We start from the raw sequence: 228069 nt of genomic DNA on the forward strand, positions 1-228069 counted from the left end.
CAGCTCCACCGCTCCGCTGCCCCGGTTGCACACCACCACGCCGCCCGCGCCCGCGCGGTTCTCCAGGAAGCGATTGCCGCGCAACGTGAGGGCGCGCGTGCCCATGTCCTCCAGGTAGATGGCCGCGGCCGGGCCCTGCGTCACGAAGTTGCCTTCGAAGAGGTTGTCCTCGACCAGGTCATTGTTCGGCTGGAAATAGTGCAGCACGCCGCCTCCGCCCAGGTCATAGGTGTTCTGGGAGTTGGGCCACGCGAGGATGGGGCGCGGCTCGAGCGAGCTGGTGACAGCGCCCCGGAACGCCTCCAGGCCGTTGTCGCGGAAGGTGTTGCCGCGCACCACGGAGTCGCGCCCGTGCGTCACGCACATCGCCCCGCCGCCCGCCATGGACGACGTGCCTGCTTGCGCGAAGCGGTCGATATCCGACGTGCGGTTGCCCTCGAACAGCGTGTCCTCCACGCGCGAGCCCACGGTGAACATCAAGTCCAGCGCGCCACACTTGGCCGACGCCATGTTGTCGCGGAACACCGAGTGCCGAATCGTCACCGGCCCCGGGTAGTAGGCCCACAGCGCGCCGCGCGTCTTGTCGCGGTTGCCGTTGTAGTCATTCTTGCGGACCTTCTCGAAGACCATGTGCTCGAAGACGGGGTCTCCGTCACCCACGGAGTTCTCACCGAAGAAGTTCATCCCCCACCAGCCGTAGCGGTTGGTGGAGGTGAGCAGCACGGGCTTGTCCGCCGTGCCACGCACCTGGATGCCGCCGTACACGCGCACCTCCACGCGCCCGTCATGGTGGTTCATCACGCTGTCGGCCGCGCCCGCCTCCACGTCGGCCTCCGTCACCTCGGGGCGCCCCTTGAAGTCGAGGATGACGCCGGGCTGCACCGTGAGGACCTGCCCCTTGGGGATGGTGACGACACCCTGCGCGTCGCCGAGCACGCGATACGGAGAGCCCGCCTCCGTCAGCGTCCCGGACAAGGTGCCGGTGACAATCGTCCCACCGTCCTCGGGCACCTCGATGATGGGCCCTCCGTCCCCTCCTCCCGACGTGCCGCCATCCGGCTCGGGGACGACTCCGGGCTTCTCCGGCGTCGACGAGCAGGCGGTGGCGAGCACCCCCAGGGTCAGCACCATCATGAGGAAGCGCTTCGTACACTCGGAGGCGGACGTGTCCATACCCGGCGCGCTAGCACGGCGTCATGGCCGCTCGCAAACCGCGCCCGGGCTGCTAGAAGCGCGCGCCATGTCGAACGAGGTCCTCGTCCTCTCCTACTCGGGCTGTTCCACCTGCAAGAAGGCGCTGAAGTGGCTGGAAGCCCAGGGCGTGTCCCACCGCGTGCGTCCCATCGTCGACAGTCCGCCCACTGTCGCGGAGCTGGCGCAGTGGATACCCCGTAGCGGTGTGTCCGTCCGGAAGTGGCTCAATACCAGCGGGCTGAGCTACCGCGCGCTCGGCAAGGCCAAGGTCGATGCGGCGAGTGACGCGGAGCTGCATACGTGGCTCGCCGCCGACGGGAAGCTCGTCAAGCGGCCCGTGCTCGTCACGCCCACCGCCGTCCTCGTGGGCTTCCAGCCGGAGAGCTGGGCGCGCGTGTTCCCCTCGCGAGGCTGAAGGCCGGGCGGGCGGGCAAGCGCACCCGCGCTCGAGCCTCGCGAAGCGCGCTGCCGCGTGAAGATTGCTGTGTATGGAATCCAGTGCCAGGCGTCCGCTCGGGGAAATCCTCCTGGAGATGGGAGTGCTCAACCGCGCCCAGCTCCGGGTTGGACTGGTCCACCACCATGAGACGCATGTCCCCCTGGGACGCGCCCTGGTGCGTGAGGGCGTGTGCTCGGAAGCGGATGTGCTGCGCGGCCTCGCCGCCCAGCTCGGCGTGGAGGCCGTGGACCTGGACCTGACGCCTCCCGAGCGCGGCATGGCGGACCTCCTCCCCGCTCGCATCGCGCGGCAGCACCGCGCCGTGCCCCTGCGCGTGGAGCTGGTGCCGCTGGAGCAGGGCGAGCGCGAGGTCCTCCACATCGCCCTGCCCGCGCCCGTCTCGTTGGAAGCTGTCGACGCCGTGCGCGCCATCACCGGCAAGCCGCGCGTCGAGGCACACGTGGCCTCCGACACAGCCATCACCCGCGCCCTGTCGGAGCTGTACGGCATCGAGGGGCCCGCGGAGCCCGCCGCCACCCCCGCGCCTGCCCCCGGGGGCCCTCTGTTGCTCTATGGATGGCCCCCCGTCACCGCCGTCCTCATCTCCCGGCAGTTGGCGCGCCACGGACACCAGGCCCGCGTCGCCACGCCCCTGGACGTCCTGCATACCGGCCCCGGCGACGTGGTGCTCGCGCCCATCCAGGCCATGGAGGGACTGCTGGCCGGTGAGGTCCACATCGAAGGCGCCCTCATCGTCCACGGCAGCTCCGACGACGAGGGCTTCGAGCGGGCCCGCAAGCTCGGCGCCCGCGGCTTCCTCGCCAACCCCCGCGACGAGCAGCTCCTGCTGCGCGCCGTGCGGCGGCTGCGCCCCGGTGGCCCCTCGCCCCTGTCCGGCGGCGAGCCGGGCTCCTCCCACCACTCTCATTGAAGAGAAACAGGCGTGGGTATTCCGCGCCCCAGGCCCGGCAGTGAATTCACCTCCCGTGCGAGTCGACTCCACGTCCGGGCGGAGCCTTGGACGGATTCTCAAAAAATGAAGGATGCGAGGAAACTCGTAGTCGGGGTTTCAGAGAATGAAGGCACATGGCGCCACTTCGGGCGTCGCGGAAATCCAGACGGAGCCCTTCATGTCCCCCCCGCGCATTGCCTACCGCCCGCCTCCGCCCCCTCCGCGTCGTGAGCCGCCCCCGCCCGTGCGCGAGGAGCAGGCGCCCCGGAACGGCACCCAGCAGCGCAACTCGCGCGTGGACACGCAGACGCAGGGCAACGTGGAGCAGCCGCGCGGCAACGTGGTCAGCGGCCAGTCCAGCTTCGAGGCGGGTGGCGCGCGGACCGAGGTGACCGGCAAGGGTCCTGGTGGCATCGACACCCGCGCGTACGCGCAGGGGCCGACCTTTACGGCGGATGCCAAGGTGGACGCGGACGTGGGCCTGTCCGGCATCGATGTGAATCTCGCGGTGGACATCGACGCCACGCTGGTGGAAGCGGGCGCCGGGGCCTCCAAGACGGTGGACTTCGAGATCGCCGGTGAGAAGTACTCGGTGGAGCTGGACCTGGAGGCCATGGGCAAGATTGGCGCCGAGGGCCACATCAACCTGGACCTGCACGTGGGCACGGACGGCAACCTGTCCATCAACGCCTCCGCGTCGGGCTTCGCGGGTGCCCAGGCGAGCCTCACCGGCTCCATCGAGCTGAAGCACGAGGGCGACACCCTGGCCTCCGGCAGCATCACCGCCAGCGCCAGCGCGGGTGTCAGCGGCGACGCGCACGCCAACGTCGGGCTGAACAACGGCAACCTGGAGTTCGACGTGGGCGTCGAGGCCACCGCGGGCCTGGGCCTGGGTGTGGACATCGAGGGCTCGGTCAACGCGGGCAACGTGCTGAAGGCCGTGGGTGAGACGGCGGCCGCCGCGGGTGGCGAGGTCCTGGAGAACGTGGCCGAGGGTGCCATCAACGCGGGTGGCGCGGTGGTCGACGCGGCCGGCGACGTCTTCTCCGGCGCGGTGAACAAGGGCAAGGACATCATCGAGGGCGTTGGCGACTTCCTCGGCCTGTAATGCGAATCCGGAGCATTCCGGCGATGCCTGGCCCCCCGGGGCTGGGCTAGAGTCGGCGAACCCATGGCCGTCTCCAAGCTGGCTACCTCCGCGGCGCGACTGATGAAGCAGGGCCTCCTCAAAGAGGCGGCCCGTGAGTTCCAGCTCGCACTCGACCAGGACCCCCAGGACGCGAGCGCGCTGCTCGGCCTCGCGCGTCTGCGCCTCGCGCAGCACGACGAGGACGCGGCGCGCGGCCTCCTGGACCAACTGGTCTCACTCCACCCCACGCATCCCGAAGCGCTGAGCCACCTGGCGCGGATGAACGCCGAGAAGGGGGATGCGAGCGCGCTGGAGCTGCTCGCGGCCCTCGCCGCGCAGCCCACGGCGGGATTCTTCGAGGTGCTCAACCACGGCCGGGGGCTGCTCGCGCACCAGAAGTACGCGCAGGCCGTCAGCCCGCTGGAGCATGCGCTGGCGATGCAGCCGGGCAATGCCCAGACGCTCACGTACCTGGGCAAGGCGCACCAGGGGACGGGCAACCTGGACGCGGCGCTCAAGGCGTACCAGGAGGCGGCCGAGGCGACTCGCACCGAGCACCTCCCCTTCCTGCTGGCCTCGCGTGTCCAGGTGCTCCAGGGCCAGATTGGTCCGGCGCTGGTGACGCTGCGGCAGGCCATCCTGCGCAAGCCCACGGAGCCGTCGCTGTTCCGCGAGTTCGCGTCGCTGTGCCTCTTCGCGGGGGCGCCCGACGCGGCGATGCGCGCGGCCATCGAGCTGCGGCTGAAGCTGCCGGAGAGCGCGGACGCCATCTACCTGCATGGCCTGTCCGCCTTCGTGGCGGGCAAGAACGAGGATGCCGACCGCATCCTGCGCGAGGCGCTGGAGAAGGCCCCGGGCAATGCGCAGGTGCGCGTGGCGCTCGCCAAGGTCCGGCGCAGGCTGGGCGACGACGCGGAGGCGAAGAAGCTGCTGGAGGAGACGCTGACGTTCGCTCCTGGCGACGTGGGCGCGGCCAACGACCTCTCCGTGCTGCACCTGTCCAAGCCCGGAGGCGCCAACGCCGCCCGGAAGGTGCTCTCCGAGGCGCTGAAGGCGAACCCGGACGACCCGGGCCTGCACCTCAACCTGGCGCTCGCGCTGGCGGACAGCGACGCGGCGACGGCGGTCACCCACGCGCGGCGCGCCCAGGCCAGCGAGGACAAGAACATCCGCGAGCAGGCGGATCGGCTCGTCACCGCGCTCGCGCCCCACTGAAGCAGCTCGCCCTGGGCGCCGCGAGTATTCGCGGCCCCTCGGCTCGCACCTCCGCGAGGGGTGGACCGGCGCAGCACCGCGCTCGGTCCTCGCGGCAACACCCTTGCGGGGAGGTGGACCCGCAGCGCTCGGTCCTCGCGGGTGCGCAGCAACGCAGCGGTGTTGCCGCGCGCGGGCGTCACAGTGGTCGCGCAGCGCTCGGGCCTCGCGGGGTGTGCGACAACGCCACAACGTCCTTTCAGGAAGGTGAACCCGCGTAGGGCTCGGTCTTCGCGGGTGCGCAGCAACGCCGCAACGCCCTTGCAGGAAGCTGGACCAGCGCGGCACCGCGCTCGGTCCTCACGGGAGCGGCAACAGGCGGGTGTTAGCGCGTCGCCAGCTAGCCCCGAAGCAGCCCCAGCGCGCCGAGCACCTCGGGGTACACCTTGCTGGCGAAGTACCGTCCGCCCGCGATGGTGAAGTGCACGCCGTCGCTCATGCGCAGCTTCATCGGCTTGCGGAAGCCCTCGACGCGCGCCTGGAGCAGCGCCTTGCCGTGCGCATCGGTGAAGTACCCGCGCGTGTCGACGTAGCGCGCATCCGGGCGGGAGCTGATGACCTCGCGCTGGAGTCCCCTGATGAGGCTCAGCTTCTGCTCGAAGCGCTTCAGCCCCGTCGCGGGCAGCTCCAGCCAGACAATCTTCCGCCCCGGCGCGGCGATGACGCTCGCGAACGAGTCGATGCGCCGACGGTACGCGTCCTCCCACCCGGGCTTGCCCCAGTGGACCGGCTTGCCACCACTCCGCTCCAGCAGCGACTGCCCATCATTGCCACCGAGGATGACCACCACCACGTCGGGCTGGTGGCGCTTCACTTCCTCCTCGCCCACCTCCATCCAGTCGAAGAAGTCCGGACGCGCCAGCCCCGTGGACGACCGGGCGCGGCGCGACGCGCGAATCTCCGGATGCGCCTCCAGCCTGGCCAGCAGGTAGTCCCCGAAGCCGGTGGCGATGAGGCTGTCGCCCAACAGCAACACGGAGCGTGGCCGCTCGGCGACGGGAGGCACCGGAGCCGCCGCGTCGGGAGCCGACGGCAATACGGGGGCCGCGCGCACGGCGTCGGACACGGAGCCGGCATCCTGTGCGGATGGAGCGGCCCACGCGAACCCGGTGGAGAAGACGACGAAGACGACGAAACCACGCGTGAAACGGTTCTGCATTCGGGGACGCACGGTAGCGGCAGGCCGCCGTCCCGTACATCCCCCTTTCACTCCGTCCACCCCTGGACAGGAGCATCTCCCCGCGTCAGGCCGCCGACACACTCCGCGCGAACGACAGTCCGGCCAGCCACGGCCTGAGCAGCTCCGCGCACGCCTCCGGGTGGGTGAAGTACGGCACGTGTCCCGCCCCGCGCAGCAGGTGCCGGGGCGTCCCGGGAGGCAGCGACTCCCCCAGCTTCGTCAGCGTGGAGGGCGGCACCAGCATGTCCCGGTCGCCCTGGATGCAGACACAGGAGACGTCCAGCCGCCGCAGCTCGGGAGGAGGCGCTTCGCCGTGAATGGCGAGCGCGCGATGCCACGTGCTGCGGCGCTCCAGCGCGGTGGTGGGCACCACCTCCGGGACTCGGGCGAAGGGGACGGGCCGCCACGCCGCCAGCCCCGCGGCGACCACACCGGGCCGACCCCACAGGGCGATGGGCCCCATCATCCCGATGAGCAGGCCGCGAGGGCCGAGGTGCGCCGTGCGCGTGAAAGACCCCAGGAACGCCACGCCCCGCACCACGCCGGCCGCCGCGAGGTGCGCGGCCACCATGCCTCCGAACGAGCTGGCCACCACCGCGTCCATCGGCCCCGCGGCCCGCAGGACCTGCCGCGCCAGGGCTCCCGCGCCCAGGGCCGCATGCTCACCCTCCGGGTACTCGACGAGCACGGGACGGGCAACCGAGGACAACACTCCGGCGAGCGCACGGAAGCCCGAGCCACGGGCTCCCAATCCAGGCAGCAGGAGCACCCTCGGCCCCTCGCCCCGCCCTACCTCCGTGAGCTGTACCTCCGCGCGCATGTCACTCCCTCGCCGTCGCCGCGGGGAACACGGCGGCGGCGCCGGTTCTGCCCGGCTCGGGCTCCACGGCCGGCTCCTGACGCACGGTACGCTCCAGGCCGAGGAAGGCCCGGGTGCGCTCATGTCGGGGCCGCTCCAACACCTGCGCCGGAGGACCTTCCTCCAGGATGCGCCCGCCATGCAGCACCAGCATCCGAGAGGCCAGCTCCCGGGCGAAGCGCATCTCGTGTGTCACCGCCACCAGGGTGAGTCCGTCCTCGCGGAGTCGTGACAGCAGCTCCACCAGTTCGCCCACCCGCTCGGGGTCCAACGCGCTGGTGGGCTCGTCCAGCAACAAGGCCTCCGGCTCCATCGCCAGTGCCCGGGCGATGGCCACCCGCTGCTGCTCGCCACCGGACAGCTCCGACGGATAGGCCCCCTCTCGGTGCGACAGGCCCACCTTCTCCAGCAGCGCGCGCCCCAGCTCGGTGGCCGCCTTCGCGTCCAGGCCCCTCACGTACCGGGGGGCCTCGATGACGTTGCCCAGCGCGGTGCGGTGCGCGAACAGGTGCCACTGCTGGAAGACGAAGCCCACGCGGCGCCGGATGTTGGACACCTGGGCGCCCCGCGCACGTTGCGCTCCAGGCGTCAACACGTCGTCACCCACCCGGATGGAGCCCGCGTCGAACGGCTCGAGTCCATTCAGGCACCGCAAGAGCGTGCTCTTGCCGCTGCCCGAGGGGCCCACCAACGCCACCACCTCACCGGGGGCGAAGCAGGCGCTGATTCCGTCCAGTACCGTGCGCCCGTCATAGCGCTTGCACAGGTCCTTCACTTCAATCATCCGCGTTCCAACCTCGCTTCCAACCGCCTCGCCAGGAGCGACAGAGGGTAGCTCATCGCCAGGTAGAGCGCCGCGCACAGCGCACCGGGCAACAACCAGCTGCGAACATCCACCGCGGTAATCGTCATCCGCTTGGTGAGCTCGACAACGGAGATGACGGACACCAGGGAGCTGTCCTTGAGCAGCGCGATGAAGTCGTTGGTGGCGCTCGGCAGCGCGACGCGGAACGCCTGGGGGAAGATGACCCGGCGCAGCGCCAGCGGCGTGGACATGCCCAGCGCGAGCGCCGCCTCCAACTGCCCGCGAGGCACCGCCAGCACCCCCGCCCGGTACACCTCCGCCTCGTAGGCCGCGTAGTTCAGCCCCAGCCCCAGCACCGCGGCGCTGAGCGCATCCAGTCGCAACACGCCCGCGAGGCCGTAGTAGAGGACATAGAGTTGCAACAACACCGGCGTGCCGCGAAACAGCTCCACGTACAGCGACGCCAGCCGCCCCAGCCAGCGCGGGCCATACAGCCGCGCCAGCGCCAGCCCCATGCCCAGCGGCACCGCGAGCGCCATCGCCCCCACGGAGACCACCAGCGTCACCAGCGAAGCCTGGAGGAACATCACCCACTGCGCCCAGCCCAGCCTGGGCGCCTGCGTCTGCGCGAGCACCTCGCGCGTCTGCGCATCCGACCACTCCACCATCCGCTGCTGCGCCGCGCTGTCGATGTTCCACCGCGCGAAGATTCGCCGGAGCTCTCCCGAGCGGGAGATGTGCCCCAACGCCACGTCCAGCGCCGCGCGCAGGTCCTCATCCCCCGGCCGCACGGCGATGGCGTAGTAGCCCTCGCCCACGTCTCCCACCACGCGCAGCCCCGCCCGGGGCTGTCCGTAGCGCTGGGCGATGAGGTCATCCATCAGCACCGCGTCCACCCGCCCCTGCTCCAGGTCGATGTACGGCTCCTCCACGCCTTCGTACGGCACCGCCTGGATGCCTTCGCGCTGGAGCAGATCCCACGCCTGGGAGTTGGCCAACGTCCCCACCCGCCGACCTCGCAGGGACGCAAGGCCCGTGACGGTGTCGTCATCGCGCCGGGCCAGCAGTCGCAACTGGAAGATGAAGTACGGACGCGTGAAGAGGATGCGTCCACTGCGCGCGGGCGTGATTTCAATCCCGTTCAGCGCCACGTCGAACGAGCCGCGCTCCAGTGAGGGAATCAGGCTGGACCAGTCGTTCTGGATGAAGCGGGCGCGCACGCCCAGCTCCCTCGCGAGCGCGTCCGCCAGCTCCACCTCGAAGCCACGCATGCGCCCGGGCACCTCCGGGTCCTCCATCGCGTACGGCTCCCCACCCTGCGCGTCCGCGCCCCACCGCAGCTCGCCTGCCCGTCGCACCCGCTCCAGTCCCACCTCCTGCCTCTGGACGCAGGACGTCATCAGCACCGAGAGCACGAACAAGGCACCGGCACCGCGCCGCACTGCACTCACATTCATTCCGGGGACTCCCACTCTGTAGCAGGTGCAGGTGTGACCCAGTATTCAGGTCCTGACACTTTCTCCGGGACCCCGTACTAGAGTGCCGCGCCAGAGGAGCAAGGCGTCATGGAAGCATACAAGGTGCTGGTGGTGGACGACGAGCCGCAGGTGGCACACGCCTTGAGGCGGCTGCTGCGGCGCGAGGGTTTCGACGTCCAGCTCGCGTTCAACGGAGAGGAGGCCCTGGAGCGGCTCAAGGGCTTCAGTCCGGACATCGTCCTGACGGACTTCCGGATGCCGGGGATGACGGGCAGCGAGCTGCTGCAACGAATCAAGCGCAGCCATCCGCTCGCGCTGCGGCTCATCATCTCGGGCTACGCCGACTTCAAGTCGGTGGTGGCCTCGGTGAACGAAGGCGAAATCTGTCGGTTCATCAGCAAGCCCTGGGACGACGCGGAGCTGGTGACGTACCTGTCAGGCCTTCTGCGCCATCGCGAGACGCTCGCCCAGCTCTACGCTCCGTTCCGCTCAGCGCACCAGGGGGTCAGCGCCGAGGTGAGCCCGACGGACGCGGCGCTCGTGCTGAAGGTGCAGGTGGCGGACCCTTCGTTCCCGGCGGAGCAGGCCGTGTCCATCATCGAGCGCTTCGCGGGCCTGCTGGCGGATGACAGCCTGAAGGTCGTCGGGGGCCTGCTGGAGCGCTTCGGCGGACGGCTGTCCTTCGTCGCGGAGGTGGGCGGTCCCCAGCGCCTGCGGCTGGAGCTGCCGATGCGGGCGGAGCCGACGCCCGTCGTCCGACGGGGGCTCGGAGAGGCATGACCCCGACTCCGTCCGCGGAGCCCATCGACAACGAAATCGACGCGGACTGGGTGAACAGCCGGCTCAAGCGGTTCACCCTCCTGGCGTGCCTCCTCATCCATGGCCTGCTCGTCTCCAGCCTCTGGGGACAGTGGGGCACCATCCTCATGGTGACGGCGGGCTTCGCGGCGGTGACGACGGCCAACCAGGTCCTCGCACGCAACTTCTTCTCGCGCCACACCCGCGTCGTGGAGGCCGGGCGCTTCACGATGAACATGCTGGCCACCGTCTTCTACGGCATGGCGAGCGACTGGGCCCTGCCCGTGTGGCTGTACCTGCCGCTCAACGCGCTGTGGGTGGACTACTTCGCGGACTCGGGCGCGCGACTCCGGCTGGGGTTGCTGCTGGTGCTGGTGGCGGGAGCTGCGCTCTGGGACGGGTGCCCGCCGCTGCTCCCCGCCTGCTTCGTGCTGCTGTCCGTGCTCACGTACCTCATCTCCGAGGGCCGGGTCTTCCTCACGCACCATGCCCTGCGGGGACTGGCGCACCAGCACGAGAAGCTGGCCCAGGCGCACGCGCAGTTGGAGGTGGCCCACCGCCGCGCGCGCGAGCAGGAGCGGCTGTCCAGCCTGGGCATGCTGGCGGCGGGCGTGGCGCACGAAATCAACAACCCCATGAGCTACGTGAAGAGCAACGTGAACGCGCTGATCATGGACCTGCGCGCCCTGCAGCCACTGCCCCCGGAGCTGCGGGAGTACGTGGACGACGTGCTGCCCGCCACCGCGGACGGCATCCGCCGCGTCGTCGCCATCGTCTCGGACCTGCGGCGCTTCGCGCGCGGGGACCCGGGGGCGCTGGAGGAGTACGACCTCAACGAGGAGATCGCCGTCGCGCTGCGCATCACCCGCACCCAGGTGCAGTCGCGCTGCGAGGTGGAGGTGACGCTGGCGGACCTGCCGCGCTTGCTGGGGCGCCCCGGACAGCTCGCGCAGGTGGTGGTGAACCTGCTCATGAACGCGGCGCAGGCCATGCCCGACGGTGGCCGCATCCAACTGTCCACGCGCATGGAGGCGGACGAGGCAGTGCTGTGCGTGCGCGACTCGGGCATCGGCATGACGCCCGAGGTGCAGGCCAGGCTCTTCCAGCCCTTCTTCACCACCAAGCCCGCGGGCGAGGGCACGGGCATGGGGCTCGCCGTGGTGCACGGCATCATCACCTCGCACCAGGGCCGCATCCACGTGGAGAGCGCTCCCCGGAATGGCACCTGCTTCACCGTCCGCCTGCCTCGAGTTCCTCCTCTGGGTCTGCGTCTGCCCGACCTCTCCGATGGGCCCCTGACGCCCCCCTCGACGAAGCCCCGTCCGGACGCGGCCTGAAGCGCCCCGCCGGAGAATCGAGTCCGCCGCATGTCCCCGTCCTCGCCGCCCACGTTCGTCAGCCGCTTCGAGCCCCACCACGTGGAGGACCCGTACCCGCTCTATGCCCGGCTGCGCCAGGAGGCGCCCGTCCACTTCAGCGAGGAGATGCACCTGTGGGTGGTCTCCCGGCATGAGGACGTGAAGGCGGTGGTGCTCAACCCGGAGGACTTCCTCTCCGCCAACGCCTTCAAGAACCCCGTGCCGCCCGCGCCCGAGGTGCTCGCAGCGCTCGCGGAGGGCTATCCCCAGGTTCCGGCGCTGGTGGACGACGACCCGCCCAACCACACGCGCATGCGCGTCATCGTCACCAAGGCCCTGGCCCCGCACCGCCTGAGCGCGATGGAGCCCCGGATTCACGCCATCGCCACGGAGCTCCTGGATGGCTTTGCTCGCGACGGCCGCGCGGACCTGGTGGAGAAGCTCGGCTATCCGCTCCCCGCGCGCGTCATCGGCGCCATCCTCGGCCTGCCGGACTCGGATTTGGAGCGGCTGAAGCGGTGGACGGAGGACCTGTCGCTCCTGTCCGCGGGCAACGCGCCCGTGGCCCGACAGGTGGAGTGCGCGCGCGGGCTCGTCTCCATCCAGAAGTACCTGGCGGGCCACATCGCAGAGCGGCGACTCGCACCGAGGGACGACCTCATCAGCGCCCTCATCGAGGCGCGCCACGAGGACACCCCGCCCCTGAGCGACGTGGAGCTCATCAGCCTGCTGGCCATGCTGCACTTCGCCGGCCACGAGACGACGGCGAACCTGCTGGGCAACCTGCTCGCGTGGGTGCTGAAGGAGCCGGAGCGGCTGCGCGAGCTGAGTGAGGAACCCGCCCGCATCCCCCGCGCGATTGAAGAGACGCTGCGGCTGGACGCCCCTGTGCAAGCAATGATGCGCACCACGCGGCGCGCGGTGAAGGTGGGCGACGTGGAGGTGCCCCAGGGCGCGCGAGTGCTCGTCCTCTACGCCTCCGCCAACCGCGACGGCGCCGCGTTCCACGCGCCCGAGCGGGGCGACCCCTTGCGCTCGGACCTGGGCAAGCACCTGGGCTTCGGCCTGGGCATCCACTACTGCATCGGCGCGCCCCTGGCCCGCATGGAGGTGCGCGTGGCCATGGAGCAATTGCTGAAGCGGTTGCCCGGCCTGCGACTGGCACCGGGCAACGCCATCACCTACGTGCCCAACTTCCTGCACCGGGGCCCCCGACAATTGCGCGTCGAGTGGGACCCAGCCTGACGACGCGGCGCGAAGTGACGCGCCAGACTCAGCGCTTCAACGCGGCGTCGATGTGGCCGGCGAAGACGTCCAGCGGCTGGGCGCCCATCACCCCGGTGCCGTTGATGAAGAAGGTGGGCGTGCCGGCGATGCCCCGGCGCTGCGCCTCCACGAAGTCCGCCTCCACGTAGTTGTTCCACGCCTTCGTGTCGAGCGCCTTGCGGAAGCGCTCCAGGTCCAGCCCCAGCGCCTTCGCGTACTTCTCCAGCGAGGCCCGGTCCAACGAGCGCTGGTTCTCGAAGAGCACGTCGTGCATCTCCCAGAACTTCCCCTGCTCGTGCGCCGCCATGGACGCGGCGGCCGCCACCTTCGCGTCCGCATGGGTCGGCAGGGGCATGTGCCGGAAGACGATGCGAATCTTGTCGCCGTACCGCTCGCGCAGGCCCGCGATGACGGACGCGCCCCGCGCACAGAAGGGGCACTCGAAGTCGGACCACACCTCCACCGTCACCGACGCGCTCCTCGGCCCCAGCGACGGAGCGTCCGCGCGCGGCGTGGCGGCGATGAGGGTGTTGTCGACAGAGCCCGGCTTCGACTTGGGGCACTTGCCGTCACACGACGGGGAAGGCTCGTGGGCGAAGGCGGGAGTGAACGAAGACAACAGGACGGCGGCCGCCATGATGGCGGAGACCCGGGACTTCATGGGAGGACCTCGCTTGGGTGTGGATGGGGACGCCGGGCCTCCTGCTCGGGGACCGGGCGTCGCGGGGCTCGTCGCCCTCGCGAACCAGAGTGACAGCAGCGCCGCGCGAGTTTCAGCGGCGTGTTATTTCCCGCGCACCATGTCCACCGAGCGCCTCTATTTCGACGACCCGTTCCTCCACCACTTCACCGCGCGCGTCGTCGCCCACGGCACGTGGAATGGCGCGACCTCCGTGGTGCTGGACCGCACGGCCTTCTATCCGGAGGCGGGTGGACAGATGGCCGACCACGGCGTGCTCGGAGGTCTGGCCGTGCGCGACGTGCAGGTGGATGACGACGGCACGGTGCATCACCTGCTGGACGTCTCGGGGACAAGCCCGCTGCCCGCACCCGGCATGGAGCTGGCGGGCGTGGTGGAGGCGGAGCGCCGGCGCGCGCACATGTCGCTGCACACCGGCCAGCACATGCTGTCGCGCGCGCTGCTGGATATCGCGGGCGCGGCCACCGTGTCCTCGCGACTGGGCGCCACGTGCACCATCGACACGGACCAGGACACCCTGGACGAGCAGCGGGTCGCCGAGGCCGAGGCGCACGTCAACGCCATCATCGACGCCGACCTCCCCATCCGCGCCTTCTTCCCCACGCCCGAGGAGCTCGCCGCGCTGCCCCTGCGCCGCGCCCCCAAGGTGACGGACAACATCCGCGTCATCCAGGTGGGCGACTTCGACGTGTCCCCCTGCGGAGGCACCCACTGCACTCGCACCGGACAGGTGGGCATGGTGCGGGTGCTGGGCGTGGAGCGCTACAAGGTCAAGGGCCGCGTCCTCTTCTCCGCGGGCCCGCGCGCGCGGCGCGAGCTGTGGGACGAGGCGGGCACGCTGCGCGCCATGGGGCGGGCCTTCACCTGCGGCCCCTCGGAAGTGCCCACCGTGGTGGAGAAGCTGCGCCGGGAGCTGACCGAGGCCCGCGAGGCCCTGGGCGCCGCCCGCGCGCGCCTGGCCGAGCACACCGCCGTGGAGCTCGCCGCCCGGTTGGACGCCTCCGCCGACAAACACGTCGTCGCCGTACTGGATGGCGCCGGCCCCGAGCAGCTGCGCGCCGTGGCCACCCGCCTCACCTCCCGACCCGACGCGGTGGTGTTCCTCGCGGGCCGCGCACCCGACGGCCTCTGCGTGCTCATCTCCCGGGGGGCCACCTCCACCTTCGGCTGCGGCGCCTTCCTGAAACGGGCCGCCGAGGCCGCTGGGGGACGGGGCGGCGGACGGCCCGAACACGCCGAAGGCCGCCTCCCTCCCGGGACGGACTGGCCCGCAATCGTCGCCTCCCTGCGAGGTTGACCCAGGGGGGGCATACCCGCACCCACCCGCAACGCGCCGCGTCACGAGTTCCCGACCGAAGGGATTTTCCCCGCCACGTTCAAACGAGCGGAGGGGGCGCTCCACCGGTGGAACGACATGAGAAGATGGGTGTAGGGGTTCGCGCCACGATGGACGACGGGCAGCACCGCCAGTTCGATGCTTTTGCACGCTCGCGACGGCCGGGACTGCTGCGTCTTGCGCGACGACTGTGCTCCGGGGGTGGAATCGACCCGGAGGACCTGGTGCAGGAAACACTCGAGCGCGCCTACCGGAACTTCGACCGGTTGGTGGCGGAGAACCCGGGCGCGGTGAGCGTGTGGCTGAGCACCACGCTGAGCAACCGCTTCCTGGACCACTGCCGGCGCAGACGCACGGAGGTGTTGGGGGCACCGTCGTTGCGCGTGGTGCAGGACCAGGAGGTGACCGGGGAGCCGGTGCCGCTGGAGCAATGGGAGCAGGTCACTCGGGATGACTTCCAGCGCGCCATCGAGCAGCTCCGGCCACCGCAATTGAGGGAGGCGTACCGGCTGCACGTGGCCGGACTTCGATATCGGGCCATCGCGCGGCAGTTGGATGCGCCCGAAGGAACAGTGGGGCGGTGGCTCAGCGAGGCGCGGCAGGCTCTGCGAGGGCTGCTGGCCCCCGGCGCCGCCTCGAGTGAGGGCAGGGCCAGACCATGAATGAGCTGTGCGACACACTGGAGACCTTCATCGACGGCGAGCTGGCGCCGGTGGACGCGGAGAACTTCCGCCACCACCTGACCCGCTGCCACGCGTGTGAGGCGCGGATGAAGGAGCTGCTCGCCCTGGAGCTCATCGCGGACGACGCACTGCACGCCTCCGGTGACACGCTCCCCTTCGTGCGTCCCCCGTCCCTGCTGAAGCGGCGAAGGACCTGGATGATGGTGGTGCCGCTGGCGCTGGCCGCGGGCCTGGCGGCGTGGGTGCTCGTGACGCGGCCGGCTTCGTCGACGGACTCTTCCGAACTGTGGCTGGGGCAGACGCCCGGGCGCACCTTGGAGGCCCGGTTGACCCATCCGGGCGCGGACCGGCACCGCCCCTACGAGGTGATGCGCAGTGGCGGCGACAAGCCCCGCGCGCTGTCGCTGCGAGAGCTGGCGAAGCTGGAGGAGGCCGGAGACGAGCGAGGCATCGCCTCCGCGTACCTGCTGCGCGGAGACCCGGCCCAGGCTGGCGCCTTCCTGGACAAGCTGGACGCATCGCCGGACCTGGACTCGGACCGCGCCGCGCTGGCGCTTCAGCGAGGCGCCCCCGAGGAAGCCCTGGCGCTGGCGGACCGCGCGCTGAAGCAGCGGCCCGAACATGTGCAGGCCCTGTGGAACCGGGGACTCGCGCTCAAGGCCCTGGGCCTGTCGCTGCAAGCCGCGGAGGCCTTCGACCGGGTGGCGGCGATGAAGGAGCCCGGCTGGAGCGATGAGGCCGCGCAACGCGCCACGGAGCTGCGGCGTCAGGAAGAAGAACAGCGCAAGGGCTGGAAGGGCGCCAAGCAGCGCTGCGATGACATGGTGCTCGGAGGTGGTGTGCTTTCGCCGGCGGAGGTGGCGCGCCACCCGGGCCTGTCCCGCCTGTGCTTCTACGATGCCCTGCGCACCGCCACCCTCGCCGAGCGCGTGGAGTCCCTGCGTCCACTCGCCGTCCAGTTGGACCGCGTCGACGGAGGCACGCATCTGGAAGACGCCCTGCGCCGCGCCGCGCGGGTGGACTTCGAGGCGCGCGCGCCCCTGGCGAAGGAATACGTCCGCCTCACTCGAGGCGAGCTGGCACCGGCGGCGAGGGACACGCTGATTGCGAAGCTGCGCGAGGCGCAGCAGGAGGACATCCTGCTGGGCGCGCTGCTCTTCGTGTCGGACCCGCGTCAGCACGAGGAGGAGTACCGCGCGCTCGCGCTGGCCACGAAGGACCCCTGGTTCGCCCTGCTGGCCGAGGAGCGTCAGGCGAAGGCGGACCTCCAGCGAGGACAAGCGCCGCGGGCCCTGACGCGATTGACCGTGGCCCTGCGAACCTGCGACTCCGAGCAACGCTTCAGCTATCGCTGCCTGGAGCTCCTGCGGAATCTCTCCCTGGTGGAGCGGCAGCTCCACCGCCCCGTGGAGGCGCGGACGCACGGACTCGCGGCGCTCGCGCGCGCGCGCGGTGGCCGGGAGTGGTCCAAGGAGTTCCGACTCATCCAGGAGCTGGGACAGGTGGCCATCTTCCATGGGGACCTGTCGTTGGCCCGCGCGTACATGGAGGAAGCCATCCTGCGCACGCCGGAGCGGTGCGAGGACCATGAGCTGCCCTACGCGAACCTCGCGCTCGCGTACTACCGCACCTTCGACTTCGCGGGCGCCCGGGAGCAGTTGGACCGCGCGGCGAAGTGCGGCCGTCCTCCGTCCCTGGCGCGGGCCTTCGTCATCGCGGACCTGGCGCATACCCACGCCCGAAGCGACATGGACGCGGACCTCCTCACGCGCGGACTGGCGGCGATTCGCACGACGCCCGCGTCGCTGGAGGCCGCGGGGGATGGCCCCATGCTGCGCCACATCGAAGGGCGCTTCTTCGTCGAGCAGGACCGGCGCCGGGGACAGGCCCTGCTGCGTCAGGCCATCACCGAGGCGGCGCCGCTGCTCGCCTCGGATGTGACCGCGCGCAAGGCGCGAGTCTACAGCTACACGTCGCTCATCCTGGACGCGGCCCACCACGGAGAGCTGGAGAAGGCGCTCGCCCTCTTCGCCGAGGAGCGCTCGCTGGCGCTGCCCGAGCGCTGCGCGCTGGGTGTCACGGTGGATGACGAGCGCACGGCCCTGGTGGCCCGGGATGCATCCGGACGGCTCCTCGGTCACTACGACGCGGATCGCCGCCAGCGCCTGGAAGGCGTCGAGGGCCTGGTGCCCGCGAAGCTCGTGGACGCGCTGCGGGACTGTCCCAGCGTGGACGTGCTGGCGCGCCCGCCCGTCCTGGGCAAGCCCGGGTTGCTGCCGCCGGACCTCGCCTGGACGTACCGCGTGGCCCCGCCGCCCCCGGCGTCCTCGCCACATGCCCAGCGCCGGCTCGTCGTGGCCGACGTGAATGCGCCCGCGGAGCTGCGCCTGCCATCGCTGCGCGCCTGGAGTCCTCCGGCTGCGGAGGACAGCTCGCTGTCGACCCTGAAGGGGGCCTCGGCCACGCCGACCCAGGTGCTCCTGGCGATGCACGAGGCCACCGAGGTGCAGATTCACGCCCACGGCGTCGTCGACCCGCATGTCGCCGACGGTTCCCTGCTCGTGCTCTCTCCCGAGGAGCAGGGCGGGCGCTATGCGCTGACGGCCGCCGACGTCCAGGGGCAGCGGCTCCTGGGGCGGCCCGTGGTGCTGCTCGCGGCCTGCCATGCCGCGCACAGCACGACCTACTTCCACGAAACGTTTGGGTTGCCCGTGGCGTTCGTGGAGGCCGGCGCGCGAGCGGTGCTCGCCGCCACCCAGGAGATTCCCGACACCGAGGCGTCCGCCTTCTTCGAGCCGGTGCTGGAGCGCATTCGCGCGGGAATCCCCGCAGCCCTCGTCCTGCGTGATGCACGCCAGGACTGGCTTCGCAGTCGGGGGAGTGCCTGGGTCCGCCAGGTGCTCCTCTTCGAATAGTCGTCTCCTTTCGACCCCGAGCTCCAAGTCATCATGAAGAAAAGCCTCCTGTTGGTCCCCCTGCTGCTGAGCGTCGCGGCGTGCCGCCACGTCGAAACGGTTCCTTCGACCCAGCAGATTCAGCGCAGCGCGCCCGAAGGGGCGCTCGTCCGCGTCATCCTGCGGGACAGGACGAATCCCGACCGCGCCACCCTCTTCACCGTCGACGTGAGCCGCAACGAAATCGTCAGCCAGACGAACCACGTGCCCGCCTCGTCCCGAAGCGCGCTGGACGCGCCCGCGTCCGAGGAAGGCGCCCCCACGTCGTCGATGCAGCAGGCCCCTCCCCCCGCGCCGAAGAATGTCGGCACCGTCGAGGTGCTCACCGACTGCAAGCCCAAGGACGAGAAGGAGGGCTGTCTGAACCTGGCGGACCTGAACGACGGTGACCCGGGTGGCGTGTCGGGCGGCGGCGGCGACCCCACGGGCCACCAGAGCCTCAAGGAGAAGGTGCTGCGACTGGCCGGCCTGGCCTTCTGGTCCACGCGGCATGTCGGCATTCCCACCGTGACGACAGTGCCGCGCGTGGACGGGCCCGCCCAGCGGTAGTCCCGAGCGAGCACCACGGCACCAGGAGGCTCCGGCACCGCGAGGAAGCGGCGCCGGGGCCTTCGTCGTTTCAGGGGCGCTTGCCGCCCGCATCCACGGTGGGCGACAGCCCGGCGAGCGTCTCCACGTAGGACGTGGCCACTCGCAGGAAGCGCGCGCCCCGGACACCGGTGAGGTACTGGCGCTTCATCGCGCGAGTGGCGCCCACGTAGAACATGGCGCGGCGGATGCGTTCGTTCTCCCGGGCGTTGCGCTCCCGGGCGCCAGCCATCCAGTTCTCCACGGTGTCCAGCGCGTCCAGGCCCGCGAAGAAGACGATGGGGCACTCGTGCCCCTTGCAGGAGAACACGGTGGTGGCGCGCACGTGGTCCACGCCACTCACCCGGAAGTCCGTCACGTCGCGGCCACCCTTGCCGCCGTAGGCATGCGCGGGCACTCCCGCGCGGTTGAGGGCCTCCGTGTATTGCGACGGCATCACGGGCGCGACGACGAGGATGTCTCCGGGATGGACCCCCTCGTCGCGAATGAGGCGTGCCACCTCCTTCGCCACCTGCCGGGCCTCGCTGGCGCCGGAGGCGAAGCCGCGCACCTGGGGCAGCACGCCGCCGCGCTCGGTGGACTGCACGCGGTACAGGCCCTCCAGCGTCTCCTCGGGCAGCCACAGGAGCCCCTCGCGGGCCAGCTCTCCCGCCTTCATGTACTCGCGCATGCCAGGGTCGCTGGTGGCGTGCTGGCGCAGCGGGTCCAGCACCACGTTGAAGGCGACGTCGAGGATGTCGCGGGTGGCGCGGAAGGTCTCCTTGAGGACGCGGGTGCGGCCCCGGAACGACAGCCCCTCCGGGAGCTGCTCCTTGAGGGAGTCGATGGGCACCTGTCCGTAGACGTTCTGCGAGTCATCCATGAACAACTGGAGACAGCGCACCTCTCGTCCGTCCGCCAGCGTGTGCGGGAGCACCAGCGCGTGGAGCATGGCCAGCGCGCGAGCATCCATGTCCTGCGCCTCGTCCACGAAGACGCCGTCGAAGGACGCGGGCTCCACGCGGCGCAGCGCCCCCACGTGCTTCACCATCACCCGGGCTCGCAGCTCGCGTGCGCGCACCCGGCCGGCGCGCTGGATGATTGCCTCCATCAGCAGCTTGTCCACCAGGGGCGCGAGCGCGCGGTTGAAGAAGGACACGAGCACCCGCGTGTCCTCGTGCTCCAGCAGGTAGCGCGCCACCCAATGGGCCAGGACAAAGGTCTTGCCGCTGCCGGCCACGCCGCGCACCAGGTGGTGGCCGTCGTCGAAGCGCCGCTCGAAGAGGGACACCTGCTCTTGAGTGAAGAGGGGCCGCGTGGGGCGAGAGCCCTCGATTTCACCGCCCAGGGTGGCCGGTGCGCTGGGTGGAGGTGGGGGTGGAGGTTGCTGGGGCTGCTGCGGCATGGGCAGCGGCTCCAGGCGAAGCGGCGTGCCGGGGTGGACCTTCAGGCGCGGCAGCAGCGACAGGAAGCGCTGGGGGATGGTGGCGCCCCGGGCCTCGTCGCGAGAGGCGAGCACCAGCAGGTAGTCGCGCGCGCGGCTGGCGGCCACGTTGAGCATGGGCACCAGCGTGTGCGGAGGAAAGGGACGGCCTCCGGCCACGGTGTCCACCAGCACGACGTCGTACTGGGTGCCCTGTTGGCGGTGGATGGTGGACGCGCTGAAGGCGTCACCGCGAAACCCGGCGGACGTGCCCAGTCTGCGCAGGAGCGCGGCCTGGGCGCGATAGGGCGTGACACACAGGACGCTGAGGCCCGCGCGCACGGCCTCACGGGCAAGCGACACGGCCAGCTCGGCGGACAGCTCTCGCTGGTAGCCGGAGCCTGTCTCGCCCCGGCCGTGGGTGAGGCGCTTCGGATCTCGGCTGAGGCCGTCGAGCACCACCCAGCCGGCGCGCGTAGCTGCGAACGCGGGCACGGGCGGGGCCTTCTGCGCGCGGGCCTTGACGATGTCACCGTCCTCCAGCGCGCCGCCGTAGCAGAAGTGGCTCACGACGCGGGCGATGTCCGGGTGCATGCGGTGCTGGGTGCGCAGCAGCAGGACGTCCGCCCGCGCGGCGTCCTTCACGGCATCCTCCAGGTGGGACAGGCCGCTGGCTCGCAACCACTTCTGGGTGCCGCGTCCGGCGCCTTCGGCGGCGCGAGACACGGGGCCAATCTGCTTGGGGTCTCCGGCGAGCGTCACGCGCTCGGCGAGCGGCGCCATCAGCGCGGTGGCGGCGCGAGTCACCATGCCGGCCTCGTCCACTACCAGTCGCGCGAAGGTGCTCTTGCCTTCCAGCTCCGACACCAGACGCAGGGCGCGGTGCACGGTGAGGACCATGAGCGGGCAGTCGCCCTTCTCCGCTTCCTTGAGCGTGGGGTCCTTCATCTTCCCGCGCAGGCCGCGCAGCTCCGCCTGGAGTTTGGCGAGTTCGTGCGCGGGGCCGCCTCGGACACGTTGGAGGTACAGCTCGCGCTCGCGCTCCTCGATGCTCGCGCGCAGCTTGCCGCCCTTGGTGTCCTCGAGTGTGACGGTGGGAAGCTTCGCCAGCGCGTCACTGGCGCCGGTGCCACCCCGGAAGATGCTGCGCGCCAGGGGGCGCAGGGGGATGGGCTCGCGCTCCAGGAGCGCGCTGACGCGAAGGACCAGTTCGTCCGCCGCGCGGTTGGTGGGAGCGACGGCGAGGATGCGCTCCCCGGGGAAGGCGCGCAGGGCGCGGGCGATGAGGTCCGCGATGGCCGTCGTCTTGCCGGTGCCGGGAGGGCCCCAGATGCAGCCCCAGGGCTGGGCCCACAGGCGGTCGGCGGGCATCAACTCCGCGTGCTGGGCGCGAACCTCCGTGGCGGGCTCTTCGCCGCTGGCGCGACGCAGGGCCTGGGTGAGCGCGGGCTGTCGCTCCTCGTAGGCCGAGGCGGCCGTGCAAAGCGCCTCCGCGAAGTCATAGGGCCGGTAGCACCAGCGCTCGGCGGAGAGGGCGCGGCGGTCCACGTCATCGCCGTGCTCGGGAGCGGCGAAGACTCGGCCGGACTCGAAGTCGAGGTGGACGACGTCGCCGCCGAAGACGCACTCCTCGCCCAGGAAGCCGAGCAGGGAGCCACCGGACCAGTCCGGGTCGGCGGCGGGCACGGGGACCAGGGAGATGACACTCGGGCCCTGGAGGCTGACCTGACGGACGTCTTGCAGCAGCTTCGCGCGGTACTGGCTGCGCTCGGACAGGAGCGCGTCGCTCAGGTCATCGGGGAGATAGGCGGGAGGGCGCCAGGCCTCGCGGCGTTTTCCGGTCGCCACGGCGGCCTGCATGACCTCGCGCTCGGACGTGGTGACGTCGGTGGGCGCGGCCACGTCGCGGGCGGGCGGCTCATCGGGTGTCGAGGACTCGGCGAGAGGCGCGGCGGGCTTCGGGCTCCGGCCTTTCGAGCGGGAAAGGGCCAGCAACGGATTGGGCGACCGGGGGATGTCCTCCGTCGGGTCCAGGACGGAGGCGGGAGTCGAGGATACGTCGTCGGTCGGGTCCGCGTGTGGGAGCTGTCGCGTAGACGCACTGGAACGCGAGGACGGTGGCGGGACGGGAGCATCGTCGTACTCGACGTGAAGCTCTCGGACGGAGTCTCCCTCTTGCGGCGCGGGGCGCCCTTCGGAGACTTCGTTGTGCGTCCGGTGCGTCATGGCGGCGGGCCCGAGCCCTTCGGCCAGGCCGGGTACGGGCGCGCGAAGGTAGGGGACAGGTGGATCCCCGTCAACGCATCCACGCCCCCACATCCCTGGCGTCAGTCGAGGAAGCGCCGCCACCAGCGACGGACTTCCTCCTCGGAGTACGCCGGTTCGGAGTCATACCCGCTCCAGACCGTTGCATGCCTCGGATGGAACTCCTCCAGACAGGGCTCCAGGACCCGCGCCAGCTCACGGTAGGCAGGGAGGTTGTCACCAAGAGAGATGTCTCCGGCTTCGGGCCACGCACCGAGCGTCACCACGGCAGAACCCGAAGTGCCCACGTCTTGAACGGTGGTCCCCGGTGAATGGAGTCGGGCTCGCAAGCTCGCCTGGCCTCCCAGGGACTCGAGCAGCGAGGGGCCCAGGAAATTCAGCCAGTGGACGCCATCGACCCGGTCGCCCAAGTGCCAGTGAGTCAGGACTCCTGGCACATCCACTCCGGGGTAGCGGGCGAGTTCCTCCTTCAGTCGAGGAAGGGCGTGCCAGCTGGCCGTATGGAGAGCCAGCGCAAGCCCCGCATGGCCGGAGGAGAGCGGCAATCCAGCGGCCATCTCCATGGCCAGTTCTCGCACGTGCCCGGGGCCATGGGCCTCGACGTACTCGGTGGGAAGCGTGGCCCTCAGGAGACTGGCGCCTGTCCTGGAAGGCTCTCGAGAGGGAAGGCGCGCCTGATACCAGAACAGATACCCGTTGTCGTCAGACTGGTCTCCGCCAGTCAGGAGCACAGAGCGGTCTGTCTGTGTCTTGGACATCTGCCGGTAAAACGGATCGGTCTCGGGGACGTCTTCGAAAAACCACCTCGAAGGGCTCGGACGTAGCGAGGCCCGAACGATTTCCCATTCCTCGGAATTGAGGCGAATGGATTCACCATCCTCCCATGACTGGGTCAGTCCTGCGGGGCCCTCCCCCACGGCTCGCCGATAGACTCCGAGAGCATGTTCGATACCAGCAGCGAGTTCCTGATGGTCATGTGGCATGTAATACACGATGCGCAGCACATCCCGAACCACCAGTCGCTCGCCATCAGGACGGTTGGCGAAACGGCGGATGCGCGGGAAGCGCTCACTCTGGGCTGACATGGCTGACCCCAAGTTGAGGTGTGACGATCGACGGAGAGCAAGGCCGCCCTAGATCTTTGTACTTGCTCAATTGATCCAGTGTGCCGTCGTTCGCAAGGGGATTGCTCTTGCTGGCAGTCGTGCATGGAAACTTGAAGTCGTAAACACACTGGACCCGGTTGGGATCTTTAGAGAAGTGGACCACGATGTCTGGCTTGAGCGACTTCGCCCAAACCTGGGTGAGGACATACCGTCCCGTCTCCGGGTCTAGCCGATAGCGCGGCTCCACGGAGATATTGTCGGGGAAGAGCCGCACCAGCTCTCGCCTCACGCACGCAAAAGCCACCTCGTGCTTCAGTATTCCCAAATCCATGCGGCGCCTGACCTTATTGCCCTTTCCATCGTATCGGACCACGCGTTCACACTCCGCATCATCGGGCCGCTTCCCAAGCCCGTATTCGCGTTCATTGACCTCTCGGTCCGCCTCCTTCGCACACTGGACCAGGAGTTGTTCCACGCGCGCCAGCTCGGCGGACTCCAGCACTCGAAACGCCGCACCGACAGCCCGAGCCACCCCCACCACACGCGGGAGCGTGGGCATGATGGCCTCACTCCCACGTTGCGTGTAGCAGGCGGGGTTCTTCCCACAAGCGTTCGTGGCTGAATCCACGGTCTGCTCGTAACGAGCGGGAGTCCCCGGACTCGACCCACCCGGCGCCGTCGTCGCACATGACACCGGCAGCAGAAACCCCAGGACCCACCACCTCACCACCGCCAGGAAGCCCATCCGCTTTGACGGCATAATCATGAATTACAGGATACTGCCTCCAGGGCCCCTCAGGCCGGCCAGTCACCCACGGGCCAGGAAGGCGAGGTGGGCACGAGGCCCTGCTGGGTGTACACCCCCGCTCCGCCCTGTTTGCTTCGTGGCTCAGGGGGTGTTTAGGAGAGACGCCCCCGAAGCAGCCCGCCCCACCGCTATGGCCCTTCCGACTCGCTACGCCCATCCCTTCCTGCCCATCACCCGTGCCGACATGCAGGCACGTGGCTGGGAGCAGTGCGACATCATCATCGTGACGGGAGACGCGTACGTGGACCACCCGGCCTTCGGCCCGGTGCTCATCGCCCGCTTCCTGGAGGGCCGAGGCTTCAAGGTGGGCATCATCCCCCAGCCTGACTGGCACTCGGCCGAGCCCTTCAAGGCGCTGGGGCCTCCGCGCATGTTCTTCGGGGTCGCCGCCGGCAACCTCGACTCCATGCTCAACCGGCTCACGGCGCAGAAGAAGAACCGCTCCGAGGACCAGTACAGCCCCGGCGGCCGCACCAACTGCCGGCCTGACCGCGCCACCATCGTCTACGCCCAGCGCTGCCGCGAGGCCTACCCCGACGTCCCCATCGTCCTCGGCGGCATCGAGGCCAGCCTCCGCCGCATCGCCCACTTCGACTACTGGAGCGAGAAGGTCCGCCGCTCCATCCTCTTCGACGCCAAGGCCGACCTGCTCGTCTTCGGCATGGGCGAGCGCCCCATCATGGAAGTCGCCGACCGCATGAGGAACGGCGAGCGCATCGAGGACATCCGCGACGTGCGCGGCACCGCGTACCTCATCAGCGACGAGCAGATGCGCGTCCACGAGGCCGACCCGGCCAAACGCGCCGCGGACCGCAAGACGGTCGTCCTGCCGCCCTACGAGTCCGTCGTCACCGACAAGCAGGCCTTCGCGGTGATGAGCCGCGACTTCCAGATGGAGACCAACCCGGGCAACGCGCGCCCCCTCGCGCAGCGCCACGGCAACCGCGCCATCTTCATGAACGCGCCCGCGCTCCCGCTGGAGGACGGCGTGGGCAACCCCGCCACCGGTGAGAAGACCGTGGCGATGGACGAGCTGTACGACCTGCCCTTCAACCGCGTCCCCCACCCCCTCTACAAGAACGAGGGCATCCCCGCGTACGAGACGGTGAAGCACTCCATCGTCCTCATGCGCGGCTGCTTCGGCGGCTGCACCTTCTGCTCGATTACCGAACACGAAGGCCGCGTCATCCAGAGCCGCTCCGCGGAGAGCGTGCTGCGCGAGGTCCGCGCGCTGCGACGCATGGGCGACTTCCGAGGCACCATCACCGACCTCGGCGGCCCCACCGCCAACATGTACAAGCTCAAGTGCAAGAGCGAGGACATCGAGAAGCGCTGCCGCAAGCTGTCCTGTGTCCATCCGGGCGTGTGCGAGAACCTCCAGACGGACCACGGCCCGCTCATCAGCCTGATGAAGGACGTGCGCGAGGAGGAAGGCGTCAAGCATGTCTTCATCGCCAGCGGCGTCCGCTACGACCTGGCCGAGCGCTCGCCGGAGTACGTGAAGGAGCTGGCGGCGCACCACGTGGGCGGACAGCTCTCCGTCGCGCCCGAGCACGTCTCGCCGCGCGTCCTGGAGAAGATGAAGAAGCCCGGCATCGAGAGCTTCGAGCGCTTCCAGGCCATGTTCGCCTGCGCCAGCGAAGAGGCCGGCAAGGAGCAGTACGACATCCCCTACTTCATCAGCGGCCACCCCGGCTCCACGCTGGAAGACATGGTGGACCTGGCGCTGTGGCTGAAGAAGAACGGGAAGCGGCCGCGTCAGGTGCAGGACTTCATCCCCACCCCCATGGCCATGGCCACCGCCATGTACTTCACCGGCATCGACCCGCTGAAGATGGAGCCCGTCTACACGGCCCAGGGTCTGCGCGAGAAGCGGCTGCAGAAGGCGCTCCTGCTCTACTGGAACCCGGAGCACTGGCCGCTGGCGCGCGAGGCGCTGAGGCAGGCAGGCCGCTCGGACCTCATCGGCCGAGGCCCGCAGGCGCTCGTCCCTCCGGAGACGCCCGCCGAGGCCGCTCGACGTCAGCGCACCGAGGCACGCGACGCGGACGACGCACCGCGCGACACGCAGGCCCCCGCCGCGCAGCCTCGTTCCGGGGGTTCCCGGGGCCCGGGACGCCAGGGCTCGCGACCGCGCTGAGGAAAGTGACAGGGATTGCGCGGGGCTTTGAATAAACCGCGCGGCGTTGCGTCGGGGGGCCACATGCTCCCCTTCCTCGCCCTGCTGCTGCTGGCCTCCGCGCCGCCCACGCCCCGCGTCGAGCTGCCACCGCCACCGCCACCACCTCAGCCCACCCCTGAATGCATCAGCTCCCAGGGGCGCACGGTGTGCGGCTTTCAATGCAAGACGAGCGTCTCCGACATCGACTGCGCCCAGACACCCTACGGGACGTGCGAGGTCACCAACGGAGGCGTCTACTGTTGGGACCCGCCACGGGTGGCCATCCAGCACCCACCCCTCACTTCCGTGAGCCCCGAGTGCAAGTCCATCCGGGGCAAGGTGGCCTGCGGCTTCAACTGCCGCCTGTTCAACGGCGAGGTGGCCTGCAACGACACGCCCTACGGTGTCTGCAGCACCCACTTCGGGAAGCTCGTCTGCTGGGACCCGCCGGAGAGCGTCATCCACGAGTACGCCGCCGAGACGCCCAGGCCCCGTTGCGTCAATGCGTCGGAGGCCGTGGCCTGCGGCTTCGATTGCAAGGCCACCCGCACGGAGGTGCGCTGCGCCAGCACGCCTCGGGGCGTGTGCAGGCTGGTCGACCAGAAGTTCACCTGCTTCGACCCGCCGTCGCTCCTGCACTGCGACCACAGCCAGCCGCCACGACCCGCACGCGCCCGCGCACGCTGAAGCCCGTCACTCCACTGTGCTGGAAACGACCCTTTGTGACGAGGGGAAGTATCCTTCTGGGGCGCCGGTTCGTCTGACGGGGATGACAATCCAGGAACCCAGCAATCGTCGCCTTTTTGTCTCCATGATCGTCTCGCTCGACGGGTTCATCGCGGACCCCGACGGGCGGCTCGATTGGTTCGAGGACGGCAATCCTCAGTTCGAGCAGTACTGCGAAGAGATGATCGACTCGGTCGGTCTGGCGCTGTACGGACGGCGCTCGTACGAGGAGATGCTGGCCTACTGGCCGAACGCGGAGCTCAACCCCCGTTCTCCCCAGGACCTCGTATTCGCCCGCAAGATGAACGCGCTGCCGAAGGTCGTTCTGTCGCGGACGCTCGAGCATGCCGCATGGAACAACACCCGCATCATCAAGGAGCGCATCGCCGAGGAAATCACCGAGCTGAAGCGTCAACCCGGCAAGCCGATTGTGGCGTGGGCCGGCGCGGGGCTCGTCTCGACCCTCACCCGGCTTCGACTCGTCGATGAGTATCGGCTCATCATCCATCCGGTGCTCCTCGGGCGAGGCACACCGCTCTTCAAGGACATCGAAGCCCGACAGAAGCTGAAGCTGGTCCGAACGACCCAGCTCGGTCAGGGCCTGGTGGTCCTCTGCTATGAACCGATGACACCGTGAGCAAGTCGCCCCCCGAAATCAACGCGCTGAGCGACGAGGTGAAGTCGTCCTGGCATCGGTTCCTCGACGTCTTCGAGCCGATGCGTCCCGAGCTCTTTCGCTACTGCCGCCACCTCACACGCAGCCCGTGGGACGCGGAGGACCTGGTTCAGGACACCCTCGCGAGAGCGTTCGTGACGCTCGGGACGGTGTTCATGGCGCTTCCAAATCCGCGCGCGTGGATCTTCCGGGTGGCCTCGAACCTCTGGGTGGACCGCATGCGGCGCATGCGCCTCGAGCTCACCGTCGAGGCGCCCGTGGATTCGGCGACGGAGCCGGACCCTCGGGCACCACGCGAGGCCGCTGGCTCCTTGCTGGTGCGGCTGTCTCCCCAGGAGCGGGCCGCGGTGGTCCTCAAGGATGTGTTCGACTTCTCGCTCCAGGAAATCGCGGACGCACTCTCGACGACGGTGGGCGCGGTGAAGTCCGCGCTCCATCGGGGGCGGGGCCTGTTGGCGGCGCCCGAGGAGCCCATGACTCGAGCACCCGCGCCCGCGGTGCTGGACGCGTTCTGTGCGGCGTTCAATGCCCGGAACCTGGAGCGACTGACCGACCTCCTGCTCGACAGCGCCAGCGTGGAAATCGTCGGCGTCGTCACCGAGTACGGGCAGGACGCACCGAAGAATCCGGACACCGGGTCTTTCGCCGGAACGCTCGCGCCCATCACCTTCGACGAGCGGGGAGGCGTCCCGCCCCATCTGCTCGAAGGGTACCTGTCGACCAGCCCTCGCTGCGAAGTCCGCGCGTATCGCGGCTCGCCCATTCTGGTCTTCTGGTACGAGCACGAAGAGGGCCCCCTGGTTCGCACCGTGATGGCCGTGGAGACGGACGGCGAGCGCATCGTCCGGGTGCGCAACTACTTCTTCACCCCGGATGTCATCGCCGAGCTGTGCACGGAGCTGGGCGTGCCCTACCGGGTCAACGGCTATCGCTACTGGGTGGATGGCCGGTAGGAGCCGAGGAAGGTCCGTCCAGAGGGGAAGGGCCCCCACGGCACGTGAACGGACCCGCCTGGCATTCAGGCGGAACGCGGGGGTGCAGCCCACGTCATGCCGTTGTGGCACCATGGTGAGGCGTGGGCTCTCGCGCCTGTCGACGAGCCCCGCGAGCCCCTCCAGCGCTTCCGCATGAGCACCCCACCCCTGTCCTGGCCAAGAGTCCTCGCGAGCTTCGCGAGCGTGGGGCTGTGCCTACTGCTCTGCTGTGCCCGCACCCCCGCGCCCCTGCTGGGACACGAGGTCTATGTGTGGCAGCGGGACTGGAGCCCGGAGCTCGGGCACGCGCTCACGCAACTGCCCTCGGAGCTGGGCGCCCTGCGCGTCCTCGCGCGGGAGCGCTCCGGGGCCACGCGGGTCGCCGTGACAGTGGCGGTGGACGTGCCGGCCCTGGCGAAGACGGGGCGCGAGGTGGTGGCCGTCCTCCGCGTGGATGGGACGGCGCCGCTCGACGGCGTGTCGCTCCAGGAAGTGGCGACTCTCGCCCGCGACTGGAAGGCGCGCGGCGTGCGAGTCCGAGGCGTGGAGGTGGACCACGACTGCGCGACCTCTTCCCTGCCCGCCTACGCGGACTGGCTCGCGCGTGAGCGGAGCGGGCTCGGAGACCTCTCGCTCTCCATCACCGCGCTGCCCACCTGGGCGAACTCGCCCGCCCTGGAGCGCCTGACGTCCATCCCCGACGACATCGTCGTCCAGGTGCATGCCGTGCGCGCCCCGTCCCTCTTCACCCCCGAGGAGGCCCGCGGCTTCATCGAGGCGTGGGCCAAGGCATCGTCCCATCCCTTCCGGATTGCCCTGCCCACCTACCGCGCGCGGCTTCGCGACGGACGGCTCCTGACGTCCGAGCCCCACGAGGTGTCGCGCCTGCTCACCCAACTGCGGGAGCACCCGGTGAAGGGCATGAAGGGCATCGTCTGGTTCCGGCTCGGACACGCGGGCGACGCGGAGTCCTGGAGCCTGAGCACGCTATCGGCGGTGGTGCGCGGCGAGAAGCTCACGCCCCGACTGGAGCCCCGGCTGGTGGACGCGGGAGGCGGCACGCTCGACATCGTCCTCGAGAACACCGGCCGCGTGGACACCGAGGCGCCCACACGCCTCACCCTTTCTGGAAACCTGGAGGTCCTCGACGGCGTGGGCGGCTATGCCCCGCGAGGGACCTCACTCGTGGCGCGCACGCCTCCCCGCCTGCGCGCTGGCGAACGACGCGTCATCGGCTTCGTGCGGGGAACCGAGGTGTCACTTGTGGCTCCGTAGTCTGCTGGCCTCCCTGCTCGTCCTCATGCTGCTGGCGCCGGTGCGCTCGGCCGAGGCCTGCGGCCCTGACTTTCCCCACCGACTCCTCGTGGACCGCGCGGGCACCCTCGGCGAGCTGCCAGACGGCGCCTTCTCGCTCGAGGCCACACGACTGGCTCCCAAGCCCCTGGAGTCGTTCCGGGTGATGGAGGGTGGAGACGAGCCCATCGATGCACGCACAGGCGGCGGGGCACGGGAGACGGAGCTGTACGAGGCGGGCGCCAGGGCCTTCACGAGCGGAGATGCGCAGACGGCGCGCGCCCGCTTCAACGACGTGCTCGCGCTGCCGGCCGGGGAGCGCCGCCACTACTCCACCTTCGCCGCCTTCATGCTGGGCCGCAACGCGGGCGCGGGCTTCGAGCAGGACGCGCAGCACGGCTTCGAGCGCACGCGGCAGCTCGCGCGCGAGGGCTTCGACGACCCGCTGGGCCTCGCGGTCGCCAGCCTGGGCGAGCAGGCGCGCGGCCTGCTCCGGGCGGGAGACGATGCTGGCGCCATCCGGCTGTACGCGGAGCAGGCCGCTCATGGGAGCGGAGGCGCGGTGACCTCGCTGCTCATGGTCGCACGCGCGCTCGCCCGCGATGAGGCCCGGCTCCACGCCGCGCTGAAGGACCCGCTGGCGCAGCGGCTCATGACCACCTTCGTGTGGACGCGTGGCCAGGAGTGGTACTGGTCCGAGGACCCATCGGGCGGTGGCCTCGCCGCCGTGCTGGAAGCGCTCGCGTCGGTGCAGGGGCTGGCGGGAGCGGACCGGTTGGCGGCGGGAGCCTGGCGCGCGGGTCGGTTCGACCTGGCCGAGCGTTTCGCCCAGCACGGGCAGACCCCGCTGGCGGCGTGGGTGAAGGGCAAGCTGGCGCTGCGCCGGGGAGACCCGTCGTCCGCGGAGGTCTATCTGTCGGAGGCCGCGCGCGGGCTCCCGGCGTCGGAGGACTGGGTGGGCGAGGGAATGGTGCCGCGCCGTCCCCTCTGCCGCGTGGAGGGAGAGCGCGGGGTGCTCGCGCTCGCGCGAGGTGACTTCTTCCAGGCCGCCGAGCGGATGCTGGCGAGCTGCTCCTGGCCGGACCTGGCCTACGTGGCGGAGCGGGTGCTGTCCGTGGACGAACTCCAGCGCTTCGTCGCGGCCCACCCGCCCTCCGGCGAGGAGCGCTGCAAGCCCGAGGTGGGGCAGCTCTGGTACGACGATGACGTCGGCGAAGGGGCGGACCTGTCTCAGCGGCTGCGCCTGCTGCTCGCGCGGCGCCTGCTGCGCATCGGGCGCGCCGATGAAGCGCTGGAGCACTTCCGGGGCACGCAGTGGGAAGGGCCCGCGCGCCAGTACGCCGACGCGCTGAAGCAGAGCACCCAGGCCCACGACGCCGTGACTCAGGCGGAGGCGCTGTTCACGGCGGCGAAGCTCGCTCGCGGCCTGGGCCTGGAGATGTTGGGCACGGAGGTCGCCCCGGACTGGGGCTGGGTGGATGGAAACTACGACCTGGGCACCTACGAGGAACAAGAAGAGCTCTCAGCCGGGGCGGAGCAGTCCCGGGAGGCCCTGTCCGGAACACCGCTCCTCGGAGTGCCGGAGCAGCAGCGTGTGCAATCGCATGCGCCCCCGTATCCGTGGCGCTTCCACTATCGCTCCACGGCGGCGGACCTCGCCCAGCGGGGCGCGGCCCTCCTTCCTCCGCGCAGCCAGGCGTACGCGATGATGCTCTGCCACGCGGCGCGCTACGTCTCCAGCAGCGAGCCAGAGCGCGTCCAGCGGCTGTGGCAGACGTACCTGAAAGTGGGCGCCGCCATCGACGAGCCCTGGTGGTCCTTCGGGCACTCCTGTCCCGAGCCGGACTTCGAGAAGGTCCGCGCCCAGCAAGCCCAACAGGCGCTGGGCAAGCGCCAACGACTGATGATGCTGGGAGGCGCGCTGCTCTTCCCGGCGATGCTCGGCGCCGCCTTCTACCTGCGCCGCAAGCGCCGCGCGACGAGCCCCTGAAGCCCGTGAGGCCCGAGCCTCAGCGCCGCCGGAGGATGGCGCGCGCCGGGGCGCCGTCGCCTCCCGCGATTCGCAGAGGCAGGCAGACGAGGTCGTACGTGCCCGCGCTCACCGAGGACAGGTCCAATCCCTCGATGATGCAGACCCCCGCGCCCAGCAGCGCCTGGTGGGTGGGCACGCCCTCTTCCGGACTGCCGATGGAGAGGTAGTCGATGCCCACCGTGCGAACCTTCCGCTCCGCCAGGTAGCGCGCGCCTTCCAGGGACAGGTACACGAAGTCCGGCAGGAATCGCTGTGCGGCCCAGCCCCGCGAGGAGTTGGCCGTCTTGAAGAGGACCCGCTCTCCGGGCTGGACAGCATGCGCCTTCAGCTCATCCACGCGGATGGCGCGGGGGTCTCGAATCTCCAGCACCCGGGCCACGCCGAGGAGGTTGTCGAAGGCCAGCGCGTCCACGCCCTCCGCGCCCTGGACGAAGTGCGCGGGCGCATCGACGTGCGTGCCGGTGTGCGCCCCCAGGGACAGGTGGGAGACGGTGGCGTCGTCTCCACGCTCCAGGGCCTGCACCCGGGTGATGCGGACCTCCGGGTTGTCCGGCCAGTGCACCATCCCGTCCCGCAGGGGCACGGAGATGTCCACCCACGTGGCGGACTCACGGGAGGGCACGTTCGTCTCGGCAGCGGTCTCCATGAGGCTCCAGGGTGGACACGAAGCGCCCTGCTGGCGCCCAGGGCTGGCAGGCACACGGGCCGTCTCGCCCGCCGAGGGACCAGGAGAGTCACCGCCCCCGCGTCCACCCGACCACCTTTCCTCCCGGGACAGCGTCGGCTAGGTTGCGCCGCCTTTCATTTCCAAGGGTTGAAGGAGTTTTGATTATGCCGAGGACTTCCCAGGAGCAGACCCAGGAGCGCCACGCGTTCCTGCTCACCCTCTTCCGCCAGCAACCGGACATCAGCAGCAAGGATGCGCTGGAGTCCTTCAAGACGAAGTTCGGGGCGACCATCAACCTGAAGACCTTCAACCAGCTGCGCGCGGAGGCCGAGGAGGAGGTCGCTTCCACTCCCGTCGCGGAGGAGCCTGAGGTCGAGGTCGAGAGCGCGCCGGAGACCGTGGTGGAGGACGCCGCCGCCCAGCTCAAGGCCGCCGCGACGCCGGAGGCGCTCAACGGCGCCGCCCCCGCGAAGAAGCCCAAGGCCAAGGGCACCGGCTCGAAGAACGTCTTCGTGGACGCGCCCAAGGAGCACCTGACCTTCCTGGAGAGCATCGTGCAGCAGCTCCAGGAGGCCGGTGCCGCCAACGTGCGCATCGACCACTCCACGGACCGCTGGATGGTCCTCGTGGTGGACCCGAAGTAGTTCGCCGTCCGCCGGACTCCACGCCTTCGAGTGGAGTCCGGCCCCGCGCCCGCGCTCAGCGGCGCAGCAGGGCCAGCGCGCGCTGGAAGTCCTCGGGCAGCTCCGCCTGGACTCGCACGGGCTGACCCGTCAAGAGACTCGGCAGCTCCAGGCTGAACGCATGGAGCGCCTGACGCCCCAGCGCCTTCGCCGCGGGATGCTCGCGCGCGGCCTCCGTCCCGTAGAGCGTATCGCCGAGCACCGGGAAGCCCGCCTCGGAGAGCTGCACGCGAATCTGGTGCGTGCGCCCCGTGTCCAGGTCCACCTCCAGCAGCGCCGCTCCGTCCAGCCGCTCGCGCACCTCGAACGACAGCGCCGCCCGCCGCGCGGAGGGCACTTTCGTGGTGAAGCGGCGCGGGTCCTGGGGATTGCGCGCATAGGGCCCCTCCAGGCGTCCGTGCTCCGGAGGCTGGCCCAGCACGAGCGTCCAGTAGCGCTTGTCCACCTGCTTCTCCTGGAAGGCTCGCAGGAGCGCCGCCGCCGCCGGGTCCGTGCGGGCGAAGGCCAGACAGCCGCTCGTCTCACGGTCCAGGCGGTGCACCACGCCCGGCAGCGCCTGGCCCTCCACGTCGAAGGGAGGGCGCTGCGCGGCGAGCAGGTCGATGACGGAGGCCGCTCGCCCCTCCGGCTCCACGACGAGGCCCGGCGGCTTGTCCACGATGACCAGCGCCGCGTCGTCATGGAGCACCGTCAGCGTGGGCCCTTCCACGGAGGAACGCGGCGAGGCGCGCGGTTCCGGCCGCTCGATTTCGAGCTCCTCTCCACCCCACAGCTTCCGCGTGGGCTGACACTTCTTGCCCCGGATGCGCACCCCACCCGCCTCGATGAGGGCCCGGGCGCGCTCCAGCGAGAAGCCGGGTACGTGCTTGGAGATGAACCGATCCAGCCGCTCTCCGGCGACCTCGTGGGGGACAGGGACCTTCTGCAGCGCCATGGCCTCACCCCGTCCCTCATGCGGCGCACGGAGTCAATGTGCGCGTGAGCCTGTCCCTGAAGCACCCCTGAAAACACGGGGCGCCCGGCCCTCTACGCTCGACGAGACAATCCTTCACATTGGAAGCGAACATCACGATGCGACGGGATGGGTCGTCCCTGACCGATACACAATGCCATATGTCAGACGTTGACTTTTCAACACGGAGCGTATGACAGTACTTATCCGGGCTCACCGAGGGCCTGCTCAGAGGGGGAGTCATGAATTTTACTCACGGTCGTCGTGCGACCCGTCTCGCCATTCTCGCTACATGCCTGTCTTTGCTACCCGGGTGTCCCTGGGTTATCAAACCTCAACCCAAGCCCAAGACTGTCGAAGAGCAACGTGAGGCCGTCGTCGCGCACTTCGAGAAGCGCACGCCGCACGAGGACTTCGTCGAGCTGGACCTGGCGAACGACGACCACTACGAGTACGCGAAGCACCGGCTCCAGGAGGCTGTCGCCGCGCAAGGTGCCGCGGGAGCCAAGGGGCTCGTGGCACAGCAGACGCCTCCCAAGGACTTCTCGCGCGCCCTGAAGACGCTGGACGTCGCCCGGGCGAAGGCCGTGCGCGGAGGTCCGCAGCCGAAGCCCACCGAATGGAACTGCGACCACTTCCTCCACGTGGAGGACTCGCGCACCGCCGGAGGCAAGGGCGCCCAGCAGGCCGACAATGCCCAGGCCCAGGCCCAGGCCCCTCGGCCCACGCTCCAGATTCGCCCCTACGCCACCTGCGCGGGTGGTTCGACCCACGTCTTCACGGACGTCACCGCGTATGAAAGTGACCTGGCGGGCAAGAAGCGGACGGTGCTGTCGACGAGCGCGAACGAGGAGCACAACGACGGCAGGACGTTCGACGACACCACCGTGTCCGTGACTCCGTCGATGGAGGCCAACCGCAAGGTCATCATCGAGTCGATGATGGTGGCGCACAACGACAAGACGGGTGAGGAGCACGTCTCGTTCGCCAGCCTGGAGACGTCGCTGGTGGCCACGCCCCAGACCTTCACGCTGGTCCATCCGCACTTCGCGGGCCCGGGGCCTCGGCCGGACATCAACCTCACCACCTGCCAGCTTCGCGGCGGGGCGGACTGCGACTACGCGATGGTGGCCAACGCCGCCGGCACCCTGGCGCCCTTCCCGGCCCAGTCCACGGGGCTCGCGCTGCGCAAGACGGGGGCCCCCTGGACGGGCGACCCCACCGCCTACTTCCCCTTCAAGCCGGGCACCGCCTTCGACTTCACCAACATCTACATTCCCCTGCAGGGCACCTTCGACGCGGGGGCCTCGGCGACGGCGGACTGCACCATCCAGGCGATGAAGAACGGCGCGACGACGACGCGGCTTCGCCTCATCAAGACGGAGTCGGGCGGCACGTGTACGACGTTGGCGGACCTCTCGGACGCCTTCCCGGTGGGCGCGAGGACCAGCACGATTCAGCAGCTGGTCAACGTCTCGCAGAACACCACGGCGTCCGGCGGCGCGGGCTGCACCATGGAGCGCATCGTGAACGAGCCGGTGGTGCTGTCCATGACGCTCTACGGGTTGTCGACGTGTGGCGGCCCGGCGATTCCGCGCATCGTGACCTTCACGAGTACGGCGCTGCCCGCCAACCCCTTCAACCTCAACGTCCTCAACAGCTGCCTGGCGGAGGGCACGCGAATCACGATGGCGGACGGGAAGCTGGCGCCCATCGAGACGCTGCGCGTGGGTGACAAGGTGCGTGCGAACGCGGCCGGCCGGGTGCTCACCGTGCAGGACTTCATCTTCGGGCGTGAGCCCAAGCCGCTGGTCCGGCTGCGCGATGACCAGGGCCACGACGTGCGGCTGACGGAGAAGCACCCGGTGCTGCTGTCCTCGGGCCTGGTGGTCGCGGCGGAGAAGGTCCAGGTGAAGGACACCGTGCGCACGCAGACGGGCACGGCGACCATCACCGCCACCGAGCGCGTGCCGTACGACGGCAAGGTCTACAACCTCAAGCTGGGCACGGCCGAGGAGCTGGAGTCGCTGAGCCCCAACGAGCGGACCATGTTCGCCGACGGGCTGCTCGTGGGCGACGACACCATGCAGCGCGAGCTGGAAGCGCCGCGTCGCGCCTCGGCCACGAAGTGAGGTGAAGCACCGGCACCCGCTGGCCGTCGTGGCTGGCGGGTGTCTTCGTCTCGGCGGCGGGCCGTCCGGAGAGCCCTCCTGCCCGCGCATCATGTCGGGTCGGTCGTGTAGGGTGCGGCCCCATGAGTTCCATCCCACTCGCCGGAGCCTATCGCTACACGCGCAAGGGGATGGGAGTGTTCCACCTGCCCTTGAGCCGGCCGTGGACGTGGGCGCTCACGCACCACGGCATGTGGAGCGTCTTCGTCCACGACGTGGAGCCCGCGCGTCCCGGTGTCCCCGAGCGACGCCACCCGCTCCACCCTCCCGAGGCCGTGCTCGGCTGCTGGCTCGCCCTCTACGCCACCCGTGAGTACGACGAGGAGGCCGTGGAGTGGCTGCGCGGGGCACACGGCCTGGAATGCCCCACCCGCGACGTGCTGCCCGCTGGCGCGTATGTCGCCATGGCCCGGCTCGCGGAGGTGTCCACCGTGGGCAACGACTCCCGCGCCTTTGGACGTGACGCCTGGTGGTGGCCCCCGGGTGCGTCCTGTCGCGGCACCGTGGCGTGGTGGCTGGAGGAAGTGCAGGTCTTCGAGCCGCTCGTGGCGGCCCCTGCCCAGCGCCTCGCTCCCATGGACCCGGAGCTGTTGCCGGAGCTGCGTGAGCGCGTGCGCCTGGCCCGCGACGGCATCTGGCGTCCCGAGGTCTACGCGACACCCGCCCCACCCCCTCCCGCGCCACGGGAGCCAGAGCCCCGCGTGCTTGCGCCCCCTGTCCCGACCGTACCCGTGCGCCGCGAACTGCCCGCCGACGACAGCCCCGTCGCCCCCATGGGCAGCGTCGAGCAGCTCGGCCTGTTCGGTGGCGGCGGTACCTGAGCCCCAAGGGAGGATGGCTGTCTTTCAATGCACGGAACCTCGCCGCGGGCTCGCGTCTCGCGCGGTCGTTTTGGCTGGTGCCCCGCCTTCCTTCCTCTACACTCCTTGTGAACCTACCCTCCCCATGGAGTTGACCTGATGTTCAGCGCTTTCTCGCGCCCCCTGCGATGCTTCGCCGCCACCGCCGCGCTCCTGTCCCTCGCCGCATGCGGTGACGACGACACGAAGGACCCTGTCCCCGAACCGCTGGCGTGCGACGCGCAGACCTATACGGAGGCCGTCCGCCACGCTGCGGAGCCCACGACCGAAGACATCTCCACGCAGCTGTGGGCCATCAGCCCGTCCAACCCGAACCTTGTCTGGAATGAGACCAAGACGGCCGTGCGCATGGCCATCTGGACCACCTTCCAGGGCTACACCCTGGGAGCGAACACGCTCTCTCGCGAGGTCTGGGTCACGGCCGCTCCCCAACTCCAGACATTCTGCAAGACGGTGTCCGCGGAGAAGCTCGTCCCGCGCGTCAATCAGTATCTGGGATTGCCCCCGGCGACCGAAGGCGACAACGCGCGTTACATCGTCGAGCTGTGGGTGAAGCCCGGAGACATGTTCCGCCCCTGTCCGGACTCGGAGATCGACGACGGCACGTGCGGCCTCCAGTTCCCCACCACGGCCACCACCGAGCACAAGAACTGGATCAACGCCAACTTCGCCTCCAGTTATGGGTTCTGGCAGAAGACGCAGTACCCGTGGACGGGCCTGGGCTACACGTATGACTGGTGCAATGCCGACACGCGCGTCGGGGCCAGCGAGTTCGTGGTTCGCGCCACGTCCATCGTCGAAGTGACGGGCAAGTTCGAGCGCGCCGTCTACTGCGCGCAGTAACCTGCTCCCTTCGTGAGTGCGTGAGGGCGGGTCCGCTCCGGCGGGCCCGCCCTTGTTTCTCCAGGGGTCACCCGGCCGCCGCCGCCACGTTCGCCATCGCCAGGATGGCCTGGGCGGTGCTCTTCCCCGTCGCCGCCGCGCCCTCCATGTAGCCCTGGGCCTCGTAGAACGAGCTGGTGTGCTCACCCGCGAAGTAGAGATTGCCCACGGGTGTCCCCTCGGTGCCCGCGAGTGACGTGAACTGCCCGGGCCGATAGGACGAATAGCTTCCCAGGGCGTTCGGATTGCTCGGCCAGTGCTCCAGGTGCGCGACGATGCGCCGGTCCACGCCCCGCTTCACCGCGCCCGCCGTCCCCGGCACCACGCGGCCCATCGCCGCCACGAAGCGCTCCGCCTCGCCCGCCACGTTGCTCGGGTCCATGCCTGCCCCACGCGGTCCACTGGCGAAGTCCGTCAACACCGCGTCGCCCGGTGTCGCCCGCGTCGGGTTCGTCTCCCACGTGGCCTGATGGTTCATCAGGTCCGAGTAGCTCGCCCCACTGCACCCGCTCGCCCGCCACACCGGCCCGCGATACCCCACCATCATCTTCGCGTTGGTGCCGTACCCCAGCTCCCGGATGACCCGCGTCTTCCACGCCGGCAGGCCCAGGGACGCCGCCAGCTCCACCCGTCGCAGGACGGTGAACGGAACCGCGAGCACCACGACGTCATACGTCGCCGTGTACGACGTGCTTCCGCGCCGCAGCGTGAGCGCGAGCGCGCCCGTCGGAGTCTTCCTGACCGACTCCAGCCGCTCGCCCTGTCGGACCTGTCCCGGCAGACGCGCCGCCAGCTCGCGTGGAATCTGCTGATTGCCGCCGAGCAGGCGATACCGCTCATCACTCTCGCCATACGGCTCGAACCGTCGACACTGCTCGGTCTGAATCAGGAACAGCAGGTTGAGACAGCTCAGCTCATCCGCTGCCTGGCCGTACTCCGCCTCGTACGCGGCGATGATGGCGGCCTTCACCAGGGGCCCCGTGTTCCGCGCCTCCAGGTAGGTCACCAGGTCCAGCAGGTCGAACCGCCGGTCCAGCTCCGTGTGGTCGGCCGCCGTGGGCGCCTCGGACAGCCTGCTCAAGTCCTGGTTGATGGCCGCGATGAGCGGGCAGTACTCCTCCAGGATATCCGCCTCGGAATAGAGCTGTCCGCCAAAGAAGTAGAAGACGTCCCCCGTCACCCGCAGGAGGTCTTCCCGCTCCAGGTGGAACTCACGGGCATAGCCCAGCATCGTCGAGTGTCCGGAGTCGATGAACTCCCCGCCCCGCTCCACCACCTGCCCGGGGAAGATGACCGGCCCACCGAACGCGCCTCCCATCGAGAACACCCGGCCGCCCGTGCGCTCCCGGGCTTCATGCACCGTGGCCTGCACACCCGAGCACCTGAGCTCATAGGCACACGCGAGGCCCGCGAGCCCCGCACCGACGATGCCCACGCGAAGCGCGGAGGGAGGACGCGCCTCCTCGGCCCGCGCCGCCCGCACCGCCATTCCCATCCCCAGCGCCGTCACCCCCTTCAACACGGAGCGGCGGTCCATTCGAGCCACGCGTCGGGCTTCGAGCGCGTTCGCCTCCGGTGACTCGGCGGCGAGCGCCTTCCGGGTGGTTTGTCGGAACAGGTCGAAGAGCGGTGTGCGGGGCATACAAAACTCCAGAAACGAGAGGGATTGCGCCCTCTCACCTTCCAAAGCCTGTCGCGGCGCGCAGCGCTTGATACAAGGGTGCCTGTCATTGAACACCCCAACTGTGAAGCAGTGAGCCCTACCCGGCCCTGTAGCCCGTGGAGTGTCTGTCACGTGCGCGACGGGTCCTCGTGTTGGGGTGCGGGCGTCCGCCGTTAAGGCGATGCTTCGGCTTGCGGCGGATGAAACCGCTTGCATCCCCGCGCCGGTAACAGGTGATGAGGCGCTCGTCATCACTCACCAGGACAATCCAGCCCCGCGCCTGCCGTGCCAGCGACGAGTCCTGGAGTTGCAAGGGCAGGTCGCGCTCCAGCACGGTGACATGTGTCACCCCCGCGGCGCGGGTCCGAAGTCCAAAGTCGAGGATGAGCTCGAGGACTTCCTGTCGAAGCACCCCGAGCGCGCTGCGCTCGAGGAACGTGAAGGTGGCGGGAGACGAGCGGGAACGGGACTGACGGCACCGGGCCATGGCGGCTTCCTCCTGTTGTCCCCTTGCCTTTCACGTGCCGTTCCAAGCCGCCCCGCACGACATTCCGAGGACTTGCGGGGCCGTCCGCGGCCGTCCGCGCGACAATTCGTCAATGCCTCGCCAAGCGTGTGACAGCGAGACGCGGGCGACGTCTCAAGGACGGGGTTGAACCGCGGGCCCGGAGCCCGCGAGGAGCCCGCACCGCCAGGACGCCCACCGTGTCTGGAGACGTGGAAACACCGCGCTGAAGGCGATGAACCAGACGACACCGGCGAGCAGGTCGACCGCGTAGTGGTAGCGCAGCACCAGGGTGGAGAGGATGAGCGCCGCCGCCACGGGCACCAGCGCCTGGAAGCGCCAGGGATGCGCGCGCGCGTCGTGACTCAGCAACACCAGGGTGATGTACACGTGCAGGCTCGGGAAGAGGTCGTAGGTGGACGAGCCGCTCGCGACGACGGCCGCGTTCAGCCGCGTCAGCCACCCTCCTTCGAGGGGCGCGGTGAACAACTCGGGATACGCCGCCACGGGGCCAATGGCCGGCACCAGATAGTAGCCCGCGATACCCGGCACGTAGGCCGAGAAGACGTGGCTGAAGAAGCGCTCCGCCCGCTCCCGGGGCCCCACCACCGCCCAGGCCATCGCGAGGTGGAGGTACACGTGGAACGCGAGATAGCTCGCGCTGAACACGTCATGCACCCACGGCGCGCTCCACCGCTGGAACCAGACCGACGGAGTGCTTCCTCCGAACACCCGCGCGTCCAGGCTGAACAGCCACGCGTCCTGGGTCTCGAGCCCCAGCGCGGGAATGGTGGTCTTCACCGACGCGTAGAAGAAGAACGTCGCCACATAGGCCAGCACCAGCCGCACCCGGAAGACGTGCGCCCAGGTGTCCAGCCGCGCGAGCACCGCCACCGCGAGGATGAACAGGGCCGTGGCCCCCGCGACCTGGAAGAAGCTGACGGACCGCGCCCCCGCCACGAACAGGAGCGCGCACGACAGCGTCACTCCGAAGGTCGCCAGCAGCGCTTCGTGAAGGAAGGGGCGCTCAGACATCCGCGGAGGAGACGCGCCGGGCCTCTCGCATCAGGGCGCCACTGAAGACCCCCCGGACGAACGAGAAATAGGACGGGATGAAGGGCGCCCCCTGCTCGACGAGTTCGGTCCGCAGGGACTGGTGCAGCACCGGCAGGTTGTACCAGGGCACTCGCGGGTACAGGTGGTGCTCCAGGTGGTAGTTCTCATTGCACATGAAGAACCGCGTCACCGGATTGGAGAGGATGGTCCGCGAGCCCCGCACCGGATGACTGCTCTGCGTGAGGAAGGTGTGCTGACTCATGCCCCGGATATTGACCAGCGTGTTGATGATGACCATGGGGATGACCCAGGCATGCAGCAACACGGGCCACGGCACGAAGACGCCCGCGAGCACCGCCCCCGCGACGACCATCGCCACCTCGAAGGCAATCCACCGCTTCTCGGACGCCGTCCCGTGCTTCCAGCCCAGGATGGGAATCATGGTGATGTACGCGGGATATCCGAGCAGCAACCGGCCCACGTGCATCGCCAGCTCCAGCCAGCGTCGTCCCGTGTAGTTGGCGTAGTGGTCGGGGTCCAACCCACCGCCCAGGTCCCGGTGGTGCCGCAGGTGCAGCACCTTGTAGGCCGCGAGGTTCTGCAGCACGGGCCACGCGCACAGCATCCCGCCCAGCCTGTTCAGCCACGGCCGCGTGGAGAGCCCACCGTGCACGGCCTCATGGGTGAACAGGCTGATGCCGTGAAGCGAGGCCGCCGCGACGACGTAGAGCAGCCCGCGCGCGAGCCAGACCTGGGCAGCCGGCAGGGCCTCCAGCGCGAGCACCATTGCCCCCCACGCCGCCACACCGTAGAGCGCGAGGAACACCCCGAGCCGGGGCAGATGGCGGGCGTCGACCTGCTCCAGCTCACGCAATCGCTGGGGAGTAAGGGACGATGAGAGCGTCGGCATGGGCTGTTCCTGTGGGTGACATCATGCCCTACAATCCGCCCCCTCGCCGAAGCAACCCTCGCCCCCCGCCGACGACTTGAGCACCACGCCCCCCCGTCTGAAATTCGCCGTCGTCCGTGAAGACCCGGAGCTGGAGCAGGAACTCATCGGGCGCACCCAGGCCCGAGCCCTCCTCACTGTCGCGTCCGGAGGCTGCACGCTCCTGACCCTGGCCCGGCGCAATCCGTCCCTGGAGCTGGTGGGCTTCGACTTCAACCCTCGACAGCTCGCCCACGTACGGGAGAAGGCCGCGAGCCTCGGCACCGCGAGCCTGGAGGCTTTCAACGTGAGGGCCACCGACGCCACGAGGTTGAATCAGCGCGGCGAGTTCGAGGGCCTGTTCCGCACCCTGCGCCACTTCCTCGAGGAGTTCGCGGCCCCAGCGCGCGAGCTGGCGGCCTTCTTCGCGCCCACGACCTCCGCCGCCGAACGGGCCGCACTGCGCGACGGCTGGTTCGCCTCGTCCTACTGGCCGGTGGCATTCCAGCTCGCGTTCGCGGACCCGTTCCTCCACGCCATGTTCGGCCCGGCGGCGACCCAACACGCGACGCCCGGCTCCTATCCCGGCTACTTCCAGGCGACCTTCGAGCGAGGGCTGCGGCGCGAGGACGCCCACCGCAACCCCTACCTGCAGCACGTGCTGCTCGGCGCCTACCTTCCCGAGGACCGTCCCGAGTACCTGCGCGCGGAGGCACCGCTCCCCGTCACGCTGGTGCAGGGCTCGCTCCCCGACGTGCCCGACCTGGGACGCTTCGACGTCATCTCGCTGTCCAACATCTTCGACTGGTCGGACGACACGCTCGTCGCCGAGTGGGCCGCGCTGCTTTCACGCGAGGCTCGCCCCGGCTGCGCCGTGTTGCTGCGACAGCTCAACAACCAGCGAGACCTCCGCCGCTTCTTCAGTCCAGCCTTCGTGTTCGACGACGCGCTCGGCAAACAGCTCCAGGCCCGGGACCGCAGCCTGTTCTATGAGCGCATCGAGGTCGGCTTCCGACGGACCTCCTCACCATGAGCGGCGTGCGCTACGTGGTGTGTCGGCCAGACACGCTCGGCCCCTATGTGGAACGACTGCGCCCGCTCGAGCGGGGCATCGAGTACCCCATCGCCGACGGCGCCGACCACTTCTTCATCGACCACGGACCCGAGTACCACCCCTTCTTCTCGTCCATGGGGGACGCGTACTTCCTGCTGGCGCTGCGTGGCGAACAACTGCTGGGCTCCGTGACGGGAATCTCCCGGCAGGTCCTGCGAGGCGACACCGCCGCCCAGGGCTTCTACATCTGCGACCTCAAGGTGGCCCCGCACGCGCGCGGCACGGGACTGGCGCGGAGGCTCATCTTCCAGGGGCTCACGCACCTGTTCCGCATCCCCGCGCTGCGCGGCATCCGGTTCCTGTACGGCGCCGCCATGCGGGGCGCGCGCGGCGACGTCATGCACACGGCGCGAGGCTGGAACCCGCTGCGCATGGGTCGGCCGGAGAGCCGGCTCGCGCTCTACTTCGTTCCCCCGGCGCGGCTCGCGGCGCTGGAGCTCGCGGGCGCGCCCACGCAGGTCCCAGGTGACGGGCTGGTGCTCGGGCCCTCGTCTGGCCGGAAGCTCGAAGGGGCGGGCTGGTGCACCACGTCGGGGAGCAAGGACCTCCAGCTCCGTTCGACGAACAAGCCCTGGCCGCTCGTGCACCTCGCGGCGCCTCCCACCGCCTGGACCCGGGGTTGGGGGCATTACCTCCGGGAGTGCGGGCGGGAACTCGCCGGGCGGAACGCGGACACGCTGGCCTGCTTCACGCTCGACGAGCGATTGAAAGCGCAGCTCGACTGGCTGCGGGACGCCGGCATTTCTCCCGACACGGTCTGCACCGTCTATTCTCTCGACCTGACCCGACTTAAGGGAACCCCTGCATGGGTGCACCTTCCCTCCTCCGAAATCTGAACCTGCGTCACCACATCGCTGGCCTGAAGTCGGGCTGGAACGTCCTGGAGACGTCGTCGTACCTGCGCGCGTTGAAGGACGGCTCGTTCGAGCGGAGCGACTTCATCGAGACGCAGCTGCAGTTCTTCTCGGCGGTCGCGCACTTCTCGCGGCCCATGGCCCTGCTCGCCAGCCGCCTTCCCCGCCCCGAGCTCCGCCTGCCGCTGGTTGAGAACGTCTTCGATGAGCATGGGCGCGGCGCGCTCTCCCACGGCCACGAGCACACGTTCCAACTGCTCCTGGAGCGGCTCGGCGCGTCCGGGGAGCGGCTCCAGGATGGCGCCTTCGGTCCGGAGGTCCGCAAGTTCAACGTCGCGCTGACGGGCATCGCCGGCTTCGAGACACCGCACACTGGCCTCGCCGTGTTCGGCATCATCGAGGACCTGTTCAGCGGAATCTCCGTGGAGCTGGGTCGCGGCATCGTCGCGCGAGGCTGGCTGACCGCGGACCAGGTGGTGCACTACCCCACGCACGCCACGCTCGACGAGGAGCACGCTGACGGCTTCTACCGCCAGCTCGACGCGCCCTACGACGCGTCACCCGCGGCCGCGCGCGACATCGAGCAGGGACTCATCCTGGGAGGCCACCTCCTCCTCGGCCTCTACGAAGACCTGTACCGGGCCCGTCGGCGCCGACAGGCCTGACACGTCCCGTGCACGTCTCTCAGGCGGCGCGACCACCCGCTCCGGGCGCGGGCTCCAGGTTCGGAGACGCGACGCCACTTCGCTCCGCCGTCACGGGCTGTGCCACCGCGTAGCGGTCCAGCTCCACGGCGCAGTGCGCGGAGAAGACCTTCACCTCCGCCGAGTGCTCCCGCACGAGCGTCCGCAGGCGCTCCTGGTTCGCGAGGCGCGCCGCGTTGTCCGTCGAGCGCAGCCGCTGGAAGAGCGCCAGGCCCGGCGGACTGCGAGGTGACACGGGGTTCAGCTCCTTGTGGTTGAAGTAGGCGTCACCCGCGTGCAGCAGCCATGACCCTTCCGTCTTCACGGCGACACCGCAATGCCCCGGCGAGTGCCCCACGAGCGGCACCAGCAACACCTCCGTGGACAGCCCCGGAATCACGCGCACCGCGTCGAAGCCGAACCACCGCTCCCCTTCCACCGCGTACTGCCTCCAAGACGGCTGGTGCTCCCACTGCACGGGCCGGTAGCCGAACTTCGCGTTCTTCGCCGACGGCACCATGGCCGCCGCGTGCTCGTCACGGAAGACATGCACCTGCGCGCCAGGGAAGTCCGCGAGCCCGCCAATGTGGTCCAGGTCGAAGTGCGTGGGGATGATGTGACGCACGTCCTCGCGCCGGAAGCCCAGTCGCTCCACCTGCGCGACGGCCGTCTCCCGAGGGTCCAACCGGGGCGAGTTGCGGCGGAGGAAGCGCTGGCCCAGTCGGGTCGGGTCCTGGAGGTCCTTGAGCCCCAGCCCCGTGTCGACCAGGACGAGGCCATCATTCGTCTCGATGAGGAGGCAGTGGCAGACCATCCGGGCCCGCGAGAAGAAGCCGCCTTCGCCCAGGACGAAGCGCGCGCCGCCGGCGGGACACAGGGTGCCGCAGTTGAGGTGATGGACTCGCATGAAGGTTCCTCGGGGGAAGCAGGGGTGTCGTGCCCTCCCAAGGTAGAAACGCGGGCCTCGGGTCGATTGGAGAAATCGGCCATGAGCGCTCGCCTGCCCTGGCCCCGGATTGAACCCGCCCCTCGCGTGCCGCATGCTGGCCCCGTGACTTCCCAGTCGCTCCAGGTCGAAGCCCACGGCGCGCTCGCGGGCTTCGTGCGTGGCTTCCGCGCCGTTCCCCGGGATGCGGGCGGCGGCCCCGCGTACGTCCGCCTTCCCGATGGAGAGGCCGAGCTCATCGTCCGCCTCTCCGACACCCGGGGCGACGCCTATGTCATCGGCACGCGCCTGCATGTGCTCCAGAAGGGCGGGACGGAGGTGCCGCCCCTGGCCGTCGCCGTGCGCTTCAAGGCCGGAGGCGCCTACCCCTTCTTCGGTGTGCCCATGGCCCACCTCACCGACCGCGTCGTCAACCTCGACACCCTGTGGGGCGAGGACGGAGCCCACCTCCGTGAGCGGATGCACGAGAGCACCACCCTGGCCGCGAAGGTCCAGGTGCTGGAGACCGCGCTCACCGAGCGCCTGCGTCGCGGTGACGTGTTCGAGCCCGCCTCCGCGCACGTCGTCCGCCGCGCGGTCCGCGCCATCTCCCAGTCACAGGAGCTGCCCCGGATTGAGGCACTGGCGCGAGGGCTGGGCGTCAGCGAGCGACAGCTGCGGCGCGCCTTCGACGACGTGGTGGGCATGAGCCCCAAGGTCTATGCGCGCATCGTCCGCTTCCAGCGCGCCATGCGGGCCTCCACGCGCGCCGCCACGCCAGACTGGGGCGCCATCGCCGCGGCCACCGGCTACTACGACCAGGCCCACCTCATCTCCGACTTCCGGAGCCTGACGGGTGTCACCCCCGTCGCGCTCCTGCGCGCGGGCCCCTTGGCCGTGATGCCCGGCTTGCGCTAGCAGGGAGAGCCATGCCCCTTCTCGCACTCGTCCGCCACGGTCAGTCCCTCTGGAACCACGAGAACCGCTTCACCGGCCTCGTGGACGTGCCCCTCACCGAGAAGGGCCGCCTCGAGGCCCGCCTCGCCGCGCGCGCACTCCAGGGCATCAGCTTCGACGTCGCCTACACCTCCGCGCTCACCCGCGCGCAGGAGACGCTCACCATCATCCTGGAGGCCCTCGGCCAGCGCCCGCCCATCATCCGCGACGCCGCCCTCAACGAGCGCCACTACGGCGACCTCCAGGGCCTCAACAAGGCGGACGCCGCCCAGCGCTTCGGCGAGGCCCAGGTGAAGCTGTGGCGCCGCTCGTACGACGTGCCGCCGCCGAATGGCGAGTCGCTGGAGATGACCGCCCGGCGCGTGCTCCCCTTCTACGAACGCGCCATCTCCGGCGACGTCCGCCTGGGGAAGAACGTCCTCGTCGTCGCCCACGGCAACTCGAACCGCGCTCTCGTCATGAAGCTGGACCAACTCACCGGCGAGCAGGTGGTGGGACTGGAGCTGGCGACCGGCATTCCGCTCGTCTACGAGCTGTCGGCCGAGGGGTCCGTGCTGTCCAAACGAACCCCCTCTCCCTGAGACATGAGACAGGGGGCCCCTTGTCGTCTGGGGGCTTTGAATGCCATGAGACTCGGCCCGTCAGAACTGTCGAGTACACAAACAAGGACGCTCCCGATGAAGTCCCTCGCAATCGCCGTCGCCCTGCTGACCGCCGCCACTTCCTTCGCGCAGACCTCCCCTCAGGTCGAGAAGCAGCAGGCGCCCGACGCCACGATGGAGAAGTTCCGTCCTCCCCCGCCGGGCCGTCCGCAGCCGTCGCAGCCCTCCCAGCCGCAGTACCCGCCGCACAACAACTCGGGCCCGTTCGTCCCGCCGAACAGCACCGGCACCCTGGTGGTGGTCAGCCGCGAGGACCTGGCGCAGCGCCTGGAGCGCCTGGAGCGCCTGCTGGAGGACATCGAGGACCGGGCGGACCGGGACTCGCGCAACAAGGTGCGCAAGGCCCAGGAGACGCTGGAGAACGTGAGGCGCCAGGTCGCCGATGCCCCGCTGCTCGCCACGGTGATGCCGCGCCCGCCGCCCCCGCCGCCGGAGCCGATGGTTCGCCCGATGGGGGACGGCGCCTTCCAGCGCTGGTTCGACGCCATCTCCCGGGAGACCTTCACCGACGACAAGCTCCGCGTCCTCAACACGGGCCTTCAGAACAACTACCTCCTCGTCTCCCAGGTGATGCGGCTGATGGACCGCTTCTCCTTCAACGACGACAAGCTCAACGTGCTGCGCGCCGTGAAGGCGCGAATCCTCGACACGGAGAACAACTACCAGCTCTACAACGCCTTCACGTTCTCCACCGACAAGAAGCGCGCCCAGGAAATCTTGTCGCAGCGCTGAGCGCCAACGAGCAGACACGCTGAACCGGGGCGTCGCGGGAACCCACCCGCGGCGCCCTTCGTGTCTCCACCGCCGGAAGCCTCACGGGCCTGACAGCTTCTGCAGCAGGGCCCTGGCCTCCGGCGAGTCCGCGTTGCCGTGCACGACGGCCAGCACCTGTCCCCGCTCATCGAGCGCGATGGCATAGGGCTCGCGACTGGAGGCCAGCCCCAGCGACTTGCCCACGGCGCCGCTCTTGTCGAGCCAGGTGTCCGTCCAGAACGCCTCGGGCACCTTCTTCTTCGCCCGCTCCCGCGCGGAGTCCGCGCTGACGAAGAAGGGCACCTTGAAGGTGAGCACGGAGGCCCGGTGCACGGAGTCCGGAACCTGGGTGGCGGCCGTGTCGAACCAACGGCGCATCTCCTCGCCGCCGTCCTTGTCGGTGAGGACCACCAGCAACGTGCGCCGTCCCCTCCACTCCTGACTGCGGTGCGTCTTCCCCTCCAGGTCCTGCGAGGACAGCTCCGGCAGGGCCTCCCCTGGCTTGGGCGCCGCGCCCGCCAGTGAGGCCACCAGGAGCGAGGCGAGCAGGCAGGAGGCCCTCAGCCCTCGTCGAACAGACCCACGCGACTGTCGCGGCTCCATCACCACCTCCGTCGCCCGAGGGCGCGCAGGTGAAGTGGCCATTGCCTCGGGAGGAAGCCAGGGGAGCGGCCCCGTGAGGGGCCTGCCTGCTCGGTGGTCCGGGTGGCTACACCGTTCGGGAGAAGCGAGGCCGCTCGGCCCGCGCCAGGCGCGCGTCGAACACCATGGCCACGTTGCGCACGAACAGTCGGCCCAGGGCCGTCAGCTCCAACTGCGTGCCCGAGCGGACCACGAGGCCGTCCTCCTCGAAGCGCCGCAGTCGCTCCAGCTCGGGCGCGAAGTCGCGGACTCCATCCTCGCCCAGGTCCACCCAGGCGTTGCACATGAGCTGGGTGATGACCGCGCGGCGCTTCCGGTCGTCCTCGGTGAGCAGCAGGCCGCGCTCGGTGGCCAGTCGCCCCCGCGAGACGCGCTCGTAGTAGGCGGGCAGCGGACGGACGTTCTGCGCATACGCGCCGCCCACGTCGCTGATGCCCGTGCTGCCCAGCGCCACCACGTCCGAGGCCGCCTTCACGGTGTAGCCCTGGAAGTTGCGGCCCAGTCGGCGCTCGGACAGCGCGCGCGCCAGCTCGTCCTCCGGCACCGCGAAGTGGTCCATGCCGATGGCCTGGTACCCCGCCCCCACGAACGCGGCATAGGCCGAGCGGAACAACTCCAGCTTCACCGGCGCGGTGGGGAGCGCCTCGGCCGGCATCCGCTTCTGGTGCTTGAGCACGTCCGGCATGAAGGCGAACGAATAGACGGCCAGCCTGTCCGGCCGCATCTCCAGCACCGTCTCCAGCGTCCGCGCCCAGCCCTCCGGCGCCTGGTAGGGCAGCCCGTAGATGAGGTCGAAGTTCACGCCGGTGAAGCCGAGTGCGCGCGCATGCTCCAGCAACGCTCGCGTCCGCTCGGGCGTCTGAAGGCGGTTCGTCACCTCCTGCACGCGCGGGTCGAAGTCCTGCAACCCCATGGACAGGCGGTTGAAGCCCAGGCTCCGCAGCAACGTGAGCTGCCCCGGCGTCGTCACGGAGGGATGGACCTCGATGGCGACCTCTGCGTCCGGCAGTGGCACGAAGCGCCGCGTGAGCTCGGTCCACAGTCGCTCCAGCTGCGGCTCCGTGAGGAACGTCGGCGTGCCTCCTCCCCAATGGATTTGCGAGAGCGAGCGACGCGCGCCCAGGCGCGCTGTCACCAGGTCCAGTTCCATGACCAGGTGGTCGAGGTACCGATCCGCCGCGCTCGTGTCCCTGCTGATGACCACGTTGCAGCCGCAGTACCAACAGAGGCTGTGACAGAACGGAAGGTGGACATAGAGCGACAGCGGCTCGGCGGAGTCCCGCGTCCCAGCGCTCCGCAGCCGGGCCTCCAGCGCCTCCGGCCCGAAGTCCTGACGCCACTCCGGCGCGGTGGGGTAACTCGTGTAGCGAGGTCCGGAGACGTCGTACCGACTCAGCAGCTCCGGCGTGGGCCGGGGGACACCTGGCAGCGGTTCCATGTCCCTCCACCCCATTCCAAGGCGCGTGCCACGCCTGTCGCCCGAGGTCCCCGGAGGCGCCCGCAGAATCTGCGGAGTGCCCCAGGAGACACGCACGGCTTTCGTCGGATGGAGAGTCCGTGAGCCTGCCGCCCTGCCCCCTCAGCGACGCGGGGACGGCGGGCCGAGGAAGCGCGCCTCCATCCGCTTCACCTCGCCGGAAGCGGAGTCCGCCACCTCGACGAGGAAGGTGAAGGGAACATCGGCACTCCCCTGTGGGACGAGGACGAACAGCGGCACCCGGAAGCTCTCCAGCGAGGCGAGCCGCACCTGAGCCTGAGGTATCACCACCTGCGCGGAGGGCGGGCCCCGCACGGTGATGGAGAAGGTGGACTCCTCCGGGTTCTTGTTCACCAGGTGCACCTCGAACTGGTTGCGCACCGAGCCCGCCTCCACGAGGTAGGGCGTGCCCTGGAAGCGCAGCAGGTTCGCCTCGAACGGGATGCGCCTCGCCACGCTCCACACGAACCCACCCACGGAGGCGAGCAGCAGCACCGCATACAGCACCAGCCGGGGTCGCCACGTGCGCCGGGGCTGGCCCGCGAGCCCGTTGAGCGAGTCGTAGCGGATGAGCCCGCGCGGACGCCCCACCCGGTCCATCACCTCGTCGCACGCGTCGATGCACTGCGCGCAGGCCAGACACTCCATCTGCAGGCCGTTGCGGATGTCGATGCCCGTGGGGCACGCGGTGACACACTTGCGGCAGTCCACGCAGTCGCCCTTCGGCGGCGCGGGCCGAGTGGGGAGTACCTTCAACAACCGCCCCCGAGGCTCGCCCCGTCGCGCGTCGTACCCGACGATGAGCGAGTCCCCGTCCTGCATCGCCGACTGGAGCCGCCCATAGGGGCACACCACCACGCAGAGCTGCTCCCGGAACCACGCGAAGTTGAAGTACAGCGCGCCCGTGACGGCCATGGCCCAGGTGAACGCCACTGGAGCCGCGCTCGGCCCTCCGGCAACCATGGACACCAGCCCTCCGGCGGACACGAAGAGGCTGAGCGCGGCGTGGGCGAGGAGCAACGACACGCCCAGCCAGGCGCCATGCTTCACCACCGCGCGCGCCACCCGGCCCGCCGTCCACGACGTCCCTTCCTGGCGCAGCCGCCGCTCGCGAGGCCCGTCGATGAGCCGCTCCAGCGGCCGATAGAGCCCCTCCAGGAACACCGTCTGCGGACAGGCCCAACCGCACCACACCCTGCCCAGCCACGCCGTGACGAACAGGAGGCCGAACCCCAGCGCCGTGCACAGGAAGAGGACCCGCCAGAAATCCTGCGCGTTGTATGTGGCGCCGAAGAGGAAGAAGCGTCGCGCCGCCACGTCCAGGTGCACGGCGGGATGTCCGCCCACGTCTATCAACGGCAGGGCCACATAGATGGCGATGAGCACCGCGAACGCCACGCGGCGCCAGGTGATGAAGCGGCCCCGCACATCCGACGGATGCAGCGCCCGCCGCGAGCCATCCGCGTGGATGGACGAGAGCTGGTCGATGCGGGGGCCTTCCTGCTGGGGGGCTGTCGCCATGTCGGAGTCCTCGCGGCGCGAGCGCTACGGCTGCTCGGGCTCGCCCTGAGGCGCCTTTCCGCCAGCGGCGTTCGTCCCCTTGAGCGTCAACACGTACGCGGTGACGGCCTTGACGCGCTCGCCCCCCAGCGTCCGCTCCCAGGCGGGCATGCCCTTGGCCACTGCGCCGTCGGCCACCACCTTGTGGATGGCCATGGGTGCGCCGCCGTGCAGCCAGAAGCCGTCCGTGAGGTTGGGGCCGATGAGGCCCTGTCCCTGCGCGCCATGACAGGCCGCGCAGTTGGCCTGGAACACCGCCTTGCCACCCTCCAGCGACGTCGGGTCCTTCACCAGCTTCAGCAGCAGGTCGTCCGACGCGGGCGTGTTGCTGGCCATGCGCTGGGCGTGTTCAGCGGACTCCGCGGCGTACTCGCCCAGCTGTCCCGGCCCTGCCTCCGCGATGTGGTACCAGAACCAGTAGCCCGCGCCGAAGACGAGCGTCGTCCAGAGGAGGAACAGCCACCAGTTCGGCAGGTTGTTGTCGTGCTCCTCGATGCCGTCATAGATGTGTTTGACCAGCGACTTCTCACTCATGACCGCCCTCCCCGCGCTCCGACAACGGCAGCCGTGAGAGCGCGTCGAAGTCCTGGCTCCTGCGAGCTCCGAACACCCAGGCGCAGACGCCCAGGAAGATGGCGATGAACAGGACGAGCGCGAAGAGGGGAAGCTCTTCCAACGTCATGCCCTGGTAGAATTGCTTGTACATCAGCGGCCTCCTTCCTGGACTCCCGCCGCCGAAGCGGTGGGCGCGACCTCTGGCGGCGGCACATCCTGCGGACCTCGACCCAGGCGCTGGAGGTAGGCGACCAGGGCCACCATCTCCGAGTCCCACGCCACCTGGACACCCTGAGTCGCCAGGTCCGCGGCGATGGCCTCACCCTGGGATTTCTGCCGTGCCTCGGCCGAGTCCACGTCCGTGTTGGTGTACGGCACGCCCAGCTTCCGCATCAGCGACAGCTTCTTCGGCGCGTCCTTCACGCGGATGCGGTTCTCCGCCAGCCACGGATAGGGCGGCATGTTCGAGCCGGGACTCGTGGCTCGCGGATCCATCATGTGCGTGTAGTGCCAGAGGTTCGGATATCGGCCACCCACGCGGTGCAGGTCCGGCCCGGTGCGCTTGCTTCCCCACTGAAAGGGGTGGTCGTAGATGAACTCCTCCGCGCGGGACACGTCGCCGTAGCGCTGCGTCTCCGCCACGAAGGGGCGAATCATCTGCGAGTGGCACGTGTAGCAACCCTCGCGCACGTAGAGGTCTCGGCCCTGGAGCTCCAGCGGCGAGTACGGCTTCTGCGCCTCGCCATGCGCGGGCACGGCCTGCTGGATGAGGATGGTGGGCAGCAGCTCCGCCACGCCGCCAATCAGGATGGCCACCAGCGTCAGCACCGTGAAGGCCAATGGGCGGCCCTCGATGAGCGCGAACCATGACGGCCGTCCCGCCTCGCGGTCCTTGCGAGTGACAATCCAGGCCAGCTCGCCCAGCGCGACGATGGCGCCCATCAGCACCAGCGCGCGCACCGGCTTCGCCCAGCCCAGGAACATCGTCACCGTGAGGATGGCGATGGCGAACACCAGCGGACGGCCGGTGACGACCTGCACCCAGCCCGGCGCGGGCGTCGTCGTCGCGGTGGGCACGGGAGCAGGTGTGTCTTCCACCACCACGGTGGTCTCTCCGTCCACGGCCTTGCCCGCGCGCGCCGTCTTCCAGAGGTTCCACGCCATCATGCAGAAGCCCACCAGATACATGGAGCCGCCGACGAAGCGGACGATGTACATGGGCCGGATGGCGAGCAGCGTCTCCACGAAGTTCGGATACAGCAGCGTCCCGTCCGCGTGCGTGGCCCGCCACATCAACCCCTGGTTGATGCCGCTGATCCACATCGACACGATGTAGAGAAGGATGCCCACCGTCCCCAGCCAGAAGTGCGCGTCCGCCGATCGGGTGGAGTACAGCTTCGTGCCGTACAGCCTGGGCACCAGCCAGTAGAACATGCCGGCCGCCATGAAGCCGTTCCAGCCCAGCGCGCCGCCGTGCACGTGGCCGACAATCCAGTCCGTGTAGTGCGCCAGCCCGCTCACCGTCTTGATGGACAAGAGCGGCCCCTCGAACGTCGCCATGCCGTAGAACGTCACGCCGGCGATGAAGAACTTGAGGACCGGGTCATCGCGCAGCTTGTGCCACGCGCCCTTCAACGTGAGCAGGCCGTTGAGCATGCCGCCCCACGACGGCGCCCACAGCATGACGCTGAACACCATGCCCAGGGACTGCGCCCAGTCAGGAAGCGCCGTGTAGAGCAGGTGGTGGGGACCGGCCCAGATGTAGATGAAGACCAGGGCCCAGAAGTGGATGATGGAGAGCCGGTACGAGTACACCGGCCGCTCCGCCGCCTTGGGCAGGAAGTAATACATGATGCCCAGAATCGGCGTGGTCAGGAAGAAGGCGACGGCGTTGTGGCCGTACCACCACTGCACCAGCGCATCCTGCACACCGGAGAAGACGGAGTAGCTCTTGAGCCCGTCCAGCGGCAGCGCCAGGCTGTTGACGATGTGCAGCACCGCCACGGTGATGATGGTCGCGATGTAGAACCAGATGGCGACGTAGAGGTTCTTCTCGTTGCGCTTCGCCAGGGTCCAGAAGAAGTTGATGGCGAAGACGACCCAGATGACGGTGATGGCCAGGTCGATGGGCCACTCCAGCTCCGCGTACTCCTTGGAGGTGGTGATGCCCAGGGGCAGGCTGATGGCCGCGGCGACGATGATGAGCTGCCAGCCCCAGAAGTGGATGTTCGAGAGCACGTCGGACGCCATGCGCGCCTTCAAGAGGCGCTGCGTGGAGTAGTAGACGCCGGCGAACATCATGTTGCCCACGAACGCGAAGATGACCGCGTTGGTGTGCAGGGGCCGCAGCCGGGAGTACGTCAGATAGGGGATGCCCAGATTGGCCTGCCACCACGCGAGCTGGCTGGCCACCAGCGCACCCACCGCCATGCCCACGATGCCGAAGACCACCGCCGCGAAGATGAAGCGGCGGACCGTGGTGTCGTCGTAGACGATTCGCTGTTGTTGCACGGAGTCACTCCTGGGAAGCCGAAGGCGACGACGGCCCGTCGGAAGACGCTGCGGGGCGAGCCGCGCTGTCCTCCTCGAGCGGAAAGAGCGCGAGCCGGTCCGCCTGCTCGTGGTCCCGGTGACGCATGCTGTAGATGAACAGCAGCACCGAGCTGGCCACGAGCATCAGGCTCACGAAGACCTGGAGCACGAGCACGTTCATGCGGGCACCTCCGTGGGACGAGCCAGGGGCACCGAAGCACCGCGTGGAGCCCGGGGCGCGGACAGGCTCCACAAGGTGAACAGGACGGTGGCGAGGCTGGTGGCCGGCATCGCCACGGCGGCACGCAGCGGCGTCATCCAGCCCGCGAGGCACACGGCGACGGCCACGGCGTTATAGCCGATGGCCAGCACCAACAGCCGTCGCACCACGTGCCGCAGGTGACGCGACAGTCGCAGGGCTTCGCGCAGGGAGGAGAGCCCCTCGCCCACCAGGAAGAAGTCGCTCTTGCCCGGCATCACCGGGCGATCAATCGCGGGGGTTCCCGCGCAGAGCGCCCGCTCGAAAGCGAGGCTGTCGTTGACGCCGTCGCCCAGGTACAGCGAATCCGTCGCGCCGAGGCGCGAGACAGCCCACGCCTTGTCCTCGGGACGAAGGCCGCCCAAGGCGCGCTCCAGGGGCACGCCGATGGAGACCGCCAGCTCGCGCACCCTCGCGGGTGCGTCGCCCGAGATGAGCCAGACAGCATGGCCCTCGGCCTGGAGCGCGAGGACCTCGCGGCGTGCGTCCGGTCGCAGGGCCTCACGCACCGGGAATGAGGCCAGGGGGGAGCCGTCGCGAAAGAGCACGGTGCCACGAGGCCCGTCGGTGCCGTCGGCGCGCGGCAGGACCGGAGTTCTATTGTTCGAGCCAGGAAGGGTGGCGCTCGCTTGCGATGGCACCTCGAGCCGTGGCGTATAGCCAGCTCGCAGCGGGGCTGTTGCTCCGAGTCCCGCCTCGAACGGCACGGCGGATGGGGCTTGCTCACTTCCCATCTCAAGCCGTGGGGTGTAGCCAGCTCGCAGCGTGTCCGAGTCTCCGAGTCCTGCCTCGAACTGCGCGGCGCCGTGGCCATGCCCCACGAAAGTCGGCGAGCTGCTGGCTCGCACCAGGTGCCAGTCCGCGCGTCCCAGGCGCCACGACACGCCATGTCGCACCCACTCCAGGCCCTGCCCGGGGTGCTCCGTCACCCGCGCCTCCGGAACGAAGCGGGCGCCCATCCGCGAGAGCGAGTCCGAGAGACACCGACTCACCGGATGGTTGCTGCGCGAGGCCAGATTGAAGGCCACGTCGCGCGCCTCCTCCGTGAGCGCATCGAGCGAGGCCCGGTCCACCAGCTCCATCCGCCCGAGCGTCAGCGTCCCCGTCTTGTCGAACAGCACCTGACGTACACGCGGCAGGCGGTCCAGCAGATCCGTGGAGCGGATGAAGAAGCCCTCACGACGCAAGCGCGCCTGCACCCACTCATAGGCCAGCGGCGTGGCGATGCCGATGGCGCAGGGACACGTCACCACCAGCAGGGCCACCGCCACCTCCAGCGCCTTGTCGGGTCCCGACGGCCACCACAACACGAGCCCCAATGCCGAGACCGCCAGCACGGTCACCACCCACCGCCGCGACACCGCCTCCCAGAAGCGCGTGTGGCCCGCGCCTCGGCCCGTGCCCTCCGGCGCACGGCGCAGCAGCGCCACCAGCGGCGAGTCCTGGAACGACTGTCGCGCCTTCGCGCGCACCGCCTCGCGCCCCGCATTGAAGGCACCCGCGGGCAGCGCTTCCCCCACGGCCACCTCGCGCTCATCCGGCTCTCCCGTCATCCAGTCCGTGGAGACGCGCGCGCTCGCATCGAGCAACTCGGCCTCCACCGGCACCAGGTCCCCAGGCGCGATGACAAGCAGGTCACCCTCGGCGACCTGGGACACGCGCACGGTGGCGAGCCGCTCTCCCTCCTGCCGACGAACGAAGAGCCCGTCGGCGCCATCGTCCTCCAGCAGGAAGCGCCGGTTGCGCTCCAGGACACGCTGCTGGAGCCAGCGTCCCACCAGCATCAGCGTGACGAAGGTGTTGAGGGTGTCGAAGTAGGCGAGGTCGCCGCGTCCTCCCCGGGCCTGCACCAGCGAGGTGCCGAACACCAGCAGGATGCCCAACGCGATGGGCAGGTCCAGGTGCGGCACGCCTCGACGAAGCCCCTGCCACGCCGAGCGGAAGAACGGCCATCCTCCGACGGCGACGACGAGCGTGGACAACCCCAGGCTCAGCCGCGTGAAGAGCTGGAAGACGTCTCCATCCTCCGGCGCGAGCCCCACGTAGAAGCTCACCGAGAACAACATCACGTTCATCGAGAGCGCCACGCAGATGCCCAGGCGGATGGGCAGGTCCAGGCTCGCGGGCGAGGGCCGCTTGCGACTGGGACCGAAGAGGTATCCGAAGCCCTCCACCATTCGCAGGAAGCCGCCCACGTCGAAGGCCCCGCGCTTCCACTGCATGCGCGCCTTGCCCAGGGCGGGGTCCACGGTGAGCCCCGCGCCACCGGGCTGACGGCGGAACAACTCGTTCATCAGCCAGACACAGGCGGCGCAGTGGATGCCCTGGACGTCCAGTTCCAGCGAACACAGCGCGCCCGGCATCGCCTCCGCGCGGGCCACCAGGGGCTCCAGCCACGCGAGTCCTCGACCTCGAGCAGGCTCCGCCGCGGGCGCCGTCTTCCCACCCGTGAGCTGGTAGTAGCGAGTCAGCCCCTGCGTCACCAGCAGGCCATGCACCACCTCGCACCCCGCGCAGCAGAACTCGCGCGAGGCCGTGCCCTCCGGCACGCGGCTGCCACAGTGGAGGCAGACGGCCACATGGGGCCGGGTTTGCGCGGAGTCGGGCATGCGAGCTGTCACCTTGCGAACGGCATGCCTGTTGCGAAGGACCCGTTCATGCCCATCGACGTTCCGCTGCTGCTGACCTCGCTGACTCCGACGCCGACGCTGGTGGCGGGCGCGCTCGGCGCACTCACCGTGGGACTCACCGGCAGCGTTCACTGCTTCCTCATGTGTGGGCCGCTCGCCTGCGCGGGGCTCCCGGCGATGCGCGGGCCCGAGCGACACCGGGCGCTGCTCGCCTATCAAGGTGCTCGCCTGGGGGCGTACGCGCTGGTGGGAGGCGCGCTGGGCGCACTGGGCGGCGGCGTCACGCGCGCGCTCGCCGTATCCACGCGTCCGTACCTTCCGTGGCTGATGGCGGCGGCGCTCGTGGCCTCCGCCCTGGAGCTTGGGAAACGCCTGCCCCCTCTGCCTGGGCTCTCGCGGCTGGCGGGCGCCCTCTCGCGCTGGAGCGCAAAGTTTTCGTGGGTGGGTCGCGCGGGCGCAATGGGTGCGGTGACGCCGCTGCTTCCCTGTGGCCTGCTCTACGGCGTGCTCACCGTGGCGCTCGCGAGCGGTTCGTTCGGTGGTGGCGCGCTGGTGATGGGAGCCTTCGCGCTGGGCGGAGCTCCGGCGCTGGTCGGCGCACAGCTGCAAGCAGGGCTGTGGAGCAAGCGGCCCCGGCTCTCGGAGTTCCTGCTTCGTCGGGCCATGCCACTCGTGGCGGCGGCGGTGCTCGTCTTCCGCGCGGTCGACACATCACCGCGCTGTCACTGAGCGTCGGCGGTCCCCACGCGATGCGTCGGGGTGCGCTTGTCGCACGCGGTGGCATCGGCGAGGCTCCCGGCACCTTCTCTTTCGCCCGCCGAGGAACGATGACCGCGCCGCGCACTTCGAGCACTCTCGCCGCGTTGCTGCTGCTGTCCGCGAGCTGCACCACCTCGCGCCCTCCGACACAGAGCGAGTCTCCGTCCGCGGCTGTCACCCAGGCCGCTGCCGCGCTCACGCCCGCGCAGGTGGCGCTCCGTGCCTTCGTGGACGCGCACTTCGACGAGCAGTTCCGTCGCTTCCCGCTGTCAGCCACGTCCGCGGGCGTCCACACCTACGACGGTGAGCTGCGCGGCTTCACCGCCGAGGAGCGTGCGTCACACCTCGCGTATCTCAAGGGCCGACTCGCCGCGCTGCCGACGGCGGTGGACCGCGACGCGCTGCCGCCCCTGGACCGGGCCGACTACGACATCCTGGAGAACCACTTCCGCGCGCGCATCCTGGACTCCGAAGAGGTGCGCTCCTGGGAGCGCAACCCCAACACGTACCTGAGCCAGGCCTCCGTCTCCGTCTTCCAGCTCATCAACCGGGACTTCGCGCCACTGGAACAGCGGATGCGCTCGGCGGTGAGCCGCATGGCCAAGGTGCCGGACCTGTTCGCGGCGGCGCGGACGACGCTGAAGAACCCGCCGAGAATGTGGACGGAGATTGCCCTCCAGCAGGCCCAGGGCACCCGGTCGCTCTACGCTCAGACGCTGCCCCAGGCCTTCGCGCCGGTGAAGGATGCCGCGCTGAACGAGGCGTTCCAGAAGGAACAGGCGCGCTGCCTCGCGGCCATCGACGCGTACATCCAGTTCCTGCGTGAGGACATGCTGCCCCGCTCCCAGGGGAACTTCGCGATTGGCGAGGAGACCTATCGCAAGAAGCTGCTCTACGAGGAGGGCGTGACGGAGAGCATCGACTCGCTGCTCGCATGGGGGCAGGCGGAGATGAAGCGCACCCAGACCCAGTTCCGGGAGGTGGCCGGACGACTGGGGCCTGGCAAGGCGCCCATGGACGTGTACCGGGAGCTGAGCAAGGAGCACCCGACGCCCGCGGAGCTGGTGTCCAGCACCACCGCGACACTGGAGGAGATTCGAGCGTTCCTCATCCGCGAGCGCATCATCACCGTGCCCAGCGAGGTCCGCGCGCAGGTGGCGGAGACGCCGTCGTTCAATCGCTCACTGTCCTTCGCGAGCATGAGCACGCCCGGTCCGTTCGAGAAGCAGGCCACGGAGGCCTACTACTACGTGACGCCGCCAGACCCGACGTGGAACGCGGAGCAGACCGAGCAGCACATGAGCTTCTACAATCATCATGCGCTGCCGCTCGTCTCCATCCATGAGGCATACCCCGGCCACTACGTGCAGTTCCTCTGGACGAACCGGGTGGAGTCCAAGGTGCGGCGCCTGCTGGGCTCGGGCTCGTTCTCCGAGGGCTGGGGCCTCTACACGGAGCAGATGATGCTCGACGAGGGCTACGGTGGGCGCTCGGGGCCCGCGGCCGACAAGCTGCGACTGAACCAGCTCGCGCTCTACCTCCAGCGACTGGCGCGCTACGTCGCGGGCCTGTCCCTGCACACGCGCGGCATGACGTACGAGCAGGCGGTGCGGCTGTTCGAGGAAGAGGCGTTCATGACGAAGACGAACGCGGAGCGCGAGGCCCGCCGGGGAACGTCGGACCCCACCTACCTGGTCTACGCACTGGGCAAGAAGCTGCTCATGGAGCTGCGTGAGGACGCGAAGGCGCAGTGGGGCCAGGCCTTCTCCCTCCAGCGTTTCCACGACGCGGTGGTGTCCTACGGCTACCCGCCCGTGCCCATCGTCCGGCGACTGCTGCTCGGCGAGGCCCCCGCGAAGGCGACCGCGCACGAATAGGACTCGCGCGCCTCACCCGACGGCGGCAAAGGCGTCTTGTCACGGCGAGTCCTTCGGGCGGGGCTGTCAGCCCAGCAGCCCCTGGACGACGGCCTGACGCATCACCTCGGCGAGCACGTCCATGCCCTGCAGCGTGTTCACCCGCCGCACCGACACGTCGCCCGTCGCCATCTGCGTCGAATCCGCCACGACGAAGGGCAGCGGGCGCCGGCCCAGGCGCAACAGGCGCTCATCGTGGAAGGCGTCCGGCGCGCGCTCACACAGCATCCGCATGAGCATCGTCATGTTCGCGATGCGCGAGGGCTGCATCGCGGGCCCCAGGCAGGAGTAGTCCATCCCGTGCTCGCTCAGCACCGCGCTCCCACCATCTCGCGCGAAGACATAAATGAGCTGCGACGTCTCCTCGGACTCCTGGCGCACCGTCTTCGCCCCCGTCCGAGGCAGCATCAGCCCGTGCGTGGCAATCGCCAGGCCGTACGCCTTGGCGACATCCAACTTGCTCGGCTGCTCCTTGTGCTCGCTCTGCGTCCGCACCGAGCTCGCCCCTCGGATGACCGCGACCACCTCGCCCCACGCCACGTCGAGTGACTCACCCGCGCGCGACGTGAACGTCACGGTGTCCGCGTTGAACGTCACGCGGCGCGCCACCACCCGCCCCTGACCAAGCCCCTGCTCGTCCACCGCGAGCACCGCCAGTCCCAGGCGCTTGAGCGACGCCACCAGCGCCTCCGCCGCCTCCGGCGCCAACCGCGCGAGCAACGCGGGCGGCTCCGGCGCCAGACGCATCCGAGCCTCCGCCGGCGCCATGCCCGTCGCGGATGCCAGGGCCATCGCCGCCGCCTGCATGTCCGGCGGGACCTCCACGAGTGCGACCACCTTCATGTGCCCACCTCGGTCCCGCGAATCCCCTCAGTGGAGCACGTTTCGACTCAGGACCGCGAGCGCGACGCGCGCAACTCCAGCTCCGTCGGCTCCTGGGACTCCGTGGGGAAGTCAGACGGCTCGAACACCTGGCGCAGCTCGATTCGCGAATCCGCGCTCCCCTCCGGGTGCGGACATCTCCGCGCCCACTCCAGGGCCTCCTCCCGCGACTTCACCTGAATCATCCAGAATCCAGCAATCAGCTCGTTCGTCTCGGTGAAAGGCCCGTTCGTCACCGTCCGCTTGCCTTGTGAGAAATCAATGCGCGCGCCGCGAGAACTGGGATGAAGGCCCGCCGCATCCAGGAGGACCCCGGCCCTCACCAGCGCTTCATTGTAGCGCTCCATCTCGGTGGTAAGTGCCTCGCCCTGGAGCGCTCCCGCCTCGGTGTCCTGGCTCGCCTTCAGCAGCAGCATGAATCTCATCGTCGCATCTCCTCGTCGGTCCCAAAGGCACGCATCCGACGGCGTGCCCCTCCGCCATGAGCCGAAGCTCCATCCTCGCGACGAACGAGACACCGGCGGATCGACACCGCGGCATGACCCACCCGCGCTCCGGGTATGCGACCCCGTCCGACCGCGATGTCGCGGCCGGCCCTGGATTAATCCGGGCATTTTTCCGACGGCGAAATCACCAATGGTTCCAGCTGGTTGCGCGCCTCGGATGGTGAAAAACAGGGGTCGTGTCGATCCCCTCGAAGCCCATTCGTCGTCGCATTGAAGCCGGGATTCATACCCACCGAGGCGGCTGACCGGAGACCCCGGAGCCTCCCCTTTTCCCAACACCCCATCAGGAGTCGTTCACATGGCCAAGCTCATTGGTATCGCTGTCGTTGTGCTCATCGTCGGCGTGCTTGCCTTCATCGCCACCCGCCCGGACAGCTTCCACATCTCCCGGACGCGGCAACTCGATGCGTCACCCGACGCCGTCTACGCGCTCATCAACAACTTCTCCCTGTGGCGCCAGTGGTCGCCCTACGAGAACGTCGACCCGAACATGGAGCGCACGTACGAGGGCCCCGCGGAGGGAGTCGGCGCCAGCTACCTGTACAAGGGGAACCGGAACATCGGCGTGGGCCGGATGGAAATCCTGGCGACCAAGCCGGGTGAGCGCATCGACATCCGTCTGGAGTTCATCGAGCCCTTCGCCGCCGTCAACCAGGCGAGCTTCGTGCTCGAAGCCGTCGAGAAGGGCACGCGCGTCACCTGGAGCATGTCCGGTCCGAACACCTTCATGGGCAAGGCGATGATGGCCTTCGGACTCATGGAGTCCTTCATCGGCAAGCAGCTCGAGAAGGGCCTGGTGGACCTGGAGACCGCCGCACGGACCCCCGCGCGGAAGTCCGCGCTCATGGAGACCAGCGCGGCCTCGCCGTCACTCGCCCACTGAGGGACTGGGACTCCTTCGACGTCACCTTCCGGAGCCCCAGGTCCCCCCTGGGGAGGCACACCCATGATGCTGTTGATGTTGCTCGGCCAGTTCGGTTCAGCCGCGCTCGAGAATCACCGCCACCGCTTGCCCGCCGCTGGTGCACAACGTCACCAGCGCCAGCGATTGGCCCCGTCGCTCGAGCTCATCCAGGGCGGTCCCCACCAGGATGCTCCCCGTCGCGCCCAGCGGGTGGCCCAGGGCGATGGCGCCTCCGTTGACGTTGACCTGGTCCAGGTCGATCTCCAGCGCCCGCGCCGTCTGTAGCACCACCGCCGCGAACGCCTCGTTGATTTCCCAGAGGTCGATGTCGCGCGCCTTGAGCCCCGCGGAGTCCAGCGCCTTGCGCGCCGCGAGCGCCGGCCCCGTCAGCATGAGGACGGGGTCACTGCCCACGGCGGAGACGGCCCGCACGCGAGCCCTCGGCTTCAAGCCGTGCGCGCGCACGTAGTCCTTCGACGCCACGAGGATGGCGCCCGCGCCGTCCGCGATACCACTCGCGGTGCCCGCCGTGTGCAGGTGGCGCACCGCGCCTGCCCGGGGATAGGCCCGGAGCGCCAGTGCATCCAGCGTCTCACCGTCGGGCCCCTCGGCCCGAGCCCCCAACTGGGTGAAGGCGGGCGCGAGCGCGGCCAGCTTCTCGGCGGTCGTGTCCGCGCGCGGGTGGTCATCCACCGCCAGCAACACCTCTCCCGTCTGGGGATGCTTCACGGGGAACAGGCCGCGCTGGAACCGTCCCTCCGCCTGGGCTCGCACGGCGAGCTGTTGCGAGCGCAGGCCGAAGGCATCCAGCTCCTGCCGGGTGAAGCCTTCCAGCGTGGCGATGAGGTCGGCGGAGATGCCCTGGGGGACCTGGAAGAAGCGCCGGCGCAGGTCGACGTTTCCACCATCTGTTCCGCCGCCATCCGCGTTGAGACCGTAGCGGCTCATCTGTTCGACGCCACCCGCGACGACCAGCTGCTGGGCGCCGGACGCCACCCCCATGGCCGCCAGTGACAGGGCCTGGAGGCCCGAGCCGCAGAAGCGGTTGAGGCTGAAGCCCGGGATGCTGATGGGCCACCCCGCGGCGAGCACCGCGTTGCGCGCGATGTTCGCGCCCTGCGCCTCGATTTGCGACACGACGCCCACCACCACGTCATCCACGTCCGCGACGTCCACGCCCGTGCGCAGCGGAAGCTGTTTCAACGTCTGCGCCAGCAACTCCTGCGGGTGCAGTCCGCTGAGCGCGCCCTTGCCGGGTTTGGCTCGGGCACGAGGGGTACGGACCGCATCCAAGATGTAGGCATCCATCGACGAGCCCTCCATTCGCGGGGTGGCTCCACGCCCGCCCGTGTGAAGCAACCATATTATGCTCGTAATATGGTCGCAATGTGAAGGCGGCGGGCAGGCGGGCGGTCCCCGTCAAAGGGCGGCGGGCGACGCGATGACGTGTATAATGGTGTACAGCGAGGTGAGATTCGGATGCCCCATCCCCCGGAGCAGAAGCAGTCCACGCACGAGCGAATCCTGGAAGCGGCAGGAGGGTTGTTCCGCCAGAAGGGCTTCCTGGGGACGAGCGTGGACACGGTGATGCGCGCGGCGGGCCTGACGGTGGGCGGCTTCTATGCGCACTTCGGCTCGAAGCAGGCGCTGCTCATCGAATCACTCCAGCGCATCATGAGCCGACAGCGCGTGGACTGGCCGCAGGGGCTGGAGGACCTGAAGGGCGCGGAGTGGTTGAGCCACCTGGTGCGGCGCTACCTTTCGCGGGCCCACCGGGACGCCGAGGTCCCCGTGTGCGCCCTGCCCGCCGTGCTGTCCGACGTGGTGCGCGGAGATGCGGACCTGAAGGAGGCGCTGGCGCACGAGCTGAATCTGACGGCGGAGACGTTCGCCAGACACCTGCCCTCGGATGAGCGCGCCAGTGCACGGGAGCGGGCGCTGGCGACGTATGCGCTGTGCGTGGGCACGCTGACGCTGGCGAAGGCGACGGCGGGCACTGCGGTCTCCGACGAGTTGCTCAAGGCGGCCCGGCGCGTCGCCATGCTGGCCGCGGATTCGTCGAGCCCGGGAGACAGCGGCTCGACGCCGTGAGGCGGACTGGCGGGGCTCCACCGGGAGCCACTCGCGGCATCCACGTCATTCCGTAGGAGCGGCGCGCAGCTCCACGGGATGGGTCCGCAGCCATTCCTGGCAGCGGGCGATGCGCTCAGCGGAGGCGGGCAGCCCCATCTGAAGCAGGAGCTGTCGATAGGGCTCGAAGCTCTCCGGCGTCCAGGTGGTGAGCGCCTTGAGGTCCGCCAGCGCCACCATCTCCTCGGCGGAGCGCCCCGCCGCTTCCTGCCTCGCGGTGAGCAGCGCGGCAAGGGACATGCGCGCGGGCTCGGCCTCGAAGGCGATGGCGGCATCCGCGTACCAGCCACGCAGGGCCTCATCCACCGAGGCATCCTGGGCCTTCTCGCGCATGCGCCCCAGCATTCCCTTGAGGAACTCCTCGTCGAGCGCGCCCTTCACGCCCCGCAGGAGCGCCGTCACCGCCTCGCGCCGCACCGGGGGCGCTGAGTCCGGGGGCAGTCCCTTGAGGGCCTGCATTGGCTCCCAGAGGACACAGGTGAGCCACAGCTCCTCCTCGGGAGCGAACACGGGCGGCGTGGACGGCTCGCGCAACTTCATCTCGACGCGGGTGGCGCGCTCCTTGGCTTCGCGAACGATGCGCTCGGCCAGGCCCGGGTCTTCCTTCACGTAGTCCACCAGCGCATCCACATCACCCTCGCGGGCCTGTTGGAGCGCCTTGCGAGCCTCTTCGGACAGCGAGGCCTCATCCATCCCGCTCGCCAGCGCTTCGTACTTCGCCATCCACTCCTTGTGGTGGGTGCTCCACTCGCGGAACTGGACGTCGAACACGAGGTCGAGGACGGGGTTGTCCTCCATGCGCGTCTTGCCCACCCGCTTCGACGCGGCGGCGAGCAGGCTGGCCGCGCGAAGGGCTCGCCGGTCCTCCGAGGAACGCCCCGGCTCTCCAGCGCGGCCGTGCAGCGCGGCTGTCAGCTTCTCCAGGAAGGACTTCGTGGCGAGGGCCTTCACCGTGCTCACCAGCAGCTCCCGACGCGCGCTCGACGCGTCCAGGACCTCGTCCTCGGAGATGCGCGCGAGGGCCGCACCCACGTGCTTGTCGAAGGACTCGGCGTCGAAGCGCAGGCCGGGCACGGGGCCCCACTCGGCCAGCAGGCGGGCCACTCGGTCCAGCGCGGCGGACAGGTCGCCGACGTCCGGGTTCTTGAGCAGCTCCATCGCGGCGCGGAAGTCCTCTTCGAGCGGACTGGAAACATCGGCGGGAGGCGCGGCACGCGTGCGGTCCTCGGCGGCGTGGCAGGCCTTGTACTTCTTGCCACTGCCACAGGGACACGGGTCATTGCGGCCGGGCTTCTTCGTGCTCAAGGAAATGTGCCTCTCGGCTCGCGGGGGCGAGCGGTGGAATCCGCCGCGCACCGTAGCAGGAGGTGGACGGGTCGGGGCGAACAGGCAACTCCCCTCCCCGTCCAGTGGACGCTCGCGCGCCCGGTGCGTCCGCTCAGTAACTCGTGGCCTCATAGACCCGCTGGTCCGAGCAACCATTCGTGCTGGTGATGGTGACCCGTCCCAGCAGGTACGCCATCCCGGTCGGAGCGATGCCGCCGAAGGTCTCGATAGAGGCACAGCACGAGCCGGAGAACGGGCCTTCCATGCTGTAGTCCTCGTCATAGTAGCCCGGCCCCATGTCCAAGGCCGCCGCGTAGACATAGGTGTACAGCGTCTTGATGTTGGTCGCGTAAGGCGCCGGCTCCGTCCAGCGTCCCTTCGCGGTGACTTCACCCACCAACAGGTGAGGCGCGTTGTTGAAGAGGACGTCGGGCTCGAAGACGCCCCCGCAGAAATCGAGCCCGAAGCTCGCGGCGCGCCCCGGTGGGCTGGAGACCTTGGGCGGCAAGACGGGAGGAGGCAGCGAGCCCCCTGGAGCAGAGGCCTCGCGGAGCTGGGCCTCCAGGGCCTGGAGGCTCCGCGCGTTGGCTTCGAGCCGAGCCGCCGAGGACCGCGGGGCCTGCTTGAGCAGGGACTCCCGCTCGGCGCGAGTCTTCCGCAGCACGTACTCGAGGCCCTCGACGCCAAAGCCGACACGCTCATGGCCACCGCCGACCCTCGGCCGCTCCCAGACGCCTCGCTCCACCTCCGTCCACTGAGCCTCTGCCGAGGCCGGCTGGACGGTGGCGTCCAGTGCCTCGTCGCCGGGTGCCCCACCACACGCGACCATCGAGACCACCACGGCTGAAGCCACCACGAATGCGCTTCTCATCCACGAACCTCCTCGGTGCATGTCCCACGGGATTGCAGGAGCAATTCACCTAACAGGTCCGTGTTGGCCCCCCATCAACTGGTCGTCAAATCACAACCATCGGAGAAGGCGCCTCGCTCTTCCGAGGTGAGGTCGAGCGTGCATGCGCGGCCGGTCCGAGACGACAGGACGGCCGCGTCCAGCACGGCGGCCACTGCCACCGCATCCAGGGGTGTCACCGGATTGCGCCTGGTGCCTCGCACGGCGTCGCGAATGCCCGCGTAGAACTGGCGGTAATCCCCACGAGGCGTCGACGTCGTCCGGGCCTCGCTGGAGCCTCCGACGATGACGCGCCCAGGAGTAGCGTCCTCGCCCCAGTCCGACGCACCCGGAAGTTCTCCCGCGATGAGCCGGTCCGCCTGCGTGTCCATCCCGTACTTCAGCCAGGAGCCCCGGGTGCCATGCACCGCGAAGCGCGGCAGCCCTCCGGCGATGAGCATCGAGGCCTGGAGGACCACGTGTCGCTGGGGATACACGAGGGTCACCTGACACCAGTCATCCACGGCCGCGCCGTCCCGGTGGGCCGCGAGCATCCCCACCACGGTGTCGGGCAGACCGAACAGTTGAAGGACCTGGTCCACGAGGTGGGGCCCCAGGTCGAACCAGATGCCCGCCCCGGGGACGGGCTGCTCACGCCAACGCTGGCGGACCTCTGGACGGAACCGGTCGAACCGCGATTCGACATGGGTGACACGGCCCAGGGTGCCATCCGTGAGCAGGGCCTTCAGCGCGAGGAAGTCACTGTCCCATCGGCGGTTATGGAACACCGAGAGCACCCTGCCCCGCTCATGGGCGAGCGCGGAGAGGGCGCGCGCTTCCGCCAACGTAATGGTGAAGGGCTTGTCGACGACGACGTGCTTGCCGGCACGGAGCGCGGCTTCAGTGAGCGGAACATGGGTCTCGTTCGGCGTCGCCACCACGACCAGGTCCACGTCCGGGTGCGTGGCCGCATCGCGCGCGGCCGGAATCACTGTCACATCCGGCAGGTCCGCATGGACGTCATCAGGCCGGCTGGACGCCACCGTGCGCAATGACAGGCCCTCCACGGTGCGCAGCAGCGGAGCGTGGAAGGACTTGCCCGCGAAGCCGTAGCCCAACAGGGCGACGCGGAGGGGGGCGGGAGGGGTGGCGGGCTCGCTCATGGGGACAAGGATTGAAGCACGCCGGATACCCGCCGCCCAGGAAGGCGCTTGCGCCTCTCTCGGCGGATGTCATGACCGCTGTCGGGCTTGTTCGTAGCGCCAGTCCCGGGGAGTCCTGCCATATGCCTTCTTGAAGGCGCGGCCGAAGTGCGTGAGGTCCATGAAGCCCCAGCTGAAGGCGATGTCCGCGATGCTCCGCGCGTCCATCTCCGGGTCCTCGAGCGCCTTGCGGCAGCGAGCCAGGCGACGCGAGAGGACCCAGCGCATGAAGCTCTCACCGCTCTCCGCGAACAGCCCATGCAGGTAGCGCGTGGACATGCGGAAACGGGCGGCGACCGTCGCCGGGCTCAGCGATGGCTCCGCGAGGTGATGCTCGACATAGACACGCAGGGCGTGCCTCCGGGCCTCTCGCACGCTCGCGGCGTTGGTCTGGATATCGCGGCCCTGGGTGTTGAAGGCCAGCGCGAGGAGCTCCAGCAGGTTGTCCGAGACAGAGCCCGCGACGGGCTCGGCGACCTGGGTCTCCGCGAAGGCGCGCAGGTAGGCGGACACCAGGGCACCGACGCCCTCCCGGGTATGGAGCACACTCCCGACCATCTCATCTGGGTGTGAGAGCCGTGGCCGCAGCGTGGCATAAGGCGCCACGATGACGATGCGGCGGTATTCCGCGTCGAACGAAAGCTCGCCTGGCCGAGTCCCGTCGAAGAGCTCCACGTCTCCTGGATGGGAAATTCGCTCCTCACGCCCCTGGCGCAGTCGGCAGACCCCCGACACCTGCATGCAGAGGAAGTAGCACTCCCGGGGGGCGCGGGAGATCTCCGTCTCCCCTCGATGAACACTCTGGGCCGAGGAATGGAGATAGGTCACTCCCAACGGCCCTGCTTCGTGGTGGTCGAGCCGCCCGAAGAAGGGACTGGACGTCTTCCGCTCCGTCCGCAGTCCCAGGAGCACCTTGCTCGCCATTTCCTGCCAGTACTCGTGTCGCTCCCGCTCGGAGACCGCGTCCGTGGAGAAGACTGTGCGCATGGGCCACCCCAGGTAAGGAGGCACACATTATCCGCCCGGTCCGACGGCCCCCTGCACACCCGGCCGAATTCCTGTGCGCTGGTGGCCGAGCCCCCCTCCCCTCTCCCCCTCTATACATCCATCACACCGACGCCAATTTCGCTCGGTTCTTCCCAAGGAGAGTGTTTGTGAAAGCGTTCCTCGCGGTGTTTGTGCTTTCCATGTCCGTCGCGTCCCCTGCCCTGGCCCAGCAGGACGGTCCGTTCGCCAGCACCGCCGCCCTGGCGAGCTATTGGTCGACGCAGAGCACCGGCGGCGCCCTGACCCAGATCTACGTCAATGGCACGCTGGCCTATCAACGCTCCGGCTTCGGTCCGGCGTTCGTCAAGGAGTACTTCAACTGCGTCGATGGCTCCGGAATCAGGGCCTTGTGCAACAATATCTTCGACGGCTACCTGCGCACGAGTGACGCGATGGGGACGTTCAGCAGCGGGCTCACCGTCTACCTCGACGGCGCGCTGATTCGCTCGGGAGACCCCTACTACAGCGCCCATCTCAAGACCTGCCTGGGAGACATGAGCTACTACGGCAGGGTGAAGTACTACATCGTCGAGAGCGTGAACGACGGCTTCGGCCCGCCCTATCCGGGCAACGACTGCTTCTGACCCACCGTCTCGATTCACGCTCCCGCACGACACAGCGCTTCAATCCTCGTCACCACCGCCGCCCGTTACCACGGGCGCGCGGCCCGACAGGCGGACACGCCGAAGTTCTCCCGCGCGCCCGCCTCGATGCCGTAGACGCCATTCCCCCTGGTGTAGCCCCCGTTTAGAATGTCGCGCATGCGCGGACACGGAAGATGGACAGGCACATCAGTGATTGCGGTGACGATGTGGCTCGCTTGCAGCGTGGCGATGAGCGGCTGCGGCAAAGGCAAGGAACGCGCGGCGCTCGCCACGAAGTTGGAGCAGCGCATCCAGGCCGCCTCGGCGACGGGGGGCGATGTCCTCCTGACGGAGGTGACGGACTTCGACTGGGACACCTTCCACATCTTCACGCCCTACGTGGGCGCGGAAGAGGTCCGGAAGTGGCTCGGCATTGATTGGTCCGGCGCCAGGGACGTCCCTGAAATGGAGTGCCTGCTCGTCTTCGTGAAGGGAGGCGAGGTGGTCATGGACCTCGACTTCTCCCGGACGAAGGGCGACTTCTCATCCATCAGGAAGTCCCGCTTCACACGGGAGGAGGCGCGGTTCACCGCGCCCAAGGACGGCAAGGCCCTCACCCACGCGTCCGATTCTCCCTGAGTGGGCCCGTGTTGGTTGGCCCAGTGCTCGCCTCTGACCCAAAGCCCCCACCAGCCGGTCGAGTCCCGAATCGTGTGTCGTTGGTTCGGAGGGGTTCGGGGGAGGAAGGCTCCTTGGTGGCATCATGCGGCGGCAGTGTCTGGGGTTGGATAGGCGATGCGGCCGTCCTCCGCTCGTGACAGCCGCTCCACCTCACCTTGCGTGGGCGGCGGCAAACGCTTACTGGACGCCGGGGTCGCCCGGCACCAGATGCTTCCACGGGAAGACGTGCTTGGCGAAGTGGCTGACATAGCCACCCCGGGCGGCCTGGATCACCATGAATTGCAGGCCCGGGCGGATCGCTCGCAGGGATTGCAACTGGTCGATGTCGAGCCGCGAATTGCGCAGGATGAACACCTTCAAGGCCTCGCCCACTGGGCTTGCCAGCAAGCGTGCATAGGCCTCGAACGAAGTCACGCATGCGTCGTCCCGGTCCTTGGCCCAGGTCATCTGCAGTTCCGTCGACTCGGTGAAGTCCAGGCTCGTGAGCGCGGGCAGATTCGTCGCGGACGCCAGGTTCTCGATGAACCCCTGCGTGTCGAAGCTGCCGCCGATGCGCAGCGCGCGCAGATGCGGCAAGGGCTGCGCGAAGATGCTCGCGTCCGGCGCATTGGGCACGGTGAGTTCGGTCAAATAAGGCATCTTCGCCACCAGCCGTGCGATGTCACCACCCTCCTCCATGATCGTGCCCGTGTGGACGATCAGCGAGCTGTTGTGGTGATCGGGCTCGGTCGGCCGGATGGACAGCGAACGCAGGATCGGGAACGTCACCTCTGCGCTCAGCAGTGTCTCGAAGGACCACTCGCGTGTGCCGTTCGCGCCCTGATCCGGACCGGAGAACGCCAACGAGGTGATGGTGTCCGCCACCGCCTGTTCGGTCAGGCACGCCAGCATCATTTCCAATGCGGTTTCCCAGGCGTCGCCGAAATACTCCACGTGCAGCCCGTTGCGCATCGGCGCGATGCTCAGGTAGTTGTACTGGGCAGCCCAGAGCGGGTGGTCGGGCGTGTCGACGTCGAGTTCGTACTCGGCAACGATGTCGGCCGCGAACGCGTGCAGCCGCAATTGGAGGTCGAGCAGGCGTTGGTATCCAGCGGTCGAAAACGCATGAGTCACGGCGGGCGCTCCTGATCAAGGCAGCGGTGACTGTACTTGCGCTCGACCGTGGACCGATTCAATTTTTTGTGAGCGCCGGCCGCTTACTGCGGCGCCGGGATGACCGCGTCGTTCATCGCGTCCACCGTTTCCTGCTCGCCGCGGGCCTGCAGTTGCATGGCGACATTGGGACACACGGGCCCCGGATGGAGGTGATGCGCTCCTCCTGGAGCTCGATGCGCAGGCCGCACATGGCCTCGCACAGGTTGCACGTACGAAAGTGGACCCGGGACGAGGCCTTGGCGCTCGTGCCGCGCACTCTACACAACGCCAATGACTGTCATCACAGCGCCCCCAGTGCCCACCGTCCCGCGCATTTGCTATCGCGGATGGCCGCGTCATGGAAGGATTGTGTCTTGAGGGGAACACATGCGCCGGATGGAGCCGTGGGTCATCGCCGTGGGGTTCTTGGCACTGTCACCGCTCGCCGTGGAGGCCACCGAGCCGCCGCGGGTCGTCGTGTCCAAGGCGCGGTCGCTGTCCTTCACCCGCCTGGACGCGGTGGTGGGGCTGGCCGAGGAGGTGCGGATGGGGATGATGATGCGGCAGGACTTCCACATCACCGCGCCGGGCACGGAGCCGGAGCCCATCGACGTCTCCACCGAGATGGCCCAGACGCAGGTCTTCACCGTGCTCGAGGCGAAGGGGCCCGTCGTCACCCGCGCGAAGCTCGCCTATGGCGACGTGGTGGAGGTGACGAAGGATTCGCGGGGCCAGCAGCAGCGGCGGCTCTCCCCCGTCAGCCAGAAGACCTACGTGGGTGAGTTCAGGGCGGGCCGCATCGAGGTGACGGACGCGGAGGGTCAGCCGGTGACGCCAGAGGAGGCGGAGGCGGTGCGCAAGGACCTGGAGGGGCTGGGCGCGGAGGACCCCATCGCCGTTGCCTTCCCCCGGGGGCCGGTGAAGGTGGGCGCGAAGCTGGACGGCGTGGCGCGCGCCTTCGAGAAGCTCCTGCGGCGCGGCAACCTCGCGGACGTGAAGTTCCGCAAGACGCGCGTCCAGCTCAAGGAGATACACGAAGACCCGCGCGGCCTCGTCGGCCTGTTCCTTCTCTCCACCACGCTCGAGCGGGCCTCGGACGCGCAGAACCCCCTGACGACGACCATCACCTACCAGGGGACGATGAGCGTCCTGGGCGAGGGCACCCAGCTCACCGCCTTCAACCTGCAGGGGCCAGTGGTCTACACCCTCAGCCCCGCGATGAAGGCTCAGGGCATGAAGGTGGACGGCAAGGGTGACTCGGTTCTCTTCTTCTCCGTCCAGCCCGCCGCGAAGCCCTGACGACCCGTCGCGCCAGTCCGTGTCGCGCCGTGACGGGAGTCGTCCGGCGTGACGCGCGCATGGCCGGCCGCCTCGCGGAGTGGCGCGGGCGTGACAGCACGCTGACAGAGAATGGGCAGGGTGGGGGGTTAGAGGGTTCCCATGTTCCTGCACGCGCTCGGTCACTTCCACCCGCCCAACCTCCTCACCAATACCTTCCTGGGGGAGCTGGGACTCGCGACCATGGATGCGTGGATTTTGGAGCGGGTGGGCATCCGCTCCCGTCACACAATGCTGCCGCTCGACTATCTGCGCATGACGGTGCGGAGGGTCGACGGGGTCAGGTCGATGACCCGGCCTGACTCGGCGTCATCCAGTCGGCCCTCGAGCTTGAGCTGAAAGGTGTCGCGCACGCGCACGCGCGTGACGGTACTCGGGGTGATGCGGACCCCTGCGATGCGCGAGGGGTCGGTGACGATGACCGGCACTGCCTTCGTGCGCTCGGCGTAGGTGACATTGCTCGCACCCCTCCCTCCTCCTTCTCGTACGCCAGCACTTGCCGCCGCGCCAGATTCGGCAATACTTTTCCGACCATGCTCCAACGGCCCTGGCCCCTTGAGCTCACCGCGCGGCAGCTGATCCGCGATGACGTCCCCGTCGAGTCGCGTCTGTCCGTGGTGGGGCTCGTTCGACTCGACGAAGTCCTGGCTGGCCGCATGGCTCGCGGCATCAAGAGGGAAGTCGCCGAGTCCTGGATCGACATCCATCGCGGCTGGCTCAACGAGCGTTTCGGGTCCGAGGACCTGGTGCCCGCCTTCACTCGGTGTTCTCGGCTACGGGACATCTCCGAGCTGCGCCTCGACTGCGACTGGCTCGGTGTCACGGGGGTCGCCGAGGTGCTTGCGTCACCGCTCCTGCATCACCTGGACGAACTCGAGCTGGCCGCCGGGCTCCACACGGTCGAGGCATACGAGCCGCTGGCTCGGCGCAAGATGACCCACTTGCGCCGCTTCGGCCTCGCGATGCCCGACGCCCAGGATGGTGACATCCCCGTGGGTGATGATCTGGCCGACCTCCTCGCGGCTGCCGGTCTCGAGCGTCTGGAGAGCCTCGCGCTCCCCCGCGTCGGCATCGGCCCGGCGGGGTTGTGTCGTCTGTTCGACCTGCCCGCGTTGGCCTGGTTGGACCTCGCACGTTCCGAGATCGGCGAAGAGGGCTGCCACGCCCTGGCCCGGGCCTCGAGCCTGTCTCGCCTTCGAGGGCTCGATCTCGAGGGCTGTCTCGGCTTCGACGATGCCGGAGACTCGGCCTTGCCTGGCCCCGGCTTCTCGGCGCTCATCACGTCGCCGCGCCTGGCCGTCGCGCATCTCGGTCTGGGCGACGTCCCGGGAGCCGCCGCGATCGTCGCCGGCTCGGCACGCATGACGACCGTCGAGCACCTCGTTCTCTGGGCAGTCGAGGATGACGAGCTCGCGTCCCTCATCGCGTCTCCCTACCTGACCGCTCTGCGCCACCTGCGCCTGCGGAGCTGCAATCTTTCGAGCACGACCCTCACCGGGTTTGGACGGTCTCAGCTTCTTGCCGCACTCGAGTCTCTGACCCTGAGCAACGATCTCACGGCGTCGCAGCAAGGTCTCGTCGCTCGGCGCCTGCCGCGCTTGCGCGAGCTCCGGCTGGAGGTCAACCACACGACCGCGGACAGCCTCGGCCGCGCCGACTTGCCCAACCTCACCGAGCTACACCTCGACTTCGACGCAACGGTCATGAGTCAGGATGAGGAGGTCGCGGGAACCGATCTGGATGCTGTCATCGCCGCGCTCGTGAGCGCGAAGGGCATGCCGCGTCTGACAGGCGTCGTCACGTCACATGTTTCGCCCGAACACATGGCCAGGCTCGTCAGCCGCTTCGGTACGGGATTCCGGACCAAGGGGTACTCGCTGACTGGCTCGGCCCAGGAGCGTTGAATCGCGACCCGAAGGGGTCAGCAACCACGGACTTGATTCTCTCGGGTCGTGCGTCAGGTGTGGTGGTGCAGGCTCTCCACCAGGTACGGGTCTCCCACCGGCAACATCGGCGACGTCCTCACCGCCCGAGTCACCGCCAGCGTGAACAGCGCCCCCACCCCCACCAACCCCGCCAGCTCATACACCCCCACCGTCAGCCCCTCCGGCTGGTGCGCGGGCGCCACCATCAACTGCAAATCCAACCAGCGCCCCACCAGCAGCACTCCCGCCACGCGCAGCAGGTGGCTCGGGTTCATCTTCGCGGGACGCGGCAACAACAACACGAACGGCAGCGCCCAGTTCAGCACCACATTCACATAGAACGGCACCTCCCAACCGCCGTGCATCCGCGCGATGAAGTAGACCGTCTCCTCCGGAATGTTCGCGTACCAGATGAGCATGAACTGCGAGAACCAGAGGTAGGCCCACAGCGTGGCGAAGCCGAACATCAGTTTGCCCAGGTCATGCAGATGGCTGGAGTTGAGCCGAGGCAGCGCCCCTGCTCGGTGCAGCAGCACCGCCACCACGGTGATTGCACACACGCTGGAGCTCAAGAGCCCCGCCACGTTGTAGAGCGCGTAGATGGTGCTGAACCAGTGCGGCTCCAGGCTCATCAGCCAGTCGAACGCCGCCAGGCAGAAGGTCAGCGAGAAGAGCACCAGGAACACCGCCGACACCGTGACGTTCTTCCGAGTCAACGGCTCGCCATGCTCCACGTCCTGCCGCAGCGAGTTGCGCCGCAACATCCACGTGAAGCCCACCCACACCGCCAACATCACCCCCATCCGAATCGCGAAGAAGGGAACGTTGAGGAAGGCCGCCTTCTCATGGAGCAGGTGGTCCGTCTCCATCACCCCTGGCTTCGCCCACGGATACAGCTTCGTGACGAACGGCAGCAGCGCCAGCATCGTCACCGCGCCCCAGGGCACATAGGACGCGAACGCCTCCGGGATTCGCTTGAAGACGGTGAACCACCCCGCGTTCGCCACGTACATCAGCGCGAGGAACACCGCGCCGCCCAACCCCAGGCACAGGAAGTAGAAGCCGCTGGTGAGCAGACTCGACAGCGCGCGCTCCGGAGCCTGCACCAGCCCCAGCACGAGCACTCCCAGCCCCGCCCCCGCCGCCACCTGCGCCGCGCGGTGGAAGACGGGCGAGACCGCGAAGCCACCCCGCGACTCGGTAGCGACTGCATCGATAGGGGTGCTCATGGCGTTTCCTTGCGCGCCGTGCGCGCGGGGTTCTGGAGCGTGCGCAGGTAGTGGACCAGCTTCCACCGGTCCTCCGGCGCCACCTGCGAGCCGTGGGCCGGCATCAATCCCTGCCCATGGGTGATGATGTGGAAGATGCGTCCATCGGGAAGTCCCACCGCGTGCTCCGCCAGCAACGAGGGCGGCATCGGGAAGCGCGCCGTCACCGGGCCATCCCCCAACCCTCCGGCCCCGTGGCACGGCGAGCAGTAGCGCAGGAATGCCGTCTGGCCGCGCGCCACCACCTCGGGCGACGAAGGATACGGATTGCGCAGCTCGCTCCCGGCCCGCTCGGCCGCGTCAGGTCCGGCGAGCAGGTGCAACGGGAGGTGGCCTCGCGGCACGGTGCCCTTCGCCGGAGTCAGCAGCGTCTTGCCGTCCCCCGTGTTCGGGTTGGGCGCGAAGCTGTCGTACGGCACCGAGGCCACCATGTCCGGCGCGTACTCGAAGTTCGGGCGCGTCTCGTCCTGCTCACAGCCACCGACGGCCAGCCCCAGCGCCGCCAATCCCACCCAGGTCTTCCTCACGGCGCCACCTCCCTCAAGTCCGTGGCCACCGCGCCATGCCGGCGCAGCAGGTCCTCGGCCGCCTCTAGCGACTCCGGGGACTGGCGCGGTGCGATGACGATGGCGAACCGGTCATCCGTCACCCTGGGCAACGTCGGGCGCTTGTTCCCCGGAAACAGCCGGGCCCTCACCAGGAACGCCGCCACCGTGCTCAGCGCGGCGAACAACACCGTCAGCTCGAACGTCACCGGGATGAAGGCCGGGAACGAGTTGAACGGCTTGCCTCCCACGTTGAGCGGCCAGCTCACCACGCTGGTGTAGAGCTGGAGTGACAAGGCAAGCGTGCAGCCCAGGAGCCCCGCGCCAAAGCACACCCAGGTGAGCCGACTGGGCCGGAGCCCCATCGCGTCATCCAGACCGTGCACCGCATAGGGCGTGTACACGTCGCGCAAATCATGGCCCGCCTCGCGCACCGCGCGGGTGGCATCCAGGACCTGCGCCTCATGCTCGAAATAGCCGATGAGGACCGGGGTACTCATACGGGGACGTCCTTCCGGGTGGCGATGGCCAGCGGCGGGTTGAGTCGGGGTAACGAGGGCTCCGCCAGCGCATCCCGCGCGGGGGCCAGGGGAGGTGCCTCGGCGTGATTGTGAGGGCTCCTGGCGAAGCCCAGGACGCTCTTCACCTCGCCGATGGAGATGATGGGCAGCACGCGCACGAACAACAGGAACAGGGTGAAGAAGAGGCCGAACGTCCCGATGAAGGTCCCCACCTCCACCATCGTCGGCGTGTACATGGACCAACTGCTGGGCAGGAAGTCGCGGTGCAGGCTGGTCACGATGATGACGAACCGCTCGAACCACATGCCCACGTTGATGACCAACGACAGTGCGAAGATGGCCGCGGGCGACGTGCGAATCTTCTTGAACCAGAACAGGTGCGGCGACACCACGTTGCACGTCACCATGATCCAATACGCCCACGCGTAGGGGCCGAACGCGCGGTTCATGAACGCGAAGCGCTCGTACGGATTGCCCGAGTACCAGGCGATGAAGAACTCCGTCGCATACGCCAGCGAGACGAGGCCACCAGTGACGATGATGACCTTCGTCATGTTCTCCAGGTGGCGCAGCGTAATCAGGTGCTCGTAGCCCAGCACCACGCGGGTGATGATCATCAGCGTCAGCACCATCGCGAAGCCGCTGAACACCGCGCCGGCCACGAAGTACGGCGGGAAGATGGTGGTGTGCCAGCCTGGAATCACGGACGTGGCGAAGTCCATCGAAACGATGGTGTGCACACTGAGCACCAGCGGCGTCGCCAGCCCCGCGAGCAGCAGGTACACCGTCTCGTAGCGGCTCCACGTCCGGTGGGAGCCCGTCCACCCCAGCGACAGCACCTTGAAGACGGCCTTCTTCACGCCCGCCTTCAACCTGTCACGCACCGTGGCCAGGTCCGGAATCAGGCCCACGTACCAGAACACCGCCGACACCGTGAAGTACGTGGAGATGGCGAACACATCCCACAAGAGCGGCGAGCGGAAGTTCACCCACAGGCTGCCGCGCGTATTCGGGTAGGGCAGCACCCAGAAGGCCAACCACGGCCGTCCCATGTGGATGACGGGGAAGAGCGCCGCGCACATGACGGCGAACAGCGTCATCGCCTCCGCCGCGCGGTTGATGCTGGTGCGCCACTTCTGCCGGAAGAGGAAGAGGATGGCGGAGATGAGCGTGCCCGCGTGGCCAATGCCCACCCAGAACACGAAGTTGGTGATGTCGAACGCCCAGCCGATGGTCTTGTTCAACCCCCACACGCCAATGCCAGTGCCCACCTGGTACGCGACGATTCCCGCGCCCGTGCCCAGCACGGACACCGCTATCGCGAACGCCGCCCACCACTTCCACGTGGGCGCGCGCTCCATGGGGGCGCAGATCTCCTCGGTGAGCTGGCCCAGGGTGCGCGGCTCGGTCACCAGCGGCACGCGCAGCGGGGACAGGTGCTGTTGGCTCATGTTCCGCTTCCCGACCCGGTGTTCCGGATCTTCGTGAGATAGGTGATGGACGGCCCGATGTTCAGCTCCTCCAGCAGCCGGAACGCGCGCCCGTCCTTCGCCAGCTTCGCCACGCGGCTGTTCGGGTCATTCACGTCCCCGAAGTGGATGGCCTTCGCGGGGCAGCTCTGCTGACAGGCCGTCTGGATGTCGCCGTCCTTCAGCGCTCGGCCCTCGCGAATTGCCGCCGCCTTGCCCTCCTGGACGCGCTGCACGCAGAGCGAGCACTTCTCCATGACACCCCGGCTGCGCACCACCACGTCCGGGTTGAGCACCATCCGCTCCAGCGGCTCGTCGTGCGGATAGTCGAACCAGTTGAAGCGGCGGACCTTGGTGGGGCAGTTGTTCGCGCAGTAGCGCGTGCCCACGCAGCGGTTGTAGACCTGCTGGTTGAGCCCTTCGCTGGAGTGCACCGTCGCGAGCACCGGGCACACCGTCTCGCACGGCGCGTTCTCGCAGTGCTGGCACATCATCGGCTGATGCACCACCTGGGGGTTCGCCTCGTCGCCCTGGTAGTACCGGTCGATGCGCATCCAGTGCATCTCGCGCTGCCGCAGCACCTCCTCGCGCCCCACGCTGGGGATGTTGTTCTCCGCCTGGCACGACACCACGCACGCCGAGCAGCCCGTGCACGCGCTCAAGTCCACCGCCAGCGCCCACCGGTGGCCCTTGTACTCATGGCCGGACCAGATGGAGAGCGGATGGGCGCCGTTGCCACCATGCCCGCCGTGCTCCTCGTTGCCCGCGCGCGGATTCGCCAGGAACGCGGCCAGCTCCGCCTCGCGCACGTGCGGCCGTCCCTCCAGGCTCGAGTGGGTCTGCGTGAGCGCCAGCTTCTGCCGCTCCCCCGTCCCCACCACCGTCGCCCCCGGCACCGAGCGCCGCACGCGCCCGTCCACCACCGCCGCCAGCGGGAAGACATTCGTGCCCACGCCGTCGCCGATGCGCCCTGCCCGCGTCCGGCCGTAGCCCACCGCGATGCCGAGCGCGGACGGGTGCGTCCCCGCCTGCACCAGCACGGGCAGGGACAGCGACTCGCCGCCCACGCGCACCTGCACCACGTCGCCGTCGCGCAGGCCCAGCTCCTTCGCCCGTGAGGGCGCGATGAGCGCGGGGTTGCCCCAGGTCGCCTTGGTGATGGGGTCTGGGACCTCGTGGAGCCAGGCGTTGTTCGCGAGCGCGCCGTCGCGCAGCGCCACCGAGGGGAACAGCACCAGTTCCCACTCCACGGACGGACGGGCCACCGAGGCCAGCACCTTCGGTAGCGCGTCCTCGCGGAAGGACAGCGGCACCATCGGTGCCAGGGGAAGGGTCACGACACCTCGGCGGACCGCGTCGTCCCAGAAGGCACCGAAGGACGGCCCCGCCTGCGTGGCGTGTGGGAAGACCTCCACCTCCCAGCGAGCCCGCAGGAAGTCATGATGGGACACGGGGGCGTCCGCCCACTTCAACAGCGACTCCACGGCGTCCCGGGTGTCATGCAGCGGTGCCACCGCGGGCTGGCGCAGGGAGAGCACACCTCGACGAGGCTCCGCGTCACCCCACGACTCCAGCGGCGTGGAGGCCGGGGCATGCAGCTTCGTCAGAAGCGCCGTCTCATCCAGCCGGTCATTGAGCGCCACGGTGAGCGGCACGCTCTTCAACAGCGCGCCCAAGGCGTCTCCTCGTGGGTCCGCATGCGCGGGATTGACGCCGAGGAAGAGCACCGCGCCCACGCTCCCCGCGCCCAGCTCGGTCAACAGCTCGCCGTAGGACAGGGCCTGCTCGTCCAGCGCCACGCCCTCCGTCGGAAGCACCGTGGTGCCTTCATTGCCGAGCAACACGTTCGCCGTCGCAGCCAGCACCTGCGACGCCACCTCGTCACCGCCGCACACCACCAGCGACTCCGTGCGGTGCGACCACAGGGCGGCGACAAGCTCGTCCAGCGCGGCCTCCTCCAGTCGCGAGGCCGGCAGTTCCTTCAAACCCGGGACGGAACGCCCCGCCTTCACCGCGAGCCGGCGCACCACATCGCCCAGGACGAGCGTCACCTCGGAGGGTGCCACCACGAAACGACGGTCGGCGGCGGCTCCGGTGAGCGTCATCACCGGCTCAATCTGGTAGTGCCGCGCCATCGACCTTCGCCCGGCCGCGTCGCGCGCCTCGGTGTACTGGCGCGTGAAGGCCACCGGCGACACCCACGTGCCCAGGAAGTCGGCGCCGAAGCTGGCGATGACCCGGGCCCGGTCGAAGCGATAGTCGGGCACCACGCGCGCGCCGTGCGTGAGGCGCCAGGCATCACCTATCGCGGCCAGCTCACCCAGCGGCTCGTACCGCACCGTGCGTGCCAGCGGGTGCGCGGCCAGGAAGTGCTTCACTCCCGCCTCGGCGGTGGGCCCCATCACCCACGGCAGCACCAGCCGGATGGACTTGCCCTCCTCGGCCGCCTTGCGCAGCCCGGTCTTCACCTCCGTATCGAGGTCCTTCCACGACACGCGATTGCAGGCGCGCGAAGGAAACCGCGCGCGGCTCGCGTCATAGAGCGAGAGCACGGACGCCTGCCCCACCGCGCACACACCTCCGCGCGACACGGGGTGCTCGTCATTGCCCTCCACCTTGATGGGACGGCCGTCGCGCGTCTTCAGCAGCAGACCGCAGCGCGCGGAGCAGCCCTCGCAGGTGGACGCGTACCAGAGCGCCGTGCCCGGGATGACTTCGTCCGGCCGGGACACGTAGGGGATGAGCTTCTGCACCGGCGCGCGCTGACAGGCCACCATGGCCGCGGCGGCGCTCAGGCCCATCATCTTGAAGAAGTCGCGGCGGCTGCTCGCGTCCGGTGGCGTGGCCGCGACGCCCACCGGGAGTTCCTCGGGGAACTCGTCGCGCTTCTGCTCGAGCCACGCGGCATCGGTGGCCTGCTCGGCCAGGCTCTGCCAGTACTTGGGAAGGGTGTCGGACATGGCGAGAGGTCCTCAGCGGTGGCAGCCCGAGCAATCCGAGGGCGGCCGGAGGATGCGGGGGGATTTGGACGGCTCGGGAAGAGGCGTGCCGGAAGACAGGGCCAGCAGCTCACCCGCGCGCGGTGCGGACGGCGTTGGCGCGGTCAGCGACTCCGTCGACGTCTTGCGGTGACAGTCCAGGCACCAGCCCATGGTCATGGGCTCCACCTGCTCCACGCGCACCATCTCCTGGACCTGGCCGTGGCACGTCTGGCACTTCAGCCCCGCGGTGACGTGGCTCGCATGGTTGAAGAAGGCGTGGTCCGGCAGGCGGTGGACCCGCACCCACTCGATGGGCGCATTCGCCGCCACCGCCGCCGCCACCTTCTGGATCTCCGGCGAGTCCTTCTTCACCTGCGTGTGGCAGTTCATGCACACGCTGGCGGAAGGCACTCCCGCGTGACGACTGCGCTCCGCGCCCACGTGACAGTACTGACAGTCCAGCTCGTACTGGCCCGCGTGGACGGCATGGGAGAAAGCCACCGGCTGCGCGGGCATGTGGCCCTGCTGGTTGTTCACCGGGCCACTGCATCCCCCAAGGCTCAGCGCCGCGAGCGCACCGGCGTAGCCCAGGGCACGGAAGGAGCCGCGGCTCATGGCGTCTCCTCACGAGGCGTGGCGAGCAGCCCAGGATCGACTGGCTCGGGAGCACGCGCCGGTGCCGTCACCCGACTCATCCGGAAGAAGGGCGCCAGCGCCAACAGGCCAAAGCCCGTGAGCAGGTGGACCTGGAAGACGAGCGGCGCGGTGCGAATCAGCGTCGAGTCTGGCTGGAAGGCCAGCACCGAGCGCAGGTACGGCACCACCACGTGGACGAACCAGGCGGAGCCCCAGCGCAGCGACACCGCCACGTACACGCCCGTGAGCACCTGGGCGAACACCAGCCCCAGGGCGACCGCCGCGCCCCACTGTCCCTCGCGTGCCCGGCGCAGCGTCAGGGAGAACAAGCCCCAGCCCAGCAGCAGCGCGCCGATGAGGCTCACCGACTCCAGCGCGAACAGCCGCGATGGCGAGGCGTTGAAGGCCTGCATCGCACGAGGCGCGGCGAGGCCCAGCAGGTGGTTGAGCGCGACGATGGCGGCGCCCGCGAGCACCGCGCGACCGGCGGGAGTCCAGGGAGAACCCGGCGCGGGCGCCTCACGCAGCGTCAGCTTGCGGATGATGCCCGCGAGCGCGATGCCCGCCGCCGCGTACGGGACGAAGGAGAAGAGGAAGGAGTCGCTCACGAGTGACCTCGCGCGGACGGCGTGGTGAAGACCACCCCGATGAAGCCCAGCGCCGCGACCAGCCCGACGACGCCCAGGTAGAAGAAGTCGCGGTCCGCGCGCGGACGGCTGCCGTCACGAGAGGCGTCCGCGAGGTAGGCCTTGAGGGCGTATTGCTCCTCCTCGACGAGCGGCGCCTTCGCGTACAGCGCGCCCATCATCGGCCCCTCCAGCTTCGCGAGCGCGGGCCGCATTCCCTTCTCGCCCATGCGCGCGAAGGCGAAGGTGAGGTTGGGGCCCAGCGTGCCGCCGCCCGCGATGCCCAGGCCACGCACGTCGTGGCAGCCGATGCAGGCTGCGCCTCCGTGAGTCAGTGGCTCGATGCCCTCGAAGAGACGACGGCCCCGCGCGATTTCCTCGGGCGTCGCGTCCGTGCCCATCTTCTCCGCGGGCGAGGGCTTGCAGCCGCCCTTCCCTTTCTGCGTGCACTCGCGGAAGAAGGCGAAGAGGCTGGCACGCTCCGCATCGGACAACGACTGGTCCGGCATGCGCACGCCGTTGAACTTCGCGAGCAGCTCGCCCGCGACGGGGTCTCCCGCGTCGATGAGTGCGCCCGGGCTCTTGATGAAGCGGGTGAGCCAGGCTTCGTCGCGACGCTCCAGCACCCCATGCAGGTCCGGACCAATCCGGTCGCCCTCGCCCACCGAGTGGCAGGTCGCGCACCGCTGGGTGAAGAGCTGCGCGCCCTGTCCCGAGGCCTGCGCCAGCGCGGACGGCGCGGCCAGCACGGCCAGGAGCGGAATGATGGGGACGAGCGTTCGCTCCTGACGCGGCCATCCTCCCAGCACACGTGTCCGCATTGCTGCGTGCCCCTCCTCACGGGGAAGCCGAGCCCATTGCTCGGCACACGCGGCATCAGTGCAACCAGGAGGCCAGGGGGCTCATCGGCTCAGGGCCGCACGGAGCACCGGAAATCGTGAGAAGGGAGCGCAGCATTTGCGCCGCGTGACGCGAGCGGACGCACCGTTTGCCAACTCACGAAAGGACTCGGGCGCCGCGCCATGCCTCCAAGGCGGCGTCCTATCGAGCCGGGTCCGTGCACGCGACAGGAGGCACCTTGAAGACAAGCGTCGCACGGAGGTGTGGAGGGAACATGCTCCGGCAACGAGCCGCTCCCACCACGACAGCGTGCGAGCGCCTCATCCGCGCCACGAGGCAGTCAGGGACGTGAGGCAGCCAACTCGTGCCGCCGCGCGGGAAACGCTGATGAGCAGCCCTGCTCGACGCTGGGAGCGGTGCACGCCCTCCAGCGGAGACGAGCAACACAGGGCCGCGCGGGGAGCCATGGGCTCCACCCGCGCGGCACGGGCTCACATCGCGGTGGTGGTGAACACGCCGCGGCCGATGGCCATGATGCCACCGATGATGAACACGAAGGCGAGCCCCACGCCCACCAGCGGCAGCGCATAGCCGGGCTGCGGACGGCGGCGGTTGACCGAGAGGAGCACCTGCGCGACGACGGCGGCCAGCACCATCATCACGATGTGGCCAATGAGCGCCGGGTAATAGAAGCGCGTCACCAGCACGAGGATGCCGAGCAACACCTGGAGGTGCAGCAGCCCCGCGAAGGAAGCGCCGAGGATGCGTCCGCCCTTGTCGAACGGACGCTTCGTGGCGAACCCGAAGGCGAAGTAGGCGATGGCCAACACGCCCGCGAGCAGCACCAGATAGCGAAGCCCTGAGTGGGCGTAGAAGAACATTCGGTCCATGGGGCTCGCGGTTTAGCAACGCACGGGGTGGGAAGCACGTTTCAAGACGGATCTGCCTCGGGCGTCTTCTTCGTGCTGGGGGGAAGCGGCGGCGCGGCGATGCGCTCTCGGGGCGGCAGCGCCCCCGTGAGGCTCGTGAGGAAGGCCACCAGGTCCTCCACCTCCCCGTCCGTCAGCGTCCGCGCCAACTGGTGCTTCGCCATCAGTCGCACCATCGTCGGCAGGTCCTTCACGCTGCCGTCATGCAAGTACGGTCCCGTCCGCTCGACGTCACGCAGCGTGGGCACCCGGAACTTGCCCCGGTCATCCTCGTTCTTGGTCGCGTCGAACCGGCCCGCGTCCGTCAGGCCCGGGTAGTCCTCCAGCAGCCCCAGCTTCTGGAACGACAGGCCCCCCACCGCCGGGCCGTTGTGGCACGTGGTGCAGCCCGTGACGACAAAGAGCTGGAGGCCGCGCAGCTCCGGTTCGGTCAGCGCGGCATGTTCGCCCGCGAGGAAGCGGTCGAAGCGCGAGGTCGTGGTGAGCCCCCGCTCGAAGGCGGCGATGGCGCGCGCGGCGTTCGTCAGTGACACCGGCCGCTTCTCCCCGGGAAACGCGTCGCGGAAGCGCGTGACGTACTCGGGAATGGACGACAGCGTGGCCACCACGCGCCGCTCGTCCGGCATGGCCATCTCCACCGGGTTCAGGATGGGGCCGGACGCCTGCGCCTCCAGCGTGTCCGCCCGCCCATCCCAGAACTGCGCGATGTGGCCCGCCGCGTTGTAGACGGTGGGCGAGTTGCGCGTGCCCTTCTGCCCTTTGTGCCCGTCCGACAGCGCCTTGTTGTCCACGCCGTAGGTGTCCAGGCCGTGGCACGTGTTGCAGGAGACGTCGTGGTTCTTCGACAGGCGCGGCTCGAAGAAGAGCATGCGGCCCAGCATCACCTGCGCCTCGGTGTCCTTGGGCGCGGGCTTCGCATCCTTCGCCGGAGGAAGCGGGCGGAAGAAGTGCGCGAGCTGCTCGGGCGTCATCGGCTTGGGGCCCTTCGGCTTCGGAGCGGCCTGCGCCACCACCGGCGCGGGCGCTGCGACCTCCTGCTTCCGCTCGCACGCCGTCAGCCCACCCGCGCCGAGCGAGGTCAACGTGAGCAGCGTCAGGAACCGATTGCGCGACATGAGGCACTCCAGGGGCGTGGACAGGGCGGCACGCTACCAGTCCACCTCCCGCGTGGCGCCCGCGTCTTGATGACGCACCCCACGCCCTCTTTCAGCGTCCATCAGCCCCGCCGTCAGCGGTCGCCCCCTCGCCGCCTCGCTCCACGGACATGCGGGTCCGGGCTGCGCGGCCGCGGAGGCGCGGCTACCTCCTCCTCTGGACCAGGTCATTCCGCAGCGGCGCATCCGCGCCATGACGCGCGGCGGAAGTGCCCGGCTCCGAAGACGACGAGGAGGATGGATGCGGGATGAACGCGCTGGGGAGACGGACGAGACGCCCGAGGACATCGAGGTGCTCGTCTGTCGCAAGTGCCTGATGCGCGGCGGCGCCAGGTCGGGTGGCATCGAGCTGCCGCGCTGGCTCCAGCGCTCGCTGAGCGAGCGAGGGCTCTCCGACTCCGTCCGGGTCATGCCCACCGGCTGCTTGCGGCAGTGCCCCCGGGGACAGGTCACCGTGCTCGTCACCGGCGGAGGCGCGCGACAAGGCAGTGCCTTGCTGACGGTGGATCCGCTCATGGAGCGCGAGAAGCTGCTGCGACTCATCGAAGCGCGCGCGCTTCCCGACGAGGACCTCCTGTCGACCAGGTCCGATGCCACGTCCCCCGGGGACGAGCACGACGAGCGGAACATCCCGTCGTAGCGTCGCCGCCGGGTCCGCACCCGACGGTGGACCGAAGACGAGCCGGTCGACCAGCCACGCCACACCCAGCCCCGTCGCCGTCCCCGCCGCGTCCCACGCCAGGTCCTTGAGCGAGAAGCGCGTCCCACGCCCCAGGTCGTACAGTTCCTTGCCCACTCCGACCCCGAGCGCGAGCCCAGCGCCCGTCCACAAGCGCGCCTCGGGCGGCTCGAAGAGAAGCGCGCCCGCGCCATAACCCACACCCGCCAGGACGAAGCACGCCGCGAAGTGCTTCGGCTTGTCGGAGCCCAGCCAGTCATCTCCTGACGCGGCCCGCGCGGGAGTCGTGGTGGACAACAGCAGCAGCGGGGCAACCAGGCGCTTGGAAAGGGTCCGCATGCCCAGGCATGTAGCACCCCACGGACCGTCCAGGTGGCTCGCCCGGAGGGTGGCAGAGACTGCGTCAAGCTGTGCCTTTTCGAGACGCGGCCCTTGGGTCGTCCTATGCTCCGGGTCGCGTGAAACGACTCGGCCCCTCGTTCACCTTCCAGCAGCAATCGAACCGGCACCCCGGGCTCGACGGGGCGCGCGGGCTAGCGGTCCTCGCCATGGTGCTGGGACATACGCTGGACGCGCTGCTCTCGCCCGAAGCTCGCCTGAATCCATGGGTGCAGCACTACTGGAGCTTTCGCGGAATCACCGCGCCCCTCTTCCTCCTCGTGAGTGGATGGGCCGTGGTCGCGGCGCTGGGAACCAAGCCCAATGCCGCGCGCGACTCGCTCGGTCGTCGCGTCCGTCGGTCGCTGTTGCTGTTGTTCCTCGGCTACCTCCTGCACTGGCCCGGCTGGCCGGCGGTGCATGACATGGGCTGGTCGGACGCGATGCTGTCGCGCGTCTTCGCCTTCGATGCGCTCCAGTGCATCGGCTTCGCGCTGCTCGTGGGCTCCGTGCTGCTCGCGCTCGTGCCCGCGCGAGGAGGCCGTCCGCTCGTCCTGTTCACCCTGGCCGTGGCCGTCCCGCTGGCGAGCGCGACGATGTGGCGGCTGGGCGTGGGGCTGCCCGCGCCGGTCCAACAGTTCCTGGGCAGTGGCGAGGGCAGCCGCTTCCCCTTCTTCCCCTGGGCGGGCTTCTTCTTCGCGGGGGCCTTCGCCGCCTATGCGCTTCATCTGTTGAAGCCGGGCTGGCCCCAGGGCCTGGCGCTGCTGGCGCTGGGCGCGGGGGTGCTCGGACTCACCCAGCTCACGGTGGCCGACTGGGGCCCCGCGAGCGCGTGGATGGTGGCCTACCGCGTGGGCCAGGGGCTCATGGTGCTGGGGGTGGTGAACCTGGCCCCCGTTCGACTCAGTGGGCTGCTGGCGCCCCTGGGCAGGCTGTCACTGTGGCTCTATGTCCTGCACCTGCCGGTGGTGTACGGCTGGGCGGACATCGCGGGCCTCGCCAGCCGCGTGGGCCCCACGTTGGGGATTCCCGCCGCATTGGGTGTGGGACTCGGCCTGCTGCTGGTCTGCGCGGGTGTGGCCCGGCTTGGCCGCTGGCTGACGGACCAGGCCCGCCCCTGGCGCTCGGGCTCCACCACGCTGAAGGCCAATCTCAGCAGCGCCCGGATGAGTCCGCGAGGCTGAGGCCCCGAGCCGCGCGGCTCAGTGTCGCGGCTCGTCCTCGGTGAACTCCGCGTCGACTTCGGACCGCGAAGCCCCGGAGCGCATTCGCGCGGACGGGCTCGCCGCGTCGTCCGTCCACGACTCGGGGAACGGAGCGCGGGGGGAAGGCTCGCCCGAGAATGGCCCCGGAAAGCCCACGCCTCCGAGGGTGGTGACGCGCAGCGAGCCGTCGCGCATGCGTCGCTCCACGGCACGGCGAAGGCGCGCCGTCACGAACCTCCGCACGGGCGGCAAGAGCAGCGACAGGCCCACCACATCGGTGAGGACACCGGGAATCACCAGCAGCACGCCGCCGAGCATGACCAGCGCGCCGCTGAACAACCCCTCCTCGGGGACCTGCCCCCGGGCCAGGGCGTCTCGCCAGCGGCGCATCACCCTGCCGCCCTCGCGACGGGCGAGCCACGAGCCCACCACACCCGTCAGCAGCACCACGCCGAGCGTCGGCAGGAATCCCACCTCACGGCCAATGACGACCAGGAGGTACAGCTCCACGAAGGGAACGATGAGCGCGAGCAGGAAGTACTTGAACACGCCCACAACCTAACGCCGAGCGCTCCCTCGTGCCGGACAACCCTGCGGGCAAGCAGGCGCCTTCATGCCCGCCCGGAGGACCTAGCGCCCGCCGAGACCCGACAGCATCGAGTCCACGAGCAGGTAGAGGAAGAAGAAGGCGCCAATGGCGATGAGGAAGAACTTCGCGCCCGGCTGGAAGCCCCTCGGCCCTTCCGTCGTCAGCGGCGTGTACGAGGAGGAGGCGCCCATCGTCTCGGACGACATCCCGGAGGCGCCGCCCGCGTAGCGCACCGTGCGCATGTACTGGTCCGCCACCACGCCCTCGTCGGAGGCCACCAGGGAGCGGCCCAATTGGGGGTCCACGAGCCGGGCGCCAGCCTTGGAGGCCAGTTGGGCGGCCTCGGCCACCACCTCGCGCACCAGGTCCGAGCGCTCGGCGAGGGGGATTCGCAGCTCGGTGGCCACCACCCGGCCCCCTTCGCGCAGCACTCCCACCTCCACGTCGCCGTGCTGGAAATGCCAGAGGCGGTTGCCGTCCGGACGGACGGTCACCCGCTTCTGCGAGAGGAGGCCATCCACCCGCGCCGCCTCGTAGGGCATGCCCGGCGTCATCGTCTGTAGGAGCAACTCGTATCTCACGCGGGTTGCGAGTATACGCCGCGAATCGCCATGCCCACCTCATCCAAGCCCCCTTCTGGCCCCCATCGCGGTGGCAGGCCCTCCTCCCCGCCTCACGGTTCGGGCCGTGGCCGCCCCCACCACCGTCCCGAAAAGGTCGCCCCGGACCGGACCTCCCCCGAGATTGGCCCGGACGGGCTGCCCCAGGTCTCCCTGGTGCGCCGGGGCGTGGACCGCTGGCAGGCAGGGCACCCGTGGATTTATCGCGCGGACCTCAACGGTGACCCGGGCCTCGTCGGCGGCGAGGTGGTGCGCGTGGTGGACGGGCGCGGCTGGTTCATCGGCAAGGCGTTCTATTCGCGCCAGTCGAAGATCTCCCTGCGCTGGCTCAGCTTCGACGACGTGGCCGTGGACGACGATTTCTTCCGTCAGCGCCTGTTGGCCGCGCAGGCCCTGCGCACCCGCGCGCTCCCGGGCGAGACGACGTACCGGCTGATGCACGGCGAGGCGGACGGGATTCCGGGCCTCGTGGTGGACCGCTACGGCGACTACCTCAGCGTCCAGTTCCTGGTGCCCGCCGTGGAGCAGCGCAAGGCGCTCATCGCGGACCTGCTGCAGGAGCAGTTCCAGCCCAAAGGCATCGTCAACCGCTCGGACGTGAGCGTGCGTCACCTGGAAGGCCTGACGCCGGAGAAGGGCATGCTGCGCGGCGAGGCGCCCGGCCCCGTCTCCTTCGACGAGGGCCTGGTGCGCGTGCGCGCGGACCTGCTCGAGGGACAGAAGACGGGCGCGTTCCTGGACCAGCGGGAGAACCACGTCGTCGCCGCGCAGTACGCCCATGGCGAGGCGCTGGACTGCTTCTCGTATGTAGGAGGCTTCGCCCTCCAGCTCGCCACGCGCGCCCAGAGCGTCACGGCGGTGGAGATTTCGGAGCTGGCGGCCGCCCAGTTGCGCGACAACGCCGCCGCCAACAAGCTCTCCAATCTGAACGTCGTGGTGGCCAACGCCTTCGACTTCCTGCGCGACGCCGTGGACGAGGGTCGCAAGTTCGACACCATCGTCCTGGACCCGCCGTCCTTCGCGAAGAACAAGGACGCCATCGCCGCTGCGGTGCGCGGCTACAAGGAAATCAACCTCCGCGCCATGCAGCTATTGCGGCCCGGCGGCATCCTCATCACCGCGAGCTGCACGTACCACGTGGACGAGCAGGCGTTCGAGGACATGCTCGCCTCCGCCGCCGCGGATGCGCGCCGCCGCATGCAGATCATCGAGCGACGTGGCGCCGGCAAGGACCACCCCGTGCTGCTCAACCTGCGGGAAACCCGCTACCTGAAGTGTTACGTGCTGCGCGCCCTGTGAGGCCCCCCGCATCGACCCGCGCTCCGGTGGCATGAGACAACGGCGCTGACCATGCGGACCCGGGACTGGGATGAAGACGAGGACTCGCGCGCGCCAGGGGGCACTCGCGAGAAGGAGCGCGCACTGAAGGAAGTGCGCACCATCTACCGTCAAGCGGACGCCGCCTACGTCCCCTTCTCGTGTTCCGCCAGCGGCGAGTGCTGCCAGTTGGCCACGACGGGCCGCCAGCCCTGGCTGTGGCTGCCCGAGTGGGAACTCCTGACGAAGGGCCGTCCCCTGCCCCCACCCCGCGCGGACGGCGGGTGCCCCTACCTGGATGCGGCGGGCAAGCGGTGCACCGTGTACGCGGACCGTCCGTTCGGCTGCCGCACGTTCTTCTGCGAGCGCATTCGCGGCCCCGCACGCCAACCCGCGGAGACCGTGGGAGTGCTGCTCGAGCGCCTGGAGCGCGTGTCCCAGAGCCGGGATGCCACGCTGAAAGCGCCGCGTCCCCTGCTCGAATGGCACGCGGAGGCAATCGCCTCGGCGGCGTCGCGACAGACACCCTGACGGGTCTGTCTGTACCGCGCCCGCACCCGGTCTGCGATGAATCCGGCTCTTGGAGTCAAGGCAACGTTGCAATTCGGGAGTTTTGATAACAGGAGCGCATGTATCAGGGTGAACTCGTCCGCTGACGGGGCAATGATTGCAGCGTCAATCGGATGCGGAGGCGTGGGCTTGCGGAGAAGTCGGATGCAGGGAGCGACAGGTCATCGAAGCCACCCGATGAAAAGTCGGGAGTCGCTGCCGTGATTTCTCCTCGCTGGCTCGTGGCACCTCAGGAGTTCAAGGGCACCCTCACGGCCGCGGAGGCCGCCGAGGCCATGGCCAAGGGCGTGCGGGAAATCTCGCCCGAGGTGGTGCTGGATGTCGCCCCGCTCGCCGACGGTGGACCTGGCACGGTGGACGCGCTGCTGTCGGGCACGCGGGGCGAGCGCCGCGTGTGCCATGTGCATGGGCCGTTGGGTCAGCAGGTGGAGGCCCACTGGGCCTTGCTGGAGGATGGCCGCACCGCGGTGGTGGAGATGGCGGCGGCGTCCGGGCTGACGCGGATGGAGCCCACTCCGAGCAACGCGCGACGGGCCTCCACGTATGGCACGGGCGAGCTGATGCGCGCCGCGCTGGACGCGGGCTGCGAGCGGCTCATCGTCGGCCTGGGTGGCAGCGCCACAACAGACGGCGGCACGGGCGCGTTGACGGCGTTGGGCTATCGCTTCCTGGACGTGCACGGCAACCCGCTGCCGCCGGGTGGAGGCGCGCTGGCGGCGCTGGCTCGGGTGGATGCGACGGAGCGTCATCCCCGGCTCGGGCAGGTGGAGTTGATGGGTGCCACGGATGTCACGTCGCCGCTGCTCGGGGCGGATGGCGCCGCGCACCTGTTCAGTCCGCAGAAGGGCGCGGACGCGGAGGTGGTCGAGGCGCTGGAAGCGGCGCTGGCGCACTTCGCGCGCGTGGTGGGCGACACGGCGGCGGGCTGGCCCGGTGCGGGCGCCGCGGGCGGCTTCGGGTTCGGACTGACGGCGCTCGCGGGTGCGCGACTGGTGCCCGGGTATGAGCTGGTTTCGCGCGCTCTGGGACTGGAGCGGCGCGTGTTGCTCGCCGAGGTGGTGCTCACGGGCGAGGGACGCTTCGACCGGCAGACATCCCTGGGCAAGGGGCCTGGTGGGCTGGCGCGATTGGCGCGAGAGCACGGCACGCCGGTGGAGCTGTTCGCTGGCTCGGTGCAGCGCGATGAGGGACTGGAGTTGGACTTGTTCCACACGGTGGTGGACCTGAGCGCCCAGGCGCGTCCGGGGGCCTCGGCGGCGGACGTGCTCCGTGAAGCCGTGGCGCGGTGGACGGTGGCGCGGCTCAAGTCCGGTCGCTGACAGTCTCGGCCTCGCCCGGGATGTAGGCCGCCGCACAAGGAGACCTGTCCTGTGGCGTCTCTCGCGCATCTCAGGCACGCAGGCTCGCCCCGGTGCCTCGGCGGCGACAAGGCACGGCGAAGTCGTTGCGCGCGGGATGGCTGGTTCGACTCAAGTCCGGCTGATGACGGTCCTGGCTTCGCCCGGGACGTGGCCCGCCGCGCAAGGTGACCTGTCCTGGAGCGCGGGTGGCCTCGCGTCGTGGAAGGTGGCTCAACTCCAGTTCGGATGATGACAGTCGTGGCTTCACCCGGGACGTGGCCCACCGCACGAGGAAACCCATCCTGTGGAGCGGGGTGGGCTCGCCCGCGACGGCTCGGTGAGGGGATGGGGCGCGCGCGCCTGCACACGCACGGGAGGGAGCGGTACACTTCACGGCCATGCGCCACGTCCTGCTCGCCGCTACCGCAGCATGCCTTGCGTCCGCCTGCACCGAGGGGTCGCTCCGCACCGCCTCGGCGTCCCCCTCGTCCCAGGCTCGAAGTGGTGAAGCCCCTCCGCCCTCCCGTGCGGATTCTCCGGTGATGGGTCAGGGAACTGGCGGCACGGGCCATGCGCCAGGCACGAGTGCATCCCCCTCCACGACGGCGCAGGGCACGGGCGGAAGCTCGAACTCCGGGGTCACGCCGGCCACTGGCACGAAAGGCAACGCGAGCACTGGCAACACGACGGCTCCGGGCACGGGAGGCAACCCAGGCACAGGAGCCACGACGGCGCCGGGCACGGGAGGCAAACCGAGCCCCACGTCCACGACACCGCCCGCGACAGCTCCCGGCGCGGGCAGCCCCGCTCCCACGGCGTCCGCATCGGGTCCCTGCGCACGCGATGAGACCTTCCGCATCACCACGGTGGGCAAGGGCACGCGCCCTGCCCTTCAGGTGGAGCCGGACCCTGGCCATGGGAAGGCCCTGCGAGCGGCGGAAGTGGACCTGGACGGCCGTGGCCAGCAGGACCTCTACGTCGTCTTCCCCACGGACGCCGGGAGCGATGGCGCCACCGTGCAGGCCCTCTACGTCCACTGCAGCGGAGACCGCTACGCCCCCGTCTGGGGCCCCGAGTACACGCTGGAGCTCAAGCCGCTCGACACCCGCACCCAGGGCTGGCGCGACGTGGTGCACCGGGAAAAGGGCGGCACACTCGATGCGCCCACGACGAAGCGCGTGACGATGCGCTTCCAGGGCGACACCTACCAGGACGCATCCACGGAGACGGAGAAGCCCTGACGGGCGACTCCGCCTCCCGGCGACTCAAGGCACGTCGAAGTTGAACGAGTTGCGCGTCGACAACAGCGTGGTGCCCGCGGGCAGCGCGAGCTGGTAGTTGCGCGGGTTCGTCGTCTGCACCGTGCCCCCCAGCCAGCCCGGCCAGTTCGCCACGTTGTCCACCGAGTCATTCACGCTGGAGGCTTCCGCGAGAATGTGGGTGATGAGCGCCGTCTCGTGCGCGTTTGTCCAGAGGTTGGGGGCCTGGGTCCAATTGAGCGTGGGGTTCGCCTGCTTCGCGGCCGTGAAGGCATTGCGCAGCCGCTGCCCCGCGGAGTTCTGCGCCGCGACATGGCCGGGACGGAAGATGTGCCAGCGCAGCAGGATGCCCATGAGCTTCTCGGACGTCGCCACGTCGCCGACGGTCGGAGCACGCGCGTTGGCGCCGGTGCCCACGTTGGCCACACCCGTGCCCCAGGGCGTGTCGCGGATGTCTCGCAGGCGGATGCGGGCCGCGTTCCACATGGCGCGCTGGAATCCCTCGATGGTCCGTCCCGCCATCTGGAAGCGGTAGTACCAGTGATACGTTTTGTAGTAGTTGCCCGCCGATTCCGTCTCGTCCATCCGCGCCCATGTCGCGTCGTCGCGCTGCTGCGCGGGCCAACCCGAGTACTTCTTGCCACTGCTGCTGTAGAGCGTGGCGCCGTTGCCGGCCCCCGCGTCCCAGTCCTCGTCGATGCGCAGGCCGAAGAACTCGATGGCCTCCTCGAAGGCGGCCTGGTTGCTGGAGCGCAGGTAGGCGAGGAAGCCGCACAGCTCGCCCTCGGAGGGCTCGGCGCTGCCGGCGAAGAGGATGCCCAGCGTCCAGTGACACGGCCCCAGTGAGATGAAGGCGTTGTCGTAGGCGTTGAGCGAGTCGAAGTACCCCAGGTTCTCCTGCTCGGCGGCGGCGCGGACCACTTTGTAGGTGGAGCGCTGGGAGGCCGTCATCGAGTTGTAGTTGGCGACGCCCACCAGGTTGGACGGCAGCAACTCCGAGGTCGCCCACGTGTGTCGGGTGGGCATGCTCACCGGCCCGCCGTAGCTGGGATAGGTGGTGTACGTGCCCAGCACGCGCAGGTCGTCCTCGTTCCGGCCGGTGGGCAGCGTGTAGTAGCCGGTGAAGTCGCGCACGTAGATGCGCGGCGCCGTGTTGGCGCAGTCGTCGTGCCGCCAGAGGTTGTCCTGGAAGACCGTGGTGGGGTTGCCGTTCGCCACGTTCATCGCCCGGACGATGACGGGGCAGCGCCAACGATTGGTGAGCCAGTGACGGATGCGCTGCTCGGTGTCGTCGTTGACGATGCCGCTGACCGCGCCCTGGTAGATCTGGGTGTTGGCCACCTGGGACAGCCGCTCCACGTAGTTGGTGCTCGTGTTGGCGGTGTCCTCCTGCGCGACGTTCTCCATCTTCGAGTAGATCTGGAACTCGCGCACGGCCCAGTCGGTGCCCAGTCCGAAGGCGCCGTCCGGAGTGCCGCCGATGAGGAAGCCCAGCTCGCGCAGGTCACGCTGGAGCCGGAGCACGTGCGTGGGCGCGGTGAGGGCATTGCCCACGGTGCCAGTACCGGGAGCGACCAGGGTGGGAGCGCCGTTGTTGCCCTGGGCGACAGGCTGTACCGCGCCACCCCAGCGGTGCTGGTCGTCGCGGTCCCTTCGCTGGAGGACGAAGCCACCGTAGCGATGCGTGTCCACGGCAGTGGCGCTCTGCTGTGCGGTGGCGGCGGCAGCCGTGCCACCCGTCGCCGCGCCGCCCGTCGCGGTCCCTCCGCCAGTCTGCCCCGTCGCGGCGGTCGTCGTGCCCGAGCCACCCGTGCCAGTACCGCTCTGCGCGGTCGTAGCCGTCGTCGTGCCCGAACCACCCGTGCCCGTACCGCTCTGCGCGGTCGTAGCCGTCGTCGTGCCCGAGCTACCCGTGCCAGTACCGCTCTGCGCGGTCGCGCCCGTCGTCGTGCCCGAGCCACCCGTGCCGCTCGCCGAGCCACCCGTGCTCGAACCACCACCCTGCGGACTCGCACTCGCCGAACCCGTCGCAGGAGGCGGAGGTGCTCCCGCTCCCGCCGACGACTCACCACCTGGTGAGCCTCCACCCTCCTCGACTTCCTCCTCGTCATCGTCCGACCCGAAGGACGGCGGCAGGACCTCCGTGCCTCCGTTCTGCTCGTGCCGGTCCGCGAGGCTCTCGAGCGTCTCCTTGCTCAGCTCACCCGTGGGAGTCAGGAGCAGCGCCAACTGGAAGCTGGCCAGCGCCGTGCGGGTGTCCTCCGTCAGCTCGTTGTTGATAGGGCCGTTGTACCAACCCAGGTTCGCCAGTCGCGCCTGCACGCCGCTGAGCGCGTCCAGCGGGTCCAGGTGGCCCAGCTTCAACTGCCACTCACACGACAGCTCGGGCTCCTCGGAGGTCCAGACCTTGAGCGTGGCCTCCGTCGCTTCCGGTGGCAGAGGCTGGTCCAGGAGCCCCTGGAAGGTGAGCGTCCCCTTCAGCAGCTTCTCGCCCAGCTTCAGCTCGTAGCGCTTGAGCCCCAGCGGCGCGTTCGCCCGTCGCATGCCCAGCCGGATGCGGTCCGGCGGGTCTCCGCCCTGCAAGCTGTAGCTGGAGCCCGCGGAGACCTTGAGTCCCGGCAGCTCCGGGATGACCACCTCGTCATCCACCTGGAGACAGAACGGATTCGTCCGCTTCGCGCGCAGGGGCGCGTTGTCCGGGTGGTCCCAGAGTTCCTGCCACTTGGCGAACCCATACTGCCGAGCAATCTTCGAGAGCCACTCCCCCTGCTTGACCTTGTGCCGTGTGCTCATTGCGAGTTGGGTCCTTCCAGCGAATCAGCCCTGCGGTTTCGGGAACGACAGCACGGACTCACCTTCCGGCAGCTTGTCGAGCTTCGCGCCGCCCTGCCCGTCCAGCGTGCCCTTGCGGACACTGCCATCCGGCAACTTGAGCTCGAACTCGCGCCCCTCCACGGACCCGCCGCTCCGGCTCTTCATCTTGATTTTCATCGAGCCCGACTCGGCCGGCGGCAGCTTTCCAATCTCCTTGAGGCTGATGGACTCGCTCTTCGCCGAACCCGCCGCCTCCATCTTCACCTTGGCGCCCTTGAACTTCACCTCGGAGCCATCCAGCGTGAGCGTCTTGGCGTAGAGCTTCACGTTGCCGGACTTCTCCACCTGCAACGCCAGGTTCCCGTTGACGATGACGGAGAGCTTGTCGGACTTGAGCGAGTACGTCTTGGCCATCAAGGTCGTCTCCTCCTTGACGGCAATCTGGAACAGGCCCTTCACCTCTTCCTTCAGGTCCTTGCCCACCGTTACCGTGGCGCCGCCCTTCACCTCGGTCTTCCAGTCGGTGCCGACCTTCCGCTCCGTCTTCTCCGCCACCGTCTCGCTGCGGTGACCGATGACGTTCTCGAAGTGCGCGCCACCGACCTGAAGCGACTTCACACCCCCGGTCGCCTCGTTCAAGGCCAGCGCGACGGACACCGCCAGCGCCCCGCCAATCGTGGTGGCCTTCGCCGCGCCCACCATCTCCGATGAAGCCTTGGAGACATCCACGAAGAGGTTGCCGCCCACCGACATCACCTGGTTGCCGTCGACCGCCTCGTCATGGCTCCCGAGCGTGGTGCTCTCGCGGTCCTTCTCCACCAGCAGCGACTGGTTGCCCTCCACCATCGCCACGTCGTGCTTCTTCACCAGCAACGACTGGAACCCCTCCACCGTGCGCTTGCGGTCCTTCTTCACCAGCAGCGACTCGTACCCACCGACCTGCTGGTCCTTGTTGTTCTCCGTGAGCAGGTCTTCGTCCTTCTGCGCGTGGGTGAAGATCTCCTCCGCACCCGTCGAATCCTCGACGCGCACCTCGTTGAAGCCGTCGCTGCCCGGGCTCGACGCGCTCTTGCGAGTGCTCTTCGTCTTCTCGTCCGGCAGCGGGTACGGCGCCATGTTGGAGCCGTTGTAGACGGCGCCCGCCACCAGCGGTCGGTCCGGGTCGCCTTCCAGGAAGCGCACCACCACCTCCTGACCGATGCGCGGCAGCCACACGTCGCCCCAGGCCGGACCGCCCCACGGCTGGCCCACGCGCACCCAGCAGGAGGCCTTCTCGTCCCTCTTGCCCTCGCGGTCCCAGTGGAACTGGACCTTCACGCGGCCATGCGCGTCGGTGTGTATCTCCTCGCCGGAGGGCCCCACCACCGTGGCCGTCTGCAGGCCCGCGATGCGCGGCGGCGGCGTCTTGCGGCGCGGCCGGAAGGGCACCGCCTTGGGCAGGAGCTGGAACTGGTTGCGATAGAGCCCCTGGAGCGACTCGCTGCCCCCGGAGACGTCCGGCTGCAGGCCCGAGTGCACCACGTCGGTGACCAGGTACTCGCCCGCGAAGACGTCCTCCTCGGACAGCTCCACCTCCAGCAGGAACCCCGGCGTCAGCCGAGGCGCCACGCTGTCACCCGCGAGCGTCCGGCCTCCCACCGTGGCCTCCTCCACGCGCACGCTCGACGTGGACTTGCCCACGCCCGGTGTCACGTAGCCTGCGGGATAGTCGTAGAGCTCCAGCGCCGTCACGCCCTCCGCGGCCTCCGTCTTTCCGGAGACATCCAGCGCGGGCTTCTCGAAGTCGTAGTCCTTCAGGTGCACGGCGCCCGGACGCAGCCGGTGCACCACTTCCAACGCGGAGAGGTACTCCTCCTCCACCACCGCCTTGCCCAGACTGGGACGCAGGGGCAGTGCCTTGCCCTGCGGCAGCGGCGCGTGCGCGCTCGGCTTGTCGCCCAGCACCAGCGTGTGCCCGTCCTCGGCGTGCTCGAAGAAGTAGAAGATGCCCTCCCACTCCATCAGCCGACTGAGGAAGGCGAAGTCCGTCTCGCGGTACTGCACGCAGTACTCGCGCGGCGCGTAGGCGGCGGACAGGGCCGCGCGCACCTCGATGCCGTTCTCCTTCAGCACCGCCTTGAGGATGTCCGGGACGGTCTTCTCCTGGAAGATGCGGCTCTTGTGGGCCTGCGTCAGTCGCCACAACCGCGGCACCACGTGCGCCCGGTAACGCCTGCGCCCCGTCTTCATCCCCAGGGCTTCCACCTCGCGCACCCAGCCGTGAACGTGCCGGGCGGCGAAATCCCGCACGGAGAACGTCACCAGGGCGTCCTGTCCCACGAGCTCCGCCACTTCGAGCGGCTCGGCGTCCACCGTGAAGAAGTCCACACGGAAGTCGTACAGCCGGCTGAGGCCCTCGGAGCCGGAGACACCCGACACGCCCAACCCGTCCGGGCCATGGGGGCCGACCTTCAGCGAGAACGCCGGTGAGCTCTGTCGTGACATGACTCCCCCTTCACCAGCGGCAAGCCATCAACGGCAGGCCGGGGACGGAGGCGGAATTCTACCACACCGAGTGAATCCCGGCGCACGCCCCACGCCGGAAGTCCGGCTCAAACGTCCAGCGGCTCCGTGGTGCGCACCACCCGCATCCCCGCCCGCCGCAGCTCCTCGATGGCCTCGTCCGCCAGTCGTGGGAAGTCCAGCGAGGGCGGAAGCGGCTCCAGCGGCGGCGCGGGCACCGGGCTCATCGCGTCCACCAGGATGTGGACCCGCCCCATCTTCGAGCGGTCCGTCCGCTCGATGTGCTCCCGGAGGTCCCTCAGCGTGGACAGGACGCAGTGCGACTTGGCCTGACCGAAGACGTAGAGGCGATCAAACGTCATCAGCCGCTCGAAGAGGCGCGTATTGAATTCGCCCACACGCTGCCCCTTCACCTCCGTCACCTCGGGCATGAGCACGGAGTAGTTCTCCGTGAGCGGGTGCTCGCCCTTCAGCTCGAAGTGGGTGGCCGTGTCCCGCGCCAGGGCGTGGAACACGCTCGCCTCGTAGAACGCCGGCACCAGCGCGTGGCTCAGGCCCCCGAGCAGCGCATGGTACGGCCAGATGGTGAGCACGTAGCGCGCCTGCGCCTCCAGGCGCTCGCAGTACTCCAGGCTCTCTTCCGGAAAGCGCGTGGCCCGCCAGCGGCCGGAGCGGACATCCGCCACGGACACCTGCGTCATCGGCGCGGGGTGCCGTCCCTCCGCGTCCTTCCACCAGGCGGGATGGAAGATTTGAAAGATGCGATGGGTGTCGAGCGAGAACACCAGCTCCGTCACCCGGTTGAGGTGCGAGTAGAGCCAGCGCAGCGTGCGCTGGGTGTCCTCGACGGCGCCGGGGACGAAGAGGCTGGCGCCGGGGGTGCAGAAGGCCACCTGCACGTCGATACCGAAGGCGGCGATGCGCACCCGGTCCTCGCGCGCGGGGCGCACGCCGTGCTCGGCGACATAGCGTCGGGCCTCGTCGGCGACCTCGGCGGTGCGCTCCAGGTAGAGCTGACCCGAGCGGGCGTCCTCGTGGAAGCGGGGGATGGGCAGCGACATGCGGTCCTCCAGGGGTGGGCCTGTATCAGCGGCCCTTGGGGAAGTGACGCCGCGTCAGCTCCTCGACGAGCGCCTTCGTGGCGGGAGTCTGGGCAATCTTCGCGGGCTCCGCGCTCGCCTCCAGCGCACCCACCAGGGACGGCTTCTCCGGCTCGGCCTCCATGAGCGGGAAGTAGCCCTCCGGCACCGGCTCGCCTTCCTGGCCCACGAGGCCAATGGGGCCGGAGCCATGCCGACGGCGGAAGAGGACGGGAGTGCCGGGGATGCTCTGCTTGCCCTCGGCCAGCTCGTTGCCGAACTTCATCACCGGCTGGGGGCCCGTCTGCGACAGCTTGTAGATGGCGGCCACCCTGTCGCGCGTGAAGGGGCAGTCCATGGTGCGCGCGACGATGTGCCCGCCGTAGCCGTAGAACTGCGCGCTCGGATCCCAGCCCACCTGTCGCCGCAGCTCCTCGAACTCGCGAGTGGCCTCCGCGTCCAGGCCATCCTCGAGGATGTTGACGGGCTTGATGCCCATGTCGCGCGCGCGCGTCACGGCGTAGAGGTACTGGAGCTTCTTGTTGCCGGAGTCGAAGCGGATGGAGTCGCCGGAGCCCGGGTCCTCTCGGATGAGCTGGAAGGCGGCGGGGATGCCCGAGGTGAGCGTGTCGAAGGTGTCCAGCAGGTAGCTGGAGCGCTGGGGGCGGCGCTCGCGCATGGCGCGGAACGCGGCATCATCCGAGCCGTAGCGCTGGATGTGCTCATGCCCCATGGTGCCCACCGGCATCATCCCCAGCGAGCGCGCGCCCTCCACGTTGCTGGTGCGCGTCACGCCCACGTCCTTGCAGGCGCGCAGGGCGATGTCGTGCTGCCCCAGACAGGTCGCCGCGCGCAGGCCCACCTCGAAGATGCGCGCGGGGTCCTCCACCACGTCGACGAGTTCCTGGACGGTGGCGCGCACGCGCTGGGCATACCCGTCCGAGTCCACGGTGATGGGCACGGGCTTGACGCCCACCGCGTCGAGCGTCTCCAGGGCGATGGTCTTCTGCTCCTCGCAGGTGACGCGGGCGAGCGCGCGGGCCAGCACATCCCGGTCCATCAGGGCCTGGGTGGCGACCTGGATGCGGAAGTTGAGCTGGAGCAGCAGCGGCTCCACCCAGGAGACCAGGGCGGAGGGGCCAGTGAGGGTGAGGATGGGCTCGCGCGGGAAGAAGAGCGTGCCGCGCGGAATGGCGCGGATGGAGAGCTTCTCCTTGCGGAGGATGGCGGCCTTGAAGCCCACGCCCATCTCGTAGTCGTAGCGCGCGAGAAAGTCGTAGTCCTCGGGCTTCGGCTCGGGGAGGAGCGAGCGCACGTAGGCGGCCAGGTCCAGGGGCATGACCTGGAGACCGCCCTTGCGGTGTGAGTAATAGAACGTCTCCCGGCGCAACGGCCAGCCGGCCTCCGCCATGCTGAACTTGTAGCCATCCGTCGCGAGCAGCGAGGTCGCCATCCTGGGTGCCTTCCTCCGGTGTTTCTTGAGACTACGCGCGCCATGATGGGTTTCCTACCCTTCTGGCTCGCTTTCCCGGGCATGCCGTATCGACTCGATTAAAAGCAGAGTCCATGTCGCCGGCCCCCTCCCGACGCCTGCTCCCCGCGCTCGCGGCCAGTGTGGCCGTGCACGGGCTGCTGTGGCTGGCCGTCGACGGAATGCCTCCAGCCACGCGGCCACCGGCAGCCCTCCCCCGTCCCGCCGCGCTGGAATGGGTGGAGGTGGAGGTGACCTCGTCGGCCGTGTCGAACCCGGCACAGGAGAGCGAGGCACGTCCCCCGAATGCGTCGAGCGCGCACAAGCAGGCGCTCGCTGAGCGCCCACGTGGAGACAAGACGCTTCCCCATGCGCCCGACTCCACGCCGCGAGCCGAAGAGAGCGGGCCTCCTCCACCGAGCAACTCGGCGACAGAGATGTCCGCCGCCACGGAACGAGCACGACAGAGCACGCCCCACGCCTCGACCACACCACTGGCCGATACGGCCGCCACCGCCGAGCGTGCACAAGAGAGTGAGCCGAGCAGCCCGCGGACCGATACATCCCCCGCTGATTTCGCTCGAGAGAATGAGCGGAGCAGCCCGCGAACCGACACGTCCGCCGCCGCGCAGCACGCACCGGAACGCGAGCCCCGCGTGCCGAGCGACGCACTCGCCGATACATCGCCGCCCATGGACCTGGCGAGGGAACACGCGCCACGTGGCTCCGTGAGCGACAGCCCCCGCGCCAATCCGCTCCTCGCCAACGATGTTCCGCGCGCGGCGCCCTCTTCCACCGCGCTCACGGATTTCGCGCTCGCGCCGGAGAGCATGGCGCGGACTGAGGACGCCACGCGACTCTCGGAGTCCTCTGGCTCGCGACTGCTCCTGGCGGCTCGGACCCAGGCGGCGCCAATGCGACTGAGCGACACCACGGCCGCGCCCGACGTGGGAATCCGTGACGCACGCAAGTCCCCCACGCCCCAGGCGCTCGTGGAGGACCTCGTCTCGGAGGGTGTGGGGCGCGGCAAGGTGGACCGAGGGCTCGTGCATCCCTACTTCAGCCAGCTCGGCAAGAAGCTGGTCGCCTTGTGGGACGCGGACCGCTCCGTGAAGGAGCACGGCCTCCAGGGCTACTTCGACATGGGCATGGAGCGCAGTCGCGCCTATGGCCGCGCCTGGAGCGAGCGCGCCGCCAACTACGGCTCCTCGGGCGCGTTCGTCGCGAACAACCAGCCCGTGGATGACAAGCGCCGCCCGACCAGCACGGTGGGAGACCCGGCCCTGCGCATGCGCAGCGAGCTGCGCGAGAAGATGCGCGAAGGCTTCCGCTCCACGCGCCGAGCCCTCATCCGCGTCGTCCAGGACCGCCAGGGACGCCTGCTCGACGTCTTGCTCGTGGAGCCCAGTCACCAGCCTCAAGTGGACCAGGAGGCGGTGAAGGACGTGCGCTCCGCCGCGGAGAAGCTCCCACCGCCGCCCGCCGAAGCCGTGGGGAGCCGCGAGCGCATCGTCAGCCTCTGGGAGTTCGAGCTGATCATCTCCATCAGCCCGCCCATCCCCACCTTCACCTTCGAGTTCGACGAGGCGCTCGGCTTCATCGACACCCGCCTGCCCCTGGACAAGCGCATCTATAAGCGCGTGCGCCTCGTCGAGCTTCGCTAGCGCGACCTAAAGGCAGTCCACCAGGCCGTCGTAGAGCGTCGTGCTCGTCCCCGGCAACGTCGCGTAGAGCGGCTCCGGCCCCGCGAGCGCCGTCAGCAGCTTCGCCATCGTCGTGCCCCGCGCCAGCGGACTTCTGCAGGCCCATGTCCGCGTCTGCGTGGAGATGACTCCCGTGCGCGAATCGATGTTCTCGGCGCTCCCACCGAACACCCAGAGGCACTGCCCGATGACACCCGTCCGCGTCTCCACCGAACAGCGAAACACGATGGACTCGATGTTCCCGTAGTCCCCCTCACAGAACGTGTCGCCACAGATGTCGTCGAAGTTCTGCCTCAGGTGAGCGCGGAGCTCGAACCACGCCTGGAACTCCGCCTCCGTCTGAAAATAGCTCACCTCATCGACATACGACTTCGCCCGCCGCTCCAGGGGTAACGAGGACACCCCTGCCTGGGGCACCTGCGCCCCAGCGAACGACGACAGCCCCAACATCGACGGCACCACCCACCAAGAACTCATGCGCATCCCGACGGACCTCCCCCTGGAACCACCAGGTCACTCGGGCTTAACGCGCTCTTCACGAAAGACAGTCTTCACAACCCATCCTGGATGACATGGAGTGTCCGCCTCCCGAAAGGCAGGCCCGCATGACGTCGCTCCTCCGTCGTGTTTCCGATGTCCTCGTCCTCACTGTCGTCGCGTTGACCTTCGCGTTGCTGCCCGGCTGCGGTGAGGGCTCTTCGGAAGACGACCCGTTCGGAGAGGCGCGGCGGGCGCTGCTCGATGGCGTGGGCTCCACGGCGGCGCGCGCGGCCCTGACGAAGCGGTGGGCACCCATCCACTACCAGGACGTGGACGTGACGGGCTCGCACTCGCTCAGCGGCAAGTCCGACTTCCTCACCCGCGTGGACTTCGACGGGGACTGGAGCGGGACGAACAACTGGGACAACACCGGCTCGCGCGTGCTCTCCGCGCATGCGTATCAGTCCGTGGTGGAGACGAGCACGCACTGGTACCTGCTCTACACGTTCTTCCACCCGCGAGACTGGTCCGACAGCATCTTCGACACCGAACATGAGAACGACGGCGAAGGCGTGCTGCTCGTCATCCAGCGCGACGGCAGCGAGTACGGCGCGCTCGTCGGCGCGGTGACGGTGGCGCACAAGGACTTCTTCTCCTTCGTGCCCTCGGGCAGTCCGCTCGGCTCGGGCTCGGAGTCGCTCGACGGCACGCTGTCGCTGGCCTCGTTCGAGGGACAGCTCCACCCCATCACCGCGCAGGAGGCCAAGGGCCATGGCCTCAAGGCGTGGCCCGCGTACGACATCGTCGGTGACGGCGTGAAGTACTTCCCGTCCCTCTCGCTCGCCGAGCAGCCCTCGTCCGCCACGGACTCCGACGTGCGCTACAAGCTCGTGGACATCTACGGCGCGGAGGGGCTCTGGCCGAGGCGGGAGCTCACCACGCTGTTCTCCTCGTACGGGACGTTCCGGGGAGACACCAGCGGCGGCTGCGGACTCGTGGCGGGCAACTGCGGCTCGAACTCCGCCAACTCGCCCTGGGGCTGGGATGACCAGAACGACGGTCCCATCCTCCGAGGCGAAATCGCGAATGATCCGGCGAAGCTCGCGGCCTGGTACTTCAGCCCGGCGTCGCAGTTCTCCACGACGTACACCTTCAACCCGTTCAAGGGCATCGGCACGGACCCGAACCAGCCCTGAGCGGCGAGGCCCGACGACGCGGAGCGGGACTCACTCCCGCTTCCGCGCGTGGCTTCGACGTCAGGACGCGCGGGACTTCCGAGCGGGGCGACGCGTGCGGCTGCGCACCGGCGTCGAAGGGGACTGACCGTAGACACGGTCATAGTCCTTCATGCTCCGGCGGATGACCTCCATCGCCTCCGGCCTGTCGTAGACCTCCGCGATTTCGACGCTGCGCTTTCCCTCACCGGGAATCTGCTTGTAGGTGAGGAAGTAGTGCTTGAGACGGTCCAGCAGCGGACGCGGGAGCTGGGCGATGTGCTGCAGCTCTCCGTAGACCAGGTCGGACTCGAGCACCGCGATGATTTTGTCGTCCGCCTCGTTGCCGTCGATCATCCGGAAGCCGCCGATGGGCACCGCGCGCACCAGGAGGTTGCCATTGCTGACGACCTTCTCCGTCAGCACGCAGATGTCGATGGGGTCCCCATCGCCCTGGATGTTCTTCACGCCCGTGCGCTCGGCGCAGCGCTTCGCCACCAACTCGTCGCAGTACGTCTGGGGAATGAAGCCGTACAGCGTCGGGCACTGGCTGCTGAACCGCTGCGGCCGGTCCAGCTTCAAGATGCCCGACTCCTTGTCCATCTCGTACTTCACCGCGTCCGTGGGGACGATTTCGATATAGGCGGTGACGATTTCAGGAGACTCGTTCCCGGGGGTGATGCCGTGCCAGGGATGAGCCGCGAACGACTTCTGAGGTGCTGACTTCTTCATGTGGGTACGTCTCCCGAGCGCCTGCACGCCTCGGAGTAGAGTTGCGCGACCGCGTCCTCCAGCTCGCCCGTGAGCGCGTCGCGGTCTTCAATCGTCAGGCCCTGCGTGGGGATGGGCTTGCCCACCACCAGCGCCACGCGCTGGCCCCACTGCACCGCCCGTCCTCCCTTGGGAAGGATGAGCCGCGTCCCCGACACCGCCATGGGCACCACCGGCACGCCCGCCTGGATGGCGAGCGTCGCGGCCCCCTTCTTGAACGGCCGCAGCCGTCCGTCCTCGCTGCGAGTGCCCTCGGCGTAGAAGAGCACGCTCACCCGCTCGCGCAGCGCCGTCACCGCCTCCTCCAACCGGGCCCGGTCCTCACTGCCGCCGCTGCGCGCCACGGGGATGTTGCCCGCCCGCCGCAGCGCCGCGCCGAACACCGGAATCTTGAACAGCTCCGCCTTCGCCACGAAGCGCGTGTGCGTCTCCACGTACGCCATGTTCAGCGGCGCGTCGTAGTGCGACTGGTGGTTGCACACGAAGACGACGTGGCCCTCCGTGGGAATGTGCTCCAGCCCCACTGCCTCGTGACGCACACCCGCCGACGCCAGCACGCCCCGCGCCCAGACCCTCAGGGCCTTGTCCGCCTCCCGGTGCGCGCCTCCCACCGACAACGCGGAGATGACCGAGGAGAACACCCCCGTCAGGCCCACTGCTGAAACACCCGCGAACGCCGTCCGGACGATGTCTCGAATCACACGAACTCGTGGGCGGGGAACAGGAGCACGTCCGAGATGCGCTGGACCCCGAGCAGCAGCATCAGGATTCTGTCGAGCCCCACGGCGATTCCCGCCGAGGGCGGCATTCGACCTACTGCGTCAAGGAACCGTTCGTCCAAAGGATACACGGAACGCCCCAGCTTGCGCCTGAGGTCCTGTTCCTCGAGCAACCTCGCCCGCTGCTCGGCTGCGTCCGTCAGCTCGGAAAACCCGTTCGCGAGCTCCAGGCCCTTCGCGTACAGCTCCACCCGCTCCGCCACCGAGGCGTCCCCAGGCTTCAAGCGAGAGAGCGCCGCCATGGACGCCGGGTACTCGATGAGGAACGTGGGCCGCTCGTGGCCCAGCCCGAGTTCCACGCGTTGCAGGAAGAGGTGGAAGAAGACGTCATCGAAGCTCTCCGCGTCGCCCGTCCGCACGCCAGCGGCCTCGGCGGCCCGCTTGAGCGAGGGCCCGTCCGAGTGCACGCGGATGTCCACGCCCGTCGCCTTGAACACGGCGTCGCGCACCGTCAGGCGCTCGTAGGGCGTGCGCGTGAAGAAGGCCGGGTCGGCGCCGGGCTCGCCTTCCGTGGTGGAGCGCCCCGCTTCGGCGAGCGCGCCTTCCAGGTCCGCCATGATGGCGTGGTAGTCCGCCTGGGGTCGGTAGAACTCCAGCATCGTGAATTCCGGATTGTGCGTGGCGGAGACCTCGCCGTTCCGGAACACCTTGCACAGCTGGAAGAGAGGGCCGGCCCCATCGGCGAGCAGACGCTTCATCGCGTATTCGGGGCTGGTGTGGAGATAGAGGGTGCGCGCGGTGCCGACGTCCGTCTCGGGGATGAAGCCCGCCTCGAAGGCGTTGATGTGCGGCTCCATTCCCGGCGTGGGGATGAGCAACGGCGTCTCCACCTCCAGATACCCCTCGGCGACGAAGAAACGTCGAAGGGCGGAGTAGAGGGCCTGGCGTCCCCGGGCGGCCCGCCATTGAGAAAGGTTGGGCATGGGCCTGGCGGAAGTAACATGAGGCCCGACATGCACCCAAGGATTCCCCTCCTCCTCGCTGTTGCCCTCTGCCTCAGCGCCTGCCCCAAGGGGCCCCCCGCCGACTCCCGGCAGCCTCCCACGGAGGAGCAGCGCCTGACGACGGACGTGCGCGCGCTGGCCTCGCGAGCGGAGACGTTGCTGGAGGCGCAGCACCGGCTCGTCTGGGTGTTCTGGACGGAGGGCCGCCACGTGGACGTCTCCGGGACGTATGCGGGCCAGGAGGACCTCTTCACGCTCGACAACATCCGCAAGGTGGACCGTCTGCGGCAGCTCACGCAGGACCCGCGCGAGGTGCGCGCCCTCACCGCGCTGCACTCGCACTTCGCCGGCGAGTACCTGTCGCACGCGCTGGCCGAGTACAACGACGCGTCCGCCAACCTGGAGGCGTCACTCACCTTCACCGTCGACGGCAAGGAGCTGCGCTACCGGGATTTGGAGCGGCTGCTCGCCAACGAGCGGAGCGCGGCGCGGCGCAAGGCGCTGTACACGGCGGCGACGCCTCCGCTGGAGCGACTCAATCAGACGCTGCGCCGCAAGGAGGAGCGCGCCGAGGAGCTGGTGAAGGAGCTGGGCTTCCCCTCGTACGAGGCCTTCGGCAGCGAGCTGCGGCAGGCGGACCTGGGCAAGTTGAGCGTGCTGGCGGAGGAGATCCTCCAGGCCACGCAGGCGCCGTACCGGTTGGTGATGGAGAGGCTCGCGCAGCGTGAGCTGGGGGTGCCCTTCAAGGACATCACCCGCGCGGACATCCCCCGGCTGTTCCGCTCGCGCGAGGTGGAGGACGCCTTCCCGAAGGGGGAGTCCCTGCTCAAGGCGCACGGCACGTTGTCGGGGATGGGCCTGGACCTGGCCGAGCTGAAGAACGTTCAAATCGACGCGCGGGAGTTGCCGCGCAAGAACACCCGGCCGCTGGCCCTGGCGGTGCGCGTGCCGGACGACGTGCGGCTGTCCTTCAAGCCGGGCTCGGGCGTGTTGCATCAGGCGCGCGTACTGCACGAGTTCGGGCACGCGTTGCACTCGGCATTCACCAAGGAGACGCGCTTCGAGCTGGCGCGGCTGGGCAACCCCACGGTGGGCGAGGCGTACTCGTCGCTCTTCGAGGACCTGCTGGAGGACCCGGTGTGGCTGGAGGAGCACGCGGGCGTTAGTGGAGACCAGCGCTCGCAGTACCTTGCGGCCTCCAGCGCGCACAAGCTGTACCTCATCCGCCACGCCGCGGGCCGGCTCCTGTACCAGTTGGAGCTGCACCGGCGCGTGGAGGTGGACCCGAAGGAGCTGTACCGCCAGGTCATGTCGCGCACCGACGACATCCCGATGACGGACGAGGACACCGCGCGCTACCTGGTGGACCAGGAGGACTTCTTCCAGTCGGCGGACAGCTTCCGCGCGTGGTTCCTCGCGGGCCAGCTCCAGGCGCAGCTCAAGGCGCGCTTCGGCCCCGCGTGGTGGCACGCGCCGCAGTCGGGTGAGTTCCTCAAGGCGCTGTGGGCGAAGGGCAACGCGCTGTCCTCGCGCGAGGTGGCCGAGGCCATTGGCGAGAAGGGCATCGAACCGGACGTGCTGCTGTTGCGCCTGGGCACCACGCTCCAGGTGCCCATCCGGCTGAACCTGGAGGGCGTGGAGGACAGCATCCTCCCCGCGGCGCCCGGCCTGGAGGGCTTCACCCAGCCCGCGCCGCCTCCGGGGCTGGAGGAGTTCACCGCGCCGCAGGGGACGCAGCAGGGCCCCACGCTTCCGCCCAAGGCGGGCACCGGCGACGGCCGCTAGAAACACGAAGGGCCTCCGCCCACATGGGGACGGAGGCCCTGACGGTGTGCCGGGAGGACTACCTCCCGAGCGGACTACAGGAGCTTCATCAGCTCCGCGCGCTTGGCGTTGTACTCCTCGTCGGAGAGGACGCCGGCGTCCTTCAGCTCCTTGATTTCCTTCAGGCGCTGCGCGGGACTGCGCGTGTCGGCGGGAGCCGCCTGCTGCGCGGGCTCCTGGGGGCGCTGCTGCTGGCCCTGCTGGTTCATGAACTGCTGGGCCATTCCGAAGCCCATGCCCATGCCCATGCCGCCCAGCGCGTTGCCGGAGCCGCTGCCGTCACCGCCCTTGGCCATGCCCTCGGCCGCGCCCAGCATCGCCTGGCCCTGCGCGTACTGCTGGAAGCCACCGGCCAGCCGGGAGTAGGCGACGTCCTTGGAGAGCTTCTTCAGCGTCCCCTCGTCCTCCTCCTTGATGCTGACGTGGAAGTTGCCCATCCGCACCACGGTGAGGCCGTAGCCGTCCACGTGGGGCTTCAGGCCGCTGATGACCTCGGTCTCGATTTCCTCGGTGTACGCACCGCTCGTCACGTCGAGCAGCGGCCAGCGCTTCTTCACCAGCAGCTCGGCGATGCGATCTCTCGTCACCTTGAGCACCTGGTTCTTGAACCAGCCCAGCAGCTCCTCGTTGCTGGAGCGGCCCATGCCCACCAGGCCCACCACGAGCTTCTCCGGGTCCGTCACGCGGATGGAGAAGTCGCCGTACACCATGGTGCCGATGCCCAGGCCCGTCTCCGGGTCCCGAACGTCGCCAATGGGCCCGCCGAACTTCACGCCCGCGAACTCGCGGACGGAGACGAAGAAGACCTCGGTGACGAAGAGGTTGCCACCCGTGAACTTCTCCACGAGCGCGGACAGGAACGGGATGTTGTTCGAGTCGAGCTGGTGACGGCCGGGCCCCAGCTTGCCCTCGACCTTGCCGTCCTTGACGAAGAGGGCGACCTCATCGGCGTCGACGGTCAGCTGGGTGAGCATCCGGATGTTGTTCTCCGGATACTTGTAGATGATCTCCCCCTTCGCCGTGTCCGCGCGAGCGATGAAGTTGCGCTTCGCCTCACCCTTGATGGTGTCGAAGATACCCATTGCTAGTCAGCGCCTCCGTGGCCGCCATGGCGGCCGGCAAATCCGCGCCCCCACCCGACCCTCTCTAAGAACATGGCGTCCGTGACGAAAGCGCGCCCGCTTTCCGCCCGGCAGCCCTCCCTGGAAGATGCCAGTTTCACTGGCGATTGCCTAGCCGCTCGCCCGCCCGGCGGCCCTGGGGTGGCCGCCGGTGAACGGGTGGGAGGCCTCCCAAGGGGACTTCAGCCCCAGCGGCTGACCAGGCGCTCGCGGTCCAGCAGGCGGATGCTGGCGAAGAGGAGCACCACGTCCAGGACCAGTACCACCGCGCCCTGGAGCGCGTAGAAGCCCAGTCCGGCCTTCAGGACGCCGGCCACCTGTCCGCCCACCATGCCGACGAGCGGCAGGACGACCAGGGCCGAAATCTGCTGTGCCATGCGGGCCTCGCTCACCCGCGCGGAGATGAGCACCGCGACGCCGTTGCCGAAGAAGGCGAACAGCGGGGCAATCACCAGCACGCCGAAGGTCCACAGGGCGTTGGGCATCAAGGGTCCCTGCACCATCGGCCACGCGACGATGTCCACGCCCACGCAGAAGATGAGGAAGGCCACCCAGGTAATCACCACCGCGGGCACCAGCGCCGCCAGGCTCTTGCCCGCCACCAGCTCCGCCGCCGTCACCGGCGAGGCGAGCAGCGGCTCCAGCGTGCGCCGCTCCTTCTCGCCCGCGACGCTCTGGGACGCGATGAGGATGGGGACGAAGACGGGCATGACGAGGAACAGCCCGAACCAGTCGGTGAGCGTCTTGTCGATGAGGAAGCGCGCCGCGCTGGCGCCCAAGGGCAGCGTGGGGTCATAGAACTGGGCCACGCTGCGCAGGTCGGCCCTGTTGGGCGTGTTGACGTACGTCCACACGACGACGATGGGCACCAGCACCATGACGGCCGGCAGCACCGCCATGGAGACGAGCAGCCCCACGTTCTTGCGCAGGTCCAGGAAGTCCTTCCAGAACACGGCCAGGGCTCGACGGGGACGGAATGCCATGGCTCAAGCGCCCTCTTCACGAAGCAGGTCCAGGTACACCTCTTCCAGGGGCCGCTGCGCCGGCACCGCGCTGTGCACGCGCGCGCCCGCGCCCACCAGGCACGCCAGCACGTCCGGTGCGTGGGCCTCGTCCTCCAGCATGACGCGCAGCCGCATGCCCTCGGCCAGCACGTTGGGCGCGAAGGGCAGCGACGTCAGCGCGTTGCGGAAGCGCTCCGCCTCGCCGTCCACCCGCACGTCCAGCGACTGCCCCGAGCGCCGCAGCTCCCGCACCGGCCCCATCAGGAGCAGCCGCCGCTTCACCACCGCGACGCGCTCGCACAGCCGCTCCACCTCCGAGAGGTTGTGCGAGCAGAGGACAATCGTGCGTCCCTCCGATGCCAGCTCCGCGACGGCGTCGCGCACCGTGCGCGCGGACTCCGGGTCCAGGCCGCTGGTGGGCTCGTCCAGGAAGATGACGCGCGGGTCATGCACGAGGGTGCGGACGATGGCGAGCTTCTGGCGCATGCCCTTGGAGAAGCCGCCCACCGGCTCCTCCTCGCGGCCCCCCAGTCCGAAGCGCTCCAGGTAGTGCTGCGTGCGCGGCCACGCCTTGGACTCGTCCAGTTCGTGCAGCTTCATGAAGAAGCGCAGGTTCTCCCGGGCGGTGAGCCGCTCGTAGAGACCGGGCTGCTCGGTGAGCAGCCCCACCACCTTGCGCAGCCCCTCGCCGTCGCGGTCCGCGCGGTGGCCCCACACCACGGCCTCGCCCTCGCTGGGGGTCAACAGACCGGTGAGCATGCGCACCGTCGTCGTCTTCCCGGCGCCGTTGGGCCCCAACAGGCCAAACACCTCACCAGGCCGCACGTGGAAGGTGAGCCCCTCCACGGCGACGCGTTCGCCGAAGCGCTTGCCCAGACCCCGGACGTCGATGCCGCTCAATCGATGGTCACCAGGACGAACTTGTTGTTGATGTCCTTGTCGACCGGGGTGACGACCTTGTCCGCGCCCACCGCGCTGCGCAGCGAGGAGAGCATCTTCTGCTCGGCGAGCACCCACTCGCGTCCGGGCCGCGCGACGAGCGAGCGCAGCTTCGCGTTGTAGTCACCGCTGCGGTACTGCTCCACGGTGTTGCTGGAGTAGAGCGTCTCGCCGCGCCAGTTCATCAGGTACGCGACGATGGGCTCGCCTTCCTGCCGCTGCGAGTAGTAGCGCCAGAAGAGGTCTCGCTGCGTCCAGTGGTGGGACAGGTCCACCCAGTGGTTCCAGTTGAACCAGAGGGCGAAGCCGGCGGCCAGCACCCAGAAGGTGCCGAACAACATCACCCGCGCCCGCATCAGCGTCGCCACGACGGCCATGGCGCCCGCCACCGCGAAGACGAAGCCCAGCGCACCCTTGATGTTGACGGGCTCCGACAGCGAGCGCAGCAGCGAGTCCTCACCCGCGGGATTCTTGAAGCCGCGCACCGCCAGCACCACGCCCGCCAGCGCCAGCACCGCGGCCAGGGCCTGGAGCGACGCGCGACCTTCCGTCTTCGGGCGCAGCGACTGCCACCCGAGGAAGCCGCCCACCACCGCCACCGCCACGCCCACCAGCCCCGTCGCGGACACCTTCGCGCCGGACGCCACCGCGGCCAGCGTGGCCGCGCCACCCAGGAGCATGAGCAGCGCCACCGCGCGCGAGCCCGGCGTCACCTTCTCACGCGTCTTGGGCGAGAACGCCTCGAACGACAGGTAGACGCCGAAGGCGAGCAGCACCAGCGTGACGAGGTCGCCTGTCCAGAGCGCGCGGGAGAAGAACGCGATGGGCTTGGTGACCAGGTCCTGCGGATAGGGCCGGTCGTAGTTGTAGACGAACAGGTCGGTGAAGTTCTTCGGGTTCTCCGCCAGGTCCTTGCCGACGAGGACGAAGAGGACCAGGCCGAAGATGAGGCTCACCGCGTGCGCGGAGATGCCCTCTTCCCAGAGCCGGTCGATGAAGAGCGCGATGAGGACCGCGAGGCCGGGCAGGACGGGGAAGACGTAGTGGTGGAACTTGGTGGCGCTGGAGGCCAGGAGCCAGAAGGAGAAGGCCACCCACACCACGGCGATGATGGCCAGGTGGTCCGCCTTCTTCTCCGAGCGCAGCTTCAGCTTCGCGATGATGGCGAAGGCGCCGGGCAGCAGGGCCACCCAGGGGAAGATGCCGAAGCCCCCCTGCTCGATGAAGTAGATGAACGTGCCACCCGGCGTGGTGGTGTGCACGCCCGCGGTGAGGCGGTTGAGGTGGTCGTGGACGAAGAAGCGGTACCAGAAGAGCTTGCCCTCGTCGTCCACGCTCTTGAAGAGGGACATCACCACGTACCAGGGCGCGGCCACCGCGAAGAACACGAGGATGCCCGTGCCCAGGTGCATCTTGTGCATCTGCGCCCACAGCACCGGCATGGGCTGGCGGCCCTCTCGGACGTCCTTGCGGAAGCCTCCGTCCGTCAGCCAGCGCAGGTGCGCATCGAGGCTCGGCCCGTCCCAGGGCATGACGGCCAGCGCCGCGTAGAGCACGAGGATGACGGCGGGCAGACCCACGCCCAACAGGCCCTTGGCCAGCGTGGACAGGCCCGCGAAGAAATAGAAGCCGTACCACCAGGCGGCGCGGTGCTTCGTCGTGTCATCGAGCTGGCCGATGAGCGCGCACGCCATCGCGCAGACGAACGTGGTGACGAACGGCGTGTCCGTCACCGTCTGCCGCGTGAGCAGGAAGTACAGCGGCATGGTGGCCAGCACGAAGCCGGTGGCCAGGCCCGCGCGGCGGTTCACCACGCGCGACACGGCCAGGGACAGGAGCGTCACGGCGGTGATGCTCAGCGCCACGAAGGGCACGCGCATGCCCCACTCGGTGTACAGCCCGAGCTGGCCTCCCGAGCGCACCGTGCCCACCACCTGCATGCCCAGCGCCTGCATCCACATGGTCAGCGGCGGCTTGGAGAAGAACCACGCGTTCTCCCAGAAGGGATACAGGTAGTCGCGGCGGACGATCATCATCCGCGCCACTTCGCCGTAGTGGGTCTCCCAGCAGTCCCACAGGCCCACCGCGCCCAGGTAGGGGATGAAGAGCAGGCCCGCGAAGAGGGCCGTGGAAAACACCACCCGGGTGGTGGCGGAGAGCGCGAGCCACCGCTGCATCCACCGCGCCGAGAAGGTCTCCTTGCCGAGAATGGCCTCGGCGAAGGTCTGCTCTTGCTGCTGTTCCTGCTGTTCGCCGTCGCTCGCCACGGGTGAAGGGCTCCTTGAGTCGTTTCGGGCGGTTGCCTGCGCACCACGGGCAGGACGCGGCCTTATATCCCCGCCACCCTCGCCGGTCGACCTCCGCCGGAGGCACACCGTGAGGCAGCGTGCGCGCCATTGTGCAGGAGCCTGCACGAAGGTGGGAGGCCCACATGGAGGGAGCCCGCCGGGCGAGCGGGGGCACGGGCCTTGTATTGCCCGCCCCCGTCCAGATTTGGAGGCTCCATGCTCGTGTCCGCGGTGACGTTGGGTTGTGCCCTGCTCCTGGGGCAGGTGGAGGGTGGCCCTCCCGCTGAGGTTACCCCCGTTGAGGTCGCCCCCGCCGAGGTCGCGCCACCCATCATCCAGCCGCCCGCCGTGCCGCTGCCCTTCCAGGACTCGGAGCGGCCCGCGCTGTGCCTGGAGCTGCCGCCGACGCCGAACGTGCCCTCCGGCCAGTGGCGCGCACAGTGCAGTCACGAGCAGCGTCGCTGTCTCATCACCCCGCGCCGCGAGCTGGATGTCGACGGCCAGGAGACGGAGCGCTTCCTGGAGCGGGTGCGTCCCTGCGTCCCCGAGGAGGCCGCGCCCGTCCCGAACGAGGAGCTGCGCACGTACCGGCTGGAGCCCTCCCTCGCGGACGCGCCGCCGGGCTGGTATCGCGACGAGCGCGGTCGGGTGATGCAGTTCAACTTCGACCTGCACCGGCGCGTCTGGTTGGGCGGCGCCTGGAGCCCGCTGTGGCCCGGCGACGAGGCGCGCGAGGACCGCGTGCGCCTGGACTTCGGCATCGCGCTGGAGCTGGCCGCGCGCAAGCGGCTGCACCGGCTGCACTTCCTGGAGACGGAGCTGTCGCTCGGCGAGCCATCCATCGACTTCTCGCTGCTGCGCTACGACTTCAGCGTCGAGCGCGATGAGCCGCTCTTCCGGATAACGACCTTCTTCGGTGAGCCGCGACGGTACGACGTCAGCATCAACCTGGGCGTGTGGCTGGAGACGCTGCGCGTGGAGGACCTGGAGCGCGGCGAGGCCCGGGGTGGGTTCCTCACCTGGGGCACCCTGCACGCCACCCTGGACCTGTGGCATTCGCGAGACCTGGTGTCCTACGTGCGCGTGCGCGCGGGTCCCTCCGCGGAGCGCGACTACGAGAACGGCATCAGCACGTTGGTGCCCGGCGCGGCGCTCGAAGGCAACCTGACGTTGGATCGGGATGGGTTCCACCACCTGCGCTTCGGCGTGGAGGCGGAGAAGGTGCTCCTGTCGCGCGCCGTGGAGGGTCGTCCGCTCAGGCCCGAGCGGCTCAGGCTCTCCGCCGGTTACGAGCTCATCCTGCTGGCCATCAATGACCAGCCGCTGAGCCTGGTCGCGGACGCGCGCGGGGTGTGGCGCAACGACATCGCCTTCCTGCCGGAGCGCTGGGAGTGGTCCGCCTCGGCGGGCCTGCGCTTCTCGCTGTGGGCCCCCGCGCGCCGCTCCGCGCCCATCGCCGAAAAGGCCCGGGATTGAACGTGCTCGCGCTTGGACTCGCATTGCTCCTGGCCTCGGCGCCAGGCGCGGGCCCTCCGTCACCGGACCCGTGTCTCCCCACGGACTCGCGGGGCGAGCCGTTTCCCACCTGCTTCGACCCGGGGGATGGCTGGGTGGTGGGCACGGGCGCGACGGTGCGCGACGGCGTGGGGGCGCTGACGCTGCACTCGAGCGTGCGCATCCGCACCGGGCGCACCAGCCGCAGCAAGGGCACGCCCTGGTTCACCAACCACCGACTCCTGGGCGTGGACCTCTGGGATGGCGAGCGGCAAGGCTGGGGCTTCACCGCCTATGACGGACTGCTGCGTCGCCACCTGGAGGAAGGCTTCATCCTGATTCCCACCGCGCGCCCGGTGCGCATCCCCTTCCCGTTCGACGTGACGGTGGCGCTGCGCGCCGCGCACCTGGAGCGGCGCGAGTGGGAAGGTCCGGGGTGGACGCTGGAGACGGGGCGCATGGGGCTCCTTGTCGACCCGCTGCGCTCGGAGACCGGGCGCGCCTGGCTCGGCTTCGGCCCGGTGGCGAGCCACACGCTGCGCCGCGCGGGCGACACCACCGAGCACGCGCTGTCTCCCTTCACCTCGCTCATGTTCGACCTGGGCCTGGAGAGCGAAGATGGACTGTGGGCCCTGCGTGCTTCGGGGCTCGCGGGGTGGACCCTTGGCCTCGAAGGTGGAACGGACTTCCGCGCCCGCGCCGATGCCTCCCTGGAGCGCGTGTTCCTCGCCGTGGCGGACCAACCCGTGGCGCTGCGGCTCTCTGGCGGCTACGTCGTGGGTGACGCGGGCCTCTCGCGACGTGACGAGTGGACGCTCGGCGCGGGCATCGTGGTGCGAGCCTTCAGCGCGCGGTGGTGAGTCCGCTGTGCCCGAAGCCCAGGGATTCCTGATATCGAGGCACCGTCAGCCGGAGCCTTCCAGGGCGTCGCTCGGGAGCCCCGGCCCTCGCCGGTGGCGAGGAGGGAGGTCCCGTCATGGAGAGAAAGCTCGTCTCGATTCAGCGCATCGACCACCTGGAGGCCATCCCCGGAGCCGACAACATCCTGAAGGCACGGGTGATGGGCTGGGACGTGGTGGTGAGGAAGGGCGAGTTCGCCCCCGGTGACGCGTGGGTCTTCTTCGAAATCGACAGCCAGCTTCCGGAGGGCGCGCCCTGGGCGGAGTTCCTCAGGGCCCGGAGCTTTCGCGTGAAGACTGCGCGACTGCGGGGCGTGCTGTCCCAGGGGCTCGCGCTGCCCACGTCCATCCTGGAGGGCGCGGTGCCCCCCGAGGGCACGGACGTGCGCGACAGCCTGGGGGTCGTGAAGTACGAGCCGGCACCGCCCGAGGGCAGCGACGTGGCCGGGCCCTTCCCGGGCGAGGTGCCGAGGACGGATGAAATCCGCCTGCAGTCGGCGCTCGGCGTCCTGGACGAGCTTCGAGGCCACGACTTCTTCGTGACGACGAAGCTGGATGGGACTTCCGCGACGTTCTTCAAGCCGCTCGACGGCCCGCTGGTGGCGTGCTCCCGGAACTGGTCTCTGCGACCCGGAACGAACCGGGCGTGGACCGTGGCGAAGCGGTACTCGCTGGACACCGCGTTGCCCCCGGGCTTCGCCATCCAGGGGGAGCTGTGTGGCCCCGGCATCCAGAAGAACCGCCTGGGACTCGCCGAGGTGGACCTGTTCGTCTTCAGCGTCCACGACACCCGGACGGGACAGTTCCTGGGCCATGCGGACTTCGTCTCGTTCTGCGCGCGGCACGGGCTGCGCACGGTGCCGGTGGAGCACGTCATCACGGGCGAGGACGCGCGGACGTTCGACCAGGGACTGGAGCACTACCTGCGGCTCGCCCAGGGCCTCTACCCGGGCACGAAGAACCGCAAGGAGGGCATCGTCATCCGCCCGCTCGTCGAGCGGCACTCGCCCACGCTGGGCGGCAGGCTGTCGTTCAAGGTCATCAACAACGACTTCCTGCTCAAGGACGAGGACTGAGGTCGGGCAGAGCCCACGGCTTCCCGAAGGAGGCCTCGGAGCCAACGCGTCAGCGCGGCGTTGGACCCGAGGTCTCTCGGGGCATCGAGGACGGAGACGCTTCCAGCACCGTCCTCAGCGCGGCTTCGGCGGCCCGCAGACGCGAATCCTGCGGGTCCACGCGTCGCGCCTCTTCCAGTCGCTCCAACGCCCGGGGCAGCGCGCCCCGGGCCAGTTCGCACCGTACGCCCGCCTCCAGCGCCCCCGTGTCCGAGGGGCCATAGACCTGGGCCTCGTCCGCCGCATGACACCCCTCCTCGACGCGACCGGCATCGAGCAGCGCGCGTGCGAGCTCCACCCGAGCACCCACGTGCGAGGGTGACAAACGCACCGCCTCCGCGAGCGGAGTAACGGCCTCCCGCGACAACCCCAGCCGCCGCAACACCGCGCCCAGCTCCCGCTGAGGTCCAGGTGCTCCGGGCGACAGCAACGCCCGCCCTCGCGCCTCGCGCAGCACGGAGGGCTCGTCGAAGCGCAGCTCCGCCACCATCCGGCCCACGACCTCCTGATACGCGGGCCACCGCGCGGGCCAGGTGAAGACGAGGCGGTAGACCCACTCTCCCCGAGGCACGAAGAAGGCGAGCAGATGGCGCCCTCCATCGGGCCCTTCGAGCTCCGCGCGCAGCCGCTGCGCGACACGTCCTCCCACCAGCGTCCGCGACGGCCCCTGCACGGACAACGTCCGCCCCTCGGGTCCGGGCGCTCCCAAGGGCAGCGTCTCGTCATGGAAGTGCCGGGCCTGCGCCAGACCATCCACCGGCTCGCCCGCCTCGATGGCCTCCGCGGAGAACGTGGCGCGCCCCAGTCCGGGCAATCCATTGGAGAAGGTCCTCCGTCCCTGCCCGTCCACCTCGCCTCGCCAGCCTTCGGGCATCGCCACCGCGACGCCGAACCCGTCGTCCCGCTCCACGCGCCAGCCCGAGCGCTCCATCACCACCCCGCCCGCCACGAACAGCGCCGCGAGCACCCCTGCCAGCGGCTTCGCCAGACTCGTCCGAGAGGCCCGCTCGGAATCGCGTGGATCCAGGAACGCTCCCGCCAGCAACCCGGCCACCAGTCCACCCAGGTGCCCCGCGTTGTCCACGCCCACGGACGTCCAACCCATCCAGAGGAACACGAGCACCGTGGGAAGCGCGCTTTCCCCGGAGAGCCACCGCACACGGAAGCCCGGGCGCGAGCGGTGACGCCGGCCCAGCACCAGCAGCGCGCCCATGCATCCATAGACGAGCCCGGAGGCACCCACGCTCACCGCGCCCGACCAGGCGAGCGAACTCGCCATCGTGGTCAGTCCGGTGGCGATGAGCAGCGCGACATAGTCACGACGGCGACAGGCTCTTTCGAGCGCCGTCCCCGCCGCCACCAGCACGGTGACATTGAGCGCCAGGTGCAGCGCATCCCGGTGCAGCAGGTTGGCCGACAAGAGCCGCCAGACCTGCCCCGCCTCGAGCACCAGCGGCCCTGCCTTCGCGCCCCAACGCACCAGCGCGTCCACGTCGACGGGACCCAGGGCAACGAGGACCCCGTGGACAGCCACCAGGAGCCCCGCGAGGGCCAGGGTGACCCAGGGAATCGGACGAGCGCTCCCTTGGCCGGCCGATTGACCGATGGACAACAGACCCGGCTGCCCCGCCTCCTGGGGAGAAAGCCCTGTCATTTGAGGGGGATGCATGACTTGTGCGTTGAAAGGCCGTTCTGCTATGACTGTACGCGGATCGGACCCGTGCTGAAGCTCATCATCGAAGACGACGAGGGGCGCAAGACCGTTGTTCCCTTCGTGCGCGACGAGATCACCATCGGACGTCAGGAGGGAAACACCATCCGCCTGACCGAACGTAACGTGTCTCGTCGTCACGCACGACTGGTGCGGTTGAACGGCCATGTCGTGGTGGAGGATCTGGGTAGCTATAATGGCACCCGGATCAACGGAGAGCGCATCGCTGGTCAGTCGCCCCTCAGTGAGGGCGATCTGATCCAGATTGGCGACTACGACCTGGCACTCCAGGCCGAGGGCGCCGCGAATGCCGTTGGCCCCATCACCACCAAGGTACCCACACGCCGGCAGGAAGCCGAGCCCGAGGAGCCTGACCGCTCGGAGAGTGAGGAGGAGGCACCTGGAGACGGCGACGAGCACGACCACACGCCCCCATCCCAAGCCTCCGCGGACAAGCGGCGGAACTCGACCTCCATCATCCGGTTGGATCATGTCGAGGCCGACCGGCCCCGGAAGTTGGAGGACATCGATACAAAGGATGCGCCCCGGCTGGTGGTGCTGACCCCGGACGAGCTGCGGGGCCAGGAGTTCGCGTGCATCCGGACCGAGCTGCGCATCGGTCGCACGGACGACAACGACATCACGTTGGACCATCGTTCGCTGTCACGTACCCACGCCAAGCTGGTGCGCGAGGCGACGGGTGAGTGGCGCGTCATCGACATGCAGTCGGCGAACGGGATGACCGTCAACGGCGAGAGCTACGCCCAGGCCACCCTGAACAGCGGCGACATCGTCGAGCTGGGTCACGTGAAGCTGCGCTTCATGGGCGCGGGGGATGCCGGCGACGGCGAGGACGCTCCCGCCAGCGAAGGCGGCATGTCGAAGATGCCGCTGGTGGCCGGGCTCATCGCCCTGCTCCTGGGCGGTGGTGGCGTCGCGTTCTGGATGTCCAAGCAGGGCCAGGGCAATCAGCCCATCCAGGACCCGGTGGTTGCTCAGCCGACCCAGCCCGTGGAGCCTCCGCCCGCCCCTCCCGTGAAGCCGCCCGAGGACACCCGGGTTCCGCCGACGGCGCAGACCGGGACGACGGCCCCTCCGGAGACCCCGCCCGAGCCGGTGAAGCCGACGACCGAAGAGCTCATGGCCGCGGCGTTCAAGGCGTTCGATGCCCTGGACTTCAAGGGCGCCCGGACCGAGCTGGAGAAGACCCGCGGCGCGGACGGAAAATACCCCCGCGACGCGAAGAAGCTCCTGGACGACGTGGCGGTCGAAGAGGTCGTCGAGACCGAACTCAACAAGGCCAAGCAGGCGCTGGATGCGAACAGGCCCGATGAGGCGAAGGCGCCGCTCGAAGCCAGCGCAAAGACCAAGCTCTATATCGCGCGGTATACGTCGCTGAAGGCCCAGTACGATGCGAAGATGAAGGAGCTCGAAGCGGCCAGGGCGAAGCCTCCTCCGGCGGCGGTGCCGGCCGCCGGGAAGGAAGAGCCCCCGCCTGTTGCCAACGCCGCGGACGCGCTCAACGAGCAGACCGGTCAGCTCGTGGCGCGTGCTGGCGCGCTCATCAAGAAGCAGAAGTACCGAGAGGCGCTCGCCGTCGCGGACCAATGCGCCAAGCTGGATGGAGAGAACCCCGACTGCCATCTCATGCTGGGCATCGCCAAAGCCCGGCTCGACGAGATTGACGACGGCGCGAAGCACTACCGGAGGTTCCTGGAACTCGCTCCGGCCGACCATCCCTATCGCAAGGGCGTCGAGTCACAACTGAAAGACTACGACGGCAGAAAGCAGTAAAACCAGGGAGGAGAACAATCCCCCCATCGGCTGCGCGTGCTCGCCCCCTCCCCGAGCCCCAGCTCGACGAAGTTCACCTGCAGCGAGGAGACGCTGTGCAGATTCGCATCCTGGTGGTTGATGACGAGCAGGACAACTGCGACTACCTCAAGCTGGTGCTGACCCGCGAAGGCTACGAGGTCGTGACCACGACGGACCCCACGCAGACAGTGGAGATCCTCCGAGGTTCCGACTTCCACCTCGTCATCCTCGACATGATGATGCCGCAGATGTCGGGGACCGAGGTGCTTGAGCTGATCCGCAAGTACGATACGGACGTTGCCGTCATCGTCGCCACCGCGTACCCCACGGTGGATACGGCGGTCGCCTCGCTCAAGGCCCAGGCTTCTGACTACGTCAAGAAGCCCATGGAGCCGGAGCAGTTCATCACCGCGGTCCGCAACGCCCTCCAGAAGAAGGGCTTGTCCCAGGACCCGGAGGCGGACCTGCACCGCGCCATCGGTCGCACCATCCGCGACGCGCGCAAGACGCAGGAGCTCACGCTCAAGCAGCTCGCGCGACGCACCGGCCTGTCCGTGTCACTGCTGTCCCAGATTGAACGCGCGGAGTCCTCCGCGTCCATCTCGTCGCTCTACAAGATTGCCTCGGCGCTGCAGCTGCGCATGGGCGAGCTGTTCGGCGACACCTGAAGCCCCGAAACCGCCTCGCCGGCCGCGTGACTAGCGGCCGGTGAAGCGGGGCGGACGCTTCTCCAGGAAGGCCGCACGCCCTTCCTTCGCGTCCTCGCTCCCAAACGCCGTCGCGCGAAGCGCTCTGAGCCTCGCCTGCTCCGCGTCACGCAGTGGCGCCCGCGACAGCAGCCCGAAGGACTCCTTCATCCCCGACACCGCGCCCGGTGCATGGCCCGCCAGCGTCGCGCACAGCGCGAAGGCCCGGGCCTCCGCGTCGTCCTCGCACGCGTCGAGCAGGCCCCAGTCCAGCGCCTCACGCGCATCCAGCTTCCGCGCCGTGAGGAAGAGCTGCTTCGCCCGGGACAGGCCCACCAGGCGCGTCGCCCGCGCCAGGCCCTCCGGCGAGTAGACGATGCCCAGCTTCGCCGGGGGCATGAGGAAGACGGTGTCCGGCGCGCCCACCCGGAAGTCGCACGAGGCCGCCAGGTCGAAGCCCGCGCCCACGGCCGCCCCCTGCACCAGCGCCACGCTGGGCACGGGGTGGTGCTCCAGCTTGAGCAGACACTCCACCAGCGCGTCATCCGGCAGGCGCCCGTCCGCACCCGGTGGCCCCAGGTGCGTCAAGTCGTAGCCCGCGCAGAAGGTGCCGCCCGCGCCCCGCACCAGCAGCACCCGCACGTGTGGCGCGGGCTCCAGCGCCGCGTCCAACCGGGCCAGCATCGCGTCATTCAGCGCGTTGCGCCGGGCCGGGTTGGACAGCGTCAACACCCGTACGCCGCCCTCGCGGTCTTCCACCTCCACCGAGGGCTCCACCACGACTACCCGAGCACCACGAGGACATCACCCTCGTTGACGGACTGAGCCTCCTTGCACCGAATCTCCTTCACGGTGCCGGCCTCGGTCGTCTCCACCGGCATCTCCATCTTCATGGACTCGAGGATGACCAGCGTGTCGCCCTCTTTGACTTGCTGGCCGACCTGCACCTCGATCTTCCACACGGTGCCGGTGATATGCGCCGCAACGTCCGCCATAAGTCCGTTCCTCCAAAGGGGTGATGAAGTTGGAGCCTGCCACTACGCCGGCTTCGCGTGATGCTCCAGGAAATGCGTATCCAGCTCGCCGGCCTTGAAGGCCGCATCCTGAACGATTCGCAGGTGGAGCGGGATGTTCGTCTTGATGCCTTCGATGCGGAAGGACTGAAGCGCCGTCACCGAGCGCTCAATCGCCTCCGCGCGCGTGGCGCCAGAGATGATGAGCTTGGCGATGAGCGGGTCGTAGTTCGGCGTGACGGTGTTGCCCTCGGCATAGCCCGCGTCCAGGCGCACGCCCTCGCCCGTGGGAGGCTGGAACACCTTCAGCGGCCCCGGTGACGGGAAGAACTTCACCGGGTCCTCCGCGTAGATGCGGAACTCCAGCGCCGCCCCGCGCCGCTTCACGGCCTCCTGCTTCACCGTGAGGTGCTCGCCCGCGGCGATGCGCAGCTGCCAGCCGATGAGGTCCAGCCCCGTGGTCAGCTCCGTCACCGGGTGCTCCACCTGGAGCCGCGCGTTCATCTCGATGAAGTAGACCTGTCCGTCCGAGTATAGGAACTCCACCGTGCCCGCGTTGGCGTAGCCGAACGTCTTGGCCGCTGTCACGGCCGCGGTGAAGAGCGTCTGGGCCAGCTCCGCGTTCTTCCCGTCCGCGAACAGCACGGACGGCGCCTCCTCCACCACCTTCTGGTGGCGCCGCTGGATGGAGCACTCGCGCTCCAGACAGTGGATGAGGTGGCCGTGGTGATCTCCCAGAATCTGCACCTCGATGTGGCGAGGCGCGGGGAAGTAGCGCTCCAGGTACACGCCCTCACGGCCGAAGGCGGACTTCGCCCGGTCCGTGCACTGGCGGAACACCTTCTCCAGCTCGGCGGGGTTGTTCGCCGCCGCCATGCCGATGCCGCCGCCGCCGCCCGCGGCCTTGCACAACACCGGGTAGCCAATGCGCTCGGCCTCGGCCAGCGCGGTGGCCACGTCCGGCACCAGACCCTCGCTGCCGGGCACCACGGGGACGCCCGCCGCGGACACCAGCTTGCGCGCCTGGCTCTTGTCCTTCATCCGCGCCATGGCCTCCGGCGGCGGACCCACGAAGATGAGTCCCGCGTCCTGGCACGCCTGGGCGAACTCTCCGTTTTCGGACAGAAACCCGTAGCCGGGGTGCACGGCCTGGGCGCCCGTCTTCTTCGCGGCCTCGAGAATCGCGGGGATGCTCAGGTAGCTGTCCTTCGCCGGAGCGGGGCCGATGCGCACGGCCTCGTCCGCTTCCTTCACGAACGGCAGCTCCGCGTCCGGGTCCGAGTACACGGCCACCGTCTTGAGCCCCATCTGCCGGGCCGCCGCGCCGATGCGACGGGCGATTTCTCCCCGGTTGGCGATGAGCAACTTCTGGAACATGGCGCGTGCCCTCGTGTGCGGAAGGGCGGCGAACCTAACCCCCGCCCCCCTCCCTGACAAGGGCGCGGGCAGGCGTGCAACAGGTCCCTACAGTCCAGTAAATTTGCGGCTCTACAAAGGCATGACGTACCTTGCCACACCGTGAAGCCCACCTCTTCCTCAGGCACCGGCGTTGGCGTGGTCGACCTCCATGGCGCTCGCCGCGCGCGTCGGTTGGACCTCTACCGGACCCGCCAGTCGGACCGCGTCCGCAGCGTCCGAGGCACGCTCGAAGCCCTCACGCAGAGCGGCACGCTCTTCACCCAGGAGGGTACGCGCCGAGGGCTGTCGCTCCTCAAGGCGCTCCAGTTGCTGCAGCGCGCCAGTGCCCGGCTGGAGGAGCTGGCCGGTGGCGGCGTGATTCCGGCGCCCCGCAAGCAGGAGCGCATCGACGCGCTGTATGAAGAGCTGGACACCCTCTTCACCCGCGCGGACAAGCTGGCCGGACGTGACGAGGCGAGCGTGGCGCGGTTGCCCGCCCGCTGAGCCCCGCGTCGCCTGACGGCTACGGGAGCTCGGTCTGCCCCTGGCGGCGCAGGAAGGTGGGGATGTCGAACTGGTCCTCGTCCAGGGGGAGCGCGGAGTCCTTCACCACGGCGGTCCGGTTGCTGACGGACTTGTTGTTGTCCACGGCCGCCAGCGGACGGGAAGCGCCACTCTTGGCAGGCACCAGGCTGGCCACTTCCTCGCGCACGCTGTGGATGAGCACCGACTGCTGCGCGGGCCGCGCCAGGGGAACCTGGACCACCGGCGTCACCGTGCGCACCTTGGGCGCGTCGCGGTGGACGAAGCCGGTGGCGATGATGGTGATTTTCACCTCATCCTGAATCTGGTCGTCGATGAGCGAGCCGAAGATGATCTCCGCCTCGCTGTCCGCCGCGTCGTGGACCAGGGTCAACGCCTCGTTGACCTCCTGGAGCGTCATGTCCCGACCGCCGGTGATGTTGATGAGCAGGCCCGTGGCGCCGTCGATGGAGACGTCCTCCAGCAGCGGGCTGGAGATGGCCTGCTGCATGGCGGTGAGCGCGCGCTTGTCGCCGGACGAGTGCCCGGTGCCCATGAGCGCCAGGCCCTTGTCGCTCATGATGGTCTTCACGTCGGCGAAGTCGACGTTGATGTAGCCGTGGTACTGGATGAGGTCGCTGATGCCCTGCACGGCATTCAGCAGCACCTCATCGGCGCGCTTGAAGGTCTCCAAGAGCGGCATTGGCTCGTTGGAGAGCGACAGCAGGCGCTGGTTCGGAATGGTGATGAGCGTGTCCACCGCGGCCTTGAGCTCGACGATGCCCTGCTCGGCTTGCTTGCGGCGCTTGTTGCCCTCGAAGAGGAAGGGCTTGGTGACGACGCCCACCGTGAGGCAACCCAGGCTCTTGGCGATGTCGGCGATGATGGGCGCCGCGCCCGTGCCGGTGCCGCCGCCCATGCCCGCCGTGACGAAGACCATGTCGGCGCCCTCGAGCACCGCGGCAATCTGGTCTCGCGACTCCAGCGCGGCCTCGCGGCCCATCTCCGGGTTGGCGCCGGCGCCCAGGCCCTTGGTCAGCGTCTGGCCCAGCTGCAGCCGCGTGGGCGCCTTGCTGGCGGCCAACGCCTGGATATCCGTGTTGGCGGCGATGAAGTCCACGCGGTCCAGCTTGGACAGAATCATCGTGTTGACCGCGTTGCAGCCGGCCCCACCCGCCCCGACGACCCGAATCTTGGCGGCCTGCTTGTTCTGATCGAACTGGTCCATGGCGGTCCTTTCGGCAGGCGTCGCGCGATGCAGCGCGCAAGCCTCCAACCTCCGCAATCATCAGCAAGTCCGGATCTTTGGCAAGTATTCCGCTACGCACATGTAGCGGGATGGCGCGGCGCCGAGTCCTGACGCGGACTTACGCAGCGGCCCCGAAAGCAGGCAGCGCGGCGTGGCGGGTCCACTTCGCCCCTTGACTCGCGCTGGATGGAGCACCCTGGCAGGTCTCCCCGCATCGGCGCCACCCCTTTCCCCCCTGTTCCACGACACACGTGGAGGGTCTTCACGGAGCGTCACGCGCCCCCGACTCCGGGTGGTGGACGGACCTCCCCTAAAAAACCGAGGGTGGCCCCGGACGACTTGCCGGAACCACCCTCGCGTCAACGGCTTTGGCTGTCAGCCCCGGGGCACCACGGTGGGCGCCCGGGGCGGCGCGACGACATCAGGGGGCCACGCGCTCCACTTCCACCTTGCCGATGCGGACGATGTTGAACTCCACGCGCCGGTTGTTCTCGCGGCCCTTCGCCGTCTTGTTGGTGTCGACGGGCTTCGTCTCACCGTAGCCCTGCGACTCCAGGCGGGCGGCGTCGATGCCCTCCTTCACCAAGAAGGCACGCACGTTGGCGGCGCGGCGCTTGGACAGGTCCAGGTTGGACGCGTCGTTGCCCTGGTCATCCGTGTGCCCCTCCACCCGCAGCAGCTCCACCTGCGGGTTGGCGCGCAGCACCGCGGCCACCTGCTTCAGCAGCGGGAAGGAGCGCGGGAGGATGATGTCCTTGCCCGTGGCGAAGTAGACCTTCTCCAGGATGAGGATGCGCTCGCCATCCACCTGGACCTTCACCTTGCCCTTGTCGGGGCAGCCGTCCTCGTCCGCCACGCCGTTGATGACCTCGGGCTCATTGGGGCACTTGTCCGCGACGTCCGGGATGCCGTCCTTGTCGTTGTCCGGGTCCGGGCAGCCGTCCCCATCCTGGAAGCCGTCCTTGTCCTCGGGCTGGTTCGGGCACTTGTCGTCCGGGTCGAAGAGGCCGTCGCCATCCGTGTCCACGGGCGGAGCCTCGTCGGGGCAACCGTCCTCGTCCTGGAAGCCGTTCTTCGTCTCCGGCTCGCTCACGCACTTGTCGTCGCCGTCGAGGATGCCGTCCTGGTCATTGTCCGGGTCCGGGCAGCCATCCGCGTCCTCGAAGCCGTCCTTGTCCTCGGGCTGCGTGGGGCACTTGTCGTCCGGGTCGTAGAGGCCGTCGCCGTCCGTGTCCACCGGCGGAGGAGGCGCCGCCTTCTTCGGCTCGGGCGGAGGGCTGTAGCCGAAGCCCGCCAGCAGCCGGTAGCCCGGCGTGCCGTAGCCCCGGGTGAGGCCCGGTCCACCGCCCAGGTGCGCCGTGAAACCGCTCACCGCGCGGTACTTCAGCGCGGCCAGCAGCTCCAGCGGGCTCTCCTCCGTGTCCTGCTCGTCCAGACCGATGGCGCCAATCACCGTCGCCTCGGCGGACAGCGGCAGGCGGCCCAGCGTGAAGGGAATCTCCGTGCCCAGGCCGTAGGTGAACGCGTTGCCCGCCGTCAGGTTGCGCAGCACCTGCTTCTCGCGGATGTCCACACCGACGTTGGCGGCGAAGCGGACCTTCTCGCCGTACTCGGCCACCAGCTTGGGCTGCACGCTCACCCCGGAACCGCCGAGGAAGTCGTTGCCACCCGCCGTGGGAAGCGACACCGGCACCGCCAGCGCGAGGCCGAAGCGCTCCCCATCAATCAGGCGCGCCTTCGGCACCAGTCGCAGGTCGCCGATACCACCGCCGCCCACGCCCTGCGAGAAGGACGAGTCCACCTGCGGCGCCGGGTCCGAGCCCTGAATCGTCACGGGCAGAATCACGCCGATTTCGAAGCGGTCGAACAGACCCACCGCGCCCATCAGGTCGATTCCCAGCTGACGGCTCACCAGCGCGGTGATGAACCGGTCCGAGCGAGGGTCCAGGAAGTTGAGCGGCTTGCTCCCGTAGTTGAGCGACAGGCCGAGGTTCAACCCCAGGTGGCGCTGCACTCGGGCGCTGTGGATGCCGAGGATGTCCTCGGCGCCCGGGCCCGGCTTGAAGCGCTGCACGTCGATGGACTGCGACACGGGCCCCGGCGTCGTCACCTGCGCATGGGCAGGCTGGGCCGCGAGCGTGCCCGCGAGGACCAGGCCTCCGGCGACGGCCGCCGCCACGCCCCGCGACGAGCGCCCCGCCACGCGGCGGAGGCGACCGAACAGGGGCAGTGCCAGGAACAGCAGCGCCAGCGGAACGAAGGTGCCCGCCCCGCCCGTGCTGCAGCCACGGCCCACGACGACGAAGTCGTCATCGCCGTTCAGCGGGTTGGAGCCCCCGTTGACCTCGTCACCGTCGCTCGCACCACCAGCGTCGGTGTCGCGGTTGTTCGGGTCCGTCTCGCCGTTGTCGAAGCCACCGTTGTGGTTGGCGTCCTCCCGGCCGTCGTTCAGGCCGTCACCGTCCGTGTCCGGGTTGAGGGGGTTCGTCGCATTGGTACCCGTGACTTCCACGCCGTCGTTCAGGTCGTCGTCGTCCGTGTCGGCGTCGTTCGGGTCCGTCTCCGTGGCGTCCACGCGGCCGTTGTGGTCCGCGTCCTCCCGGCCGTCGTTCAGACCATCACCATCCGTGTCCGGATTCGTCGGGTCGGTGGTGGTGGTGGGGTCCAGGTCCGGCTCGAAGTTCGGCGAGTCGACGTTGGTGCCCGGAGGCGCCGTCTCCCGCGTCACGCCGCTCTCCGTGCCGTCGTTGATGCCGTCGTTGTCGCTGTCCGGATCCAACGCGTCGATGGTGCCGTCCCCATCCGTGTCGGTGAGGGCCTCATCGCCGTCCGGCACGCCGTCGTCGTCCGTGTCCGCGTCATGCGGATCCATGCCGAGCTCGATTTCGCGCTCGTCGCTCACGCCGTCCAGGTCGGAGTCCACATCGTCGGCGGCCAGGTTCGGGTCCGTCTCGCCCGGGTCGATGCGGCCGTTGTGGTTCGCGTCCTCCACGCCGTCACGCACGCTGCCACCGTCCGTGTCCGGGTTGAGGGGGTTGGTGACGGTGGTCGGGTCCGCATCGGGGATGAAGACCGTCGCGTCGGTGTCCGAGCCCTCGGGCACGGTCTGGCCCAGCTCCGTGCCGTCCTGGATGCCGTCACCGTCCGTGTCCGCCTCGTTCGGGTCGGTCTCGTCCGCGTCGACGATGCCGTCGTGGTCCTTGTCCTCCGTGCCGTCCATCAGACCGTCGTCATCCGAGTCGTCGTCGAGCGGATCCGTCCCGCCCACTTCCACCTCGATGCCGTCCGACACGCCGTCGCCGTCCGTGTCCGGGTTGTTCGGGTCCGTGCCGATGGCAATCTCCTCCGTGTCCGTCAGGCCGTCACCGTCCGTGTCCAGGCCAATGGACCAGATGAAGTGGGCAGGCGTGGGGTCCACGTCGCCGTCCGCGTCCACCGCGCGCACCTGGAAGGTGTGCGTTCCCTCGGGCAGGCCCGTGAAGTTGATGGGGCTGGTGCAGGGGGTGAAGGCCGCGCCGTCGAGCGAGCACTCGAAGGTGTCACGCGGGTCTCCCGTGACGGAGTTGAAGCTGAACTCCGCGTCGGTGCTGGCGGTGTTCACGGGCGGGCTCGCGGTGATGCGCGTGTCCGGCACGGAGTTCACCGTGAAGGTGTTCGTGTCCGTGGCGGTGTTGCCATTCACATCCTCCGCCGTGGCCGTCACCGAGTGCGGCCCGTCGACCAGCGGCGTGGTCACCGGCACCGACCAACTGCCGTCGACACCCGCCGTCGCCGTACCCACCGTGGTGCCGTCCACCACCACCGTCACCGTGGCGCCCGGCTCCGCCGTACCCGAGTACGTCACCACCGGGTTGGTCACCGTGGAGCCCTCCGCCGGCGTGGTGATGCTCACCGACGTCATGGCGTCCACCGTGAAGGCGTTGGTGTCCGTCGCGGTGTTGCCCTGGGCGTCTTCCGCCGAGGCCGTCACCGAGTGCGCTCCATCCGCCAGCTCCGCCGCCACCGGCACGGACCAGCTGCCGTTCGCCGCCGCCGTCACCGTGCCCACCACCGTGCCGTCCACCGTGACAGTCACCGTGGCGCCCGGCTCCGCGGTCCCCACGTACGTCACCACTCCGTCAGTCAGCACCGCGCCCTCGGCGGGAGTGGTGATGCTCACCGTCGTGGCCGTGTCCACCGTGAAGGTGTTCGTGTCCGTCGCGGTGTTGCCGTCGCCGTCCTCGGCGGTGGCCACCACCGTGTGCGAGCCGTCCGTCAGCGTCGTGGCCACCGGCACCGACCAGCTGCCATCGACACCTGCCGTCACCGTGCCCACCACCGTGCCGTCCACGGTGACAGTCACCGTGGCGCCCGGCTCCGCCGTACCCGAGTACGTCACCACCGGGTTGCCGACCGTCGAGCCGTCCGCCGGCGTGGCGATGTTCACGTTCGTCGACGTGTTCACCGTGAAGTTGTTCGTATCCGTGGCGGTATTGCCGAATGCGTCCTCGGCCGTGGCCGTCACCGTGTGAGGACCTTCGCCCAGCGACGAGTTGCCCGGCACCGACCAACTGCCGTTCGCGGCCGCCGTCACCGTGCCCACCACCGTGCCGTCCACGGTGACAGTCACCGTGGCGCCCGGCTCCGCCGTACCCGAGTACGTCACCATCGGGTCGCTGATGGTCGAGCCATCCGCAGGCGTGGTGATGCTCACGTTCGTCGACGTGTCCACCGTGAAGGTGTTCGTGTCCGTCGCGGTGTTGCCGTTCGCGTCCTCGGCCGTGGCCGTCACCGTGTGAGGACCTTCACCCAGCGACGAGTTGCCCGGCACCGACCAGCTGCCGTTCGCCGCCGCCGTCGTCGTGCCCACCACCGTACCATCCACTTCCACCGTCACCGTGGCGCCCGGCTCCGCGGTCCCCGAGTACGTCACCATCGGGTCGCTGATGGTCGAGCCATCCGCGGGCGTGGTGATGCTCACGTTCGTCGACGCGTCCACCGTGAAGGTGTTCGTGTCCGTCGCGGTGTTGCCGCTCGCGTCCTCGGCCGTGGCCGTCACCGAGTGAGGACCGTCGCCCAGCGACGAGTTGCCCGGCACCGACCAGGTGCCGTTCGCCGCCGCCGTCACCGTGCCCACCGTATTGCCGTCCACCACCACCGTCACGGTGGCGCCCGGCTCCGCGGTGCCCGAGTACGTCACCGCGCCGTCGTCCAGCACCGCGCCTTCCGCCGGCGTGGTGATGCTCACGTTCGTCGTCCCATCCACCGTGAAGGCGTTGGTGTCCGTCGCGGTGTGGTTCAGCGCATCCGTCGCCGTCGCCGTCACCGAGTGCGGCCCATCCGGCAGCGCCGCGGCCACGGGCACCGACCAGATTCCGTTCGCCGGCACCGTCACCGTGCCCACCGTGGCGCCGTCGACACGCACCACCACCGTGGCGCCCGGCTCACCCGTGCCCGAGTACGTCACCACTCCGTCGGTCAGCACCGCGCCCTCGGCCGGCGTCGTCACGCTCACGAACGTGCCCGTGTCCACCGTGAAGGTGTTCGTGTCCGTCGCGGTGTGGTTCGAGGCATCCGTCGCCGTCGCCGTCACCGAGTGCGGCCCATCCGCCAGCGGCGTCGCCACCGGCACCGACCAGGTGCCGTTCGCCGCCGCCGTCACCGTGCCCACCGTGGTGCCATCCACCACCACCGCCACCGAGGCGCCGGGCTCCGCAGTTCCCAAGTACGTCACCACACCGTTGGTCAGCACCGCACCCTCGGCCGGCGTCGTGACACTCACCGACGTCGCCGTGTCCACCGTGAAGGTGGACGTCGTGGCCGTGCTCGTACGGGTCGCATCCTGGGACACGACCGAGATGTTGTAGACGCCGTCCGTCACCGCGACGGGAATCGGGAACGTCCAGTTACCGCCGGTCACGGCGATGGCCGGGTACGTCACGCCATTCAGCGTGAGCACCACGGACGTGGCACCGCCCGACGCCGTGCCAGTGATTTGCGTTGGCGCGGTCGTGAGCACCGCGTTGTTCGCCGGAGTGACGACGACCGGCGGAGGCAGCGCGTTCTGCACCGTGAAGGTGTTGGTGTTGCTGACCATGCTCGAGGCGCCGTTCAGCACGGACACGGCATTCACCGTGTGCACGCCCGTCGTCAGGTCCACGACCGGCGTGTACGTGAAGTTGCCCGCGGCATCCGCCGTGACTGTGGCCAGCACCACGCCGTCCACGGAGATGACGACCGAGGAGTTCGGGGTCGCAGTGCCAGTGATGGGAGGACGCACGCCCGTGGTGGAGCCGTTGGCGGGCGTCACGACCACCGGGGCCGACGGCGTCACGAAGGGGCCCGCCAGGGTGGTGATGACACCGGGACTGCCCGCGATGGCGCCGTAGGTGAGGCCATCCGGAGCGCCCGCCGTGGGCTGCGTGCCCGGGATACCGCCCGCGACGGAGGGGGAGCAATTCATCGTGCCGCCCTGGAGCAGGATGTGACCACCACCACCGCCGCCGCCCGTGCCGTGCTCAGGGAAGACCGTGCTGCCGCCGTTACCGCCGCGCGCCGACACCAGGTTGTTGCCGCAGGTCAACGCACCCGTGACGCGCAGATAAATCGTTCCACCCGAGCCACCTCCACCCGCCGCGTCGTTGGCATCCTCGCGAGCGTTTTCACCCGCCACGCCATTGGAGGAAATCGTCCCCGCGCCAGCCAGCGAAGCCGCGCGAATGAACACGATGCCGCCCGCCGCGCTGCCGCCGCCGCCAAAGTCGTCGTTGCTATGACCCGCACCGCCACCACCACCGAAGAGCAGATGGTCCACCGCGCTGAAGTCCATGCGCGTGCCGCCCAGACCGCCCACGTCACGAGAGGGAGCAGGAGCGCCAGTCGTGGCATGAGTATCGCCACTCCATGTGCGGCCGCCCTTGCCACCCGCCCCCGCGCTGCCACCACCGCCGCCACCCGAGTTGTGGCAGATACCGCCGCCCGCGCCGTTCGCGATGTTGCCGTAGCCCGTCGTTCCCGCCGCGAAGGGGTCCGTGTTGTCGTAGCTCCCCAGCGCCACGCCCTCGCCCTTCGGCGCGCCGCCTGGATAGGCCTGGTTGATGCCGGTGCAGCCATCTCCGGCACCATTCCAGAAGATGCCGCCGCGGAAGCCCGCGTTGGTCGCGGAGATGGAGCCCGCGTTGTTCACCGCGCCCGTGGCCAGGAAGATGAGCACGCCACCCGTGGTGCCATCCCACGGCCTGGCGACGAGGCTTCCCGCCGCGTTGACGGTCACCGTGGAGTACTCGGGAACGCGGATGGCCTGCGTCCCGGTGTTGGCCGCGAAGGCCACCGTGAGCGGCGCGGTGAAGGTGAGGCGCGTCGCCGTCAGCGCCTGCACGCGCCCGAACTGCCACCGGCCCACCGCCACGTTGGCGGGAGCGTTCAGGTCGATGGGCGTCTGGCTGCCCGACGTCGGGGCCGTGAGGCCCGCTGCCTGGAACACCAGCACCAGGTCATTCACCGCGAAGCCCGTCGTCGAGGTGACCGTGACGAAGCTCTGGCCGGCCGGAACCGCCGCCGTCACCCGCGTATAGGTGTTGACGACGGTGCCCGGCGCGTTGACGGTGAGCGCGCCGTCCGAGCCATCGCCCAGGTGGAAGGTGTCAGCGGACGCGTAGGCGGAAGGGGCCACCAGCGCGGCACACAGGAGTGCCAGCAGGCCGACGGCGGGCAAGCGAGCACGTACGCGCCGCGACTCGACCAGCGAAGTAGGAGTTTGTGGGTTCGGTTTCATAGGCCTGGGCCGCGCGGAGTGAAGTGGGGCCCGGGCGGCATCGACGGCACATAGCAATCCAGGAGCCACCCTCCGTCCACTTCTGGTCCTACCCCGGCCCAGGGGGGTTCTCCCTCCCGTCCCCTCTGAGACGAAGCAGCGGATCCGAATCACGGATCCGGATTCTGGAAACCGGACCGGATGACCCACCCCACTGGGGCCTTGCGGGCCCGCATTGACTCGTCAACCCAGGGCCTCGGGTCCTCGTTGACGCGTCAGCACAGACCGTGGCGTCCGAGCCGGTTTGTGACGCGCCCCGTCGAAAAAGCAAAAGGGGCCCTCCTTCCGGAGAGCCCCTTCGCGTGGCGCCAGGACGCGGATGCGTCCCGAGGCGCTAGAAGATTTCCTCGAGCCACTCGCGCATGCGGCCCTTCACCTTCTTGTACACGTTCTCTTCGCGGATGCGGAACATGCGCCGGTCCAGGTGCTTGGCGCCGTACACGACGAGGCCCACGCCCGTCGCGTACATGGGGCTCTTCACCACGTCCACCAACCCGCCGATGCCGCGCGGCATGCCCCGACGCACCGGCAGCCCGAGCACTTCCTCGGCCAGCTCCGGCATGCCCGCCAGCAGCGTGGAGCCACCGGTAATCACCACGCCCGAGGCCAGCAGGTCCTCGTAGCCGCACTTCTGAATCTCACGGTGCACGAGCTGGAAGATCTCCTCCACGCGCGGCTCCAGGATTTCGCACAGAATCTGCCGCCCGAGGACGCGGGGCTGACGGCCGCCCACGCTCGGCACCTCCAGGGTGTCGTCCTTGTTGATGAGCGACGCCAGCGCGCAGCCGTACTTCTGCTTGATGCGCTCGGCCTCGTGAGCCGGCGTGCGCAGGCCGATGGCGATGTCGCTGGTGAGGTTGTTGCCGCCCAGCGCAATCACCGCCGTGTGGACGATGGAGCCGCCAGAGAAGATGGCGATGTCCGTGGTGCCGCCGCCGATGTCGACGAGGCACACGCCCAGCTCCTTCTCGTCCTCGCCCAGCACCGCCTCGGCGCTCGCCAGCGGCTGCAGGACGATGTCGGAGACATTCAGGCCCGTCCGGTTCGCGCACTTGACGATGTTCTGCGCGCTGGAGACGGCGCCCGTGACGATGTGCACCTTGGCCTCCAGGCGCACGCCCGCCATGCCCAGGGGCTCCTTGATGCCGCCCTGGTCATCGATGATGAACTCCTGGGGCAGGACGTGGATGACTTCCCGGTCCAGGGGGATGGCCACCGCCTTCGCCGCGTCGATGACGCGCGCGATGTCCGCCTCGCGGACCTCCTTGTCCTTGACCGCCACGATGCCCTGGGAATTGAAACCCTTGATGTGGCCACCGGCGATGCCCGTGTAGACGTGGGAAATCTCCGCGCCCGCCATCAGCTCCGCCTCTTCAATCGCGCGGCGGATGGAGGAGACGGTCGCCTCGATGTTGACCACCACGCCCTTGCGCAACCCCTTCGACGGATGCGTCCCGATACCGATGATGTCGATACCGCTGTCGGTCAGCTCCCCGACGATGGCGCAAATCTTCGTCGTGCCGATGTCGAGGCCGACAATAATCTCCCCCGACTTCTGCTTCGCCATGACAACCCTCCCAGGCCCCCCACTCTCGTGAAAGGGGCGTCCTCTTACTGCCTCGCGCTCCCGTTCCTCTCGGACACGGGGCTCGAAAGCTTCACCGCCACCCAACCGGGCCGGGCCCGGTTATCCAGGTGAATGATCTCCGCTGCAAGCCCCCTGGCGCCCAGTTCGCGCCGGACACGGCCCAACCGCTGCAGCTTGACCTCGGAATTCCCTTCGCCTAGGCGCACTTCCTGCCCGGAAGCGGCCACCAGCGTCACCTCCCGCCCCTCCATCCGCACCTCGGACAGCCGCTCCGGCTTGCCCGGCGATTCCTTCGCGTACGCCCGCGCCACCTCGAGCGCCGCCTGGAACCGCTGGCGCGCCACGGCGGGGTCCGTCACGTAGCCCTCGCGGTCCACCCCGGTGACGAGCGGCAAATCCAGCCCGTCCCCCGGCGTCACCCGCTTGAAGGGCTCGCCCTCTTCGTCCAGCACGTACAGCTCCCCCATCACCGCCAACGCCTCCGGGACGTGCTCGGACACCTCCACGGAGACACGGTTCGGGAAGCGCCGCGTCACGTCCACCTTCTTCACCCACGGGTGCTGAAGCATGGCCCGCTCCAGCCCCCCTACATCCAACGCCCAGAGGTTCTGACCCTTCGTCAAAGCCGCCAGGCGCAGCAGCTCCACGCGCGACGCGCGCTGCAGGCCGGTGAAGGACACCGCCGCCAGTTCGAACCGGGGCGACACCAGCGCCCACCGGCGCAGCTCCACCCCACCCCACACCAGCAGCCCCGTCACCAGCGTCAGCGCCACCACCTTCACCACGCCCGGCCCCTGCGAGCGCACCACGCTCTTCACGGCCTCATTTCGCTGGGCAGTGTCTTGACGGCGGCGGTTTTTGCTTCGACCGAAGGCCATGGTGGGAACGCTGGGACCCATGCTGCGCGCGGATGGATCTCCACGCCAGTTTTTGGCTACAGCGACGTCGCTGTAGCGCCCCGGCCCCACGAGAGGCCAGGACTTCGAGGGGGGATTTGACGAGGGGGAAGGCCGTCTCAGGCCTTGAGACATGCGCCTTGCAACAGGCGCTCGCACAGGGCTGGGAAGTCGATACCACGTCCTGCGGCAATCTTGGGCAGGAGGCTGGTGGCCGTCATGCCTGGCAGCGTGTTTGTTTCCAGCAGGAACACATCGCCTCCGTCGGTGACGATGACGTCCGAGCGCGAAGCCCCCGCACAGCCCAGGGCCCGGTGCGCGCCCAGGCACACCTCGTTGACCCGTGCATACTGATCCGGAGGCAGGGGTGCGGGGAAGAGGTACTGCGTTCCCGTGCCCGCCTTGTACTTGGCATCGTAGTCGTAGAACTCGCGGGCGGCGCGGACCTCGATGACGCCCAGGGCCTCATCGTCCAACACTCCACCCTGCACTTCACGTCCCTTGACGAACTGCTCCACCAGGAGGGTGCCCGCATACTTCGCGGCGTCCTTCACGGCGGCGTCGTAGTCCGCGCGCGCCTTGCAGATGTGCACCCCCACGCTGCTGCCCTCGCGGCTGGGCTTCACCACCACCGGGAAGTCGAACCCCAGCGAGTCCCCCGCCGCCAGCGCGGACGCCTCGTCGGCGAAGGCGCGGTATGCGGGCGTGGGGATGCCCTGGGCGATGAAGACGAGCTTGGCGTAGACCTTGTCCATGGCCATCGCCGACGCGAGCACGCCGCTGCCGGTGTACGGGATGAACATGGACTCCAGCAGGCCCTGGAGGCTGCCGTCCTCGCCGTAGCGGCCGTGCACCGCCAGCCACGCCACGTCCACCTTCTCCGCGATGAGGCGCGCGGGCAGGTCCTTGCCCACGTCGATGTCCACCACGTCGTAGCCCAGGGAGCGCAGCGCGCCGGCCACGGCGGCGCCGGTGCGCAAGGACACCTCGCGCTCGGACGACAGGCCGCCGTACAGCACGCCCACGCGCTTGTTCTTGAGTTCGTCCTTCGAGAAGGCGCCGCGATTCGCTGTCATGGCAGGAACTCTCCCACGCGTTTGACTTCGGGTTTCATATCGACACCGGAGTGCTCCTGTACACGCGTCCGCATCAGCGTGATGAGCCCCAGCACGTCCCGGGCGGTCGCCCCGCCCAGGTTGACAATCCAGTTGGCGTGCAGCGTCGAAATCTGTGCCCGCCCCAGCGTGTGCCCCTTGAGGCCCACGAGCTCAATCAACCGTCCGGCATGGTCTCCGGGGGGATTGGTGAAGACGCTGCCAAAGTTGGGCTGGCTCAACGGCTGCGTCCGCTTGCGGTAGCCCAGGTCCGCGTCCATGGCGACCTTGGAGGCGGCGACGTCGCCCTTGGGCAGCCGGAAGCGCACCCGCGTCACCACGCCCCCGGGCGGCAGCTCCGAGTGCCGGTATGCATGCGGCACCTGCACCTTCGTCAGCCACCCCACCCCGTCAGGCGTGGCGACCTCCACCGCCTCGATGACGCGAAACGCCTCGCCATTCTTGGTACCCGCGTTCATCGACACCGCGCCGCCGAGCGTCCCGGGGATGCCCGCGAGGAACTCCGCGCCCACCAGCCCCTGGCCGCGCATCACGTTGACGAGCTTCACGATGGCCGCGCCCGCGCCCAGGGTGATGAGCCCGTCCTCGGGCCCCACCTCGATGAGCTCGGGGAACAGGTCTCCCGGCAGCTTCACCGTGACACCGGGCACGCCGCCGTCACCCACCAGCGTGTTGGCACCACCCCCGAGGATGGCCACGGGCGCGCCCTCGTCCCGCGCGAGCTTCAGCACGGCGACGAGCGCATCGGGTGAGCGCGGCCGCACCAGCGCCTCCGCCGCGCCGCCCACCCGGACGCTGATGAGCGGAGCCAGCGGCTCGCCGGCCTTCACTTCGCAATCCGGCAGTCGCTCCACGCGAGCCGCCAGCGCCGTCTTCACGCCCGCTTCCACCATGTCGGCTAGCCCTTCGTCGGAGCCGCGTTGCCGAGCAGGCCGAGCAGGTCCGGCCCCACGTGGGTGATATCGCCCGCGCCAAGCGTCAACACGAGGTCTCCCTCGCGCAGCCGGGGCAGCAGCGCCGCCGGCAGGTCCGCGCGCTTGGGAACGAACGTCACGTCGCGGTGGCCGTGCGCGCGGATGGCGTCCGCCAGGGCGTCACCGGTGGCGCCCGGAATCGGCTCCTCGCCGGCCGCGTAGACGTTGGTGACGAAGAGCACGTCCGCGTCGTTGAACGACGTGGTGAACTCCTTCATCAAGTCATGCGTGCGCGTGTAGCGGTGCGGCTGGAAGGCCACCACCACGCGGCGACCGAAGGCGCGCCGAGCCCCCGCCAGCGTGGCCAGCACCTCCGTCGGATGGTGACCGTAGTCATCCACCACGGTGATGCCCTTCGCCTCGCCCTTCACGGTGAAGCGTCGCTGCACGCCGCCGAACTCGGCCAGCGCGGTGCGCACCGTCTCCAGCGGGATGTCCATCTCCTCCGCCACGGCGATGACGGCCAGCGCGTTGAAGGCGTTGTGCGCGCCCACCATGCGCACGCGGAACTCGCCCAGGTCCTCCTCGCGGCGGAACGCATGGAACGTGGTGGTGAAGCCGTCCAGGGCAATGCTCTCCAGGCGGTAGTCCGCCATGTGCGAGCTGCCGTAGGTGACGAAGCGCTTCTCGATGCGCGGCAGGAGCGCCTGGACGTTGGGGTTGTCCAGGCACAACACGTTGAGGCCGTAGAAGGGCACCCGGTTGCAGAACTCCACGAAGGCCGTCTGGAGCACCTCCAGCGAGCCGTAGTGGTCCATGTGCTCCGGGTCGATGTTGGTAACAATGGAGATGGACGGGTGCAGCTTGAGGAAGCTGCCGTCGCTTTCGTCCGCCTCCACCACCATCAGCTCGCTCTTGCCCAGCTTGGCGTTGGAGTCGAGCACGTTCACCTTGCCGCCCACCACCGCCGTCGGGTCCAGGCCCGCCGCGCTCAGCACGGTGGCCACCATGGACGTCGTCGTCGTCTTGCCGTGACTGCCCGCGACGGCGACGGCGTACTTCAGCCGCATCAACTCCGCGAGCATCTCCGCGCGGGGGATGACGGGAATCTTCCGCTGGCGCGCGGTGACGACCTCCGGGTTGTCCTTGCGCACCGCGGACGAAATCACCACCACGTCCGCCTGCACGAGGTTCTGCGCCTTGTGTCCCTCGAAGATGGTGGCGCCCATGCGCGTCAGGCGCCGGGTGATGTCGCTCTCCTTCAAGTCGGAGCCGGACACCCGGTAGCCCAGGTTGATGAGCACCTCGGCGATGCCGCTCATGCCGATGCCGCCGATGCCCACGAAGTGCACCTGCGCGGCGTGCCGCGTCTTGAAGAGGCTGGGGGGCTTGTTCTTCGTCACGACTTGCTCCTGGGTGCCGTCTTCGCCTCGGGGGTGGGACGCTCGCGGCCGGTGGGGCCCCAGGTCTGCACCATCAGGTCCACACACACGTCGGCCAGCTCCTTCGCCGCCTCGGGACGGCCCAACAGGGCCGCCTTCTTCTCCATGCCCTTGAGCCGCTCGGGCTGCGACTTCAACGTCCGCAGCGTCTCCGCCAGCTTCGCGCCCGTCAGCTCCGACTCCTGGAACATCAGCGCCGCGCCCGCGTCCACCAGCGCCCGCGCATTCACCGTCTGGTGGTCATCCGTCGCATGCGGGAAGGGAATCAGGATGCTCGCCTTCTTGCACACGGTCAGCTCCGCCAGCGTGGTGGCGCCCGCGCGACAGATGACCAGGTCCGCCATCGCGTACGCGCTCGACATGTCGTCGATGAACTCCACCACGTCCGCGTGGAAGCCCTTGTCCGTGTAGCCCTTGCGCACCATCTCCAGGTCGTTCTTCCCCGTCTGGTGCACGAAGCGCAGGCCTTCCTTCAAGTCGCCCAGCGAGTCGAGCGCCTCCAACATCCGCTGGTTGATGCCCCGCGCGCCCAGGCTGCCGCCGAAGACGAGCACCGAGAAGTTCTCGTGCGCCACGTGGCTGCGCAGGTAGTTGTCCATCAGCTTGCGGCGGATGGGGTTGCCGATGAGCTGCACCTTCTTCTCCGGGAAGAAGCGCCGCGCTTCATCGAAGGCGATGAAGACCACCCGCACCACCTTGCCCAACAGCTTGTTGGTGAGGCCCGGCAGCGCGTTCTGCTCCTGGATGGCGGTGGGGATGCCCATCAGCCACGCGGCCAGGACGACGGGCCCGCTCGCGTAGCCGCCCACGCCCACCACCACGTCCGGCTTCTGCCGGGCGAGGATGCGGAACGACTCGATGAAGGCCAGGGGCAGCGCGAAGAGCGCCTTGAGAAGGGAGAAGAAGCCCTTGCCCTTCAGGCCCTGCACCTTCACCAGCTCCAGCGGATAACCCTCGCGCGGAACCACGCGCGCCTCCAGGCCTCGCTCCGTCCCCACGAAGACGACCTCGTTGGCGTGGTGACGCGTCACCACCTCTTCCGCCAGGGCAATGCCCGGGAAGAGATGGCCCCCGGTGCCGCCCCCCGCGATGAGCACCTTCACGCCGCCACCTCCCTCAAGTCCGAACCCGCCCGCGCGCTCCGAGGCGCTCCCTGCGCGCTGGCGCTCAGCGACAGCAGCACCCCCGCCGCGCCCATCAGCACCACCAGCGACGTGCCTCCGTACGACACGAACGGCAGCGTCAGGCCCTTGGTCGGCAACAACCCCATGGCCACGCACATGTTCACCGTGGCCTGGAACGCGATGATGGAGGTGAAGCCCAACCCCAGGTACGTGCCGAAGGTCTCTCCGGCCGCGAGGCTCGCGCGCACGCCGCGCCACAGGACGATGGCGTAGAGCGAGACGAGCACGCCCACGCCAATCAACCCCGTCTCCTCGCCGAGGATGGAGAAGATGAAGTCGGTGTGCGCTTCCGGCAGGAAGAAGAGCTTCTGCCGGCCGTCGCCCAGGCCCAGGCCGACCACGCCGCCGGAGCCGATGGACATGAGCGACTCGGCGACCTGGTAGCCCACGTCATGCCGGTGCGCCCACGGGTCCAGGAAGGCCAGGATGCGCTTCATGCGATACGGGCTGGAGGCAATCGCCACGTACGCCAGCGGCAGCGCGAGCAACACGGAGCCGACCAGGTAGCTCAGCTTCGCGCCAGCGGCGAACAGCAGCACGAACAACATGAACACCAGCAGCACGCTGCTGCCAAAGTCGGGCTGGAGCATGCAAAGCATCACCAGGATGCCGCAGAGCGCTAGGTGCGGGAGGAAGCCCACGGAGAATGTCGCCACCTTCTCGCGCTTCTTCGCCAGCGAGTAGGACAGGTAGACGACCCAGGCGAACTTGGCGACCTCGGCCGGCTGGAGGCTGAAGCCCGGCAGCCGAATCCAGCGCCGCGCGCCGCCCGCCGTGGAGCCGATACCGGGAATGGCCACCAGCACCAGCAGGACAATCGCCGCGAGCAGCAGCGGATACGCCCAGCGCGCCAGCTTGCGCCAGCCCAGCTTCATCGCCACGGCCATCACCACCAGGCCCAGGGCCGCCGCGGTGACCTGTCGCTTGAAGAAGTAGAGGCTGTCGCCAAGCTTGTCCTGCGCCAGCACCGCGCTCGCCGAGTACACCATCACCAGTCCCATCGTCACCAGGCCCAGCACGGCGCACAGGAGGATGGGGTCGAACCGCACGGGAGCATTCGACGGAGGAGAGGTCTTCATGCCGTCACAGCGCTCCGACCAGGCGCTTGAAACTGTCGCCCCGGTCCTCGAAGTTCTTGAACTGATCGTACGACGCACACGCGGGCGACAGCAGCACCGTGTCACCTGACTTCGACAGCTCACGCGCCTTCGCTACCGCCGCCGCCAGCGTGCCGCACGCATGCACCGCCGCCTGCCCCTCGTACGCCCGGGCGAGCAGGTCCGAGTCCGCGCCGATGGTCAGCACGCCCTTCACCTTGCCCCGCCCCTCTTCCACCATGGGCGCATACGGCGCGCCCTTGCCCTTGCCACCGGCAATCAGCCACAGCCCGCCCTGGAACGCGCGCAGCGCCACCAGCACGGAGTCCACGTTCGTGGCCTTCGAATCGTTCACCCACTCCACCCCGTCCAACACCCGTACGCTCTCCAGCCGGTGCGGCAGGCCCGGGTAGCTGTCCAGTCCCGCCTGCACCGCCTCGGCCGGGACGCCGCCCAGCCGCGCCAGCAGCGTGGCCGCCATCGCGTTCTGCGCGTTGTGGGCGCCTCTGAGCGCGCGGTTGGAGAGCCGGTACTTCTCCCCCTGGAAATCCAGCCGGAAGCCGCCCGCCTCCGCCACCGCGAGCCCCGCCAGCGTCGGTGCGTCCGCCACCGGCTTGCCCGTGACGCTGAAGCCGTACACGGGTACCCGCGCCTGGCACGCCAGCGCGAGCACGTCCGCGTCGTCCGCGTTCACCACCGCGAAGTCGCCCTCTCGCTGGTGGTGGAAGATGCGGGCCTTGGCCTCGCCGTACGCCCCATGGTCCGCGTACCGGTCGATGTGGTCCGCCGTGAGGTTGAGGATGGCGGCGCCGCGCGGGCGCAGCGTCTGGATGCCCTCGAGCTGGAAGCTGGACAGCTCCACCACCAGCGCATCCCAGTCTCCAGGGGACAGCGCGGCCTCGCTGAAGGGCCGGCCCAGGTTGCCACCGACGAACGTGCGCTTCTTTCCCTGGACGAACAGCTCTCCGGTGAGCGCCGTGGTGGTGCTCTTCCCGTTGGTGCCGGTGATGCCGAACAGCGGCACCGACTCCAGGAAGCGCCACGCCAGCTCCACCTCGCCCCAGATGGGAACGCCCGCGGCGGCGGCGGCGCGCAGCTCCGGCAGCGCCAGCGGCACGCCCGGGCTCACCACCACCAGCGACTGCGACTCCAAGAGGCCCGGCGTCGCGGGGTCGGTGACGAGCGTGGCGCCCAGCGACTTCACCTCGCGAGCCACGTCACCCAGCGCGTCCTCGCTCCGGGCGTCCAGCGCCGTCACGCGCGCGCCCCGCTGGCACAACAAGCGCAGCGCCGCCACGCCGCTCTTCGCCAGCCCGTACACCAGCACCTTCTGCCCGGACAGCGCGAACGTCATGGATGTTCCACCCCTCGGGAGAATCAGCGCAGCTTGAGCGACAGGAGCGCCACGCCACCACAGAGGATGGAGACGATCCAGAAACGGACGATGATCTTCGGCTCGGCCAGGCCCTTGAGCTCGAAGTGGTGGTGCACCGGCGCCATCTTGAACACGCGCTTGCCGGTCATCTTGAAGGAGGCCACCTGAATCATCACGCTCAGCGCCTCCGCGAAGAAGATGCCGTGGATGATGGCGGAGACGACCTCGTTCTTGGACAGCACCGCCAGCCCGCCCAGGGCGCCACCCAGCGCCAGCGAGCCGATGTCCCCCATGAACACGGAGGCCGGATACGTGTTGAACCAGAGAAAGGAGATGCCCGCGCCGACGATGGCCGCGCAGAACACGGCCAGCTCCGCGCCGCCCGGCACCTGGAGGATGCCCAGGTATTGCCACAGCGGCGTGGCCACCAGCTTCGTCGTGCCGCCCACCGTCACCGAGTCCGCGATGCTCAGCGTGGTGCCCGCGACGTAGCAGAGCACCGCGAAGGTAATCGCGGAGACGATGGTGGGGACAATCGCGAGCCCATCCAGGCCGTCGGTGAGGTTCACCGCGTTGGACGTGCCCACGATGACAATCCAGGCGAAGACGACGTAGAACCAGCCCAGGTCCAGGTTGAACCAGTGGGACGGAATGAAGGGCAGCGTCAGCCGCGTGTTGATGAGCAGCGTGGGGCCGAACGAGCCGTCCGGCTGCGTCCACGTCGTCAGCAGGCCGAAGACGGCGATGAGGAAGAAGACGGTCTGCAGCACCATCTTCTTGCGCCCCGCCAGGCCCTTGGAGTTGCGCTTGGACAGCTTGAGCCAGTCGTCCAGGAAGCCGATGAAGCCGTAGCCGAACGTCAGGAGCAGCACCACCCAGACGGCGCGGCTCTTCAGGTCCGCGAACAGCAGCGTGCCCGCGGCGATGCAGATGAGGATGAGCGCGCCACCCATGGTGGGCGTGCCCTTCTTCTTCTGATGCGAGTCCGGCGTGTCCTCGCGGACGTTGCTCTGTCCGTGCTGCTTCAGGCGCAGCCTCGCGATGAGGCGCGGCCCAATCAACATGCCCAGCACGAGCGCGAAGACCCCGGCGGCGATGATGCGGAAGGTGGGGTAGCGCAGGAAGTTGAGAACCCGCCCCGCTTCCGTGTTCTGGATGAGCTCGTAGAGCAGATACAGCACTAGTGGTTTCCTCCGGAGGACGCGGTCGTGCCCGTCAATGCGGCCACCACCCGCTCCAGCCGCATTCCGCGGCTCGCCTTCACCAGCACCACGTCGTGGGGGCGCAGCCTCGGCGTCAACCACGCCACCAGGGGCTCCACCTCCGTGAAATGCGCCGCGGACCCACCCAGCCCCGCGTGCTTGAACCCTTCCGCGGAGCGCGGGCCGAAGAAGGCCACCAGCGCCGCCTTGCTCGCGACCTGCCCGCCCAGCCGCGCGTGCTCTTCCAGCTCGCCCGGGCCCAATTCCAGCATGTCGCCCAGCACCGCCACCGCGCGGCCCCCAGGCGTCACCAGCGTGCCCAGCGTCTCCAGCGCCGCGTCCATGGAGGCGGGGTTGGCGTTGTAGCAGTCGTCAATCACCGTCACGCCCCCCAACCCGTCCACCACGTTGAGGCGCCGCGCGTACGGCTTCGCCGCCTCCAGCCCCTTCACGCACTCCTCCGCCGTGTAGCCCAGCGCCAGCGCCACCGCGAAGGCCGCCGTCGCGTTCTGCGCGTTGTGCGGACCGATGAAGCCCAGCCGCACCGGCCACTCGCGGCCCAGGTGGCGCACCGTGGCCACCATGCCGTCGCGGCCCTTCGTCTCCACCGACACCAGCCTCACATCCGCGTCTTCCGCGCGGCCGAAGGTCAGCCGGTTCGCTTCACTGCGCTCGGCTTGCGCGGGGATGAGCGGGTCATCGGCGTTGACGACAATCGTCGTCCCGTGCCCCATCTCCTGGAACATCTCCCCTTCCGCGTCCGCCACGCCCTGAAGGCTGCCCAGCCCCTCCAGGTGCTCGGGCTGGACGACGGTGATGACGCCCGCGTCCGGCCGCACCACGCGGGTGAGCCGCTGGATTTCGCCGGGCCGGTTCATCCCCACCTCGATGACCGCCGCCACGTGCTGGGGCTCCAGCCGGAACAGCGTCAGGGGGACGCCCACCTCGTTGTTGAAGTTGCCTTCCGTCTTCAGCGCCGGGCCCCGCGTGGCGAGGATGGCGCCCACCATCTCCTTGGTGGTCGTCTTCCCGTTGGAGCCGCCCACCGCGCAGATGGGAATGCGGAAGCGCTGACGGTGGTGGCGGCCCAGGGCCCCCAACGCCATCAGCGTGTCGTCGACTTCGTAGAGCGTGAAACCGGCGGGCAGCGCGGGCAGGGCACGGCCCCGCCCCACCACCGCGCCGGCCGCCCCACCCCTGGCCGCGACGTCCACGAACGCGTGGGCGTCGAAGCGCTCACCCACCAGCGCCACGAAGAGGCACCCCGGGGTGAGTGCCCTCGTGTCGGTGCAGACGGCCTCGAAGGCGGCCGGCCCGGGACTTCCGAGCCGGGTCGCCCCCGTCGCCTGCACCACCTCTTCGTCGCTGAATCGAGCTGCCATAGGGGTGTGGGGCGTCCCGTCCGCGAGCCTTCTCAGCCGGCGGTGCGGCTCGCCAGTGCCTTGGCGGCGGCCTGGCGGTCATCGAAGCTGAGCTTCTCCTTGCCCACCTGCTGGTAGGTCTCGTGGCCCTTGCCAGCGATGAGGACGACGTCGTCCGCGCTCGCCAGTGCAATGGCCTGCTCGATGGCGGTGCGACGGTCCGCCTCGACGAGGTAGCCCTTCTCGCCCGACTTCGCCTTGTTCGCGGAGATGCGGCGCAGGCCGCCCTTCTCCACGCCCGACGTCACCTGGCTGATGATCTCCTCCGGGTCCTCCGTGCGCGGGTTGTCGCTGGTGATGACCGTCAGGTCCGCGGCCTCCGCGGCCACCGCGCCCATCAACGGACGCTTGCCCTTGTCCCGGTCTCCTCCGCAGCCGAAGACCGTGATGACGCGGCCCTTGGCCATCGTGCGCGCAGCCTCCAGCGCGCGCTTGAGCGCGTCGTCGGTGTGCGCGTAGTCCACGAACACGGCGGGCGCCCCCGCGGGGCCGTAGTTCTCCACGCGCTCCATGCGGCCGGCCACGGGCGTCATCCGCTCGATGCCGACCTTCACGTCGCTGCGCGAGAAGCCCGCGCCGATGCCGATGCCCACCGCCAGGAGGATGTTCTCCAGGTTGTGGGGGCCCAAGAGCTTGCTCTTCAGCGCGATGTCGCCCGAGGGCGTCTTCAGCGTGCCGGTGATGCCGGCCAGCGTGAAGGTGACGTCCGAGGCCGAAATCTCACCGTTGCCGGTGCGGCTGAACTTCCACGCCATCCGCTTCTGGCCGCGCTGCTCGTTGTAGATGCGGCTGGCATACGTGTCGTCGCCATTCACGACGGCCACGCCCGTGGAGGACAGGTTCTCCGCGAAGAGCTTCCGCTTCGCCTGGAAGTAGTCCTCCATGTCCTTGTGGTAGTCGAGGTGGTCGCGGCTCAGGTTGCTGAAGCCCGCGGCCTTGAAGGTCAGCCCGTGCACGCGCTCCTGCGCGAGCGCGTGGCTGGACACCTCCATCACCACCGTCTCCACACCCGCGTCCACCATCTCCCGGAAGATGCGGTGCAGCTCCAGCGGATCCGGCGTCGTGTTGGCCGTCTCGACCGTCTTGCCCCCGAACTTGTAGCCCAGCGTGCCAATGACACCCGTGGACACGTAGGCCGCCGCGCTCATCGCCTCCAACAGGAACGACGTCGTCGTCTTTCCGTTGGTGCCGGTGACCGCCAGCAACGTCAGCTTGTCGGCCGGCCGGCCATGGAAGTTCGCGGCGATGAGGGCCAGCGCCTTGCGCGCGCTGCCCACCTTGAAGAAGGGCACCTGCGAGGAAGGCACCGGCTTCTCGGAGACCACCGCCACGGCTCCGCGTGACACGGCCTCCCCGATGAACTGGGCACCATCCTCCTTGGTGCCGGGAATGGCGATGAACAAGTCGCCAGGCTTCACATGCCGCGAGTCCTGGGTCACACCGGTGACGTCGACCGCGGAACGACCACCCGAGGTCTGCTCGGCACCACACCCTGCGAGGACATCCGTCAGCTTCATCTCTTCCCCTTCACACGAATTGCAAGCGCGGGGCCTGGAACGAGCGCGGCCTCATTGCCGCGTCGCGAGCTCCAGCGTCACCCGGGCCCCCTTCTCCACCAGTGAGCCGGCGGCGGGGGTTTGAGACACCACACGTCCACTGCCCATCACCTGTGGCTCGAGTGCCGCGGCGAGCAGCTTCACCACGGCCTCACGACCTCCGGCGCCCTGGACGTCCGGCACACGCACCGTGCCGGCCTCAGGGCTCTCCGAAACCGCCTCCTCCAACACCGGCCGAGCGGGCTCGGTGGCCTTCGCCACCGGCTTCGCCGCGACAGGCACGGGGGTTGCGGCGGCCATGGCCACCCCGGGTGCCACCGTCCGAGACGGGGGCACGGCCAGGTGGGCCATGGCAGCGGTCGCAATTTCCTTGAAAGCAGGGGCAGCCACGAGCCCCCCGTACACGTCTGTCTTGGGTTCGTCCACCACCACGAGGATGACAATGCGCGGATCCTCGGCCGGCACCATGCCGACAAAGGAGGCAATCCGCTTGTCCGAGTAGCCCCGGGCCACTGGATCCGCCTTCTGGGCGGTTCCCGTCTTGCCGGCGACCCGGTACTCCTCCATGGCGGCCTTGGGCGCGGTACCTCCCTTGACCACCACGCTTTCGAGCATGCCCACCACCTGCCGGGCCACCTTCGCGGAAACCGCCCGGCGGACCTCGGTGGGACGGTTTTCAAGCAGCACCACCCCGTCGGGGTCCACCACCTTCGACACGAGGTAGGGACGCATCAGCACGCCATCGTTGGCCAGCGCACCATAGGCCGCCGCAATCTGCACGGCGGTGGCCGTCATGCCCTGTCCGAATGACTGGGTGGCCAGGGAGACCTCCGCCTTGGGGAACGGGATGACACCCCGGCCCTCGCCCGGCAGGGCCAGGCCCGTGCGCTCGGCGAAGCCGAAGGCATGGTAGCCGGCCACCATCTTCTCGCGGCCCAGCACCTGGGCCATCTTCGCCATGCAGATGTTGGAGGAGACCTGGAGGATGCCCCTGGGCGCCAGCCACCCGTAGGAGTGCGTGTCGTTGATGGTGTGGCGGCCCACGCGCCAGGCGCCGTTCTCGCAGAAGAAGACGCTCTCCTCGGTGACGGACTTCTCCTCCAGCGCCGTGGCCACCACGAAGGGCTTGGTGGTGGAGCCGGGCTCGAAGGTGTCCAACGCGCCTCGGTTGCGCACCGTTCCGCGAGCGATGCTCTCCGGAGTGTTCGGGTTGAAGCGGGGGTGGTTGGCCAGCGCCAGCAGCTCCCCCGTCTTCGGATCCAACGCCACCACCATGCCGGCGATGCCCTTGGCCTCCTCCACGGCCTTGGCCAACGACTTCTCCGCCACGTACTGCAGATGCCTGTCCAGGGTCAGCGTGACGGCGGCGCCCTGTCGCTCCAGCGGATCCAACGCGCCCTGCACCAGCAGCTTGCGGCCCTTGGCGTCGCGGAAGCCCGACATGCGGGAGTTCTGCCCGGACAGCTCGTCCTCGAAGGCCAGCTCCAGGCCCTCCAGGCCCTTGCCGTCCATGCCCACCATGCCCACCACGTGGGCGCCCAGCTCGCGCTGCGGATAGAAGCGCTTGGGCTCCTTGGTGAAGCCCATGCCGGGCAGGCCCAGCGCCTTCACCGCGGCGACTTCCTGGGGCTTGGCCTGACGCTTCACCCAGGCGAAGCGCTTGGAGCGCGCCAGCCTGGCGCCCAGCTCGTCCGCGTCCACCTTCAGCGCCTTGGCCAGCGAGCGCGAGGCCTGACGCACGTCGGGCAGCATCGATGGATCCACCCAGATGGAGTCCACCTCCACGCTCTGTGCCAGAGGCGTGCCGCGACGGTCGAAGATGTCGCCGCGACGGGCGGGAATCTCAATCTGGCGGACGTACTGGTCCTGCGCCATTCCGCGCAGCTTCTCCTGCTCGAAGACCTGCAACTGCACGGCCCGACCGAAGGCGACACCCAGGAGCAACAGGAAGAGACTGAACAGGAGCTGCACACGCAGCTTCAGTCCCTTCGCGTTGGACTCCGGGGCCCGTGTCGCCTTGAAATCCCTCACCGGCCCGAACCTCCACGGCCCGCCACGCGTACGCCGGGCTTGTCTTGAGACGGGGACGGAGCGGACGCGGAAGCGCTGCCTCGAGCCGGCTTCTCCGAGGACAGCGACACCACCGCGCTGCCAGCGGGCATCGTCATGCCGAGCTGCTCGCGCGCCACGCGCTCCAGCCGGCCCGGCGCCTTGAGCGTGGCCAGCTCCAGCTTGAGTCGGTCATTGTCCCGCGTCAGCGAGCGGCTCTCCGCCTCCGCGCGGGACAGCCGGTAGCCCATGTCCACCACCATCACCCGGCTGGTGACATGGAGCATGCCCACCGCGGCGAAGAGGGAGAACAGGAGGACGGCGGGCAACAGGTGCAACAGCACCCCCGTCAACGACACGGAGCCACGCTGGGAGGACGACGCCTTGCTCATCGCACTTTCTCCACCACGCGCAGGTGCGCGCTTCGAGAGCGGGGGTTGGCCGAAATCTCTTCGTCCGAGGCGGCCACGGCCTTCTTCGTCACCACGCTGAAGTTGCCCACGCTGGAGCAGACGCAGATGGGAAGGCCCGGAGGACAGGTGCAGCGGCCCTCCAGCGTGCGGAAGCCCTCCTTCACCTTGCGGTCCTCCAGCGAGTGGAAGGAGATGACCGCGGCGCGGCCACCGACCTTGAGGAGCGACGGCAGCGCGGCCAGGAGCGAGTCCAGCGCCTCCAGCTCCTGGTTCACCGCCATGCGCAGCGCCTGGAAGGTCCGGGTGGCGACGTGGATCCGCGTAGGCCACGCCTTGCGGGGCACCGCGCGCTTCACCACCTCGGCGGCCTCCAGTGTGCGCGTGGGAAGCGCGCGCTTGAGCTCGCGGGCGATGGGCCGGGCAAAGGGCTCCTCGCCGTACTCCTTGAGGATGAGCGCCAGCTCCGACTCGTCCGTGGACGCGATGAGCTCCGCGGCGGTGGGGCCGTCCGGGCCCATGCGCATGTCCAGCGGGCCGTCCTTCATGAAGGAGAAGCCGCGCTCGGCCACATCCAGCTGCGGGGAGGAGACCCCCAGGTCCACCAGCACGCCATCCACCGGCAGCAGCTCCGCGGCCACGCGGGGCAGGTCCGCGAAGTTGCCGGCGCGGCCCTGGAAGCGGGGGTTGGGCCCCAGGCGGGCGGAGGCGGCGGCGAGCGCCACCGGGTCGCGGTCCACGCCCACCACGGACGCGCCCTGAGCAAGGAGCGCCTCCGTGTGGCCACCACCCCCGAGTGTGCCGTCGATGATCACCTTGCCTGCTCCGGCTCGCAGCAGCTCCACCGCTTCACGCAGAAGGACGGTCTGATGCTGGAAGTCCAAGTCCCCCACGCGGTCAGACGAAGGGAGCCCGCGCGAGTGAAAACGCGGCGCGGGCGTCGTTCATGTGCGGGTAGATTTCAAACGTGTCGTGCGCGCCGGCCGCGCGGAAGATGGCGGCCAGGTACGGCGACAGTCCAGACAGCTTCAGGTCTCCACCCGTGCGGCGGAACGCCTCGGCGCGGGCCATCAGCGGTTTGACGCCCCGGTAGTTGAGGTGCCCTACCTCGGACAGGTCCAGCACCACCTGACGCAGGCCCCGGTGCATGCGCTGGGTGAGTTCGTCGCACAGCTTCAGCAGGTCCTGCTCGCTCAGCTCGCCCTCCAGCATGAGCGTCTCCACGCGCTCGGCACCCGCCAGTGCGCTCGTCGCCCTCCGCCGGACCTCCAGAACCTGATTCATACGCGTGCCACCCTCTCGGGACTCCGACCTTTTGTCGACTTTCCGGCTATTGGTGCCGCAGCTCGGAAAGCACCTTCATCACGTCCGCGGAGGCCGCTTCCTGGCGGGCCTCTTCCTGGGCCTTCGCCCAACCCTCGCGGCTCCAAAGCTCGATCACCTTCACCATCCCCGCCCACACCACGTCCTTCTCCAGCCCCGCGTACGTCCGCAGCGACGGCGGAATCAGCAGCCGCCCCAGCCGGTCCAACGGGCACTCCTGAGCGCTCGCCACGTACAGGCGCATCAGCGTCTTCACCCCGGGCTCCATCGGATTGCGCCGCGCGAGGGACGCCTCGAGCGCCTCCCACTCCCGCACCGGGTACGCGTGGAGGCACCGGTCCAGGGCCGTGGTGATGATGAGCCGCTCGTCATAGGCCCCCACCAAGGTCTCCCGGAGCTTCGCCGGGAGGCTGGTCCGCCCCTTCGCGTCGATCTGGTGCTCATAGACGCCTCGGAACACGGGGGACGATCCACCTTTTCAGCCCTTCAGGGGATGAAGCTCCACTCCTTCCCACTTCTTGCCACTACCGGGCGGCATTCATACGCGGCCCCCCAGGGGGGGTCAAGAAAGCGCAACAGGTTGGAACACGCCGCCAGTGGGTTCCCGACATCCAGACAATCCGTCACACCTGGAAGGTCAGGTGTTTGGCGCGCCGCGGCGCCCTACCCGTGGGGAGGGGGCAAACTTGAGCTCCCTCCGGGAAGAGCGCAGAGTGACGGCTCCGTGAACACGAACGTGCGACTGAAGGTGGCCTACAAGAGCCCGCAGTCCCTGGTGGGGGAGTACACGCGCAGCGTGGGTCAAGGTGGCGCCACGCTCCAGACGCGGCGCAGCCTCCCGCTGGGGACTCGCTTCACTTTCGAGCTGCATGCCGGAGGGGTACCCCGGCCCGTGGAGGTCTTGGGCGAAGTCGTGCAGGTGGAGCCCCGCGAGGAGCGCAACTACCTGGTCACCGTGCGTTATGGCGCCAGCGAGGACCGCACCGCGCTGGACGCCGTGCTCAAGCGGATCTTCGCCGCCCAGGAGCAGGAGGGGCTGCGGCGCTTTCCCCGGCTCCCGCTGCACCTGCGCGCGGTGGAGGCCACGCCCCTGTCGCCGACGTTCCTGGTCCGGGACATCTCCCGAGGCGGCGTGGGGCTGGAGGTCATGGCGCCCACCCTGCCCCGCCACGTGCGCGTGGGCACGCCCTTCCTGCTGGAGATGGATTTGACGGGCGGCTCGCTGCTCCTGCACGGCGAGGTGGTGTGGACGTCGTCGGTGCCCCGGAAGAACGCCACCGAGGCGACGCCGGGCTTCGGCGCCACGTTCGGCCGGCTGCGGGCGCCCATGCAGCAGCGGCTGGACGCGCTGCTCGCGCTGGAGTCGCTGCCCCCCGCGCCCTGGAAGGCGCGGGTGAGCTTTGGCATGGACGCCGTGACGCGGATGCCGTGACGGCGCCTGGCTACTCCGTGAAGGGGTAGCCGCCGGCGGACTCGATGGCGGCCATCACCGTCTCGCGCAGCTCCGCGGGGTTGTAGGGCGTGAAGATGTCCTGCGTGGCCAGCCGCTTCAGCTCCTTGTCCAGCGCGTCACCCTGGAGCGTCGCGCACAGCGCGCGGCGCGTCCTGTCGTAGGCGCGGGGGATGCTGTCGAGCGCGAACAGGCGCACCAGCGCCAGCCGCACCGGATCCAACGTTCCGCCGGACGCCGCCTGTCGGGTGCGCGTCACCAGCGAGTCCAGGGCGAAGGCGTCCATCACCACGTCGGAGAGCGAGGCGAGCACCTCCTGGTGCTGCTCCAGCTCCGGACCGAACGTCTCCGCCGCCACGCGCAGGCCGTGGAGGGCCAGGCGCTTGGCGACCTCGGCGGCCACTTCCTGCGGGGCCAGCGCGTCGTCGGTCCGGGCCCGGGGCTTCTCGCCTCGCGACAGCTCCTCCGCCACGTTGCCCGCCATGGCGAACAGCGGCAGGTCACCCTTCACCGCGCGCTTGATGAGCATGCCGGTGATGAGCATGCGGTTGATTTCGTTGGTGCCCTCGAAGATGCGGTTGATGCGCGCGTCGCGGTAGGCGCGCTCGACGGGGTACTCCTCGATGTAGCCCGCGCCGCCGTGCAACTGCACCGCGTCGTCCACCACCTGCCCCAGGGCCTCCGAGCCGTAGACCTTCATGATGGAGGACTCGATGGCGTACTCCTCCACGGCGGCCAGGAGATGCCCCTCGTACCCGGGGGCGGACTTGTCGCGAGCGGCGAGGCGCGCGTCGACGAGGCCCGTGGTGCGGTAGGTCATGCTCTCCAACGCGTAGATGAGCGCGGCCATGCGCGCCAGCTTCTCGCGCGACAGCGGGAAGCGGACGATGGGCGTGCCGAACTGCTTGCGCTCCTGCACGAAGCGCAGCGCGTTGCCGAGCTGGAGCTTCATGCCCCCGAGCACGCCCGCGCCCAGCTTCAACCGGCCGTAGTTGAGGATGTTGAAGGCAATCTTGTGACCCTTGCCCACCTCGCCCAGCAGGTTCTCCGCCGGGACGCGCGCGTCCTCGAAGTAGAGCGGGCACGTGGACGAGCCACGGATGCCCATCTTGTGCTCCTCGGGCCCCACCGTGAGGCCCGGAGTGTCCTTCTCCACGATGAAGCCGGTGAACTTGTCGCCGTCCACCTTGGCGAAGACGATGAACACATCCGCGAACGCCGCGTTGGTGATGTAGAGCTTGGAGCCGTTGAGAATCCAGTGCTTGCCGTCCGGCGAGCGCACCGCCTTCGTCTTCGCGCCCAGCGCGTCACTGCCGCTGCCCTGCTCCGTGAGGGCGTACGCCGCCACCCACTCGCCGGTGCCCAGCTTGGGCAGGTACTTCGCCTTCTGCGCGGCGTTGCCGAACCAGACGATGGGCAGCGAGCCGATGCCCGTGTGCGCGCCGAACGTCACGGACCAGGAGCCGTTGAGGCTCATCGCCTCCGCGAGCAGGAGCGACGTGGTCTTGTCCAGGCCCGTGCCGCCGTAGGCCTCCGGGATGTCCACGCTGAGCAGACCCAGCTCTCCCGCGTGGCGCAGCAACTCGCGCAAGAGCACGTTGTCCTTGTGCTCGATTCGAACCGCCTGGGGCAGCACCTGCTCGCGGCTGAACTGGAGCGCCGTGCGGAAGAAGAGGCGTTGCTCCTCGGTGAAGGTCTCCGGCGTGACGAAGCGGGAGGTGCCGACCTCCTGGAAGAGGAAGGCCCCTCCGGTGGGAATTTCCTTCGACGCGGCGGGCTCGTTCACTGCGGCCATCGATGACCTCCCAGATGCGCGAAGGGCCTCACGTCCGTCGAGCGGAGAGTCGGCCCATCCTTGGCAAGCTATGAAGCGCCGCATCATAGGAGGAGTGGCGAGCAGGCCAGCCCTTTTCTCTCGGGTTCAGCCCGGCGGTTTCGCCAGGCAGTACCGAGGTGGCACACGACCGTTCCGCTGAGCGGAACGGCCACGCCGTCTCCATGAGTCACAAGGCCGCAGCGGATTGTGCCGTGAGCGACAATCACGTCCGTCGGGGCGAGCCCCCGCCATTCACAGTGCTCACCCATGCGACCTCACTTCAATCAGGGGCCCTCTTCCGCTCCTGTGAATGGGGGTTGTCATGGGGATGAGGACACGGGTGTTGTCGTGGTTGTGCGTCGTGGGCGTCATCGCGGGCAGCGCGAGGTCGACCGCCGCCGAGCCGCTCGCGGGAGGCCTGTCATGGGCCCATCAGCTCAGCGGTCCTGGGGACGACGAGACCGGACGGATTGCCTCCGGCAAAGACGGAAGCTTCATCTCCTTCATCAACTTCACAGGCAGCATCGACGTGGGGGCGGGCCCCATCCAGGCACCGGGTGGGCCGACGGACCGGGCCCTGGCGCTCGTTCGTCATGACGCCCAGGGCCAGCCGAGTGTCATCCGAGTCATCAGCGGGCTCTACGCGCTTCGTCACGCGGTGGACGGACAGGGCAACATCATCATCATCGTCGAGGCCATCGGCGTCAGCCCCGGCAGCAGCCTGTTCAGCGACGGCCTCCAACTGGTGAAGCTCAACGCCGCCGGCCGCCTGCTCTGGCTGCGGCCCATCCTCTCCACCGACATCTTCGTCCAGACGCTCGTGACCGACCGCGACGGCAACATCGGCATCGGTGGCTACAGCGTGACGTCACAAGGCAGCCCCAGGCTCACCTTCCTCAAGCACAACTCCGAGGGCACCCGGCTGTGGCGCTTCGTCGACACGGACACCACCCAGAGCCTGGGCCGGACCGCCACCGCCGACAGCGAGGGCAACTTCTTCGTGGGTGGCGATGCCCTGGGAGCCACGAGCTCCTCGGAGCCCTACCTCGTCATGCTCTCGCCCGAGGGACAGCCGCGCTGGCGTCGGCGATTGCTTGGCGCGCTGGGCTTCGCCTTCGGCCTGGCCACCCATGGCAACCGCGTGGTGATGGTCGGCACGTACGCGTTCACCTTCACCTTCGCCGGGCAGACCCACACCTCCACCGGCAACCTCGGCATCAACCAGGACGCTTTCGTCGTCGCATGGACGCGCGATGGCGAAGAGCGCTGGGCGTATAACTTCGGCTTCGACATCGAGAGCGTCGCCATGGACGAGCGCGACGGCGTCACCGTCGTCGGGGGCTATCAGGCGGGCAGCTCGGACCTGGGCATCCTGGGCCCGCTGCCCGGCAACCCGTCGAGCGCCGCCAACGTCTACGTCGCGAAGTTCGACCGCATCCAGGGCCAGCGCCGGTGGGTACAAAGCTTCCCCAGCGGCCTGGACCGCAGCTCTCCCGGTCTCGACGAGGGCACCGTCGCCGTCTCCAAGGACGGCCGCGCCGCGGTCCTCGGCCTCTTCCACGACACGCTCCAGGTGGGCTCGCAGACATGGACGGCGAGCGGCGTGTCGGACCTCTTCCTGTTCGGCTTCCAGCCCTGAGCGTCAGCCCCCGTCCCTGACGCGAGGAGGCGTCGGGAAGACGAGGCACAGGGTGTCGAACAAGGGCTCGCCCGGGGCCGTGTATACGGCTCCGAGCGCACGCGCGGCCTGGGAGACCTCGGTGCCGAACGAGGGGACCAGGCAGATGTCTTCGGACTGCTTGAAGCGGCCCTTGAGCAACCCCAACCCGTGCCGCAACGTCGCGAGGTCCTGACGCCCCTCTCGCACCGGCACCGAGGGACCATTCGCATCGGGACCCGGGAGCTTGCCCACGCTGGTGCTCAGCTCGAAGCCGTCCGCGCGCTGGATGATGCGCAGCTTTCCCGGCGCCACCTCCGCCAGCCACTCGCGAAAGCCCTCCTCGTCGCGAAGCACCAGCGGATACGCCACCGGTGCATCCGGATGCGCCAGCCACACCGTCTCGGCGGAGTCCCGCAGCATCGCGAACAGTTCGGAGACCTGCGCCAGGAACGTGTCCGCGTCGGGAACCAGCACCACTTCGCGCCCCTTCACCCGCTCCGCCAGACGCGCGATGGATGCCGGACTCGAGGGCTCGAACGTCTCGTCCCCGAGCCGCGCGTGCTCACCCGCCAGCGCCAGTCGCAGCGCGTTGGACGGCAGCGCCTCGCCATACACGGGCACGGACTCGGGCACGTCGCCTCGAGCGACAGGCCCTCCATCCCCGGACGCTCGACTCCCTCCCGTGGCGAGCGAAGGCAATGGCGCGGGCTTCAGCGACTGGAGCGGCTCGGCGGCCTTCTCCTCTCGACAGCCCACCACCGCGAGCAGCGGACACAGCAGCACCACGAGGCGTCGAACACCGAGAGAGGCGATTCGCGTCCGCGCTTCGAGGCACCGCCGGGTCGCGAGGCGAAGCCAGTCGAGTCGCCGCCGCCCCTCGCTGCCTCGAACCTCCGCGACACACTGCACGAACGTCATGGAGGCGTCGGGCCCGCGGTGGCCGGCAGCGACACGGAGGGCTTCGGCAGCACGCTCGCCACACAGGCCGCGTCCGCCAGCCCCAGGCCGACGGCGTGCTCCGCCGCTTCACGCGCGTCCTTGAACAGCACCATGTCCTGGAAGCGCTTCACGTCCTTCGTGCGCCCCGCGTCGCGGATGTAGACGGCCTTCACCCGTCCCGGGAACTCCTCGCGAATCTGCGCGTAGACCTCCGGGTCCTTCTCCCCCGAGTCCCCCACCAGCACGACGGGCAGCGGGAACTGCGTGAGCAGGCGGCGGATGATGGGCTGCTTGTAGTTGGACAGCGACGACGGGCCCAGGTCCCGCAGGTACACGCCAAAACCCGCCGGGAACTGGTGCCGCTCCAGGAACCCGCGCACGCGCGGCAGGTACTGGACGGGCGAGCCGCTCACCAGCGCGAACGCCGAGGACGTCGCGCTCCCCCGCAGGCATCCGTAGAGCGCCGCCATGCCCGGCACCACCTCCTGCGTGTCCGAGTCCTTCAGCAGCGCCGTCTGCACCAGCTTCGCCGGCTTCGTCACCTGCGTCACCGCCAGCGTGTCGTCGAAGTCGGAGACCACCAGCAGCGACGTCGATGCCGGCAGCACCTCCACGCGCGCGCTGGTGATGGCGCCCTCCACCCACGCCTCCGCCTCGGAAGCGCCCTCCTTGAAGCGGCCTCCCTCGGGCGGCATCAAGGTGACCTCGAAGCCACCGTCGTGCCCGCTCGTCACGATGGCGGTGACGCCCTGGAAGCGCACCGACACCTTCGCGCCCTCCCAGTTGGGCGCCGCCAGCCGCCGCAGGTTCCGCGACAGCGCCGAGCTGCCGTCCGAGGGCGCCTCCTTCAGCACGCGCCCCTGAAGCATGACGCGCTCGGGCAACCCCAACACCGGCGCCAACAGCACCGCGGGCGCCGCCACCGCGTGGGAGCCCCCGAGTAAGACACCCAGGACAAAGAGACGAGTGAGCATGTTCAACGGAATTTTCCCGTGTTAACGTTCCTGGAGCCCTGATGATAGCTTCGCGCGGGCCTCAAGAGGCGTCGTGGAGTCGTGGAGGGGCAGCACAGCGGCCCGGTGCGCCCAGAGGAGCCGGAAGACACGTGGAGCACCCGTCCGAAGGGCTCGATTTCGGCAAGTACACGTTGCTCGAGCGCATCGCGACGGGCGGCATGGCGGAGATCTACCGCGCCCGGATGACGGCGGTGGCGGGGGTCACCAAGCCCGTCGTCATCAAGAAAATCCTGCCGGGCTACGCGGACAAGAGTGCCTTCGTCTCCATGTTCGTCAACGAGGCGCGCATCGCCGCGGGGCTGAGCCACGGCAACATCGCCCAGGTCTTCGACTTTGGCGAAGTGGGCGGCCAGTACTTCATCGCCATGGAGTGGGTGGACGGGCATCCGCTGTCACGCGTGCTGCGACGCGCCCGGGAGAAGGGGCTCTACACCCTACCCCAACCGCTGGCCCTGCTGGTGACGGTGGAGGTGCTCAAGGGGCTGGCCTACGCCCACACCCGGCTGGATGACCGGGGCCGTCCGCTGCACATCATCCACCGCGACGTCAGCCCGCAGAACGTGCTCCTGAGCTTCGAGGGCCAGGTGAAGCTGGTGGACTTCGGCATCGCCCGGGCCCGGCTCGCCAGCCATGGCGTCAGCGACGAGTCCGACGAGGCGGAGGCCAAGGGCAAGTACGCGTACTTCGCCCCGGAGCAGGCCCGGGGCCGGGAGCTGGACGCCCGCGCGGACATCTTCGCCGCGGGCACGCTGCTGTACGAGACGCTGTGCGGGCGACTGCCCTTCGAGGGCTCCGTCCCGGACGTGATGCGCAAGATTGCCCTGGGCGACTTTCCGCATCCGCGCGAGCTGGCCCCGGACATCCCTCCGGCCCTGGAGCGCATCCTCCTCACCGCCCTCGCCGTGGAGCGCGAGCAGCGCTACCCCACCGCCGAAGCCTTCGCCGAGGCCCTCACCCGCTACCTGCACACCGCCACGCCCGACGTCTCCTCCAGCGCGCTGGCCCACTTCATGGGCTACCTGTTCGAGACGGAGCTGGTGGCGGATGGACGGCCCGTGCTGCTGCCGCGAGAGTTCCTCGCGCAGATGGCCCGCTGGGCAAAGGCCCCCTCCGAGCGACACACGGTCCACGAGCCGTCCCCGCTCGAACTCCCCCCGCCGCCCGAGTCCATCCCTCCGCCGCGGCCCCCGACGCCCGGCGAGGGCCGGCGCGAGCGCACCACCCAGCCCATCCCCGCGGTGCCCGGCCCCACCCCGGAGAGCGAAGCCCCCACCGAGCCGCCTCATCCCGCCCCTCCGCCCCGCCCTGGCTTCCGGCTGCCCCGCGCCGTGGCGCTCGGCGCGCCCGTGCTGGCCGCCGTGGGCGTGGCGCTCGTGGTGATGGCCATGGGGCGCAACGGCACCTTCTCCGTGGAGCTCAGCTCCTCGCCCCCCGGCGCCACCATTCGCGTGGATGGCAGGACGCTGGGCTCCGTCACCCCCGCCCTCCTCACGCACCTGCCCGCGGACGGCGAGCACCTGCTGGAGGTCCACATCCCCGGCATGGTGCCGTGGAGTCAGGTGGTGCGCGCCGAGCGGGGAAACACCCTCGCCGTCCACGCGCACCTCCGTCCACGACTGAACACTCCCGCCTCAGGCGCCGCCGCCCTCGCCGCGGCCAGGGCCCCGCATGCCCCTCCGCTCCAGGACGCGGACTGGGCCCCCGGAGCCCTGCGTCTGTCCGCCGTGAGCCACGCCTTCCGCGTCCCGGTGACGTCCGCCGCGCGCGTTCCGTTGGACCCGGCCCGCACCTACCTGGTGCACACCGAAGGACGGATGTCCCTGGGTGGACCGATGGCCGTGGAGCACGCCGGCTACTTCCTGGAAGGCGACGGAGAGCTGTCCTCGCACGAGTCCTTCGGACTGCTCGGCCCCGAGGAGCAGCTCATCCGCCACGCCTCCGTCCTCTATGTCTTCGCGCTGGACGCACGTCGCGACGACAACCGTGGCGGGCTCCAGGTGCGGGTGCGGGAATTGGGCGGCCCCACCCATCCGCCGTTCCGACTGGATGCGCGCCACCATGCCGTGAAGCTCTCGCGCGCGGACCGCTTCACCCTCCACGCGTTGGACCCGGGCACCACATACGAGGTGGTGCTGCGCTACACGGCCGAGCCCGCCCGGACGCGGGGCTTGAGTGGCGGTCCGGTGGGACGGGTGCTCGGCCTGGTGGGCACGGACCAGGGCCCCGACGGCTCGCCCAGTGGCCTGGCGCTCCTGGAAGTGGGGCAGCCCTCGCGGCTCAGGGGAGCATCCTGGCTCCAGCTCGCCTTCCCGGACGACAACCTGGCCGACAACACCGGCACCCTCCTCCTGGAGGTCATCCCCACCGCCCCTCCAGAGCGGCGCAACGAGCGCCCCACCCGCTAGCAGGTTGCTACAGCCGTGCAGCGGCCTGTCGCCGAAAAGTTGATCCTCCGGGCCCGCCCCCTACCCTGAGCGACAAGGAGGGCTCAACATGTTGAAACTGGTGGCAGTGGCCGTGGTCGGGGCGGTGGTGCTGGGGACGGTGGGGCTGTCCGGTCGCGTGGATGCGCGGCCAGGGAGCACGGAAGCGGAGCCGACGCAGGCGCAGGTGGAGGCGGCGCTGGACGCGCGGCAGAAGGAGCTTCTGGGCATCCTTTTGGAGGCACAGCGAACGGGCGAACGCACGGCGTCGGTTCACCGGTAATCTCGTGGCGTCGAGCGCGACTCGGTGTTAAGCCCGGGCCTCCTTTGACGTCCATCTGCCCGTGAGGGGGACATGCCTGAAGGGTCCGCGTCACTCAACCAGCTCGCGGTCGGCGACCGGGTCGTCTATCCGAATCAGGGTGTCTGCCGCGTCACCGCCATCGATACGAAGGTCGTGGCCGGTCAGAGCCTCGTCTTCGTCACGATGCGCCGCGAGGAAGACGGCGCCGTCGTCATGGTGCCCCAGGCCAAGATCGTCGCCATCGGCGTGCGCAAGGTCGCCAATGCCGAGGACGTGAAGAGCGTCTTCGCCTTCCTGCGCTCGGACGGTGACAAGGCCGACCTGGACTGGAAGCAGCGCGCTCGCACCAACCTGGACCGGATGACCCAGGGCGGCATCCTGGGACTGGCCGAGGTCGTGAAGGATCTCCAGATCCTCAGCGAGCTGCGGCCCCTGCCCACCAAGGAGCGCGAGCTGTACGACAACGCCCGGCACCTGCTGGTGTCGGAGGTTGCCGCCGCGCTCGGGACCGCCGAGGTCAACGCCGAGGACGCCATCGACATCGTCCTCTTCCCGCCCGGCCGTGAGCGCCCCAAGCGCACCGCCGCCGAGTTCGCGCGCGGAGAAGAAGACGACCTGGGTCTGGATGGCGACCTGCTGGGGCTCGACGGAGACCTGGACCTGCCCTCCGACGAGGAGCCGCAGGCCGAGGCCTCCGAGTCCGAGGAAGAGACCTCCTCCGAGGAAGAGGGCGAGGAGTCCGAGGAGAAGTCCTCCGACGAAGACGCGCCCAAGAAGCGCGGCCGTCCGCCCAAGGCCAAGCCCGCGGAAGCCGAGGGCGCCGAGCCCGCCGCCCCGAAGAAGCGCGGCCGTCCGCCGAAGCCGAAGCCGGAGGCTCCTCCGCCCGGCGCCGAAGCCCCCGCGCCCAAGAAGCGCGGCCGTCCGCCCAAGGCCAAGCCGCCCGAGGCGGAGGGCGCCGAACCCGCCGCTCCCAAGAAGCGTGGCCGTCCGCCCAAGGCGAAGCCCGCCGAGGGCGGCGAGGACTGACAGTCGACACCCGAGTCCCGGGGGCGGTGCTCATGGCCCCCTCCCGAGGGCCCTTTGCGCCGAGGTGACGCCCCGTGATTCGCGTCGTGACGCTGGACCCCTTCGACGACAAGCAGCTCGCCAAGCTCAACCGCACGCTCTACACGGCGTTCGGCGTGGGCAGCGAGCACTCCGGCACCGCGGAGATTCCTCCCGGGCTCGGCGAGCCGCTCGACGCCGAGAAGCTGCTGGACCAGGTGAAGGGCATTCGCGCCTACCAGGATGACAAGGTGCTTCTGCTCACCTCGCGCAAGCTGAAGGAGCGTGAGCTGCCCAGCGGCGTGGCGCCCACCCCGGGCTTCGCGCGCCAGGGCAAGGACCGCGCCGTCATCACCCTGCTGCCCCACAAGGATTTGGAGGTCGGCTTCAAGCCCGTGGCCCGCCACGCGCTCCACCAGCTCGGCCACCTCTGGGAGCTGCACCACTGCCTGGACCCGCGGTGCTCGATGTACCCGCCCTGGACGCCGTCGTTCTCCTCGGGCGAGCCCATCTTCTGCACCTTCTGCCGGGAAAAGAGCGAGCAGAAGATTCGCCTTGCGAAGTCCTAGCGTCACACGCGCGCTGCCCCTCGTGGAGCTGGGGGGCCTCTTGCTGGTCGCGCTCCTGAGTCTGCTCTTCCACCTGCGGCTGCCGGGCAAGCTCCCCTCCGAGGAGAGCTACCGCGCGGTGGCGGAGCGTCTGAAGACGGAGGCCCGGCCCGGTGACGCCGTCCTCCTCTTCCCCTGGTGGGCGGAGCGCGCCCGCCTCTTCCTGCCTCCGTCCCTGCCCGTCTACGGCTACCTGGGCTCGGACCGGGATGACCTCTCCGTGCATCCGCGCATCTGGGTGCTGGGCCAGCCGGAGCTGCCTCGCTCGGACGAAGCCGCCTTTCTCGCGGGCTTCCTCCCGGAGCGCCGCGCCGTGGGCATCGCCACCCGGGAGGGGCCGCTGTCGCTGACGCTCTACGAGAATGGCCGTCACCGGCCGCGCCGCTTCGATGCCGCGGACGCCGTCGCTCACGCCCGGGTGTATCTGGAGTCCGACGACGGCTCGCGCGAGAAGTGCCCCTTCGATGGAACGGCGCACCGCTGCCCGGGCCCCGGCAACGTGTACGTCGCGCGGGAATGGCACGAAATCCTCTACGAGCCGCGCCGCTGCCTGTGGATGCCCGCTCCGGGTGGAGCGAAGCGACTGGTGGCGGAGCTGGACGGCGTGCCCGGTGACGTGGGCCTGCGGCTGGAGGGCGGCATCATCTTCGAGTACGCCTTTCCCCGGGACGCGCGGCTGACCACCGCCATGCTGGGCGTGGACGACGCGGCCAGCGGCGCGCGGCTGTTGGAAGTGGCGATACCGCCGGGCCAGGAGGGCGTGAAGAAGTCGGAGGTCCACCTGCCCTCGGGCGAGGCGCGCACCGTGAAGGTCTGGGTCCGCTCGGAGAATCCGGACCGGCGGGCGGTGTGTCTGGACGTGCTGGCGGTGGAGCCGGCGGTGGGGGTGAAGGGATGATGGGCAGGCCCGCCACCCGGGATGAGAAGCGACTGGCGTGGGCGCTGTGGGCGCTGGCCTTCGTGGCGCTGTGGTGGACGGAGTCCGCGGTGGGCTTCACGCGCGACGAGAGCGTCTACTTCGCCGCGGCGGAGGGCTACGCGGGCTGGTTCCGGCAGCTCTTCCACTCACCGGCGAAGGCGCTGACGGACGCGGCCATCGTCCGCGCGTGGGACTACAACCACGAGCACCCCGCGCTGATGAAGACGCTGTTCGGACTGAGCCACCTGCTCTTCCACGACACGCTGGGGTGGATGCGCTCGGCCACGGCGTTCCGGCTGCCGGCCTTCGCCCTCGCGGCGCTGGTGCCCGCGCTGAGCTTCCTGTTCGGCAGCGCGCTGTATGGGCGCACGGCCGGGTTGTTCGCCGCGCTCGCCTTCATGCTGGTGCCGCGTCAGTACTTCAACGCGGAGCTGGCGTGCTTCGACCTGCCCGTCGCCGCGCTGTGGCTGCTCGTCGTGTATTGCTTCTGGCGGGCGTTGGAAGACACGCGCTGGGGAATCGCCTGCGGCGTGGCCTTCGGACTGGCGCTGGCCGCCAAGCACAACGCGCTGTTCCTGCCCTTCGTGCTGACGCCCTTCGCGCTGTGGCGGGCGTGGACCGCGAGCGAGGGTGAGCCACAGGCGCGCGGGTGCCTGCTTCGCTTCGTGGGCCTGTTCACCGCGGTGGCGGTGTTCTACGGGCTGCTCGTGCTGTCGCTGGGCGGCGGCGAGGGCTTCCAGAAGAAGTTCCTGCTGCTCAGTCCCCACACGCTGCTGTTCGTGGGCCTCGCGGCGGGCGGCGCGTGGATGCTCAAGGGCCTGGAGAAGGTCAGCGCGCCCGTGACGCGGGCGCTGGTGCCGGTGGCGGCGATGGCGGTGCTCGGCCCCATCATCTTCTACCTGCACTGGCCCTACCTCTGGCACCAGCCGGTGGACCGCACCGCGTGGTACCTGGCCTTCCACGCGAAGCACAACCACTACGCCTGGTTCTATCTGGGCACGCTGCTGCGCGAGCCGCCCTTCCCCCTGTCCTACGTGCTGGTGAAGACGGCGCTCACGGTGCCCACCAGCCTCATGGCGCCCATGGTGACGGGCTTCGTCGCGCTGGCGGCGCGGGTGGTGCTGGGGCAGTGGGAGCGGACGCGCGCCTGGGTGCGCCCCCTGACGATGGCCGAGGCGCTCGTCGGGGTGAACGCGGTGACGTCCATCCTCATCATCAGCCATCCCCAGGTGCCGCACTTCGGCGGGGTGAAGCACTGGTTCCCGTCCATGGTGTTCCTGGGCCTGCTCTCAGGGCAGGCCGTGTCCCGGGGCTGCGCGGCGCTGGTGGAGCGACTCCGGGGCCGCTGGCCCTCGCTGCCGGGTGCCTCCGTGGCGGTGGCCGTGTTCGCGCTGCTCCTGACGCCCGCGCTGGTGTACTCGGCGCGCGTGTTCCCCTACGGCACGGCGGCCTACTCGGAGCTCGCGGGAGGCGCGCCGGGCGCGGCGACGCTGGGGATGCAGCGCCAGTTCTGGTCCAGCCATGTCACCGGCGTGCTGCCGTGGATCAACGAGCACGCGAAGCCTGGCGCGCGGCTGTTCCTTCATGAGGTGCACGGCGGCTCGTTCCGCGACTACCAGCGCAACGGCATGCTCCGGCCCGACTTGCGCGCGGTGGGCAGTCCCTTCGACGCGGACGTCGTCGCGTACCAGTACCACCAGGAGTTTCGCGAGTACGAGTTCCAGACGTGGCAGGCGTTCGGCACACGCACGCCGGCGACGGGCCTGTACCTGGACGAGACACCCCAAGTGGTCGTCTACGTCCGGCCCGAGTCACGGTAGAGACAACGGGCCCCGTTGTCGATGCCCGCCTCCTGCTGGCCCAGCGCATCCTCTGGAGGACTCGTGTCCTCGATCCCACCACAGGCCGAAAGCACCACCGCCAGGACGCAAGTTCAGAGCCGGACACCAACCAGACAGCAACCCACCCCACAAAACACACACGCGAAAGGCAATCACCCCCACACCACAGACGCAATCACTCCATCGCACTGCAATAGCAACCCGAAAACCCATTCCCTCCAAAGGCACCCAGCGACTCAACGCCACGCGCCATGGGCACGCCCAGACGACCTTCAACCGGGCTCGAGAGAATCCTCCCCACCCGCGGAGCGCGACAGGAGCCGGAGAAGGACTCGCAACACGTCATGCCGGTCCACGACGCACCACCCATTGCGCGCCGCGAGTCCCGCCAATTCATCGGAGGGCTCGAAGGCCACCGGCAACCCGACCAACCCGAAGACCTCCCCGTCGGAAGGTGAGTTGCCCATGGCGAGCGACGCCGCCAGACAGACCTCATGAAGCGCCTCCAGCTCCCGGAGGATGCGCGGCTTTCCGCCCATCAGGCCGGGGCCCTGGAGCACGCGCCCGGTGTAGCGATTGTGCCGGATGCCCATCACCGCGCCCCGGAAGACATCGATGCCCAGGTCGTTGGCCACCAACTGGACGACCTCGATGGGACTGCCGGAGACGATGGCCACCAGAAAGCCCTCCGCCTCGAGCATCCGCACGAGCGGGCGTACAAAGCCAAACATTCGCCCCTGGGCGTGAGCCCAGACCTCCTCCGCCGCGCGATCGACGCTGGAGACAGCCACGCCCGCCACGGCGCGCCCCAGCCCTTGGTAGACTTCAGCGACGGTGGTGTAGAAGTCCTGACACCCCGCACGGTGACGCTCCAGGGCCGACAGGAAGCCCTGCCCCATCTCAGCCTCGCAGGCACCTCGTGCCAGCAATTCCCTCACCAGCAACGCGCCGAGGGTGTCTGGCGTCAGCGTCCCATCCAGGTCGAGCACCGCGAGCCTTCTCATACCAAACCTTTCATGGCGGTCGAGCCTCCCGGCCGGAGGCCCGCGCACGCGCCCAGATGTGACGGAGGTGGCCATGGATTTGGATGCCGACATGAGAGACAGCGTGTCGCGCATTGAACGAGGCGAGCAGACAGGAGCCGCACCCGCGTTGGCGAGTCATCACGCGGCCCGTCCACCGCACCTGGCCTTCTCTGGCGACGTGTTCGATGGCGAAGGTCGCCTGGGGGCGCGTCTCCCCCTGGATAGACACCACCGTCCGCCGGGCGGGGCCACCGGGCGGCCCTGGATGCGGTCGCATTGCCGACGCCCGGTCCCCCTGCCCACCTTCCGCGAGAAGGGCTCACGCCCGGGGGGACTTCCACATGCATCTGTCCAGGCTTCCGTCGATTCTCGCCGTGTCCGCGGCGCTCTGCTTCTCGTTCGGCTGCTCCAAGCGGGGCTCTCAATCCCAGGGCGCCGAGCCGCAGGCCAGCACCCAGCCTCCGCCCGCCCAGCCGCCTCCACCGGCCACCGCGGAGGCAGTCCCCCCTGACATGGGGCCGCAGCCACCACCGCCGGGTGACGAGCACCATGGCAAGCACCACAAGGGCGTCTCCGAGCCCAACTGTCCCATGTCCGTCTCGGGCGCCATGGCCCGCGCCCAGGACGTGCCCGAAGGCGTGGCGCTCATCATCAGCACGCCGGAGCCGACGCAGGTGGCGGAGCTCCAGCAGCGCAGCCGGGCCATGCTCCACGAGCAGGCGGAGAGCACCCAGCGCGCGCAGCAGGAGACGCCCATGCAGGAGGCCCAGCGCGAGGACCTGGGTGACAGCCCATTGGAAGAGCAGGACGGCCTGGACGACACCGGCATGGGTGGCTCCGGCATGGCGGGCGCGCCGACCATGCCCTCCAGCGCGAGCGTCCAGGACACGCCGGATGGCGTCATCATCGTCTACACCGCGATGGACCCGTCCAAGCAGAAGCAACTCAGCAGCGAGGTCCACAAGACAGCGGACCAGATGAAGCCCGGCAAGTGCCCGGGGATGAGCCCCGACATGCCCTGAGCGGACGTCAGCCCACGCTCCCCGGCGAAGAAGTCGGGGGGCGCAGGGCGCGCCGCGGGCCTCATCGAGCAGGCCCTTCCAGACCTGGCCTGAGGAGTCGTGCCAGACTCGTTGGCATGGACGCACGGGACATCCATTCGAAGTGGGTCGTCAATCTGGAGGCCCAGGACCCGGAAGCGTCCGTCTGGCTCGGCTGGTCCGCGCTGGCGCGATTGCGCGATTCCATGACCGAGCTGTCCACCCACCCCAACACCTTCGTCCGCGTCGCGTTCTCCCAGAGCACCTTCGAGAGCCTGGGTGAGCTGTTGACGCGCGCCGAGGAGTGTCACGCGACCGAGGACCCTCACCTGCCCCATCCTCGCCCCCTGAGCACCGAGCGGCTCGCGAGCGCGGCGAACGAGCTCCACCAGCAGGCCCAGTTCCTCCAGACCAAGCTGGCCGAGCCGGGAGCCACGCACGTCACCTCACGTCAGGAGGTGGCGGCACACCAATCCTTCATCGACGAGTGGAAGACGATTCAGGCCCAGCTCGGCATGAGAGGCGGTCCACGCCCGCCGCTGCATGACTGCTCGGGCTCCATGACGATGTCGCTCATCTGGGGGTGGTAGCCTTTCGGGGCCCCATGGAAAGCCCGGCACCTTCCTCCGCGCAGTCCGCCGCTCCCGCGAGGCCCGGGCTGATGGCTCGCTTCGGGCCCGGCATCCTCGTCGCCGCCACGGGCGTGGGCGCGGGAGACCTGCTCACCGCGAGCCTGGGAGGCTCGGCCGTGGGTGTGGCCATCTTGTGGGCCGCCGTCGTGGGCTCGGTGCTCAAGGGCTTCCTCAACGAAGGCGTCGCGCGCTGGCAGCTCGCCACCGGCACCACCTTGCTGGAGGGCTGGGCGCGGCTGGGCCCGGGCCTGCGCAATGTCTTCTTCATCTATCTGCTGGGCTGGAGCTTCTTCACGGGCGGCGCGCTCATCTCCGCGTGTGGCGCGGCGGGAGATGCGCTGTGGCCACTGGGTGGAGACCCGGAGACGTCCCGGCGCATCTGGGGCGTGATTCACTCGCTGGTCGGCCTCGCGCTCGTCGGGCTCGGCGGGTTCCGCCTCTTCGAGAAGCTGATGGCGGCCTGCATCGCGCTGATGTTCGGCGCGGTCCTCTTCACCGCCGTGGCCTCGCAACCCGACTGGGCGGCCGCCGCGCGTGGGCTCGTGATTCCCTCCCTGCCCGACAAGAGCACCGTGTGGGTGCTGGGTCTGCTCGGCGGCGTGGGCGGCACTGTGACGATGCTGTCGTATGGCTACTGGATTCGAGAGAAGGGCCGCGAGGGTCCACTCGGCTTGAAGACCTGTCAGGCGGACCTCACCGTGGGCTACGCGCTGACGGGGATGTTCGGCGCGGCCATGGTCATCATCGGCTCGACGCTGCGCCTGGAGGGCACCGGCCTGAAGGTGGCGTCGCTGCTCGCCTCGCGGCTGGAGGCGGTCATCGGTCCCGCCGGCTACTGGGTGTTCCTCGCGGGCTTCTGGGGCGCGGTCTTCTCCAGCCTGCTGGGCGTCTGGGAGGGCATCCCCTACCTCTTCGCGGACTTCCTGCGCATCCACCGCAAAGGCCCGCCGGGGCCCGCCGTGGACATGCGCACCACCCGCGCATGGCGGCTGTACCTGGTCGCGCTCGCCATCGTCCCGCTGCCCATGCTCTGGGCGCCGCTCCAGCGCGCGCAGCTGGCCTACGCCGTGGTCGGCGCGCTGTTCATGCCGCTGCTCGCCGCCACCCTGCTGTGGATGAACAACCGACGCGCCTGGGTGGGCTCGCTGCGCAATGGCTGGCTCACCAACGCCGCGCTCGTCGCCACGCTGCTGCTCTTCCTCGGCGTCGGTCTCCAGGAAGCACTCGACGCACTGCGTAAATTGCAAGGCCCCTGAGACGCGGCGCGCCCGTGAGGGCCGGGCGCTCGTCGGAGAGTCCTTGGAGCGAGGATGTGAACTGGCGGTCGTTGGGGCCGCCGGAGAGTGCGCGAGCGGACGCCAGGACCTCCCTGGAGCACGAGGCTCGCAGTAGGCTGGAGCCGCGAACGGTGGTTCTTCCACGCCCCCGGGAGGGACACATGAAGCGCTGGAGTACATGGCTCACAGTGGCCGCGATGAGCGCGGGTTGTCAGAACGGCAGCAAGGACGACCGGCCCACGCGCGCGCAGATTCGCAAGACGGGACCCGCGACGATGGAGGTCATCCCCTCCGCCGGGCAGCTCCCCTACTGCATGCTCTACACGGTGTCCCAGAAGGGCGTCATCCGTCAGCTCACGCTGACGCGGGAGAACCGCTCCATCCGGTGCGACTCGAACAAGCCCATCGCGAACACCAGCTTCCGCGTCCCCACGCAGGAGGGGAAGGTGAAGGTCTACATCTTCTTCTCCGACGACCGCATCCCCGCGGGCCCCGTCGCGCAGCAGCTCTATGACCTGCGCGGCCAGGAGCGCATCAACGCGATGGACCTGCGCCTGCCCGGGCGCGTCTACGTAGAGACGCTGGACTTCGTTCCCGAGGAAGGCACCGCGGAGATGACCGGCGCGGTGGTGGGCTCGCACGGCGAAGTCACCGACTCCGGCCCTGGCTCGGTGAGCGAGAAGGACCTGGGCGCCACGGTGCTCGGAGACGGTGGCACCACCGGCGTCCTGCCGGCGGCCTCGGACCAGGGCAACTGAGCGGTCCGTCACCCCGAGGGAGGCGCTCGCCTCCCCCGGAACGACGCTGAATCACCAGGCCTCGCGGGCCATGGCCAGCAGGTCGGCCTCCACCACCTTGCGCGGGTTGCTCAGGTGCGAGGCGTCCTGGAAGGCCTTGTCGGCGATCTTCGGCAGGTCCTCTTCCTTGACGCCCACGTCGCGAAGCCGCGTGGGAATGCCGATGGCCGCGTTGAGCTTGCGCACCCGGTCGATGGCGTTGCTCGCGAGCACGTCCTCACGGGCATTGGAGGTATCCCCCATCGCCACGGCCACGCGCGCCAGCCGCGTCGTGCTCGAAGCGCGGTTGAACTCCATCACCACGGGCAACACGACGGCGTTGGCGAGGCCATGGTGCACGCCGGAGATGGGCGTCAGCGCATGCGCCAGCGCGTGACACGCGCCCAGGCCCTTCTGGAAGGCCATGGCACCCTGCATCGCGGCGATCATCATGTCCGTGCGCGCCGCCAGGTCCGTGCCCTCCCGCACCGCCGTCACCAGCGAGCGGCTCACGCGTTGGATGCCGTCGATGGCCACCGCGTCCGCCAGCGGATGGAAGCCATTGGCCAGGTACGCCTCCAGGCAATGCGTGAAGGCATCCATGCCGGTGGCCGCGGTGACGCCGGGAGGAAGCCCCAGCGTCAGCTCCGGGTCGACGATGGCGGCGCGAGGCAGCAGGGCCGGGCTGAAAATCACCGTCTTGCGCCCCGTGTCCGCCAGCGTCACCACGCCCGAGCGGCCCACCTCCGAGCCCGTGCCCGCCGTCGTCGGAATGGCGATGAGCGGAGGCAGGTCGTCCTTCACGTACTGGTCCCCGCCCTTCGCGTCGTCATAGCGACTGAGCGGAGGCTCGTGGGTGGTGAGCAGTTGCACCAGCTTGCCCGCATCCAGCGCGCTGCCGCCGCCCAGCGCGATGAGCCCGTCGCAGTTGTGGTGGCGATAGACCTCCAGGCCGGCGAAGACGTCCTTCTCGGTGGGGTTGGGCTCCACGCCGTCGAAGACGGCGCACGCCAGGCCCGCCGTCTTCAAGACTTCGAGCACGCGGGAGGCGAGCCCCGCCTTCACCACGCCCGCGTCCGTCACCAGCAACGGGCGCTTCATGTTCAAGCGTTGCGCCTGGGCGGGCAGTCGCTGGAGCGCGCCCGCGCCCAGGACGATGCGGGTGGGCCACGCCATCTCGGTGATACGGGGCTCAGCGGGAATGTCGAACGGCTTCATCGCGGGTTCCTCCCTCGGGCTCATCAGATGAGCTCCAGGTAGCGCTCCAACTCCCAGCTCGTGACGGCGCGCTCGTACTGGCGCACCTCCCACTCGCGCGTGCGCACGAAGTGGTCCACGAAGCCCTCGCCCAGGATTTCCCGGGCGCGTTCGCTCTGCTTGAGCAGGGCCACGGCATCTCTCAAATTGCGCGGCAGCGGCGCGGCCTCGTGGGACGCGTACGCATTGGAGTTGCACGCGGGGGGCGGCTCGATTTCGTTCTCGATGCCCCACAGGCCCGCGGCCAGGCTCGCCGCCATGCCGATGTACGCGTTCATGTCCGCGCCGAGCTGGCGGTACTCGATGCGCATCGCCTTGGCGTTCTCACCGATGACGCGCACGGCGCAGGTGCGGTTCTCCAGACCCCACGCCGCGGTGGTGGGCGCCCAGGTGTTCTCCACGCTGCGCTTGTAGCTGTTGATGGTGGGCCAGTAGAGCGCCGTCAGCTCCGGCATCAGCGCTATCTGCCCGCCGATGTAGTGGCGCATGAGGCGGCTCATGCCGTGCGGCGAGCCTTCCTCGTGGAAGAGGTTGTGCTCGCCCTTCAGGTCCCAGAGCGACTGGTGCACGTGCCCCGAGCACCCTGGCAGCTTCGCGTTCACCTTCGCCATGAAGCACGCGGTGAGGCCCTGGCGCGCGCACAGCTCCTTCACCACCGTCTTGAAGAGGGCCGCCTTGTCCGCGGAGCGCTCCACATCGTCATAGCGGATGGCCGCCTCGAAGACGCCGGGCCCCGTCTCGGTGTGGAAGCCCTCGATGTTGAGGCCGAAGCCGTTGCACCCGTCGATGAGCGCATGCACCAGCGGCGCGTTCTGCGACGTGCGCAACCACGAGTAACCGAACATGCCGGGCGTCAGCGGCGTGAGGTCCTGGAAGCCCTTTTGCTTCAGCGTGTCCGGCTGCTCCTTGAAGATGAAGAACTCGTACTCGGCGCCGAAGCGAGGCAGGTAGCCCTGCTCCCGTGCGCGCGCGGCGATTTTCTGGAGCAGCTGCCGGGGACTGGCCTCGAAGGGCGTGCCGTCCGGGTTGACGAAGTCCAGCAGGAAGGCCGCGGTGTCGGGCTCCCACGGAATCACCCGCCCCGTCGTCACGTCCACCGTCGCGTGCGCATCCGGGTAGCCGGTGTGCCAGCCCGTCACCTGGGTGTTGTCCAGCAGCTCGTCGCCCAAATCCCAGCCGAAGACGACGTCGCAGAAGCCCAGGCCGCCCTTGGCGGCGCTGAGGAACTTCTCCAGGGAGATGTACTTGCCGCGCCAGACACCGTCGATGTCGATGGCGCCGACCTTCACCTTCTTCACGCCGTTGTCGTCGAGCCAGCGCTTGAGCGTGTCGGTGCCGCCGGAGTCCCGGGGCACGGCGGCGCCGCGCACGGGGCCACCGCGCTCCTTCGCGCGAGCCCTGCGAGCCACGGTCGGATGCGTGAGTACCTTCGCCTTGGGACGGGTCGGCATCGGGACCTTCCTTCCTGGGGTGAGGGAATGCTCAGGTGTCCGTCGGCAGGCGCGTCCACACCGCCTTGCACTGGAGGTAGCCATCCAGCGCGTGGTGCGACAAATCGCGGCCCCAGCCGGACTCCTTGTAGCCGCCGAACGGCGCGGCATCGTCGAACTCGTTGAAGCAGTTGATCCACACCACGCCGCTCTTCACCTTGCGAGCCAGCGCGTGCGCCTTCGCCACGTCGCGCGTCCACAGCGAGGCGGCCAGGCCGTAGAGCGTGCCGTTGGCCAGCTCCAGCGCCTGCGCGTCATCGCGGAAGCGCAGACAGCTGAGCACCGGTCCGAAAATCTCCTCCTGGGCAATCTTCATGTCCGGCTTCACGTCGCCGAAGATGGTGGGCCGCATGAAGTAGCCCTTCGCCTTGACGCTCTCCGTGTCGCGCTCACCACCGGCCAGGAGCTTCGCGCCCTGCTGACGGCCGCTCTCGACGTAGCCGAGGATGGTGTCGAGCTGCTTCTGGCTCACCTGCGCGCCCATCTCCGTGGACGGGTCCAACGGGTCTCCGACGCGCAGCTTGCGCGCGCGGTCCGCCAGCCGGGCCACGAAGTCGTCGTAGATGCCGTCCTGCACGAGCACGCGGCTGCCCGCGTTGCACGTCTCGCCCTTGTTGCCGAAGATGCCCCAGAAGCACGCCTCCACGGCGCGCTCCAGGTCCGCGTCGGAGAAGATGACCTGCGGGCTCTTGCCGCCCAGCTCCAGCGTCAGCTTCTTGAGGTTGCTGCCCGCCGACGCCTGCATCAGCCGGCGCGCGGTGCGACCGGAGCCGGTGAAGGAAATCTTGTCCACGTCCGGGTGCCGCGCGAGCGCCTCGCCCGCGGGGTCCCCGTAGCCGGTGACGACGTTGAGGACCCCGGGAGGAAAGCCCGCCTCGAGCGCGAGCGCGCCCAGCTTCATCGCCGTCAGCGGCGTCATCTCGGAGGGCTTCACCACCACCGTGCAGCCCGCGGCGAGCGCGGGCCCCAGCTTCCAGCAGAGGATGCACGTGGGGTAGTTCCACGGGACGATGAGGCCCACCACGCCCACCGGCTCCTTGAGCACGTAGGTGTGGAAGGGGCCGTCCACCGGGAGCACCTCGCCATGAATCTTGTCCGCCCAGTCCGCGAAGTACGCGAGCGTGCCGGCACCCGGGGCCACGTCGCCTCGGACGGCGTCGCGGAAGGTCTTGCCGTTGTTGAGCGACTCGACGAGCGCGAACTCCTCGCGGCGCTGCCACAGCAGGTCGGCCAGCTTGCGGATGAGCTTGCCGCGCTCCCGGGCGGACATCTTGCTCCACGGGCCGGACTCGAAGGCGCGACGGGCGGCTTTCACCGCGCGGTCCACGTCGGCGGCGGTGGCGCTGGGTACATCGCACACCTTCTCACCCGTGGCGGGATTCACCACCGGGAGCGAGCCCCCTTCGAGGGGGTCCACGCCCTGCCCATCGATGAGCAGTTGCAGGACGGGCAGCCGGGGGGAGAGCGAGCGGGCGTCTAGCATGGGGATTCCTCGGGGCGCACAGGGGCGTTCCAGACAGATTGGCCAGGAGCGAACACAGGTGGCACGACAGGGTAGGAATGACGTCCAGACGCGGCAACCTGCGGTGGTGAAGAACGTCTTGTTGCTGAAAGCCGGCGAGGCTGCTGAGTCCGTGCGCCTCACCGTCGGTGATTACGAGCACTGGTTCCTGGGCACCATCGGACTGGAGGGCCATCGCTTCGACATCCTCCCGGTGCACCGCGACGCGCCGTTGCCACGGGACGCGCATGCGTACGACGCGGTGATGATGACGGGCTCCCCTCTGTCGGTGACGCGGTTGGAGCCGTGGATGGAGCGCGTCGCGGACTTCATGGTGGAGGCCGGTGAGAAGGGCACGCCGGTGCTTGGCGTGTGTTTTGGTCATCAGTTGCTCGCGCGTGCGTACGGTGGACACGTGGCGCGAAATCCGCAGGGCCGGGAGACGGGGACGGTGGAGGTGAGGCTCACCGAGGCGGGGCGTCGGGACGCGCTGTTCGACGGGGTGCCGGAGGTCTTCGCCGCCCAGGCCACGCACGAGGACATCGTCGCGCAGGTGCCCGAGGGCGCGACGGTGCTCGCGGGCAACGCCAACACGGCCGCGCAGGCGCTGGCGTTCCGCCCGAAGGTCCGAGGCGTGCAATTCCACCCGGAAGCGGCGCCGGACGCCCTGCGCGCCGTCATCCACGCGCGTCAGGAGGGACTGGAGCAGGAGGCCGTGGCGCGGGGGATTCCGCCCGGTGCGCAGGTGCCCCGATTGCTCGCGGGCCTGACTCCCACTCCCGCTGGGAGGCGAATCCTGATGAACTTCCTGGAGCGCTTCACCTGACCCCCTTCGAGGCTCCCCTTGCCGCGCTTCCTGCCGTCGCTGCTACTCGCCCTTCTCGTCTCCGCCTGCTCGGACGGTGACCCGTGCTCCCAGGCTCCTCGCTGTGACGACTCGGAGGCGCTCAACTGCGAGACGGCCTGCACGGTGGGCCCCTGCTCCACCGGCGCCATCTTCCAGGAGTGCGACCAGGGCACCACCTGCACCGTCGTGCCGGGAGACCGGAGCGACGCGCGCTTCTATCGCTCGCGGGCCGTGTGCGCGCGGAGCCTGACGGCGTGTGACCCGGCGACGGCGCCCGAGCCCGTCTGCGAGGACGGCCGCTTCGTCACCGGCTGCGGCGCGCATCACCGAGACATCCGCGCCTTCTGCTCCCAGGCGGCGCTGTACTTCGCGAAGGTTCCGGCGTGCTGCGTGACGGGGCCGGGCGATGGTGGGGCGGATGCCGGCACGGACGGAGGCACGGGGGATGGTGGAATTCCGGACGCTGGGCCGGGGCCGTCCGACGCCGGACGTTGAGCAGCACGCGTTCGCGGGTTGAGGCCCCCGCGCGAGCCCGGCGGAACGAGGCCGTGATTCACAGGGTGTGTCCGGACGGCGCTCCTCGCGCCGACCGAGTGCGCCATGAATCCTCTCGTTCCGCACTACCGCCGGTGGACACGACGACTGCGAAACCTCGCGGGCCATCTGCATCTGGACGCACGCGCCAACCACATCGTCCGGAGGACGGACTTCACGCACTGTCCCCGGCCGGTGTTGTTGCTCTATGGCTTCTTCAGCACGCGCCGCGTGTTCGAGGTGCTGGAGCAGCGGCTGCGGCGTGACGGCTATTCCGTCTGGTCCATCCACCTGGGCGGAGCGTTGGATCGGTTCAACACGTGCGGCATCGACGCGCTGGCGCGGAAGGTGAGTGAGAAGGTGGAGCGCATGTACACGCGCTATCCGCACATGGGGCCGCTGAGCATCGTCGGCCACTCGAAGGGGGGCCTCATCGGCATGTATTACGTGAAGCGCCTGGGCGGAGATGCGCGGGTGCGCAACCTCATCACGCTCGGCACTCCGCACAAGGGTTCGCGGCTGGCGTACCTGGGGTGCGCGACGCTCGGGTGGTTCAGCCGCAGCATGTGGCAACTCACGCCCGTGTCGCCGTTCCTGAAGCAGCTGCGCATGGGGGCGTTTCCGCGGAACGTGCGGCTGGCGTCGCTCTACTCGAAGATGGATGAAGTCACGCCCTGGGCATCAGCGCGGCTGGACGTGGAGGGGCAGCCACAGGTGTTCAACCACGAACTTCCCGACGTGGGCCACGGAGAGCTGCTCACCCGGCGGGCGGTCTACGAGGTCATCCGGCGCGAGCTGGTCGCGGGTTATGGCGAATGCGCGCAGGGTCTGCGCGCCGTGTCGCTGCCACCGTCCGCCTCTTGAGGTAGAGAGGGAACATGCCCTCGCGCTGGGACCGCCTCTTCGACCTGAAGCCCGTGCCGCTCATGGACCACTTCGTGGAGGAGGTGGCGAAGCTGCTGGCGCAGGACCTCCAGAAGTGGCCGCCGCCGGTGGAGGAGGTGGACCTGGACACGGGAGGCCACTTCGCGCCCCTGTTCACCGAGCCTCATCCGCGCCCCGCGCCGGTCGTCTACACCGAAGCGCTGCGACTGACGCGGTGGGAGCTGATGCACGAGACGGACGCGTTCGACGACTACATGCGCAACAAGCGCTACCTCGAACGAGGACTGGCGCCGGAGGACCGGCTGTCGCTGTTGTTCCTCGCGCGCTGGCTCACGGAGCAGATGCTGAGCCTGGGAGAAGCCACCGAGGGCCGCGTCAAACGCAAACAGATGCAAGCCTGCCTGGACAAGCTGGAGACGAAGCTCCGGCTCGCGCAGGGCGCCCAGGCGTGAGCGGGTCTCGCCAACAGGGAGAGACCTGACGCGCGACTTTCGACGTCTCGTATCGCGAGTCGAGGAGCAACGAGCCGAGCCATCACGGACGATGGCTATTCGAGTTCAGCGGCCTCGACGGCACCCAGGCTCGTCCCATCCGGCAGGCGCCACCCAGCAGGGCCGCTTTGGGGAGAGCCAGCGACCACCACGGCCGCCGCCGAAGAGCTGGTGAAGACAGCATCCGTGCGGAACAGAAGCAGTTCGGCGGATTCGTGAGGGACCAGCGTGCCGTCGCGAATAAGCCCTTCGCGGAGCGCCCGGTACCCCTTCGAAATCGAGTCGTAGGTCTTCCGGACCGCCGTCGAGCCGCGCAGCACGACATATCCCTCGGAGGACCTCCGCATCCGAGCCTGCGCCTTGAGCACCAAATAGGTGAACTCGGGCCCGCTCGTCCGCGTCCCACTCCGTGGCTCGAGCATCTGGCCCGCACGTCCAGACAGCGGGGGAAGCGTGAGCCGCACGTATTCGAGGAAGCCTTCCATGTCAGCCAGGTCCGACTCAGGGAGCGCGGCGCCCGAAGGAGCGGCGCCATTCGTCAGGTTGACCCGAGCCGCCTCGCTGGCGAGCGTGTGCAGCGCGAGTTCCAGGTGCTTCGCATGGGCCTTGGTGAGGTTGCCGTCCTTCGACGTGAAGACCACCGCCTCGGTCCACCACTCCTTCGAGGAGTCCCGAGCATGCTGGGCCAGCCGCTGACCGAGCGCTTCGGTCTCACCGATGTAGCCACGCACCTCCCCCACCGCGTCCGGATCATCGCCGAGCAGGATGTACACCCCCGGGCGCACGGCCTCCTTGCGCGACTTGAACTGGGGCAGATGGTTTCGCGGAACGGCCAGGGCAATACCCGCCCAGTTCATGACGTCCGCAACCCGCAAACCACTGGGGTCCCCGTCCACGAAGAACAACTTGATGGTCTTTCCTGCCACCACGCCCCTCCTGAGCCAGCGGAATACCCCTCGAAGTCTGCTTGAAGACCGGGCTTGAAGTCAGTCGATACAAGCAGTCGTGAGCGGTCCCCTCGTCAGGAAGCTGGGACCACGAACTTTCCGCTCGCTTGGAACCGGAGCAGCCCCCCGGCTCGGAGGGCGGACGAGAACCAGGGACGCCGGGCCTTGTCAGCGCGCGGGCACTGCCGTAAGCCCGAGGCATGTTGCAGCCACTGGACACCCCGCCTCCGACGCCCACCACCGACCGCCGCAAGCGCCTGCTCATCCTGGGTGCACTCTGGCTCGTCGTAGCGGCGGCCCTGGTGACGTTCCGCTCGGTGGTGATGCCCTTCGCCGGCGCGGCGCTCATCGCGTACCTGGTGCAGCCGCTCGTCTCTCGCATCACCCGGCTGAAGGTCGCCGGACGCAACGTCCCCCACTGGGCGGCCATCCTGCTCATCTACGCGGGCTTCTTCGTCGGCGTGTATCTCTTCCTGGTGGCGCTGGTCCCCCAGCTCTACCGGGAGATGGCGCGCGTCAGCCGGGACACGATGGCGCTGGCCAACACGCTCACGCCGGAGCAGGTGCAGGTGCTCGCGCAGCGCGGGGAGGCGTGGCTCAGCGACTACGGCATTCCCGTGGCGCTCTCGAACCGGGCGCTGGAGGGCGCGGACGCCGCGGGCGGAGGGCACTTCAGCCTCGCGCTGGACCTGGAGCAGTTGCTGAGTGACACGGTGAAGCGCGTCTCGTCGCTGGTGCAGGAGAACCTGGGGGACATCGTCAGCGTGTCCCGCAGCATCATCGCCGGGGTCGCCGCGGGCGTCTTCACGCTGTTCTTCGTGCTGATGGTGGCGGCCTTCTTCTCCATCGACGGTCAGGCCATCCGCCGGTACTGCGGCACCCTGGTGCCCGCCGAGTACGCGCACGACGCAAGGCAGCTCGCCGAGCGAATCGACCGCTCGCTGTCCGGCGTCGTGCGGGGTCAGGTCACCATCTGCGTCGTCAACGGCGCGCTGACCTTCGTGGGGCTGCTGCTCTTCGGGGTGAAGTTCGCCTTCCTGCTGGCCACCATCGCCACGTTCTTCAGCCTCATCCCCATCTTCGGCACCATCCTCAGCTCGGTGCCCATCGTCCTCATCGCGATGGCGGACGGCTTCAAGAAGGGCCTGGCCATCCTGGTGTGGATCATCGGCATCCACGCGGTGGAGGCGTACTTCCTCAACCCCAAAATCATGGGGCAGGCCGCGCGCATCCATCCGGTCATCGTCGCCTTCTCGCTCATCGCGGGAGAACGACTCTTTGGCCTCGTGGGCGCGCTCTTCGCCGTGCCCATCACCGCCATCCTCGTGGCCTGCTTCGACTACGCCCGCCTCAAGGCGCAACCGCAGCCCGTGGTGACGCTCCCCTCCTCCGAGCCGGCCCCTGTCACCGGCCAGCGGACTCCGGCGGCCTGAGCACCCCTTCGTCTCCCGCGCGAGACGACTACGGAGCCCTGCCCCTGAGCGCCTTGGCGTAGTTCGAGAGAGAGCGGTTGTAGCGCGGCAGATGACGCGCCAGTGCACCGAGCGCGAGCCCCACCGCCTCCCGCTCGCGTCCGGCATCCACGAGCGACAGCGCGAGGAACGCGGAGACAGCGTCATCGAGTTCATCGGACCCGACGGCCCGCTCGGCGGTGAGGAGCGCGACGCTCTCCTGCACTTCGCCCAGATTGCGCAGCGTGCTGGCCAGTTGAATCACGGCCTGGCGCCGCAGGCCGCCACTCAGTCCCGAGGCCAGGGCTTGTCGATACAGCGGCGCGGCCAGCGCTTCCTGTCCGAGTGAGTCGTGGGCCGACGCCCGCTCGAACAGTGCTCGCGGATGCCCCACCGGCAGCTCCGCCGAGAGCGCTTCCACGCGGGCGAGGAAGTCACCGGGAGCAGCCCCGTCGAAAGAGGCCCACAGCTCCGCGATGCGCCGCTCCCACTCCAGTTCGGTCGTCGTCACCGCCCCAGCTTCGCAGCCCGCATGGCGGCATGAAAGGCGTGAGGCCGCGGGAGTCGCCTCACTGACAGGCGGCGTCGCAGCGTGCTCCACGACAGAAGGGGATGCAGCGGCCACAGTCGATGGAGCCTTCCGGGCACCCGCCCGTGCAGCTCACACCGCCACAGCTCGGGCCTTCATCCGCGTGGGTGACGGCGGTCCCCAGCCCGCAGCAGGCATTGGCGACACAGTCGTCATCCGAGTAGCAGGTCCGGTCGGACAGCACCGGGGGCGCGTCATCCAGCGGCCCCAGGGGGTCCACATCGCATCCCAGTCCACCTCCGAGTGACATCCCGATGAAGAGGGGAAGCAGACGGACGAACATGGGACGAGACATGGACCCTCCGATGGGCGGTGGCTTACCGGTTCATCGAGCCGAGGAAGTCAGCGTTCGTCGGCGTCGGACGCATGTGCTTGAGCACGAACTCCATCGCATCGATGGGAGTGAACGGGTGGAGCACCTGGCGCAGCGCAGTGATGCGCACGAGATCGCCCGGCGACAAGAGCAATTCTTCCTTGCGCGTGCCGGACTTGTTGATGTCCAGCGTCGGGAAGATGCGCTTCTCCATCAGCTTCCGGTCCAGGACGATTTCGGAGTTACCCGTGCCCTTGAACTCCTCGAAGATGACCTCGTCCATGCGGCTGCCGGTGTCGATGAGCGCGGTGCCGATGATGGTCAGCGAGCCGCCTTCCTCGATGTTGCGCGCGGCGCCGAAGAAGCGCTTGGGCTTGTGCAGCGCGTTGGCGTCCACGCCGCCGGAGAGAATCTTTCCGGACGCGGGAACCACCGTGTTGTAGGCGCGCGCCAGACGGGTAATCGAGTCGAGCAGGATGCAGACGTCGTACTTCTGTTCGACGAGGCGCTTGGCCTTGTCGATGACCATCTCCGCCACCTGCACGTGCCGCGTGGCGGGCTCGTCGAAGGTGGAGGAGACGACCTCGCCCCGCACGCTGCGCTCCATGTCCGTGACTTCTTCCGGGCGCTCATCCACGAGCAGCACGATGAGGTACACGTCCGGGTGGTTGCGGCTGATGGCGTGCGCGATGTTCTGCAGCAGCACCGTCTTGCCGGCCTTCGGCGGCGCGACGATGAGGCAGCGCTGTCCCAGACCGATGGGGCAGAACATGTCGATGATGCGCGTGGTCATCTCCGACGACTCGTGCTCCAGCTTGAGCTTGCGCGTCGGATACAGCGGCGTGAGGTTGTCGAACAGGATGCGCTCGCGCGCCGCGTCCGACATCGGGTCCGTGAAGTTGACCTTGTCCACCTTCTGGAGCGCGAAGAAGCGCTCGCCCTCGCGGGGCTGGCGGATGGGGCCCGTCACCGTGTCGCCCGGGCGCAGGTTGAACCTGCGCACCTGCGACGGAGACACGTAGATGTCGTCCGGGCTGGGCTGGTAGTCGCTGTCGGAGCTGCGCAGGAAGCCGAAGCCGTCGCTGAGCATCTCCATCACGCCTTCGGCGTGGACCTCGAAGCGCTTGTCCGCGATGCCGCCGAGCAGCGCGAAGATGAGGTCCTGCTTCTTCAGACCCTGGTAGTTCTCGATGCCCACGTCGTGGGCCATCTTGGACAGGTCCGTGATCTTCATCCGCTTCAGGTCATTGAGCTTGATGACCTGCATCGGCGCGCCGTCGCGGCTGACTTCCGTGATCGCGGGCGCGTCGGGGACCTCCGGCGCGGGAGGCAGCGTGGCCGCCGGCGAATCGTCCTCTCCAGAGGAAAGACGCGCCTCCTGGATGTCGTCGTCGCGGACGGGACGGGAAATGGGGGTCAGGACCGGGCGGGGCGGCTCGGCGCTCACCTCGGCCTCCGGCTCCGCGCTGACTTCCTCGTCGCGGCGGGGGCGGCGGGTGCGGGAGGGCTTCTCGGTATCTTCCCTTTCGGCGGTCTTCGCCGCCGCGCGCTTGCGACGGGGCTTGTCGTCGGCCTCGACGGGAACTACGACGTCGGCGGCCTTCTCTCTCGAAGTACGGGCTTTGCGCATGTCTGGAACGCTTGGGGATTGGTGGGGTGCCCGAGGACTCGGACGCTCGATTGCCGGGGGAGATTCCGCGCGGCCTCGGAAGCACCTTCCAGGAGGACAGCCCTACCGGAATCCCTGAACGGGACTGCGCGGGCGCGGGCCGGTGGTTTGGGGAAGAGATGGCGCCGTCGAAACTCCTGCGCCAATGAACCGCGCGGGGACGTTATTGACCCCCTCCTGGCCTGTCAAGGCATCTTGAGGCCTTTGGCACGGACTCTTCCTCCTGGAGCAACAGGAGCCCGTCGCCAGACATTTCCACCGTCACCAGGGACACTTCAGACCCGGGGACCAGGACCCGCGAGGTTGCTTCGCGGTCCGTGAGCCCTCGCAGGTGCCCTCCCGGGCATCCCCGCACGGCGCCCCGGTGCCAGGTCCTCGCGGGCCCTCACCCCCGGCGCGATTCACAGCCTACGTGCCAGGGTGTCCGCGAGCGCGTGGCCCCTACGTCCGGGAACGGGCTCGACGCGATGTCGGAGGGACGCTCTAGATTGCGCGGCATTGGACACGCCCTCGCAGGGGGCGATTTGGGGTAAGGACCGCCCACCGTGGACGACTTCAAGACCGCAGAAGCACGAGCCCGCGAGCTCCGTCGTGAGCTGGCCCACCACAACCACCGCTACTACGTGCTCGACTCGCCGGAGATCAGCGACGCGCAATACGACACGTTGATGCGCGAGCTGCAGGGCCTGGAGGAGAAACACCCCAGCCTCCAGACGCCGGACTCCCCCACCCAGCGCGTGGGCGGCAAGGCGGCCGACGAGTTCGGCGAGGTGGTCCACCGCGTCCCCATGCTCTCGCTCGCGAACCTCTTCGAGGACGAGGGGCTGGTAGAGTTCGACGAGCGCGTGCGCAAGCTGTTGGGCCAGCCTGGCGTCACCTACGTGTGTGAGCCCAAGCTGGACGGACTCGCCATCGCCCTGCGCTTCGAGAAGGGTGTCTTCGTCCAGGGCGCCACGCGCGGCGACGGCACCACGGGCGAGGACGTCACCGGCAACCTGCGCACCATCCGCAGCCTGCCCATGGAGCTGTTCCCGCTGGACGACGTGAAGGTGCCCGCGCTGCTGGAGGTGCGCGGCGAGGTCTTCATCCGCAAGGCGGACTTCCGGAAGCTCAACGAGAAGCGGGAAGAGGAAGGCGAGCCGCTCTTCGCCAACCCCCGCAACGCGGCGGCCGGCAGCCTGCGCCAGCTGGACCCGAAGGAGACGGCCGCGCGCCCCCTCTCCGTCTATCTTTACGAGTGCGTCCCCACCGAGGGCGTGCCCGCCTTCAAGTCCCACATCGAGAAGCTCGAGTACTTGAAGTCGCTGGGCCTGCCCATCAACCGCTACGTGCGCGCCGAGGGAATCGACGGCGTGCGAAAGGCCTATGACGCCTCCCTGAAGGGCCGCCATGAGCTGCCCTTCGAGGTGGACGGCATGGTGGTGAAGGTGGACGACGAGGACCAGCGCAAGCGGCTGGGCCAGGTCTCCAAGAGCCCCCGCTGGGCGGTGGCCTACAAGTTCCCTCCGGAGGAGGAGTCCACGGAGGTGCTCGATATCGGCATCCAGGTGGGCCGCACCGGCGCGCTCACCCCCGTGGCGCACTTGAAGCCCGTGAAGGTGGGCGGCGTCACCGTGGCGCGCGCCACGCTGCACAACGAAGACGAGTTGCGCCGCAAGGACGTGCGCAAGGGCGACACCGTCTTCGTGCGCCGCGCTGGAGACGTGATTCCGGAGATCGTCTCCACGGTGCTCTCCAAGCGCCCGGAGAGCTCCCAGCCCTTCGAGTTCCCCAAGCACTGCCCCGTCTGTGGAGCCGCCGCGGTGAAGGACGAGGACGGCGCGGTCATCCGCTGCACGGGCGCGTCCTGCCCCGCGCAGCTGGTGGAGAAGATCCGCCACTTCGCCAGCCGCATCGCCATGGATATCGAAGGCCTGGGCGACAAGCTGGCCGCGCAGCTGGTGGCCACCGGCACCGTGAAGACCTTCGCGGACCTGTACAGCCTCACCAAGCAGAAGCTCCTGACGCTGGAGCGCATGGGTGACAAGAGCGCGGACAACCTCCTGGAGTCGCTGGAGCACTCCAAGGGAACCACCCAGCGCCGCTTCCTCTACGCGCTGGGCATCCGACACGTGGGCGACGCGACGGCCAAGGCGCTCGCGGAGGGCTTCCCGGATGTGCGCCAGCTCTTCGAGGCGTCACTGGACGACATCACCCGGGTGAAGGATGTGGGCCCCGTCATGGCCCAGGTCATCCACGCCTTCTTCCAGGAGCCCCAGAACCGGGAGGCCATCCTCGCCCTGCTCAACGCCGGGGTCTCCCCCGCCCCGCCCCAGGTCAGCACGGGCGGCCCCTTCGTCGGAAAGACGGTGGTGCTCACCGGCTCGATGACAGGTATGACTCGGGACCAGGCCAAGGAGGAGGTGGAGCGTCGGGGTGGGAAGGTGGCCGGAAGTGTCTCGCGCAAGACCGATTTCGTGGTGGCCGGGGAGGATGCCGGCACCAAGCTGAAGAAGGCCCAGGAACTCGGGGTAAGAATCCTGGACGAGCAGGCGTTCCTGCAGCTGTTGCAGACGGACGTCAGAGGGTGAGGCATTCAGTCCATGAGCGGCACGCGGCGGGCAACGCTGCGCATCCAGGGCAAGGTGCAGGGCGTCTTCTTCCGGGAGAGCGCCCGCGTGGAGGCCACGCGCCTGGGTCTCGTAGGCTGGGTGCGCAACCGCTCGGACGGCTCCGTGGAGGCGGTGGTGGAGGGTGAGCCTGGAATGATGGAAGAATTCATCCGCTGGTGTCACCGGGGTCCGTCCCAGGCGCGTGTCGAAAGCGTCGGGCGCACGGACGGCGAGGCCACTGGCGAGTACAGTCACTTCATCGTGGAGCGCACATCATGACGCCCTACGCGCTGGCATCCCTGCCGGCCATGCTGGGCATCCGGGCCGGTTCCAAGGTCTCCGTCATCAACCCGCCGCGCGGCTTCGTGCAGAAGCTCAATCCGCTGCCGGACGGGGTGGAGTTCCTCATCACCGCGGTGACGGGCCTGGATGTCATCCTCTTCTTCTCCCAGGACGCGCAGGAGCTGGTGCAGCGGCTGCCCGCCCTGGCGCGCGCCATGGCCCTCACCGGCGGCATCTGGGTCTGCTGGCCCGGCGGCGAGGGCGTGAAGACGAACCTCTCCGAGGACTTCGTGCGCCAGGCCGCGCTGGATATCGGCCTGGTCGACAACAAAATCTGCGTCATCGACTCGACGTGGACGGGCCTGAGGCTCGTGCGCCGGCCGCGTGGGCGACTGGACAAGCCGTCAGGCGGCAAGCAGGCCCCCGCCCAGGCCTGAGAACCCGCCAGGGAGGCATCCGGCATCTGCCCGACAGTGGATGGATGCCGTTTCTCGGCTTTACACGTGTGCCGGGGGCGTGGAAAACTCCCCGTGTTTCTGGGCGCTTGTGTGACACTCCGCATTGGCGAAGGTCACGCCCAGTCGTGAATTTTTGACGGGTTGCGTTCCCGGATACCTCCGGGCGCGTCGGCTGCGCCGGGGCTCCAGTCGCCCCCCCAAGGTGACCCACTGAAGGGCACCGACCGGGTGTGGAAGGAAGGAGCGGGCGGCACGCGCGTGGTGGAGGACCTCGAACGCGGTTGAAGACAAGGCTCCGCCCGGCAGGGTGCCGGTCGCAAAGCGGAGCGACTAAATTCGGAGGAGCAGGCGGTGGTCCCCTTGGCCCTCGACAGCGTGACGCGAGCCGTACCCGGACAGACCGGGAAGGCCGTCCTGACTGGAGGGCCACCGGAGGCCGCCTCTCCCTTCGCAGCGTGCTCGGAGGCGCGGCGTCTTGCCGCCTCCCGTCCGGTGAGGTCCGCCCTACCGCGCGCGCGTCCAGGATTCGTCCATGAGCAGCATCCTCGTCATCAACGCCGCGGGTCGGGAGACCCGCGTGGCGCTCGTCGAGAACGGGCACATCGCGGAGTTCTACCTCGAGCGTAAAAAGGACAAGGGCGTCGTCGGAAATATCTACAAGGGCCGCGTGGTCCGGGTGCTCCCCGGCATGCAGGCGGCCTTCGTGGACATCGGCCTGGAGAAGGCCGCTTTCCTCTACGTCAGCGACGTCGTCTATGACCCGGACTTCGCCCGGGCCCAGTTCGAGCTGACGGAGGGAGAGCACGAGGACGCCCCCGACGTGCCCACCGAGTCCGAGGCCGATGCCGCCGAAGAAGCGGCACGGGACGCGGGTCCGAGCGTGGACGTGGAGGCGGAAGCGGCGGATCTGGCCGGTGAGGACCAGGCCCACCGCACCGAGTCCCTGCCGCGCGACACCATCATGGAGCTGGCGGCGACCGCGCCGTCCATCGAGGTGCCGTCAGCCCCCACCGAGGCCCCGGGCGGTGAGTCGGTCGAGGAGGCCCCCGCGGCCGCCGCCGAGGCCACCGTGACGGTGGTCGCGACCGAGGTGACCGTGTCCGCCGAGCCGGCGGCGCCCGTCGTGGAGACGGCGTCCGTGGCCGTCGCGGTGCTCGAGACGTCCCCGACGGAGGGCACGTCCGAGGCTTCCCCCGAGTCCACGCCCCTCTCCGACGAAACGGCCACCGCGTTGGCCGTGGCGATGATTCCGCCCGAGCCGCCGCCGCACGCGGCCACCGCGCTGAGCGAGCTGATTCCTCCTCCGACGGGTGAGGAGGCGGCCGTCGCCGCGCGTCCCGCCGAGGTCTCCGGAGAGCGCCGCGCCCCGCGCGAGGCCCGGGAGGCGCGTGAGCCGCGCGCCCGCGAGAAGGAGAAGGACAAGGGCCGGCACAAGCAGGACGACAAGCGCCGGGACAAGCACGACGAAGGCGGCGGCAAGGAGAAGGTCAAGCAGCGCCGGACGGACAAGATCGAGGACTTGCTGAAGGTGGGCCAGGAGGTCGTGGTCCAGATTTCCAAGGACCCCATCGGCACGAAGGGCGCGCGCCTCACCTCGCACATCTCGATTCCCGGCCGTCAGCTGGTGTTCATGCCCACGGTGGACCATGTGGGCATCAGCCGCCGCATCTCCAACGAGAAGGAGCGCCGGCGTCTGCGGGAAATCGTGGACCGGCTGCGGCCGCCCGGGACGGGCTTCATCGTGCGCACGGTGGCGGAGAACGTGCCGCAGGAGAAGCTCGAGAGCGACATCCGGTTCCTCATCGAGGTGTGGAACCAGGTCGTCCGCAAGAACGAGAAGCGGGGCGGGCCGGGCCTCTTGCATCCGGACCTGGACCTCATCCTGCGCGCCACGCGCGACTTGTTCGCGCACGACGTGGAGAAGCTCGTCGTCGACGACCGTGAGGAGTACGAGCGCATCCTCGGCTTCGTCACGGCGCAGGACCCGGCGCTGCGGGACAGGGTGGCGCTGCACGAGGGCGACGACACCGTCTTCGACGCGTACGGCATCGAGCAGGAGCTGCAGCGCGCCACGCAGCGCAAGGTGTGGCTGAAGAGCGGCGGCTACCTCATCATCGACCAGGCCGAGGCGCTCACCGCCATCGACGTCAACTCGGGCCGCTACGTCGGCAAGAAGAGCCTCGAGGAGACCATCACCAAGATCAACGTCGAGGCAGCCAAGGAGATCGTCTACCAGCTCCGGCTGCGCAACATCGGCGGCATCATCATCTGCGACTTCATCGACATGGAGAAGGCGCAGAACCGGGACAAGGTCTTCAAGTCGCTGCAGGAGGCGCTGGGGCGCGACAAGGCGAAGACGAACGTGCTGCGCATCTCCGAGCTGGGCCTCGTGGAGATGACGCGCAAGCGCGTGCGCGAGTCCATTGGCCGGGTGCTGCACGAGGACTGCCCGTACTGCGACGGCAACGGCTTCGTGAAGACGGCCACCACGGTGGCGTACGAAATCTTCCGCGAGATTCGCCGGGAAGCGCCGGGCTACAAGGACTCCACGCTGGTCATCAACTGCAACGCGGAAGTGGCGCGCCTGCTCCAGGGCGAGGAGCGCAACGAGCTGCGGCACTTGATGGACCGCTACAACAAGTCCATCCAGGTCAAGGCGCAGCAGAACTACCACCGCGAGCAGTACGACATCTACGGACGCTCGGCCACGGGGCCGGAGCACAAGGTGGCGTCGTCACCGGGCTCGGGTGATGGCGAGCTTGCGATGCAGCATCGCAAGCCGGACAGCGGTGGCTTCGGACGCCAGGACCAGAACCGCCGAGGCGGTGGCAGGGACCGGGACCGGGGCGGCGACCGGCGAGATGACCGCGGCGGCGGCAGCGGTGGCGGCGGTGGTAGTGGTGGCGGCGGTGGCGGCCGACGCCCGGAGCGTGGCGGCGACCGTCCTCGCGGAGACCGGAGCGGCGAGCGCGGCGAACGTGGTGGTGAGCGCGCGGACCGTGGCGGCGAGCGTGCGGACCGTGGTTCTGAGCGCGGCGGCGAGCGTGCGGACCGTGGCGGCGAGCGCGGCGAACGTGGTGCTGAGCGTGCGGACCGTGGTGGTGAGCGCGGCGAGCGTGCCGACCGCGGTGGTGAGCGCGGGGAACGTGCGGAGCGCGGCGAACGTGGTGAGCGCGGCGAGCGTCGCGGTGAGCGCGGCGGTGGCCAGGGTACGTCCGGAGGAAGTGGCGGCGAGAGCGGTGGCGGCGGCTCGACGCCTCCGGCTTCTGGTCAGGGCGGCTCGGACCCCTCGGGCGGCACGACCTGATGCTTCACGGTGGAGTGGGTGATGCCATCGCATCCCCACCCCATCGAACCCTCACCTCGCTGAGGGGTGAGGGTTGAGATTGGCGCCGCCCTCTGTCCCGAGGGCGGCGCATCCCGCGCTCGAAGCCAGGGCGGGTTCGAGAGCCAGCAAGGTCTCATTCGCCAGAGCCAGTCGCTTGCGCCCGGCCTCGCCCAAAGGCGGGCAGGAGTCTTCACGCAAGGCTTCGCCAGGCCAGCGCCCAAAACTCCCCTGAGGCATCTCGCCAAACCGGCGCCAGGTATCCGGGCAAGCCTTCCCACACCAAGGTCCACGGCTCGTCGGTGACAGGGTTCGAACCTGGCACCAGGCCTTCCGTCGTGCCCCTCGGGAGCCACGACTTCGCGGCCGAGGCACCTCACCTCCGACTCGAGGGCCATGAGAGCGGCGGCCTCACGTCCTGGCCCTACCCTTGGGGCCGGGCGGGGATGTCGGACGGTGTGCCCCAGTCACCCTCGTCACTGGGGTGGGCTGGCCCAGGAGGCTCGGGTTTGGCTAGCCTTGCCGCCCATGTCGCGGAGCGTCGTCGACGTCCCTGCCCCACTTCCGTCCCGGATGACCCTCATCTCCGCTCCGCTCGAGACCTCCTGTCGCCACCCCCTTCTCCCCTTCCTCCGAGGGGCGCGCCCCTTCGTGGGCTGGCGTACCTGAGAGCGGCCGTGGCCCAGACTCCGCTTTCATGGCTGCGAAACACCCGAGACCGGGCACGAGCCTGGGCGTTGCGCGTCTGGGCCCCCATCGAGGGCACTCCGGTGGGCCGCTTCGCGACGGACACCGTGCTCGCCGCGAGGACCGTGGGCCAGGGGTTTCGGGGAGAGAACCTCCGGCTTCGCGCGGCCGCCCTCACCTACATCAGCATGTTCTCGCTGGTGCCCCTGCTGACGGTCGGCCTGGTCCTGCTGAATGCCTTCCACCAGGACCGCTTCGAGGAACGGCTGCGCTCCGTCGTCCGCGAGCTGCTCGCACCAGGCGTCCAGGAGAAGTCCGCCGCGGTGCTCAACCGGCTCCTCGACCAGAGCAACTCGGTGGCCATCGGCAGCATCGGCTTCCTGGCCATCCTCCTGTCCGCGGGCTCGCTGCTGCGCCACATCGACGGCGCGGTGAACGAGCTGTGGGGCATCCGCCGCCAGCGCCCGTGGGGCATCCGCCTGCTCATCTACGCCGGCCTGTTGCTGCTGGGGCCCATCTTCCTGGCCGCGTCCTTCACGGGGACCCGGGCGGTACGAGGCGTCTTGCAGAGCCTGCCGTATCCCGGAGCCTTCATCGCCCTGGGCACCACGCTCGTCGCGGTGGTGGGGCTGACGATGCTGTACTTCTGGACGCCCTATGCGCACGTCCGGGTGCGCTCCGCCCTCGCGGGAGGACTCGTCGCCGGGCTCGGGTGGATGGTCGCCAAGTCCCTCTACGCCGAGTTCGCCGCACGGAGCTTCCGCTACAACCTGCTCTATGCCTCGCTGAGCGCCCTTCCCCTCTTTCTCGCCTGGGTCTACGTGAGCTGGCTGCTGCTGCTCTTCGGCGCGCGGCTCTCCTACGCCGTCGAGCACACCGCCTTCCGCGACTCCCTCTTCGCGTTCGGCACCCACCCCCGGGCCCATGAGCTGGTGGCCTCCCGCATCGCCCAGGAGACCACGCTGACGTGGGTGGATGGGGGGCCTGCTCCCACGCCCCGCGAGCTGGCGACCCGGCTTCGCGTCCCCGAGTCGCTCGTCCACGAAGTCGTGGACCGCATGGAGGCCGCGGGGCTGCTGGAGCGCCAACGCCGGGGAGGACTGCGGCCCGCGAGGGATCCAGCCTCACTCACCCTCGCGGACACCACCCTCGCCGTGCACGGGGTGATGATTTCCGGAGGCGCGGATACCTGGGATGGACCGCGAGCCGCGGGCTTCGAGCAGGTGGAGCACTTCTTCCAGGAGGCGGACTGCCTCGGCGTCGAGCGCCTGCGTCAGACACGGTGGACCGACCTGGTGGTCCCCTTGCGGCCTGGATTGGCGGACACGGCCCCTTCTGCCCCCACCAAGGTGGCGGCAGGCGGAAATCCGTAAAGTTTCTAGGTGGTTGGGAGTCCACCCTGCTTGCAGTGCCGGCGCGTTCTGTTATGTTTTCCTGATTCACCACGGGCCAGAGTGCCCTGTCGCCAAGGGGTCACCGGGTTTGCGGGAGCGTCCGATGCTCAAGTCCGATCTGATCAACATCCTCGTGGCCAAGCGGGGCGTGACGCAGAAGCAGGCTGAGGCCACCATCGAGACGATTTTCGAGTCGATGAAGGATGCCCTCTGTCGCGGTGAGAACATCGAGATTCGCGGCCTCGGCGCCTTCCACGTGAAGAACTACCAGGGCTACCAGGGACGCAACCCGAAGACAGGTCAGGTCATCCCGGTGAAGCCCAAGCGGGGCCTGCTCTTCCGCACGGGCAAGGAGCTGAGGGACCGGGTCAACCGCCCCGCCCCCCAGCAGGCCCAGAGCGACTTGCCTTCCCCCGAGAGCAAGAGCCCCGGCAGCACCGGCACGGGCCTCTGAGTCGACTCAGGACCCCATCGGCACGGGCGAAAGCCTGCCGATGGGACGAATCTGAAGGGCGCCGTCCAGCTCCCCATAGGTGAGCACGGCCACTTCCGGAAACGCTCCCTCGCAAAGCCTTCGCAGTGACCGCCGGACGTCTGGCGCGGTGAGCAGCACCGCCCTTCCTCCTGTCGCCACCTGTCGGACGCCTTCCAGGATTTCCGCCACCCGGTCCGGGTCTGGCGCGGGTCCCCGAGGTCCGGTGGACCGCAGGATTTCTTCCACCTCCGGGTCCACGAGGTACGCATACAGCGGCCCGGTGGGCGCGAACTTGTGACTGAGGTAGCGGCGCAGGGCCTGACGACAGCGCTCGGCGAGCGCGGAGGCGTCTCCTTCCGTGGTGGGTGAGACGAGCGCCTCCAGGATGGCTCGCAGGTCTCGAATGCTGACGCCTTCCTGGAGGAGCTTTCGCAGCACGTCCGCCAGCAGCGGCAGAGGGACTTTCTGCAGCGCTTCCTTCACCAGCATGGGAGCACGAGTCTCCAGGCCATCCAGCAGCCCCTGGACATCCTGAAGGCCCAGCAGGTCCGCGGCCCGGCTCCGCAAAACGCCTCTCAGATGGTCCGCGAGCAGTTCCTCGGGCCGCAGGACCGGGACCTGGGCGAGTTCCACGGGTCCTCGCCCCGCTTCAGGGACGCGGCTGATGGTCCTGCCCGTCGACGGTTCCACCGCGGCCTCCGCCTTCACCTGGAGGAACGCGAGTTCGTCGGGAGGCGCCATCGCATAGAGCACGCCCACACTCAGCTGCCCGCCTCCCGCCGGCACCTCGTCCACCAGGATGCGGTACTCCCCGGTGCCCAGGTAGGCCGCCTGGGTCCGCACCCGGATGCCAGGGATGCGCACGCCCAGCTCGAAGAAGAGCTCGTCGCGCACGGCGTTCAAGGTCTGGTGCACGAAAGCCCCAGCCGCCGACTCCGCCAGCACTGTCAGGTCCGGCGCGAGGTCAAGCGTGAGAGGAGACACTCCCACGGGCACCACGGCGCTCTCCGGAGCAGCCCCCGCCTTCTCCTCGGCTCCTTCCTTGGACCCCGTCGCACCCCCGCCGCGCGTCGCAGCGCCCTCTCGGGGCAGTCCTCGCTGCAGGACGCGCCCGAGTCCCACCAGTCCCGCCGCCAGCAGCAAGAAGGTCAGGTGCGGCATGCCCGGCATCAACGCGAGCGCCACACACAATCCCGCCACGACCCAGAGTGTCCGGGCCTCACCGAAGAACTGCGAGCCAATCTCCGAGCCCAGCGAGTCCTCCTCCCGCTCCGACGCCACCCTCGTGACGACGAGTCCCGCCGCCACGGTGATGCACAGGGACGGCACCTGGGACACGAGGCCATCTCCGATGGCGATGAGCGCGAAGGTCGCCGCGGCCTCCGAGAACGTCATCCCTCCCTGCAGGACGCCGATGAGCGAGCCGCCCAGCAGGTTCACCGCGACGATGACGAGGCCCGCGATGACGTCTCCCTTCACGAACTTCATCGCGCCATCCATGGCGCCGAACATCTGAGACTCCCGCTCCAGGTCCCTCCGCCGCTTCCGTGCCTGGGCCTGGTCAATGGCCCCCGCTCGCAGGTCCGCGTCGATGGACATCTGCTTGCCCGGCATCGCGTCCAGGGTGAAGCGCGCGGACACCTCCGCGACACGCTCCGCGCCCTTCGCCACCACCAGGAACTGGACCAGCGAAAGGATGGCGAACACCACGCCGCCGACCACGTAGTCTCCTTGGACGACGAACTCACCAAACGCCTGGATGACCTCGCCCGCGTGCCCCTCCGCGAGCGCCAGCCGCGTGGACGAGACATTGAGCGCCAGTCGGAACAACGTGGTGAACAACAACAGCGAGGGAAATGACGTCACCTGCAGCGCGTCCCTGGCCCTCAACGACGCCACCAGCAACGCCACCGCCGCCGCCAGGTTCACCGCCAACCCCACGTCCAGCAGCCACGCCGGCAGGGGAATGATGAGCGCCCCCAGCACCGCCGCCATCGCCACCGCCAGCACGAGGTCCGACGAGCTTCGCGCCTTCACCAACCACTTCGCGAACACCTTCATGAGGTCTGTCTCCGGGGGACACCGTCCGCGTCCCGCGACTCCATCGCCGTGCGCAAGACGACCGCCGCGGCCTGGTACAGCTCTTCGGGAATGGGCTCCCCGATGTCGTAGTGGATGAGGCTTCTCGCCAACGGAATGTCTCGGACCACCGGCACTCCAAGCCGCTGGGCCTCCTCCCGAAGCATCAAGGCGTCCTCCTCCCGGGCCTTCGCGACGAGGTAGGGCGCCTCACACTCCCGCGCGTCGTAGCGAAGCGCGACCGCCAGATGCGTTGGATTGACCACCACGGCAGTGGCTTTTTGCACCCCTCGTGCCGGCCCCCCTTGAGCCAGCTGCCGGTGCAAGGCCCGACGCTGTCCCTTGTGCCGTGGGTCCCCTTCACTCTCCTTGTGCTCGCGCTTCAGCTCCTCGCGACTCATCATCAGCTCGCGCACGTGGCTCCGCCTGGCGAGCACGTAGTCTCCAACGCCGAGCACGAGCAGCACCCAGGCCACGCGGCGAATCAGCTCCGTGAGTTGCTCCAGCATGAGTGGCAGCCCCTCACTTCCGGCCAGCCAGGCGGTGCGCAGCGCATCCGGCCCCACCGACTCCACCTCGCCCCAGACAAGAATCGCCACCACCCACACCACCAGCAGCGCCTTGCCCAGCTCCTTCAACGGTCTCACGCTGAAGAGACGCTTCAGTCCGGAGGAGAAACTGACGTGCTCCAGCTTCGGCGCCACATGGCTCGGGTTCACCTCGAATCCCACGGTAGCCACGGAGACCGCCAGTGACGCCGCGAACGCGCCTCCCAGCACCGGCGCACTCAGGCGCACGAAAATCCAGAGCCCTTCCTCCCAGGCGCCCTCCGGCTGCTGCGCCAGGAACAGCCGCGACGTCCACTCCTGAAGACGCTCGAACATCCCGGGGGCGCCCGAGATGAACCCGAGCACGCCCCCCAACATCACCGCGCTGGAGGACAACAGCCGGCTGCGGGGAATCTGCCCCTTGCGGCGCGCCTCACGCAGGCGTCTGGCCGACGGCAACTCCGTCTTCTCTCCACTCATTGGGCCAGCTTCCCCAGCAAGGAGAGCGTGCCCTCCGTGGAGAGGACCTCCGCCAGCAGTCGCTCACACAGCATCCCGATGCCCAACCACAGCACCACGCCGCCCCCCAGGATTCGCAACGGAGCCCCCAATTCCTGCAGGTTCACCTGCGGCGCCGCGCGCGATGCCAATGCCAGAAAGCAATCCACCGTCAGCATCGCGGCCGCCATCGGTGCGCCCACCGCCAGTCCCGTGGCCAGCGCGCCGCCCGCGAGCACGACGAGATGCAACGTCGCCGCTTCCGTGGGCACGAAGGCCCCCAGCTTCACCACGCCAAAGCCCCGCACCAACGCGCCGAAGACCAGCGGAGCCACCGCCCCCGACGTCACCAGTCCCACCAGCAGATGATAGAGCCCTTCGCCCGTGGCCGACTCCCGACTCCCTGCCAGCGGAAGGCTGGCCTCCGCGGACGTTCCGCGAAGCAGGTCGATGAATCGCCCCCCCATTCGCGCCGCATCGAACGGCAGCGCCGCGACCAGCCCCACCGACACCCCGTAGGCCAGCTCTCGCAACACCCATCCCCCCAACTCCAGCGACGAAGTCACGGGCTCCGCCAGTCCAACGCCACCTTCCGCCCGCAGGAAGAGCGAGAGCGACAACACCAAGCCCAGCCGCACCGTGGTGGGCGTGGCCTGCCCTCCCAACAGCGGACACAGGAAGGCCACGGGCAGGAGCCGTGCGGCACACAGCGCCACGGCGACCGCGTCCGGGCCCAGCGCCTCCAGGTGGGCGCGCAGCAACTCCAGGCTCACGCCGACACCTCGGAGATGAGCATCAGGAGCTGCTGTGTGAATCGCGTCAACTGCCCGGCGATCCACGGCCCGGAGAGCACCAACGCCACCACCGCCGCACACAGCTTCGGCACCACCGATAGCGTGCTCTCCTGAAGCTGCGTCGTCGCCTGAAAGAGACTCGACAGGAAGCCCACCAATAGGCTGGCCCCAATGGGTGGCAAGGACGCGAGGACCATCAACAGCAAAGCCTCACGCCCCAGGGTCAACAACACATCCTGGGTCATCGAGTCACCGGTAACCGAGGATGAGGCCGCGCGCGAGCAGCGACCAGCCATCCACGGCCACGAAGAGAAGAATCTTGAAAGGCAGGCTCACCTGGCCAGGCGACAACGTCTGCATCCCCAGCGCGAGCAACACATTGGCGATGACCATGTCGAGCACCAGGAACGGGAGGAAGACGAGGAAGCCAATCTGAAAGGCCTCCTTCAACTCCGTGATGACAAAGGCGGGAATGATGACGAAGAGGTCCGTCTCGCGCACCGAGTCCACTTCCTCTGGGGGACGCAGCTCTCGCGCCAGGTCCACGAAACGAGCGCGTTCCTCGGGGCTGCCATGCTTCACGAGAAACCCGCGCAGCGGCTCCGCCACCTGTGCCGCCGCATCGAGAATCCGCACGCCCGAGCCGGCCTCCAGCTCCTGATAGGCGCGTTGCCCCGCGTCGTACGTCCGCTCCATCACCGAGGCCATGATGTGGCCCGTCAGCACCGCGGCCAGTCCCGTCAGCACCAGCGTGGGCGGCGCCTGCTGGGTTCCCATGGCCGAGCGTGCCAGCGACAACACCACCGCTATTTTCGAGAAGCTCGTCAACATCAACACCGCGAACGGCAGCAGTGACATCACCGCCAGCATGCCCATCATCGGCAGCGGGCTTCCCGCATAGGACTGCTGGCTGAGCGCCCCCTCCGACGCCACGGCCATGACTGGCGCCAGCATTCCCAGGCCGCCCGTCATGAGCTCATCCCCTTCCGGAGACCACGCCCCGGACGCGGTCGCCGCGCCTGGGCGAAGGTCCGTGGCACCTCCTCCCGCTCGGGCAGCGGATGGACCTCCGCGAACGCATCACCGAAGGCCACGAGAAAGCCCCGCCCCTCGACCTCCACCAGCGCAAGGCCACAACGAGGCGACAGGCCTGCCCGGGAGATGACCTGCATCCGCTCGGCACTCTCCACGCGGGGCCCCTTGGCCCCCCGTCGAAACCACCACCACCCCAGGCCACAGAGTGTCCCCAGAATCAGGAGCCACCGAGCCGTGGACACCACGGACACTCCGCCCAGGGGCCCCAGCAAGGCCAACCCGAGGACGAGCAGCGTCGCGACTTGAAGGCGCGTGCGAGGAGAGAGCGACGCGCGCCGGACATTCATGTGCTCACTCACGGCAACAGGGCCAGGACACGAGCGCCCACCTCGCCCTCGAGGTCCACCAACTCCGCGCGCGCCACCACCCGGTCTCCCACGCGCAACAACACCGGCTCACTGGCATTGATGTGCAACGGGAGCAGGACGCCCGGCTTCAACGCCGCCAGCTCCGAGAGCGGAACCAGCACCCGCGTCAACTCCACCTCCACGTCCACGGGGAGCGGGGGAATGCCCTCGCCTCGTTCGTTCACCACCACCATGTTCGACTCCTGGAAATGCACGCGGACACGCGCACGGGACAGCGAGAAACCCTCGGGCTGAAACGTCCCCGCGAGCGAGAAGCCCCGGGCCACCAGCCGTCCGGGGCCGAAGAGGCGCGTGTCCTCGCGACGCACGCCTTCAAAGACAACGACATCCCCCACCGCGAGCGCATCCATCGCCTGGGGCGACAGGGGCGTCTGTCCGATGAGGCACCTCATCTTCAGAGCCGCGGCGAGCACTTCCGATGCGACGCTCGTGTCGCGCTCCACTGGGAACTCCTGGAACACCGACTGCAGCACCGGTGAGGGAAGCAACAGCCGTCCTCCCGCACGCACCGGCCCCACCGAAACATCCAGCTCCACGCCCACCAGCGGCTGCCGCCCCCGCAGCCGAGCCACGACGTCCTCACGTCGCATCGTCACGGCGGACAGCCGGGGCGCCAGGGCGGGATACAGCGGCGACTTGGAGCGCACAGCGGAGAGCGCCACCAGCACCAGATACGCCAGCGTCGCCTCTTCCAGCCTCGCCAGCTCTGTCGCCACTCCCGGCTTGCCACCCGGGCCGGCGATTCGCTCCAGCGCGGCAACGGCCAGCGCGGGCTCCAACTCCAGCACCGCAACTCCCCCCACCGCCGACAGCTCCAGCAGGACGAAGACCGCAGGCCGCTGCAGCCCATTCACGGGTGAGACCATGGCATCCAGCAACCGGGCCTCGGCCGTCACCGAGCAACTCAGCTCCCGGCCCAGCGCCGCGCAGATTTCGTCCAGGGCCTCACGCCCCAGGCTCGCCACGCGGGGCCGCCGCGAAAGCACGACGTGCGCCCGACTCATCCGGCGCGCCCCCAACCGTCGCAGCCGACGTGGCTCGGGAGAATGGGAGGGCTCTGTCTCTGAATTCATCGAAGGTTCGCCAAGGAAGGGCAAGGGGTGACACCCCGCTCGTGCACGACGCCCGCCAGGAGGGGCGCTCGTGGTGACGCGGGTTTGGAGTGAATGGGCATCCGCGCCTGGGATGCCGCGTACACGGGCCAGGACGGCGCCACGCGAGGACTTCAGCGCGTGGCTTCCCGGATGAGTCTTTCGGCGAGCGCCGACAACAACGGTGGCGCCAGCGGGTCCACGGGCTCCACCTTGCGACCCGGAAACAGGGTCCGGTGATAGGCAGGGAGACGACGGAACACCTCTTTGCGAAGCAGCTCCGGAACCTCGTCCATCAAGGCCTTCAGCCTCGCCGCCGCGTCGCTCCTCTCGCCGAACTCCTTCGCGACCTTCGCCTGTCGCTGCGCGGACGGGAGCGCGGCGATGCGCCGCAAATGCGCCTTGGCTCGCTTCAAGGCCTCCGTGCCCAGACCTTCCAGGAGCTCTCCCGCTCGCTCCCGTCCCAGGACCCATGCCACCAGCGCATAGCGCTCCAACGGGAGCGCTGGAGGCTGACGACGAATCGTCGTCGCCTGCTCCGCCAGCGGATTCGGAACCGGAGCGGGCATCGGCTCCTGGGTCGGAACGGGCACACCCTTCCTCGCCGGGCGCGATGCCCGACCCACACGTGTCGCATCCATGATGAGTCTCTCCGTCGCCTGCTCAGGCGACCTTGCGAGCCGCTCCAGCCGAGAGCACGGGACGAGCGGGGACCGGCGGCGCGGCAGGCACCACGCTCCGCTCCCGGTAGTGACGCATCCGCAGCGTCGCCCACACCAAGGCTCCCGACAGCCCCGTCACCAACACCCCCAGCACGGCGAGCAGTACCCGCAGCCTGGACAAAGAAGACAGGCCACCCGCCGAAGCGACCTCCACCCGCGCGGGCACCTCGTCCACCAGCAGCGACACCGCGTCGGAGGAGAGCCCCTCCACACCTCCCGCCAGGAGCGCCTTCAAGACGTCCGAGGACTGACGCACCCTCGCCGCACTGCCCGGCGTCACTCGCAGCATCGCCGAGGCCTTGGACGGCACCCCTGCCTGCCCGGGTCGTGGCGCCGGAGGCACCACCAGGTGGACTCGCGCCAGCAGCACTCCCTCCACGGATTGGAGCGTCTTCTCCAGGCCCCGCTCCAGCACGCGCACCCGGCAGACGCCCTCCTCCACCGGCGTGCGCACCAGTCCGCTCCCACCAAAGACATCACAGCCCACTTCCGCCGCGGGCCTCGGCAGCCCCAGCTCCGCGAGGACACGCACCGCGTCCGACGACTGGTCTCCCGTGACTTCGATGGCCCAGGACGGCTTCTTGCCCGCCTCCGGCACCTTGCGAGCATCCAGCCCTCGCTCGATGAGCACGGACTGCAGTTCGTTGGCCTGCCGCTCATCCAGGCCATGTTGGATGCGCTCTCGACACGCGGTGGCGCACAAGAGCCACAGGAAGAGCAGACAGCGGAGGGAACTCGAAGACATGCGCGCTCCTCAAACCTGCGTCTGCAGGACCTGCTTGACGCCGCCGGTGGCCTTCTCGACAACCTTGCCGGCGAGGTCGAGTTCCTGGCTCGCCCGGTAGACCTGGGCCTGCAACGAGAGCAGCTCCCCCGGCGTGAAGTCGCGACCCGACTCCGCCAGCGCCAGGATGTGGTCCAAGCGCTTCTGCGCCTGCCCCACCCGCTCCAATGCCTGCGCGGCCTGCTGCTCTCGCGCCGTCTGGACGGAGTCCACCCGCGTCCCCGTCCTCGCCTCCGAACATCCCGCCGGGGCTTGCGTCCCCCCGCCTTCGGCCCGAGCCACGCCCCTCGTGGCCTCGACGGGCGGACGCGCCACGCCTTCCGTCGTCACCGAGGTCGTCGCCTCGCGCGTGGGGGCTCGGACACCCTCCAGCACCTTGTCGAATCGCTCCCGGCCGGGCTCCACGGACGCCAGGCCCGCACCGCTTACCGCTCCCACCTTGTCCACGCTCATGGCTCGCCGCGCCCCTCTCAGCGGATGTTGTTGATGGCGGCCTTCGCCGAGTCGTGGCGGACCTTCATGATGTTCGAGACCGCGTTGTGCTCGCGGCTCTCCCGCTGCATCTCGTTCTGGAGCTGCAGATAGGCCGCGTTGAACTTCTGGCCGTCCGCGCTGAGCGCCTTCTGCGCCTCCAGCAGGTCCCACGCATCCCCGTTGCCCGTCGGCGTCCCCAGCGAGGCTCCCGCCGCGGACGTGGACGCGGCCGACGTGGTCGTCGCTCCCATCGGCACCACCGAGGAGACCGCCATCTTCGTACTGGAGACGGCCGCGCTCAGGATGGGACCCGACGGGATCATCCCGCCCACGAGCCCCGCCCCCTTGCTCACCACCTGGTGGGCCGCGTGCGCCAGCACCGTGCCGAAGTCATTGCGCGGCGTCTGCCGAGGCATGGTGGGGGTGATGGTGAGCGACTGAAGCCTGCGGTGGTTCGGGTCCAAGAGCTGCCTCCGGCGGCGGGTTGCGCAGGGGGCTCTTCAGGCGACGTGCCAGATGAAAACCCAAGCAATCCCGCGCTCATGGCCGCGTCGCGCGCGCCAGGAAAACTCCAGGGGCCGGGAGGAGCGTCCGTCTCACGGGACGGCGGCGCGAGGACGGAAACTTGCCTCGCACGCAAGGTGCCTCAGAGTTGTCGCACCCTGTCGCAGTGAGGAGCTGAGCCGATGAACACTTCCAATGGTGGACCCCATATCGCCGAGCGCTTCCACCCGCGCGTCGAGGCGTCCCTCCCCGTGAAAGTGCTCCTGCCAGGACGCGCCGTCATGGCCCGCGCCCGCGATGTCTCCATGGCGGGGCTGTTCCTGCTCGCGCACCCCGGAGATGCCCAGCGCCAGCTGACGCTCAGCCTGCCGCTGCCTGGGGACAAGGAAATCGTCACCACCTGCACCATCCGCCGCCGGGAAGCGGACGGCGTGGCCCTGGAGTTCGGTGAGCTCGACTGGGACGACCTCATCGCCCTGGCGCGCTTCCTCCATCCGCGCCTGCCCTGAGCGGTGAGGCCCGTCCCCGTCGCTTCAGGCCGGTTCCGAGCGAGGCGAGGCCACTCGCAGGCGCTCCACCAGCGCCATCAGCTCCGCGCCTCGGAAGGGCTTGTGGATGTAGCCGTCCGCGCCCGCCAGTGTGGCGCTCTCCATGTCCGACTTCTTCGCCTTCGCGGTGAGCATGTAGAGCGGCACCGTCGCGGTGACGGGGTCGCTCTTCAGGATGCGACACGCGGAGATTCCGTCCAGCTGCGGCAACACCACATCCATCAGGATGAGGTGGAAGGTCCGGCTGCGCGCCAGCTTCAGTCCCTCCAGCCCGTTGGCCGCGCACACCACCTCCACGGTGCCGTCGCTCAACATCGAGCGCACCAGCTCCCGGATGACCGGTTCATCCTCGACGAGCAGGATGTGGAAGGGTGCCTGGGACATGCCAACCATGTTTCTCCGGCGCGACTCTGGACCTCAGAGGGACGATGATTCGCGGGCGCGCCACCCCCACTGCCGGTGCCACCTGCCGCGCGCGGTATAGCCCCGCCGACACCACGCGCACCAGGGTTGCTCCATCATTTGTGTGGAGCACCACGCATCAGCCATACGTAAGCCAACGGGACAGGGGATGCCTGACTTCCATGCCCGCCCGCTCATCAGCCAGTCTGACAGGGGGATGAAGCCGCCTTGTCCCTCCGGACGCGCCCCCCGGGCCCCCATTTTCACCCCTCCCCGCGAGGCGTCAGGTGATGGGGGTCCCGGAGCGCTATGATGGGCCCGAAATGGCCGCAAAACTAGAATGTCCAGAGTGCAGGGGCACGGTGGAAGGGGACGACTTCCAGTGTGAGTTCTGCGGGTTGCTCCTGGACCCGGAGCAGGCCAGCGGGGAGTACATCATCACGGAGCCCACCATCGTCCGGGCCCTGCTCTCCCCACCCCAGCGCAGCAGGACCATGGAAGTGCCCAGGCCGCCGCCCCAGCGGCCCGCGCCGCAGGACCTGGCCACCGCGCGATTCACCGTGCCCATGGACGCGGACACCGTGCCGCACCTTCGTGCCGGACTGAACATCGCGTTGCAGCCCCTCCACCCTTTCGAAGCCCACATCGCGTCCTTCGTCGACGGAGTCCACGCGGTGCCCCAACTCGCCCTCGCGGCGCGGCTGCCTGAAATCGAGGTGAAGGTCGTCCTCAAGGCCCTGCTGGAACGAGGCGTGCTGGAGCTGCGCCGCGCGCCTGGCAGCCCTCCACGACGAAGCCGGACCGACGAGCTTCCCGTGCTCGACGGCAGCGAGTTCCTCACCCCGGAAGCGCCCGCGTTCGACGACGAAGAGCCATCCACGATTCAGGACGACGAGGTCCCCACGCTCACCGGGGAGCGTCCCGCCGTGCTCATGGCCCTGGGCGCCGAGGAGGACCTCTCTCCCATGGCGCTCGGCGACGAGGAGCCCTTCGCACCTCCCGCTCCACGTCCCACGAGGTCCACCACGTCTGGCGGGTCGCATCCGAGCGCGCCCTCGCAGCCGACTCGCGCGATGCGCCCCGGCGTCGCCCAGGCCCCGCGCGCCAGTGGCTTCACCGAACACGTCACCTTCCCGGGAGCCCCTGCTCCGCCCGCGAAGGAGCACCCCTCCGCCGCACGCCCCGGTCCGCCCCCCTTGCCCGCCACGGCGCGCACCGGGCCTCCTCCGGCGACACGCAGTGCCCCCAGCGGGCTGGGGGGGTCGACCCGAGTCGTCGCCCCGGCCACCGCCGCGCCACCGGTGGCCAGCCGTCCCGCACCGGCCCCTCACGTCACGGCGAGCTCGGTGCCCACCCTGCCCGCATCGCCGTTCCCCCCGTCGGCGGCGAGCCCACCACCCACCCTGGCCCCCCTAGCCCCGGAGCGCGCACCGCGCCCCATGCGCCCCACCATGCCCCTGGACGCGCCCGCTCCGGTGTCCACCACCCAGACGCCGGAAGACTTCCTCCAGCGCGCGGTGCGACTGGAGCGCGGAGGCAATGTGGACCGCGCCATCGAGGTTCTCACGAAGGGCATCGACCGTGCCCCCGAAGCCGCCGCGCTCCACAGCAAGCTGGCCCTCATCCTCGTCCACCAGCGCAAGGACTACGTCCGAGCGGCCCGACTGCTGGAGCGCGCGGTGGAGCTGGAGCCGGGCAACACCGTCTTCCAGCAGAATCTCCTGAAGGTCGCCGCGCTGTCCGCGGCCTCCGCTGGCCAGGGCAAGGAGCGCAAGCCCGGACTCTTCGCCCGCCTCACCGGCAAGCGAAGCTGAGCGGCCCGGCACTCAAGGACTGCCGCTGTCCAACAGGCGCTCCGCCTCTTCCAACGAGAAGGCGAGGTGCGCGTCGTAGCCCAGCTCACGACTGGTGCGCTCGAAGACGAGCGCCGTGTCGACGGAGCGGCCCACCACCCGCACCACGCGACGGAAACCCCGGACCTTCGCGGCCTCCATGATGCGCCGCAGTTGCACCGTGGCCTCGGCGTCCAACGACGTCACGCCCTTCATGTCCGACAGCAGGTCGAACCGCGGGCGCAACCGCTCGATGGCCCGCACCGCCGCGTCGCCGACGCGCTGGGCCTCTTCCCTGGCGATGTCACCCCAGATGCGCACCACCAGTCGGTTCTTCCCGACAAGGGCCTCGACTTCGAACACGGGGCTGAGACCTCCAAGGAAAACCCGCCATCCCTTACAGAGAGTCTACCCCCGGCGTCACGCGCGCTTCCAGGTTTCGTCCCGGCGTGCCGGAACGCTCAGATTTCCGCCACGCCCTCGCGCTCGGCCCAGCCTTCCAGTCCGTTGGGCAGACGGATGCGCACGAAGCGGCCCGTCTCCTCCAGGAGCCGCACCTTGAGGCCCGCATGCACCTCGAAGATGGAGCGGGCGCCAGGCTGCGGCAGCTCCCGAGCCACCAGCGTGGGCGACAGCACCACGGCCTCGTGCACCGTCTCGTCCACCCACGCATGCGCGGCCAGCAGCGCGCCCGTGGGCACCGCCACGGTGAACAGCAGCGCGGCGACGATGCCCAGGCCCGTGCGGCGTCCCGGCTTCAGCCACCGCCACACCAGCAGGAGCAGCAGCGTGGCCACCCACGTGCCCAGAAAGGTCCACGCCACCACGGTGCCGTCCGTGGCCGCCGTCACGCGCGGAAGGAACTCCTCCTCCGCCGTGGCGCCCACCACCTTGTCCACCTGTCGCGCGCGCGCCACGGCCAGGTTGGCCTCCAGGTCCGGCGCGCGGCCGCCCTGCTTCTTCGCCTGCTCCAGCGAGAGCACCGCGCGGCCCAGGTCTCCCCGCGCCAGATGCGTCGTGCCCAGGTTGTAGAGGACGTCCGCGCCGCCATGGCCATGCGAGAGGAGCTTCTCGTAGCCATCCTGCGCCGCCGCGTAGTCCTCGCGCGCGTAGGCCTCGTTGGCCTTCAGGAAGACGTCCTGCGCCTCTTCAGGCGAGTAGTACCCGCTCACGCCCAGCCCTCCATGGCCGCGACCGCGGCATCCATCACCTTCTGTCGCGCGGCGGCATCACCTCCACCGCCATAGCGGCCCAAGTCACAGGCCTCCAGCACGTACAGCACCCGGGCACGTCGCTCCTGCGCCACGCCCGCCGCCGTCATGCGCTCGCCAATGGCCTCGCGAGTGAGGCCAATCACCGGGCCGCCCAGCCGCGCGCCCAGGAAGCCATGCAGCGCCTTCTCCACCTCGGTGTAGAAGGCCCCCGCGTCGGCGCCGGCCTGGAGCTTCTCCGCTTCCACCAGTCGCTTGCGCGCGGCCTTCGCCTGCTGACGCCCCTTGTCCGCCTCGGTGCGCGTCGCCATGCGGCCTCGCACGCCGCCCAGGAGCGCCGCACCCGCGAGCAGCCCCAGCGGGGCCAGCACCAGCGGCACGAAGAAGCTCCGCTTCCACGGTGGCTCGGACGGCGCGACGAAGCGCGCCTGGTAGCGCACCGGCCGCAGCCCACCGGACGTCAGCACGTTCTTCTGCTCGTTGGCCGAGTCCGCCACATGCGCGGACGACGTGGGCGGCAGCGCCGTGCTGCCCGCCGCGGGCTCCACCGTGAGGGTGATGGGGTCCGTGCGCGAGACCTCGTAGGAGCGCGCGCGTGCATCGAAGAAGGGAAACTCCAGCGCGGGCAACGTGAAGGTGCCCGTGCGCTGCGGCATCACCAGGTACTCCACCACGCGCCGACCCTGGACCCGGTTGCGCTGCGGCGCCACCTTGTCCGTCGTCGTGGGGTCATAGATTTTCAGCGCGGAGGGCCCGGTGAGCTTCGGCGGGTTGACGTTCTTCACGTTGCCGGAGCCCTCCAGGATGACCTTCACCGTGATGGGCTGTCCCAGCTCCACGCGCGTCTGCGACACGTCCACGGACAGCCGCCAGGCGCCCACGTTCGCATTGGACATGCCCTGCGGCGCACCGGGCGGCAGGGGCGCCACCTTCACCTTGAGCCCGTTGGACACGCGGTGCACGCGGTGGCCCGCGAAGAGGAAGCCCGTGGTGATGTCCGCCTCCGCCGCGGAGATGGACAGCGTGCCGGCCTTCACCGGGAAGAGCGCGCGACGGCGCAGCAGATAGGCCCGGTACGGGACGCCGTCGACGACCTTCTGCTCACCGGACAGCTGCGTGGGGCTCTCCACCTCCTCCGTCCAGAAGCCCTCCAGCTTGGGCATGGTGACGGCATCCACGCTGGACAGGTCCACGCGCGAGTAGATGTAGAGCGACAGCGTCACCTGCTCGCCCACGAAGATTTCGTCCCGGTCCAGGCTCGAGCGCAGGAACAGGTCCGAGTCTCCCCGGGGAATCGTGGGCTCGTCCTCCGGCTCATCCGCGAACGGGTCTGGCAGGCGCGAGGGCATGCTCGCGAACGGGTCCGGCAGTCGCTGCTGCCGCCCGGACTGCGCGGGTGGAGGCCCCAGCCGTCCCGGCTTCACGTCAATCTGCACGGAGTCCGTGCGGTGCGTCTTGCCCGCGGTCGTCATCTCCGACGGAGGAATCGTCAGCTTCCCCGCGCGATTGGCCCGCATCACCATCACGTACTTGGTGACGTCCTGGATGTTGGCGGGCCCGCCGCCGGACCAGGAGACGGAGCGCTGCGTGCTGCGTGAGCTGTTGACGACCTCGAAGTCGTCCGACCGCGGCAGCTTCACCTTGGCGTCGGCGGGCGCATCCACCGTCACCACCGTGAGCAGGAAGGTGTCCTCGCTGCCCACCTCCTCGCGGTTCACCGTCTGGTAGAACTCGAGGCCCGCCGCCCATGCCGGCGCCGAGGCCAGCAGGGCCAGCCCGACGAGCACCGCCACGGGGCCGCTGCTACCAGTCCTTCTCATTGGCCTTCCTCTGCTTCTTCTTCTGCTGGAAACGCCAGAGCTGGAGATTCTTCTCGTTCTGCTTCATCGCATCCAGCAGGCGCTCCGCCTCCTGCCGGTCCAGCTCCGATGGACTCACTCCACCATCCGAGCGCGAATCTTCCGCGTCACCCTCCGACTCGCTGCCCCCATCCGTCCCGCCGTCGTTCGGGTCGCCCTCGCCCTCATCCTGACCGCCGTCGGAGCCACCGTCGCTGCCGCCATCACCCTTCTGCGGAGGACCCTCCTGACCGCCGTCCCCACCATCCGCGCCGCCGTCACCACCCCCATCCGCGCCACCGTCGCCTCCGCCATCCGCACCCCCGTCACCACCCCCGTCGGCACCGCCATCCGCGCCACCGTCCTGGCCTCCGTCGGTTCCCCCGTCCACGGGAGTCCCACCGTCCGCCTTGGTGCCGCCGTCCTCGCCGCCGTCGGGCCGACCACCGTCCGTCCCGGAGTCACCGCCACCATCCGAGCCGCCATCCGCCGAGTTGTCCTGCGGCGGAGGAAGGTTTCGCAGCACCACTTCGTAGTTGTGCCGGGCCTGCACGTCCTGCGGGTCCAGGGTCAGCGCGCGTCGGTAGGACTTCAGCGCCTCCACCCGGTCCCCCGTCGTCGCGGCGAGGTTGCCCAGGTTGTACCAGGCCTTCTGTCGCAGGTCGGGACGGTTGGACTCCGTCACCCCGCGGAAGACCTCCTGTGCGTCCTTCACCCGGCCCAGCTTCGCCAGCGCGTCGCCCCGATTGAAGTCCACCGCCGGGTCATTGGGACGCTCCTTCTTCGCGTCCTCGAACGCCTTCAGCGCATCCTCGTAGCGGCCCGCCAGGTACGCCTCGCGTCCCTGTTGGACCCGTGGATGGTCCCTCTCCAGCGGCCCCGCGCCGAGCGCCGACAGCGGCAGCACGAGGCACGCCACACAAGCCAGCAGTCGCGCGCCGCGACGTCGTCGTGTCTCGAGGCTCGCGCTCATGGCGACGACCTCCTGCGCGTGGACGGCAGCAACATCATCCCCAGCACGAGCAGCACCAGTCCGGGAATCGCGAAGGACTGGAAGCGCTCGTCGTAGCGGACCGTCACCCGACTCTCGAGTTCGCTCTTCTGCATCTGGTCGATGCGCTCCACCACCTGGCTCATCGCCACGCCGCGCGGTTGGAAGAAGAAGGCCCCACCGGTGGCCTCCGCGATGGCCGTCAGCCCCGCGCGGTCCAGGCGCGTAATCACCGTGTCTCCGGCCGAGTCCTTCTTGTAGTCCACGAACTCGCCGCGCCGGTCATAGACGGGAATGGGCTCGCCAGCCTCGGAGCCCACGCCCACCGCCAGCACTTGGACGCCCGCTTCCTTCAGCGCGTCGGTGGCCTCGCCCACGTCGCCGACCAGGTCCTCGCCATCCGACAACAGCACGACCACGCGCTCCTTCGAGCCGCGGTCCGCGTTCTCGAGCACCTGATGGGCGAGCCGCAACGCCGCGCCCACGTTGGTGCCCCCCTGGGGCATGACCTCCGGGTCCACCGCGCGCAGGAACAGCTTCACCGCCGAGTAGTCCGACGTCAGCGGAGACTGGATGAATGCATCCCCCGCGAAGACGACCAGGCCCACGCGGTCGCCCTTCAGCTCGTCCAGGAGCGTCGTCAGCTCCAGCTTGGCTCGCTCCAGTCGGCTGGGCTGCACGTCGCGCGCGAGCATGGACTTGGACGCATCCAGCGCCACCACCACGTCGATGCCGCGCCGCTTCGTCAGCTCGCTCTTGGTGCCACACTGCGGCTGCGCCAACGCGAAGCCGAACAGCGCCAGCCCCAGGCCATACAGGCTGCCCTGCGTGGCCGGACGCCACACGGAGATGCCCGGCGTGAAGCGCTCGGCGTGCCGCTCATGCAGCACCGCGCGCACGCGGGAGCGGCGCCTCAGCGACAGCGTGAGCGCGAGCAATCCCAGCAGCACGCCCACCAGCACGAGCCCCAGGAACAACGGCTGGGCGATACCCGCCTGATAGCCGAGCACGGTGAAGCGCCAGGGTTCCACGGGCGTCACGGGAAGACCCTCAGGAAGGTCGCGCGCAGGAGCAGCTCCAGCGCGACGAGACCAAAGGCGGCCAGCAGGAACGGATGGAACTCCTCGCGGTACGTCGCGGAGGCGCCTCCCTCCATCAGCTTGGAGCGCTCCAGCGAGTCGAGCACCTTCTGGAGTCCCCGGCGCAGGCCCTCGGGGTCCGTGGCGCGGTAGTACTCGCCGCCCGTGCGGTCCGCGATGTCCTGCATCAGCTCCGGGTTGATGGGAATCTCCGTCTCGCGCCACACGGTGTTGCCGAACAGGTCCGTTCCCTGCGGGAAGGGCACCTTGCCGCCCTTGCCCACGAGGATGGTGTAGATGGGCACGTGGAGCGCCTCCGCCATGTGCGCGGAGTCGATGGGGGACAGCTTCCCCGCGTTGTTGTCGCCGTCGGTAATCAGCACAACGACGCGACTCTTCGCCTCCGAGTCCCGCAGGCGGTTGAGCGACGTGGCGAGCGCGTCACCGATGGCGGTGCCGTCCTCCAGCACGCGGGTGCGCAGCTGCTTGATGACTTCCTTCAGCACGCCGTAGTCCAGCGTCAGCGGCGCCTGCGTGTACGCCGCGCCCGCGAAGACGACCAGGCCGATGCGGTCATTCACCCGGTTGGCGATGAACTCGCTGAGCACTTCCTTGGCCACGTGCAGACGGTTCTGCGGCCGGAAGTCGCCCGCCTCCATGGAGGTGGACAGGTCCAACGCCACCACGATGTCGATGCCCTCCACCGACAAGTCCCGCACGCGAGAGTCGCGCACCTGGGGCCGGGCGATGGCGAACACCGCCGCCGCGACGGCCACCGCGCGCAACAGCGGCAAGAGCGGCAACATGTACGTGCGCAGGCCCTTGCCACTTCGGGCGAACACGTTCGCCGCGGAGAAGCGCAGGGGCGCGCGAGCGCGACGCTCCCGCCAGGCCTGCACCAGCAGGAGCGGCACGAGCAGCAGTCCCCAGAGCGCCTCGGGGTTATTGAACGCGGGGAGCGGCGGCATTGGCGGGAGCCTGAGGCGGCGGGGGCGGAACGTAGGTCTTGTCGATGAGTTCGTAGCCGAACAGCAGCGCGTCTCGGCAGCTCTCGGGCGACGCATCCGCCCGGGCGTACTTCACCATGTCCGACTCGGACACGAAGCGCATCAGCTTGTCCTCGGGAAGCCCGAGCGGCGACAGGCGGCGCAGCGCGGTCATGAGCTCCGAGCTGGTGCACTCCAGCGCCTCGAAGCCATAGCGCTCGCCCAGATACCCTCGGACGATTTCGGACAGGCGGAAATAGTAGTCCTTCACGTGGCCACGCCCCGGGAGGTTCTCCGCCTTGAGCGAGTCCAGCGCCTTGCGCGTGCGCACGTCCAACGGCAAGGGCGGCGGCAGGTTCACGTGCTTGGGGCGGTTCTTCCACCAGCGCACGAGCGCCCAGGCCAGCAGGCCCGCGGCGAGCACGCCCAGCAGCGTCAGCACCAGCCGCCACGAGCGGATGGGCACCTCCTGCGGCGGCTGGATGTCGAACAGGTCCGCGCCCTTGCCCTCGGCGTCCGGGGGCAGCGTGGCGGCCACCTCCACCTGACGACCCGGCAGCGAGTAGTGACGCGGCCCCTCCGGCGTCGCCACGTCGAACTCGAGCGGCGGCACCTGCACCGTGCCCAGCGCGAAGGCGGACAGGCGCACCGCGAATGTCGTGGTGGCCGAGTCGGGCCCGTCATGGCGCTGACGCGTCTGGTCCAGGAACTCGAAGTCGCCCGTCTCCTTGGGCACCGCCAGCTCGTAGCGGTGGTCCTTCGGATGCGTGAGCACCACGTGGTAGGTGAACGGGTCGCCGATGCGCACCTGCTGCGGCTCCACGCGCACCGACACGTCCAGGGGCTGCGTCACCTCGTGCGCGGGCACGCCCGGGGGATTCGGCTGGGACTTCGCCCCCGCCGGAAGCGTCCCCAGACACAGCAGCACCGCGAGCAGGACCATGCACCGGCTCATGCCGCCATCCTCCGGGCCCGCGCGCGGAAGAACTGCGCGAGCGCCTTGCCGTGGTCATCTCCGGCGCGCAGCTCCACGTGGTCCAACTCCAGCTTCTTGAAGAGCTTGCGGCGCTCGTCGCGCGCGCCCTGCATCGCCCGGGCATAGCGGCCGCGCACGCCCGGGTCGCTCGTGTCCACGACGAAGCGGTCTCCCGTCTCCGGGTCCTCCATCTCCACCAGCCCCAGGCGCGGGAAGGCCTCTTCCAGCGGGTCCTCCACCACCACCGGGACGAGGTCGTGCTTTCGCCCCACCAGTCGCAGCGGCTTCTCGAAGTCGCGCGCCTGGAAGTCCGAGACGAGGAAGGTGACGGCCTTCCGCTTCGCCACCTGCGTCAGGTACGTCAGGCCCGTCGCCAGGTCCGTGCCCTTGCCCACCGGCTGGAAGGTGAGGATGTCACTCACCAGGCGCAGCACGTGGGTGCGGCCCTTGCGCGGTGGCACCACCTTCTCCACCCGGTCCGAGAAGAGGATGAGCCCCACCCGGTCATTGTTGGCGATGGCGCTGAAGGCAATCTGCGCGGCGACCTCGGCGGCGATTTCCGACTTGGTGCGCTCGCGCGAGCCGAACTCCTTGGAGGCCGACACGTCCACGAGGAGCATCACCGTCAGCTCGCGCTCCTCGGTGAAGACCTTGACGTAGGCCTCGTTCATCCGCGCGGTGACGTTCCAGTCGATGATGCGAATCTCATCCCCGGGCTGGTACTGCCGCACCTCGGAGAAGGCCATGCCCCGGCCCTTGAAGACCGAGTGATACTGGCCCGCGAGCATGTCGGAGACCACCTTGCGGGTGCGAATCTCCAGCTTGCGGATGCGGCGGATGAGGTCCTTGGGCAGCACGGGTCGCTCGTCGGGCGGTCAGGGAACTTCGACGCGATCAAACACGCGCTGGATGATTTTCTCCGGGGTGAGGTCCTCGGCCTCCGCCTCGTACGTCATGGCGATGCGGTGGCGGAGCACGTCGAAGGCGATGGCCTTGACGTCCTCGGGCGTCACGAAACCCCGGTGGCGGAGGAAGGCATGCGCGCGCGCGGCCTGCGCCAGGGAGATGGTGGCACGCGGCGAGGCGCCGAACTGGATGTAGTCCGCCAGGTCCTTGAGGCCGTACTTGGCGGGCTCGCGCGTGGCGAACACCACGTTGAGGATGTACTCCTTCACCTTCTCGTCCATGTAGATGGTGTGGACGAGCTCGCGGGCGCGGATCAGGTGCTCCACCGCGATGACCTTCTGCGCGCGCGGAGTCGTGCCACCGGACATGCGGTCCATGATGACCTTCTCTTCGTCGCGCGTGGGGTAGCCCACCTTCACCTTGAGCATGAAGCGGTCCACCTGCGCTTCGGGCAGCGGATAGGTGCCCTCCTGCTCGATGGGGTTCTGCGTGGCGAGGACGAGGAAGGGCGAGGGCAGCCCGAAGGTCTGGTCGCCAATCGTCACCTGTCGCTCGGCCATGGCCTCCAGCAGGGCGGACTGCACCTTGGCGGGCGCGCGGTTGATTTCGTCGGCGAGGACGATGTTGGCGAAGATGGGACCCTTGCGGACGGTGAAGTTCGCCGCCTGCTGGTTGTAGATCATCGTGCCCACCACGTCGGCGGGCAGCAGGTCCGGGGTGAACTGGATGCGCATGAAGCTGGCGCTGAGCGCGTCCGCCACGGTGCGCACGGTGAGCGTCTTGGCGAGACCGGGCACGCCTTCCAGCAGCACGTGGCCATTGCACAAGAAGCCGATGAGGATGCGCTCCAGCATGTAGCGCTGGCCGACGATGACCTTGCCGGTTTCCTGGTTGAGGACCTCGACGAAGCTGCTTTCCTGCTGCACGCGTTCGTTTAGCGCGCGGATGTCCGTGTTCATGACGCCTCGGTAAGGACTGGCGGCGGGCAGCCTAGGGTTGACCGGGTATCGGGCTCAACACCGCAGAAGGGCGGGCATTCCAGTAAGTTCCGAGTCGGCCCCCCGGAGGGCTCCACCCCATGGCCCTCTTGCCCCCCACCCTCTGTACCACCCCGCGCGGCCCGGTGGGGCCCCAGGACGGGCCATGAAGGGCTCTCCCTTGGCGAAGTCCCCCACGGCGGGCCCGGTGGAGGCCAGCCTGCTGGCAAAGCTCTCCCCCGGGGTGAAGGCGACGGTGCACTGGGTGCCTGGAGGGGGCGCGCTGCGGGTGCTGGAGGGGGGCCAGGGCCCCACGGTGGTGCTCCTCCATGGGCGTGGCGGGGCGGCCTCGACGTGGTTCGCGTACCTGACGGCCCTGGCGCGGGGGCACCGGGTGCTGGCGGTGGACCTGCCGGGCTTCGGGATGTCGTCCCCTGGAGAAGGCCCCGTCCGCTCGGCCGAGGAGGGGGTGCGTTTCTTCACCGACCCGGTGGAAGCGCTCCTGGAGCGGCTCGCCCCTGGGCCCGTGGCGGTGGTGGGTCACTCGCTGGGCGGGCTGGTGGGGCTGGAGCTGAGCCTGCGGGCTCGTGTGCCGGTGGAGCGGCTGGTGCTCGTGGACAGCATGGGGCTGGGTCCGGAGCTGGAGCGCAAGGCCCGCGTCTTCTTCCGCGCGGGACCGGAGCGACTGGCTCGCTCCCTGGGGCCCTGGGCCTGGGCGCGGATGATGCCTCCGGTTCCGACGCCCCTGGGACAGCGGCTGGGGGAACTGGGGTACGAGCTGGTGTCGGCCCCTGGCGGACGTGACGAAGCGACGCGGGCCTTCAATCGACTGGTGCCCCTGACGGGGCCCGTGTTCCACCACCGCGAGCGGCTGGCCGAAGTGAAGGTCCCCGTGCTCCTCATCTGGGGTGAGCGTGAGGACGTCCTGCCCCTGTCGCTCGCCGAGGAGGCCCTGCGGCGATTTCCGCGCGCGAGGTTGCTGCGCGTGGACGCGGCGCACAGCCCTCATCAGGAGCGCCCCGAGCGCGTGCTTCCGGAGCTGAAGGCGTTCCTGGAGGCGGAAGCTCCGTAGCGGCTCGGCTCAGGGGTCGAAGCGGATGATGCGTTCGATGCGGAAGGTGTCGGACGCCTCCAGCGGCTTCAGGAGCATCAGGTCCGCGCGCTGGCCCAGTGACAGGGACTGCTTCGCGGGGCGGGTGAGCCGGTACGTGTCCCCGGGCTTCGCGCCCTTGCCCGTCAGCGGCACGACGAAGAGTCCCTTGCCATCCACGGTCTCGACCGCACCGAGGATGCGCAGGTCGCCCAGCTCCTCGACCTTGCCCACGTGCGCGAGCAGGAGCTTCTTTCCCTGGCCGCGCACGGCGCGACTGACGGCGATGCCCACGTCGCCCGTGAAGGGCTTGCCGTCCGCGCCGAACATGCCGACGCCCTTGAGCAGCAGGTGGACGAGGCCGGAGCTCTCGTTCTCGGGGATGGAGTCGTAGCGGGAGACGTCGGCCTTTTCGGCCTGGCCATTCGCGAGGGCATCCAGGGCCGTCGCGAGCGCGACGAAGTTGAGGCGGACCAGGGGCTCGTCTGGCGGCAGGGACAGCCACGCGCCGGTCTCGATGAGGACGGTGGGCGTTCCCCAGAGCGTCATGTTGTCGCCGAAGGCACGCACCTCGAAGGAATCGTCGTAGCGGCCGACCTGCCCGGGCGCGAGCGTCTCCACGGCGTCTCGAATCACCGCGCAGACTTTCTTCGCGAGGATGCGGCCCGGGTTGTCGCTCCGGGCGCGGTCGAAGGCGGGGGCGAGCAGGGAGATGGAGGCGGGGCGACCGGTGTCGCCCACCGCGTGACGCCAGCTCTGGTTGTGGAGGTTGAAGCCGACGGAGGGCTGGAACTTGTCTCGCAGGGACTTGAGGGTGCGGGCCTCGGGCGTCTGGAGCGCGAGCGCGTCCCGGTTGATGTCGATGCCCTGGGCATTGCGACGCTGGAAGCGCTCCGCGCCGTCGGGGTTGAGCATGGGCACGGCGTGGAGGGTGAGGCTGGAGAGCAGCCGCGCGACCCACGGTTCCTCGCGATGCGTGCGGAGATATTCGAAAAAGTCGAGCAGCGCGGTGGTCGCGGTGGGCTCGTCGCCGTGCATCTGCGACCAGAGCAGGATGTGGCGCGGGCCGGTGCCCAGGGTGACGTGGTAGAGCGCGCGCCCTTCCACCGAGTGCCCTGCGACCTCCAGTTGGAACAAGTCGGGAGCGCGGGCCTGGAGGGCCTTGAGGTGTTGCTCCACGTCGGGGTGCCGGACGAGCGGCGCCACCGGGAGCGCCTTCGAGTGGACCTGCTCCCACCGCGCCGCGAGCGCCTGGGGGCCGGGGATGGAGACGGAGGAAGAGGAGGACATGGCGGGAGCGGCGGACTGCGCGGAGCGGGCGTGGACCGTGCCCACGAGGCCCCAGATGAAGACGAGGAAGCAGCGAGCGACGAATTGACTGTAGCGACTGCGTCCGACGTGGAGCATGGCGGTGTCCTTAAGGTCGCGAGTCAATCAAGGAAGCGGCGCTCCCAGCGACGGATTTCTTCTGGGGTGAGGCTGCCCCATGGGCCTTCGTGTCTGTAGAGCCACGGTTCCAGCACGCGTGCCAGCTCGCGGTAGTGCGCCAGTCTATCTCCGGCCTCCAGGTCTCCCGCCTCGGGCCATTCGCCCAGGGACACCATGGCCCGTGAGCCATCAAGTTCCCGCACCGTGGTCCCCGGAAACGTCAAACGGTCGCGGAGCCCCGCGCTTCCTCCCAGTTTGTCCAGGACCGGAGAGCCCAAGAAGGTGAGCCAGGCAGGTCCACGAATCAGCGCACCCAATTGGTCGGTGAGTTCATCCATCCCCGACAGGCCAATGCCAGGATGACGAAGCGCGGCGGCGCGCACCGGTTGAATATTGCTCTGGAGCCATCCTCGCATCCGGAATGCGAGTCCGACCTCACCTGAGTTGAATGGAAGCCCCTCCGCCAATTCCAATACAAGGGCGCGCACCCGCTCTGGACCCTGTGCCTCTAGAAACTCCGTGGGCAACCAGAACTCCACCGCTGAGGTCGGCACAAGGCCCCAAGACCGTGCAAGCGGATCCTCCAGTGACTTTCCCAGATACGTGAATCCGAAAGCCAGTTCATCTCCTCCGCGGCCTCTCAAATGAATGCGCGCGGAGTGGGGGCGCGACAGCCATTCATCAACCTGCCCCCATCCCTTTTCGTCGAGGACGTCCCACTCACCCTTCTGGGTGTCGAACTCATCCAAGGCATCCATCCCCACCGCACGGCGATAGACCTCCAAGGCGTGTCGGACCCGATGGGAAATCAGCGAGTGCTCGCACTGGAGATAGAACGAGATGCTCACGCTGTCTCGAAGGACCAGGAATGGCTCTCCCTCGACGTCCTGATGCGCGCGGATTTTGGGAGCGCGTTTCATCGTGAGATTCCCCACCTGGGAGAGACACGCGCCGGCTTTATCTGCAACATCAGCAGCCTCAAGTAGGCATCCCCCTGGTCCTGCGTCGAGTGTGGACCACCCCTCGGATAGGGACTCCACGAAGGTTCGCTCGGGTTCGCACAGGGAAACTTGAAGTCATAGGCAGTCTGCGTCTTCAGCGGGTCCCCTTGCGCGTGTATCACGACATCGGGAACCAACGTGCCCGCGAGGAGATGGAACAGTCCATCCGCGAGCCACTGCCTCACTTCATCTGGTTCGAGCAGCCTCAACTGCCTCGTCCTCGCATCCGGGAAGTAACGAGGCTCCACACTGAAGCTCCCAGGGAACCGCTCACCCAACCGCGCACGGGCACACTCCAGCGCGACCTCGTGCTTGGCACTCCCCATTTCCATCGCCCACGTCACCACGTTGTTCCTGGCATCGCGTCGCACCTCCTTCTCACACCACTCCCGGGTCGGTCGCTTCCCTTCTCCCAGCATCCGCTCATTCACCGCGAGGTTGGCCCGCTTCGCGCAGTCCACGAGGATATCCTCGACCTGGGCGAGCTCCGCCGCCTCCAGGAACCGGAGCGTCGCGACCACCGTCCGCGCCCCCGAAGCGGCGCGCGACAGCCACGGCAACACGGCATCGTCTCCCACCTGCGTGTAACAGGCGGGATTTCGCAGACACGCGTTCGTCGCCGAGTCCACCGTCTGCTCGTAGCGACCCGACCGTTCGTGCCGCCCCGTGCTCGTCGTCGAGCACCCGGCCAACAGCACGCAGACCCACCACGTCACGGCGCGAAGCACGGCGGACGAGACCTGGGACATGGACTCCGCTCCCTCCCGAACGGCACCACCCGACCTCGACTGCTCGCGACACGGGCAACCTACCACGCGCCTTCGTGGACACGACGGGGCTCGCAACCCACCCGCGCGGCACCCCGTGACGCCCGCGTCTTGGCTACACTGCGCGACCGTGCCGAAAGACCTGCTCGACCTCGATGCGACCCCCGAGCGCCTCCGCGCGCTCACGGACGCCAGAGTCATCCCTCCATCCAACCTGGAGCGCGCGCTCTACCTGTCCACCGCGTCGCCTCCCGCCGAAGCCTGGCGCCGCTTCGTGTCGTCCACGCTGCTGGGACTCGGCGCGCTGCTGGTGCTCTCCGGCGTCATCTACTTCTTCGCCTACAACTGGGCCGCCCTGCACCGCTTCGGCAAGCTGGGCCTCATCGCCACCGCCATCGCCGGCACCGCGCTGGGCGCTCGCAAGCTCGGCGACAGACTCGCGGGCCAGCTCTGCCTGCTCGCCTCCGCCGTCCTCGTCGGCGCGCTGCTCGCCGTCTACGGACAGGCCTACCAGACGGGCGCGGACCCATACGAGCTGTTCATCGGGTGGGCCGTCCTCATCCTCCCGTGGGTCGCCATGTCGCGCTTCCCACCCCTGTGGATGCTGCTCGTCATCCTCGCCAACACCGGCCTCGTCCTGTTCCAACAGCAGGTCCTCGGAGACACGGATCGCCTCATCACCTGGCTCGCGGTGGCTCTCGGCCTCCTCAACGGCTTCGCCTGGGCCACCTACGAACACTTCGCCAACCTGCGCGTCCCCTGGCTCACGGACCGGTGGATGCCTCGCGTGCTCGCGGCGATGACCACCGCTCCCCTCCTCGCCGCCGGGGAGGCGTTCATCGTCATCCCCTCCGAAGTCGGCTCCGGCGCCGTCGTCGCCCTGGCCCTGCTCGTCGCGACCTTCGCCGCCGAATACGCACTCCACCGTCACCTTCGCGGTGAGCTGTTCCTGCTCACCATCGGCGTGCTCAGCCTCATCACGCTCATCACCACCGTCGCGGGCCGCATCCTCATCGTCGACATGGATGCCGACGAACTCACCCTCTTCATCCTTCCCTTCGTCCTCATCGGACAGGTCGCGCTCGCCGTCAGCTGGCTGCGCGCCGAGGCCCGCGCCACTGGCGCCACCGAGGAGTCCTGACATGTCCCTGCGTCCCTCCCTGCGACACGTCATCCAGGAACTCCAACGCGAGCACCAGCTCGACGAGCACGCCGAGGCCCGCGCGCTCGCCACCCTGGAGGTCCACCAGCGCTCCAGCACCGCCACACCCTGGTTCGTCAAAGCCCTCGCCGGCTTCGGTGCCTGGGTGTCCGCCGCCTTCCTGCTGAGCTTCTTCGGCTGCACCGGCCTCTACAAGGAAGAGGCCGCCCTCCTCTGCCTCGGCGTCCTGCTGTGCGTCGGCGCCACCTTCCTCCGACGCTCGGGCCAGGGTGCCTTCCTGGAGCAACTCGCCCTCGCCCTGGCTCTGGCCGGCGTGGGACTGACGACCAGCGGCATCGCCTTCATGGCCCGTGACGAAATCATCCCCGCCGTCGCGCACTTCATCGTCTGCGCGGCGTTGCTCGTCACCTTCCCAGACCCCGTCATGCGCTTCCTCGCCACGTTCAACATGGCTGGCGCCGCGCTCTTCATCCTCTGGGATGCGCTGGGCGGAGTGGGACTGGACCTCGGCATCCTCGCGTGCGCGGCGCTCGCGCACGGCCTCTTCCTCTTCCAGTCGCGCCTGAGCGCCGGTCCCCGGGGCGCGCTCGTCGGCCCCGCGGCCTTCGCGCTCGCGAGCGGACTGCCGCTCGTGCTCCTCGCGCGAGGCCTGCCCGACGTCATCGGCACCTTCCTCTTCGAGCGCGCGGCCCTGCCCATCCCCGCCCTCACCGTGGGCCTCACCACCATCACCCTCTTCACCGCCTGGAACGTCATGAGGGAGCTGGAGCTGGACCCCACCGGCGTCGCGGGCGCGGCTGTCTTCGCCGCCCTCACCGTGACGGCCCTCATCACCCCGCACACGCCCGCGGTCATCGCCGCCGTCGGATTGCTCACGCTCGGCTTCCATCGCCGCAGCAGCATCCTGCTCGGCATCGCCGTCGCGTTCCTCATCGCCTCGGGCGCCTGGTACTACTACGACCTGGGCCTCACCCTGCTGGCCAAGGCCATCGCGCTGGCCGGCAGTGGGCTCGTCCTGCTCGCGCTCAGATGGGTCCTCACACGGCGCTACCCCACGGCCTCCACGCCGGCGGAGGCACGCTGATGCGTTCAATCCTCTTCTTCGTCGGACTCGCGCTCGCGCTCCTCGTTCCGCTCGGCCTCGTCGCCCAGAAGGAGCACGTCCTCGCCACCGGGCAGACCGTGCTGCTGGAGCTGGCCCCTCGAGACCCTCGCTCGCTGATGCAGGGCGACTACATGGTGCTCGACTACGCCCTCACCCGCGCCCTCAACGTCGACGGCCTCGACGGCCCCAGCTCCGGCCTGCTCGTGCTCAAGCTGGATGAACACGGCGTCGGCCGCTTCGTGCGCATGGACAGCCCCGACCAGCCCCTCGCCCCCGGCGAGTTCAAGCTGAGCTACCGCACGCGCAAAGGCAGGACACGCCTGGGTGCCGAGTCCTTCTTCTTCCAGGAAGGTCACGCGGACCACTACGCCCGTGCGCGCTACGGAGAGCTGCGCGCCGCCACCAACGGCTCCAGCGTCCTCGTCGGACTCAGGGACGAGCAACGCCAGCCGCTCGGCGCCGGGCCCGACCCGGAAGCGTCTCCCACCGACGACACGCCACCGTCTCTCATCAACGAAATGGCGCCGTCCCCCACCGACGACACGCCACCGTCTCCCACCGACACGGAAGTGGCACCCACCGACACGCCGTAACCCCACCGCGCCCTCTCGGGATTGACTCCCGGGCGGGTTTCGCGCATCATCTTGTTGATTTCGATAATCAAAATCAAAATCAAGGAGACACGAGATGCTCGGTCAGGGATGCGGCAAGAGAGTGCTCGCGCGGGGGCCATGCGCCGAGGTGACGCGCTGCACCTGTGGTCACATCCATCTGGCGCTGGGTCCGGTGACGATTCGGGTGGAGGAGGAGGTCCTCCGCGCCATTGGCCTGACGATGGCGGAGGCGCTGCAGAACCTGGATGAGCCGGAGCAGGGCCACGCCGAGGGGTCCGATTCCGAGTCGATGCCTTCGCTGCTGGGCGGGTGGAAGCAGTGAGCGCCACCGGCACCCTGAGGGTGTCGCGCACGGAGCAGTCCGCGCGCGTGCGGCGACTGAGCGAGAGCGAGGCGGACGCGACTGCCCCGGCGACGCAGCCCCGTGCGACAGCGGCACCCCTTTCCGTGTTGCTCACGGAAGGCACGGCGCGGGCCCACGAGCAGGCCGAGCGCTCCGTCTTCCTCCAGTCCCTCTTCGTCGACAGCTGGGACGGCATCTACGGCCAGTTCGTCCGGGCCCAGCACTACGTCAGCTACCTGCGCCAGCTCCACGTGCTCTACGCGACGTTCGAGAGCGTGCTGCCGCGCGTGGCCCGCACCGCGCTGACGCCCGTGCTGCTGATGCCGGAGCTGCGCCGCGCCAGCGCGCTGGAAGCGGACCTGGCCTACTTCTGCGGCGAGACGCGCACGGAGACCTTCGCGTGCGTGGAGACGCGCCTGCACGCGGAGCGGCTGCGCGAGGTGGCGGAGGATGCGCCGCATCTGCTCGTGGCGCATGTCTATGCGCGGTGCGTGCTGGACTTCTTCGCCGCGCCGGAGCGCGCGCGAGTCATCTCGAACGCCTTCGAACTGGAGGACGCGCGCGGCACGCTGTTCCACGGCACGGCCACGCCGACGGAGCTCTCGGAGTTCCGCGTGCGGCTCCACTCGCGCATCGACGGGCTGGAGCTGGAAGAGGACGAGGCGCGCGAAATCATCCAGGAGGCGCGAATGGCCTTCCGGCTCCAGGCGCTCGTGTGTGACGAGCTGGCGCGAGGCGCGACGGGAATCGCCCCCGCTTCAGGCGGTGGCTACCGGGGTGGATTCAGCGTGTCCCAGTAGCTGTGCAGGCCCCGCAGGTGGCTGCCACCGTCCACGAAGAGGCTCTCTCCCGTCACCCAGGAGGACTCCTCCGAGCACAGGAAGGTGACGGCGCGGGCCACGTCCTCGGGCATCCCATGGGCGCGGCCCAGGGGGGTGCGCGCGAGCAGCTCGCGGCGCACCGACGGCTCGTCGATGAAGGCGGCGGCCACGGGCGTGAGGGTGGCGCCCGGCGCGACGACGTTGACGCGGATGCCATGGCGCCCCAGCTCCAGCGCCGCTGACCGCGACAGCTGGGCCAGCGCCGCCTTGGAGGCGGAGTAGTGAGCGAACCCCTCCGTCACCACCTCCTGGCAGACAGAGGTGATGTTCACCACCGCGCCGGCGCGCTTCTCGGCGATGAGCGCGCGGGCGAACGTCTTCAGCATCAGGAAGGGCCCCTTCAGGTTCACCGCGAGCACGCGGTCCAGCTCCTCCTCGGGCAGGTCCACGAGCAGCGTCAGGGAGAGTGAGCCCGCGTTGTTCACCAGGATGCCGGGCAGCCCCAACTGCTCCGTGGCGAAGGCGTGGGCGCGCGCGACGTCCTCCGCCCGACACACGTCCCCGGCGAAGGGGACGGCGCGAGCACGCCCCTCCGCTTCGCGATTGAGGCGCTCGGCGGCGTCCGCCACCTTCGTCTCCGTTCGTCCGAAAACCAGCACGCTGGTGCCCTCGCGCATGAGGCGCGAGGCGACAGCCAGACCGATTCCCTGCGCGCCACCCGTGACGATGGCGCTGTTCGAGAGGAGCTTCACGGTTCACCCCCGGGCATCGTGGACCCGGAAGCTAGCAACGGCTCCTCTCGACGAGGATTGTACCGCGGGCCACTGGCCGGACTCAGGCCGCCTCGTCCTCGGACAGGAGGTCCGCGAAGGGCGAGCTCTCCTCACCGAGGGCCTTGTAGAGCGCCTCCACCTTCTCCAGCTCGCGCTTGAGCGCCTTGTGGTGGTTGCGGTTCTTCACCAGGCTCTCGCGGCCCAACAGCTTGAAGCCGTCGTCCCGCCCCACCTGCCGGATGGCCATGCCCAGCACCAGCCCGCGGAACGCATCCGCCAGGTCCAGGTCCAGAGGCGCGTTGCGACGCCGCGCCTCCGCGACGAACGCCTGCGCGGCGGCCCGCAGCGCTTCCGGCAGCGGCTTGCTGCCCGGCGCCTGCTCGTAGTCCAGCGCCCGCGCGACGTGCTTCTCGTGGAGCACCAGCTCTCCACCGGAGACGGCGTGCTCCACCATGGCCAGCGTGTAGGCGCGGCGGACGATGTTGTCGAGCTGCCGCAGGTTGCCCGGCCACGAGCTGCCCACCAGCATTCGCTCCGCGTCCTGCGTCACGCGCGCGTTGCCCTCGGGGGAGCGCTCGCGGTGCCGCCGGTTCACCATGTACTGGGCCCAGAGCGGAATTTCGTCCTGGCGCTCCTGCAAGGCCGGCATGCGCACCGGCAGCACGTTGACGCGGTAGTAGAGGTCCTCGCGGAAGCGGCCCGCGCGCACCTCCGCGTGCAGGTCCGCGTTGGTGCCGATGATGAAGCGCACGTCCGCCTGTCGCTCGCCGGTGCCCTCGCCCAACGGCCGGTAGCTGCGCGACTCCAGCAGATGCAGCAGACCCGCCTGAGCCTTCAGCGACAGCTTGTCGATTTCGTCGATGAACAGCGTGCCGCCATCCGCGCGCGCCACGCTGCCGGGCGCGTCCCTCACCGCACCGGTGAAGGCGCCCTTCTTCCAGCCGAAGAGCTCCGCCATCTGGAGGTCCTCGGGCACCGTCACCAAATCCAACGTCTCGAAGGGCTTGGCGCGACGGTTGGAGCGCTCGTGGCACCAGCGCGCCAGCCGCGACTTGCCCGCGCCCGTCGCGCCGCTGATGAGGATGGTCTCATCCTGCAACGCGAAGACGCGCAGGATGGGCAGGAGCTCCGCCATGGAGCGGCCCACCACGGGCAGGTACTCGTCCACCTCCGGCGTGGCCACCGGACGCTGCGGCAGCCCCGCGAGGTACGGCGAGGCCACGTCCGCGAGCAACTGGAGCTGCTCGCCGGCTTCGCGCCAGACGAACTCCTGCCCCATCGCCGCCAGACAATCAGCCTCCAGGGAAATCATCCCCTCGATGCTGCCGCCCGGCGTGCGCAGCGGCAGCACGCAGACGTGCGTCGCATGGCGCCCCAGGAAGCGCTGGCGGCTCTCGTTGCTGTGGAAGCCCGCCAGTCCCGGGTCACCCGTCACGGGCGCGTCCGGCGCATGCGGCTGCACCGTGCCCACGTTGACGTCGATGGACACCGCGCAGCGGTGCTCCACCACCGCGCGCCACGCCGTGGCCGAGGTGAAGAACGGGGTCCCCACACTCGCATCCGTAATCTCTGTTGCTCCCACATCGAGCGCGGCAAGGCGACGATAAGCCTCGCCTGGGCGCAGGTGGACGATTCCTCGGAGCACTCGGGCGCGGGCTGCGTACCGACTGGACGCAACAGCGTCCTGGGCTACGGCCAACATGCGCTTCAGGGTGGTGGCCGCGGCCGTCTCGAAATCCTTCGCCCCCCGCAGCGCGCTCATGAGCTGCGGCATCTCCTCGTGCATCCACTCGCCTCCGTCCGGTGCCATCCGAGAGTACCCGCCAAGGGCCGCTTCGGAAGGAGGCAGTGTAGCGGAGATGAAGAACGCGGAAGGAGCGGCCCCTCCTTCCGCGTTCCCGAACCTCGCTGACGGCTGGGCGCCCGGTTGCTCGCGACGCCACGCGGAAACACCATGCGCGGTTCATGCCAACACCTCGTTTCACGTCTTTTCAGGGGGTTGACTGGAGAGGGGGGCTCTGGAGGCCCGAAACCGCGTCCAAGTGGAACGCAGCTGCGTCCAGATGCGACGCAGATGGGACGTGCCAGGGGGTGTCGCTATGCTCGGAGCCCCTATGACGGCACCAGTGATGCTCCCAGAGCTGCCCGGCGTGGGAGCGAAAATCGGCCCCTACGAGCTGCTCGAGGTGCTCGGCCAGGGAGGCATGGGAGTCGTCTACCGGGGGTGGAACCCGGCCACCGGCGAGGCCGTGGCCGTCAAGACGGTGCGTGCGGCCACCGAGGTGCCGTTGGCCAGCATCCGTCGGGAAATCCATGCGTTGCGCCGCCTCAGACACCCCGGAGTCGTACGCATCGTCGCGGAGGGGGTGGCACACGGACTGCCCTGGTACGCCATGGAGCTGCTCCGGGGGCAGACACTCCGCGGGGCGACTCGCGCCCCCTCTTCCGACGCACTGGCTGCGTCCCGGTTGAACGCAACGCTCACCCTGATGCGGAGGTTGTGCTCGGCCCTGGCCTTCCTCCACGCCAACGGCCTGGTGCATCGAGATCTGAAGCCGGAGAACGTCTTTCTGCGTCCTGATGGGACGCCGGTGCTGGTGGACTTCGGCATCGCCGCGCGCTTCGGAGGCTCGCGGGGCCGGGAGACGCTGGAGGTGAGCGGCGCCGTGGTGGGGAGCGACACGTACATGGCCCCGGAGCAGCTCCGGGGTGACTACGTGGACGCCCGCGCGGACCTCTACGCCCTGGGGTGCATGCTCTACGAGCAGCTCACCGGACGGCCCCCCTTCATTCCCGGCCGCGAGGGGCCGCTGCCGCACCAGCACCTGCATCTGACGCCCGTTCCTCCGTCGCTGCGCGTGGAGGGGATGCCCGCGGAGCTGGACGCGCTGGTGCTCCGGCTTCTCGCCAAGCGCCCCCAGGAGCGGCCCGGTTACGCGGAGGATGTGTCGTCCGCGCTGGAGGCGCTCGGCGCGGAGGAAGGCGAGGAAGGCGCCGCCACCACGCCCCGGACGCCGGCCTACCTGTACCGCCCGGACCTGGCCGGGCGCGGCGGAGAGCTGGGACGGCTGACGGAGGCGCTGGATTCGGCGGCGCGAGGCCAGGGAGGCCGCGTCTTCCTGGGCGGAGAGAGCGGCGCGGGCAAGACGCGGCTGGCGCTGGAGCTGGCGTCGGAAGCTGGCTGGCGGCGCATGACGGTGGTGACGGGCGAGTGCGTCCCGGTGGCCATGGGCGGCGCGGACCTGCATGCCTCGCCCCTGCACCCACTGCGTCCGCTGCTCCTGGCCGTCGCGGACCGGTGCAACGAGCGAGGCGCGGCCGAAGCGGAGCGCCTGCTCGGCCCGCGCGGTCGCGTGCTCGCCGCGTATGAGCCTTCCCTCATCCAACTCCCCGGCCAGCCAGAGCAACCCGAGCCCCCGCCCCTGCCCGCTCCAGAGGCACGCGCCCGGGTGCTGGCCGCGCTGCGCGAGACGCTCCGGGCCTTCGCGGAAGCGCAGCCGTTGCTGCTCGTGCTGGACGACCTCCAGTGGGCGGACGAGCTGACGCTGAGCTTCCTCCTGGAGCTGGATGCGCGGCACCTGGCATCGCGCCCCGTGCTGCTCGTCGGCACGTACCGGATGGACGAGATGGGCGCGGCGCTGCGCGCGGTGGTGGGCGCGCCGGACGCGGTGCGCGTGGAAGTGGGCCGGCTGGACGCCACCAGCGCGGGGAAGATGGTGCGCGGCATGCTGGCGCTGCGCGAGGTGCCCGGCCCCTTCGTCGACGCCCTGGTGCGCGAGACGAGCGGCAACCCCTTCTTCATCGCCGAATACCTGCGCGCCGCCATCGACGCGGGGCTGCTCTTCCGCGCGCCGTCCGGGGAGTGGCTCTTCGAGGCAGGCGGCACCGCGGGCAGCCGTCCCCTGCCCCTGCCGGGCAGCATCGCCGAGCTCATCGAGCGCCGGCTGTCCGACCTGGGCGCGGACGGGCGCGCGCTGGCGGAGGTGGCGTCGGTGCTGGGGCGCGAGCTGGATGGTGAGCTGCTGCTCGCCACCGCCGCGCTGCCGGAGAGCGCGGGGCTGGAGGCGGTGGAGGAGCTGCGCCGTCGGCAGGTCCTCGAGGAGTCCGGCGGCGGCCGGCTGCGCTTCGTCCACGACAAGCTGCGCGAGGTCGCCTACGCGCGCATCGCCGACGAACAGCGTCGCGTGCTGCACCACCGCTGCGCCCAGGGCCTGGAGCTGCGCGAGGCGGGGGCGCCGAGGGGCCTCACGCCCCAGGCCGCGGCACTGGCCCACCACTGGTCTCGCGCCGGCGTGCCGACTCGCGCAAGCGTGTGGTTCGCTCGCGCGGGAGACTCGGCTCGCGCCGCCTACGCCAACGGCGACGCCATCACCTTCTACGAGTCCGCCGTGCGCGAGGCCGCGGCGTCCACCCGGAACGCGGATGCGTCCGCCGCGGACGCGAGCACGGTGGCCCTGGACGCCGTCTGGGAGGGATTGGGCGAGGTGCTCGCGCTCACCGGACGGCAGGAGGAAGCGCGACAAGCGTTCCTGGAGGCCCTGGCACGGATTGAGCAGAGCCAGCCCGTCCGTCGCGCCAACGTGCTGCGGAAGGTGGGCAAGTCCTTGCAGACGCACCATCAAAACGAGGAAGCGCTGCGCGTCTATGCCCAGGCTCAAGCCGAGCTGGGTCCGATGCCCGACAGCGTCTCCTCCGCCCCGGGCCAGGTCGAGGCCGCCTGGTGGCATGAATGGGTGCAACTGCAGGGCGAGCGAATCACCGTCCACTACTGGCTGGCCCAGCTCGACGAGATGCGGGCCCTGGTGGAAGGCGTGCGCCCGGTGATGAGGGCCCACGGCACGCCGCTGCAACGCGCGCGCTTCTTCAACTCGCTGGTACAGATGCAACTGCGCAGCGAGCGCTATCAAGCATCAACGGAAACCGTGGCCCACGCCCGGGCCTACGCGGAAGCCGCGTTGGAGGCAGAGGGGGACGCGGAGCACGCGGGAGCCCGGTGCGTGGTCGCCATGGTGTTGCTCTTCCATGGCGCCCTGGATGAGGCCCAGTCGTGGATGGAGGACGCGCTCAAGGGCGCGGAGCGGTTGGGTGACGTGACGTTGCAGACGCGGTGTCTGAGCTATCTCACCGTCATCCTCCGGCTGCGCGGGCAGGTGTCCGCCGCGAGCGAGACGACGGCGCGCACGCTCGAGCTGGCGACGCGCTCCGGCATGGCCGACTACCAGGGCGCGGCGCATGCCCACCGGGCGTGGGTGGCCTCGCGGGCCGGGGATACCGTGCTTTCGCGAGAGGAGGCCACCGAGGCGCTGCGCCTGTGGCAGCCCCTCTCGCTCGTGTTTCCCTTCCAGTGGATGGCGCGCTGGCCCCTGCTCGCCGTGGAGCTGGAGCAGGGTCGGCTGACCGAGGCCCTGGAGCACGCGCGGGCGCTGCTCGCCCACCATCAACAGCGGCTCCCCGACGCGCTCACCCAGCCGCTGTCGACAGCCCTGGAGCACCAGGACGCACGGCGCCTGGAGGACGCTCGGGCGACGTTGCGCCAGGCGTGTGAGTCGGCGCTGCGACTCTGCTATCTGTG

Annotated in this window: 198 protein-coding genes (2 of these 198 running past the window's edge); 82 read left to right on the plus strand and 116 right to left on the minus strand. The window is 69.3% G+C overall.

Annotated features, from left to right (window positions below; genetic code table 11):
* Positions 1 to 1173, minus strand: partial view of a right-handed parallel beta-helix repeat-containing protein gene (locus tag HUA76_RS16565; RefSeq protein ID WP_174453220.1) — the 5' portion only. It extends 93 nt beyond the left edge of the window; 1173 of the gene's 1266 nt are visible here — the first part of the coding sequence; it begins with the start codon at positions 1171 to 1173; its stop codon lies off the left edge, out of view.
* Positions 1174 to 1240: 67 nt separating this feature from the next.
* Here HUA76_RS16565 and HUA76_RS16570 point away from each other — a divergent pair, with 67 nt between their 5' ends.
* The 4 genes from HUA76_RS16570 to HUA76_RS16585 all read left to right on the plus strand — a co-directional run bounded on the left by HUA76_RS16570 (position 1241) and on the right by HUA76_RS16585 (position 4929).
* Positions 1241 to 1609 carry a Spx/MgsR family RNA polymerase-binding regulatory protein gene (locus tag HUA76_RS16570; protein WP_174453219.1) on the plus strand — a complete coding sequence of 123 codons (369 nt, stop codon included), beginning with the start codon at positions 1241 to 1243 and terminating at the stop codon, positions 1607 to 1609.
* 73 nt (positions 1610 to 1682) lie between these two features.
* Positions 1683 to 2564 (plus strand): general secretion pathway protein GspE, encoded by an 882-nt coding sequence (locus tag HUA76_RS16575; protein WP_174453218.1) that lies wholly within the window; start codon positions 1683 to 1685, stop codon positions 2562 to 2564.
* A gap of 199 nt (positions 2565 to 2763) precedes the next feature.
* Positions 2764 to 3693: a Circumsporozoite protein gene (locus HUA76_RS16580; protein WP_174453217.1), complete on the plus strand. Its 930-nt coding sequence runs from the start codon at positions 2764 to 2766 to the stop codon at positions 3691 to 3693.
* 63 nt (positions 3694 to 3756) lie between these two features.
* Entirely contained in the window at positions 3757 to 4929 is a 1173-nt protein-coding gene (locus HUA76_RS16585) for a tetratricopeptide repeat protein (protein WP_174453216.1), read from the plus strand.
* A gap of 379 nt (positions 4930 to 5308) precedes the next feature.
* Here HUA76_RS16585 and HUA76_RS16590 read toward each other — a convergent pair whose 3' ends face one another.
* From HUA76_RS16590 to HUA76_RS16605, 4 genes are all read right to left on the minus strand, one after another.
* Positions 5309 to 6127: a DUF459 domain-containing protein gene (locus HUA76_RS16590; protein WP_174453215.1), complete on the minus strand. Its 819-nt coding sequence runs from the start codon at positions 6125 to 6127 to the stop codon at positions 5309 to 5311.
* An 85-nt stretch (positions 6128 to 6212) separates the two neighbouring features.
* Positions 6213 to 6968 carry an alpha/beta fold hydrolase gene (locus tag HUA76_RS16595; RefSeq protein WP_174453214.1) on the minus strand — a complete coding sequence of 252 codons (756 nt, stop codon included), beginning with the start codon at positions 6966 to 6968 and terminating at the stop codon, positions 6213 to 6215.
* Between the two features lies 1 nt (position 6969).
* Complete coding sequence (locus HUA76_RS16600) at positions 6970 to 7791, minus strand: amino acid ABC transporter ATP-binding protein (protein ID WP_174453213.1); 822 nt, start codon at positions 7789 to 7791, stop codon at positions 6970 to 6972.
* Entirely contained in the window at positions 7788 to 9269 is a 1482-nt protein-coding gene (locus tag HUA76_RS16605; RefSeq protein ID WP_254614261.1) for an ABC transporter substrate-binding protein/permease, read from the minus strand. Before HUA76_RS16605 ends, HUA76_RS16600 begins: the two co-directional genes overlap by 4 nt.
* A 108-nt stretch (positions 9270 to 9377) precedes the next feature.
* On the opposite strand from HUA76_RS16605, the gene HUA76_RS16610 reads away from it, so the two are divergent.
* Genes HUA76_RS16610 through HUA76_RS16620 form a run of 3 tightly spaced genes read left to right on the plus strand, consistent with a single transcriptional unit; the run spans position 9378 to position 12691 of the window.
* The gene (locus HUA76_RS16610) at positions 9378 to 10070 is read left to right on the plus strand and encodes a response regulator (RefSeq protein ID WP_141645062.1); all 693 of its coding nucleotides are present in this window, start codon (positions 9378 to 9380) and stop codon (positions 10068 to 10070) included.
* On the plus strand, positions 10067 to 11425 hold the full coding sequence (locus HUA76_RS16615; protein ID WP_174453212.1) for a sensor histidine kinase: 1359 nt from the start codon (positions 10067 to 10069) through the stop codon (positions 11423 to 11425). The genes HUA76_RS16610 and HUA76_RS16615 overlap by 4 nt, the downstream gene beginning before the upstream one ends.
* Positions 11426 to 11455: 30 nt before the next feature.
* Positions 11456 to 12691 carry a cytochrome P450 gene (locus HUA76_RS16620; protein ID WP_174461429.1) on the plus strand — a complete coding sequence of 412 codons (1236 nt, stop codon included), beginning with the start codon at positions 11456 to 11458 and terminating at the stop codon, positions 12689 to 12691.
* Positions 12692 to 12719: 28 nt separating this feature from the next.
* Here HUA76_RS16620 and HUA76_RS16625 read toward each other — a convergent pair whose 3' ends face one another.
* Positions 12720 to 13373 (minus strand): DsbA family protein, encoded by a 654-nt coding sequence (locus tag HUA76_RS16625; protein ID WP_174453210.1) that lies wholly within the window; start codon positions 13371 to 13373, stop codon positions 12720 to 12722.
* A gap of 139 nt (positions 13374 to 13512) precedes the next feature.
* Here HUA76_RS16625 and HUA76_RS16630 point away from each other — a divergent pair, with 139 nt between their 5' ends.
* The 4 genes from HUA76_RS16630 to HUA76_RS16645 all read left to right on the plus strand — a co-directional run bounded on the left by HUA76_RS16630 (position 13513) and on the right by HUA76_RS16645 (position 18934).
* Entirely contained in the window at positions 13513 to 14709 is a 1197-nt protein-coding gene (locus HUA76_RS16630) for an alanyl-tRNA editing protein (RefSeq protein ID WP_174461430.1), read from the plus strand.
* Positions 14710 to 14816: 107 nt separating this feature from the next.
* Complete coding sequence (locus HUA76_RS16635; protein WP_371745478.1) at positions 14817 to 15410, plus strand: RNA polymerase sigma factor; 594 nt, start codon at positions 14817 to 14819, stop codon at positions 15408 to 15410.
* Positions 15407 to 18346 carry a CHAT domain-containing protein gene (locus HUA76_RS16640; protein ID WP_174461431.1) on the plus strand — a complete coding sequence of 980 codons (2940 nt, stop codon included), beginning with the start codon at positions 15407 to 15409 and terminating at the stop codon, positions 18344 to 18346. The genes HUA76_RS16635 and HUA76_RS16640 overlap by 4 nt, the downstream gene beginning before the upstream one ends.
* A 33-nt stretch (positions 18347 to 18379) precedes the next feature.
* Positions 18380 to 18934, plus strand: a complete 555-nt coding sequence (locus HUA76_RS16645; protein WP_174461432.1) for a hypothetical protein — start codon at positions 18380 to 18382, stop codon at positions 18932 to 18934.
* Positions 18935 to 19004: 70 nt separating this feature from the next.
* Here HUA76_RS16645 and HUA76_RS16650 read toward each other — a convergent pair whose 3' ends face one another.
* The 3 genes from HUA76_RS16650 to HUA76_RS16660 all read right to left on the minus strand — a co-directional run bounded on the left by HUA76_RS16650 (position 19005) and on the right by HUA76_RS16660 (position 24305).
* Entirely contained in the window at positions 19005 to 22601 is a 3597-nt protein-coding gene (locus HUA76_RS16650) for an AAA family ATPase (protein ID WP_174461433.1), read from the minus strand.
* 101 nt (positions 22602 to 22702) lie between these two features.
* Positions 22703 to 23725, minus strand: coding sequence for a type VI immunity family protein (locus tag HUA76_RS16655; RefSeq protein ID WP_174461434.1), 1023 nt, complete (start codon positions 23723 to 23725; stop codon positions 22703 to 22705).
* Positions 23709 to 24305: a hypothetical protein gene (locus HUA76_RS16660; RefSeq protein WP_174453206.1), complete on the minus strand. Its 597-nt coding sequence runs from the start codon at positions 24303 to 24305 to the stop codon at positions 23709 to 23711. The genes HUA76_RS16655 and HUA76_RS16660 overlap by 17 nt, the downstream gene beginning before the upstream one ends.
* Before the next feature lie 379 nt (positions 24306 to 24684).
* Here HUA76_RS16660 and HUA76_RS16665 point away from each other — a divergent pair, with 379 nt between their 5' ends.
* The 6 genes from HUA76_RS16665 to HUA76_RS16690 all read left to right on the plus strand — a co-directional run bounded on the left by HUA76_RS16665 (position 24685) and on the right by HUA76_RS16690 (position 32374).
* On the plus strand, positions 24685 to 26694 hold the full coding sequence (locus HUA76_RS16665) for a YgiQ family radical SAM protein (protein WP_174461435.1): 2010 nt from the start codon (positions 24685 to 24687) through the stop codon (positions 26692 to 26694).
* 63 nt (positions 26695 to 26757) lie between these two features.
* Positions 26758 to 27402 carry a hypothetical protein gene (locus HUA76_RS16670; protein WP_174453204.1) on the plus strand — a complete coding sequence of 215 codons (645 nt, stop codon included), beginning with the start codon at positions 26758 to 26760 and terminating at the stop codon, positions 27400 to 27402.
* A 124-nt stretch (positions 27403 to 27526) separates the two neighbouring features.
* On the plus strand, positions 27527 to 28078 hold the full coding sequence (locus tag HUA76_RS16675; protein WP_246137396.1) for a dihydrofolate reductase family protein: 552 nt from the start codon (positions 27527 to 27529) through the stop codon (positions 28076 to 28078).
* Entirely contained in the window at positions 28075 to 29070 is a 996-nt protein-coding gene (locus HUA76_RS16680) for an RNA polymerase sigma factor (RefSeq protein ID WP_371823484.1), read from the plus strand. Before HUA76_RS16675 ends, HUA76_RS16680 begins: the two co-directional genes overlap by 4 nt.
* Before the next feature lie 174 nt (positions 29071 to 29244).
* Positions 29245 to 30366, plus strand: coding sequence for a DUF3142 domain-containing protein (locus HUA76_RS16685; protein ID WP_174461436.1), 1122 nt, complete (start codon positions 29245 to 29247; stop codon positions 30364 to 30366).
* On the plus strand, positions 30353 to 32374 hold the full coding sequence (locus tag HUA76_RS16690) for a hypothetical protein (RefSeq protein WP_174461437.1): 2022 nt from the start codon (positions 30353 to 30355) through the stop codon (positions 32372 to 32374). The genes HUA76_RS16685 and HUA76_RS16690 overlap by 14 nt, the downstream gene beginning before the upstream one ends.
* A 19-nt stretch (positions 32375 to 32393) precedes the next feature.
* Here HUA76_RS16690 and HUA76_RS16695 read toward each other — a convergent pair whose 3' ends face one another.
* Positions 32394 to 33062 (minus strand): cyclase family protein, encoded by a 669-nt coding sequence (locus HUA76_RS16695; RefSeq protein ID WP_174461438.1) that lies wholly within the window; start codon positions 33060 to 33062, stop codon positions 32394 to 32396.
* A 185-nt stretch (positions 33063 to 33247) separates the two neighbouring features.
* Here HUA76_RS16695 and HUA76_RS16700 point away from each other — a divergent pair, with 185 nt between their 5' ends.
* A complete protein-coding gene (locus HUA76_RS16700) occupies positions 33248 to 33727 on the plus strand; it encodes a hypothetical protein (protein ID WP_141645077.1) in 480 nt (159 codons plus the stop codon).
* 55 nt (positions 33728 to 33782) lie between these two features.
* Here the strand turns inward: HUA76_RS16700 and HUA76_RS16705 are convergent, their stop codons facing one another.
* Positions 33783 to 34700 (minus strand): RluA family pseudouridine synthase, encoded by a 918-nt coding sequence (locus HUA76_RS16705; RefSeq protein WP_174461439.1) that lies wholly within the window; start codon positions 34698 to 34700, stop codon positions 33783 to 33785.
* A gap of 320 nt (positions 34701 to 35020) precedes the next feature.
* Between HUA76_RS16705 and HUA76_RS16710 the strand changes: the two genes are divergently transcribed.
* From HUA76_RS16710 to HUA76_RS16720, 3 genes are all read left to right on the plus strand, one after another.
* The gene (locus HUA76_RS16710) at positions 35021 to 36850 is read left to right on the plus strand and encodes a Hint domain-containing protein (RefSeq protein WP_174461440.1); all 1830 of its coding nucleotides are present in this window, start codon (positions 35021 to 35023) and stop codon (positions 36848 to 36850) included.
* A gap of 122 nt (positions 36851 to 36972) precedes the next feature.
* Entirely contained in the window at positions 36973 to 37710 is a 738-nt protein-coding gene (locus tag HUA76_RS16715; RefSeq protein ID WP_174453199.1) for a hypothetical protein, read from the plus strand.
* A gap of 138 nt (positions 37711 to 37848) precedes the next feature.
* A complete protein-coding gene (locus HUA76_RS16720; protein ID WP_174453198.1) occupies positions 37849 to 38592 on the plus strand; it encodes a hypothetical protein in 744 nt (247 codons plus the stop codon).
* 67 nt (positions 38593 to 38659) lie between these two features.
* On the opposite strand, the gene HUA76_RS16725 is transcribed toward HUA76_RS16720, so the two are convergent.
* The 4 genes from HUA76_RS16725 to HUA76_RS16740 form a co-directional block, all read right to left on the minus strand.
* Positions 38660 to 40273, minus strand: a complete 1614-nt coding sequence (locus HUA76_RS16725) for an NAD(P)/FAD-dependent oxidoreductase (RefSeq protein ID WP_174461441.1) — start codon at positions 40271 to 40273, stop codon at positions 38660 to 38662.
* Positions 40274 to 40391: 118 nt separating this feature from the next.
* A complete protein-coding gene (locus tag HUA76_RS16730; protein WP_141645481.1) occupies positions 40392 to 40781 on the minus strand; it encodes a hypothetical protein in 390 nt (129 codons plus the stop codon).
* A 153-nt stretch (positions 40782 to 40934) separates the two neighbouring features.
* Positions 40935 to 41834: a phosphatase PAP2 family protein gene (locus HUA76_RS16735; RefSeq protein ID WP_174453196.1), complete on the minus strand. Its 900-nt coding sequence runs from the start codon at positions 41832 to 41834 to the stop codon at positions 40935 to 40937.
* Complete coding sequence (locus HUA76_RS16740) at positions 41827 to 42765, minus strand: fatty acid desaturase (protein WP_174453195.1); 939 nt, start codon at positions 42763 to 42765, stop codon at positions 41827 to 41829. Before HUA76_RS16740 ends, HUA76_RS16735 begins: the two co-directional genes overlap by 8 nt.
* 76 nt (positions 42766 to 42841) lie before the next feature.
* On the opposite strand from HUA76_RS16740, the gene HUA76_RS16745 reads away from it, so the two are divergent.
* Genes HUA76_RS16745 through HUA76_RS16755 form a run of 3 tightly spaced genes read left to right on the plus strand, consistent with a single transcriptional unit; the run spans position 42842 to position 45416 of the window.
* Positions 42842 to 43816: a DUF3419 family protein gene (locus HUA76_RS16745; protein ID WP_174461442.1), complete on the plus strand. Its 975-nt coding sequence runs from the start codon at positions 42842 to 42844 to the stop codon at positions 43814 to 43816.
* Positions 43813 to 44733, plus strand: coding sequence for a GNAT family N-acetyltransferase (locus HUA76_RS16750; RefSeq protein WP_174461443.1), 921 nt, complete (start codon positions 43813 to 43815; stop codon positions 44731 to 44733). The genes HUA76_RS16745 and HUA76_RS16750 overlap by 4 nt, the downstream gene beginning before the upstream one ends.
* Positions 44703 to 45416, plus strand: coding sequence for a TenA family transcriptional regulator (locus HUA76_RS16755; RefSeq protein ID WP_174453192.1), 714 nt, complete (start codon positions 44703 to 44705; stop codon positions 45414 to 45416). Before HUA76_RS16750 ends, HUA76_RS16755 begins: the two co-directional genes overlap by 31 nt.
* A gap of 19 nt (positions 45417 to 45435) precedes the next feature.
* Here the strand turns inward: HUA76_RS16755 and HUA76_RS16760 are convergent, their stop codons facing one another.
* Positions 45436 to 46341: an MBL fold metallo-hydrolase gene (locus tag HUA76_RS16760; protein WP_174461444.1), complete on the minus strand. Its 906-nt coding sequence runs from the start codon at positions 46339 to 46341 to the stop codon at positions 45436 to 45438.
* An 81-nt stretch (positions 46342 to 46422) separates the two neighbouring features.
* On the opposite strand from HUA76_RS16760, the gene HUA76_RS16765 reads away from it, so the two are divergent.
* The 3 genes from HUA76_RS16765 to HUA76_RS16775 all read left to right on the plus strand — a co-directional run bounded on the left by HUA76_RS16765 (position 46423) and on the right by HUA76_RS16775 (position 48710).
* Positions 46423 to 47277 (plus strand): AraC family transcriptional regulator, encoded by an 855-nt coding sequence (locus tag HUA76_RS16765; RefSeq protein WP_217439743.1) that lies wholly within the window; start codon positions 46423 to 46425, stop codon positions 47275 to 47277.
* An 11-nt stretch (positions 47278 to 47288) separates the two neighbouring features.
* On the plus strand, positions 47289 to 47897 hold the full coding sequence (locus HUA76_RS16770; protein WP_174453191.1) for a 2,3-diphosphoglycerate-dependent phosphoglycerate mutase: 609 nt from the start codon (positions 47289 to 47291) through the stop codon (positions 47895 to 47897).
* A 96-nt stretch (positions 47898 to 47993) separates the two neighbouring features.
* Positions 47994 to 48710, plus strand: coding sequence for a DUF4476 domain-containing protein (locus HUA76_RS16775; RefSeq protein WP_254614262.1), 717 nt, complete (start codon positions 47994 to 47996; stop codon positions 48708 to 48710).
* Between the two features lie 81 nt (positions 48711 to 48791).
* On the opposite strand, the gene HUA76_RS16780 is transcribed toward HUA76_RS16775, so the two are convergent.
* From HUA76_RS16780 to HUA76_RS16815, 8 genes are all read right to left on the minus strand, one after another.
* A complete protein-coding gene (locus HUA76_RS16780; protein ID WP_174461445.1) occupies positions 48792 to 49376 on the minus strand; it encodes a hypothetical protein in 585 nt (194 codons plus the stop codon).
* Between the two features lie 64 nt (positions 49377 to 49440).
* A complete protein-coding gene (gene hemN, locus HUA76_RS16785; protein ID WP_174461446.1) occupies positions 49441 to 50811 on the minus strand; it encodes an oxygen-independent coproporphyrinogen III oxidase in 1371 nt (456 codons plus the stop codon).
* Positions 50812 to 50952: 141 nt separating this feature from the next.
* A complete protein-coding gene (gene ccoG, locus HUA76_RS16790; protein ID WP_174461447.1) occupies positions 50953 to 52371 on the minus strand; it encodes a cytochrome c oxidase accessory protein CcoG in 1419 nt (472 codons plus the stop codon).
* A 24-nt stretch (positions 52372 to 52395) separates the two neighbouring features.
* Positions 52396 to 52944 (minus strand): cbb3-type cytochrome c oxidase N-terminal domain-containing protein, encoded by a 549-nt coding sequence (locus tag HUA76_RS16795; RefSeq protein WP_174461448.1) that lies wholly within the window; start codon positions 52942 to 52944, stop codon positions 52396 to 52398.
* Positions 52937 to 53116, minus strand: coding sequence for a CcoQ/FixQ family Cbb3-type cytochrome c oxidase assembly chaperone (locus HUA76_RS16800; RefSeq protein ID WP_141645468.1), 180 nt, complete (start codon positions 53114 to 53116; stop codon positions 52937 to 52939). The genes HUA76_RS16795 and HUA76_RS16800 overlap by 8 nt, the downstream gene beginning before the upstream one ends.
* Complete coding sequence (ccoN, locus tag HUA76_RS16805; RefSeq protein ID WP_174461449.1) at positions 53116 to 55476, minus strand: cytochrome-c oxidase, cbb3-type subunit I; 2361 nt, start codon at positions 55474 to 55476, stop codon at positions 53116 to 53118. Before ccoN ends, HUA76_RS16800 begins: the two co-directional genes overlap by 1 nt.
* 4 nt (positions 55477 to 55480) lie before the next feature.
* Complete coding sequence (locus tag HUA76_RS16810; protein ID WP_141645466.1) at positions 55481 to 55678, minus strand: cytochrome oxidase; 198 nt, start codon at positions 55676 to 55678, stop codon at positions 55481 to 55483.
* On the minus strand, positions 55675 to 58365 hold the full coding sequence (locus HUA76_RS16815; RefSeq protein WP_174461450.1) for a heavy metal translocating P-type ATPase metal-binding domain-containing protein: 2691 nt from the start codon (positions 58363 to 58365) through the stop codon (positions 55675 to 55677). The genes HUA76_RS16810 and HUA76_RS16815 overlap by 4 nt, the downstream gene beginning before the upstream one ends.
* A 24-nt stretch (positions 58366 to 58389) precedes the next feature.
* On the opposite strand from HUA76_RS16815, the gene HUA76_RS16820 reads away from it, so the two are divergent.
* Positions 58390 to 59115: a sulfite exporter TauE/SafE family protein gene (locus tag HUA76_RS16820; protein WP_254614263.1), complete on the plus strand. Its 726-nt coding sequence runs from the start codon at positions 58390 to 58392 to the stop codon at positions 59113 to 59115.
* 98 nt (positions 59116 to 59213) lie between these two features.
* Entirely contained in the window at positions 59214 to 61022 is a 1809-nt protein-coding gene (locus HUA76_RS16825) for a DUF885 domain-containing protein (RefSeq protein ID WP_174461451.1), read from the plus strand.
* A gap of 66 nt (positions 61023 to 61088) precedes the next feature.
* On the opposite strand, the gene HUA76_RS16830 is transcribed toward HUA76_RS16825, so the two are convergent.
* Positions 61089 to 61904, minus strand: a complete 816-nt coding sequence (locus tag HUA76_RS16830) for a hypothetical protein (protein ID WP_174453181.1) — start codon at positions 61902 to 61904, stop codon at positions 61089 to 61091.
* Between the two features lie 47 nt (positions 61905 to 61951).
* Positions 61952 to 62368, minus strand: coding sequence for a YciI family protein (locus HUA76_RS16835; protein ID WP_174461452.1), 417 nt, complete (start codon positions 62366 to 62368; stop codon positions 61952 to 61954).
* 379 nt (positions 62369 to 62747) lie between these two features.
* On the opposite strand from HUA76_RS16835, the gene HUA76_RS16840 reads away from it, so the two are divergent.
* On the plus strand, positions 62748 to 63332 hold the full coding sequence (locus tag HUA76_RS16840; RefSeq protein WP_174461453.1) for an SRPBCC family protein: 585 nt from the start codon (positions 62748 to 62750) through the stop codon (positions 63330 to 63332).
* A 96-nt stretch (positions 63333 to 63428) separates the two neighbouring features.
* Here the strand turns inward: HUA76_RS16840 and HUA76_RS16845 are convergent, their stop codons facing one another.
* Positions 63429 to 64661, minus strand: a complete 1233-nt coding sequence (locus HUA76_RS16845) for an acetyl-CoA C-acyltransferase (protein ID WP_174461454.1) — start codon at positions 64659 to 64661, stop codon at positions 63429 to 63431.
* 171 nt (positions 64662 to 64832) lie between these two features.
* On the opposite strand from HUA76_RS16845, the gene HUA76_RS16850 reads away from it, so the two are divergent.
* Complete coding sequence (locus HUA76_RS16850) at positions 64833 to 65444, plus strand: TetR/AcrR family transcriptional regulator (RefSeq protein ID WP_141645459.1); 612 nt, start codon at positions 64833 to 64835, stop codon at positions 65442 to 65444.
* Between the two features lie 45 nt (positions 65445 to 65489).
* Here HUA76_RS16850 and HUA76_RS16855 read toward each other — a convergent pair whose 3' ends face one another.
* The 4 genes from HUA76_RS16855 to HUA76_RS16870 form a co-directional block, all read right to left on the minus strand.
* Positions 65490 to 66788 (minus strand): SEC-C metal-binding domain-containing protein, encoded by a 1299-nt coding sequence (locus HUA76_RS16855; protein ID WP_174461455.1) that lies wholly within the window; start codon positions 66786 to 66788, stop codon positions 65490 to 65492.
* Positions 66789 to 66921: 133 nt separating this feature from the next.
* Positions 66922 to 67680: a hypothetical protein gene (locus HUA76_RS16860; RefSeq protein ID WP_174461456.1), complete on the minus strand. Its 759-nt coding sequence runs from the start codon at positions 67678 to 67680 to the stop codon at positions 66922 to 66924.
* Between the two features lie 74 nt (positions 67681 to 67754).
* Positions 67755 to 68861, minus strand: a complete 1107-nt coding sequence (locus HUA76_RS16865; protein WP_174461457.1) for an oxidoreductase — start codon at positions 68859 to 68861, stop codon at positions 67755 to 67757.
* A 69-nt stretch (positions 68862 to 68930) separates the two neighbouring features.
* Complete coding sequence (locus HUA76_RS16870) at positions 68931 to 69887, minus strand: helix-turn-helix domain-containing protein (RefSeq protein ID WP_174461458.1); 957 nt, start codon at positions 69885 to 69887, stop codon at positions 68931 to 68933.
* A 200-nt stretch (positions 69888 to 70087) separates the two neighbouring features.
* On the opposite strand from HUA76_RS16870, the gene HUA76_RS16875 reads away from it, so the two are divergent.
* Positions 70088 to 70531: a hypothetical protein gene (locus HUA76_RS16875; protein ID WP_174453176.1), complete on the plus strand. Its 444-nt coding sequence runs from the start codon at positions 70088 to 70090 to the stop codon at positions 70529 to 70531.
* A gap of 225 nt (positions 70532 to 70756) precedes the next feature.
* Positions 70757 to 71170, plus strand: a complete 414-nt coding sequence (locus HUA76_RS16880) for a hypothetical protein (protein ID WP_254614264.1) — start codon at positions 70757 to 70759, stop codon at positions 71168 to 71170.
* A gap of 219 nt (positions 71171 to 71389) precedes the next feature.
* On the opposite strand, the gene HUA76_RS16885 is transcribed toward HUA76_RS16880, so the two are convergent.
* Complete coding sequence (locus HUA76_RS16885) at positions 71390 to 72325, minus strand: hypothetical protein (protein ID WP_174453175.1); 936 nt, start codon at positions 72323 to 72325, stop codon at positions 71390 to 71392.
* Between the two features lie 408 nt (positions 72326 to 72733).
* Here HUA76_RS16885 and HUA76_RS16890 point away from each other — a divergent pair, with 408 nt between their 5' ends.
* The 3 genes from HUA76_RS16890 to HUA76_RS16900 all read left to right on the plus strand — a co-directional run bounded on the left by HUA76_RS16890 (position 72734) and on the right by HUA76_RS16900 (position 75588).
* Positions 72734 to 73645: a hypothetical protein gene (locus HUA76_RS16890; protein WP_174461459.1), complete on the plus strand. Its 912-nt coding sequence runs from the start codon at positions 72734 to 72736 to the stop codon at positions 73643 to 73645.
* 141 nt (positions 73646 to 73786) lie between these two features.
* Positions 73787 to 74023, plus strand: coding sequence for a hypothetical protein (locus HUA76_RS45350; RefSeq protein WP_254614265.1), 237 nt, complete (start codon positions 73787 to 73789; stop codon positions 74021 to 74023).
* 194 nt (positions 74024 to 74217) lie between these two features.
* Complete coding sequence (locus HUA76_RS16900) at positions 74218 to 75588, plus strand: hypothetical protein (RefSeq protein WP_174461460.1); 1371 nt, start codon at positions 74218 to 74220, stop codon at positions 75586 to 75588.
* 53 nt (positions 75589 to 75641) lie between these two features.
* Here the strand turns inward: HUA76_RS16900 and HUA76_RS16905 are convergent, their stop codons facing one another.
* The 11 genes from HUA76_RS16905 to HUA76_RS16955 all read right to left on the minus strand — a co-directional run bounded on the left by HUA76_RS16905 (position 75642) and on the right by HUA76_RS16955 (position 87596).
* On the minus strand, positions 75642 to 76838 hold the full coding sequence (locus HUA76_RS16905; RefSeq protein WP_174453172.1) for a hypothetical protein: 1197 nt from the start codon (positions 76836 to 76838) through the stop codon (positions 75642 to 75644).
* Positions 76835 to 77404: a cytochrome c gene (locus HUA76_RS16910; RefSeq protein ID WP_174453171.1), complete on the minus strand. Its 570-nt coding sequence runs from the start codon at positions 77402 to 77404 to the stop codon at positions 76835 to 76837. The genes HUA76_RS16905 and HUA76_RS16910 overlap by 4 nt, the downstream gene beginning before the upstream one ends.
* A complete protein-coding gene (locus HUA76_RS16915; RefSeq protein ID WP_174453170.1) occupies positions 77401 to 77922 on the minus strand; it encodes a DUF3341 domain-containing protein in 522 nt (173 codons plus the stop codon). The genes HUA76_RS16910 and HUA76_RS16915 overlap by 4 nt, the downstream gene beginning before the upstream one ends.
* Positions 77919 to 79394: an NrfD/PsrC family molybdoenzyme membrane anchor subunit gene (nrfD, locus tag HUA76_RS16920; RefSeq protein ID WP_174453169.1), complete on the minus strand. Its 1476-nt coding sequence runs from the start codon at positions 79392 to 79394 to the stop codon at positions 77919 to 77921. Before nrfD ends, HUA76_RS16915 begins: the two co-directional genes overlap by 4 nt.
* On the minus strand, positions 79391 to 82372 hold the full coding sequence (locus HUA76_RS16925) for a TAT-variant-translocated molybdopterin oxidoreductase (RefSeq protein ID WP_174461461.1): 2982 nt from the start codon (positions 82370 to 82372) through the stop codon (positions 79391 to 79393). Before HUA76_RS16925 ends, nrfD begins: the two co-directional genes overlap by 4 nt.
* A gap of 12 nt (positions 82373 to 82384) precedes the next feature.
* Complete coding sequence (locus HUA76_RS16930; protein ID WP_174461462.1) at positions 82385 to 83008, minus strand: cytochrome c3 family protein; 624 nt, start codon at positions 83006 to 83008, stop codon at positions 82385 to 82387.
* Positions 83005 to 83637 (minus strand): respiratory nitrate reductase subunit gamma, encoded by a 633-nt coding sequence (locus HUA76_RS16935; protein WP_174461463.1) that lies wholly within the window; start codon positions 83635 to 83637, stop codon positions 83005 to 83007. The genes HUA76_RS16930 and HUA76_RS16935 overlap by 4 nt, the downstream gene beginning before the upstream one ends.
* Positions 83634 to 84476, minus strand: a complete 843-nt coding sequence (locus HUA76_RS16940) for a c-type cytochrome (RefSeq protein ID WP_174461464.1) — start codon at positions 84474 to 84476, stop codon at positions 83634 to 83636. Before HUA76_RS16940 ends, HUA76_RS16935 begins: the two co-directional genes overlap by 4 nt.
* A 510-nt stretch (positions 84477 to 84986) precedes the next feature.
* On the minus strand, positions 84987 to 85385 hold the full coding sequence (locus tag HUA76_RS16945) for a hypothetical protein (RefSeq protein ID WP_141648060.1): 399 nt from the start codon (positions 85383 to 85385) through the stop codon (positions 84987 to 84989).
* Positions 85386 to 85426: 41 nt separating this feature from the next.
* Complete coding sequence (locus tag HUA76_RS16950) at positions 85427 to 86539, minus strand: cytochrome-c peroxidase (protein WP_174461465.1); 1113 nt, start codon at positions 86537 to 86539, stop codon at positions 85427 to 85429.
* 184 nt (positions 86540 to 86723) lie between these two features.
* On the minus strand, positions 86724 to 87596 hold the full coding sequence (locus HUA76_RS16955; RefSeq protein ID WP_174461466.1) for a YfiM family protein: 873 nt from the start codon (positions 87594 to 87596) through the stop codon (positions 86724 to 86726).
* 119 nt (positions 87597 to 87715) lie between these two features.
* Here HUA76_RS16955 and HUA76_RS16960 point away from each other — a divergent pair, with 119 nt between their 5' ends.
* Positions 87716 to 88819, plus strand: a complete 1104-nt coding sequence (locus tag HUA76_RS16960; RefSeq protein ID WP_371823485.1) for an acyltransferase family protein — start codon at positions 87716 to 87718, stop codon at positions 88817 to 88819.
* Positions 88820 to 88837: 18 nt separating this feature from the next.
* Here the strand turns inward: HUA76_RS16960 and HUA76_RS16965 are convergent, their stop codons facing one another.
* Positions 88838 to 89389 (minus strand): FxsA family protein, encoded by a 552-nt coding sequence (locus HUA76_RS16965; protein ID WP_141648064.1) that lies wholly within the window; start codon positions 89387 to 89389, stop codon positions 88838 to 88840.
* 81 nt (positions 89390 to 89470) lie between these two features.
* Positions 89471 to 90010 (minus strand): hypothetical protein, encoded by a 540-nt coding sequence (locus HUA76_RS16970; RefSeq protein ID WP_141648065.1) that lies wholly within the window; start codon positions 90008 to 90010, stop codon positions 89471 to 89473.
* Positions 90011 to 90040: 30 nt separating this feature from the next.
* On the opposite strand from HUA76_RS16970, the gene HUA76_RS16975 reads away from it, so the two are divergent.
* The 4 genes from HUA76_RS16975 to HUA76_RS16990 all read left to right on the plus strand — a co-directional run bounded on the left by HUA76_RS16975 (position 90041) and on the right by HUA76_RS16990 (position 94517).
* Entirely contained in the window at positions 90041 to 91348 is a 1308-nt protein-coding gene (locus HUA76_RS16975) for a class I SAM-dependent rRNA methyltransferase (protein ID WP_174461468.1), read from the plus strand.
* A gap of 51 nt (positions 91349 to 91399) precedes the next feature.
* Positions 91400 to 91897 carry a YkgJ family cysteine cluster protein gene (locus HUA76_RS16980; protein ID WP_141645486.1) on the plus strand — a complete coding sequence of 166 codons (498 nt, stop codon included), beginning with the start codon at positions 91400 to 91402 and terminating at the stop codon, positions 91895 to 91897.
* Between the two features lie 239 nt (positions 91898 to 92136).
* On the plus strand, positions 92137 to 93255 hold the full coding sequence (locus tag HUA76_RS16985; RefSeq protein ID WP_174461469.1) for a glycerate kinase: 1119 nt from the start codon (positions 92137 to 92139) through the stop codon (positions 93253 to 93255).
* Between the two features lie 563 nt (positions 93256 to 93818).
* Positions 93819 to 94517, plus strand: a complete 699-nt coding sequence (locus tag HUA76_RS16990; protein WP_174461470.1) for a hypothetical protein — start codon at positions 93819 to 93821, stop codon at positions 94515 to 94517.
* Between the two features lie 24 nt (positions 94518 to 94541).
* Here the strand turns inward: HUA76_RS16990 and HUA76_RS16995 are convergent, their stop codons facing one another.
* The 4 genes from HUA76_RS16995 to HUA76_RS17010 all read right to left on the minus strand — a co-directional run bounded on the left by HUA76_RS16995 (position 94542) and on the right by HUA76_RS17010 (position 102383).
* Positions 94542 to 97328 carry a peptidoglycan-binding protein gene (locus HUA76_RS16995; protein WP_174461471.1) on the minus strand — a complete coding sequence of 929 codons (2787 nt, stop codon included), beginning with the start codon at positions 97326 to 97328 and terminating at the stop codon, positions 94542 to 94544.
* A gap of 24 nt (positions 97329 to 97352) precedes the next feature.
* The gene (gene tssI / locus HUA76_RS17000; protein WP_174461472.1) at positions 97353 to 99833 is read right to left on the minus strand and encodes a type VI secretion system tip protein VgrG; all 2481 of its coding nucleotides are present in this window, start codon (positions 99831 to 99833) and stop codon (positions 97353 to 97355) included.
* 107 nt (positions 99834 to 99940) lie between these two features.
* A complete protein-coding gene (locus tag HUA76_RS17005; protein WP_141645491.1) occupies positions 99941 to 100912 on the minus strand; it encodes a nicotinamidase in 972 nt (323 codons plus the stop codon).
* 25 nt (positions 100913 to 100937) lie between these two features.
* Positions 100938 to 102383: a nicotinate phosphoribosyltransferase gene (locus HUA76_RS17010; protein WP_141645492.1), complete on the minus strand. Its 1446-nt coding sequence runs from the start codon at positions 102381 to 102383 to the stop codon at positions 100938 to 100940.
* A gap of 710 nt (positions 102384 to 103093) precedes the next feature.
* Between HUA76_RS17010 and HUA76_RS17015 the strand changes: the two genes are divergently transcribed.
* Positions 103094 to 104065, plus strand: a complete 972-nt coding sequence (locus tag HUA76_RS17015) for a TonB C-terminal domain-containing protein (RefSeq protein ID WP_254614266.1) — start codon at positions 103094 to 103096, stop codon at positions 104063 to 104065.
* A 6-nt stretch (positions 104066 to 104071) separates the two neighbouring features.
* Here HUA76_RS17015 and HUA76_RS17020 read toward each other — a convergent pair whose 3' ends face one another.
* The gene (locus HUA76_RS17020; RefSeq protein ID WP_174461473.1) at positions 104072 to 104587 is read right to left on the minus strand and encodes a hypothetical protein; all 516 of its coding nucleotides are present in this window, start codon (positions 104585 to 104587) and stop codon (positions 104072 to 104074) included.
* Positions 104588 to 104709: 122 nt separating this feature from the next.
* Here HUA76_RS17020 and HUA76_RS17025 point away from each other — a divergent pair, with 122 nt between their 5' ends.
* Positions 104710 to 105780 carry a hypothetical protein gene (locus HUA76_RS17025; RefSeq protein ID WP_174453153.1) on the plus strand — a complete coding sequence of 357 codons (1071 nt, stop codon included), beginning with the start codon at positions 104710 to 104712 and terminating at the stop codon, positions 105778 to 105780.
* 60 nt (positions 105781 to 105840) lie between these two features.
* Here HUA76_RS17025 and HUA76_RS17030 read toward each other — a convergent pair whose 3' ends face one another.
* The 3 genes from HUA76_RS17030 to epmA are packed head-to-tail and all read right to left on the minus strand — an operon-like array spanning position 105841 to position 108271.
* Positions 105841 to 106530, minus strand: coding sequence for an inorganic pyrophosphatase (locus HUA76_RS17030; protein WP_174453152.1), 690 nt, complete (start codon positions 106528 to 106530; stop codon positions 105841 to 105843).
* Positions 106527 to 107270, minus strand: a complete 744-nt coding sequence (locus tag HUA76_RS17035; protein ID WP_141645496.1) for a 1-acyl-sn-glycerol-3-phosphate acyltransferase — start codon at positions 107268 to 107270, stop codon at positions 106527 to 106529. The genes HUA76_RS17030 and HUA76_RS17035 overlap by 4 nt, the downstream gene beginning before the upstream one ends.
* The gene (epmA, locus tag HUA76_RS17040) at positions 107267 to 108271 is read right to left on the minus strand and encodes an EF-P lysine aminoacylase EpmA (protein WP_174461474.1); all 1005 of its coding nucleotides are present in this window, start codon (positions 108269 to 108271) and stop codon (positions 107267 to 107269) included. The genes HUA76_RS17035 and epmA overlap by 4 nt, the downstream gene beginning before the upstream one ends.
* Before the next feature lie 30 nt (positions 108272 to 108301).
* Here epmA and HUA76_RS17045 point away from each other — a divergent pair, with 30 nt between their 5' ends.
* Positions 108302 to 110077, plus strand: a complete 1776-nt coding sequence (locus HUA76_RS17045; protein ID WP_174461475.1) for a chromosome segregation protein SMC — start codon at positions 108302 to 108304, stop codon at positions 110075 to 110077.
* 74 nt (positions 110078 to 110151) lie between these two features.
* Here HUA76_RS17045 and HUA76_RS17050 read toward each other — a convergent pair whose 3' ends face one another.
* From HUA76_RS17050 to HUA76_RS17065, 4 genes are all read right to left on the minus strand, one after another.
* Positions 110152 to 111198 carry an SPFH domain-containing protein gene (locus HUA76_RS17050; protein WP_141645499.1) on the minus strand — a complete coding sequence of 349 codons (1047 nt, stop codon included), beginning with the start codon at positions 111196 to 111198 and terminating at the stop codon, positions 110152 to 110154.
* 221 nt (positions 111199 to 111419) lie between these two features.
* The gene (locus HUA76_RS17055; protein WP_174461476.1) at positions 111420 to 112220 is read right to left on the minus strand and encodes an ABC transporter permease subunit; all 801 of its coding nucleotides are present in this window, start codon (positions 112218 to 112220) and stop codon (positions 111420 to 111422) included.
* Between the two features lie 3 nt (positions 112221 to 112223).
* The gene (locus HUA76_RS17060; protein ID WP_141645501.1) at positions 112224 to 113141 is read right to left on the minus strand and encodes an ABC transporter ATP-binding protein; all 918 of its coding nucleotides are present in this window, start codon (positions 113139 to 113141) and stop codon (positions 112224 to 112226) included.
* The gene (locus HUA76_RS17065) at positions 113138 to 115447 is read right to left on the minus strand and encodes a glycosyltransferase family 39 protein (RefSeq protein WP_141645502.1); all 2310 of its coding nucleotides are present in this window, start codon (positions 115445 to 115447) and stop codon (positions 113138 to 113140) included. The genes HUA76_RS17060 and HUA76_RS17065 overlap by 4 nt, the downstream gene beginning before the upstream one ends.
* 237 nt (positions 115448 to 115684) lie before the next feature.
* Between HUA76_RS17065 and HUA76_RS17070 the strand changes: the two genes are divergently transcribed.
* The 3 genes from HUA76_RS17070 (at position 115685) to HUA76_RS17080 (ending at position 118937) form a co-directional block, all read left to right on the plus strand.
* Entirely contained in the window at positions 115685 to 116944 is a 1260-nt protein-coding gene (locus tag HUA76_RS17070; RefSeq protein WP_174461477.1) for a hypothetical protein, read from the plus strand.
* A gap of 2 nt (positions 116945 to 116946) precedes the next feature.
* Complete coding sequence (locus tag HUA76_RS17075) at positions 116947 to 117822, plus strand: hypothetical protein (RefSeq protein WP_174461478.1); 876 nt, start codon at positions 116947 to 116949, stop codon at positions 117820 to 117822.
* Positions 117823 to 117938: 116 nt separating this feature from the next.
* Positions 117939 to 118937 (plus strand): RNA ligase family protein, encoded by a 999-nt coding sequence (locus HUA76_RS17080; protein ID WP_174461479.1) that lies wholly within the window; start codon positions 117939 to 117941, stop codon positions 118935 to 118937.
* A gap of 49 nt (positions 118938 to 118986) precedes the next feature.
* Here the strand turns inward: HUA76_RS17080 and HUA76_RS17085 are convergent, their stop codons facing one another.
* The gene (locus HUA76_RS17085) at positions 118987 to 120630 is read right to left on the minus strand and encodes a rhomboid family intramembrane serine protease (protein ID WP_254614267.1); all 1644 of its coding nucleotides are present in this window, start codon (positions 120628 to 120630) and stop codon (positions 118987 to 118989) included.
* Between the two features lie 66 nt (positions 120631 to 120696).
* On the opposite strand from HUA76_RS17085, the gene HUA76_RS17090 reads away from it, so the two are divergent.
* Entirely contained in the window at positions 120697 to 122481 is a 1785-nt protein-coding gene (locus HUA76_RS17090; RefSeq protein WP_371823486.1) for an FHA domain-containing protein, read from the plus strand.
* Positions 122482 to 122576: 95 nt separating this feature from the next.
* Positions 122577 to 123170, plus strand: coding sequence for a response regulator (locus tag HUA76_RS17095; protein WP_141648350.1), 594 nt, complete (start codon positions 122577 to 122579; stop codon positions 123168 to 123170).
* A gap of 30 nt (positions 123171 to 123200) precedes the next feature.
* Here the strand turns inward: HUA76_RS17095 and HUA76_RS17100 are convergent, their stop codons facing one another.
* Genes HUA76_RS17100 through HUA76_RS17110 form a run of 3 tightly spaced genes read right to left on the minus strand, consistent with a single transcriptional unit; the run spans position 123201 to position 125578 of the window.
* Positions 123201 to 123965 carry an enoyl-CoA hydratase/isomerase family protein gene (locus HUA76_RS17100; RefSeq protein ID WP_174461634.1) on the minus strand — a complete coding sequence of 255 codons (765 nt, stop codon included), beginning with the start codon at positions 123963 to 123965 and terminating at the stop codon, positions 123201 to 123203.
* A gap of 5 nt (positions 123966 to 123970) precedes the next feature.
* Complete coding sequence (locus HUA76_RS45355; protein WP_141648351.1) at positions 123971 to 124183, minus strand: biotin/lipoyl-binding carrier protein; 213 nt, start codon at positions 124181 to 124183, stop codon at positions 123971 to 123973.
* 42 nt (positions 124184 to 124225) lie between these two features.
* The gene (locus HUA76_RS17110) at positions 124226 to 125578 is read right to left on the minus strand and encodes an acetyl/propionyl/methylcrotonyl-CoA carboxylase subunit alpha (protein WP_174461482.1); all 1353 of its coding nucleotides are present in this window, start codon (positions 125576 to 125578) and stop codon (positions 124226 to 124228) included.
* 141 nt (positions 125579 to 125719) lie between these two features.
* On the opposite strand from HUA76_RS17110, the gene HUA76_RS17115 reads away from it, so the two are divergent.
* The gene (locus tag HUA76_RS17115; RefSeq protein WP_246137771.1) at positions 125720 to 126103 is read left to right on the plus strand and encodes a hypothetical protein; all 384 of its coding nucleotides are present in this window, start codon (positions 125720 to 125722) and stop codon (positions 126101 to 126103) included.
* 19 nt (positions 126104 to 126122) lie between these two features.
* Here the strand turns inward: HUA76_RS17115 and ftsZ are convergent, their stop codons facing one another.
* The 18 genes from ftsZ to mraZ form a co-directional block, all read right to left on the minus strand.
* The gene (gene ftsZ, locus HUA76_RS17120) at positions 126123 to 127349 is read right to left on the minus strand and encodes a cell division protein FtsZ (protein WP_141648353.1); all 1227 of its coding nucleotides are present in this window, start codon (positions 127347 to 127349) and stop codon (positions 126123 to 126125) included.
* 442 nt (positions 127350 to 127791) lie between these two features.
* Positions 127792 to 135123 (minus strand): Ig-like domain-containing protein, encoded by a 7332-nt coding sequence (locus tag HUA76_RS17125; protein WP_174461483.1) that lies wholly within the window; start codon positions 135121 to 135123, stop codon positions 127792 to 127794.
* A 373-nt stretch (positions 135124 to 135496) separates the two neighbouring features.
* Positions 135497 to 136729, minus strand: a complete 1233-nt coding sequence (ftsA, locus tag HUA76_RS17130) for a cell division protein FtsA (RefSeq protein ID WP_141648320.1) — start codon at positions 136727 to 136729, stop codon at positions 135497 to 135499.
* A 44-nt stretch (positions 136730 to 136773) separates the two neighbouring features.
* Complete coding sequence (locus HUA76_RS17135; RefSeq protein WP_174453140.1) at positions 136774 to 137628, minus strand: cell division protein FtsQ/DivIB; 855 nt, start codon at positions 137626 to 137628, stop codon at positions 136774 to 136776.
* Positions 137629 to 137765: 137 nt separating this feature from the next.
* Complete coding sequence (locus tag HUA76_RS17140; protein WP_141648322.1) at positions 137766 to 138722, minus strand: D-alanine--D-alanine ligase; 957 nt, start codon at positions 138720 to 138722, stop codon at positions 137766 to 137768.
* A complete protein-coding gene (gene murB, locus HUA76_RS17145) occupies positions 138719 to 139654 on the minus strand; it encodes a UDP-N-acetylmuramate dehydrogenase (RefSeq protein WP_174461484.1) in 936 nt (311 codons plus the stop codon). The genes HUA76_RS17140 and murB overlap by 4 nt, the downstream gene beginning before the upstream one ends.
* 5 nt (positions 139655 to 139659) lie before the next feature.
* Positions 139660 to 141078, minus strand: a complete 1419-nt coding sequence (gene murC, locus HUA76_RS17150) for a UDP-N-acetylmuramate--L-alanine ligase (RefSeq protein WP_174461485.1) — start codon at positions 141076 to 141078, stop codon at positions 139660 to 139662.
* Positions 141075 to 142220: an undecaprenyldiphospho-muramoylpentapeptide beta-N-acetylglucosaminyltransferase gene (gene murG / locus HUA76_RS17155; RefSeq protein ID WP_141648325.1), complete on the minus strand. Its 1146-nt coding sequence runs from the start codon at positions 142218 to 142220 to the stop codon at positions 141075 to 141077. Before murG ends, murC begins: the two co-directional genes overlap by 4 nt.
* Positions 142217 to 143380: a putative lipid II flippase FtsW gene (gene ftsW, locus HUA76_RS17160; protein WP_141648326.1), complete on the minus strand. Its 1164-nt coding sequence runs from the start codon at positions 143378 to 143380 to the stop codon at positions 142217 to 142219. The genes murG and ftsW overlap by 4 nt, the downstream gene beginning before the upstream one ends.
* A gap of 4 nt (positions 143381 to 143384) precedes the next feature.
* Entirely contained in the window at positions 143385 to 144752 is a 1368-nt protein-coding gene (gene murD, locus HUA76_RS17165) for a UDP-N-acetylmuramoyl-L-alanine--D-glutamate ligase (RefSeq protein ID WP_174461486.1), read from the minus strand.
* Between the two features lie 23 nt (positions 144753 to 144775).
* A complete protein-coding gene (gene mraY / locus HUA76_RS17170) occupies positions 144776 to 145954 on the minus strand; it encodes a phospho-N-acetylmuramoyl-pentapeptide-transferase (protein WP_141648328.1) in 1179 nt (392 codons plus the stop codon).
* Positions 145954 to 147357, minus strand: a complete 1404-nt coding sequence (murF, locus tag HUA76_RS17175) for a UDP-N-acetylmuramoyl-tripeptide--D-alanyl-D-alanine ligase (protein ID WP_174453136.1) — start codon at positions 147355 to 147357, stop codon at positions 145954 to 145956. Before murF ends, mraY begins: the two co-directional genes overlap by 1 nt.
* 32 nt (positions 147358 to 147389) lie before the next feature.
* Positions 147390 to 148913 carry a UDP-N-acetylmuramoyl-L-alanyl-D-glutamate--2,6-diaminopimelate ligase gene (locus HUA76_RS17180; RefSeq protein ID WP_174461487.1) on the minus strand — a complete coding sequence of 508 codons (1524 nt, stop codon included), beginning with the start codon at positions 148911 to 148913 and terminating at the stop codon, positions 147390 to 147392.
* 51 nt (positions 148914 to 148964) lie between these two features.
* Positions 148965 to 150983 carry a penicillin-binding protein gene (locus tag HUA76_RS17185; protein WP_174461488.1) on the minus strand — a complete coding sequence of 673 codons (2019 nt, stop codon included), beginning with the start codon at positions 150981 to 150983 and terminating at the stop codon, positions 148965 to 148967.
* Positions 150980 to 151393 (minus strand): cell division protein FtsL, encoded by a 414-nt coding sequence (locus HUA76_RS17190; RefSeq protein ID WP_141648202.1) that lies wholly within the window; start codon positions 151391 to 151393, stop codon positions 150980 to 150982. Before HUA76_RS17190 ends, HUA76_RS17185 begins: the two co-directional genes overlap by 4 nt.
* Positions 151390 to 152304: a 16S rRNA (cytosine(1402)-N(4))-methyltransferase RsmH gene (rsmH, locus tag HUA76_RS17195; RefSeq protein WP_141648203.1), complete on the minus strand. Its 915-nt coding sequence runs from the start codon at positions 152302 to 152304 to the stop codon at positions 151390 to 151392. The genes HUA76_RS17190 and rsmH overlap by 4 nt, the downstream gene beginning before the upstream one ends.
* A gap of 4 nt (positions 152305 to 152308) precedes the next feature.
* Positions 152309 to 152695, minus strand: coding sequence for an STAS domain-containing protein (locus tag HUA76_RS17200; protein ID WP_141648204.1), 387 nt, complete (start codon positions 152693 to 152695; stop codon positions 152309 to 152311).
* 46 nt (positions 152696 to 152741) lie between these two features.
* Positions 152742 to 153194 carry a division/cell wall cluster transcriptional repressor MraZ gene (mraZ, locus tag HUA76_RS17205; RefSeq protein ID WP_141648205.1) on the minus strand — a complete coding sequence of 151 codons (453 nt, stop codon included), beginning with the start codon at positions 153192 to 153194 and terminating at the stop codon, positions 152742 to 152744.
* A 264-nt stretch (positions 153195 to 153458) separates the two neighbouring features.
* Here mraZ and HUA76_RS17210 point away from each other — a divergent pair, with 264 nt between their 5' ends.
* Positions 153459 to 154166 (plus strand): PilZ domain-containing protein, encoded by a 708-nt coding sequence (locus tag HUA76_RS17210; protein ID WP_141648206.1) that lies wholly within the window; start codon positions 153459 to 153461, stop codon positions 154164 to 154166.
* 10 nt (positions 154167 to 154176) lie between these two features.
* On the opposite strand, the gene HUA76_RS17215 is transcribed toward HUA76_RS17210, so the two are convergent.
* The gene (locus HUA76_RS17215; RefSeq protein WP_141648207.1) at positions 154177 to 155979 is read right to left on the minus strand and encodes an acyl-CoA dehydrogenase family protein; all 1803 of its coding nucleotides are present in this window, start codon (positions 155977 to 155979) and stop codon (positions 154177 to 154179) included.
* Positions 155980 to 156322: 343 nt separating this feature from the next.
* On the opposite strand from HUA76_RS17215, the gene HUA76_RS17220 reads away from it, so the two are divergent.
* Positions 156323 to 157639 (plus strand): hypothetical protein, encoded by a 1317-nt coding sequence (locus tag HUA76_RS17220; RefSeq protein WP_174461489.1) that lies wholly within the window; start codon positions 156323 to 156325, stop codon positions 157637 to 157639.
* A 3-nt stretch (positions 157640 to 157642) separates the two neighbouring features.
* Here HUA76_RS17220 and HUA76_RS17225 read toward each other — a convergent pair whose 3' ends face one another.
* Complete coding sequence (locus tag HUA76_RS17225) at positions 157643 to 158578, minus strand: hypothetical protein (protein ID WP_371823487.1); 936 nt, start codon at positions 158576 to 158578, stop codon at positions 157643 to 157645.
* Positions 158575 to 159573, minus strand: coding sequence for an App1 family protein (locus tag HUA76_RS17230; RefSeq protein ID WP_174461490.1), 999 nt, complete (start codon positions 159571 to 159573; stop codon positions 158575 to 158577). The genes HUA76_RS17225 and HUA76_RS17230 overlap by 4 nt, the downstream gene beginning before the upstream one ends.
* A 131-nt stretch (positions 159574 to 159704) precedes the next feature.
* Between HUA76_RS17230 and HUA76_RS17235 the strand changes: the two genes are divergently transcribed.
* The 6 genes from HUA76_RS17235 (at position 159705) to HUA76_RS17260 (ending at position 166733) form a co-directional block, all read left to right on the plus strand.
* Positions 159705 to 162020, plus strand: coding sequence for a serine/threonine-protein kinase (locus HUA76_RS17235; RefSeq protein WP_174461491.1), 2316 nt, complete (start codon positions 159705 to 159707; stop codon positions 162018 to 162020).
* Positions 162021 to 162108: 88 nt separating this feature from the next.
* Positions 162109 to 162321: a hypothetical protein gene (locus HUA76_RS17240; protein WP_141645912.1), complete on the plus strand. Its 213-nt coding sequence runs from the start codon at positions 162109 to 162111 to the stop codon at positions 162319 to 162321.
* A 72-nt stretch (positions 162322 to 162393) separates the two neighbouring features.
* Entirely contained in the window at positions 162394 to 163368 is a 975-nt protein-coding gene (locus tag HUA76_RS17245; protein WP_141645913.1) for a CarD family transcriptional regulator, read from the plus strand.
* Between the two features lie 74 nt (positions 163369 to 163442).
* The gene (locus HUA76_RS17250) at positions 163443 to 163955 is read left to right on the plus strand and encodes a hypothetical protein (RefSeq protein WP_141645914.1); all 513 of its coding nucleotides are present in this window, start codon (positions 163443 to 163445) and stop codon (positions 163953 to 163955) included.
* The gene (locus tag HUA76_RS17255) at positions 163942 to 164892 is read left to right on the plus strand and encodes a hypothetical protein (RefSeq protein ID WP_174461492.1); all 951 of its coding nucleotides are present in this window, start codon (positions 163942 to 163944) and stop codon (positions 164890 to 164892) included. The genes HUA76_RS17250 and HUA76_RS17255 overlap by 14 nt, the downstream gene beginning before the upstream one ends.
* Complete coding sequence (locus HUA76_RS17260; RefSeq protein WP_174461493.1) at positions 164889 to 166733, plus strand: glycosyltransferase family 39 protein; 1845 nt, start codon at positions 164889 to 164891, stop codon at positions 166731 to 166733. Before HUA76_RS17255 ends, HUA76_RS17260 begins: the two co-directional genes overlap by 4 nt.
* 293 nt (positions 166734 to 167026) lie before the next feature.
* On the opposite strand, the gene HUA76_RS17265 is transcribed toward HUA76_RS17260, so the two are convergent.
* Complete coding sequence (locus HUA76_RS17265; protein ID WP_174461494.1) at positions 167027 to 167758, minus strand: HAD family phosphatase; 732 nt, start codon at positions 167756 to 167758, stop codon at positions 167027 to 167029.
* 362 nt (positions 167759 to 168120) lie between these two features.
* Between HUA76_RS17265 and HUA76_RS17270 the strand changes: the two genes are divergently transcribed.
* The 4 genes from HUA76_RS17270 (at position 168121) to HUA76_RS17285 (ending at position 171486) form a co-directional block, all read left to right on the plus strand.
* A complete protein-coding gene (locus tag HUA76_RS17270; RefSeq protein ID WP_174461495.1) occupies positions 168121 to 168801 on the plus strand; it encodes a hypothetical protein in 681 nt (226 codons plus the stop codon).
* A gap of 116 nt (positions 168802 to 168917) precedes the next feature.
* On the plus strand, positions 168918 to 169409 hold the full coding sequence (locus tag HUA76_RS17275; protein ID WP_174461496.1) for a hypothetical protein: 492 nt from the start codon (positions 168918 to 168920) through the stop codon (positions 169407 to 169409).
* A gap of 14 nt (positions 169410 to 169423) precedes the next feature.
* Positions 169424 to 170707: an Nramp family divalent metal transporter gene (locus HUA76_RS17280; RefSeq protein WP_174461497.1), complete on the plus strand. Its 1284-nt coding sequence runs from the start codon at positions 169424 to 169426 to the stop codon at positions 170705 to 170707.
* A 182-nt stretch (positions 170708 to 170889) separates the two neighbouring features.
* Positions 170890 to 171486 (plus strand): hypothetical protein, encoded by a 597-nt coding sequence (locus HUA76_RS17285; protein WP_246137497.1) that lies wholly within the window; start codon positions 170890 to 170892, stop codon positions 171484 to 171486.
* A 51-nt stretch (positions 171487 to 171537) separates the two neighbouring features.
* Here HUA76_RS17285 and HUA76_RS17290 read toward each other — a convergent pair whose 3' ends face one another.
* Genes HUA76_RS17290 through HUA76_RS17300 form a run of 3 tightly spaced genes read right to left on the minus strand, consistent with a single transcriptional unit; the run spans position 171538 to position 175734 of the window.
* On the minus strand, positions 171538 to 172722 hold the full coding sequence (locus HUA76_RS17290; protein ID WP_141645921.1) for an iron-containing alcohol dehydrogenase: 1185 nt from the start codon (positions 172720 to 172722) through the stop codon (positions 171538 to 171540).
* A 23-nt stretch (positions 172723 to 172745) separates the two neighbouring features.
* Positions 172746 to 174212 carry a glutamine synthetase family protein gene (locus tag HUA76_RS17295; RefSeq protein WP_174453125.1) on the minus strand — a complete coding sequence of 489 codons (1467 nt, stop codon included), beginning with the start codon at positions 174210 to 174212 and terminating at the stop codon, positions 172746 to 172748.
* Between the two features lie 31 nt (positions 174213 to 174243).
* Positions 174244 to 175734, minus strand: coding sequence for an aldehyde dehydrogenase family protein (locus tag HUA76_RS17300; protein WP_174453124.1), 1491 nt, complete (start codon positions 175732 to 175734; stop codon positions 174244 to 174246).
* 58 nt (positions 175735 to 175792) lie between these two features.
* Between HUA76_RS17300 and HUA76_RS17305 the strand changes: the two genes are divergently transcribed.
* From HUA76_RS17305 to HUA76_RS17320, 4 genes are all read left to right on the plus strand, one after another.
* A complete protein-coding gene (locus tag HUA76_RS17305) occupies positions 175793 to 176578 on the plus strand; it encodes a glutamine amidotransferase (protein WP_371823488.1) in 786 nt (261 codons plus the stop codon).
* Between the two features lie 18 nt (positions 176579 to 176596).
* A complete protein-coding gene (locus HUA76_RS17310; protein ID WP_174461499.1) occupies positions 176597 to 177094 on the plus strand; it encodes a hypothetical protein in 498 nt (165 codons plus the stop codon).
* Positions 177095 to 177199: 105 nt separating this feature from the next.
* Entirely contained in the window at positions 177200 to 177997 is a 798-nt protein-coding gene (locus HUA76_RS17315; protein WP_174453121.1) for a triacylglycerol lipase, read from the plus strand.
* Between the two features lie 14 nt (positions 177998 to 178011).
* A complete protein-coding gene (locus HUA76_RS17320) occupies positions 178012 to 178470 on the plus strand; it encodes a hypothetical protein (protein WP_174453120.1) in 459 nt (152 codons plus the stop codon).
* 95 nt (positions 178471 to 178565) lie between these two features.
* On the opposite strand, the gene HUA76_RS46455 is transcribed toward HUA76_RS17320, so the two are convergent.
* A complete protein-coding gene (locus HUA76_RS46455) occupies positions 178566 to 179435 on the minus strand; it encodes a GIY-YIG nuclease family protein (protein ID WP_174461500.1) in 870 nt (289 codons plus the stop codon).
* A 221-nt stretch (positions 179436 to 179656) separates the two neighbouring features.
* Here HUA76_RS46455 and HUA76_RS17330 point away from each other — a divergent pair, with 221 nt between their 5' ends.
* Entirely contained in the window at positions 179657 to 180889 is a 1233-nt protein-coding gene (locus tag HUA76_RS17330) for an AI-2E family transporter (RefSeq protein WP_174453118.1), read from the plus strand.
* A gap of 28 nt (positions 180890 to 180917) precedes the next feature.
* Here HUA76_RS17330 and HUA76_RS45365 read toward each other — a convergent pair whose 3' ends face one another.
* Genes HUA76_RS45365 through rho form a run of 3 tightly spaced genes read right to left on the minus strand, consistent with a single transcriptional unit; the run spans position 180918 to position 183439 of the window.
* The gene (locus HUA76_RS45365) at positions 180918 to 181418 is read right to left on the minus strand and encodes a tetratricopeptide repeat protein (protein WP_174461501.1); all 501 of its coding nucleotides are present in this window, start codon (positions 181416 to 181418) and stop codon (positions 180918 to 180920) included.
* Positions 181419 to 181476: 58 nt separating this feature from the next.
* A complete protein-coding gene (locus HUA76_RS17340; protein ID WP_141645929.1) occupies positions 181477 to 181791 on the minus strand; it encodes a hypothetical protein in 315 nt (104 codons plus the stop codon).
* Between the two features lie 22 nt (positions 181792 to 181813).
* A complete protein-coding gene (gene rho / locus HUA76_RS17345; protein WP_174453115.1) occupies positions 181814 to 183439 on the minus strand; it encodes a transcription termination factor Rho in 1626 nt (541 codons plus the stop codon).
* A 584-nt stretch (positions 183440 to 184023) separates the two neighbouring features.
* Between rho and ligA the strand changes: the two genes are divergently transcribed.
* The 6 genes from ligA (at position 184024) to HUA76_RS17375 (ending at position 192669) form a co-directional block, all read left to right on the plus strand.
* Positions 184024 to 186048 carry an NAD-dependent DNA ligase LigA gene (ligA, locus tag HUA76_RS17350; RefSeq protein WP_174461502.1) on the plus strand — a complete coding sequence of 675 codons (2025 nt, stop codon included), beginning with the start codon at positions 184024 to 184026 and terminating at the stop codon, positions 186046 to 186048.
* Between the two features lie 12 nt (positions 186049 to 186060).
* Complete coding sequence (locus HUA76_RS17355) at positions 186061 to 186348, plus strand: acylphosphatase (RefSeq protein ID WP_141645931.1); 288 nt, start codon at positions 186061 to 186063, stop codon at positions 186346 to 186348.
* On the plus strand, positions 186345 to 186788 hold the full coding sequence (locus tag HUA76_RS17360) for a DUF3052 family protein (RefSeq protein WP_141645932.1): 444 nt from the start codon (positions 186345 to 186347) through the stop codon (positions 186786 to 186788). Before HUA76_RS17355 ends, HUA76_RS17360 begins: the two co-directional genes overlap by 4 nt.
* Before the next feature lie 553 nt (positions 186789 to 187341).
* Complete coding sequence (locus HUA76_RS17365) at positions 187342 to 190116, plus strand: Rne/Rng family ribonuclease (RefSeq protein ID WP_174453112.1); 2775 nt, start codon at positions 187342 to 187344, stop codon at positions 190114 to 190116.
* Between the two features lie 695 nt (positions 190117 to 190811).
* Complete coding sequence (locus HUA76_RS17370; protein ID WP_371745488.1) at positions 190812 to 192194, plus strand: YhjD/YihY/BrkB family envelope integrity protein; 1383 nt, start codon at positions 190812 to 190814, stop codon at positions 192192 to 192194.
* Positions 192195 to 192318: 124 nt separating this feature from the next.
* Positions 192319 to 192669, plus strand: a complete 351-nt coding sequence (locus HUA76_RS17375) for an HU family DNA-binding protein (RefSeq protein WP_141648560.1) — start codon at positions 192319 to 192321, stop codon at positions 192667 to 192669.
* Positions 192670 to 192675: 6 nt separating this feature from the next.
* On the opposite strand, the gene HUA76_RS17380 is transcribed toward HUA76_RS17375, so the two are convergent.
* The 11 genes from HUA76_RS17380 to HUA76_RS17430 all read right to left on the minus strand — a co-directional run bounded on the left by HUA76_RS17380 (position 192676) and on the right by HUA76_RS17430 (position 201559).
* Positions 192676 to 194751: a flagellar biosynthesis protein FlhA gene (locus HUA76_RS17380; protein WP_174453111.1), complete on the minus strand. Its 2076-nt coding sequence runs from the start codon at positions 194749 to 194751 to the stop codon at positions 192676 to 192678.
* On the minus strand, positions 194748 to 195797 hold the full coding sequence (locus HUA76_RS17385; RefSeq protein ID WP_174461503.1) for a flagellar biosynthesis protein FlhB: 1050 nt from the start codon (positions 195795 to 195797) through the stop codon (positions 194748 to 194750). The genes HUA76_RS17380 and HUA76_RS17385 overlap by 4 nt, the downstream gene beginning before the upstream one ends.
* On the minus strand, positions 195794 to 196588 hold the full coding sequence (locus HUA76_RS17390) for an EscT/YscT/HrcT family type III secretion system export apparatus protein (RefSeq protein ID WP_141648563.1): 795 nt from the start codon (positions 196586 to 196588) through the stop codon (positions 195794 to 195796). The genes HUA76_RS17385 and HUA76_RS17390 overlap by 4 nt, the downstream gene beginning before the upstream one ends.
* Positions 196585 to 196854 carry a flagellar biosynthetic protein FliQ gene (locus tag HUA76_RS17395; RefSeq protein WP_141648564.1) on the minus strand — a complete coding sequence of 90 codons (270 nt, stop codon included), beginning with the start codon at positions 196852 to 196854 and terminating at the stop codon, positions 196585 to 196587. Before HUA76_RS17395 ends, HUA76_RS17390 begins: the two co-directional genes overlap by 4 nt.
* 4 nt (positions 196855 to 196858) lie before the next feature.
* The gene (sctR, locus tag HUA76_RS17400) at positions 196859 to 197581 is read right to left on the minus strand and encodes a type III secretion system export apparatus subunit SctR (RefSeq protein ID WP_174461504.1); all 723 of its coding nucleotides are present in this window, start codon (positions 197579 to 197581) and stop codon (positions 196859 to 196861) included.
* On the minus strand, positions 197578 to 197991 hold the full coding sequence (locus tag HUA76_RS17405) for a flagellar biosynthetic protein FliO (protein WP_141648566.1): 414 nt from the start codon (positions 197989 to 197991) through the stop codon (positions 197578 to 197580). Before HUA76_RS17405 ends, sctR begins: the two co-directional genes overlap by 4 nt.
* Positions 197992 to 197999: 8 nt before the next feature.
* Positions 198000 to 199076: a type III secretion system cytoplasmic ring protein SctQ gene (sctQ, locus tag HUA76_RS17410; RefSeq protein ID WP_246137797.1), complete on the minus strand. Its 1077-nt coding sequence runs from the start codon at positions 199074 to 199076 to the stop codon at positions 198000 to 198002.
* 221 nt (positions 199077 to 199297) lie between these two features.
* Positions 199298 to 199732, minus strand: a complete 435-nt coding sequence (locus HUA76_RS17415) for a hypothetical protein (RefSeq protein WP_306440945.1) — start codon at positions 199730 to 199732, stop codon at positions 199298 to 199300.
* 94 nt (positions 199733 to 199826) lie between these two features.
* Complete coding sequence (locus HUA76_RS17420; RefSeq protein WP_174461506.1) at positions 199827 to 200630, minus strand: flagellar M-ring protein FliF; 804 nt, start codon at positions 200628 to 200630, stop codon at positions 199827 to 199829.
* 9 nt (positions 200631 to 200639) lie between these two features.
* Positions 200640 to 201122, minus strand: coding sequence for an ATP-dependent helicase HrpB (locus HUA76_RS17425; protein WP_174461507.1), 483 nt, complete (start codon positions 201120 to 201122; stop codon positions 200640 to 200642).
* 17 nt (positions 201123 to 201139) lie between these two features.
* Complete coding sequence (locus HUA76_RS17430) at positions 201140 to 201559, minus strand: hypothetical protein (RefSeq protein WP_174453648.1); 420 nt, start codon at positions 201557 to 201559, stop codon at positions 201140 to 201142.
* Between the two features lie 270 nt (positions 201560 to 201829).
* Between HUA76_RS17430 and HUA76_RS17435 the strand changes: the two genes are divergently transcribed.
* Positions 201830 to 202156, plus strand: a complete 327-nt coding sequence (locus HUA76_RS17435; RefSeq protein ID WP_141649449.1) for a PilZ domain-containing protein — start codon at positions 201830 to 201832, stop codon at positions 202154 to 202156.
* A gap of 24 nt (positions 202157 to 202180) precedes the next feature.
* Here the strand turns inward: HUA76_RS17435 and HUA76_RS17440 are convergent, their stop codons facing one another.
* Positions 202181 to 202588 (minus strand): response regulator, encoded by a 408-nt coding sequence (locus tag HUA76_RS17440; protein ID WP_141649448.1) that lies wholly within the window; start codon positions 202586 to 202588, stop codon positions 202181 to 202183.
* 332 nt (positions 202589 to 202920) lie between these two features.
* Here HUA76_RS17440 and HUA76_RS45370 point away from each other — a divergent pair, with 332 nt between their 5' ends.
* A complete protein-coding gene (locus tag HUA76_RS45370) occupies positions 202921 to 204411 on the plus strand; it encodes a hypothetical protein (protein ID WP_254614269.1) in 1491 nt (496 codons plus the stop codon).
* A gap of 12 nt (positions 204412 to 204423) precedes the next feature.
* Here the strand turns inward: HUA76_RS45370 and HUA76_RS17455 are convergent, their stop codons facing one another.
* The 9 genes from HUA76_RS17455 to HUA76_RS17495 form a co-directional block, all read right to left on the minus strand.
* Complete coding sequence (locus HUA76_RS17455) at positions 204424 to 204792, minus strand: hypothetical protein (protein WP_141648829.1); 369 nt, start codon at positions 204790 to 204792, stop codon at positions 204424 to 204426.
* A gap of 98 nt (positions 204793 to 204890) precedes the next feature.
* On the minus strand, positions 204891 to 205601 hold the full coding sequence (locus tag HUA76_RS17460) for an SH3 domain-containing protein (protein ID WP_174461508.1): 711 nt from the start codon (positions 205599 to 205601) through the stop codon (positions 204891 to 204893).
* Positions 205598 to 207460 carry a BatD family protein gene (locus HUA76_RS17465; protein ID WP_174461509.1) on the minus strand — a complete coding sequence of 621 codons (1863 nt, stop codon included), beginning with the start codon at positions 207458 to 207460 and terminating at the stop codon, positions 205598 to 205600. The genes HUA76_RS17460 and HUA76_RS17465 overlap by 4 nt, the downstream gene beginning before the upstream one ends.
* Complete coding sequence (locus HUA76_RS17470; RefSeq protein WP_174461510.1) at positions 207444 to 208451, minus strand: tetratricopeptide repeat protein; 1008 nt, start codon at positions 208449 to 208451, stop codon at positions 207444 to 207446. Before HUA76_RS17470 ends, HUA76_RS17465 begins: the two co-directional genes overlap by 17 nt.
* Positions 208448 to 209509, minus strand: coding sequence for a VWA domain-containing protein (locus HUA76_RS17475; RefSeq protein ID WP_141648832.1), 1062 nt, complete (start codon positions 209507 to 209509; stop codon positions 208448 to 208450). Before HUA76_RS17475 ends, HUA76_RS17470 begins: the two co-directional genes overlap by 4 nt.
* Positions 209506 to 210516, minus strand: coding sequence for a VWA domain-containing protein (locus HUA76_RS17480; RefSeq protein ID WP_141648833.1), 1011 nt, complete (start codon positions 210514 to 210516; stop codon positions 209506 to 209508). The genes HUA76_RS17475 and HUA76_RS17480 overlap by 4 nt, the downstream gene beginning before the upstream one ends.
* Positions 210491 to 211489 (minus strand): BatD family protein, encoded by a 999-nt coding sequence (locus HUA76_RS17485; RefSeq protein ID WP_174461511.1) that lies wholly within the window; start codon positions 211487 to 211489, stop codon positions 210491 to 210493. The genes HUA76_RS17480 and HUA76_RS17485 overlap by 26 nt, the downstream gene beginning before the upstream one ends.
* Positions 211486 to 212367, minus strand: a complete 882-nt coding sequence (locus tag HUA76_RS17490; RefSeq protein ID WP_141648835.1) for a DUF58 domain-containing protein — start codon at positions 212365 to 212367, stop codon at positions 211486 to 211488. The genes HUA76_RS17485 and HUA76_RS17490 overlap by 4 nt, the downstream gene beginning before the upstream one ends.
* An 18-nt stretch (positions 212368 to 212385) precedes the next feature.
* Complete coding sequence (locus tag HUA76_RS17495; RefSeq protein WP_174461512.1) at positions 212386 to 213375, minus strand: MoxR family ATPase; 990 nt, start codon at positions 213373 to 213375, stop codon at positions 212386 to 212388.
* 184 nt (positions 213376 to 213559) lie between these two features.
* Here HUA76_RS17495 and HUA76_RS17500 point away from each other — a divergent pair, with 184 nt between their 5' ends.
* Positions 213560 to 214465: an alpha/beta fold hydrolase gene (locus HUA76_RS17500; protein ID WP_174461513.1), complete on the plus strand. Its 906-nt coding sequence runs from the start codon at positions 213560 to 213562 to the stop codon at positions 214463 to 214465.
* Positions 214466 to 214474: 9 nt separating this feature from the next.
* Here HUA76_RS17500 and HUA76_RS17505 read toward each other — a convergent pair whose 3' ends face one another.
* The 3 genes from HUA76_RS17505 to HUA76_RS17515 are packed head-to-tail and all read right to left on the minus strand — an operon-like array spanning position 214475 to position 217661.
* Positions 214475 to 215890 carry a M14 metallopeptidase family protein gene (locus tag HUA76_RS17505; RefSeq protein WP_174461514.1) on the minus strand — a complete coding sequence of 472 codons (1416 nt, stop codon included), beginning with the start codon at positions 215888 to 215890 and terminating at the stop codon, positions 214475 to 214477.
* A gap of 23 nt (positions 215891 to 215913) precedes the next feature.
* Positions 215914 to 216831: a type VI immunity family protein gene (locus tag HUA76_RS17510; protein WP_174461515.1), complete on the minus strand. Its 918-nt coding sequence runs from the start codon at positions 216829 to 216831 to the stop codon at positions 215914 to 215916.
* Entirely contained in the window at positions 216828 to 217661 is an 834-nt protein-coding gene (locus HUA76_RS17515; RefSeq protein ID WP_174461516.1) for a hypothetical protein, read from the minus strand. Before HUA76_RS17515 ends, HUA76_RS17510 begins: the two co-directional genes overlap by 4 nt.
* A gap of 148 nt (positions 217662 to 217809) precedes the next feature.
* Between HUA76_RS17515 and HUA76_RS17520 the strand changes: the two genes are divergently transcribed.
* The 5 genes from HUA76_RS17520 to HUA76_RS17540 all read left to right on the plus strand — a co-directional run bounded on the left by HUA76_RS17520 (position 217810) and on the right by HUA76_RS17540 (position 221703).
* Positions 217810 to 218820, plus strand: a complete 1011-nt coding sequence (locus tag HUA76_RS17520) for a DUF2157 domain-containing protein (RefSeq protein WP_174461517.1) — start codon at positions 217810 to 217812, stop codon at positions 218818 to 218820.
* Position 218821: 1 nt separating this feature from the next.
* Positions 218822 to 219925: a DUF4401 domain-containing protein gene (locus HUA76_RS17525; RefSeq protein WP_174461518.1), complete on the plus strand. Its 1104-nt coding sequence runs from the start codon at positions 218822 to 218824 to the stop codon at positions 219923 to 219925.
* Positions 219925 to 220539, plus strand: coding sequence for a GDYXXLXY domain-containing protein (locus HUA76_RS17530; protein ID WP_141647963.1), 615 nt, complete (start codon positions 219925 to 219927; stop codon positions 220537 to 220539). Before HUA76_RS17525 ends, HUA76_RS17530 begins: the two co-directional genes overlap by 1 nt.
* A gap of 94 nt (positions 220540 to 220633) precedes the next feature.
* Positions 220634 to 220882 (plus strand): hypothetical protein, encoded by a 249-nt coding sequence (locus HUA76_RS17535; protein WP_174461519.1) that lies wholly within the window; start codon positions 220634 to 220636, stop codon positions 220880 to 220882.
* On the plus strand, positions 220870 to 221703 hold the full coding sequence (locus tag HUA76_RS17540; RefSeq protein ID WP_371823489.1) for a heme oxygenase (biliverdin-producing): 834 nt from the start codon (positions 220870 to 220872) through the stop codon (positions 221701 to 221703). Before HUA76_RS17535 ends, HUA76_RS17540 begins: the two co-directional genes overlap by 13 nt.
* On the opposite strand, the gene HUA76_RS17545 is transcribed toward HUA76_RS17540, so the two are convergent.
* Together HUA76_RS17545 and HUA76_RS17550 are read right to left on the minus strand one after the other, a co-directional pair.
* The gene (locus HUA76_RS17545; RefSeq protein ID WP_141647960.1) at positions 221673 to 222476 is read right to left on the minus strand and encodes an SDR family NAD(P)-dependent oxidoreductase; all 804 of its coding nucleotides are present in this window, start codon (positions 222474 to 222476) and stop codon (positions 221673 to 221675) included. The genes HUA76_RS17540 and HUA76_RS17545 overlap by 31 nt on opposite strands.
* Before the next feature lie 82 nt (positions 222477 to 222558).
* A complete protein-coding gene (locus HUA76_RS17550; protein WP_174453647.1) occupies positions 222559 to 224283 on the minus strand; it encodes a sigma-54 dependent transcriptional regulator in 1725 nt (574 codons plus the stop codon).
* Between the two features lie 328 nt (positions 224284 to 224611).
* Here HUA76_RS17550 and HUA76_RS17555 point away from each other — a divergent pair, with 328 nt between their 5' ends.
* Positions 224612 to 228069 carry the 5' portion of a serine/threonine-protein kinase PknK gene (locus HUA76_RS17555; RefSeq protein ID WP_174461520.1) on the plus strand. 1 nt of this gene lie beyond the right edge of the window, so 3458 of the gene's 3459 nt are visible here — the first part of the coding sequence; the start codon lies at positions 224612 to 224614; the stop codon is cut by the window's right edge — 2 of its three bases fall inside, at positions 228068 to 228069.

The organism is Myxococcus sp. CA056 (genome assembly GCF_013336715.1).
GTDB classification, from domain to species: Bacteria; Myxococcota; Myxococcia; order Myxococcales; family Myxococcaceae; genus Myxococcus; species Myxococcus llanfairpwllgwyngyllgogerychwyrndrobwllllantysiliogogogochensis.

Coding starts and splice junctions, on each gene's coding strand:
- HUA76_RS16570 (WP_174453219.1), top strand. CDS start 1,241: ATGTCGAACGAGGTCCTCGTCCTCTCCTACTCGGGCTGTTCCACCTGC.
- HUA76_RS16575 (WP_174453218.1), top strand. CDS start 1,683: ATGGAATCCAGTGCCAGGCGTCCGCTCGGGGAAATCCTCCTGGAGATG.
- HUA76_RS16580 (WP_174453217.1), top strand. CDS start 2,764: ATGTCCCCCCCGCGCATTGCCTACCGCCCGCCTCCGCCCCCTCCGCGT.
- HUA76_RS16585 (WP_174453216.1), top strand. CDS start 3,757: ATGGCCGTCTCCAAGCTGGCTACCTCCGCGGCGCGACTGATGAAGCAG.
- HUA76_RS16590 (WP_174453215.1), bottom strand. CDS start 6,127: ATGCAGAACCGTTTCACGCGTGGTTTCGTCGTCTTCGTCGTCTTCTCC.
- HUA76_RS16595 (WP_174453214.1), bottom strand. CDS start 6,968: ATGCGCGCGGAGGTACAGCTCACGGAGGTAGGGCGGGGCGAGGGGCCG.
- HUA76_RS16600 (WP_174453213.1), bottom strand. CDS start 7,791: ATGATTGAAGTGAAGGACCTGTGCAAGCGCTATGACGGGCGCACGGTA.
- HUA76_RS16605 (WP_254614261.1), bottom strand. CDS start 9,269: ATGAATGTGAGTGCAGTGCGGCGCGGTGCCGGTGCCTTGTTCGTGCTC.
- HUA76_RS16610 (WP_141645062.1), top strand. CDS start 9,378: ATGGAAGCATACAAGGTGCTGGTGGTGGACGACGAGCCGCAGGTGGCA.
- HUA76_RS16615 (WP_174453212.1), top strand. CDS start 10,067: ATGACCCCGACTCCGTCCGCGGAGCCCATCGACAACGAAATCGACGCG.
- HUA76_RS16620 (WP_174461429.1), top strand. CDS start 11,456: ATGTCCCCGTCCTCGCCGCCCACGTTCGTCAGCCGCTTCGAGCCCCAC.
- HUA76_RS16625 (WP_174453210.1), bottom strand. CDS start 13,373: ATGAAGTCCCGGGTCTCCGCCATCATGGCGGCCGCCGTCCTGTTGTCT.
- HUA76_RS16630 (WP_174461430.1), top strand. CDS start 13,513: ATGTCCACCGAGCGCCTCTATTTCGACGACCCGTTCCTCCACCACTTC.
- HUA76_RS16640 (WP_174461431.1), top strand. CDS start 15,407: ATGAATGAGCTGTGCGACACACTGGAGACCTTCATCGACGGCGAGCTG.
- HUA76_RS16645 (WP_174461432.1), top strand. CDS start 18,380: ATGAAGAAAAGCCTCCTGTTGGTCCCCCTGCTGCTGAGCGTCGCGGCG.
- HUA76_RS16650 (WP_174461433.1), bottom strand. CDS start 22,601: ATGACGCACCGGACGCACAACGAAGTCTCCGAAGGGCGCCCCGCGCCG.
- HUA76_RS16655 (WP_174461434.1), bottom strand. CDS start 23,725: ATGTCAGCCCAGAGTGAGCGCTTCCCGCGCATCCGCCGTTTCGCCAAC.
- HUA76_RS16660 (WP_174453206.1), bottom strand. CDS start 24,305: ATGCCCACGCTCCCGCGTGTGGTGGGGGTGGCTCGGGCTGTCGGTGCG.
- HUA76_RS16665 (WP_174461435.1), top strand. CDS start 24,685: ATGGCCCTTCCGACTCGCTACGCCCATCCCTTCCTGCCCATCACCCGT.
- HUA76_RS16670 (WP_174453204.1), top strand. CDS start 26,758: ATGCTCCCCTTCCTCGCCCTGCTGCTGCTGGCCTCCGCGCCGCCCACG.
- HUA76_RS16675 (WP_246137396.1), top strand. CDS start 27,527: ATGATCGTCTCGCTCGACGGGTTCATCGCGGACCCCGACGGGCGGCTC.
- HUA76_RS16685 (WP_174461436.1), top strand. CDS start 29,245: ATGAGCACCCCACCCCTGTCCTGGCCAAGAGTCCTCGCGAGCTTCGCG.
- HUA76_RS16695 (WP_174461438.1), bottom strand. CDS start 33,062: ATGGAGACCGCTGCCGAGACGAACGTGCCCTCCCGTGAGTCCGCCACG.
- HUA76_RS16700 (WP_141645077.1), top strand. CDS start 33,248: ATGCCGAGGACTTCCCAGGAGCAGACCCAGGAGCGCCACGCGTTCCTG.
- HUA76_RS16705 (WP_174461439.1), bottom strand. CDS start 34,700: ATGGCGCTGCAGAAGGTCCCTGTCCCCCACGAGGTCGCCGGAGAGCGG.
- HUA76_RS16715 (WP_174453199.1), top strand. CDS start 36,973: ATGAGTTCCATCCCACTCGCCGGAGCCTATCGCTACACGCGCAAGGGG.
- HUA76_RS16720 (WP_174453198.1), top strand. CDS start 37,849: ATGTTCAGCGCTTTCTCGCGCCCCCTGCGATGCTTCGCCGCCACCGCC.
- HUA76_RS16725 (WP_174461441.1), bottom strand. CDS start 40,273: ATGCCCCGCACACCGCTCTTCGACCTGTTCCGACAAACCACCCGGAAG.
- HUA76_RS16730 (WP_141645481.1), bottom strand. CDS start 40,781: ATGGCCCGGTGCCGTCAGTCCCGTTCCCGCTCGTCTCCCGCCACCTTC.
- HUA76_RS16735 (WP_174453196.1), bottom strand. CDS start 41,834: ATGTCTGAGCGCCCCTTCCTTCACGAAGCGCTGCTGGCGACCTTCGGA.
- HUA76_RS16740 (WP_174453195.1), bottom strand. CDS start 42,765: ATGCCGACGCTCTCATCGTCCCTTACTCCCCAGCGATTGCGTGAGCTG.
- HUA76_RS16750 (WP_174461443.1), top strand. CDS start 43,813: ATGAGCGGCGTGCGCTACGTGGTGTGTCGGCCAGACACGCTCGGCCCC.
- HUA76_RS16755 (WP_174453192.1), top strand. CDS start 44,703: ATGGGTGCACCTTCCCTCCTCCGAAATCTGAACCTGCGTCACCACATC.
- HUA76_RS16760 (WP_174461444.1), bottom strand. CDS start 46,341: ATGCGAGTCCATCACCTCAACTGCGGCACCCTGTGTCCCGCCGGCGGC.
- HUA76_RS16765 (WP_217439743.1), top strand. CDS start 46,423: ATGAGCGCTCGCCTGCCCTGGCCCCGGATTGAACCCGCCCCTCGCGTG.
- HUA76_RS16770 (WP_174453191.1), top strand. CDS start 47,289: ATGCCCCTTCTCGCACTCGTCCGCCACGGTCAGTCCCTCTGGAACCAC.
- HUA76_RS16775 (WP_254614262.1), top strand. CDS start 47,994: ATGAAGTCCCTCGCAATCGCCGTCGCCCTGCTGACCGCCGCCACTTCC.
- HUA76_RS16780 (WP_174461445.1), bottom strand. CDS start 49,376: ATGGCCACTTCACCTGCGCGCCCTCGGGCGACGGAGGTGGTGATGGAG.
- hemN (WP_174461446.1), bottom strand. CDS start 50,811: ATGGAACCGCTGCCAGGTGTCCCCCGGCCCACGCCGGAGCTGCTGAGT.
- ccoG (WP_174461447.1), bottom strand. CDS start 52,371: ATGGCGACAGCCCCCCAGCAGGAAGGCCCCCGCATCGACCAGCTCTCG.
- HUA76_RS16795 (WP_174461448.1), bottom strand. CDS start 52,944: ATGAGTGAGAAGTCGCTGGTCAAACACATCTATGACGGCATCGAGGAG.
- HUA76_RS16800 (WP_141645468.1), bottom strand. CDS start 53,116: ATGTACAAGCAATTCTACCAGGGCATGACGTTGGAAGAGCTTCCCCTC.
- HUA76_RS16810 (WP_141645466.1), bottom strand. CDS start 55,678: ATGAACGTGCTCGTGCTCCAGGTCTTCGTGAGCCTGATGCTCGTGGCC.
- HUA76_RS16815 (WP_174461450.1), bottom strand. CDS start 58,365: ATGCCCGACTCCGCGCAAACCCGGCCCCATGTGGCCGTCTGCCTCCAC.
- HUA76_RS16820 (WP_254614263.1), top strand. CDS start 58,390: ATGCCTGTTGCGAAGGACCCGTTCATGCCCATCGACGTTCCGCTGCTG.
- HUA76_RS16825 (WP_174461451.1), top strand. CDS start 59,214: ATGACCGCGCCGCGCACTTCGAGCACTCTCGCCGCGTTGCTGCTGCTG.
- HUA76_RS16830 (WP_174453181.1), bottom strand. CDS start 61,904: ATGAAGGTGGTCGCACTCGTGGAGGTCCCGCCGGACATGCAGGCGGCG.
- HUA76_RS16835 (WP_174461452.1), bottom strand. CDS start 62,368: ATGAGATTCATGCTGCTGCTGAAGGCGAGCCAGGACACCGAGGCGGGA.
- HUA76_RS16840 (WP_174461453.1), top strand. CDS start 62,748: ATGGCCAAGCTCATTGGTATCGCTGTCGTTGTGCTCATCGTCGGCGTG.
- HUA76_RS16845 (WP_174461454.1), bottom strand. CDS start 64,661: ATGGATGCCTACATCTTGGATGCGGTCCGTACCCCTCGTGCCCGAGCC.
- HUA76_RS16850 (WP_141645459.1), top strand. CDS start 64,833: ATGCCCCATCCCCCGGAGCAGAAGCAGTCCACGCACGAGCGAATCCTG.
- HUA76_RS16860 (WP_174461456.1), bottom strand. CDS start 67,680: ATGAGAAGCGCATTCGTGGTGGCTTCAGCCGTGGTGGTCTCGATGGTC.
- HUA76_RS16865 (WP_174461457.1), bottom strand. CDS start 68,861: ATGAGCGAGCCCGCCACCCCTCCCGCCCCCCTCCGCGTCGCCCTGTTG.
- HUA76_RS16870 (WP_174461458.1), bottom strand. CDS start 69,887: ATGCGCACAGTCTTCTCCACGGACGCGGTCTCCGAGCGGGAGCGACAC.
- HUA76_RS16875 (WP_174453176.1), top strand. CDS start 70,088: ATGTCCGTCGCGTCCCCTGCCCTGGCCCAGCAGGACGGTCCGTTCGCC.
- HUA76_RS16880 (WP_254614264.1), top strand. CDS start 70,757: ATGTGGCTCGCTTGCAGCGTGGCGATGAGCGGCTGCGGCAAAGGCAAG.
- HUA76_RS16890 (WP_174461459.1), top strand. CDS start 72,734: ATGCGCCGGATGGAGCCGTGGGTCATCGCCGTGGGGTTCTTGGCACTG.
- HUA76_RS45350 (WP_254614265.1), top strand. CDS start 73,787: ATGTTCCTGCACGCGCTCGGTCACTTCCACCCGCCCAACCTCCTCACC.
- HUA76_RS16900 (WP_174461460.1), top strand. CDS start 74,218: ATGCTCCAACGGCCCTGGCCCCTTGAGCTCACCGCGCGGCAGCTGATC.
- HUA76_RS16905 (WP_174453172.1), bottom strand. CDS start 76,838: ATGAGCACCCCTATCGATGCAGTCGCTACCGAGTCGCGGGGTGGCTTC.
- HUA76_RS16915 (WP_174453170.1), bottom strand. CDS start 77,922: ATGAGTACCCCGGTCCTCATCGGCTATTTCGAGCATGAGGCGCAGGTC.
- nrfD (WP_174453169.1), bottom strand. CDS start 79,394: ATGAGCCAACAGCACCTGTCCCCGCTGCGCGTGCCGCTGGTGACCGAG.
- HUA76_RS16925 (WP_174461461.1), bottom strand. CDS start 82,372: ATGTCCGACACCCTTCCCAAGTACTGGCAGAGCCTGGCCGAGCAGGCC.
- HUA76_RS16930 (WP_174461462.1), bottom strand. CDS start 83,008: ATGAGCCGCGGCTCCTTCCGTGCCCTGGGCTACGCCGGTGCGCTCGCG.
- HUA76_RS16940 (WP_174461464.1), bottom strand. CDS start 84,476: ATGCGGACACGTGTGCTGGGAGGATGGCCGCGTCAGGAGCGAACGCTC.
- HUA76_RS16945 (WP_141648060.1), bottom strand. CDS start 85,385: ATGGACCGAATGTTCTTCTACGCCCACTCAGGGCTTCGCTATCTGGTG.
- HUA76_RS16950 (WP_174461465.1), bottom strand. CDS start 86,539: ATGTCGCGCAATCGGTTCCTGACGCTGCTCACGTTGACCTCGCTCGGC.
- HUA76_RS16955 (WP_174461466.1), bottom strand. CDS start 87,596: ATGCGGACCCTTTCCAAGCGCCTGGTTGCCCCGCTGCTGCTGTTGTCC.
- HUA76_RS16975 (WP_174461468.1), top strand. CDS start 90,041: ATGCCCACCTCATCCAAGCCCCCTTCTGGCCCCCATCGCGGTGGCAGG.
- HUA76_RS16980 (WP_141645486.1), top strand. CDS start 91,400: ATGCGGACCCGGGACTGGGATGAAGACGAGGACTCGCGCGCGCCAGGG.
- HUA76_RS16990 (WP_174461470.1), top strand. CDS start 93,819: ATGGGTCAGGGAACTGGCGGCACGGGCCATGCGCCAGGCACGAGTGCA.
- HUA76_RS16995 (WP_174461471.1), bottom strand. CDS start 97,328: ATGAGCACACGGCACAAGGTCAAGCAGGGGGAGTGGCTCTCGAAGATT.
- tssI (WP_174461472.1), bottom strand. CDS start 99,833: ATGTCACGACAGAGCTCACCGGCGTTCTCGCTGAAGGTCGGCCCCCAT.
- HUA76_RS17005 (WP_141645491.1), bottom strand. CDS start 100,912: ATGTCGCTGCCCATCCCCCGCTTCCACGAGGACGCCCGCTCGGGTCAG.
- HUA76_RS17010 (WP_141645492.1), bottom strand. CDS start 102,383: ATGGCGACCTCGCTGCTCGCGACGGATGGCTACAAGTTCAGCATGGCG.
- HUA76_RS17015 (WP_254614266.1), top strand. CDS start 103,094: ATGGACCTGGCGAGGGAACACGCGCCACGTGGCTCCGTGAGCGACAGC.
- HUA76_RS17020 (WP_174461473.1), bottom strand. CDS start 104,587: ATGCGCATGAGTTCTTGGTGGGTGGTGCCGTCGATGTTGGGGCTGTCG.
- HUA76_RS17025 (WP_174453153.1), top strand. CDS start 104,710: ATGACGTCGCTCCTCCGTCGTGTTTCCGATGTCCTCGTCCTCACTGTC.
- HUA76_RS17030 (WP_174453152.1), bottom strand. CDS start 106,530: ATGAAGAAGTCAGCACCTCAGAAGTCGTTCGCGGCTCATCCCTGGCAC.
- epmA (WP_174461474.1), bottom strand. CDS start 108,271: ATGCCCAACCTTTCTCAATGGCGGGCCGCCCGGGGACGCCAGGCCCTC.
- HUA76_RS17045 (WP_174461475.1), top strand. CDS start 108,302: ATGCACCCAAGGATTCCCCTCCTCCTCGCTGTTGCCCTCTGCCTCAGC.
- HUA76_RS17050 (WP_141645499.1), bottom strand. CDS start 111,198: ATGGGTATCTTCGACACCATCAAGGGTGAGGCGAAGCGCAACTTCATC.
- HUA76_RS17055 (WP_174461476.1), bottom strand. CDS start 112,220: ATGGCATTCCGTCCCCGTCGAGCCCTGGCCGTGTTCTGGAAGGACTTC.
- HUA76_RS17070 (WP_174461477.1), top strand. CDS start 115,685: ATGCTCGTGTCCGCGGTGACGTTGGGTTGTGCCCTGCTCCTGGGGCAG.
- HUA76_RS17080 (WP_174461479.1), top strand. CDS start 117,939: ATGGAGAGAAAGCTCGTCTCGATTCAGCGCATCGACCACCTGGAGGCC.
- HUA76_RS17085 (WP_254614267.1), bottom strand. CDS start 120,630: ATGACAGGGCTTTCTCCCCAGGAGGCGGGGCAGCCGGGTCTGTTGTCC.
- HUA76_RS45355 (WP_141648351.1), bottom strand. CDS start 124,183: ATGGCGGACGTTGCGGCGCATATCACCGGCACCGTGTGGAAGATCGAG.
- HUA76_RS17110 (WP_174461482.1), bottom strand. CDS start 125,578: ATGTTCCAGAAGTTGCTCATCGCCAACCGGGGAGAAATCGCCCGTCGC.
- ftsZ (WP_141648353.1), bottom strand. CDS start 127,349: ATGGACCAGTTCGATCAGAACAAGCAGGCCGCCAAGATTCGGGTCGTC.
- HUA76_RS17125 (WP_174461483.1), bottom strand. CDS start 135,123: ATGAAACCGAACCCACAAACTCCTACTTCGCTGGTCGAGTCGCGGCGC.
- ftsA (WP_141648320.1), bottom strand. CDS start 136,729: ATGGCGAAGCAGAAGTCGGGGGAGATTATTGTCGGCCTCGACATCGGC.
- HUA76_RS17135 (WP_174453140.1), bottom strand. CDS start 137,628: ATGGCCTTCGGTCGAAGCAAAAACCGCCGCCGTCAAGACACTGCCCAG.
- HUA76_RS17140 (WP_141648322.1), bottom strand. CDS start 138,722: ATGACAGCGAATCGCGGCGCCTTCTCGAAGGACGAACTCAAGAACAAG.
- murB (WP_174461484.1), bottom strand. CDS start 139,654: ATGGTGGAAGCGGGCGTGAAGACGGCGCTGGCGGCTCGCGTGGAGCGA.
- ftsW (WP_141648326.1), bottom strand. CDS start 143,380: ATGAAGACCTCTCCTCCGTCGAATGCTCCCGTGCGGTTCGACCCCATC.
- murD (WP_174461486.1), bottom strand. CDS start 144,752: ATGACGTTCGCGCTGTCCGGGCAGAAGGTGCTGGTGTACGGGCTGGCG.
- murF (WP_174453136.1), bottom strand. CDS start 147,357: ATGGCAGCTCGATTCAGCGACGAAGAGGTGGTGCAGGCGACGGGGGCG.
- HUA76_RS17180 (WP_174461487.1), bottom strand. CDS start 148,913: ATGAAGCTGACGGATGTCCTCGCAGGGTGTGGTGCCGAGCAGACCTCG.
- HUA76_RS17190 (WP_141648202.1), bottom strand. CDS start 151,393: ATGAGCAAGGCGTCGTCCTCCCAGCGTGGCTCCGTGTCGTTGACGGGG.
- HUA76_RS17200 (WP_141648204.1), bottom strand. CDS start 152,695: ATGAATCAGGTTCTGGAGGTCCGGCGGAGGGCGACGAGCGCACTGGCG.
- HUA76_RS17215 (WP_141648207.1), bottom strand. CDS start 155,979: ATGGCCGCAGTGAACGAGCCCGCCGCGTCGAAGGAAATTCCCACCGGA.
- HUA76_RS17220 (WP_174461489.1), top strand. CDS start 156,323: ATGGGGATGAGGACACGGGTGTTGTCGTGGTTGTGCGTCGTGGGCGTC.
- HUA76_RS17225 (WP_371823487.1), bottom strand. CDS start 158,578: ATGACGTTCGTGCAGTGTGTCGCGGAGGTTCGAGGCAGCGAGGGGCGG.
- HUA76_RS17230 (WP_174461490.1), bottom strand. CDS start 159,573: ATGCTCACTCGTCTCTTTGTCCTGGGTGTCTTACTCGGGGGCTCCCAC.
- HUA76_RS17240 (WP_141645912.1), top strand. CDS start 162,109: ATGTTGAAACTGGTGGCAGTGGCCGTGGTCGGGGCGGTGGTGCTGGGG.
- HUA76_RS17245 (WP_141645913.1), top strand. CDS start 162,394: ATGCCTGAAGGGTCCGCGTCACTCAACCAGCTCGCGGTCGGCGACCGG.
- HUA76_RS17260 (WP_174461493.1), top strand. CDS start 164,889: ATGATGGGCAGGCCCGCCACCCGGGATGAGAAGCGACTGGCGTGGGCG.
- HUA76_RS17265 (WP_174461494.1), bottom strand. CDS start 167,758: ATGAGAAGGCTCGCGGTGCTCGACCTGGATGGGACGCTGACGCCAGAC.
- HUA76_RS17270 (WP_174461495.1), top strand. CDS start 168,121: ATGCATCTGTCCAGGCTTCCGTCGATTCTCGCCGTGTCCGCGGCGCTC.
- HUA76_RS17275 (WP_174461496.1), top strand. CDS start 168,918: ATGGACGCACGGGACATCCATTCGAAGTGGGTCGTCAATCTGGAGGCC.
- HUA76_RS17280 (WP_174461497.1), top strand. CDS start 169,424: ATGGAAAGCCCGGCACCTTCCTCCGCGCAGTCCGCCGCTCCCGCGAGG.
- HUA76_RS17285 (WP_246137497.1), top strand. CDS start 170,890: ATGAAGCGCTGGAGTACATGGCTCACAGTGGCCGCGATGAGCGCGGGT.
- HUA76_RS17290 (WP_141645921.1), bottom strand. CDS start 172,722: ATGAAGCCGTTCGACATTCCCGCTGAGCCCCGTATCACCGAGATGGCG.
- HUA76_RS17295 (WP_174453125.1), bottom strand. CDS start 174,212: ATGCCGACCCGTCCCAAGGCGAAGGTACTCACGCATCCGACCGTGGCT.
- HUA76_RS17300 (WP_174453124.1), bottom strand. CDS start 175,734: ATGCTAGACGCCCGCTCGCTCTCCCCCCGGCTGCCCGTCCTGCAACTG.
- HUA76_RS17315 (WP_174453121.1), top strand. CDS start 177,200: ATGAATCCTCTCGTTCCGCACTACCGCCGGTGGACACGACGACTGCGA.
- HUA76_RS17320 (WP_174453120.1), top strand. CDS start 178,012: ATGCCCTCGCGCTGGGACCGCCTCTTCGACCTGAAGCCCGTGCCGCTC.
- HUA76_RS17330 (WP_174453118.1), top strand. CDS start 179,657: ATGTTGCAGCCACTGGACACCCCGCCTCCGACGCCCACCACCGACCGC.
- HUA76_RS17340 (WP_141645929.1), bottom strand. CDS start 181,791: ATGTCTCGTCCCATGTTCGTCCGTCTGCTTCCCCTCTTCATCGGGATG.
- rho (WP_174453115.1), bottom strand. CDS start 183,439: ATGCGCAAAGCCCGTACTTCGAGAGAGAAGGCCGCCGACGTCGTAGTT.
- HUA76_RS17355 (WP_141645931.1), top strand. CDS start 186,061: ATGAGCGGCACGCGGCGGGCAACGCTGCGCATCCAGGGCAAGGTGCAG.
- HUA76_RS17360 (WP_141645932.1), top strand. CDS start 186,345: ATGACGCCCTACGCGCTGGCATCCCTGCCGGCCATGCTGGGCATCCGG.
- HUA76_RS17365 (WP_174453112.1), top strand. CDS start 187,342: ATGAGCAGCATCCTCGTCATCAACGCCGCGGGTCGGGAGACCCGCGTG.
- HUA76_RS17375 (WP_141648560.1), top strand. CDS start 192,319: ATGCTCAAGTCCGATCTGATCAACATCCTCGTGGCCAAGCGGGGCGTG.
- HUA76_RS17380 (WP_174453111.1), bottom strand. CDS start 194,751: ATGAAGGTGTTCGCGAAGTGGTTGGTGAAGGCGCGAAGCTCGTCGGAC.
- HUA76_RS17385 (WP_174461503.1), bottom strand. CDS start 195,797: ATGAGTGGAGAGAAGACGGAGTTGCCGTCGGCCAGACGCCTGCGTGAG.
- HUA76_RS17395 (WP_141648564.1), bottom strand. CDS start 196,854: ATGACCCAGGATGTGTTGTTGACCCTGGGGCGTGAGGCTTTGCTGTTG.
- sctR (WP_174461504.1), bottom strand. CDS start 197,581: ATGACGGGCGGCCTGGGAATGCTGGCGCCAGTCATGGCCGTGGCGTCG.
- HUA76_RS17405 (WP_141648566.1), bottom strand. CDS start 197,991: ATGAATGTCCGGCGCGCGTCGCTCTCTCCTCGCACGCGCCTTCAAGTC.
- sctQ (WP_246137797.1), bottom strand. CDS start 199,076: ATGAGTCGGGCGCACGTCGTGCTTTCGCGGCGGCCCCGCGTGGCGAGC.
- HUA76_RS17415 (WP_306440945.1), bottom strand. CDS start 199,732: ATGCCCGCTCCGGTTCCGAATCCGCTGGCGGAGCAGGCGACGACGATT.
- HUA76_RS17420 (WP_174461506.1), bottom strand. CDS start 200,630: ATGTCTTCGAGTTCCCTCCGCTGTCTGCTCTTCCTGTGGCTCTTGTGC.
- HUA76_RS17425 (WP_174461507.1), bottom strand. CDS start 201,122: ATGAGCGTGGACAAGGTGGGAGCGGTAAGCGGTGCGGGCCTGGCGTCC.
- HUA76_RS17430 (WP_174453648.1), bottom strand. CDS start 201,559: ATGCCTCGGCAGACGCCGCGCAATGACTTCGGCACGGTGCTGGCGCAC.
- HUA76_RS17435 (WP_141649449.1), top strand. CDS start 201,830: ATGAACACTTCCAATGGTGGACCCCATATCGCCGAGCGCTTCCACCCG.
- HUA76_RS17440 (WP_141649448.1), bottom strand. CDS start 202,588: ATGGTTGGCATGTCCCAGGCACCCTTCCACATCCTGCTCGTCGAGGAT.
- HUA76_RS45370 (WP_254614269.1), top strand. CDS start 202,921: ATGGCCGCAAAACTAGAATGTCCAGAGTGCAGGGGCACGGTGGAAGGG.
- HUA76_RS17465 (WP_174461509.1), bottom strand. CDS start 207,460: ATGAGAAGGACTGGTAGCAGCGGCCCCGTGGCGGTGCTCGTCGGGCTG.
- HUA76_RS17470 (WP_174461510.1), bottom strand. CDS start 208,451: ATGAGCGCGAGCCTCGAGACACGACGACGTCGCGGCGCGCGACTGCTG.
- HUA76_RS17480 (WP_141648833.1), bottom strand. CDS start 210,516: ATGCCGCCGCTCCCCGCGTTCAATAACCCCGAGGCGCTCTGGGGACTG.
- HUA76_RS17485 (WP_174461511.1), bottom strand. CDS start 211,489: ATGAGCCGGTGCATGGTCCTGCTCGCGGTGCTGCTGTGTCTGGGGACG.
- HUA76_RS17495 (WP_174461512.1), bottom strand. CDS start 213,375: ATGAACACGGACATCCGCGCGCTAAACGAACGCGTGCAGCAGGAAAGC.
- HUA76_RS17500 (WP_174461513.1), top strand. CDS start 213,560: ATGAAGGGCTCTCCCTTGGCGAAGTCCCCCACGGCGGGCCCGGTGGAG.
- HUA76_RS17505 (WP_174461514.1), bottom strand. CDS start 215,890: ATGCTCCACGTCGGACGCAGTCGCTACAGTCAATTCGTCGCTCGCTGC.
- HUA76_RS17510 (WP_174461515.1), bottom strand. CDS start 216,831: ATGAAACGCGCTCCCAAAATCCGCGCGCATCAGGACGTCGAGGGAGAG.
- HUA76_RS17515 (WP_174461516.1), bottom strand. CDS start 217,661: ATGTCCCAGGTCTCGTCCGCCGTGCTTCGCGCCGTGACGTGGTGGGTC.
- HUA76_RS17525 (WP_174461518.1), top strand. CDS start 218,822: ATGTCCCTGCGTCCCTCCCTGCGACACGTCATCCAGGAACTCCAACGC.
- HUA76_RS17530 (WP_141647963.1), top strand. CDS start 219,925: ATGCGTTCAATCCTCTTCTTCGTCGGACTCGCGCTCGCGCTCCTCGTT.
- HUA76_RS17535 (WP_174461519.1), top strand. CDS start 220,634: ATGCTCGGTCAGGGATGCGGCAAGAGAGTGCTCGCGCGGGGGCCATGC.
- HUA76_RS17550 (WP_174453647.1), bottom strand. CDS start 224,283: ATGCACGAGGAGATGCCGCAGCTCATGAGCGCGCTGCGGGGGGCGAAG.